The organism is Priestia sp. YIM B13551 (genome assembly GCF_042787905.1).
Lineage (GTDB): Bacteria > Bacillota > Bacilli > Bacillales > Bacillaceae_H > Priestia.
Genome location: NZ_JBHZOX010000004.1, coordinates 1 through 230,686 on the forward strand (window position 1 = coordinate 1; position 230,686 = coordinate 230,686).

A 230,686-nucleotide genomic window follows, 5' to 3' on the forward strand; every position below is an offset into this window, starting at 1 on the left:
GTGGCTGAAGAGGCGCCCCTGCTAAGGGTGTAGGTCGTGTAAGCGGCGCGAGGGTTCAAATCCCTCCTTCTCCGCCAGTCGTTTTAAATTTAAATATGGCCCGTTGGTCAAGCGGTTAAGACACCGCCCTTTCACGGCGGTAACACGGGTTCGAATCCCGTACGGGTCATCTCAAAAAGGTTTGCATATATGCAAACCTTTTTTATTTGCGCTTTTTAAAGATTAAGTAAACAGAAATAATAGTTAGGAATAATTACCATGAATTTTCAGAATAAAAAGTAAGTTTTAAGCAGGATTTTCCCTATATCATATGGAATTATTCATAAAGTAATAAAGTATGAAGAGTATGGGATAAAGAGTAATTTAAAAGAACATTTATTCTATTATATTTGTAGAAAAGGTTTATGTTTTTACTGTAAAAGGGAATGAGTGGTAAGAAGCGTATATTATGTGCGTATATTATGTTTGAAGTTAAAGGGGTGGCAAAAGTGAATCTAGCGGTTCAGCCTACTGAATTTGATGTTCATTTGTATCACGAAGGAAACTTATTTCGCAGTTACTCTATTTTCGGTGCGCATCAGGTAACGGTAGAAGGAATTGAAGGCGTACGATTTTGCGTGTGGGCACCTCATGCAAAGGGTGTAAGCGTTGTAGGTGATTTTAATAAATGGAACGGTTTTCAACATTCAATGGTTAAAGTTAATGAAGAAGGTATTTGGATGACATTTATCCCTGAATTAGAACAAGGGACTATTTATAAATATGAAATCATCACACAAAGCAATCAAAAAAAATTAAAAGCAGATCCATACGCTTTCTTCAGTGAAGTGCGTCCAAACACTGCGTCTATTGTTTACTCATTGGATGGCTACAAATGGAACGACCAATATTGGCGTAGAAAGAAAAAACAGCAAAATATATATGAAAGACCACTGTGTATTTACGAGCTGCATGCAGGGTCTTGGAGGACTCATGAAGATGGCAGCCTTTATACATACAGTGAATTAGCACAAGAGCTTATTCCTTATATTGCTGAACAAGGTTTTACACATATTGAGTTATTACCAGTCATTGAGCATCCGCTCGACCGATCCTGGGGATATCAAGGAATTGGATACTATTCTGCTACCAGTCGATACGGTACACCTAAAGAGTTGATGAACTTTATAGATGAGTGTCATCAAAACAATATAGGGGTTCTTTTAGACTGGGTACCCGGGCATTTTTGTAAGGATGAACATGGTCTGTATATGTTCGATGGAGAACCTACTTATGAATACAAACAAGAACCCGATCGTGAAAACTACGTTTGGGGAACAGCTAATTTCGATTTAGGAAAGCCTGAAGTACAAAGTTTTCTGATTTCGAACGCTTTGTTTTGGTTGGAGTACTTCCATATAGATGGATTTCGAGTAGATGCTGTAGCTAATATGCTTTATTGGCAAAATTCTTCTGGAAAAGCAGTGAATGATGGAGCTGTCAGCTTCTTGAAAAAGTTGAATGAAGCTGTTTTTGAATCTGATGAAACGATATTAATGATGGCAGAAGATTCAACGGACTGGCCGCTTGTTACAGCACCTACGTATGAGGGCGGTTTAGGCTTTAATTATAAGTGGAACATGGGATGGATGAATGACGTTTTAACATACATGGAAGCTGGCGTGGAAAGACGTCCCTATCTTCACGATAAAATGACCTTTTCACTAATGTATGCGTTTAACGAAAACTTTATTTTGCCGCTTTCTCATGATGAAGTCGTACATGGGAAAAAATCATTACTTAATAAAATGCCAGGTGATTACTGGCGCAAGTTTGCACAGCTTCGACTGCTATATGGATATTTCTTTGCACACCCTGGGAAAAAGCTTTTATTTATGGGCGGAGAGTTTGGGCAATTTGATGAGTGGAAAGATTTAGAGGAGTTGGATTGGATGCTTTATGACTTTGACATGCATCGCAATCTTAACGGATATATGAAAGATCTCATCAAGATTTATAAGAGAAGCAAGCCTTTATATGAATTAGACCATAATCCAGATGGATTTGAATGGATTGATGTTAACAACCATCATCAACAAATTTTCTCTTTTATTCGTAAGTCGAAAGAAAATCAGGAGATTTTTATAGTTGTTAGCAATTTTTCTGAGCATCCATATCATTCTTACAAAGTTGGAGTTCCAGTTGAGACAGAGTACATTGAAGTTATTAACAGTGATGACGAAGTGTACGGCGGTTCAGGCATTGTAAATAAAAAGGCATTAAAATCAGTGGGTGAATCGTTTCACGGCCAACCTTTTTGCATTGAAATGAATATTCCGCCGTTTGGCATTAGTATACTACGAGCAAAGAGAAAACGAGGGGAGAGAAAACAACATGTTAAAAAAGAAATGCGTAGCGATGTTATTGGCAGGAGGAAAAGGTAGTCGGCTAAGTTCACTTACAAAAAATCTAGCAAAGCCAGCTGTACCATTTGGTGGTAAGTATCGAATTATTGATTTTGCTTTAAGTAATTGTACAAATTCAGGTATTGAAACAGTAGGTGTGTTAACACAATACCAACCGCTAGTTCTCAATTCATACATTGGAATTGGAAGCGCTTGGGATTTGGACCGACGGAATGGTGGCGTCACGGTATTGCCTCCATACGCGGAGTCAGATGGAGTAAAGTGGTATAAAGGGACGGCTAGTGCTATTTATGAAAATTTAAACTATTTAACACAATATGATCCTGAGTACGTACTGATTCTATCAGGTGATCACATTTATAAAATGAACTATGAAAATATGCTTGATTATCATATAAACAAAGAAGCAGACGTAACGATTTCTGTTGTTGAAGTACCTTGGGAGGAAGCGAGCCGTTTTGGTATTTTAAATACAAATAGTGACCTAGACGTAATGGAGTTCGATGAAAAGCCTCAGCGTCCTAAAAACAATCTAGCTTCCATGGGGATTTATATTTTTAAATGGAGTATTTTAAAAGAATATTTAGAAATGGATGCACGCAATCCATATTCAAGCCATGATTTTGGTAAAGATGTTATTCCGCTTTTACTAGATGAAAAGAAAAAGCTAATTGCATACCCATTCCAAGGTTATTGGAAAGATGTAGGAACTGTAAAAAGCTTGTGGGAAGCGAATATGGATTTGTTATGTGATAAAGACGAGCTTAATTTATTTGACTCTTCATGGAAAGTATACTCTGTTAACCCTAATCAGCCTCCTCAATATATCGCGCCAAACGCCTGCGTGGTGGAGTCATTAGTAAATGAAGGGTGCGTTGTTGAAGGAAACGTAGAGCAGTCCGTGTTATTTCCAGGTGTACAAATCGGCTCAGGTTCTGAGATCAAGAAAACGGTTGTCATGCCTACTGCAAAGATAGGTTCTAACGTATATATTGAAAACGCAATTGTTCCATCGGACATTGAAGTTCCAGACGGTACTATTATTCGACCGACCAAAGGAAGCGAAGAAGTAATTCTTGTTACTCAAGAATTGATTGAATCAGTTGCTAAATGCATTTAACGAACAGAGAGGATGAACGACATTGAATAATCAAATGCTTGGTATTATTGATGCTTGTACAAACACAACAGCGCTGCAGCCTTTAACCTTTTATAGATCGATTGCTGCCATTCCTTTTGCAGGACGCTATCGATTAATCGATTTTACGCTTTCTAATATGGTGAACTCTGGAATTTCGAGCGTTGCCATTTTTCCTCGTGATCGCTATCGCGCATTGATGGATCATATAGGTTCAGGAAAAGAGTGGGATTTGGATCGGAAGCGAGATGGATTGTTTATCTTCCCTCCTATGACAAGTGATTTACACTTAGAAAGTCCATCACTATTCACGCAGTTCCGTTATCATATTGATTATTTCTTAAGAAGTAAGCAGGAATACGTATTAATTGCGAATAGTTATACGATATGTACAGTTGACTTTGAGCACGTGCTGCAACGTCATATTGCTTCAAATGCAGATATTACTGAAATGAAGCAGGGTGATAAATCGCTTAATATGTATATTATTAATAAATCTATTCTAGTTAATATTTTGCAAAATGAATCCCATGATTTTTATACGATTAAAGAAATGGTTCGATATATGGCACAATCTCATCGTGTAGAAAAGTATGAGCACCATGGATATACGGCTGAGATTTCTAGCTTAGATGCCTACTATAAAACAAGTATGGAAATTTTATCTCCAGATGTTTGGAAGCAGCTATTTATCAACGAACGTCCTGTTTTCACTAAAGTAAAAGATGAACCGCCTACTCGTTACGCAAAAAAAGCGGTTGTGAAAAACTCAATGATCGCAAACGGGTGCGTGATTGAAGGGCATGTGGAAAATAGTATTATCTTCCGAGGTGTTAAAATTGGAAAAGGTACGGTCGTTAAGAATAGCATTGTGATGCAAAAAGGCGTTATTTTAGAAAATAGTGTATTAGAAAATGTTGTTTTAGACAAAGATGTGAAAATAGGAAGTAATGAAACGTTGCTAGGTGAGTCAGGTCTACCTAGAGTCATTGCTAAAGGAACAACTCAAGGAGCGTTGATGAAGTCGTGAATGTATTATTTGCTGTATCAGAATGTGTACCTTTTATTAAAACAGGAGGATTAGCAGACGTAGCTGGTGCCCTGCCTAAAGAATTAAAAAAGTTAGGAACGAACGTATGTGTAGTCATGCCAAAGTACGGAACGATTCCTCAACATTATCAAGATGAAATGGTGCTTGAAAAAGTTATTCATGTGCAGGTTGGGTGGAGAAGACAGTACTGCGGAATTGAATCGTTAACGATGGATGGCGTTAAATATATTTTCATTGATAATGAATATTATTTTAAAAGAGATAGCTTATATGGGCACTACGATGACGCTGAACGATTTGCTTTTTTCAGCAGAGCCGTGCTTGAAGCTATCCCATTTTTAGAGAATGAGCCTGATATTATTCATTGTCACGACTGGCATACGGCTATGATTCCATTTTTACTTCGTGCTAATTATGATATGTATGATCATATTCAGACGGTCTTTACGATTCATAACTTGCAATTCCAAGGAATTTTCCCTAAGAGCAATTTATATGAGTTATTAAATTTAAATGAATATTATTTTACTACAAGCCAGCTCGAGTTTTATGGGAATATTAATTTTATGAAAGCTGCGCTTGTATCAGCTGATAAAATTACCACGGTAAGTCCTACATATCGAGATGAAATTCAAATGCCATATTACGGAGAAAGTTTAGATGGATTATTGCGTCAGCGAAATCAAGATTTAATTGGGATTGTAAATGGAATCGATGAAGAAGCTTATAGCCCAGACGCAGATCAGCTTATATCTTATCCTTATTCGGTAGAAGAGATTGAAGGAAAATATAAAAATAAAAAAGAGCTCCAGCGCTATCTTGAATTAGAAGAAAATAAGGATGTTCCAATTATTTCGATGGTTACAAGGTTAACTCAGCAGAAGGGGCTGGATTTAGTTAAGCACGTTTTCCATGAGACGGTTAACTTAGGAGCCCAAATTGTTATTTTAGGAACTGGAGAACACGAGTTTGAGCAGTTTTTCCGTGAGATGGAAGATACGTACCCCCAACAAGTAAAAGCCATTATTGGTTTTAATGAGGAACTTGCTCATAAAGTTTATGCCGGTACGGATTTATTTTTAATGCCTTCCCGTTTTGAGCCTTGCGGACTCGGACAATTAATAGCCTTAAAATATGGAACCATTCCAGTCGTGCGTGAAACGGGCGGCCTGAATGACACGGTCAAAGCTTATAATGAATATAGGGGAGAGGGAAATGGCTTCTCTTTTAAGAATTATAATGCTCACGACATGCTTCATACGTTAGAAAGAGCTGTTTCATTTTATCACCAGAAAGATGTATGGAAAAAATTAATGATGGATGCTATGAGTCAGGATTATAGCTGGGGGCAATCGGCATTTAAATATAATCAATTGTATTCAAATTTGACATCTACTCCATCGTGAAAGGGTGAGCAGATTGTTCTCTGATAAAAAAAGCTTTCAAGAGGCTTTTTTAAAAAAGCTGGAAATGACATATGGAAAGAGCTTTAAAGAATCTACTGTTCAAGATCACTATCATACATTAGGCAATATGGTGCGAGAGTATATTAGCAGCGATTGGATTTCAACCAATGAAATTCATAGGTCTTCACATACAAAGCAAGTGTATTATCTTTCTATCGAATTTTTATTAGGCAGACTATTGGGTCAAAATCTGTTGAACTTAGGAATTCGGGAAGTTGTAAAAGAAGGATTAAGTGATCTGAATATTTCACTTGAAAATATTGAGGAAATAGAAGTAGACGCAGGATTAGGGAACGGTGGATTAGGCAGGCTTGCTGCTTGTTTTTTAGATTCTCTTGCTTCACTTAATCTTCCAGGCCACGGTTATGGAATTCGCTATAAACACGGTTTGTTTGATCAAAAGATTGTAAACGGCTTTCAAATTGAGCTCCCAGAACAGTGGTTAAGGCATGGGAATTCATGGGAAGTACGCAAATTAGATCAAGCCATAGAAGTGAACTTTTGGGGCGAAGTTGAAATGGTACAGGAAGACGGAAAATTCTCTTTTCGTCATGTAAAAGGAGAACCCGTCTCTGCTGTTCCTTATGACATCCCGGTTATCGGGTATAAAACAGATACAGTGAATACACTTCGCCTTTGGAATGCGGAGCCTTCATCATTTCCAGTACATAAAGATGTGATGGAGTATAAGCGTCAAACAGAGGCTGTATCAGAATTTTTATATCCGGATGATACACATGAAGATGGTAAAATATTAAGATTGAAACAGCAATATTTTCTTGTGTCAGCTAGCTTACAAAGTATTATCAGAGCACATCGAAATACCTATCAAACACTTACAAACTTTCACGAAAAAGTAGCCATTCATATTAACGATACGCATCCTGTACTTGCGATTCCTGAGCTAATGAGAATTTTACTGGATGAAGAAAAAATGGAATGGGAAGATGCATGGCATATTACGTCCAATACCATATCATACACAAATCATACGACTCTTTCTGAAGCCCTTGAGAAATGGCCGATTGATTTATTTCAACCCTTGCTTCCACGCGTGTATATGATTATTGAAGAAATTAATGAGCGTTTTTGTAAAGAATTATGGGAATCATATCCAGGTGACTGGCAGCGAATTGAAAATATGGCTATTTTAGCGCACGGGTTAGTAAAGATGGCTCATTTAGCAATTGTGGGAAGTTATAAAGTAAACGGCGTGGCAAAGATTCATACTGATATTTTAAAAGAACGAGAAATGAAAGATTTTTATCAGTTTTATCCTGCTAAATTTAACAATAAAACGAATGGAATTACCCACCGGCGCTGGTTGTTAAAAGCTAACCCGCAGCTTTCCTCCCTTATTACCGAGGTGATAGGAGATAAATGGATTAAACAGCCGCATTCTCTTATAAAGCTCCAAGAGTATGTGAAAGATCCAAGCTTTTTACAAGGACTAAAAACAGTAAAACAACAGCGTAAAAAGCTGCTTGCGGATATTATTCAAGAGCAAACGGGAATTAAAATAGATTCTAATTCTATTTTTGATGTACAGGTTAAAAGGCTTCATGCTTATAAAAGACAGCTTTTAAATGTGCTGCACATTATGTATTTGTACAATCGATTAAAAGAAGACCCTAATTTCCAAATCGTTCCTCGTACATTTATTTTTGGTGCAAAAGCTTCTCCCGGCTATTATTATGCAAAAAAAGTCATCAAGCTAATTAATTCTGTAGCTGATGTTGTCAATCATGATCCACAAACATCACCGTTCTTAAAAGTCGTTTTTTTAGAAAACTATCGAGTGTCACTTGCTGAGTATATCTTTCCTGCAGCGGATGTCAGTGAACAGATTTCAACCGCCAGCAAAGAAGCTTCGGGAACGGGAAATATGAAATTCATGATGAACGGAGCGTTAACTCTTGGCACCATGGACGGAGCGAACGTCGAAATTAGCGAGGCAGTAGGAAAAGATAATGTCTTTATTTTTGGATTAAAAGCCGAAGAAGTGTTGAGCTATCAGCAAAATGGAGGATACCGTGCCTATGATTATTATCATCATGATAAGCGGATTCGACAAGTGCTCGAGCAGCTTACAAACGGCTTCCTGCCTGACACATATGACTTATTCGAGCCTATATATGATTCATTATTAATGCAAAATGATGAATACTATGTGCTCCGTGACTTTGACTCATACGTTACGGCACAGCAAAAAGTAAACGAAGCTTATAGAAATGAAAATAAATGGCTTCAAATGAGTGCGACGAACATTGCACATTCCGGCTTTTTTTCGAGTGATCGAACGATTGAGGAATATGCATCTGATATTTGGGGAATTCACTCCACTAAAAATTTATTAAATCAATAAATAAAAAAGGTGTAGTCAAAGACTACACCTTTTTTATTTTATCTGTTGTCACCGTTTAAGAAATCACCTAAAGAACCAAGGATACTGCCTTCACCTTTACCTCCCGTTGGCGAAACTGCACTTGATAAAACGCGATCGGCTAGTCGGCTAAAAGGAAGAGATTGAATCCAAACTGTTCCCGTTCCTGACAGAGTAGCAAAAAACATGCCTTCTCCTCCAAACAGAGCTGTTTTAATTTTCCCTACATATTCGATGTTGTAGTTTACATCACGGGTCATGGCCACTAAACATCCAGTATCCACACGAAGGCGTTCACCCGGCTGCAGCTGTCTTTTATGAATGGTGCCGCCTGCATGCAAAAATGCCAAGCCATTACCTTCTAATTTTTGCATAATAAAACCTTCACCGCCAAAGAAGCCCGTTCCTAGTTTTTTTTGAAAATCAATGCCAACGGATACGCCTTTGGCAGCGCATAAAAAGGAGCTTTTTTGACAAATGATTTTATGATCGAGCTGCTCTAAATCGACAGGAATAATCTTACCTGGAAATGGTGAAGCGAAAGATACTTTTCGTTTGTGATATCCGTTATTTGTATATACCGTCATAAATAAACTTTCACCAGTTAATACGCGTTTCCCAGCTCCTTTTAGTTTATTAAAAAGCCCGCTGCTGTTGGAGGAAGAACCGTCACCAAAAATGGTTTCCATCTCAATATCATCTTCCATCATCATCATTCCTCCAGCTTCTGCTATAACACTTTCTGAAGGATCTAATTCAATTTCAACAAACTGCATGTCATCTCCATACAATTTATAATCAATTTCATGTGCATTCATCATTTTCACCTCATTATTAATTCTAATCTCCTATTCATTCGATATCATCTCCTATTGCTCCTACTAAAAATAGAAAAAAGAGTAGTATGAAGAACTACTCCTTTTCAGTGTATGGATCTTTCTCATAGGCCGGTAAATCTCCAAATATGGTCATCGTACCTTCTTCATCCAGTGCATTTTCGTATCGCTCATGCTCTTTTGAAGGGTAAATAGGAAGAGGCTGTCCATATAAATCGGTAGCGGCAAAGTTTTCATAATCTTCAACGTACCCGATAGCTTCATCTGCCTCAATATAGGTTTCACTATAGTTAGACGTATCTTCTATAAAATCAGAAGGAGATTCAGACGTCCCGTAACGCGCAACGTCTTGCCAAGAATCTTCTGCGTCATATCCTGTCGTTTCGGTATCGTCATAGTCGTATTGACCAAATGGGTGATGGAGAACATTTTCTTCTACAGGTCTGTGCTTTGGAATATCCTGTGATGGGCTATGTTCTCTACAGTATAAAGTAGTTGGTACAGCCTGAAGTCTTTCAAACGAGATATCTGCTCCACATACTTTGCATGTTCCATACGTGCTGTGAGCGATTGCCTGAAGTGCTTCTTCTATTTCATGTAGCTCTTGTTTTGCATGTTCATTTAGTGCAAGGTCTTTTTCACGCTCGTATGTTTCCGTGGCTGTGTCACCAGGGTGGTTATCGTAGCTTGAAAGTTCTCCTACAGCATCGTGAGCGTCGCTTCGAGTTAGACCAAAATGATCATTTTGGTCAAAGTGCGATTGAATATCAGCCTGCTGCTGCTGTAAATTTTGTTTTAACTGACTGATTTCTTGTTTTGAAAGTGTCATGAAGCTCCCCCTTAAAAATTTATTGTGCTTTTGTAGTATGTGTTAAAAATTCAAAAAAACACGATTCATATTAGGAGTATTTGGGGTATTCATGAAGCTAAGAGAGAAAAGGAGTGGAAAATTAAAGAAAGTTAAAGGTTATAGAAAAGGGTATGATAAAAATAACGTTCTCGAGGTTTAAGGAGTACTAAATAGATCATAAAGATTTTTGATTCATTTAATAAAAACGCATAATTTAGACAAGCGAAATTAATTTTTTCTGGCGAATCGCGATGCTAGATTTTTTTGAACTGAAAGTTTATAATAAGTTAGTTACAGACTTAAGAAAAAAGATGAACGGGGGGACGTAGTGTGATTGCAACGACCGAACAGTTAGTACAAGAATACATTAAAGATGCGATTGAGTGTGCAAAAAATGAAAATCAGCCAAAATTGGTCAGTTTAGTGAAAAAAGTAAGACCTATTGACCCCCTTATTTTTTATGCGAACGGACATGACCAGTTTTATAAAGAACGCTTTTTTTGGAAAGATCCCAACAGTTATTATACATTTGTTGGATTAGGATATACGCATACTATTTGCACCAATGCGGCAAAAGAACGTTATTTCCACATTGAAAATGAATGGAAGCGCTTTATAAAAGAAGACTTTTATAAAAATAACCAAATTTTCCCGGATGGGACAGGTCCTCTTTTATTTGGAGGATTTTCATTTGACCCAAATCAGTATCGAGAAAACTATTGGAGTGATTTCCCGAGTTCAAAATTTATGATTCCAACTGTGTTATATACTCAGGTAGACAAAGAAGGATACCTTACCGTTAATATGATGGTTAAAGGACAAGATTCTGTTAAAAAGCACATCAATTATTTCGAAGAGGTCCAAAAGCTTGTTCTTTGTGAAGAGTACGACGGGGAATCTCATATTTCACCTTTGCTGTTGGAAAAAGAGGAAATTGGGGTAGAGAAATTTAAAGGAAATGTTGAAAGAGCTACTACTTTAATTAAGCAACAGGCTATAGAGAAAGTGGTTCTTGCTCGTCAATTAAAAGTAAAATTTAATGAAGATATTTCTACTGAATACGTGCTTCAGCGTCTGTTAAAGGAACAGCCAACTAGCTACACATATATTTTAGAGGGAGAGCATCAGCATTTTATCGGCGCTTCCCCAGAAAGGCTAGTGCAAAAACAAGGAGATTATGTGTTTTCCACTTGTTTAGCGGGTTCGATTCCAAGAGGAAAGACAAGGCAGGAAGATCACGAACTAGGTGAGGAATTGCTTCAAGATCCCAAGAACTTAATTGAACACGATGTTGTTGTTCATATGATTAAAGAAGCGATGAATTCTTATTGTTATGAAGTAGAAATTCCAAGTACGCCAAGTTTATATAAAACAAAGCATATTCAACATTTGTATACACCTGTTAAAGGGCGTATAAAGGAAGATGTAACGCTATTTTCATTTATTCAAAAGCTCCATCCAACACCAGCGCTAGGAGGATATCCTCAACAGGAGGCCTTGCCTATTATTCGACAGCTAGAATCCTTTGACCGAGGGTGGTATGCAGCTCCTTTAGGATGGATGGATATCAACGGAAACGGTGAATTTATAGTAGGAATCCGCTCCGCTGTTATTCAGCAGAAAGAAGCCGTTTTATTTGCGGGCTGTGGAATTGTAGCAGATTCTACGCCTGAAAGTGAATATGAAGAAACAAGAATTAAATTCAACCCGATGCTTTCAGCTTTAGGAGGGATTATGCGTGGAACACATTAAATCATTAACAACGTATATTGCGTCATTCGTGGATGAATTAGTAGAAGCAAATGTTGAAGAAGTAGTGGTCAGTCCAGGGTCACGTTCAACGCCTATTGCGATGCTTATGGCTGAACACCCTGATATTCATGTGCACTTAAATATTGATGAACGTTCCGCCGGCTTTTTTGCTCTAGGAATAGCAAAAGCAAAGAAAAAACCAGTGGTGCTTGTATGTACATCTGGAACAGCTGCAGCGAATTATTATCCTGCAGTAATTGAAGCTCACTACTCACGCATTCCTTTAGTAGTTATCACAGCGGATCGGCCGCATGAGTTAAGGGATATAGGTGCCCCGCAGGCCATTAATCAGAATCATCTTTTCGGTCAATATGCGAAGTGGTTTGTAGATACAGCTTTACCAGAAGAAAGTGCAGATATGAATCGTTATATTCGAACAGTAGCTTCAAGGGCTGTTCATACAGCTCAAGCTATACCGAGCGGTCCTGTACACATTAACGTACCTTTACGTGAACCGATTGTACCAGATTTGTCTATTGAACATTTATGGAGTCAAGGGAAACGCGGTAAATCATATGTGGCTGCTATTCATGGAGAAGCATCTCTATCTGAAAAAGGATTCGAAGAAATTGCGAAGCGCTTAAAGGGAACAACAAAAGGACTTATTATATGCGGAGACCAAATGTCTTTAAAAGCAGTAGACAGCGTATGCCGTTTAGCTGAATCTTTAAGCTTTCCGGTCCTTGCAGATCCGTTATCACAATTAAGAAGCGGCAAGCATTCAAAAGAAAATGTAATAGAGACATATGATACATTTTTAAAAAGTGATAAGGTTGATGAGCGTTTTCACCCGGAAGTTGTCATTCGTTTTGGCGCGATGCCGGTATCGAAACCGCTATTGCAATTTTTGAAAGCACACGAGCCGACAGAAATGTTTGTAGTTGACCAAGGTAAAGGCTGGAGAGATCCTACTTTGCGTTCAACAGTGATGATTGAAGCCGATGAGACATTATTTTGTGAAGAACTGATCAAGCGTCTTTCAGCGAATCAAGAGGAGTCTACTTCATGGCTGAGTCTGTGGAAAAAGATTAATGCTCAAACTGCACAGGCTTTGAGAACATTAACTTCTGGCCAGGAATGGTTCGAAGGACAAGTAGTTCAAGAAATTGTTGATGTAGTACCTGAAGGCACGGCTTTGTTTGCTGGAAATTCAATGCCTGTTCGAGATATTGATTCTTTCTTCTTAAATACGGAAAAAGATATTCCACTCTTTGTAAATCGGGGAGCAAATGGAATTGATGGTGTAGTTTCGTCTGCTCTAGGCGTAAGCACGGCTTACGATCACACCGTTTTATTTATTGGTGACCTATCGTTTTATCACGATTTAAATGGTCTGCTGGCAGCTAAAATGCATAATTTAAATTTAACCGTTGTGCTAGTTAACAATGACGGCGGAGGAATTTTTTCATTTTTACCGCAGTCAAAACAAGAAAAGCACTTTGAATTTTTATTTGGTACGCCAACTGGATTAAATTTTGAGCATGCCACGCGTTTGTATGATGGCACATTTTCTTCAGCAAGCAGCTGGGAAGAATTTCGACATGCAATGAACCATGCTTTCGTAAAAGGCGGGTTGCATGTTGTAGAGATTCGTACAACTCGTACAGAAAATGTAGAGACTCATCGCAGTTTGTGGAAACTTGTTTCCGGGGAAATAAATTTGTCAAACGGTGAGGAATAAGCAATGATGTATCAATTAAATGGTGTATCTTACTATGTGCACACCGAGGGAAAAGGAGAGCCGCTGCTTCTGCTTCACGGCTTTACCGGTTCTTCTCAAACTTGGCGTACCTTTATGAAGAAATTCGTTAAAGACTATCAGGTGATTGCTGTTGATATTATTGGTCATGGCCAATCAGCAGCTCCGAAAGAAATCAAACCATATTCAATGGAAGCAGTTGTTGAAGCACTGCATGAGCTTCTTCAACAGCTATCTCTATCACAGGTGAATGTAATTGGATATTCGATGGGAGGAAGGCTTGCTCTTTCATTTGCTCAGCGATATCCACACCTTGTGAAAAAGTTGGTATTAGAAAGCGCATCGCCTGGTTTAAAAACGCGAGAAGAACAAAAGCTAAGAAAAGAAAAAGATGAACAGCTGGCGAGCCGCATTATGAAAAATGGGATTGAAGAATTTGTGAACTTTTGGGAGGAAATCCCTCTTTTTAGTTCTCAAAAGCAATTGCCTAGCCATGTTCAAGAAGCGGTGCGTAAAGAAAGACTTTCGCATACAGAAACCGGCCTTTCCAACAGTTTGAAAGGAATGGGAACAGGAGTCCAGCCGTCACTTTGGGAGAAGCTGGACAATCTGTTGATGCCGGTTTTGCTTATTACAGGAGAAGTAGATCAAAAGTTTTGTTTAATTTCCAAAGAAATGCAAACATTAATACCAAATGCTACTTCTAGAATTATTTTAGGGACAGGCCATGCAATTCACGTGGAACAACCCGAGATTTTTGGTAGAATAGTAAGTGAGTTCTTAGCTACTACATAATTAGGAGGAAATAAAGATGACAGTTGAATGGACATCAGCACGTCAGTATGAAGACATTTTATACGAAACATATAACGGAATCGCTAAAATTACGATTAACCGTCCGGAAGTGCACAATGCATTCCGTCCAAAAACAGTAATGGAATTGATCGATGCATTTGCTTATGCTCGTGACGATGCAAGTATTGGAGTAATTGTATTAGCAGGTGCTGGAGATAAAGCATTTTGCTCAGGCGGAGACCAAAAAGTTCGCGGCCACGGCGGCTATGTAGGAGAAGATGAAATTCCACGTCTAAACGTTCTAGATTTACAGCGTTTAATTCGTGTAATTCCAAAGCCTGTTGTTGCGATGGTATCAGGCTATGCAATTGGTGGAGGCCACGTTCTTCACGTTGTATGTGACTTAACAATTGCAGCGGATAACGCAGTCTTTGGACAAACAGGTCCTAAAGTTGGAAGCTTCGATGCAGGATATGGCTCTGGTTACTTAGCTCGCATCGTAGGTCATAAGAAAGCGCGTGAGATCTGGTTCTTATGCCGTCAGTACAACGCTCAAGAAGCACTAGACATGGGATTAGTAAACACGGTCGTTCCATTAGAACAGCTTGAAGCTGAAACAATTCAATGGTGTGAAGAGATGTTAGAAAAAAGTCCAACCGCTCTTCGTTTCTTAAAAGCAGCATTTAATGCTGATACGGATGGCTTAGCTGGTATCCAGCAATTTGCGGGTGACGCAACGCTTCTTTATTACACAACCGATGAGGCAAAAGAAGGTCGCGATGCATTTAAGGAAAAACGCAATCCAGACTTCCAACAGTTCCCACGTTTCCCTTAAACAGCTGAAACAGCTTGGTGATTATCATCAGGCTGTTTTTTCAATTTAATTTAGTTAATCAGTATAAAAAGGAGAGAAATTCATGAGTAGCCAAACGATTCCCAATGGGCTTATGCAAAGAGCATATTTGACGCCAAATCGAGTGGCGGTAGAAACACCGCAAACGTCTCTTACGTTTCAAGAGCTTCATAAACGTGTTCAAAAAGTAGCACAGCAGCTTTCGTTTAACGGTGTAAAGCAAGACGATACCATTGCTTTATACATGAAAAATAGAGTGGAGTTTATTGAGATTTTACATGCGGTTTCTTATATTGGCGCCCGGTTGCTGCTCGTCAACACGCGTTTGACAAACGAAGAAATTAATTATCAGCTAACAGATGCAAACGTGTCGTTGCTTATTGCGGATGAAACATTTTTAATGAGAGAATTCCAAAGTTCCATTACTCAGCTTACTTTACCTGCTTTAAAAAGTTCTCCAGAAGCAGAAACAGGTTTTCAAAAAACGTGGAATCTCGAGGAGACATTCACCATTATGTATACGTCTGGAACAACAGGTCATCCAAAAGGAGTGCTGCAGACATATGGAAATCACTGGTGGAGTTCCGTTGGCTCAGCGCTTAATTTAGGATTAAATGAAAAAGACTGCTGGCTTATAGCGGTTCCTTTGTTTCATATTAGCGGCTTATCTATTTTAATGCGGAGCGTCTTTTACGGAATGAAAATCATTTTAGAAGAACGGTTTGAAGCAAGAGCAGTAAATGAAGAGATTGAAAACAAAGGGGTAACGATTATTTCGGTTGTCACTTCCATGCTATCCAATATGCTCGATGAGTTAGGGGAACGGAAATATCCGCATACGTTTCGCTGCATGCTTTTAGGAGGAGGACCTGCACCGCTTACTATTTTAGAGGCTTGTGTGAATAAAGAAATTCCTGTTTATCAAACGTATGGAATGACAGAAACATCTTCACAGTTCGTTACCCTTTCACCTGAAGACAGTTTACGAAAACTGGGATCAGCAGGTAAACCATTATTTCCATGTGCAATGAAAATTGTAGATGAAAAAGGAAATGAAACAAGCGAAGCAGGAGAAATCATTGTTAAAGGTCCAAATGTTACAAAAGGATATTTAAATAAACCTGAAGCTACTGAAAAAGCCCTTCAACAAGGCTGGTTCTATACAGGAGATATCGGGAAAGTGGATGAAGAAGGCTTCCTATATGTATTAGACAGACGTTCGGACCTCATTATTTCAGGTGGAGAAAATGTATATCCAGCTGAAATTGAAAATATTTTATTGAAGCACCCTGCTGTTAAAGAGGCTGGTGTAACGGGAGTAGCCGATGAAAAATGGGGACAAGTTCCGGCAGCATGCATCGTTACAAAAGAAGACGTTTCAGATGAAGAATTATCTTTACACATGCAACAATTTTTAGCGAAGTACAAACTTCCAAAGTATTTCGTTCGAGTAGAGGAGCTGCCGCGAACGGCTTCTAATAAAATCATACGCCGGAAGCTATCATCGTTCATACAGAAAGGGAGTTAATCGATGATTATAAAAAAAGTACATCTTTATAAAATTGACATGAAGCTTCTTTCTCCTTTTTCAACAAGCTATGGTACGGTGCAGGATCGAGAATTGATTTTGCTGGAAGTAGAAGATGAAAAAGGTTTTACAGGGTGGGGAGAGGTCGTTGCTTTTTCATCTCCTTGGTATACGGAAGAAACGATTCAGACGTGTTTTCATATGTTAGACGATTTTTTAATTCCTTCGCTTCTTCATCAGCAACTTCAAAAACCAGAGGATGTTCAAAAGCTATTCAAACCTCTAAAGCGAAATAACATGGCTAAAGCAGCTTTGGACTGTGCTGTATGGGATTTGTATGCAAAGCGGCAAAATAAGCCGTTATCTGAAGTAATTGGCGGAGTAAGGCCTGCTGTAGAAGCTGGAGTGGTAGTTGGCTTAAACGACATTTCCGTAATGAAAGAACAAATAAAGACTTACATGAAAGATGGCTATAAGCGCTTTAAAGTGAAAATTAAGCCGGGTGCTGACTATGAGCTACTGAAACAAATTCGAGATGAATTTCCAAGCATTCCTCTTATGGCTGATGCCAATTCAGCCTATACGTTAAGCGATAGTGATTCATTGAAGAAACTAGATGAATTGAATTTAATGATGATCGAACAGCCGTTAAGTTCTGATGATATCCTTGATCATCGATTGTTACAAAAGCAAATGAAGACGCCGATTTGCTTAGATGAAAGTATTGTGAGCTATGAAGATGCACGTCATGCAATTGAACAAGAAAGCTGTAAGATTATCAATGTGAAAATCGGTCGAGTTGGCGGAATGTCCGTAGCAAAGCAAATTCATGATTTATGCGCCCAGCATGGTGTAAGACTTTGGGTTGGAGGAATGTTAGAAGCAGGGATTTCACGAGCTCATAATATCGCCCTTGCCACACTGCCTTCTTTCACGATACCAGGTGATATTTCTGCGTCGTCTCGCTATTGGGAAAAAGATATTATTAAGCCCGAAGTAGAGGTAGAAGCCGGAGTAATAAAGGTGAAGGGAAAACCGGGGATAGGATACGATATTGATAAAAAGTTTATCAAAACAATCACAGCATTTGAAAAAGAATACAAATAATTAAAAACCGTTTTTTTATGAAAAACGGTTTTTTTTATTGAGGTTGTCAATGTTTAGTAGAAAAATAGGACAAATTTTTTAAAAAGAGCACATTGTTCCATCAAGCGTGTCAAAACATGTTATGATGGAATAGTTTGATGAAAAAAGTCGAAGAGTTTTATCGTAAAAAACAAAATTATTTTTGAAAATAGGTTGATAGTTTTCTAAGTTGTCCTATATAATGTGTTTATAACATAACACAATATGTTGTTTTGAAATCCATAATAAAATACTATATTTTGTGTTTTCCAGTGAAAAAGGTGTCTGATAAAAAGACTTAAAAGGGAATTTGGTGAAAATCCAAAGCTGTCCCCGCAACTGTGAATGCTGATGAAATAAGGAGATCCACTGTGAGTAAACATCATGGGAAGGCCTTAAAGTAAAAAGAAGCATAAGTCAGGAGACCTGCCTTTTTTATGTCGTTTTATCTTCTTCGGGAGGTGAGAGGGTAGAGCGAGGATTGAGAAAAGACTTAGTGTCTTCTTCTATCTTCGTTCTATTCGCTCACCGAGGTACGGTGAGCGATTTTTTATTTTGAAGTGAAGAGAGGAGCCATATTTATGGTGAATACATTAAAGCCTACAATTCTACATGAATTAACTGCATATATTGAACGTTTAAAAAAAGAATTTACGCAGCTTGATTTTTCTTTGTATGAGGAAAAGGTTATTCAAACTGTTACAGTAAAGGAAAATATGACGGACGAAAAGGTTGCAAACGTACTAATTTTGGCAGCCTTAGAGCGTATTTCAATGGAAGAACCCGATTGGACGTACGTAGCGGCAGACGTCTACTTAAACGAACTATATCGAAAAGCAGCGGACAACCGAGGTTACGATAAAAAAGAGAAGTACGGTTCGTTTTATCAGCTTATTCAAGAACTAACAAAAATCGGCATTTATAATAAGCAGCTATTAAAAACATATACAGAAGAAGAAATTAATGAAATTGCTTCAGTCATTATTCCTGAACGCGATCGTTTATTTACATACATTGGATTGTTGACATTAGCAGATCGCTATTTAGCGACATCACATGATAAGCGCGTATACGAATTACCGCAAGAACGTTTTCTTATCATTGCTATGACGCTGATGTCTCAAGAAAAGAAAGAAAATCGAACAGCATTAGTAAAAGAAGCGTACTGGGCGCTTTCTAGTCTATATATGACGGTTGCCACACCAACACTTTCAAACGCAGGAAAGAGCTACGGACAGCTATCTAGCTGCTTTATTGATACGATTGATGACAGCTTACGCGGTATTTATGATAGCAATACAGATTTGGCCACGCTTAGTAAAAATGGAGGCGGAATTGGTGTCTACCTCGGTCATATTAGAAGCCGAGGAAGTGATATAAAAGGTTTTAAAGGCGTATCATCAGGAACAATTCCATGGATGAAACAGCTAAATAATACGGCTGTAAGTGTCGATCAGCTAGGTCAACGACAAGGAGCTATTGCCGTATATTTAGACGTATGGCACAAAGACATCTTTTCATTCTTAGACGCGCGTTTGAACAATGGTGACGAACGTCAGCGCACGCATGATTTATTCACTGGCGTATGTTTGCCAGATTTGTTTATGGAAAAAGTAGAGGCACGTGAAGACTGGCACTTATTCGATCCTCACGAAGTTCGTACGCTGATGGGCTACTCGTTAGAAGATTTTTATGATGAAGAAGAAGGCAGCGGTTCGTTCCGCACTCGTTACGCTGAGTGTGTAAATAATGAACAGCTTTCAAGAGAAACAGTACCTGCTATTGAAATCTTCAAGCGCATTATGCTTTCGCAGCTTGAAACCGGAACGCCTTATATGTTCTATCGTGATACGGTTAACCGAGCTAATCAAAACCGCCACGAGGGCATGATCTACTGCAGCAACTTATGTACAGAAATTACGCAAAACCAAAGCACAACGGTCGTAACAGAGGAAATTACGGAAGACGGAAAAATTATTATTACAAAGAATCCGGGCGATTTTGTTGTATGTAATCTTTCTTCTATCAACTTAGCGAGAGCCGTAACTGAAGATGTGCTTGAACGTTTAATTCCAATTCAAGTACGCATGCTTGATAACGTTATTGAGTTAAATGATTTGCCGGTACTTCAAGCAAAACTAACAAACCAAAAGTACCGCGCAGTAGGGCTTGGCACATTTGGTTGGAACCATTTGCTTGCCTTAAAGAAAATAGCATGGGAAACAGATGAAGCGGTAGCATATTGCGATGAATTGTATGAGCAAATTGCTTACTTAACCGTACAGGCAAGCATGAACTTAGCTAAAGAAAAAGGTGCATATCCATTATTTAAAGGCTCAGATTTTGAGTCAGGCGCTTATTTTGAAACACGTAAATACACAAGCGAAGCGTGGAGTGAACTGCGTAACGAAGTTCAAAGCAATGGGATAAGAAATGGCTACTTAATGGCTGTAGCACCTAATTCATCAACATCTATTATCGCGGGTTCTACTGCAAGTATTGATCCGATTTTCCGTAAGTTTTATTCAGAGGAAAAGAAAAACTATAAAATCCCGGTGACGGCACCAGATTTATCACCAGCAACAAACTGGTATTATAAGTCCGTTTATTTAATTGATCAGCACTGGAGCATTAAGCAAAACGCCAAGCGACAGCGCCATATTGATCAATCCATTTCATTCAACTTATATGTGCAAAATGATATCCGAGCAAAAGAGCTGCTGGATCTTCATATGACGGCATGGAAAGAAAAGTTAAAAACGACCTACTACGTACGTTCAACATCAAGTGAAGTCATTGAAGAATGTGAAAGCTGTCATAGTTAAAAGGAGTGAATAATTGATGACAAGCATGTTAAAACGAGAATTAATGAACGAAACAGCTCCGAACCGTTCGACAGGAATCATTAACGGCAAGAGCTCAAATATTCTAAACTGGGATGACGTCCGATTTTCATGGGCGTTCCCTAAATACAAACGTATGCTAGCTAACTTCTGGACGCCGTTTGAAATTAATATGGGTCAAGATATTAAGCAGTTCCCTCAGTTAACGGCTGACGAACAAGAGAGCTTTTTAAAAATTATTGGCTTGCTGGCGCTACTGGACAGTATTCAATCAGATTATGCTAGCAAAGTAGCTGACTATGTAACCGATTCTTCGATTAATGCTCTAATGATTATTTTAGCGCAGCAAGAAGTGGTTCATAATCATTCGTATTCATATGTTTTATCAAGTCTTGTACCAAAAGGAAAACAAGATGAAGTATTTGAATACTGGCGCACAGACGAAAAGCTTCGCGCTCGAAATGACTTTATTACAAACGGATATAAAGCATTTAGCGAAGAAGCAACGGTTGAAAACTTTTTGAAGTCTATGGTATATGATGTTATTTTAGAAGGCCTTTTCTTCTATAGCGGATTTGCTTTCTTCTATAATCTTGCGAGAAATCAAAAGATGGTGGCGACATCTACGATGATTAACTATATCAATCGTGATGAACAGCTTCACGTTGGGTTATTTGAAAAGATTTTCAAGGAAGTACTAAATGAAAATCCAGCTTATCGTACGGAGGAGCTAGAAACGTTTGTAGTTGAAACGTTCCAAGAGGCAGCTCGTCTTGAAATTGAATGGGCGGAATCTGTTATCGGAGAAAAATTCGACGGCATCACGATGAAAGAACTGCAGCAGTATATTGAATACATGGCTAATAAACGCTGTAATCAGTTAGGCTTCGGTCGAGCTGCTTTCCCAGAAGCACCGATTGAAAATCCTCTTCGTTGGATTATTGCTTATCAAGAGGTAGATTTAGGGAAAACGGATTTCTTTGAACAGAAATCAAGACAATATACAAAAGCATCAGATGCGAATGGATTTGATGATCTATAAATACAAAAGCTGACTAATTTCCTTATTGATTAGTCAGCTTTTTTTAAGTGAATAAGTCCAAGTTCTAACGCACGTGTGGTAATTAAGTCATCAATTTCTTCTGGAATGTTTTCAAGTGTTCCCCATTTATATGTCCATAAATGAGTAAACGATTGTACATAGATTGGAAAGGTTTGTTCATTTGCTTTTATTGCTTCTTCTTTAAAAAAATGAATCAGTTGTTCAGTTTTCATATTAGTCTCCTTTTTTATGATCTTGAAGAGAGAAAAAAGACAACCCAGAGGCTGTCCTTTTGCGGGTTACGCTTCAGTTGGCTTGAACGTTTTACAGTCTGTTTCATAACTGCTTGCTGCATGTTTTCCGCTATGACTTACCACGTAAATTTCTTCTGCGCTGCAGTGATTTCCATTTTTCCAAAAGTGACAGTTATTTACTTCACAAAGAATGTTTTGTTCCAACGTTAACCCTCCTTTGTATGTGATAGCTATAGTATGGTCAAAATTCAACTAACTTATAAGAAAGGTGGTAGACTTTCATTTTAATTGAGAATTTTTATCAATTAAACATTGACAAAGAGAATCATTCTCAATTAAACTGTGTATATAGTAAAGAATACAAGTTGTTGTCAAATCATTAAATGAATAATTAATTGGGAGGGAACAAACATGTCATCAGTTATGGTTGTAGGAGGAGACAGGTTAAAGCATATTACAGATCGTTTAGCGGGAGAAGGATTTAATGAAGTAATTCATTTAGATGGCCGTAAAAGCAATATGGTGAAGCGAGAAATACCCGAACATATTGGGTTTGTATTAGTTATTACGGATTTTATTAATCACAATATGGCAAAAGTCATTAAAGAGAAGGCAAAAAAACAAAAAAAACCGATTTATTTCGTCAAACATTCATGGAGTGCTATTCGTAAAGTGATTGAGCAAATTTCATGATTTAATTTTTACTTATTATTGAGAATGAATTTCAATTAGGGTGGTGAGACATAGGTGGAACCGATAAAAGTGCATATAAAGACACTCTCTAACGACCACATCGAACAATTTATTCGATGTCCGTACAAATTTTATCAGCAGCAGCTTCTTTTGAAAAAAACATCTATAGATTGGAAACAGCTTGTTCAAGTAACTGTCCATCAAATCATTAAAACATACTATAGCAAGCCCGTTGAGTATCGCTCGAACCTCTATGTTTTACAGCTTATTGAAAAATATTGGCGCCTAAAGCCAAATATGTTTTCATCACCCGTTCACTATTACGATGTGTTAGCTAAAGTAAGCGATTATTTACTAAGGTTTTTAGGAGAGAAAGCACATGTGGAACTACCGCTTTTTGTGTTTGAGAAATACAGCGTGTATGTAGAAGAAATTCAAAGCAACCTTTCTCTAACCATTGATTTTGCTGCATGGACAGAGAAGTCTTATACGGTAACAAAATTCATTCTAGATGACCATGAAGAAGTGAAAAGCGCCATGAAAGACTTTATTATCGTTTTTTCGAAACAAGCTTTTAAAAAGGTTCCTGAACAAATTCGTTTTTATTCATTATTAACTGGAGAAACAACAACTTATCATATTGCACCAGACGATTATCAAAAAGCCATACTTCAACTACATATTGTCAAAAGTGTGTTAATGGAACCAAAACATTTTCAAAAGAATTATGCATCCAGTGAGTGTGAAAACTGTCCTCTTCAACGAGAATGCGCTGAAGAAGGAGATGTGCGGCCAACACTGCTGGTGTAAAGGAGCGTCATTTACATGAAGGAAATCTTACTAGCTTATGCGAGTATGTCAGGTAACACAGAAGCGATAGCCGATTTGATCGAAGAAGAATTAGTCAAGCATGGATTGCATGTGAAACGAGCAGAAGTATATGACATTGATGCTTCTGACCTTGTATCCGCAGAATCTATTATCTTTGGAGCTTATACGTGGGGAGATGGAGAGCTGCCAGATGATTTTTTAGATCTTTATGATGAAATGGATGATATAGATCTCAGTCAAAAGCAGATGGCTGTATTTGGCTCAGGTGATTCATCATATGATGTTTTTTGCGGAGCAGTTGATTTAATTGAAGAAAAAATAAAGAGACGTAACGGAAATATAGCCGTTCCCGGTTTGAAAATCGAGCTCTCTCCCTTTGGAGAAGATGTAGAAAAATGTAAGGTATTTGCTAAAGGTTTTGCTGAAGTAGTAGCAAAATCTGCTGCTTCATAAGAAAACCCGGTCAAGTGCTGACCGGGTTTTTTAATATGGCTTCTTTTTGCTGTATTCTTTATTATCTTTCATAAATAGACGCCAGAAATAAAAGAATCCAGGAAATAAAATAGCAAAACCAACAATATACACAATAAATAAAGAATGAAACGCATCGGGATGTGTAAATCCATTCTCAATCGTTACGTTTGGATAGACAACATAAGGTAAATGACTTCGTCCGTATACGTAACTTGCTAAGAAATATTGAAGGATAATGGATACCACGGCTAAACGAGGCATGCCTTTTCCTTTTTGAGAAGGTAGCAGCAGAGCAATACCAGCTACTACAAATAGACCTACAGATCCGTAAAGAAGGGGCTTAAACTGCATCATTTTATCATATAACCAGCTTGCTTCTGATTGCATTGTAATCATAATAAAGATAGCCATTAGCAGGGAAAGAGGTCCTGTAATGAGCGCATCACGCCGATAGACCGCATAAGCTTCCATTTCGTCAGATGACTTCGAGTAATCTGCTAATAACAGAGACGATAGAAACAGCGAAGAGCTTATGGCAAACCCGATAAATGAATAGACGTGCGGACTTGAAAATACTTTTGCTAAATTTAATCGCTGCGTGCCATCAATTATATCAATAAATCCACCTTGACTTACTGGCAGTACAGCGATTAAAAAAGCAGGAATTAACACGCCGGATATACCGGATATATAAACCAATGCTCTCCGATATTTGAAGCTGCTAGCATAGTGTGAAAACACTAAAAATCCGCTTCGAATAGATAAGAGAAGTAAAATGATACTTCCGGGTATTAGTAACACTGTGCCAAGCGTAAATGTAGCTCGAGGAAAAAAACTAAACAGCGCAACAACAATCGCAACGATAAATACATTGGTTACTTCCCAAGTAGGCGATAGATATCTGTTTGCTACATCTGTAGCATTTGTTTTCGTACGATTAATATATACCATCGACCAAAAGCCAGCTCCAAAGTCCATCGTTCCCATTACGGCATAGATAAAAATGAAGCCCCATATTACAGTAATTGCTAGTAATGAATCACCCATATTCTCACATCCTTTTTAATCTGCTTGCGCAGCAAGCTCTTTAGAAAGCGGATTTCTTCTGAAATAAAACACCAGTACAAGGGCGACTGCGGCCACAAGTACGATATAAACAAGCAAAAATAAAAAAAATAAAATATGCAAATTAGCAGAAGTGGTAACTGCTTCTGATGTACGCATGATGCGGTAAATGACCCAGGGCTGTCTTCCTGTGCATGCGAAAATCCATCCGAATTCAATGCCCATGATCGCGAGAGGGCCTGTTGCGACAAATGCCCACATAAAAATTTTAGGGAAGCTTTTCTTCTTTAAAAACTTGTACCAAACAACGCCCACTAGCGCCACTAAAATTAAAATCGATCCGATAATGACCATACCGTTAAACAAGGTATGCACAAAAAGCGGCGGCCAATAATCCCTAGGGAAGTCATTGAGTCCAGTAATCACTGTATTAAAGCTATTACCCGACAAGAAGCTGAGCATCCATGGAAACTCAATTCCATACTTGACTCGCTGTTCTTTTTCATCTGTAAATCCGCCTAAAGCTAATGGCGCATGATCTTGTGTTTCAAATAGACCTTCAGCTGCTGCAAGTTTTTCGGGTTGATATTCGTATACTTTTTGCATAGATTCATGTCCATTCAAAGCTGTTACAAAAGAAAAAATCCCGCCGATTACTAATCCCATCATCAATGCTTTATGATGAAATTTATATTCTCTTGGATTATGTTTTCGCGCACGAAGCATTTTAAAGGCAGCGACTGAAGCAATGACAAAGCCTCCGGTTGTATAAGCAGAAACGGCTACATGACCGGACGTTACAAAGAAACTCGGATTAAAGAAAGCTGCCCAAGGATCTACGCTTACAATTTCGCCATTTAAAATTCGAAAGCCAGCAGGTGTTCCTTCAAATGCGTGCACGTTTGTAATTAAAACGGCAGAGGCAAGAGCGCCTATTGCTACTAAAATTAGACTGATAATCCTCATTTTTCGAGAAATACGGTCCGCTGCGTATACGTAAATAGAGAGAAACAGAGCCTCAATAAAGAAAGCATAAATTTCAATTTGAAAGGGAAGAGCCATCACTTTTCCTACGATTTCCATAAAACCCGGCCAAAGCAACGCTAATTGTACACCAGCAATCGTTCCCGTAGGAATGGCGACTCCAAGCAGGACAGCAGCTCCTTTTGTCCAACGCTGTGCCATAAGTTCATAATCTTTATCTTTTGTTTTGTAGTAAAGAATTTCAGCCAATAAAATCATGAGAGGAATGCCGACGCCAAGAGTGGCAAAAATGATATGTACTCCCATGTTCAAACCAAACATTGAACGTGCAGTAACTAAATGATCCATTCACTTTTCAACCTTTCCAGTAAAGTATTGATAAACCTTATTGTCCACTTTTTACCACGCTTTATGCATCAGAATTGGTAAAACATATAACTTGAAAATAGTAATCATTACGATTATAATAAGTGTATATTGTTTTAAAGGAGAGATATTTAATGAAAACAAATATTCATCCAGACTATCGTAAAGTTGTATTTATGGATACAAATAGCGGAACATCATTTTTATCAGGATCTACAAAACAATCAAATGAGACCGTTCAATGGGAAGATGGCAACACATATCCGCTTTTAAAAGTTGAAATCAGTTCGGATACACATCCATTTTATACAGGAAAACAAAAATTTGCTGATAAAGGCGGCCGTGTAGAACGCTTTAAGCAAAAATATAAGTTACAATAAAAAAACTAGCCGGGAGGCTAGTTTTTTTATTAATATAATGCTTTTTTCAACGTATCAATGTTGTGCTGCATAATGGAGAAATAATCTTCTTTATTTTTAACATCGTTTTTTGTTAATGACTCTAAGTTATGAAGTGTTAAAGCTTGAGCTCCCACTTCATTTTTTACAAGCGTAGACACTTTAGGCTTTAAATTTTGGTCAAAGATAAAGTATTTGATATGGTCTTTTTTTGCCTGTTTTACGATGTTTTCTAATTGTTTTTGAGACGGCTCATTTGTAGGAGATAAACCCGCTACGCTAATTTGCTTTAAGCCGTATCGTTTTTCCCAGTAGCCATAGGCTGCATGTGATACTAAAATTTCTTTATGAGGTGCGTCGCCAATCGTTGTTTTTAACTCTTGGTCCACATCTTCAAGGTGAGTCTTTAACGCTTGGAAGTTCTTTTCAAACTCTGCTTTTTTATCTGGTTTTAATTCAATAAGTTCATCTTTAATATTTTCTGCTAATTGAATAGCTAAAACAGGATCAAGCCAAACGTGAGGGTCTGTATCTCCGTGGTTATGCTCTTCTTCATGGGCATGTTCGTCTTCGTGAGCATGATCATCTTCAGAACTCTTTGCTAATTTAATTCCTTTTGCAGCTTCTACTAAAGCTACATCTTCATTTTTAAGTGTAGACTGTGCTTTATCTGCAAAACCTTCAAGTCCAATTCCTGAGTAAACGAATGCGTCCGCGTTGGCGATTTTAACCATTGTTTTTGTTGTAGGCTCAAATGAGTGGGCATCTACACCGGTTGGTAAAATGCTTTTAGCTTCTACATATTTTCCACCAATTTTTTCAGTAAAGTCTTGTAAAGGGTAGATTGTTGTATAAACTTCTAATTTTTTGTTTTTATTATCAGATGCGTTATTTGCACTGCTTGAACTGCACCCTGCAAGAGCTGTTCCGATTCCTAATGCAAGCACCATTAAAAGTGGTTTGAATTTCATTATGTTGCTCCTTCCGTTCGTATCGTAACCATTTATGACCTATGTTATTATATCGTAATTATTACGATTTGAAAACTAAAAATTTACGAACTTACTGTAAACTTAGGAAGGGGATCTTTGAGAGTAGCCCAATCTTGATTCATTTCCTCATTTGTCAGCAAACAGCGGTCTAAAGTTTCAATTATTTCAGCTGTGTTCATATCAATACCAATGAACACGAGCTCGTTAATACGATCTCCAAATTGTTCATCCCATTTTGCTCGTAATTCAGGCTCTTCTTTTAAGGTTTGTTCTCTTTCTTCCGGTGCGTAAGTTGCTATCCATTCACCCGCTGCTTGAATCATAATGGACGTACCCGCTTGAGAAAGAAGTCCTGCCATATTATTACGCGAAGCAAGCCAGAAAAATCCCTTTGCGCGTACAATATCAACCGGCCAGTTCTCTAACCATTTCATAAAGCGTTCAGGATGAAGGGGACGATTCCTTCTGTATACAAAAGAAGAAATACCGAACTCTTCCGTTTCAGGCGTATGGTGTTCTTCATTTAATTCTTTAATCCATCCGGCTCCTTGACTAGCTTTTTCAAAGTCGAATAAGTGGGTATGAAGTATGGCTTCAAGGCTTACTTCACTATTAATTGTTTGGATAACAGTGGCTTCTGAGTTTAATTTATGAAGAACAGCCTGCAGCTCATCTGCATCATCTTTTGTTAACAAATCAACTTTGTTTAACAAAATGACGTTTGCAAATTCAATTTGATCGATTAATAAATCAATCACTTCTCTTGTATCGTTTTCATCTGTTCCTTCTTTGCGGTCTAATAAGCTTTCGCCGGATGAAAAGTCTTCCCAAAAGCGATTGGCATCTACTACAGTGACCATCGTATCTAACGAACATTTCTGAGTTAAATCAATGCCAAGCTCTTCATCAATATAAGTAAATGTTTGAGCAACAGGTATAGGTTCGCTGATTCCGGAAGATTCAATGACAATATAATCAATATCACCATTGTCAGCTAGGCGTTCTACCTCTTTCATTAGATCGTCTCGAAGCGTACAGCAAATACAGCCATTTTGCATTTCAACAAGTTTTTCTTCTGTTCGAGAAAATCCGCCTTGTTTAACTAAGTCTGCATCAATATTTACTTCGCTCATGTCATTGACAATAACCGCGACCTTTAAACCTTCTTTATTTTTTAAAATATGGTTCAAAAGAGTTGTTTTACCTGAACCAAGGTATCCGCTTAAAACGGTAACGGGAATTTTTTTCACTGTTATAACCTACTTTCTTGTTTATAAATAATAATGATTACGATTTAACACTTTTCATCTTATAGGAAAAAGTATTATAATACAAGAAAGAATTTTTTTTATGAAGGAGAAGACAGCAAATGAGCTTATTACAAGATGTTTTAGAATTCAACAAAAAATTTGTAGAAGAAAAGAAGTATGAACTTTACGAAACAAGCAAATTCCCTGATAAAAAAATGGTCATTTTATCGTGTATGGACACAAGATTGGTAGAATTGCTTCCACACGCTTTAAATTTACGCAACGGAGACGTGAAAATTGTTAAAAATGCAGGAGCGCTTGTTTCACATCCATTTGGAAGTATTATGCGAAGCATTTTAGTAGCTGTGTACGAGCTACAAGCTGATGAGGTATGTGTAATTGGTCACCATGACTGCGGAGCAGGTAAACTTCAGGCGGAACCTTTTTTAGAGAAAGTAAGAGCAAAAGGCATCTCAGATGAAGTGATTAATACCATTGAATATTCTATGGACTTGAAACAATGGTTAACGGGTTTTGATTCAGTAGAAGAGACTGTTCAGCATAGTGTAGAGACAATCCGTAATCATCCTCTATTTTCAAAAGATACTCCTGTACATGGACTAGTTATTGATCCAAATACAGGAAAGCTAGATGTTGTTGTAAATGGGTATGAAGCAATCGAAAACAACTAAAGCTTAGTGTGATTTTTTCTCAGGTACTTCATCGATGCCACCCGGATGGAACGGGTGGCATTTTAAAATGCGTTTTACAGTCAAATAAGATCCCTTTACGGCACCAAAGCGTTTAATGGATTCAACTCCGTACTGGGAGCAAGTAGGGTAAAACCGGCACCTTGCCGGAAGAAAAGGTGAAATTCCTTTTTGATATCCTTTTATAAGTAAAAGCAAAAGCTTTGCAATCATTTATTATCACGTTCTTTCTTTCGTGTTTGCTCATACTATAAGGGATAGAAGGAATAAAAAGCAACTAAAAGAAATAAAGGTTATTAAATGGATGAAATATATCGGAATTGCATGTTATGATAGGTGAAAGAAGAAAAAAGGAGTGGTATTATGCCATCAGTAGAAAGTTTTGAGCTAGATCATAATGCGGTTAAAGCACCTTACGTAAGACACTGCGGTGTTCACAAAGTGGGAAGCGACGGCGTTGTAAATAAATTTGATATTCGTTTTTGCCAGCCAAACAAACAAGCAATGAAGCCCGACGTTATTCATACGTTAGAGCATTTATTAGCTTTTAACATTCGTACTCATGTAGAAAAATATGATCACTTTGATATTATTGATATTTCGCCTATGGGATGTCAAACTGGGTACTACTTAGTAGTGAGCGGCGAGCCGACTGTACGTGAAATTATTGACTTGTTAGACGATACGTTAAAAGATGCAATTAACATTACTGAAATTCCAGCAGCAAACGAAAAGCAGTGCGGTCAAGCGAAACTTCACGATTTAGAAGGAGCAAAACGCTTGATGAAGTTCTGGCTAGAACAAGACAAAGAAGATTTAGAAAAAGTATTTGGCTAAAAATAAGCAGTCCACTGGGCTGCTTATTTTATTTGAAAAAAGATGAAGAAGTTTCTCTGAGTCTAAAGAAAGGGAAATGTCTCTTTTTATGAAAAAAATGTTTTAATCAACTAAAAAAGGGTACAACTATATTATATAAAGAGTTCACAAAGGAGCGAAAAACATGGCAGCAAATGTAAATGAAATCGTTAATAAACAAGTAGCGAATTTTAGTGTAATGTACATAAAACTTCATAACTTTCACTGGTACGTAAAAGGTGAACAATTCTTCACTCTTCATGAAAAGTTTGAAGAGCTGTATACGGAAACAGCTACAATTATTGATGACCTTGCAGAACGCCTTTTAGCATTAGAAGGAAAACCTGTGGCAACAATGAAAGAATCGTTAGAACTTTCTTCTATTAAAGAAGCGGATGGAAGCGAAACGGCTAAAGATATGGTTGCTTCTTTAGTAAGCGATTTTGATACGCTAACTGCTGAATTAAAAGAAGGAATGGACGCAGCCGGTGAAGCGGGCGACGAAACAACAGGAGACATGCTGTTAGCCATTCATCAAAGCTTAGAGAAGCATACGTGGATGTTAAAATCATTCCTAGGCAAGTGATTAAAACCTGCGAGTACTCGCAGGTTTTTTTATGATAAGATGGACGAACACTTTTTTTTCACTGGCATATACTGTAGGGATATGACTGCTTATGACTGCTGAAAGGGTGAAAAAAGTGGATATGCAGAAGCTTGCTGTCTTGATAATCTCAAGTTTAGGTTCACTGGCTTTTTTTTTATTTGGAGAGTGGGACTATTTACTAATGGCTTTAGTAGCATTAGTGGCAATGGATTACTTGACGGGTACAATTGCAGCTTTTATAAATAAACGTTTATCTAGCAAAGTAGGTTTTAAAGGAATTGCCAAAAAGATTTTTATTTTTGCCATGATTGCTGTAGCAAACTTTATCGATTCTGTATTCTGGGAAAACGGTCATATTATTCGAGATGGAGCTATTTTGTTCTATATTTTAAACGAAATGATTTCAATTACAGAAAATGCAGGAATTGTAGGAATTCCAATTCCAGAGCCGTTAAAAAAAGCAATAGCGATTTTAAAAGACCGCTTTAAATCGTAGAGTGTATAAAAAAAGAATAAGATACAAATAAGAAAGATAAGTTGGCACTAGAAAGAAGGAGCTGAATATCTTTCATGACAAAAAAATATTATGTATCTCTGAGTTCAGGAGAAATCAATCAGTCAAATACTGCTTCAGATTGGAATTATGCAATTGAAGCAACAGATGAAGAAGTGGAGAAGCTGAGAACGTATTTAGATCAGCGTGCTTCAAGCGATTGGTCGAGCTTTTGGCGATCACATATTCCATATCTGGAATATCATCATGATTCTCAAAATGATATGTACGATAAAACGACAGTTGAAATATATACCATGCTTTATCAGCTGGGAGACAATGAAACAAAATCACATATCAAACAGATGAATATTTTATCTTCAGATAGAATGGAATAAGGGGTAAAAAGCAAAGAAAAAAAGTACGAGCATACTTTTCTTATCAGGTATGGCCGTAATGTATGATAAAATAAGGGAAAAATCAAATGGAGTTTGAGTCGACCATGTACACATTTAAGGATGCATATCATAATCAAGTATTTTTATCATTTGAAAAAAATCCATTCTCGAAAACTCCACGTCATGTTTGGGTCGTATGCAGGTATGAAAATCAATGGTTGCTAACGAATCACTCAAAACGAGGTTTAGAATTTCCCGGAGGAAAACTAGAAGGCAATGAAGTACCAGAAGAAGCAGCGGTTCGAGAAGTATTTGAAGAAACAGGCGGAGAAGTCTCTTCTTTAACTTATATTGGTCAGTACAAAGTAGTAAGTAAAGGAAAGACCATTATTAAAAACATTTATTTTGCTACTATTGGAAATGTAATTAAAAAAGAAGACTACATGGAAACAGATGGTCCAGTAATGATTGATGAACTACCTTCGGGTATTCAACAAGATGATGCATACAGCTTCATCATGAAAGATAATGTTTTACAATATGTAATGAAATATGTAAAGCGAACATTTTTGTAAAAGCATCGTATTAATAAAAATCCCCCCGTTTGTACGGGGGGATTTTTTATGAGCGTCGGATCAATTTCTTTTCTAAATAAGCAACGCCTTGGTACATAATCGTAGCGAAAATGGCAATTAATAATAAGCTGAGAAGAACAAGAGTAAAGTTGAAAACTTGGAAACCATAAATAATCATATATCCAAGCCCTTTTGAAGAAACTAAAAATTCTCCTACGATGACGCCTACCCAAGATAAGCCGACATTTACTTTAAATGTGGAAATAATGGCAGGCATGGAAGCTGGCAGAATTGCTTCTTTAAAACAGCGGGTTTTCGTTGCACCGAAGCTTTTTAGTAATTTAATATAGTTTGGATCAACTTCTTTAAAGGCTGTGTAAACGACGATGGATGTAATAATAACGGATATAATCGCTCCCATCGTTAAAATTGAGAAAAATCCTGGACCGATCGCTACTATTAAAATAGGGCCCAGCGCTACTTTGGGCATGGCGTTTAAAATAACGAGGTAAGGGTCTAATATGTTTGCAAGCCTAGTTGAATACCAAAGGGCCGTTGCAAGTAAAATACCTAGCAATGTGCCTAGAATGAAGCCAAGAACCGTTTCAAATAATGTAAAACCAATATGTTCTGCTAGCGAGCCGTCGGCAAGTTTAATTAAAAATAAATGCCATACTTTAGTAGGGGAACTGAAAATTAAAGGATCAATCCACTTTAAACGAGAAGCTAGTTCCCAGAAGCTAAAAAAGGCTAAGAAAATGACCATCTGTACGCTCAGTACTAATCGTTTTTCGCCGCGAACCTTGCGAAGGTAGCTTTCGTGAAGAGTATTTAGGGAGCTAGTGGGTTTCAAGTTGATCAAGCTCCTTCCATATGTCCATAAATAAATCGTTATAGACAGGGTGCTGGCGTGCTTCAAACGGAGAAAGGGTTCGTAAAATAGAAGGAACCGTAAATGTTTTTGCGATTTTCCCCGGCTTGGCTGAGAATAAAAAGATTCGGCTGCTCATAGCAATGGCTTCGCCGATATCGTGCGTGACCAAAACGGCCGTTTTTTGATAGGTCATCAGCGTTTTGGAGACAAGTTCTTCAAGCTTGAGTTTTGTTTGAAAATCGAGTGCTGAAAAAGGTTCGTCTAAGAGTAAAATAGCGGGGTCAATAGCAAGTGTTCGAACTAAAGCGACGCGTTGTCTCATGCCTCCGGATAACTGGTGCGGATATAGGCTATCTACGCCTTGTAAACCGATTTCTTTTAGAAGTAACAAAGCTTTCTTCTCTGTTTCATCTGTTAGCTGGCCGCGAATTTCAAGACCAAGTAAAATATTTTCTTTAATGGTTTTCCACGGAAACAAATAATCTTGTTGAAGCATATAACCGATGTTTGGGACTGATGTTCCGATATTTTCACCGTCTATTGTGACAGAGCCGGACGATGGTTCAATCAAGCCGGCAATAATCGATAGAAGCGTCGTTTTTCCACATCCGCTTGGGCCGAGAAAGGAAACAAATTCTCCTTCTTCAATAGACAAATTAATATGTTCAAGTGCAGTGGTAGCAGACTTTGTCGTAAGATACATATGCTGAACATCTTGAATGTGAAGTTTTGTCATATTACTCACTCATTGCATCTTTTGCGAATTTTGTGTTGACTAGCTTACTGTGATCGATGTGTCTTGGAAGTTCTCCAGATTCGTCCATGATTTTTTGTAAATGATCCCACTCTTTTTGATCTAATAAAGGGTTAGTTGCAAAGGATTTTTGGGATTTATAGCGGTCAATAACAGTTTTCAGCGTTTCTTTAGGTGTATCTTCAAAATACGGTGCAACCACTTCAGCAATTTCATCTGTGTTATGTGTATTCACCCATTTTTGTGCTTTGTAAATAGCTCGAGTAAATTTAGCCGCTGCTTCAGGGTTATCTTTTAAATAGCTTTCTTTGGCCATAAATGTTGTATAAGGAACTGTTCCTGATTCTTTTCCGAAGGAAGCAACGATATGTCCTTTTCCTTGTTGCTCTAAAATACTAGCCGTTGGCTCAAATAATTGAACGTAATCTCCAGTGCCAGAAGCAAAAGCATTCGCAACGTTAGCAAAATCAATGTTTTGAACGAGTTTTACATCTTTTTTAGGATCAATATTATGCTGTTTCAACACATATTCCCCTACCATTTGCGGCATGCCGCCTTTGCGTTGACCAAGAAACGTTTTGCCTTTAAGCTGATCCCATGAGAAGTGATTGACTTTTTTACGCGCTACTAGAAATGTTCCGTCGGTTTGGGTTAGTTGTGCAAAGTTGATGACGGGATCACTAGACCCCTGTGCATATACGTAGATTGAAGTTTCCGAGCCGACTAGAGCGACGTCGATGCCGTCAGATAAAAGTGACGTCATTGTCTTATCTCCGCCCCACGTTGTTTTTAAATCTACCTTTAGTCCTTCTTCTTCAAAAAAGCCTTTTGAAATAGCGACGTACTGGGGAGCATAAAAGATAGAGCGAGTTACTTCGCCAACACGAACCGTTTGTACAGATGTTGTTTTGCTGCAGCTAATTAGTGGAATGAGTAAAATCATAATAGCAAGCAAAGAAAAAAGCCATTTGATTGGTTTCATAAAGCAAACCTCCTTAAAATAATAAAATATTTTATGATAATGTATGTAAAGAAGTGGAAGAAGGTGAGTGCCTATATAACTATGTGTAAAATCAAAGAAGTATTAGTCAACAATTGAAAGTACACCTTAGCGGGAGAAAGCAGGCTAGTTATATAAAGAATGGAGGAAAAAAATGAAAGATGGAACAATTCTTCATAAACAGCGTTTCCCATCATCAAACCCTCGCGTGGCGCTGTGGGTGATTACATATGCATGTCAAGGGCTTAAGATTAAAGGAATGCTCGCAGAGCCAAAAGAAAAAGGAATGTATGACGGCTTTTTATACTTAAGGGGAGGTATTAAGAACGTAGGAACGGTTCGTCCTGCTCGACTCATTCAATTTGCTTCTCAAGGTTTTATTGTGATGGCTCCGTTCTATAGGGGAAATCAAGGAGGCGAAGGAAACGAAGATTTTGCGGGAGATGATCGTTACGATGCTTTTGCTGCTTACGATTTACTGAAACAGCTCCCTAACGTCTACCATGACCGCATTCATATTTTTGGGTTTTCAAGAGGGGGAGTGATGGCTTTACTCACAGCCATTGAAAAAAACGACAGCCGTTCTCTTGTGTTATGGGGAGGCGTCACGGATATGGTGCTGACATATGAAGAAAGAGAAGATTTAAGAAGAATGATGAAGCGGGTGATTGGAGGAACGCCTTCTAAATATCCTGAAAGATACGAATGGAGGACACCTTTGCATCGTGCTCATCTCGTCGAGCCGCCGGTCTTGCTTATTCATGGTTTAGAAGATAAAAACGTGTCGATTGATCATTCCTATCAGCTCGAATCTAAACTAAAGAAGTCCAATAAAAAAGTTACCAGCTGGTACTTCGAAAACTTTCCACATGCTTTTCCACCAAAAGAAAACCGAGAAACGGTGAAGAAGTTAACGAAGTGGATGAAAGCGCAATAAAAGATATGCTACGATAGAGAAAACAAGTAGAATAACAGTGAGGAGTGAGAAAAAATGGGGATGCCGCTAGAATTAAATACAATGATTGTGACAAAAGGCAACGAAAAGCGTGTAACGGATAACATTTTTCAAATTGAGAAAAAAGGATATCGCTTGTATCCGTTAGATATTCCATTAAACATTCACAAAACGAAAAATGGAGAATGTATTGGAACTGCTGTTGTGCGTAAGGTAGAAATGGAGCAGGAAAAAACCATTGTCACATATGAACTGACAAAATTACATTCGACTAACTAAAAAACCGATCGTCTTATAGACGATCGGTTTTTTATTAGACTCTAGGTCCGCCTAATGTTGAAATGTCAGATGCTACATCATTAAAACGCTTGAAATTAGCTTTGAATTTAGCAGCAAGCTCAGTTGCCTTTTGGTTATAAGCTGTCGCATCGTTCCATGCTTTAGAAGGCTGAAGCACTTCATCAGGAACTCCCGGAACATGAGTTGGAATCGATAAACCAAAAATAGCATCTGTTACTGTTTCGGTATTAGCTAGTTCTCCTTCAAGGGCTGCTTGAACCATAGCTCGAGTGTAACTTAACTTCATTCGTTCGCCCACGCCGTATTCACCGCCGGTCCATCCAGTATTTACAAGGTATACATTTACATTATGTTCATCGATTTTCTTTCCTAGCATTTCTGCATAAGTTGTTGGAGCAAGGGGTAAGAAAGGCTCACCAAAGCATGTAGAGAAAGTAGCCTGTGGCGATGTTACGCCGCGCTCTGTTCCAGCTAACTTACTAGTGTATCCGCTCAGAAAATGGTACATCGCTTGTTCTTTTGTAAGCTTGCTGATTGGAGGCAAGACGCCGAAGGCATCAGCAGTTAAAAAGACAATAGCTGTAGGGTGCCCAGCAACGCTTGGCAATACCGTATTATCAATAGAGTCAATTGAATAAGCGGCACGAGTATTCTCTGTTAAACTATTATCATTGTAATCTGCTACTTTCGTATTTTGATTTAACACTACATTTTCCAGTACGGCGCCGAAGCGAATTGCATTGAAAATTTGCGGTTCTTTTTCTTCGGAAAGCTGAATGCACTTCGCGTAGCATCCTCCTTCAATATTAAATACACCGGAGCTTGACCAACCGTGCTCGTCATCTCCGATTAAACGACGGTTTGCATCAGCAGAAAGCGTTGTTTTACCCGTTCCAGATAAACCAAAGAATAATGCAACGTCACCTTCTTCTCCTACGTTAGCAGAACAGTGCATGGATAGAATATTGTTTTGAGGAAGCAAGAAGTTCATGACTGAGAAAATAGATTTTTTCATTTCACCAGCGTATTCAGTTCCTCCAATTAGCACGATGCGTCGCTCTAACGAAAGAATAATGAAGGTTTCAGAATTCGTCCCGTCTGTTTCAGGATCAGCTTTGAACGTTGGAGCTGCTACAATTGTAAACGGCTTCACATCATCATTTGTTTTTTGTTCGGCTGAAGGGCGAATGAATAACTGCTGAGCGAATAGGTTATGCCATGCAAATTCATTAACTACTTGAATTGGTAACTGATACTTTTTATCAGCTCCAGCATATCCATTAAAAACAAAAAGTTCATCCTGCTTCTTTAAGTGGGTTAAGACTTTTTTGTATAGCGCATCGAATCGCTGAGCAGAAATTGGCTGATTGACAGGTCCCCATTCAACCGTTTTTGAAGACACAGCATCGCTTACAATAAATTTATCTAAAGGAGAGCGACCTGTATATTTTCCGGTTTCGACTGACACAGCACCTGTAGAAGTCAGCGTTCCTTCGCGTCGAGCTAGAATTTTTTCAACAAGTTGTGGAACAGATAATTGGTGTTTTGTTGTTTTTAATTGAAGCAAACCATTTAATTCGATAGACATATCAACAGTACTCATGTGCACTACCTTCCTTTTTTAGCTATTATTTATTCATTAATGTTTGAAATTTATAATTAGTATAACACATTTATTTAATTATTCTATACTATTTAACTAAAAATGTTTGTGTATTATAAAAAAATGTACGTTATACCTATTTTAGACACATGTATATGTGATAGGAGCGAAAAAAGTGAAGCTGTTTTAAGTGAAAGCCTCATTTTGATCTGTCTTATTAACTAAACTTAGTGATGATTCTTAATAAGATGTACTATTTCGGAATTTGAGTATGTTACATTAAAACAGATTCAAACATAAAGAGATGATTTCCATTTGAATGTTGTTGACAGTGAAGCGCTTTTTCATGTATTATATGTCCTTGAACGGATACTCTCTTATCCCGAGCTGGTGGAGGGACAGGCCCTATGAAACCCAGCAACCATCGTCATTTTTTTGTGTAGACGATAAGGTGCTAACCTGATGCAAGGGCACAACCTTGATCGATAAGAGTGAAAGGCTTATGTAGAATTTGATACCTTTCCTCGATACAAGGAAAGGTTTTTTTATATTTTTTAACGTGTAGTGAAAATAAGGGAATGAGTACCGTATCACAATGTATCGTATTTATAAGGAGGAAAACTGATGTCAACACAACGTCGTCTGTTCACGTCAGAATCTGTTACAGAGGGACATCCCGATAAAATTTGTGACCAAATTTCTGACTCAATTCTTGATGCTATCCTAGCAAAGGATCCAAATGCTCGTGTTGCTTGTGAAACAAGCGTAACAACTGGTTTAGTTTTAGTAAGTGGTGAAATTACAACTTCTACTTACGTGGATATTCCTAAAACAGTTCGTGAAACAATTAAAGGAATTGGCTATACTCGTGCAAAATACGGATTTGATGCTGAAACTTGTGCAGTATTAACATCTATCGACGAGCAGTCAGCTGATATCGCTGCTGGTGTAGACCAAGCGTTAGAAGCACGTGAAGGTCAAATGTCAGATGAAGAAATCGAAGCAATCGGAGCTGGAGACCAAGGGTTAATGTTTGGTTATGCATGTAACGAAACAAAAGAATTAATGCCTCTTCCAATTTCATTAGCTCATAAACTTGCTCGCCGTCTAACAGAAGTACGTAAAGAAGAAATTCTTCCTTACCTTCGCCCGGATGGTAAAACACAAGTAACAGTTGAATATGATGAAAACAACAAACCTGTTCGCATCGATACAATTGTTATTTCAACCCAGCATCACCCAGAAGTAACGTTAGAGCAAATTCAACGTAACTTAAAAGAATATGTTATTAATCCAGTTGTTCCAAACGAGTTAATTGATGAAAATACAAAGTATTTCATTAACCCAACAGGACGTTTCGTAATCGGCGGTCCTCAAGGAGATGCTGGTTTAACTGGTCGTAAAATTATCGTTGATACTTACGGCGGATATGCTCGTCACGGCGGCGGTGCATTCTCTGGTAAGGACGCAACAAAAGTAGACCGTTCAGCAGCTTATGCAGCTCGTTATGTTGCGAAAAACATTGTAGCAGCTGATCTTGCTGATAAATGTGAAGTACAACTAGCATATGCAATTGGTGTTGCACAACCAGTATCTATTTCAATTGATACATTCGGTACAGGAAAAGTTTCTGAAGAAGTACTAGTAGACGTAGTACGCAAAAACTTTGACCTACGTCCAGCAGGCATCATTAAAATGCTTGATTTACGTCGCCCAATTTATAAGCAAACAGCAGCTTACGGCCACTTTGGTCGTACGGATGTGGAGCTTCCTTGGGAGTTCACAGACAAAGCGGAAGCATTAAAAACTCAAGCTTTAGCTAAATAATAAAAAAATCTCCGTGAAAACGGAGATTTTTTTATGCCCATTGAATACCTGCAGCAGATTTTTCTACGACACTTTCATATTCTGAAAGCAAATGCTGAAAAATGGCGTCCCATGATTGAGTAAGAGCGTATTGTCTCGCTGCATGGCCAAAGTGAAGACGCTGATGCAAATCATCGAGTAAATCTGTAATAGCCGAACTGAATTCTTCTAAGGAGTGAGGTTTGCAAAGGTAGCCGTTTCGCCCGTGCTGAACCATCTGTTTAACTCCTCCTGCATTTGCTGCCACTACAGGAGTTCCAGAAGCAAGAGATTCCAGTACAACATTTCCGAAGGTTTCTGTTTCTGAAGGAAAAACAAACAAATCAGATGATGAATAGATATGAGCAAGTTGCTTACCTTCAAGGAAGCCTGTAAATGTCATATGCTCAGATGCTTGCTGCTGCATTTGTTCTTTTAAAGGGCCGTCGCCCACAATAACCCAGTGAATTTGATGGCGGATATGATCAGGTAGAGATCGTGCGATTTTTATTAAAAAATCAGCGTTCTTTTCTTTAGCTAATCTTCCTACATACGTTAAGATGTAGGGTTTTTTTATATTATATTTAATACGAATATCAAAGCGGTCATAGTGGGGATGAAATAATTTATGATTTACTCCTCGCGACCAAATATCTACGTTGTGAAACCCTTGTTCTTCTAGCTGCTGTTTGGTCACTTCAGAGGGAGCGAATATTTTTTGTACAGGTTTATAAAACCATTTCATATATTTTTGCAGTGGTACACGCATTTTTTCAAGTTCATAGTGAGATAAATAATCATCAAAATTGGTATGATAAGAGCCGACAAGAGGAACACCTAATCTTTTCCCGTAGTAGGAGCCGCAAAGCCCCATTGTAAAAGGAGTGGCCAAATGAATAATAGAAGGATTGAATGCCTGCAGCTGCTTTTTAATTTTTAGAACGTTTGGCAATGAAAAGCGGCTGTTTGGATAAAGGAAAAACGGCATGCTGGGCGAACGGTGAACATACGTTGAAAATGACTGATCATGAGCAAATTCAGGAGCAAATACCTGGATGGGAATTTGCTTTGATTTGACGTACTGAGTAAATTGATAAAGTGTTTTAGCAGCTCCGTTAACTTCTGGAGCAAATGTATCCGTAAATAAAGCAATTCTCATTAGTACTCCTCCTATCAATTAAGTTAAAAATATGTTTAGTGAAACAGCACCCGAAAAGATGCCCAGTATCAGACCTACCATGACATCCGTCGGATAGTGCAGGCCAAGATAAATTCTTGAAATTCCTACCATTACTGCAAGAGGCAAAAGAACAGCAGCGAAGGCTGGATAAACAATCATAAGAGGGGTAACCAACGAAAAAATAGCTGTTGTATGCCCAGATGGAAATGAATGATCTTTTAATGGATTTTCTAACACTTTTGTATGTTTTAATTGAATATAAGGTCGTTTTCTCGGATATAGTTTTTTAGCAATGGCGACTGGAATATGACTAACGGCTAGAGAAAACGCACAAGCGTAAGCGACGGATGAAGGATGCAGAAATAGCAGCAAGCACGCTATCACAATGGTAAAAGTGGCTCCTCCGGCGTGAGTTAGTAAACGTAAAAATCTATTTAAGTGCTTTCGATCAAAATGTTGGTTTACGCTTTTGAATAATCGGCATTCGGCATCGTATACATACTGAATTAACTTGGCTTTCATAGAGTCGCTCCCTTTTCAATAAATGCGTCTTTATTATTCAGTTTAATCTTTAATTGTGGAGGCAGTACTAAAACGATGTAAATTAATATGGAAATTTCTTTACAATTGTGGAGAGAATAGAACATGATTGGAGAGTTTGTGGAGATACTAAAAAAATTCCCTCAGTGTGACTTTCTGAGGGAACGTTTCCTTTATAATGAAGAATCAGATTTCTTAATAGACTTATAATACTGCCCTTTTTCTACATATTCTGTACGAATGCGCTGCATATCTTTTAAATCCTCTTCTGTCAGAGTGCGGATCACTTTAGCAGGTCGGCCGAGTGCGAGAGTATTAGGTGGTATTTTTTTACCGGGAGGCACTAAGCTTCCAGCACCGACAAAAGCACCTTCACCAATTTCCGCACCGTCTAAAATAATAGAACCCATGCCAATGAGCGCGCGTTTGCGGATGATGGAGCTATGTAAAATAACTTGATGTCCTACTGTCACATCATCCTCAATAAGCAATGGAGCATTTGGGCTTTGATGGAGTGTTGATTGATCTTGTATATTTACTCGTTTACCAATAATCGTAGGTGAAACATCTCCTCTAATAACAGTGTTAAACCAAATGCTGCTTTCTTCACCAATGGTGACATCCCCAGTAATCGTGACATAGTCTGCGATGAAGCAGCTGGGTGCAATGGTAGGCATTTTTTCTTTATACGGATAAATCATCAAATCATCTCCCTTTATTAGTTGAAAAAAAGTAGTAAATCTTCTAATGTAAGTGTACAAAGGTTTTTTAAGCAGGTAAACAAAAAAAGGAAGAAGGAGTAACTCAAATGCATAAATGGGAAGCAGTAAATCCAAAAGGCGTTATTGTCATGGTCCATGGAGCAGCGGAGCATCACGGACGCTATCGCTGGCTGATTGAGATGTGGCGTTCGGTTGGAATGCACGTAATTATGGGAGACCTTCCTGGCCAAGGCTTAACAACAAGAAGAAGAGGACATATCCTATCCTTTGATGAATATGTGTATGAAGTGGAAGAATGGGTACGTGAAGCGCAAAAATATGATTTGCCTATTTTCCTGTTAGGTCACAGTATGGGAGGACTGGCGGTTATTCGTACGCTCCAGACAAAAAACCTCCCTATATGGGGTGCGATTCTTTCCTCTCCTTGTCTAGGATTAAAAGAGCAAGTACCGGCTTATTTAGATATGCTATCTAAAGGGTTAAATAAAGTGATGCCGAACAAACTTTTCGATTTAGGTCTCACTGTTGAAAAAGCAACAAGAAACCAAGAAGTTCGAGATGAAGATGAAAATGACTCACTGTATGTTACAAAAGTTTCTGTAAGATGGTACCGGGAATTGATCCAAGCTGTCAACTTAGCTTTTAAAGATATCGATCGTTTGCCTGATGTCCCGCTTCTTGTGATGCAGGCAGGAGAAGATAAAATTATTGAAAAGCTGATTGTTAGACAGTGGTTTGATGAAATAGAGCTAAGTGAAAAAATCTACAAAGAATGGTCTCAGCTGTATCACGAAATCTTTAATGAGCCTGAAAGAGAATACGTTTTTACATATGCGAAAAGTTTTGTCGATCTTCACATTTAATAAGTGCGGTAAGAAATTGAGGTGAAAATAAATGAAGATTCCGTCTCATCCTATTTCATTAATGAGAAAAATTTATCGAGAAGTGTTTCCTGTCGTTCATCATGAGCTTAATCATTGGCGCGAACGAGCAAAAGAGATTCCTAATAAAGAATTGCGTACTCAAGCATTGGCAAGTATCGATACAAAAACTTTTCATTGTGAAGGAGGCGGTATCCTATCGATTTTAGCGAAAGAAAACATGATTGAATGCGTGAAATTTATTGTTGCCTACCAAACAATCAGCGATTACTTAGATAACTTATGTGACCGCAGCAATTCGCTAGACCCTAAAGATTTTGCCGCCTTACATGAATCGATGCCAGATGCGTTGACTCCTCATGCACCTCTTGGGGATTACTATCGTTTTCGAGCGGATAAAGACGACGGAGGATACTTAGCCGGACTTGTCCAGACTTGTCAGCAGTCCTTGCGAAAAGCTTGTAATTACCATATAGTCTCTTCACATTTATTAGAACTAGCTAATTATTATTGTGATTTGCAAATACATAAGCATGTTGAAATCAAGGAAAGAGTTCCACGATTAGAGAATTGGTTCGATGCTCACCGGCACAGTGTTCCTGAAATGGAGTGGTATGAATTTTCAGCGTGCTCTGGTTCAACGTTAGGAATTTTTTGTTTAGTTGCTTATAGCTTTCAAGAAGAGATGACCGAAGAAATGACGCAGAAAATAAAAGCAGGATATTTTCCTTATATTCAAGGCTTACATATTTTACTCGATTATTTAATTGACCAAGAAGAAGATAAAGCAGGAGGAGATTTGAACTTTTGTTTTTATTATCCTCATTATCAGCAAATGATGGATCGCTTTTTGCATTTTGTCGTAAAAGCGGACGAATATGCTAAAAAACTGCCGGATTATCACTTTCACTGCTTTATCTATAAAGGACTCTTGGGCGTTTACTTGTCGGATCAAAAAGTGCGGGCACAAAAACATGTTCATGTGAATGCACGTAGGTTAATAAAAGCGGGGGGAGCCCTCAGCTACTTTTTCTATATCAACGGACGCTTGTACCGAATGTTAAAAAGATAAGCCATATGCGGCTTATCTTTTTTCAATAGCAATGATGAAGGGAGGGTTGTTTTGCTGATTCATGAAACGATATTGTAAAACGTGAACGTCTTTTTGATCAAGATTTTGGACATACGTTAGTAAATCGTCTCTTTCTTGTTTCCCTTGTTCGTGTCCATGATAAATAACGAGCACAATCACTCCTTCAGGTGCTAACAAATCAAGTAACTGCTCAATTGCAGAGATTGTTGTCTCAGAAGTGGTGACAATGTCTTTATCTCCACCTGGTAAATAACCTAAATTAAAGACAGCGCCCGTGACTCGTCCTTTAATAGAACGAGGAAGCATGTTTATATTGCTGTGGCTTTCTTGGATAAGTGTTACTCTGTTTTCTACATGGTGTTCTGTCAATCGCTGCTGAGTTGCTTGAATGGCTTGAGGTTGAATATCAAATCCATATACATGACCTGTATCTCCGACTAAGTTAGCTAAGAACAATGTATCATGTCCATTTCCTGCTGTGGCATCAATCGCGACATCTCCTTGAGCCACAGCATTAGTGAGCAATGTGCGGGCAAAAGGCAGGATACGTTCTATTTTCATCTTTCCATCACCTCTTTTTCATAATATTTTCCTTGATAGCTTTGACGACGTTCGAGCTCTTGATCAATGGCATTTAATACGCTCCACTTATTTACGCTCCACATCGGTCCAACCATGAGGTCTATCGGTCCATCGCCTGTAATACGATGAACAATCATCTCAGGAGGGATTACTTCGAGCTGATCGCATACAAGCTTTACATATTCTTCAAATGAAAGAAATTCAACAAGGCCCTTTTCATACTGTTTGACCATAGGAGTTCCTTTTAGTAAATGAAGCAGATGAATCTTAATTCCTTGAACGTCTAATTTTGCTACTTCACGTACCGTTTCCATCATCATATCAGGTGTTTCTAAAGGCAAACCATTAATGATGTGAGAACAAACGCGAATACCGTGTTTTCTGAGCTTTGCTACGCCATCTACATAGCATTGATGATCGTGTGCCCGGTTGATAAGCAGTGAAGTTCGTTCATGAACAGTTTGCAGTCCAAGTTCTACCCATAGATAAGTTCGTTCATTTAATTCAGCCAAGTATTCCACCACATCGTCGGGGAGACAGTCAGGGCGCGTGGCGATAGAAAGCCCAACAACTCCGGGAAGCTTTAAGACGGCTTCATATTTTTCACGAAGCTCCGCGACAGGAGCATGAGTATTAGTAAATGCTTGAAAGTAAGCAACGTATTTTCCGTCTTTCCATTTATGATGCATTTTTTCACGGATTTCATTAAATTGTGTCACAAGGTCATCCGCTCTGTTTCCGGCAAAATCCCCCGAACCGGCAGCACTGCAAAACGTACAGCCGCCGTGAGCTACTGTGCCGTCTCTGTTTGGACAATCAAATCCTCCATCTAAGGCTACTTTAAATACCTTATGGCCAAAGTGGTTACGTAAGTGGTAATTCCAGGTATGATAACGTTTGTTTTCAGATTTATACGGAAACGGGTTTGTCTGATTCAAATCAGCAACCTCCTTTTTACATGCAATATACATCAACAAATTGTATCAAAAACGTGAAAAAGTGCCAAACAAATTTAAGGATGCTTATATTTAACAGGTTCTTCTTGTCGTAAAGGGAAGTAAAGTTGCGCAAAATAAGACAGAAATGAACGAATAGGAGGAATAGAGAATGACAACTCGTCAAGCAGTGGATCAACTTATGCAACAGTGTGAAGATGCTATTCGCTTTGGACAAGGCCAGTTGCAGGAAGGCATGAAGCAAGAACATTATAACGACACTGAATATACAAAAGCACAGGAAAAATTAGAAAATGCTTATAAAGAAATTGAAGAGTTTTCTCACAGTGCAAATGCACAGCAAAGAGAGCAGCTATATCGCATGCGCCTGCAAGTTCAGCAGCTGCAAAATAAATTGATCACAACTCAGCATTAAGGAGAGGATTTTATGGCAACGCGTTCAAATCAAAATAATCCGGAACAAAAAACAAAAAACGGGATCAACAGCAATGACATTGAGCTAGGAAAAGATTTTGATCCAGTAAAAGAATTAAAAGCACGAAACAGCAAGCGTGCACAGCCGGTTCGTTCGAAGCAAAAGTAAGCGGTAAAAAGGTGATTTTGCATGATATTGTCATGTGAAATCACCTTTTTAAATAGTCAGCGAATTTCAAATAAATTGTCTATATGTAAAAGCATTGCGAACCCTTTAAGAAAAGACTAGAATGTACGTTGGCATTCGAATAGATAGGGGGGAGATCAATGCCCAAATCACTTTGGTTTTTGATTATTGGTATGCTTGTAAACGTAACGGGAGCTTCATTTTTATGGCCTCTCAATACCATTTATATAAATGAACATTTAGGAAAGTCGTTATCCGTCGCAGGAGTTGTTCTTATGCTGAATTCTGCTGCAAGCGTAGTAGGAAATTTGCTTGGAGGAACTCTTTTTGACAAAATCGGAGGATATAAATCCATTTTATCAGGAATTATTATTACTCTTATTGCATTAGTGGGACTCGTGTTTTTCCATGGTTGGCCTACATACGTTGTTCTCTTGGTTGTTGTAGGGTTTGGATCTGGTATTGTGTTTCCATCTATGTATGCAATGGCAGGGTCCGTTTGGCCACAAGGCGGAAGAAAAGCATTTAATGCGATGTACGTTGCTCAAAATGCAGGAGTAGCTATTGGCGCCGCGGTAGGGGGCATTGTAGCGTCTTATTCATTTACGTATATTTTCTTAGCTAATACAATTTTATACGTTATTTTTCTGCTTATTGCTATTTTTTCATATCGTCATATTTCGGTTACCGTTGGACAAACGAATGTCCTTAATGAAGCAGGGAGCATTGGGCATAAAACGAAGCTGACTGCTCTTCTTATTTTATGTACGGGGTATGTATTATGCTGGGTGGCATATGTTCAGTGGCAAACAACGATTGCTACGCATACGCGTGAGCTGAATATACCTCTTTCTAGCTACAGTTTGCTTTGGACGATTAACGGGGTTTTAATTGTAGTCGGTCAGCCTTTGGTTGTGCCCATCATTCAAAAAGTAGCAAAAACATTAAAAGTACAGGTCCTAATTGGAACGGTTATTTTTGTGGCTTCTTTTATTATCGTGGTGAATGCTACAAAATTTCCGCAGTTCTTAACAGCAATGGTTGTGTTAACAATTGGAGAAATGTTCGTTTGGCCAGCCATTCCAGCTGTTGCAAGTCAGTTGGCTCCATCTGGAAAAGAAGGATTTTATCAAGGTGTAGTTAACAGCATGGCTACCGCAGGTAAAATGATTGGTCCTCTTTTTGGAGGCGTTATTTTCGATGCGTTTAATATGTCTACGCTGTGCTATTTATTAATTGCGCTATTGTTATTCAGCATGTGTACAACATGGATATACGATTATAAATTAAAAGAAAAACGTCAGCGTTCATTAACCATCTCTAAATAAATAGAGATGGTTTTATTTTTGACTGCTTAATAAACGTAGGAATGTCTTCAGTATTCCTTTAATAATATAGTAAGGATTGTGACAAGCAAAGAAAGGAGTATATACCTGTAAATATGTAAGCGTTTTCTAATTATATGACTTCATGGGGGGCTAAACATGCTTAGTATGATTGGATTAATTGGAGGATTATTGCTGCTCATTGTATTAACGATGAGAGGCATGAATTTATTTATAGCAGGTCCGCTCAGTGCTTTAGTTGTTGCGTTAACAAGCGGAATGCCTTTATTTCCGCAGCTGGTGAAAGAAGGAGAAGCAAATTTTGTTGGAAATTACATGTCTGGTTTCACAGGATTTATTGCTTCTTGGTATTTAATGTTTCTATTGGGCGCCGTCTTTGGAAAAGTGATGGAAGACAGCGGGGCTGCTGATAGTGTTTCTCGCTGGATTGTTAGTAAACTAGGAATGAAAAGAGCAGTGTTGGCGATTGTCCTTGCCTGTGCGGTCTTAACATACGGAGGAGTCAGTCTGTTTGTAGTAGCATTCTCTGTCTATCCAATGGCTTTAAGCTTATTCAAACAAGCCGATTTGCCGAGGCGGTTTATCCCTGCTGCTTTAGCATTCGGTTCAGTTACGTTTACGATGACCTCAGCTGGGTCGCCTGAAATCCAAAACTGGATTCCAATTGAATATTTGAAGACTAGTCCGTATGCAGGATGGGAAGTTAGTTTAGTTGTAGCAGTAGTGATGGCTGTATTCGGCTACTGGTGGTTAAAGCGCTTGATTTCAAAAGCAGTTAAAAATGGAGAGCGTTTTATATCACGCGAGAAAGATCCAGTAGTAACGGAAAATCAGTCTCTTCCTAATCCTTTATTAAGTTTGCTTCCGCTTGTGGTCGTGCTCATTATTTCTTTTGCACTTCATAAGCCACTTCAGCAATCTGCGTTGATTGTCGCACTTTTAAGCGGGATCATTGTCACTTATATTGTGAACCGAAAGCATTTTAAAGGATTTTGGAATGCAGCTTCAGAAGGAACGCTGGGTGCGTTAATTGCTATTGGGAATACAGCCGCTGTCGTAGGTTTTGGAGGAGTTGCTAAGGCTGTTCCCGCGTTTGGAGTGGCTGTAGATGCCATGACGCATATTCCAGGAAGTCCGTTGATTGGGGGAGCTATTGCCGTGAGTGTTATCGCGGGGATGACAGGTTCGGCTTCAGGAGGTCAGGCGATTGCTTTGCCAATTTTAGCGCCTCACTATCTAGATGCTGGTGTAAATCCAGAAGCTCTCCATCGCGTAGTAGCTATTTCCTCTGGAGTATTAGATTCCTTGCCTCATAATGGTTATGTCGTAACAACAATTAATTCTATTTGCGGAGAAACTCATAAAGATGCGTATGGATCAGTTGCAGCAATGACGGTGATTGTGCCGCTTGTTGGTCTTGTACTTGCGATTATCCTGTTTTCTTTTGGATTGGGCATTTAATAATAGCAGCTAAAGGAAGCAGGGACAGGAATAAAAGTATTTTAGTTGAAGGAAGATCCGAACGATGAATCGTTCGGATTTTTTCATGTTTATGGTGCACGTAGGTTTCATTTGTTTAGGTGCTTCTAGCTGTGGAGTGGAGGGAAATACAAAGACTCCTGAAATAGGTGAGACCCCGCATGAGTGTAAGCAACGAGGAGGCTCATCGGCTGCCCGCGGAAAGAGAAGTCTTGCACGGAAATCAACAGTGGTGTAACCAAGAGATTCATACTAGCGCATTTATCCCATTTGTTCGTCTTTAAATTGGATTGATTTAATTATGTCTCAATCCCTTTTTTGTTTGGCCGTGGATGTATGTTTTTGGGAGAAGTTGTTCATATATAAGAATGAAAGAGAGGATTTAGCAACAAAGCAGTGCTGCAGTGCAGAAACTTTTACAAAATCCGTTGAACAACTTGCAGTTTACGAACATATTATTTACAATACAAGGTAGTATGATGTAAAAACTATGATAAGGAATAGTAGTGAACGAAGCGAGCTAAGAGAGTTGACGGTTGGTGCGAGTCAGCAAACGAGCGTTCATGAACTCACCTTGGAGTTGTAAATGTGAAGTAAAGTAACATTTGCCGTCTATCCGCGTTAAGGAAAATGAGTGAGTACATAATTGTGCTAATTTGGGTGGTACCGCGGGAAGTTTATTCAACCTCTCGTCCCTTTGTTTGAGGGATGAGGGGTTTTTTAGTTTAATTAAATACAGCTGGAGCGTACAAGGAGGATTATGTATGGCTTTTAATCATGAAAAGATCGAACAAAAATGGCAAAAAGTTTGGGAAGAAAATAAAACATTTAGAACAACAGAAGATGAAGGAAAGCGTAAATTTTACGCATTAGATATGTTCCCTTATCCATCTGGCGCTGGTTTACACGTTGGGCATCCAGAAGGTTATACAGCAACGGATATTTTATCTCGTATGAAGCGTATGCAAGGATACAATGTACTTCATCCGATGGGATGGGATGCATTCGGACTACCTGCTGAACAGTATGCATTAGATACAGGAAACGACCCGGCTGAATTCACTGAACTTAACATTAATAATTTCCGTCGTCAAATCAAATCGTTAGGTTTCTCTTACGATTGGGAGCGAGAAATTAATACAACTGATCCAAACTACTACAAATGGACGCAGTGGATTTTCTTACAGCTATATAAAAAGGGCTTAGCTTATGTGGATGAAGTAGCTGTTAACTGGTGTCCTGCTCTAGGAACAGTACTTGCGAACGAAGAAGTGATTGACGGCAAAAGTGAGCGTGGGGGACATCCGGTTGAGCGTCGTCCAATGAAGCAGTGGATGCTTAAAATCACAGCTTATGCAGATCGTTTACTAGAAGATTTAGATGAGCTTGATTGGCCAGAAAGTATTAAAGAAATGCAGCGCAACTGGATTGGCCGCTCTGAAGGAGCTCACGTACACTTCACAATCGATGGATACGACGACACGTTTACTGTGTTCACAACGCGTCCTGACACGCTATTTGGGGCAACGTATGCCGTTTTAGCACCTGAACATCCGTTTGTGGAAAAAATTACAACAGCCGAACAAAAAGAAGCAGTAGAAGCGTATTTAGATCAAATTAAAAGCAAAAGCGATTTAGAACGTACAGACTTAGCCAAAGACAAAACTGGCGTATTTACCGGTGCTTATGCAATTAACCCTGTAAACGGCGAGAGAATGCCAATTTGGATTGCTGACTATGTTCTAATGAGCTATGGCACCGGTGCAATTATGGCTGTTCCGGCTCATGATGAGCGTGATTATGAATTTGCTGTTAAATTTGAACTGCCTATTAAAGAAGTAGTAGCGGGCGGAGACGTTTCAAAAGAAGCTTATACAGGCGACGGCGAGCACGTTAATTCAGACTTCTTAAATGGTTTAGATAAAGAAGAAGCAATTTCAAATATGATTCAGTGGCTTCAAGCAAATGAAAAAGGTGAAAAACAAGTAACATACCGTCTGCGTGACTGGTTATTCAGTCGTCAGCGCTACTGGGGTGAACCAATTCCTGTTATCCACTGGGAAGATGGCACAACGACTGCAGTTCCTGAAGATCAGCTTCCGCTTGTGTTACCAAAAACGACTGAAATCAAACCGTCAGGCACAGGTGAATCTCCGTTAGCAAACATTGATGACTGGGTGAATGTTGTAGATCCGGAAACAGGCAAAAAAGGGCGCCGCGAAACAAATACAATGCCTCAATGGGCAGGCAGCTGCTGGTATTACTTACGCTACATTGATCCGACAAACAGTGAAGCGTTAGCAGATGCAGATAAATTAAAAGAATGGTTGCCGGTTGATATTTATATCGGTGGAGCTGAACACGCTGTTCTTCACTTATTATATGCTCGTTTCTGGCATAAGTTTTTATATGATATCGGCGTAGTTCCAACAAAAGAGCCGTTCCAAAAACTGTTTAACCAAGGTATGATTCTTGGAGAAAACAACGAAAAAATGAGTAAGTCAAAAGGTAACGTTGTAAACCCAGACGAGATCGTAGAAAGCCACGGAGCCGATACGCTTCGCCTTTATGAAATGTTCATGGGGCCTTTAGATGCATCAATCGCTTGGTCAACAAAAGGGCTTGATGGTGCACGCCGTTTCTTAGATCGTGTATGGCGCTTACTTGTTGACGATAACGGTGAATTAAGCAGCAAGGTTCAAGAAAGCAATGACACTACGCTTGAACGCGTGTATCACCAAACGGTGAAAAAAGTAACGGAAGATTACGAAGGCCTCCGTTTTAATACAGGTATCTCTCAGCTTATGGTATTCATCAATGATGCATACAAAGTTGACGTGCTGCCAAAGCAATACGTAGAAGGATTTGTGAAGCTATTAGCACCAATTTGTCCTCATACGACTGAGGAATTATGGAGCAAACTAGGTCACGAAGATACAATTTCGTATGAGGCTTGGCCTGCGTTTGACGAAGCGAAACTTGTAGATGATGAAGTGGAAATTGTCGTTCAAATTAACGGTAAAGTACGTGCGAAAGTAAACGTACCTGCTGAGGCATCTCGTGAAGAGCTTCAAGATATTGCAATGGCTAATGAAGATGTTAAAGAGTTCATTGAAGGTAAGACAGTGCGCAAAGTGATTGCTGTGCCTGGTAAATTAGTAAACATCGTAGCTAATTAAGTATTGATGTAGAACAGAACCCCTGACTAAAGAGCTGTCAGGGGTTCTGTTCTAGACCTAAGCGCCTGATGTCCGCCTTTCGGGTTAACATCAGGCGCTTAGTTAAATCTTTAACTACGATTGGAAAAGCTTAGGCAGGCTTGCTGCTTAAGCTTTTCTTATTTAGTGGCATAAAGGTATTTGAATTTGCTACAATAGCGATAGCAAGCTGAATGAAAGAATAGAGAGGAATGACGAAGATGGAAGAAGTAAAAGTAATTACGCCTGAAGAACTTCAAAAACGTGTTGAAAATGGAGAAGAACTTCATTTAGTTGATGTGCGCGAAGACGAAGAAGTAGCAGAAGGAATGATTCCAACTGCTAAACACATTCGTATGAATGATATTCCAGCTAATGTGGATTATTTCGATAAAGACAAAGAATATATTTTCATTTGCCGTTCGGGCCGCCGCAGTGAAAACGTATGTTACTACCTTCAAGAACAAGGATATAAAGTAACAAATATGGCTGGCGGTATGTTAGAGTGGGAAGGAAAAACGGTTAATAAATAAAAAAGAGGCTGAGACAAAAGTATCTTAGCTGAAGTGAAAAATGAACCATTGATCAACATGTTTGATTAGTGGTTCATTTTTTTTGTTATGGTGAACATAGGTTTTATTTGTTTCGTTTCTTCTAGCAGTTGATTGGAAGGCAAGGCGAAGACTCCTGCGAGAAAAGCGGAACAGGTGAGACCCCCCAGGAGCGCAAGCGAGGAGGAGGCTCACCGGCCGCCCACGGAAAGCGAAGTCTTGCAAGGAAATCGACTGCCGTGTTACAAGCGGTTCAGCTCATGTATCCCATTTGTTCGTCTTTAGATTGAATTAATTTAGTTATGTCTCAACCTCTTTTTTGAATGAAACTTCTTCCATCCGACTAAAATGATAGCAGGAAAACAAATGATGACTAAATCTATAAAAGCCCTCATAAAAATAGAGGTAGTAAGAGATTGAAAATCCGTACAAAAACCATCATCAAGAGAAACAGTCCATTCTGATTGAAACAAATTTGATAGGACAAGGTGGTAGAAGCTGTGATACAAGTGAAAATGTTTGATAAAGAGCATGAAAAAGATTTAGAATTTGCGGTGAATCGATTTTTACGGAAATTAGAGGATGAAGACGTCGTTGATATTAAATACCAAGTGACAGTGGATGTTGATCGTGATGAGCAGGTGTACTGTTTTTCAGCCATGGTTATGTATAAAGCCTAGCATATTATGCTAGGCTTGTTGCAAATTCTCCTGCATTACTGCCAGCCAAACGGCCTGTTACAAGAGCAGAAGTGATATTGTATCCTCCAGTATATCCGTGGATATCAAGAATTTCCCCGCAGAAGTAAAGGCCTTGCATAAATTTCGAAGACATTTCTTTTGGGTGAATTTCTTTAACGGATACGCCGCCTCCTGTTACGAATGCTTTTTCTAAAGAAAGCGTGCCGTTTACAGCAAATTCAAATCGTTTGCACAGTCTTGTAAATTCTCTCAGTTTCTCATGCTGAAGCTGTCCTGCTAGCGCTTGGCTATCAATGCCTGCTTGCTCGAGTAAAAACAATAGATAGCGTTCAGATACAAAACCTTTTAAGACATTTTTAATTGCTTTTTTCGGCTCTTCTTTTGTTGTTTTGACTAATTGTTGGAAAATATCTTCTTCGTTTTGGCTAGGAAATAAATCAAGAGACATTTGAACAGTGTTGCTTTTTTGTTTCTTTAACTCTTTAACAACATATTGGCTGCAGCGAAGAGCGGCAGGGCCAGAGATGCCAAAGTGAGTGAAAATCATATCCATTTGATGAGTAATGACAGGTTTGCCTTTTTTATTAAGCACGCTTAGTCCTACATTGCGAAGCGATAGACCTTGAAGCGTTTTGGTTTTAATAAAGTGTTCGCTAGATGTAATAGGAACTTCTGTTGGGTAAAGTTCAGTAATTTTATGCCCCGCATCTTTTGCCCATTGATAACCGTCTCCTGTCGAACCTGTATGAGGTACTGATTTTCCACCTACTGCAATCACAACGCTTTTCGTTTGGATTGCTTCCCCGTTTTGAAGCACAACTTCTTTTACCGTGTTATTCTCATAGTTTACGCGTTTAACGGCTGTGTTTGTGCGAATCGTCACACGAAGACGGTGAAGTTCGCTAATTAATGCGTCAACAACAGATTGCGCTTTATTGCTGACCGGAAACATACGACCGTGATCTTCTTCTTTTAATTTAATTCCAAGGCCTTCAAAATAAGAGATGATATCTTCGTTATTAAAAACAGAAAACGCACTGTATAAAAAGCGTCCGTTTCCTGGAATGTGTTTAATAAGTTCATCAATGGGAAGACGGTTTGTCACATTACAGCGTCCGCCTCCAGAAATGGCAAGCTTTCGTCCAAGTTTATTGCCTTTATCAATTAATAATACGTTTGCACCTGACTCACCAGCTGCAATCGATGCCATCAAACCAGAAGGTCCTCCTCCGATTACGACTACATCATATATCATACTTTCACCAACCTGTCTATTCTTAAAAAATTTTAGTTTGTTCACTGACAAATCTCTCAACATTGGATAAAATGGGCTATAGTCTTTGTTTTTTAGTTTGTTGACGAGTGCGAGTGAGTATAAGACCTTTCTTAGTGTATACTGTCACTTGCTTCTTTTCAATTCTATCATTATTATCATTATGTAACATTAAGTATCGGAGGCAAACGTATGTCTGATTCAAAATTGTTAAGAGGGACCTTTGTGCTAACGCTTGGCACCTATGTATCCCGAATCTTGGGAATGATTTATTTATTTCCATTTGCGATCCTTGTTGGAACCGTAGGGGGAGCACTGTTTGGTTACGGATATAACCAATATGCTATTTATTTAAGTATTGCTACAGCCGGTATGCCAATGGCCGTATCGAAATTTGTATCAAAATATAATGCACTCGGTGATTACTATACGAGTAGAAGAATGTACCGGGCCGGCATGAAATTAATGCTTGTCACAGGAATACTTGCATTTTTACTTTTATATTCGTTAGCTCCTGTTATGTCTAGAATTACACTGGGAGGTTCTGATTTAAATAACTCCTTAGAAGATGTAGTAATGGTTATGCGAATGGTTAGTGTTGCGTTAATTGTAGTACCGATGATGAGTTTAATGCGAGGATTTTTCCAAGGTCACCAGTCTATGGGACCAACAGCTGTTTCACAAGTAGTTGAACAGCTTGTGCGGGTTGTCTTTTTATTGGCATCTACCTATATCGTCATCAAAGTTGTCCATGGAAGTCTTGCATTAGCCGTTGGATTTGCTACGATGGGGGCTTTTGTAGGAGCTCTTGCTGGACTGGCTGTATTAATTTGGTATTGGAAAAAACGAAAGCCTTATCTTGATAAAATGGTGAACGAGCAGACGGTAACGCCTACGCGTATTTCTACCGTATCCATTTTTAAAGAGCTGCTTACGTATTCATTGCCATATGTCTTTGTCAGCTTGGCTATTCCGCTTTATCAGTATGTGGACCAATTCACATTTAACCGTGCGATGGTAGCGGCTGGACAAAAAGAAATAGCAGAGTCAATGAACGGAATTGTTCAGTCTTATGTTCCAAAGCTTGTGATGATTCCCGTTTCATTAGCTACTGCGTTCGGTTTGACTCTTGTACCAACGATTACACGTTCCTTTGTGAATAAAGATTATAACGTACTGCAAAAGCAAATTGATCAAACATATCAAACGATTATGTTTCTTGTGCTGCCAGCATCTGTAGGATTAATGGCTTTAGCTGGCCCAGCCTATACGTTTTTCTTTGGAACAGATGCATCGGATGCGGGTGGAAATGTCTTGCTTTACTATGCACCGGTAGCTTTATTGTTCTCATTTTTTACGGTTAATGGAGCTATTTTACAAGGAATCAACAAACAAAAATATGCTGTTTTAAGTCTATTATTTGGATTGATTGTGAAAATTGTCGTGAACGTTCCATTTATTCTTATGTTCCACGAGATTGGTTCAGTTTTAGCGACAGCACTAGGCTATATCGTATCTCTTGTTTATATGTTTGCGCTTATTCAAAAACACGCAAAATATAACTACAGTGAGTTTATAAAACGCTCTGTGCTTATTCTCATTTTTGTTGCGATTATGGGAATCAGCGTAAAAATTGTCGCAGCAGTGATTGGTCTGTTTACAACGCCAGGACGATTCTCTGCCACTGTTATTACGATTATAGGAGCAGCAGTAGGCGGCATTATTTACTTTATTATTACCTATCGTTCAAGCCTGCTTGAAAAAGTAATGGGAGCGAGGGTAACAGGTGCAATTGAACGAAAGATACTGCGCCGAAATAAACAGCGCAGTGCCTAAGAAGATGACTCGTTAGAGTCATCTTCTTTTCAAAAAAGAGGAGGATATTACATGCGTTTGGATAAATTGCTTTCTACCATTGGGTACGGAAGCCGAAAAGAAGTTAAAGGTCTTTTAAAGACTGGAGCTGTTAAGGTAGACGGTACAGCAGTTAAAGATGCTAAGGTCCACGTTAATCCAGATGAACAAGAAATAACTGTGCATGGCGAAGCCGTTTCTTACCGAGAATTTGTTTACTTTATGCTTCATAAGCCGCAAGGCGTCATATCAGCAACAGAAGATTCTCTTCATGAAACAGTTTTGGACTTACTTGAACTTGACGATGCTGTGTATGACCCATTTCCGGTAGGGCGTTTAGATAAAGATACAGAAGGGCTCTTGCTGCTGACGAATGACGGTCAGCTTGCACATCAGCTGCTATCTCCTAAAAAACACGTTCCTAAAACATATTTTGCAAAAATTAATGCACCGGTGACTGAAGAAGATGCTGAAGCATTTAGACAAGGTGTCACTCTTGATGATGGATATGTAACAAAATCAGCAGAGTTAAAGATACTAACAAGCGGTGTGGAATCAGAAATTGAATTAACGATCGTTGAAGGGAAATTTCATCAAGTGAAGCGTATGTTTGAAGCAAGAGGAAAAAAAGTAACGTATTTAAAACGTTTATCTATGGGAGCTTTGCTATTAGACGAGTCGTTAGATTTAGGAGAGTATAGGGAGTTAACGGAAGAGGAACTAGCTTTATTACAACAATCAAATGCCTAAGAAGAGGCGAAAGAAAAAGGAACCTAAGTCTAAAATGGTTCCTTTTTTTGTCCACTTTGTTAGACAAGTGAAACATTTCACGTTAAAGTACTTAAACGAGTACCAACTCTGCTTGACGTGCAAATGGAGCGGGGGACTATGCACTCGTCCAAGTCTGGACTTTCTACTGCGTAGAATTTTATCTCTATATATAAATCACTTACTACCCTTGAAATAAACTTACTAGGATGACATCTTGACCTTCTTTTGCGTAGTCGTCCATGTACCGCGACTTGGGCTGCGAACTAAATCATTATATGCTAACACATTCAAGTCACGCTGAATGGTTCTTGGTGTAATACCAAATTCGTCTACGAGCTCTTGCGTTGTAACTGTTCCATTTTTACAAATGAACATATAGACCGATTTGATACGAGTTAGCATTCGATTAGTTGAAGGTTTCAAAAAACCACTTCCTTATTCGTTTTTCGTAAGGCACAACTTCTTTATAACTCTGAGATGTCAAGCACTATTTCAGTCCTTATCCTTATTGTACACAAAATCGACAGAAAAATAAAAGAGAAAACGCAAATTAACACAATATTTACAAAAAATGATATAAATATGTAATCCTTTCGTAACATCTCCTTCCTCTATTTGCACATTTTTTATAGTATATGTAAACAATAAACAAATAGAATCCGTTTTTATCGATTGTGCCTACAAATTATTTCCCGGAATTTTGACTCTGTAAACCTTTGATATGAAAGGAAAGAGACAATTATTTCTTTCTATATAAAGGTATGATAAAGTTAAATTTACCAATAGTAATGATAGATACAATCTGTAAAAGCAGGAAAAGGAGACAAACAGATGACGGCAATTAATTGGAAAGAGGAAGTTCAAAAAAGAGAAGCTGAAATTCTAGCTGAGACGCAGCGTTTTCTACAAATTAAAAGTGTTTTGACAAGCACAGAAAAACAAGAAGAGCCATTCGGACCTGGAATTGCTCAAGCGCTTCACTTTCTTTTAAATAAAGGAAAAAATGACGGGTTTTCCGTCAAGAACGTAGACGGATATGCTGGTCATATTGAGGCAGGAGAAGGGAAAGACCTTCTTGGCATTCTTTGTCACGTAGACGTTGTTCCTGAAGGAGACGGGTGGTCGGTTGATCCATACGGCGGTGAAATAAAAGACGGGAAAATTTTTGCTAGAGGAGCAATCGATGATAAAGGCCCGACGATGGCTGCTTATTATGCGATGAAAATTGTGAAAGATTTAGGGCTTCCTCTATCTAAACGGGTTCGAATAATTATTGGAACGGATGAAGAAAGTGACTGGAGATGTGTGGACCACTACTTCAACCATGAAGAGATGCCAACTATGGGATTTGCGCCGGATGCGGATTTTCCTATCATTTTTGCTGAAAAAGGCATTACAGACGTAGAAATTCGCCAGCAGCCAATTGAAGGAACAAAGGGAAGCGTTCAGCTTACATCATTTGTCTCTGGGCGACGCTACAATATGGTTCCTGATCTTGCAACAGCTGTTCTTGAATTCCATAGTGAAACGGATATTGAAAATAAATATGATCAATTTTTAAAGGATCAGTCTTTAAAAGGTTCAATAACAGACAAGAGCGGTGTATACACACTTACTTTAGAAGGCGTTTCAGCACATGGAAGTGTGCCTGATAAAGGGAAAAATGCTGGCCTTACGCTTCTTCGCTTTTTACACACATTAGAACTTGATGAACAAGCTAATCAGTTTGTAGGTTATGCAAATGCGTATTTAGTCCAAGATGCACTAGGAGAAAAAATGGGCTTAAATCGCAAAGATGAGGTCACGGGTGATTTAACGATAAATGTTGGAATCATGTCTTACAATCAAGAAGAAGCGGGGCACTTTGGTTTAAACATTCGCTATCCTGTATCAGCTCATATTGACGATATTATTGATACGATTAAAGAAAAAAGTGAATCTTATCAAATGACCATCAAACATTTTACAGATTCTAAACCGCATCACGTCGATCAAAAACATGAGCTTATTCAAACGCTTCAAAAGGTTTACCAAGAACAAACAAATGAAGAACCTACACTTATTTCAATTGGAGGAGGAACATATGCCAGAGCATTAGAAGCGGGTGTGGCATTTGGACCTCTTTTCCCAGGCCGTGAAGAAGTAGCGCACGAAAAAGACGAGTACATGGTAATTGAAGATTTACTTCGTGCAACAGCTATTTATGCACAGGCTATTTACGAATTAGCTAAATAAAAAAAGCGAACGCCTTTGCGTTCGCTTTTTTATTATTCAAATGAGAACAGGTCGCTTGATAAGTAACGTTCACCTGTATCGCAAGCAATACATACGACCACTTGATCAGGAGATAATTTTTTGGCTACCTCGATAGCAGCATAGCACGCAGCGCCAGATGAAGGACCGACTAAAATTCCTTCTTCAGAAGCCAAGCGTCGCGTAATATCGTAGGCTTGTTCATCTTTAATTTTTAAAATTTCATCGTAAACATCTACATTAAGCGTATCAGGAATAAACCCAGGGCTTGTTCCTACAAGCTTGTGCTTCCCAGGTCTTCCTCCAGATAATACAGGAGACCCAGCTGGTTCCACAACATGAACGGTCATATTTGGGTAGTTTTCTCTTAGGACTTCACCAGTTCCTGTAATCGTTCCCCCTGTTCCAGCAGTAGCAACAAAAGCAGATAGGTCTTTGCCTAACTCGTTCATTGCCTCAATAATTTCTTTAGCAGTGGTTTTTCGATGTGCGTCAGGGTTTGCATTATTTTCAAACTGCATGGGCATAAATGCATTTGGAATTTCTTTTGTAAGTTCTTGTGCTTTGCGGATTGCTCCAGGCATTTTCTCATCACCCGGTGTTAGAACAACTTCAGCACCATATGCTTTTAACAAGTTAATTCGTTCTTGAGTCATGGTATCTGGCATGACTAAAATAGAACGATAACCTCTTGCCGCTGCATTCATAGCTAAGCCAATACCTGTATTTCCGCTCGTTGGTTCAATAATAGTAGAATTTTCATTGAGCAAGCCTGCTTTTTCAGCTTCCACGATCATATTAAAAGCAGCACGGTCTTTTACACTACGGCTTGGATTAAAAAACTCTAGTTTTAAGTAAACGGATGCTCCATCTGCAGGTTGAAGACGATTCAACTTAACAAGGGGTGTCTCGCCAATCAAATCAGCCATATTGTTAACAACTTTCATTTTTCTCATCCTTTTCTTATAAAAATTCTCTGTATTGTTTCTATGATAACACAAATTCTTATTTTTTAAGCACATGACAAATTTTCAGAAAAACCTCTCTATTTCATCCGAAAAGGCCTTTAAAATAGATCTAGCTCTTTTTGAACATAACCAATTGGGGAAAGATAATAAAAAGAAAAGGAGCGATTTGATGAAAGGCGATAAACATTATTTTATTGGAATCAACGTGCCTGTATCCATTGCACATCAGGCAGAAAATTGGGCAAAGGAATTAATACCTTTTCCTTTCAAACAATGGACATACCCTGACGATTATCATATAACACTACAATTTTTAGGGTTTTTAGATGACAAAAAGGAAAAGCTGATTACGCGCTTAAAAGAAGTAGCCTCCCGTCATTCAAGTTTTTCGCTGCAGACAGGTCAGTACGATGTGTTCGGTGCGTATAACAAGCCTAGAGTACTTTATGTAAGCCTTAGGCCAAATGATAAGCTTATGAATCTGCAAAGGGATATACAGGCCGTATGGGAAGAACTGAGCGCCTTATACGAAAAACGTCCTTATCGTCCTCATATTACGATTGCAAAGAAGTGGGGAGGGGAAGCCGGACTTTTGGAAGAACAGTTAAAGCAAACGCCGATTGAAGAACAGTTTCAAGTAAGTTCGTTTGCCCTTTTTGAAGTTCATCCTGCTAGCAAACCTAAATATAAAAAAATACTATCTTTTTCCTTGCAGTCACAGTAGCATATGAACATACAAGCATGGAGAGAGGTTATTTAAATATCACTCTTATCAAAGGAAAGAAAACGCCGATGATAATAGAGAAATCATCGGCGAACAAAGTTTTAGAGGAATTTTAATTAGGGGATTGATGTAAACGTGGCGCAGCTACTTAAGGTGCAAGATTATATTTCCCGTTATGAAAAAGACGTTTATCACTACACGTCTCAGTTTAATCACTTAAAAAAGCATAATTGGAAGAAAGTAAAGCAATTATTTGAAGAAGGGCTATTACATGAACCGCCTGTACAAGAAGAAACAAAAGCTCAGCGTTCATTTTTGCAAAAAGCAAAAGAGCGGTTTACAAGAAAAAAAGAAACGTGTGAAGTGGAAGAAGCGTTCTCTAGCGATAGCGTGGAAAATCAAGAGCTATTGAGGTTTACAACTCTTCCACAAACAGCGGAAGACTTGAAAATATTGTTTTTAGAAAATGTATTTGATCTTCAAATGAAATGGGCTACATCCACTTTATTTGAGTTCTCACAAGCAGATCGTAAATATTACCATGATGAAGCTCTCCGTTATTTTATTCAGCGCTTTCCTGATACGTGTCTCGTGATGTACAAGCCTGTTTTCATGATTAATAAAGCTCCGGTAGAAGGAGATATCATTATTGTTACTCCAACGGAAACCCTCTGTATTTGTTTAATAGAAACATATAAAAGCGCTGTTTTTCAGTATTCAAAAGAAAATTTTTGGGCAGAGTTAAGAGGAAGAGATCAAAAAAAGATATTAAATCCTTTAATTGGGTTAAATCGAACGGAGCAAATTGTCCGAAGCATCTATCGTACTCACGATATTGAACATAACGTAAAGAAAATATTGCTGAGCAGAAATGGATACATTGATTACGCTGCGGAGCCTTATCAGGTTGAATTTGTAGATGCTAGAAAGTACGAAGAGTGGTTTTATGAACTTAGGAAATCTAAAGCACCTTTAAAGTTTAAGCAGATGAAAGCAGCTCAAGTATTGCTCGAACACAGCCAGAGTATTTATTTTGACCGGGAACTCGAAGCAGGTGAATAATACGAACATTCACGCTATGAAAGTGCTTTCGTTTTTGCGTTTGCTACATATAATGCTACTAAAGAGGTAATTGGCATAAGGAGGAGAAAAGGATGACTGGTGATAATAAGTTTCAAGCTTATTTAGATCAAATAGATCGTATTACTCTTTTAGTTCCAACTTCTTATCATGAAGGTCAAATTGATTTTTTTGTGATTAAAAGTACACAAATGTATGAGACCATCTCTATTGAAAACGTACATGAATTAGAAGGTTTTATCAAATATGAAGGCAAGGTTGAAGGTAGCATAGAAATTGGACAGTCGTACGTTATCTGTGATAATTACGGGGAGAAAGTTCCGCTGCAGGTAGGAGCTGTTATACGAACCAAAGAGTTTGATGAGAGATTTTATTATAATCAAAATGATTTGGGTGCAGCATTTTATTCAGATCATATTATGATAAAAATTTGGGCCCCGACTGCATCAGCAGTGGTTTTAAAATTAATACATGCAAACAGCGGGAAAGAAGAACTGTACGTCATGGCTCGTCAAAGAAAAGGCGTATGGGAAAAGAAACTTCCCTTAGATAAAGAAGGGTATTATTATCGATTTTTAATAGATGTAAACGGCGGGACAAATGAAGCGGTGGATCCTTATGCCGTTGCAGCTACAGCAAATAGTGAATACGGAGTTCTGATAAATCTTCATACAGCCTATGTTCATCTCCATGAAAAGCCACCTTTCCTTCAGCAAACGGATGCCGTTATTTACGAAATGCACGTTCGCGATTTTTCTATTCATCCTTCAAGCGGGATAGAAAAAAAAGGTACGTACCTAGCTGTTACTGAATCAAGCGGGCAGCCAGGCAAAACAACAGGTCTTCATTATTTAAAAGAGCTAGGAGTGACCCACCTTGAATTTCTTCCTATTAACGACTTTGGCGGAGTAGATGAATTAAATCCTCATGCTTCTTATAATTGGGGGTATAATCCATTGTTGTTTAATGTACCAGAAGGAAGCTACTCCGCTGACCCTTCAAATCCCGCCACTCGTATTGCTGAAGTGAAACAATTAATATCAACACTTCATCAACAGGGATTCCGTGTTATTATAGATGTAGTTTATAATCACGTATTTGTACGAGAGGAATCATCTTTTGAAAAAATTGTTCCGGGCTATTATTTTCGACATGATGAGTTTGGGATGCCTTCGAACGGTACGGGAGTAGGAAATGATTTTGCTTCTGAACGGAAAATGGCGCAAAAGTTTATTATCGATTCAGTATTATTTTGGATAAAAGAGTACGACGTTGATGGGTTTCGCTTTGACCTCATGGGGATTTTAGATATAGAAACGATGAACATCATCCGGGAAAAAATAAATGAAATTGATTCTACTATTTTGGTGTTTGGCGAAGGCTGGGATTTAAACACTCCTCTCCCCTATAATCAAAAAGCAATTATGGCGAATGCCCGCCAAACGCCTCAAATCGGCTATTTTAATGATCGCTTTCGAGATTCTGTAAAAGGAAGCACGTTTGATGTATATGAAAAAGGTTTTATCAGCGGAAATATTCATCAAAAAGAGACCGTGCAATCTGTGATAGCGGGGAGCATTCTGGATAAAGAAGACAGCCGGGCTTTATTTATAAATCCAGCACAATCAGTTAATTACGTTGAATCACATGATAATCATACGCTGTGGGATAAGTTAACGAATTCAAACGGAGAAGAAGACGAAGACAATCGTAGAAGTCGTCACCGCCTTGCTACTGCTATTGTACTTCTTTCGCAAGGCATACCGTTTCTTCATAGTGGCCAAGAGTTTTACCGCACTAAACAAGGCGTAGAGAACAGCTATAATTCACCCGATGATATTAATGCACTTGATTGGAATCGACGGATCAAATTTTCTCCTGATGTGAATTGGGTTCAAGAGCTGATTCGTATTCGCAAACAGCACGGTGCATTTCGCTTGGGAGATGCTTCAGCGATTAGGCAGCATGTCTCTTTCCTAAACACGCCGCAATCCGTTATTGGCTATTGCTTATCAAACGTATTGGCTTACGGTCCGTGGAAGAATATTATTGTGTTTTTTAATCAAGGCCTAATGGAAGAAAAAGTAGTTTTGCCAGAAGGACCATGGAAAATAGCACTTGATCATTGTAAAGTATATAAAAATGGGTATCCTACTATAGGGGATAATGCTATAAACGTTTCAAAGCTTAGCGTTCTTATTTTATTTCAAACGTAATTATTGTCTTCAACCACTTGACGAAAAAAGTGTGATGGAGATAATATTTATAAAGGATGGCTATTGATACATATCCTCAATAGCCGTCTTTTTTATTTACTAAGAAAATAACGTCATGATGTCTTAATAGATTGCTTTATTGAGTGAAATTTTTAAACGAAATGTGTGTGTTGAAATTGAAGGTGAATTGGTTGGAAGATATATTAGGAAGCGAATGGGAAATTACTCCTGCTGGCGGAGCGACAGGAGAAGCTTATTTTGCAAAATTTCAAGACCGAAAGCTTTTTTTAAAGCGTAATTCATCACCTTTTTTAGCAGTATTGTCAGCTGAAGGAATTGTACCGAAGCTCGTGTGGACAAGACGAATGGAAAATGGAGATGTGATCACAGCTCAGCACTGGCTAGATGGTCGAGAATTAAAACCAAAAGATATGAATTCGAGTCGAGTGACAGAATTGCTTAGTAAAATTCATCATTCAAACGAGTTATTAGATATGTTGAAAAGGTTGGGGAAAACACCGCTTCTTCCCGAAGACGTGCTAGCCGATATTGTAGAGAATGTGGACGAGCGACTTCAAAAAGAAAGTATTGTAGAGCAGGGAATCAGTTATTTACAAGCAGAGCTTCCGTCCGTTCAGACAGATAAATATGTTGTGTGTCACTGTGATGTGAACCACAATAACTGGATGCTTGGGGAGAATACGCAGCTATATTTAATCGACTGGGACGGAGCGATGATTGCAGATCCTGCTATTGATTTAGGTTTATTGCTTTATTGGTACATCAATCCATCTCAGTGGGAAGAATGGCTTGAGCATTATGGGGTTGAACTAACCGAGAACTTGAAAAAGAGAATGAAGTGGTATGTGATAAGTCAAACCATTTTATTCATTGAATGGCATCGTTCGAAAAATGAACGTTCTGAAATGAATTACTGGCTTGAATATCTTCGGATGTTGCTCGTCAACGACATTCAAGCACAGTAGCAAAGATTATGACAAGGTAGATAGTTCTTGGACCCATTGTGATAAATTTTGTTGATTGGTTTGAATATGTTCGTCTAAATGAGCAGCACTTTTTGCATCTTGCGTGTATTTATACACGTTTTGTAGTGTTGCTTGTACGTCTGTGCTAGCGTATCCTTTTGCTAACATTGATTGAATTAAACGTTCAACCTGTTCACATTCCGCAACCGTTCCGCAGCAATCACTTTGATGATTAGATAAAATATCTTTTAATATATTCATTTGGTGTTCGGCATTTAAAGGCATTAAGCATCATCCTTTCTCGTATGATGCTCTTATTTTTTTCTATCTAAACACAATTATGCATGAGAATGTCGGTTGTTTCGAATAACCGACATTTTCAATGCGTCAAAATACATTAAAGAGGTGCAACATGAGATTACGAAACAAACCTTGGGCAAAAGATAAAATTGCTGAAAATCCCCAATACGTGGTTCCAAACCCAGCAGAGTATAAAGGGAACTGGAAAGAGGTTTTTGGGAACGAAAATCCTCTTCATATTGAAGTAGGAACAGGAAAAGGCCAATTTTTAGTAGGGATGGCTAAACAAAATCCGCATATCAACTATATTGGAATTGAAATGTATGAAAGTGTCATCTTAAGTGCTCTAGAACGTTTGATTGAAGAAGAGCTTCCAAATTTAAAGCTGTTGAATGTAGATGCTAACCATCTTAGTGAGTTTTTTGCAAAAAATGACGTGGATCGCGTTTATCTCAATTTCTCTGATCCATGGCCGAAAAAGAGACATGCCAAACGCCGTTTAACATACAAAACGTTCTTAAGCATGTATGAAAACCTGCTGGTTGATGGTGGAGAAATTCACTTTAAAACAGATAATCAAGGGCTATTTGAATATTCATTGACAAGCTTTTCAGAATATGGGCTTTTACTCAAATACATTAGCTTAGATTTGCATAAAAGCGATTTTGAAGGCAATGTTATGACGGAATATGAAGAGAAATTTTCACAAAAAGGCAGCCGCATTTACCGCTGTGAAGTAAAATACCTGAACGAAAAAGACTGAGTTCCTCAGTCTTTTTTTGTTCAAAAAGAGAAGGAGATAGTGATAAAATAAAAAGGAATATAATGGAGGTGTAAAATGGAAACGTTAACAATAGGCGAATTAAAAGTGACATGGCTTCGTGGAGGGAATAATCATTTAGACGGGGGAGCAATGTTCGGTGTTGTTCCAAAAGAGCTTTGGACAAAAAAGTATCCTATCTCAGAAGGAAATCGAATTCCAATGAGGACGGATCCTTTGCTCGTTCAAACTGAAAAACACCTCATGTTAATTGATGCAGGCATAGGGAATGGTATGTTGGATGAGAAAAAAAAGCGTCATTTTGGTGTAACAGAAGAATCATTTATTGCTGAAGATTTACAAAAGTTAGGGTTTACGTGCGAAGATATTACTCACGTCATTATGACGCATCTTCACTTTGATCATGTGTCAGGCTTAACAAAATGTAGCAACGGACATTTTTCCTCTGCTTTTCCAAATGCAAGAATCTTTGTTAGTGAAATCGAGTGGAATGAAATGAGAAATCCTAATATACGTTCTAAAAATACGTATTGGAAACAAAATTGGGAATTTATTCAGCATCAAGTAATAACATTTAGCGACAAAGATGAAATTGTGCCTGGAGTAACGGCTCATCATACCGGCGGTCACAGCGATGGTCATGCTGTAGTTATATTAAAAGGAAACAATGACATCTTAGTGCATATGGGCGATCTTTTGCCAACACATGCACATCAAAATGTCTTATGGGTAATGGCATATGATGATTATCCAATGACTTCGATTGAACAAAAGCAGCAGTGGCTAGCTTATGCCTATGAGAATCAAGCTTGGCTAAGTTTTTATCATGATGCTTTTTATCGAGCTGTAAAATGGGATAATAAAGGAGAAATAGTTGACGAAATTAAACGGATGCATTCAGCGTCAATTCAATAATAGAACCGCTTTTTTTATCAATGAAAAACTCGTAATGTTCCTGTTTTGCATCACGTGTTCTGATAATTCCACCTGTATAACCATAAAAAGAGAGACCATGTTTTTGAATGACTTTAGTCGTTGTTTCAATCCATGAGCCGTCGATTGCCCCATTTTGTTTAAAAGCGCTTTTAACAATCGTAAGGGCTTCCGATGAGGAAATTGACGACTTTCTTTTTTGAAGAATATAAGCGCTTGCAAATCCGACTGCAGCTCCTGCTATTAGTTGAGTCCATTTCACGTTATTCACCTGCTTTTTAAGGATATGTTTTCATCATTATATCAAATTGTCGAATGCTTTGTTAAGTTGAGTTATAGAAGAGAAGGACAGAACTAGCAACTATTTCCGGTTTTCGATACAATAAAGAAAATGATACATAAAGGAGAGTATATATGAACAATGAAACGCTATCTCTATTTAAAACATTAACGGAGTTACCAGGTGCCGCTGGAAACGAACATCAAGTACGTTCATTTATGCGCTCGCAAATTGAACCCCTTGTAGATGAAGTCATTCAAGATGGGTTAGGAAGTTTATTCGGCGTGCGCTATAATGAAGAAAAAGGTCCTAAAGTAATGGTAGCAGGACATATGGACGAAGTAGGATTTATGGTTACGTCTGTAACAGATAAAGGAATGCTTCGTTTTCAAACTCTAGGAGGATGGTGGAGTCAAGTACTGCTAGCTCAACGCGTCCATGTTGTTACTAAAAAAGGTCCTCTCACCGGCGTAATTGCTTCTATCCCTCCCCATTTATTAGACGAATCACAGCGCAACAAGCCAATGGCCATTAAAAATATGATGATTGATGTGGGCGCAGATAGCAAGCAGGAAGTAGCAGAAATGGGCATTCGTCCTGGCGATCAAATTGTACCGATTTGTCCGTTTACGCCAATGGCAAATGAAAAGAAAATACTGGCAAAAGCATGGGATAACCGCTATGGGTGCGGACTTGCGATTGAATTATTAAAAGAAGTAAAAAATGAAAAATTGCCAAATATCTTATATTCTGGAGCTACTGTGCAAGAAGAAGTAGGGCTTCGCGGTGCTCAATCAGCTGCGAATATGATTAAACCGGATTTGTTTTATGCACTAGATGCTAGTCCAGCTAACGATACATCAGGCGATAAAAATGCGTTTGGACAATTAGGAAAAGGCGTATTACTTCGTATCTTTGACCGTACGATGGTCACACATAGAGGAATGAGAGAATTTATTTTAGATACAGCTGAGACAAACAGCATCCCTTATCAATACTTTGTTTCTCCAGGAGGTACGGATGCAGGGCGCGTTCATACTTCTAATAATGGAGTTCCTTCTGCGGTAATCGGCGTATGTTCACGTTATATTCATACTCATGCGTCTATGATTCATGTAGATGACTATGCAGCCGCAAAAGAATTACTAGTCAAACTTGTACGTTCTACAGACCAAACAACGCTCGATACGATTAAGCAAAACGGATAAAAAAGAACAAAGCAGCTGCTTTTGCGGTTGCTTTGTTTCATAATGACAGGAGAAAAAAATGAAAATTGCAATCGGAACGAAAAATCCAACAAAAGTAAATGCAGTAAAAAAAGTATTTGGAGATACTTTTACATATGTAGAGGTAGCCGTGCAGTCTGGAGTGTCGCCACAGCCTTTTTCTGACGAAGAAACCATCCAAGGAGCGGTTAACCGCGCGCGTGCTGCTGTCAAAGAGGCAGGTGCTGATATTGGTATTGGGCTTGAAGGAGGGGTGCAGGAAACACCTCATGGCTTATTCCTTTGCAATTGGGGAAGTCTTGTTACCTCTAAGGACCTTGAACCGATTTTAGGTGGAGGAGCTCGTATTCGGCTTCCTGAAGCGGTAGCCGGTATGCTTCGTCATGATAAAAAAGAATTAGCCGAAGCTATGGAAGTGTATACAAACCAAAAGAATATTCGAAAAAAAGAAGGAGCAATCGGTATTTTCACCAATGGAAATTTAGATCGGACCGCTATGTTTTATCAGGTTGTTTTAATGCTAAAAGGACAGCTGGATTTTAGGACAAATCAAGCTGTTCAATAGGAAATTTCTTTGTAACCCTTTATAATAGAAAAGCATCAGTGTATGATAGTTGCAACAACTCATATACTATGTTTTGATGTAGAAGGATTAAATAATGTATAGGGCTTTAGCCGTTTAAATACGAAAGTCAAAGAAAAAGTGGAGGAAGAAAAATGGAAAAAATGCAAACAATTGAACAATACAAAGAAATCATTAAAGAAGGAAAACATATCATGATGTTTTCAGCAGACTGGTGCCCAGATTGCCGAGTAATCGAGCCTGTGCTTCCAGAAATTGAGGCCAATCATAGCGAGTATACATTTCACTATGTCGATCGTGACGACTTTATTGATCTTTGTGCAGAATTAAGCATCTTTGGAATTCCAAGCTTTGTTGGTTACAGCAACGGAGAAGAAACAGGGCGTTTTGTCAGCAAAGATCGTAAAACAAAAGAAGAAATTGAAGAGTTTATTAACGGCTTAAATGCATAAATCAAGTGAAGACTGATAGCGATTTACAGCTATCAGTCTTCATACATAAAAATGAGAAAAGGAGGCGTAAATATGGCGAAAATGAATAGTCAAAAGATGAGAAAACTACTAGAAGAGCGATTAACGGGTGCGGATTGGTCATTTTTATTTGATCGTGAAAAAGATACGCTGCGCGTTGAACATCAGGAAACGAAAAAAGGTGTAACCATTTCTTTACCTGGGCTAATTGCAAAATGGGAAGAAAAAAAGGAAGCGGCTCTAGATGAAATGGTATATTATATAAAAGAAGCTCTTCGTGTTATGAACGATGAACAGCAGGTAACGGGAAAAGAAAAGCGCATTTATCCAGTTATTCGCTCAACGTCTTTTCCAGATAAATCGAATGAAGACGTGCCGTTGATTTATGATGAACATACAGCTGAAACACGCATTTATTATGCGCTTGATTTAGGCAATACATATCGTCTATTAGATGAGAAACTAATTCGTAAGGAAGATTTAGATCTATCCGCAGTGCGGGAAATGGCTAAATTTAATCTTCGCTCTTTGCCGATTTCACATAAAAAAGATACGGTAGCAGGCAATGACTTTTATTTTGTAAATCAGAACGATGGATACGATGCAAGCCGAATTCTTAACGAGGCATTTTTGCAAGATTTTGCTTCTAGTGTTTCGGGCACAATGGCTGTAGCAGTACCTCATCAAGATGTGCTGATTCTAGCTGATATCCAAAACGAAACGGGTTATGATATTCTTGCGCAAATGACCATGAGCTTTTTTGCAAGTGGACGTGTACCCATCACAGCTCTTTCATTTTTATACGAAAACGGTGAGCTAGAACCTATTTTTATTCTAGGAAAAAATCGAAGTAAAGGACGGGACTAATTATGAATCTTTTTTATAATAAAGAAGGTATCGGCGATACGTTAATCGTCAAGCTAGAAGATATCGCAATTGAAAATCGTACGTTTGAAACAAAAGGCGACGTTGTGCGTATATTTGATCAAAAATCAAATACAACAGCTGGCTATAACATCTTTCATGCTTCTTCTAAGTTAAAAGTAGAGGGAAATGGTTCTCTTGAATTAACAGAAGAAATGGTGGAAGAAGTAAATCATGTACTTAGCGAAAGCGGTTTTGAAGGTAAACTTGAAGTGGATTTATCTCCTAAATTTGTAGTGGGATATGTTCAAGAAAAAGAAAAGCATCCAAATGCAGATAAGCTGAACATCTGTAAAGTAGATGTTGGCACAGAAACACTTCAAATTGTGTGTGGAGCACCAAATGTAGACGCAGGTCAAAAAGTCGTGGTAGCAAAAGTAGGAGCGGTTATGCCAAGTGGTATGATCATTAAAGATGCAGAGCTGCGCGGTGTACCTTCTTCAGGTATGATTTGCTCTGCTAAAGAGCTGGCGCTTCCGAACGCTCCTCAAGAAAAAGGGATTTTAGTACTTGAAGATAAATATGAAGTAGGTCAACCTTTTCAAGCATAAAAGCAGAGTGCCATACTGATTTATAGGGCAAAAGCATGATGTTTTTTTACACGTATATTTCAAAGCGTTACAGTTGCTGAAAAGCAATTGTCAATTCTTAAAAAGGTTTGATAAAATTAAAAGCCACTAGTATATACTAGTGGCTTTTTTCGCGTTTAATTATGAGTGCTAACTAGACGCGAAAAAATATTTTTGCAAAGAGGAATTTTACTGTATAAATAAGGGAAGCAAAATAGTAGATTTTATAGTAAGAGTTCAAGCATACGTGATAGAATGATAAATGAAAAGATAGTATATATATCCATCTCAGAGAATACTTTGAGGCCAAAGGTAAATAAAGGATGCATGGATAGCTTTTTGTAGATATCGCAGCACTGCGGTATAAGAGGCTAAACGAAGTAAGATAGTCTGATAGAAAGAGTGATAAAAATGGGTTTTGTACGAAAAGTAATGGATTATTTACTAGGATACGAAGTGAAAGAAATCGTTGTAGACGAACATGGAAATACAACGGAAGAATACCCTTTAAATAGAGAAAAAACAATTCCTAAAAAGAAGGCTCCTAAGCCTAAACAAATGCAGTCAGTTCATCAAAAGCCAGTGATGAAAGCAGCGCCAAAACCTTCTGTTCCACACTCGGCCAGAACGCAAAAGCGGAGTTACAGTGAAGAGCAGCAAGATGTTCATACAAAAGTAGCTTATCAATATCCAAAAGGAACGTTTCGTTTTCCTTTAATTGATGATACGGGAGAAGCAAAAAAGGCAGCAGTTCCTAAAAATGAACCAAGGCCTGTAGCAAAAAAGGCACCGGCTCCGTTTTATCAAGAGCCTGCTCGCAAGTCGGCGCTAACACAGCCTAAGTCAGTATCTCAGCCGTTAAAAACGGTATCTGAAAAGAAAGAAGCGGTTCCGCAAGTAAGAAAACGTCCGTTTCGTCCGACTGAAATTCCTTCACCTGTCTATGGGTTTAATAAGCGGCCTTCTAATGTTGTACAAAATGGAAGTGAGGAAGTAGTAGAATATGAGCTTCCGAGTACACAGTTATCAAAAGCAGCGTTTGAAGATGAAATTTACCGACGAGCGATGAATACAGCTGTTGTAGAGCCGTTAAGAAAACCAGTTTCTAAGCCTATAGCCGAAGAAGCACCGATTCAAGAAACAGAAGAAATGATGCAACTGTCTTCTCAGCGTTTTGCTCAGTGGAAGCAATATGAGGAAAATCAAAAAGAGAAGCTATCATTTCCTGAAGAAAAGCCAAGTTCTTCAGTAGCCGTAAAAGAACAGGAAGAGGTGCCAACTTTTGAAGAATCACACGCGGTCGAACCGTTAGTGGGACAAGAGAGAACTCTTGACTGGGATTTAGCGAAAGGTATGACAGCGGCCGAAGAAGTTACAATTTCAGAGGAACCGCGCCCGTCTGAATCATCAGTTTCTCTCCAACAAGAGATAGGAAATGAGACTGAAGAAGTAGAAGCAGAAACGTTGATGGACGGAAGCGCAGTGTTTTTACAAGCAGCAGAAGAAGTAGAAGTAGAAGCACTAAAGCCTAGAAAGAAAGAAGAAGCTCCAGCTGCTGAGAAAGAAAGTGACGTCATTCTAGAAGAGCCAGCAAACAGTGTTCATATGGAAGCAGAACATGAGCTGAATTCTGAAAGTTTAAATTCATCGCAACCCGCAGCTGATGAATGGCAACCAGAAGCGGCATCGGCTGTTGTTCACCAAGAGCTTGAAAATTCGGTGATAAAAGAGGAAGAGAGCAGTATGCAGGAAAGTCAAGAGTTACAAGAACAAGTACAGCAAGAGTCAGCTGTAGAACCTCTTGTACCTGCAGAACAGCCAGGAAATGCTGAACGAGCTCGCGGTAAGCGATTAGTGCCTTTTAACGTGATGATGCTGAAAAAAGACCGCACAAAGATGGATAACAGCGCTCGAGAAAAAAGTCAGCCGTCTCAAGGTTCATACCAAAGGCAGGAGGCAGAAGCTCTGCAAAAAAAAACGGAAGTAAGTAGGCAAGAAGAAGTTCACGGTGAAAAAACCAAAGAAGCGGTTCCACAGGCTTCGTTAAAAGCTGAAGAACCTGTAAATGTAAAGGCTTCTTCTCCTTATGCATTTCCTGGAATGAACTTGCTTAACATTCCTCCAGCTGCTATTGAAGAAGATAATCAATGGGCGGATGAGCAGCGTGAGCTTTTGGATATGACATTAAAAAACTTTAACGTTCGAGCTAAGGTCGTAAACGTCACGCAAGGTCCTACCGTGACCAGATTTGAAGTACATCCTGAACCCGGTGTGAAAGTGAACAAAATTACGAATTTAACAGATGATATTAAACTGAGCCTAGCCGCGCGTGATATCCGAATTGAAGCGCCAATTCCAGGGAAAAATACGATTGGAATTGAAGTGCCAAATCGTCAAAGTAAGCCGGTGTTAATTCGTGAAATTTTGAGGCATCCTTCTTTTAGAAAAGATAACTCTCCTTTAACGGTGGCGTTAGGGTTAGATATTTCAGGAACGCCGGTTGTGACTGACTTGAATAAAATGCCTCACGGTTTGATTGCCGGAGCGACAGGGTCTGGTAAAAGCGTGTGTATTAATACTATTATCGTCAGCTTGCTTTATAAAGCTGCGCCGCACGAAGTCAAGCTTATGTTAATTGACCCTAAAATGGTTGAGCTAGCTCCTTACAACGGTATTCCGCATTTAGTCAGCCCGGTTATCACGGATGCTAAAGCAGCTACTACAGCTTTAAAATGGGCAGTAGAGGAAATGGAGCGCCGTTATGAATTGTTTGCACATGCGGGCGTACGTGATATTACAAAATACAACGAACGTGTAAAAGAACATAATGAAAAAAGCGGGGAGCTGCCATATCTAGTTATTATTATTGATGAACTTGCCGACTTAATGATGGTATCTCCTGGGGAAGTAGAGGAAGCTATTTGCCGTATTGCACAAAAGGCAAGAGCATGTGGCATTCACTTATTGCTTGCAACGCAGCGTCCTTCCGTAGATGTGATTACAGGCTTAATTAAAGCGAATGTGCCAACGCGTATTGCATTTTCTGTTTCTTCGCAAGTTGATTCACGTACAATTATCGACACAGGGGGAGCAGAGAAGCTACTAGGTAAAGGTGATATGCTGCTTCTTGAAAACGGCTCTTCTAAAAGCGTTCGAATTCAAGGGAACTTTGTTTCAGATGAAGAAATTGACCGCGTTGTAGATCATGTCAAAAAACAAATGAAGCCAACATACTTATTTGATCAAGAAGATTTGTTGAAAAAGCAGCAAAGCTTTGCTTCAAATGAAGAAGATGAGCTTTTCTATGAAGCATGCGAGTTTGTGCTAGATCAAGGCGGTGCATCTACTTCCAGTCTGCAAAGACGCTTCAGAATGGGGTACAATCGCGCAGCGCGCCTAATTGATATGATGGAGCAGCAAGGAATTATTTCAGAAGCAAGAGGAAGCAAGCCGAGAGATGTGCTCATTACCGAAAACGAGCTTCAGGAAATGGAAAGTCAAACAGCCACTTCTACATTTTAAGCTGTTTTTCTACATGTAGGTTAAAAAAGAGGCTATGCAAAATCAGCAGAATACAGCATTGTGTGAGCTAACGCTCTGTCACTGTATCCGTCGCCTCTTGTTTTTCTGCTTTAAGTTCGTTTATACAGAATTTGAGTAGAGATTTTGGAAGAAATCCATCAAGAAAAAAAGGAAAAGGTTTGTCAGAACTAGTAAAATGATTTACTATATGTAAGGATAATGTGTGTTTTGCTTTTTTAGCATGTGATAGTTTGCTATCATTTCTCACCAGCAGAAACATATGAGCTGAAGGCGTATAAAGAGGACAAACTAAAATAATTAGAGTACGAGTGAAGAGTAATGACAGAAGAAAATCATGAACTGATTAACTTTAATGAAATTCGTGAACAAAAGCAGCTTCAGTCTGATAATGCTATTTGCGACTTTTACAATCAATATTTCTTTTTTGTGAACCGCTATACGAATATACGAGAAAAAGTGCGGGCTTCACATTTATTTAAAGAGTTAGTAAACTTGCCTCATGAGGCGCCTCTGTCTGATTCCCATGAACAATTATTTTTTCAGTGGTTTGCATTTGAATATGTAACCATTCAGGGGAAAACCCTGCTGCAGCTTTTTTTAGCTGATCAGGCGAAGCAGAAAACAGAGTCGTTTTTGATTCAAGGAGCCTTTTTTTTGACGAGTGTACTAGAGCCAATTATTGTGTCTAAAGTACCTAATTCGTTTTTCTTAAAAGGATATACCCCATTGACAAATGAGCAGGTTATCATCAAAGATGTAAGAGGAAGATTTGCAAATTTAGAGGAACAACAAGTAATTTGGATTCGAAAAATAAAATCAATCGGATATGACGTGTTAATTGACTCTTTCTTTTTAGGACATAAACAACGCATTGAACAGTTAGTAACGCAATATAATGACAAAAAAAATGCAATGACATGGCGCTCGTTTTTAAAACAGCAGGCTATATACTATGTGATGAAGCCAAAATAAAAGGCCGTTTCGCAAGGCAAGAGAGTAGAAATGGAGTCATGGAGTTATGTTATAAGAAGTGATATAATGTACGAATGTTATCGTGAAATCAGCAATCAAACGACATTTATATACGTTTGTAAGAGCAATTCTAGATAACCGTCATATACTGTCTTACAGATAGACGAATGTTGGAGGTTCTTTATATGACAGTTTACCATTTTGTAGGTATTAAAGGAACAGGAATGAGTGCGCTTGCGCAAATCCTAAACGATATGGGCTTTCAAGTTCAAGGATCGGATATTGAAAAAGAAATTTTTACGCAAAAAGCACTAGAACAGCAGGGAATTCCTGTTTTACCATTTGATAAAAATAATATTAAAGACGGCATGACTGTAATCGCAGGAAATGCTTTTCCTGATACGCATGAAGAAATTGCAGAAGCAGCTTCAAAAGAAGGAGTCAAGCTTGTACGCTATCACCGTTTCTTAGGTGACTTTATGAAACAGTATACGAGTGTAGCCGTAACAGGAGCACACGGAAAAACATCCACAACGGGTATGTTAGCGCATGTGATTCAAGGAGCTGAACCTACTTCATATTTAATCGGAGACGGTACGGGTAAAGGTGTAAAAGACAGCAAGTATTTTGCGTTTGAGGCATGTGAATATCGCCGCCACTTCTTATCTTATACGCCAGACTATGCAATTATGACGAATATTGATTTTGATCACCCTGATTATTTTGCCAATATCGACGATGTATTCAGCGCGTTCCAAGAGATGGCACTTCAAGTCAAAAAAGGAATTATTGCCTGTGGTGACGATGAACATCTGCAGCAAATTCAAGCGAAGGTACCTGTTCTTTATTACGGATTAGGCGAAGAAAATGATTTCCAAGCACGTAATATCGTAAAAAGCACAACAGGCACAACATTTGATGTGTTCGTTCGTAATACATTCCACGCATCATTTGAAATTCCAGGGTATGGCGACCATAACATCTTAAATGCACTTTCTGTTATTGCACTTTGTCATTATGAAGAAATTGACGTTGCTGTGCTGCAAGAGCGTTTTAAAACATATCAAGGTGTAAAGCGTCGTTTCAGTGAAAAGAACGTTGGCAAACAAGTGCTAATCGATGATTATGCACACCATCCAACGGAAATTAATGCAACGATTTCAGCTGCTCGTCAAAAGTATCCAAACCGTGAAGTTGTGGCTGTTTTCCAACCGCATACTTTTACGCGTACACAAACGTTCTTAGAGGATTTTGCAGCAAGCTTACAGCACGCTGATAAAGTATATCTATGTGACATTTTTGGATCAGCTCGTGAGCATCAAGGTAAATTATCAATTGAAGATTTACGAAGCAAAATCAGCGGAGCTGAATTAATTAATGAAGAAACAATTGAATCGTTAAAAGACCATAATGAAGCTGTATTAGTATTTATGGGTGCTGGAGACATTCAAAAGTTTGAAAAACTATATCAGCAAACCGTATCATAAAAAAAAGGCACTCAGGAGAGTGCCTTTTTTTATTTCAAAACTCATTTTAAATTTTCAGGATTTAACGCTTTTAATTCCTCAATGACAAATAGCCCGTCTTTACGAATTAACACGTCATCGAAATAAATCTCACCGCCGCCGTATTCTGGGCGCTGAATCATCACCATATCCCAGTGGATATTTGACTTATTTCCATTATACGCATCTTCGTAGCACTCGCCAGGAGTGAAGTGGAAACTTCCGTCAATTTTTTCATCAAATAAAATGTCTTGCATTGGATGTTGAATATATGGATTTACGCCAATCGCAAATTCGCCAACAAAACGTGCGCCTTCATCCGTATCAAAAATGCCGTTGATGCGTTCTGTATCATTAGCGGTTGCTTCAACAATCTTACCGTTTTTAAATGTTAAGGATACATTCTCAAACGTAAAGCCTTGATAGTTAGAAGGAGTGTTGTAAGAAATTGTTCCGTTTACAGAATCACGTACAGGAGCCGTGTATACTTCACCGTCCGGAATATTCATTTCCCCGGCACACTTCACTGCAGGAATATCTTTAATAGAGAACGTTAAGTCTGTATTCTCACCTGTTAAACGCACTTTGTCCGTACGGTTCATGAGCTCAACTAAAGCATCCATCGCTTTGCTCATTTTGCCATAGTCTAAGTTACATACATCAAAATAAAAATCTTCAAATGCTTCTGTACTCATTTTAGCAAGCTGCGCCATTGAATCGTTTGGATAGCGAAGAACAACCCATTTTGTTTTTGGAACGCGAATTTCTCTATGTACTTTTTTACCGATCGTATTTCCTTGGATTTTCATTTTATCTGCCGGAACATCTGATTGTTCAAAAATGTTTGAACCAGAACGCAAGCCAATATAAGCATTCATTTCTTTCATCACATTTGCTTCGAAGTCTGCCATCATATTGAACTGCTCTTCTTGTGCACCGTTTAAAAGAGCGCGGTCTACCGAATGATCTTTTAGCAGTACAAATGGATAGCCACCCGCCTTGTACGCTTCATCTACAAGTGCTGTCACAAGTTCGCGCTGAAGTCCAAAGTTTTCGATTAATACTTTTTCTCCTTTTTGAAGGCGAACAGAATAATTAATTAAATTTTTAGCTAATGTCGCAATTCTAGGGTCTTTCATAAATAGTGCCTCCTTAAAATAACAATGATTGGTGATTCACTTTCTATTGTACCCCACTGAGCTTATTTTGTTTGTTTTTATGCTTTAAAATCCTTTTTTTCTTTAGGAAGGGAAATAACTCATATATCGCGAAATAATGTAACAATCTTCCCTTTTTCTGAATAAAGGCAGAGAGAATATGGTAAAGTTAAAGAGTCTATAGGGAATAGAAGGTTTAATTGTTTATAAAATTGGGAAAGTAGTTATAACAAGAGAGAAGAAAATAGGAGGTGCCTTGCACAGATGGTTATTATTCTTTATTTAAGCGCTGCTATTGTTGCCATTGCGATTTTTTACCTGGTGGTTTCCGTGTCCAAAACATTGAAATCCGTTCAGCACACATTAAATTCAGTGGCAGGTACTTTAGACGGTGTAGAAAAGCAAATGACAGGAATCACAGCCGAAACAACTGCACTTTTACATAAGACTAATCTGTTAGCTGAAGATATTCAGCGTAAATCCGAAGCGCTGAACACAGTGGTGGATTCTGTTAAAGGCGTAGGTGACTCAATCCAAGACCTAAATAAGTCTATTAAAAGCGTATCATCAAGCGTTTCAGAGAAAGTAGAAGAAAATAAAGAAACTGTTGCTCAAGTTGTTCAATGGAGCAATGTTGCATTAGACGTATGGGAACGTATAAAATTAAGAAAACAGAAAAAAGTTGACGCAGAGCCTGTACCTGTTGAAGTAAAAGAAAAAGCGGTTCAACGCTCACGCTCATTTTCATAAGGATGAACTTTAAAGGAGGAGACGCATATGTCAAACAAACCAAATAAACCAAACAACACTTCAAATAAAGGCTTTTTAGTAGGAACAGTGATTGGAGGAGTTGTAGGAGCTGCAACGGCATTACTACTTGCTCCAAAATCAGGTAAAGAGTTCCGTTCTGATTTAAATGAGCAGGCAGCTTACGTTCGTTTAAAAACAGAGCAAGCGAAAAACAGCGCTGTTGAAAAAGGACAAGGGTTTGCTCAAACGGCTAAAGAAAAAACGGCTGGTCTATCACAAACACTGTCTGAGCAATCTTCACAAGTAGTGGACAAGGTGAAAAACTTCCGTAAAGTAGATCCTGAACACGAAGCATTACCGCCAACAAGCTTAGAAGTGCTTGCTGATGAAGTTGAGTCTCAAAGCAACGAAGACGTTCAGCAAAAGCTAACAGAAGCTCAAAAAGCACTAGATGAAGTGGAAAGCACAGTGCCACGACCATAATAAAGAATCAAAAGCGTTTACCCTACAGGGTGAACGCTTTTTTTGTATGTAATTTAGGTTGGATAACAACAAGTAAATAATCGTTTCATTGCAGGAAACCCCCCCACCTTATAAATGAATTTATGAGCATCATACATAAAGCTGAGCACTCTTTTTGTATGGAAACGGTCAAACCATGTAAACTTAAGAGTAAGTACAGAAAGGGTGAAAAAAATGAAAAAAATTTCAACAGTTGAAGAGTTCGAACAAGTTGTAAAGGAAAACAATCGCTTTTTATTTTTAAAACACAGTACAACGTGTCCAATTAGTGCAGCTGGTCATGAGGCATTTTCAGCATTTGCTTCTAGTCATGAAGACATTCCTTCTTATTATCTTCATGTCCAAGATTCACGTGATGTATCTAACTATATTGCTGAGACGTATGAAGTGAAGCATGAATCACCTCAAGCGCTTCTGTTTGAAGATGGAAAAGTAAAGTGGCATGCTTCTCACTGGAACATTAACGAAGACGAATTAGCGAAAAACGTAGCTCACTAATCGAAAAAGTATTTTAGTAAAAGAAAAATCCGAACATTAATCGTTCGGATTTTTTCATTGGCGGGGTGAACGTAGGTTTACTGTATGGAGCTGCTTCTAGCGGTAGATTGGAGGGCAAGACGAAGACTCCTGCGGGAAAAGCGAAACAGGTGAGACCCCACAGGAGCGTAAGCGACGAGGAGGCTCAGCGGCCGCCCGCGAAAAGCGAAGTCTTGCACAGAAATCAACAGCGGTATGACACGCAATCCATAATAGATTGTTTATCCCATTTGTTCGCCTTTAGATTGGAGCGATTTAGCTATGCCTCAACCTCTTTTTTTTATAAGCTGATTGCGGTTTCATCCGCTTTTTCGTACAATAGATGTAGTTTAGCACATAAAAGCAGAGAAGCCCCTTACATATATCCTCCATCATCTATCATCTTATGTAGTAACCCTGCTAAACGGATTTTTTAAAATCAGTGAAAGGGTGGACGTACATGACGAATTCAGATCTTCAGCATTTGCGATCTCAAATTGACGAAGTAAATATGAAACTGTTAAAGCTTATTAATGAGCGAGGCGAGCTTGTTCAAGAAATAGGAAAGTTAAAAGGAATGCAGTCAACCAAACGTTTTGATCCCGTTCGTGAACGAGCAATGCTTGATGCGATTTTAAGCAAGAATGAAGGACCGTTTCAAACGTCTACGCTTCAACATATTTTCAAAGAGATTTTTAAAGCTCATTTAGAGCTTCAAGAAGATGATCATCGTAAAGCACTTCTTGTATCCCGTAAAAAGAAGCGGGAAAATACAATTGTTACGGTAAAAGGAGAAACAATTGGTGACGGACTTCAGCGTTTTGTAGCAGGACCTTGTTCCGTTGAAAGCTATGAGCAAGTAGCAGCCGTAGCAAAAGCCGTAAAGCAGCAGGGCGTGCGGATGCTTAGAGGCGGAGCCTACAAGCCAAGAACATCTCCTTATGATTTTCAAGGCCTTGGCTTAGAAGGATTGCAAATTTTAAAAAGAGTAGCTGACGAATACGATTTAGCCGTTATTAGTGAAATTGTCGACCCGGCTGATATTGAAACAGCTGTAGAATACGTAGATGTGATTCAAATTGGTGCTCGTAATATGCAAAATTTTGAGCTGTTAAAAGAAGCGGGTGCGGTGAAGAAGCCTGTCTTATTAAAGCGAGGCTTAGCCGCTACGATTGATGAGTTTATTAATGCTGCTGAATACATTGTTTCAAAAGGAAATGATCAGCTGATTTTGTGTGAACGAGGAATTCGTACGTATGAGCGAGCAACGCGAAATACGCTGGATATTTCAGCTGTTCCCATTTTAAAACAAGAAACTCATTTACCTGTTTTAGTCGACGTCACGCATTCAACGGGAAGACGAGATTTACTTGTTCCAACGGCTAAAGCAGCTCTTGCCATTGGGGCAGATGGAATTATGGCAGAAGTTCATCCAGATCCTGCGGTAGCACTTTCTGATTCAGCTCAGCAAATGGATATCCCGCAATTTACAGAATTTATGAAGCAGCTAAAACCTATATGTAACTTAAATTTATAAAAAAACGTAAAAATGAAAAATTCGTATACTTTTATGACAAGTTTGAGGCACTTAATGGTTTCAAGCTTGTTTGCCTTTCGTTATAATAAAGATAAGCGAAATTATCACGTATTTTGAAAACAGTCGATAACTTTTGTCAAAATAGGAAAGAATAAGTGCAAATCCAAAAAACAAGAATTTATGAAATTCTCGTGAAACTTGTCGGAAAAAGGCGGTAAATACGTTGCGATGAAGCACATAGTATCGTATAGTAGTTACAGATATTCGCTATCATTCTGTGATTGCATATGATATAAATTCGCGATTCACTTTTTTTATTTACTTAATATACACCGTCTTTTACATTGTTACATATAAACTGGTAAAATTGTCTTTGCCACGTAATAATAAGGGCATAACAGGAATGATTTAGATGCATACAGGGTATCTAAGCTGTATGTAAGAGTGAAGGAGCTAGAAATAGCCATTCTATAAAGGAAGATGGATTTATATACGTAAATACAAGAAATGAAATAAGGATAAAATAAACGAAATGTTTTTCGATAAGGAGTGTTTGTTGTGAACGTAACAATTTATGATGTAGCAAGGGAAGCAAGCGTGTCGATGGCAACGGTTTCTCGTGTGGTAAACGGAAATCCAAATGTAAAACCATCAACTAGAAAAAAAGTATTAGAAACAATTGAAAGACTAGGCTATCGTCCGAACGCAGTAGCGCGTGGATTAGCAAGTAAAAAAACAACGACAGTAGGAGTTATCATTCCTGATATTTCAAATATTTTCTATGCAGAATTAGCGCGTGGAATCGAAGATATTGCAACGATGTACAAATATAATATCATCTTAAGTAACTCCGATCAAAATCAAGATAAAGAACTTCACCTTTTAAATAACATGCTTGGTAAACAAGTAGACGGAATCATCTTCATGAGTGGGAATGTAACGGAAGAACACGTAGAAGAGCTAAAAAAATCACCGGTTCCAGTTGTACTTGCAGCATCAATCGAATCAACTAACCAAATCCCATCTGTAACTATTGATTATGAACAAGCAGCTTTTGATGCAGTGCAATCACTAATTGACAGCGGTCATAAAAATATTGCATTCGTTTCAGGTACGTTAGAAGAACCAATCAATCATGCGAAAAAAGTAAAAGGGTACAAGCGTGCTCTTACTGAAAGCGGATTGCCTGTACGTGATTCTTATATTGTAGAAGGAGACTACACGTACGATTCAGGTATTGAAGCGGTTGAAAAACTATTAGAAGAAGATGAAAAGCCAACTGCTATTTTCGTTGGAACGGATGAAATGGCATTAGGCGTTATTCACGGGGCACAAGATCGCGGGTTGAATGTACCAAACGATCTAGAAGTTATCGGTTTTGATAACACAAGACTTTCAACAATGGTTCGTCCTCAGTTAACATCTGTTGTACAGCCAATGTATGATATTGGTGCTGTAGCGATGCGTCTCTTAACAAAATACATGAACAAAGAAACGGTAGACAGCAGCATTGTACAGCTTCCTCACCGCATCGAGTTCAGACAATCAACAAAATAATACCTGTGAATGAATAAGAACGAATCCAAAGTTCAGACACGGGGAGATAGAATATGAAAAAAGTTGATATGCTCACACCTATAGGGATACTAATTGGTATCTCTATGGTTGTGTTTGGGGTTATTTCAAGTGGAGGAATGAGCGGTTTTTTAGCTTTTATTGATGTACCATCGATTTTAATTGTACTGGGAGGCGTTTTTGGTACGCTGTGCGTGAGCTTTCCTTTAAAACAATTGAAAAATATGGGAAAAGTAGGGAAACAAGCGTTTCAATCTAAAGAAATAAACGTAGAAGAAATTGTAGGAACATTTGTACATTTATCGGAAAAAGCGCGTCGAGAAGGACTTCTATCGTTAGAAGCAGAGCTTGAACAAATCGATGATTCATTTGTGAAAAAAGGTATTTTGCTAGCCATTGATGGAGTAGAACCGGAAATGATTCGAGAGCTGCTTGAAGCTGAAATAGCTGCAGTGGAAGAAAGACATGCGAGAGGTCGAAGTATGTTTGAAAAAGCAGGCGATTATGCCCCCGCTTGGGGAATGATTGGGACGCTCGTTGGGCTAGTGCTAATGCTTAAAAGCCTTAATACCCCTTCATCGCTTGGGCCTAACATGGCAATTGCTCTTTTAACGACTTTCTACGGGGCGCTGCTTTCAAACTTGTTTTTTCAGCCAATCGCAGCTAAATTAGCTGGTAAAACGGAGCATGAGCTTTTTGTTAAAGAAGTGATTATTGAAGGTGTCATCGGCTTGCAGGCGGGTCAAAATTCTCGCTTTGTGCAAGCAAAGCTAAAAGTATTTGCCCCTGTTGAAAAACGAAAGCTGGAAGAAAAGAGAGAACACGTTCGTGAAGCGTAGAAGAAAAAGGTATTCGGCACAGTCGCCAAAATGGATGGTAACATTTGCTGATTTGGTGACGTTAATATTAGTTTTTTTTATTTTACTATTTTCAATGTCTAGCGTGGATAATCAAAAGTTTCAGACCGTTGTCAATTCGCTTACAAGCGGTGGATCGTTAGCTTCTGTAGAAAAGAGCCAGCAGTCTCAAAAGCTGGATAGCATTTTAGCGAAAGTGCAGGACTACCTGAAGGAAAATAAGCTTCAGAATGTCATTACTGCTAAGCGAGATGAACGCGGGGTTGTGCTTATTTTACAAGAACAGGTGCTGTTTGAAACAGGACAAGCCGACATTTTGAAAAAAGGTACCCCTTTTCTGGATGAATTAGGAAGGTTATTCAGTACTATTCCAAATGATATTAAAGTAGAAGGTCATACCGACAATCGACCCATTCACACCTATCGTTATCCATCTAATTGGGAACTATCGGCAGCGCGTGCTAGCGGCGTCATACGTTATTTAACGAACCATTTTTCTCTTTCTGCTAACCGCTTTGAAGCACTTGGATACGGAGATACAAAGCCGCTTGTTCCGAACACGTCTAATGGCAATCTACAAAAAAATAGGCGCGTCGAAATTATTATTTCAGATCCCGAAGCACAGTGAAAAAGGCCATACACTTGTATAGCCTTTTTTAAGAATGAGATGTATGAGAACGAATAGGATAAAGAGCGCGCTCAAGAGTTTGAGCGTTTTTTTCTGTTATTTCTGGTTTTCTTGGAATTGGCTGATAGATATTAGGTTCATCATCCCACTTTGTGCAAACGGGGTGAGGCGATACTTTTGTCCATTTTTCAAGCCATGACAGAGGAAGCATGCCTTCTGCCTTTCGTTCAATCATTTCAAGCCAAATGAATGACCAAGCCCGAGGAACAACCCGCCAAATATCATAACCTCCTCCGCCAACCGCAATCCATCTTCCCTGACAGTATTCATGGGCAATTTCATGAGCAATTTTAGGAATCTCACGATATATTTTCGTGGTGCCGCATAAATGAGTGAGCGGATCGTAATAATGAGAATCGGCTCCATTTTGTGTCAAGATAACATCTGGTTTAAAAAAAGCAGCTACTTCTTTTAAAGAGGTCTTATAAACGTCGAGCCAAGACTCATCTTCCGTATAAGCATCAACAGGCACATTAAATGAATAACCATAGCCTTCACCGTGCCCGCGTTCGTTAACGTTTCCCGTGCCTGGAAACAAGTAGCGTCCCGTTTCATGAATGGAAAGAGTACAAACGGAAGGGTCGTCATAAAATGTCCATTGCACGCCGTCACCGTGGTGAGCATCTGTATCGACATAGAGAACACGCGCGTTGTACTTTTGCTGCATATATTTGATGGCTACCGCGCTATCGTTATAAATACAGAAGCCGGAAGCTTTTCCTCGAAAGCCGTGGTGCAATCCTCCTCCTAAATTTAGAGCATGCTTAGCTTTTCCAGTCATCACATAATCTACAGCAGTAAGTGTACCCCCAACTAAAAATGCACTAGCTTCATGCATGTTGGGAAACATAGGTGTATCTTCTGTTCCAAGACCAAAATCTGCTGCTTTTTCAACAGAAAGCTCGCCGCTTCCTGCTAATTTTACCGCTTGAATATAGCTAGTATCATGGACAAGCTGAAGTTCTTCATCAGATGCCATCCGCGGTAATACAATATCTTGATTGCCTAAAGCGCCAAATTCCCGTAACAGTTCATATGTTAGTTGAACACGAAGCTGGTTAAACGGATGATTATTGCTGAATTTGTACGAAAGAATATCATCTGAATAAATAAATACAGCATTACTAGTCATTACGTCATCTCCGGTAATTTAGGCCACAACACCTCATAGCCGTTTTCTTTTAATGTATTTATACTAATCAATGGATTAATAGCTTGAATGCGAAGCACAAGGATTTTATATCGTTCATCTACATCAGGGTAGACGAGTACGCTTAAGATGTTTGTTTTCTTTGAACCAAAAAGGGATGTAACTTCAGCGAGCACGCCAGCCTTATTTTCTACTTTTATTTCAATTTGTGAACCTGGCTTATTGGTGCCGGTAAGCTGAATAAACGTATGTAATAGATCTCTTTCGGTAACAACGCCTACTAACCGCTTGTTTTTTGTGACGGGAATACAACCGATTTGATGTTCATAAAAAATACTTGCAATTTCTTCAACAAAATCAAGAGGGTGAGCTGTAATGACTTCTTTTTGCATAATCATCCGCACGGGTTCGGATAGAAGAGCAGATGTATAAGTATTATCTAAAATAGATGGACTTGCATCTCTTACGTCTCGATCAGAAATGATGCCAACTACGTGATGAAGGTCATTAACGATAGGAATATGTCTAATCTTATGTGTATCTAAAAGTTTCATAGCTTCAGCAATCGTATGGTCGGGGGTTAAGGTAACGAGATCAGTTTTCATCATCTCTTCAACAATCATCAGACACAGCTCCTTTTCTTAAAGGTCAGCTTAATACATAAAGCGATTTCGAAAGCGCAGGCTATCAAATTCTTGTATGCTTTCTTGAGGTACTCTGCTCCCGATTCTTACCATCAAACAATTAGCAGGGTGGGAGCTAATCTCCGGATCATCTGTGGCAAACCACGTCAGTCCGCCTTTATTCATCATTTTCTCCATAATTTTGCGGTAATCCCACACATTTAGCCCTGTTCCTTTTAAATCCCAATGCCAGTAGTATTCTGTCGTAATGACAATATAATCTTCCATTGCATCATCCATCATAGATACGATAAGCAAGTTTTTACCAACAGCGTAGCTGCGAAATGGAGCGGCTACCTCTATAGCTCCTAATTCGATTAAATTCTCCATATTTCCTTCCGACCATCGTTCTAGAGGATCGGGATATAAAAAGGTTACATAACCAATGATTGTATGACGATGGCGAGCAATAATGATTCTACCTTCAGGCAAGTTGGCAATCTCGATCAATGCTTCTTTTTGCTGTTCAGGTGGACGAAAGGCCGTTAGTTGCTCATGAAAATCAAGTTGTTGCAAGGTCTTGGAGGAGACAGGTCCTTCAATAACAATTGCTCCGACAGCGGTTTTTAGTTCTTTCATATTGTATGTTTGGGAATGTTTCACATGAATCACCACCTTCAAGCAGTCTTATCTGTATTATAATACAAAAAAAACTTTATATTAAAGCGTTTTCAAAAAATTAAATAAAAGAAAAGGAGTTTTTTAAAATATATAGAATAGAAAATTAAAAGAGATTCTTGTTAATTCGACACTTCTATAACAAAGGTTGTCATATAACAAGGGAGACTATTATCCCAATTCCGACAAATAATTTTTATAAAATTGTGAAAAGTCTATTTTTGTTATATAATAGGTTTGTAAATTTTATACATAAGGGGGAGTTTGTGATGAAGGTGGAAGCGCTTCCTGTAATTGAAGGGGTATACAACTTACAGGACTATGATAAAACGTATCAAACCTTTGACTGGTCACAAGTGGAGAAGGAATTTTCATGGCATGAAACAGGTAAACTAAATGCAGCTTATGAAGCAATTGATAAGCACGCAAACTCTACGCGTAAAAATAAAGTTGCGCTTTATTATCGAGATGCGCAGCGCAATGAAAAATATACATTCAAAGAAATGAAAGAATGGTCAAACAAAGCCGCAAACGTGCTAAAACAAACAGACGTAGAAAAAGGAGATCGCGTGTTTATCTTTATGCCTCGCTCTCCGGAACTTTATTTTGCGTTGTTAGGCGCGGTAAAGCTTGGCGCTATTGTTGGGCCTTTATTTGAAGCGTTCATGGAAGGTGCAGTAAAAGATCGTTTGCAAGACAGTGATGCAAAAGTGTTAATTACAACGCCTGAATTGCTGAGCCGCGTTCCGGTGAAAGATTTGCCAGCTTTAAAACACATTCTCCTTGTAGGGAAAAATGTAGAAGAAGAAGGCATTCAACTAGATTTTCTGAAGCGATTAGAAGCGGCGAATAAAGAGGTGGAAATTGAGTGGGTAGATAGAACAGATGGTATGCTGCTTCATTATACATCAGGTTCAACTGGCAAACCAAAAGGCGTACTTCATGTTCACAACGCAATGCTTCAGCACTATCAAACTGCAAAGTGGGTACTCGACTTAAAAGATGACGATGTGTATTGGTGTACAGCAGATCCCGGTTGGGTAACGGGGACTTCTTATGGGATTTTTGGTCCTTGGCTTGCTGGAGCAACCAATGTGATTGTAGGAGGACGATTTAGTCCAGATGCATGGTATCAAGCACTTGAAGATTTTGGCGTAACGGTTTGGTACAGTGCACCTACAGCTTTTCGAATGCTAATGGGTGCTGGTGATGACTTAGTTAAACGCTATGATTTAAGCAATCTCAGACATGTATTAAGTGTGGGAGAACCGTTAAATCCTGAAGTGGTACGCTGGGGAATGAAGGTGTTCCAAAAACGTATTCATGATACGTGGTGGATGACTGAAACTGGCGGTCAGACGATTTGTAATTATCCGTCTATGAAAATTAAGCCAGGATCTATGGGGAAACCAATTCCAGGTATACAAGCAGCAATCGTTGACGATCAAGGACAAGAGCTTCCACCTTATCGAATGGGTAACTTAGCAATTAAAAAAGGCTGGCCATCTATGATGCATACGATTTGGAACAACAAAGAAAAGTATGAGTCATATTTTATGCCAGGTGATTGGTACGTATCAGGTGATTCGGCGTATATGGATGAAGACGGTTATTTTTGGTTCCAAGGCCGAATCGATGATGTTATTATGACGGCAGGAGAACGCGTGGGTCCATTTGAAGTAGAAAGTAAGCTTGTTGAACACCCTGCTGTAGCAGAAGCGGGTGTTATTGGTAAGCCTGACCCTGTGCGCGGGGAAATTATTAAAGCATTTATCGCACTTAGAGATGGGTATGAATCTTCAGATGAACTGATTGAAGATATTCGTCAATTTGTGAAAAAAGGGTTAGCTGCTCATGCAGCCCCGCGTGAAATCGAGTTTAAAGATAAGCTACCTAAAACACGAAGTGGTAAAATTATGCGTCGCGTTTTAAAAGCGTGGGAATTAGATTTGCCAACGGGCGATTTGTCAACGATGGAAGACTAAGGAGTAAATGTTTCAATCTTTGTAGGGAAAATAAGTGATTTTTATAAAGTTCAAACAGCCAGCTGTTTGAACTTTTTTTTGGACTTGAATTTTAAAATGAAATCATTCATAATTGTGGGGTGTAAACTTTTAAATAAAATAAACTGCAGTGATAGGAAGAAGTAATACTTGTCTCCCTGTTTAAGAGAGCTGATGGTTGCTGAAAATCAGTACATAGACAAATATGAAATACGTCCTTGAGCATCTTTTGTGAACTTACAGTAGCAAAAGACGGGTAGACCGTTACATCATTTAAGTGGGAAATAATTTATTTCCAAATAGGGTGGTACCGCGATATTTTCGTCCCTTCTTTTTTAAGAAGGGGCGTTTTTTATGTTGTTCAACAAATTGTAACGAGCAATTAGATAAAGGAGAGAATATATAACATGGATATTTTACAAGATCTTGAGTTTCGAGGGCTCATTAACCAACAAACGGATGAAAAAGGTTTAAGTGAACTTTTGAGTAAAGAGTCTGTTCGTTTGTACTGCGGATTCGATCCGACAGCCGACAGCCTTCACATCGGCCACATGCTTCCTGTTTTAATTTTACGTCGCTTTCAACAAGCTGGACACCAACCAATTGCATTAGTTGGTGGAGGTACGGGTCTTATTGGAGATCCAAGCGGTAAAAAAGCAGAGCGTACGTTAAATGAAAAAGAAACGGTTGCCATGTTTAGTGAGCGTATTAAAGGTCAGCTTTCACGCTTCTTAGATTTCGAAGAAGGTGAAAATGCAGCAGTTATTGCAAATAACTATGACTGGATTGGCTCATTAGATGTTATTACATTCCTACGAGATATCGGTAAAAACTTTGGTATTAACTATATGATGGCAAAGGATTCTGTTCAATCTCGTATCGAATCAGGCATTTCATTTACGGAATTTAGCTACATGATTTTACAGTCATACGATTTCTTGAATTTATACCAAACATATAACTGTAAGCTTCAAATTGGCGGCAGCGACCAATGGGGAAATATTACGGCTGGCTTAGAATTAATTCGTAAATCAGAAGAAGATGCAAAAGCATTTGGATTAACAGTTCCGCTTGTAACAAAAGCGGACGGGACGAAGTTCGGTAAAACAGAAGGCGGAGCAATTTGGTTAGACCCTGAAAAAACAAGTCCGTATGAATTCTACCAATTCTGGATTAATACAGATGATCGTGATGTTATAAAATATTTAAAATACTTTACATTCTTATCACACGAAGAAATTAATGAATTAGCAGCTTCTGCAAAAGAAGCTCCTGAAAAACGCGAAGCACAAAAAGCACTAGCGGCAGCGATGACTACGCTTGTACACGGTGAAGAAGCTCTTGAGCAAGCAATTCGTATTTCGCAAGCTTTATTTAGCGGAAGTATTTCAGAGTTAACAGCAGAAGAAATTAAGCAAGGATTCAAGGATGTTCCTTCTTACACGCATACAGGTGAAAATATTGGTTTAATTGATTTACTTGTAGAAAGTAAAATTTCTCCTTCTAAACGTCAAGCACGTGAAGATATTTCAAACGGTGCGATTTACTTAAACGGTGAGCGTGAACAAGATTTACAAAAAACAGTAGGTGCAGAAGATCGTATTGAAGGTCAATTCACAGTGATTCGTCGAGGCAAGAAAAAATATACCCTTATTCAATACGCATAAAAAAAAAGGCCGAAAGGCCTTTTTTTATATATAGACAGCAAAAAAGCCGCTCCATAAGGAACGGCTTTTTACTATTAACGAGAGTAGAACTCTACGATTAGTGCTTCGTTGATTTCAGCAGATAATTCAGAACGCTCTGGTAAGCGAGTGAATGTACCTTCTAATTTCTCAGCGTCTACTGTTAAGTAGTCTGGTACGAAGTTGTTAACTTCAAGCGCTTCTTTCACGATTGAAAGGTTGCGAGATTTTTCGCGAACACCGATCACTTGACCAGGTTGTACACGGTAAGATGGGATGTCAACGCGTTTACCGTCAACTAAAACGTGACCGTGGTTAACTAATTGACGAGCTTGACGACGAGTGCGTGCAAGACCCATACGGTATACTAAGTTATCAAGACGAGCTTCTAAAAGAATCATGAAGTTCTCACCGTGCTTACCAGTTAATTTACCAGCAGCAACGAATAAGTTACGGAATTGACGCTCAGTTACACCATACATGTGGCGTAATTTTTGCTTTTCTTGTAATTGTAAACCGTACTCAGAAATTTTCTTACGTTGACCTGGGCCGTGTGGACCTGGAGCGTAAGGGCGTTTTTCTAATTCTTTACCTGTACCACTTAGAGAAAGACCTAAGCGACGAGAGATTTTCCAACTTGGACCTGTATAACGAGCCATGATGACTCCTCCTTGTTTGTGTTTTTATTTTATGCAAAACAAAAACAGACACATTCTAGCGATATGCTCATTTTGTTTTCATGTACCATCGCTCTAGCAGCAGAGAGTTACACGATACACCATCTTGTTAAAAGAATTGCTACTTCTGTAAAACAATCTTTTAATGAGGAACAAAATGAAAAAACATAAAGAAGATTGTATAAGCTGCAATATTTCACACAACGAGTATTATAGGTGTTTCCTCGTATAAAGTCAAGGAAGATTGAAGATTAAAAGAATGTAAAAGAAAGGATATATTCTTTTGAAGTATGAAAGAAGAAGAAAGAACGTAAGAAAACGGTGGTGATGGGCTAATCAAACGTTTGTTTAATAAGCAAAAACCGCTGATTTGCAGCGGTTTTTTTGCTTATTCATATTCAAAGAAAGGAAGTGAGTTCTTTGACGAATTCTTCAAGATACTGTTGATCGATCTCATCAAAGCGATTTTTGATTGGACTGTCAATATCAAGAACACCTAAAAGTTTACCATCTTTCACCATTGGTACAACGATTTCAGATTGAGAAGCAGCATCACATGCAATGTGGCCAGGGAATGCATGAACATCTTCAATTCGCTCTGTTCTTTGATTTTGAGCTGCTGTACCGCATACGCCTTTTCCAAGTGGAATGCGAACACAAGCCGGCAGCCCCTGAAAAGGGCCGAGTACTAACTCGCCGTCTTCCATTAAATAAAAGCCTACCCAGTTTACTTCATTTAAAAATTGATTTAGTAAAGCTGAAGCATTTGCTAGATTAGCAATTGTATTGCTTTCTCCTTCTGATAAGGCGCGTAATTGCTTAATTACTAATTCATAATCCTTTTGTTTTGAGCCGCTGTAGTTTTCGACATTAAACAATGTATTCTCCTCCATTCAACATAAGATTTAATGAGTTTTTATCAGGAAACGTCAGTTTTAACGCTACTTTGTCGATAAAAGATTACAGGAACTAAAAAGCCTATCACGAATTATGTAGAGAGGCTACTAAAATCCTTTTTAAATACTGTAACGATTTCTACACAATTTTGCAATCATATGTGTTTTGTAAAAATAAATCGAAATGAGGTGTAGATAGATGGCTGTACAGTCAAAAACGAAAGAGAAAATTATTGATGCGGCTGTTTCTCTTTTTAACGTAAAAGGTTTTGATGGTACGTCGGTGCGCGAGATTGCAGGAAAAGCGAAAGTGAACGTAGCGAATATTTCATATTATTTTCATAGCAAAGAAGGATTGCTTGAAAGTTTAGTGATTTCTTATTTTGAAGGTTATATTGGGGTACTGGAGCAAGCATTCCAAGAAATGAAAAAGCTGTCTTCAACAGAAAGTATGATCGTGATGATTCGAGCTATCTTACATTACCAGCACGAAAATAGGCATATTGCCCGGCTCGTATATAGAGAAATCTCTCTTGACACGATTTTAATTCGAGAAGTTATGACTACGTATTTAACCAAAGAAAAATACTACTTAAAAACAATCCTTGAAAGAGGGATGAAAGAAAAGGAATTTCGAAAGCTGCACGTTTCCTTTACAATCATTGAGCTTAAGGGCATGCTGTCTATGCCTTATCTTCATCCTCAGTACCTAAGTGAAGTTCTTCATATATTGCCTCACGAACCGTATTTTGTTCAGCAATATGCGATTGAGCTTGAGCAATGGGTGCACACAACGGTATGTTTGCCATATGAACGGACAAACAAACTGCGCGTTCAATTATCCTAAATGGAGCTCTCCATAGCCTTGGCCTAAATCCTTCGCACAGTGGGCGTCTGACCCATATACGAGAGGGATTTTTTTCTGTTGGGCTGCTTTTACGACAAAGGGAGCTGGATACGCTTCCTTGCACAAAGGCTTAAACAACCCTGCACCATTATAATCCAAAGCCAGATCTTTCATTTTTATTTCATCGAGTATTGATAAAATAATAGGGGAAAGTGTGTCTTCATATGGAAAGCGAGTTTGAAATTTATGTACGAGTGTCATATGACCAATGCGCTTAGGCTTATAAACGCCTAAATTGGCCTGTACAGAGCGTAATACCGTGTTGTAATACTTATCATATACTTTGCTTACGCTGCCAAACTTCTGTACAATATGTGCAAATACGTCAGCGCTAAAATCTAGGCAGTCATATCCTTCTTCATGTTTTAAGAAGTGGACAGAAAGTATGCTGTCATCGAGATAAGGACCATATTCGTTTAAGAAATCTGTTGTTTCGTGTTCAAATCCTTCAATAAAGTCAACTTCCAATCCGATATTAATACGAATATCGCGCTCAAATTCTTTTTTAACTTGCTGTACGTTTTGAATGTAGCGATCAAGTTTGTCAGGATCCATTCCGCTGTCGCGATCAGGCGTCGGATCACTGAAGCTTTTTGGTAATGGAGCATGCTCTGTAAACGAAATCTCCCCAAAGTTCAGGGAAATCGCCTGTTCAACATATTGTTGCAATGAATCAGGTGAACCGTGTGGGCAAAATGGAGTATGAATATGTTTGTCAACTTTCATAAAAAATGCCTCCTTTTTTCTTCTTTTTCCATTGTAACGACACAAAGTGACTCCATGCCAATATTTTGTATAAAAAAATTTAATTTTTTGCTCAAAAGTTGGACTTTACATGGTATCATAAAAACATTGACGCAAAAAAATTTAAAGGATTAAATTCACCCTTTTTATAAATAAGAAACTTGTCATGTAGAACGCACTGTAAGGGGGCTTAGTATGGAATTCATTATAGCACTAATCATACTTATTATCGGATTAGTTGTGTACGGAATGTTTTCACGTAAAAAGATTTATCAAGAAATTGATCGCCTGGAAACGATCAAAGTCGAATTAGCAAATACGCCAGTTGCAGAGGAAATTTCAAAAGTAAAAGAATTGAACATGACAGGTCAAACTGAAGAGCTATTTGAACGTTGGCGTGAGCAGTGGGATGAAATTATATCAACTAATCTCCCGAAAATTGATAAAGAACTGTTTGAAACGGAAGAAGCAGCGGATAAATACCGATTTAAAAAAGCGAAGCAGTTATCTATACATATTGATCAAGCCTTAGAACAAACCAAGATAGATATTGAAAACATACTTACTGAACTTCAAAATTTAATTGGTAGCGAACAAGATAATCGATATGATATTGAGGAATTAAATCAGCTTCACCGCCATGTGAAGAAAAAATTGCTCGCACATCGGTATTCCTATGGAAATGCTGAAAAAACGTTAGAATACGCAATTAATACATCTAAAGAGCAGTTTAAAAAATACGAGGAAGAGACGATTAACGGAAATTATCTTCAAGCACGTGAGATTGTTCTTCAATTAAAAACTGATTTAACAGCTATTGATTCGTATTTAGAACAAATTCCAAAAGTGTTAGTTGAGTGTCAGACCACTCTTCCTGTTCAGTTCAATGAACTGCTTGACGGGTTCCGCGAAATGAGTGAGCAGGGCTATGTGTTAGATCATCTGCAAGTAGAAGAAACGGTAGAGCTTTTAAAACAAGAAACTGCTGAAATTATTGCAGATATTGAAGAATTATATGTGGAAGAAGCGATTACAAAACTAGATGATGTGAACGAACGCTTAGAGCAGTTATATGACTCACTTGAGCATGAGGTTTTCTCCTATCATAAAATGAACCGTGAATCTCATACGGTATCTAACTTCCTTCGTATGCTTCAAGAACGAAACCGTGAACTTCGTGAAGAAACGCTATTTGTACAGCAAAGCTATCATTTTAAAGAGCGCGATTTAGACGTATATTATAAAATGGACCGCGAACTAAAACGATTGACTAACTTGTACTATAATATTTCGGACAAGGTGGCGGAGCACAATTTAGCCTACAGTGTGATCCAAGAAGAACTCGAAGACGTTTCCAAACAGCTTAACCAATTAAAAGAATCTCAGGAATCCTATAGCGATATGCTACAAGCTCTTCGCAAAGATGAGCTCTCAGCTAAGGACAAAATAGAAGAACTGAAATCTCAGTTGATTGAAGCACGACGCCTTATTCAAAAAAGCAACCTTCCTGGTGTTCCTGAAGAATATAAAGTGCAGCTTGAAAAAACGGTTCATATCTTAAATGAAGTAACCGCTAAGCTGAAAGAAAAACCGCTTAATATTCAAGCTGTTCAATCTTTACTTGAAGATGCTGTTGGTTTTGTTCAGGATACATTTGATGAAACAGAGGCAATGTTAGAAGAAGCGCGACTCGTTGAAAGAGTGATTCAATACGGTAACCGTTATAGAAGTACTCATCACTCAATTGCACAGTCTTTAGAAGAAGCAGAAGAAGCATTTCGTCATTATGAATACAAAGAAGCATTAAAACAGGCATCTGCAGCTATTGAGCAAGTAGATCCTGGTGCGCTGGATCGTATACAGCGTATTGTATCTTCACAGAGTTAAAAAGCTCGTGTCCAAAGGACACGAGCTTTTTTATGATGCTTTTCTTTACATACTATCTCGTATCTCTTTCAATGCTAATGGTATAGTCTATAAATACGGCAGCAACTGTTAGGATAAGCAAGGGGAGACCTTGCTTATAAAGTGGCAAATAGCTTTGAAAAGATCGTCTATCCTTGTTATGATTACTAAGGCAAAACCTAATTTAAAAAAGTATCAAGGTATGTTATGATAATACGTTGTTCCGAAAAAATGAAGAAGGGGGCGCGCATCCTTGATTTATTTAGATAATAGCGCTACAACAAAACCCTATAATGAAGTCATACAATCTTTTACCAAAGTAGCTACAACTTATTATGGCAATCCATCCTCCCTCCATCAATTTGGCGTACAGGCAGAGAATTTGTTGAGCCGTTCGCGTGAGCAAGTAGCAGAATTGCTGCACGTATCGTCAAATGAAATTATCTTTACATCTGGAGGAACGGAAGGGAATAATTTGGCTATTAAAGGCGTAGCGATGCAATATAAAAGCCGAGGTCAGCATATCATTACGACAAATATTGAACATGATTCTGTTCATGAACCATTCAAGCAGTTAGAATCCCTAGGATTTAACGTTACGTATGTTCCGGTAGATTCCAGTGGTTTTGTATCACCTGCGGCTATTGAATCAGCTATTACGGATGAAACCATTTTAGTATCTGTTATGCATGTAAATAATGAGATTGGCACCATTCAGCCAATTGAAGAAATTGGACAGATGCTGACGAACTATTCCAAGGTGCTTTTTCACGTCGATCATGTGCAGGGGATTGGAAAAGTTCCGCTTTCTTTAGCGGATCATAAAATTGATTTATGCACATTATCAGGACACAAAATTCACGGCTTAAAAGGGACGGGAATTTTATATAAACGAAATGGAGTTCAGCTTCATCCGCTGCTTAGCGGAGGCTCTCAGGAAATGCAGCATCGATCAGGCACGGAAAATGTGCCGGGAATCGTAGCATTTGCTAAAGCACTCCGTTTAACACTTGAACATGCTGCTCAAAATCAGCAAAAAATGCGGAAAATAAAAGCAGAACTGATGGACAAACTTTCTGCTCACGAAAGAATCACGATTAATACGCCGAATGAGCATTCGGCACCTCATATTATAAATTTTACAGCACAAGGTATTAAAGGTGAGGTTTTTGTTCACGCTCTTGAAGAAAAAGGAGTGTTTGTATCCACTACATCTGCTTGCTCATCAAAGCGAAAAAAGCCAAGCAAAACGCTTTTAGCTATCGGTAAAAATTACGAAGAAGCCGATCAATCCATTCGATTAAGCTTGTCAGGCTTAAATGATTATAATGAAGTAACGCCCATTGTAAATGCTATTTTCACAGTAATTGAAGATCTAAAGAAAGTAATGAGGTAAATGATTATGATATATAACCATATTTTAATTCGGTACGGAGAAATCTCAACCAAAGGACAAAATAGAAAAAAATTTGTTGCCCAGCTAAGAAAAAATATCGTAACGGCTCTTAGTGCATTCCAAAATATTCACGTAAAATACACAAGAGACCGCATGTATATTCACTTAAACGGTGAAAATCACGAGCCTATCATCGAACGTCTTCAGCAAATCTTTGGTATTCAGAGCTTTAGTTTAGCATTAAAAGTTGAAAATGAGCTTGAAGCGATTCAAGAAGCAGCGTTAGAAGTAATGAAAGAATTTGATATAGAAGGAAAAACATTCAAAGTATCTACTCGGAGAGCGTATAAACAATTTCCTCTTGATACAAACGAATTAAATTATGCAGTAGGAAGTCATATTCTACGAAATACAGAGCATCTAAAGGTAAACGTAAAAGAACCAAGCGTAAATGTACGAGTAGAAGTGAGAAGTGAAGCAACGTATATTACATGTTTTGATTATCGCGGAGCAGGAGGTCTTCCAGTTGGTACGAGTGGAAAAGCGATGCTGATGCTTTCTGGAGGAATTGACAGCCCGGTTGCAGGATACTTAGCCATGAAGCGCGGTTTAGAAATAGAGGCGGTTCATTTTTACAGTCCGCCTTTTACAAGTGAACGTTCTAAGCAAAAAGTCATCGATTTAACGCAAAAATTAACGGCTTATCACGAAAAAGTAAAGCTTCACATTGTACCGTTTACAGCTGTACAGCAAGCGATTCAAAAGCAAATTCCAGAGAATTATACCATGACCTCTACACGCCGTATGATGCTTCGAATTACGGACCTTATTCGTGAAAAAAATGAATCGTTAGCTATCGTAACTGGCGACAGCTTAGGGCAAGTAGCTAGTCAAACGGTTGAGAGCATGTATGCGATTAATGAAGTGACTAATACGCCAATTTTGCGTCCGCTTGTAACAATGGATAAAACGGAGATTGTTGAAATTGCCCGCAAAATTGATACACATGAAATTTCGAATCGACCGTATGAAGACTGCTGTACAATTTTTACGCCAAGCTCACCAAAAACGAAGCCAAAGCGTGAAAAAATAAATCGATACGAACAATTTTATGATTTTGAAACATTAATTCAAGAAGCGGTAAATAATGTAGAAACGCTTGAGATGACAGCTTCTTCGTCTACAAATACCGCAGACAGCGTAGAAGATTTGTTTTAAAAGGTAAATTTCATAAAATTACCAAAAAAATAATGTATGATGCCATGTGTTTTGACACAATCTATATTCAACAAGGAGGTGAAAACACATGGCAAACACAAACAAATTAGTAGCTCCTGGTTCAGCAGCTGCTATCGACCAAATGAAATACGAAATCGCTTCTGAATTCGGTGTAAATCTTGGACCAGAAGCAACAGCTCGCGCTAACGGATCTGTTGGTGGAGAAATCACTAAACGCTTAGTTCAAATGGCTGAGCAACAACTTGGTGGTAAATAAGTCATATTAACTAAATAATGATGGCTAAAAAGAGTGGGGGAAACCTCACTCTTTTGTCTTGTTTGTTTTGTCACGTATAATAGAGACAAGATCAAGCTTTATAAAGTAAAGGAGATGTTGGCGATGGGGACTTTATTTTACGGCGGCAAAATATATACGATGCTAAAAGAAGGTGAGCATGTAGAAAGCTTATATGTTGAAAAAGGATTCATTGAAGATATAGGCGCAGAAGAAGATCTAAGAATCAAATGGGGTGCTGAGATTAACAAAGAAGTACACCTCAAAGGATATCCAATGTATCCAGGCTTTGTAGATAGCCATCTTCACTTAATTGGTCACGGTGAAAAGCTCCTTAGGCTTGATTTGTCTCAAGCTACTTCTAGGGAAGACGTGCTGATGCGCGTTCGGCAAAAAGTAGAGAGTACACCAAAAGGAGAATGGGTAATTGGAGAAGGTTGGGATGAAAATCAGTGGGAAGATTCCTCTTTGATTCAGTATCAAGATCTTGATCAACTTTCAACAGAACATCCTATTATGTTGAAGCGAGTCTGTCGTCACGGATTAGTAGTAAACGGGACTGCTCTTAAAATAGCCGGGATTACAGCTGAAACACGCGACCCGGAAGGAGGTATTATCCAGAGGGATGAAGCGGGAAATCCTACCGGTTTTTTGGCTGATCAAGCGCAAGAATTAGTAACGGCTCATATTCCTCAAGTATCAGAAGCATACATTCGACAAGCTCTTTCAGTAGCCATTAAAGATTGTATTCAGCACGGATTGACGGGTGGACATACGGAAGATTTAAATTATTATGGAGGCTTTTTACGTGCATATCAAGCATTTCAAGACGTTATTCATAAAGAAAAGCAGCTGTTTCGTGCTCATTTACTTGTTCATCATGAAGCTGTAGATGATATGTATACATACGTTGAAGAAAAGAAAGACACATCTGCTTTTATTGAAATAGGACCAATGAAGATTTTTGCTGATGGTTCTCTCGGCAGTCAATCTGCTCTTTTAAGCTTTCCATACAAAAGCGACCCTTCTACAAGAGGTGTAGCTATTCAATCACTAGATGAATTAAAACAGCTAGTGAGAAAAGCAAGAGAATTGGGCATGACGGTTGCAATTCATGCAATTGGTGATTTAGCGTTTCAATATGTAGTAGAAAGCATCGAACAATATCCTCCTCAAGCAGGGCAAAGAGATCGTATTATTCATGCGCAAATTCTACGAAAAGATTTAGTTCATCGTGTAAAAAAGCTCCCGGTTGTGCTGGATATCCAGCCTCGGTTTTTAGCCAGTGATTTTCCATGGGTTATTGAAAAAATTGGAGAAGAGCATTTGGACTATTGCTATGCGTGGAAAACGTTATTGGACGAGGGCGTAATGTGTGCAGGCGGATCGGATGCGCCTATTGAACCTATCAATCCCATGTTAACGATTCATGCAGCAGTTTCTAGAAAAACTTCTCCGAACAGCTCGGTCGTTTACATACCTTCTGAGCGACTCACTGTATTTGAAGCTGTTCGGCTGTTTACATTAGGAAGCGCACAGGCCATTCATCAAGAGCATAAAAAAGGATATATTCAAAAGGACTATGTAGCTGATTTTACCATATTAGAAAGAGATCTGTTTGAGATACCTGCAGATGATATTCCAGGGGTACAGGTGCAGATGACTGCTATTAATGGAGAAATTGTATATCAAAAATAAAAAGCGCCCAAAGGCGCTTTTTATTATAGAAATGTACGCTTAACTCGTTGCCAGAAAGAGTTATCTTTCAGCTTAACCGTTTTAATTTGACGGTCGCTTAAACGAATTTGAACTTGATCAACTTGACGTGCATTTAATGCTTCGTTATCTATTCCAATAATTGGACTGTGGTTGTTGTCATTGGATAGTTTTAAAGTGAGCGTATGCTCAGCGCTTAGGATGAATGAAGATCCTAATGTACGATAGTTATTATTATTTAACGATGCCAATTCGCTGACTTGCATACAAGGAATTAACGGATCAACTACGGCTCCACTTACCGATTTATTATAAGCCGTACTGCCTGTTGGTGTTGAAATAATCATCCCATCCCCACGGAATGTTTCAAAGTGATTTTCATTAATAAAAACATCTAGACTGAGTGTTTTTATAACTCCTGATCGAATCGAACATTCATTTAAGCAATAAAAAGAAGTTCCTTGATCAATTTGAGTTTGTAAAACGGGAAATCGACGTACTTCTATATTTTCTGTCGTAATAGCTTCAATCATTTTATCCGTTTCATCGATATGAAAATCGCAGTAAAAGCTTAGTTGATCTGAAGTTGTGACACCAGCATATAAGCAGTCATCTCGAAAGCCAGATTGACGGACAGCCTGCAAGAAAGCTCCGTCACCGCCAATACTTACAATGATGTTAGCGCTGTCGAAATGGTCTACTACTTGAAAGTCATATTGTTTTGCAAGTTCAATAAGTGGACTTACGAGCGCCTTTGTTTCCTGGTTTTTTGGATGAAAGAAATAAACGTTGCGACGATTTGGCATAGATAGTTCCCCCTTGTTTGTCTGATATGTAAAATATTAGCGATAAAGTAAACTTTTTAAAAAAAGTTTGTTACAATAATTATAGCATTATTGCTTTAGGAATTAAAAGAATAATCTTTTAATTCTGACACCTAAAAAGGAGGATTTTCATGAACAAAAAAAGGTGGATTGCTCTTTTAATTGCGGCCTGCTTATTCATTTTTTCTGCGATTGTTAATATTGGTTTTTCAGTCAAAGAAGAAAAAGATGACGGTCTGGCAGGCATATTTGGAGGAGACGACAGTGAACTATCAGAAACAGTTATCGAAAAAGGGAATGCAGCTAAGAAAATTGCAGTGCTAGAGGTCAATGGAACGATTCAAGATACAGGAAGTGGTTCCTCTCCGCTTATGTCCCAAAATGGTTATAACCACCAAGCATTTTTAAAGCAGCTAGAGGCTGCAAAAAATGATAAGGCAGTTAAAGGAGTCATTATTAAGGTGAATTCACCGGGCGGCGGCGTCGTTGAAAGTGCTGAAATACATAAAAAAATTGAAGAGCTGAAGAAAGAAACGAAAAAGCCAGTGTATATTTCAATGGGATCAATGGCTGCTTCAGGAGGCTATTACATTTCAACAGCTGCTAATAAAATCTATGCAATTCCGGATACTTTAACAGGTTCACTAGGTGTAATTATGCAAAGCGTTAACTACGGCAAGCTGGCTGATAAACTAGGAGTAGAATCTGTTGTTATCAAAAGCGGGGCTCATAAAGATATTATGTCTCCAACAAGAGAAATGACCGGAGAAGAAAAAGAAATTATGCAAACACTTGTAGACAACTCGTACGATGGTTTCGTCAATGTTATCTCTGAGGGACGTCACTTGTCTAAAGAAAAAGTGCGCTCTATCGCAGATGGACGAGTGTACGATGGACGTCAGGCTAAAGAGCTGAAGCTGGTCGATCAACTAGGCTATTTTGAAGATGCGGTAACAGGAATGGAGAAAGATTATAAGTTAAAAGGTGCACAAGTAATTCAATACAATCAAGGATTCGGACTGCCTTCTTGGCTTTCAATGAGCATGCAAAAAGTAATAGGTGGAGATGAACAAGTCACTGCAATGTTAAAAACATTTGCGCAGCCAAGCTCTCCGCGTCTGATGTATTTATATGCAGAATAGAGGTGGGAACATGGAAAATCAGTCTCATTCAACCGAATCAAACGACAATATAAAACATGAGCCAGCGGTAAGTACGCCAATAGGTAGTGAATTCCATTATGCAGGCTTTTGGATGCGCTTTTGGGCATATCTTTTAGATCTAGCTGTGGTAGCTAGCTTGAACTCCCTGCTGATCAAGCCCATTTTCCATTTAGCAGGTATTTCTCGAGGAGATGGATTTTTTTCTCCCTATACGATTGTAACGGTTATTATCTTTTATGGTTATTTTGTTTTAATGACCAAGTATTTTGGACAAACGCTTGGAAAGATGGTGTTTGGGCTTAAAGTAGTATCGCTGAAAGACTCCACGTTAACTTGGCCTGTTGTGCTGTTTCGTGAAGGAGTTGGACGTTATATTTCTAAAACGGTTTTTTTACTAGGCTATTTATTAGTGGCGTTTTTACCTAAGAAGCAAGGAGCACACGATTACTACGCAGATACAACCGTCATACACGAAGGTACAATCAGCAGATAATAAAAAGGGGCTGGAATAAAAGGATTTTAGACGAAGTGAAAAACGAACCACTGATCAAGACTTTTGATTAGTGGTTCGTTTTTTTTGTTATGGTAAACGCAGGTTTCATTTGTTTAGATTCTTCTATCAGTTGATTTCCGTGCAAGACTTCGCCTTCCCCTCCAATCAACTGCGGTGTCACAAGCGGTTCAGCTCATGTATCCCATTTGTTCGTCTTGAGATTGGATTCATTTCGTTATATCATATCTCAACCTCTTTGTATTGTTTCCATAAGGTTTAATATTCTGTGTTTTGGAGATAATGTGAAGCTAAGAAGGAGTGAAGGATGTGCTATGGCTTTTATGGATATTGCTAGCACTTTTAATTGTTATTGTACTTATTGTATGGACAAAAATCACGCTGTTTGTAGATCTTCACCATGTCCGAGATAACGATTATTACAGAGTGAGACTCAGGGCTTGGTTTGGTCTTATTCGCTATACATACGAAATTCCGGTAGTGAAAGTGAAAAAAGATTCTCCTCGTTTGCTTGTTGAAAAGAAGAAAGGAATGGGTGATCAAGGAAAAGAAGACGAGAATTCATGGAGTGATTATTCTGTAGAAGACGGGCTAAGCATGTTAGAAAATGCGAAGCAATTCCTTGAACAGGTAGTCGGTTTTCATAAAATTTTTCGTCGTTTCTTACAGAAAGTGACGGTAAGTGATATTAGATGGCACAGCCGTTTCGGCTTAGGTGACGCTGCGTTAACAGGCGTACTTACCGGGGCTGTATGGTCTGCAAAGGGGGGCATAGTTGGTATAATCAGCCGTTATATGAAACTAAAAGATATGCCTGTAATGAGCGTTACTCCTGTATTTCAACATCTTTGGTCAGAAACGGTATTTGAGTGCATAATTTCTTTTCGAGTTGGTCAAGCTATTCTAGTAGGTTTACGGACCTTGAGATACTGGCGGCATACGTCCAAAAAGCGTCGCAAAAGATGGAAGTCGTCAAATAAGAACAAGACACACTCTGTGAAAACATAAGGAGGTTATCTTAATGGCAGAACATCCAATTAAAAGTTTAATGTCGACAGCTATGGAAAATTTAAAGGAAATGATTGATGTTAATACAATCATTGGGGATCCTGTAGAAACACCTGATGGAAGTGTTATTTTAACTGTCTCAAAAGTCGGTTTTGGTTTTGCAGCGGGCGGAAGCGAGTTTGGAGTAGAAGGGCATGCATCATCTTCTCCTGGACAGCATCAGCAAGAATCAGGTCATCCATTTGGCGGAGGTAGCGGTGGCGGTGTATCAATTACGCCAATTGCCTTTTTAATTGTGAGTGGAAGCGGAATTAAAATGCTTCACCTTAACGAAAGTACACATTTATATGAAAAGATTTTAGATACAGCCCCTCAAGCAATTGAACGCGTGCAGCAAATGTTTAAACGAAACAATCATCAGCAGGATCATCATAATCAACAAAATCAGCATCATGATAGTGCAAACGATTTTAATTTGTAGGTATAAAATAAAGCTTTGCTTGCTTCTTTGAATAGTAAAAGAAGCAAGCAAAGCTTATTTTGTTTGGTTTGTTTTCTAGCTTGGAGTGCCATGTTTTGTATGTCATTTAATTGCAATATAGAGACAGACAAGCTAATATGAACAGTGTACATACTTATTTAAAGGAGGAATTATTCGTGACTAAATTTAAAGGTAACGATGTAACATTATTAGGAAATCAAGTGAAGGTTGGAGACAAGGCTCCAAACTTTACCGTTTTAGCAAATGATTTATCAGAAGTAACGCTTGACAGTACAAAGGGTTCTGTTCGCCTAATCAGTGTAGTTCCTTCTATTGATACTGGAGTTTGTGATGCGCAAACTCGCCGCTTCAACGAAGAAGCAGCTAAATTAGATAACGTAAAAGTATTAACAGTAAGCGTAGATTTACCGTTTGCTCAAAAGCGCTGGTGTGGTGCTAATGGCATTGATAATGTTCAAACTTTATCTGACCACCGCGACTTATCTTTCGGAGAAGCATATGGTGTAGCTATTCAAGAATTACGCTTATTAGCTCGTTCAATCTTTGTGGTAGACTCAAATGACAACGTAACGTATGTTGAGTACTTACCAGAAGTAACTGAGCATCCGAACTACGAAGCAGCAATCGAAGCAGCTAAAACAGCTAAGTAAGATTGTCAGTGGCGTTCGGCAGAAGGCGGAAAACAATGTTTTTCGCCTTCTTTGTGTTTTAAGAAGTTTTTATGATAAAATATGTTGTTCCAAATAGGACGTTTACTCATTTATATAGATATTATTTCATTACACAGGAGGCAGAACATGAGTCAGTTAGCTAGTATGGAAAAGCTATTTGGTGTAATTGATCAAACAGCTATTATTTTAAGAAAAGAACTAAACTGCGTATATTTAGAAGCAGTAGCTGAAACGGGAGAAAATTTGTTTCAAGGAACTATTTTACAAGAAGAGCTAGATGAGGTAACTAAAAAACGTTTGAAAAAAGAGTACGATTCAATCACGCTTGATCATTTTGAAAAAGAAACGATTCGAAAAGCGTATCAGCTGGCTATTTTAAAAGGCATGAAAGAAGCAGTTCAGCCTAACCATCAAATGACGCCTGATGCTGTAGGACTATTTGTCAGCTACCTAGTTGGAAAGTTCATGGCAGGAAAAGATAAATATACGCTTTTAGATCCAGCAGTAGGAGCAGGGAACTTATTAACAACAATTTTAAATACACACGCTGCGTCAATTGAACACGTATACGGTGTAGACGTGGATGATTTATTACTTCAATTGACATATGTAAATGCAAATTTACAGAAGCACGGCGTTCAATTATTCAACCAAGACAGCTTACAGCCGCTTTTTATTGATCCTGTTGATTTAGTTGTCTGTGACCTTCCTGTTGGTTATTATCCAAACGACGAAGGGGCAAAAGAGTATAAGGTAAGAGCTGAAGAAGGTCACACCTATGCTCATCACTTATTTATTGAACAAAGCTTGCGTCATGTAAAAGATGGAGGATACGTAGTAGCCCTTATTCCAAATAACTTGTTCGAATCTGAACAGTCTCATTTATTACAGCCGTTGCTAAAAGAGGAAGCAATCGTTCAAGGAATCGTTCAGCTGCCGCTTTCAATGTTCAAACAAGAGCAGGCTGCTAAGAGTATTATCATTCTTCAAAAGCAGGGAGAAGGGGTAACAGCGCCTGATCAAGCGCTGCTTGTGAATTTGCCGAAGTTCAGTAATCGAGAAGCAATGAGTGATATTATGGCTCAAATGGACCAATGGTTCAGCGTTAATAAAAAGTAAGTCTTTTTCGAAAATAATGAATATTTTCCGGTAGCGTTTTCATGATGTATAGCTCTTGAAATCTATTGTCGTGAATGATTAAATGAATAAGGATAGAAATCGTGTCGAAATGCATAGAATATTGTAGAGATTACACTTTTATGTTCTGTTCGTTATGTTTATGATGCACGTATAATAAAGAAGGAGCTGTTTTTTTATGTCAAAAATCATGGCAATCAACGCCGGCAGTTCTTCACTTAAGTTTCAATTATTTGAAATGCCAAGTGAGACGGTATTAACAAAAGGTTTAGTAGAACGAATTGGTTTAGATAACGCTGTTTTCACGATCTCGGTAAATGGTGAAAAACAAACGGATATTACAGAAATCCCTGACCATGCTGTTGCAGTTAAAATTTTAGTTGAAAAGTTACTTTCTCAAAACATCATTCAATCATACGATGAAATCACTGGTGTAGGTCACCGTGTAGTACACGGCGGAGAGAAATTTGCTGATTCTGTTTTAATCACAGATGAAACACTAGCGGAAATTGAAGCTTTATCTGATTTAGCACCGCTTCACAACCCAGCAAACATTGTGGGAATTAAAGCGTTCCAAGATATTCTTCCAAATGTTCCAGCTGTAGCAGTCTTCGATACAGCATTCCATCAAACAATGCCAGAAAAATCATTCTTGTACAGCTTACCGTACGAGTACTATGAAAAGTATGGCGTTCGTAAATACGGTTTCCACGGCACATCTCATAAATATGTTTCTGAGCGTGCAGCTGAGCTTCTTGGCCGTCCAATCGAACAATTACGCTTAATTTCTTGTCACTTAGGTAACGGTGCAAGTATCGCTGCAATTGAAGGCGGCAAGTCAATTGATACATCAATGGGCTTCACACCATTAGCTGGTGTAGCAATGGGAACTCGTTCAGGTAACATTGACCCTGCATTAATTCCATTTATTATGGAGAAAACAGGAAAAACTGCTGACGAAGTATTAAATGTATTAAATAAAGAAAGTGGTCTTTTAGGTGTATCTGGTATTTCTAGTGACCTACGCGATCTAATCAAAGCAAGCGCTGAAGGCAATGAACGCGCTGAAACAGCACTTGAAGTATTTGCTAGCCGTATTCATAAATATATCGGTTCTTATGCTGCTCGTATGTCTGGTGTAGATGCAATCATCTTCACAGCAGGTATTGGAGAAAACAGTGATGTTGTACGTGCTCGCGTTCTTCGCGGTTTAGAGTTTATGGGCGTTTATTGGGATCCAGCTTTAAATAGTGTACAAGGAGAAGAAGCATTTATTAGCTACCCTCATTCTCCAGTTAAAGTTATGGTTATTCCTACAGACGAAGAAGTTATGATTGCACGTGACGTTACTCGTTTAGCGAATATTTAAGTTCATAAACTGCCTCTTCAATGCATGAATTCTCATAAATTGTCAGGCAAACTAACGAAAAGCTGATTTCCTTGTTAGGAAATCAGCTTTTTTATATAGCGTAAGTAGCCGACGGTTGAAAGAAGGTTTACAACGTATAGAAGAAAGTAATAATATAGGAAGCAAAATGTAACGGATGCATTATTTGTTATAATAAAAATAAAACTACTTATTTCTTGAAAGGGTGACATGATGATACTAACGAATCGCGAAGAACAGCTTTTAGAAGAAATCTATAAATGGGAAGAGAGCTTACAGAGTGTAGAAGCAACTGAGATGGAGTTATTGTACGAAGAGTGGTTAGAAAAAGGGCTTAACTTAATTCCAGCTTCTGTTCGTGAGACCTATTTACATAAAATTGATGAGGGACTCTTTCAGTTAACTGCATTAATTCAAGGTACGGAAATGCAAACTCAAGCGACAAAACGAATTATTGAAACCGCCCGTGTATTCAAAGAGGATATCACAGATCTGTCAGAAATGAATTCCCTTCAAGTAGATCAGCTTTCTTATATATGCGAACAGCAAATGGCCAAGCTTCGATTGTATGCGCTGAGTCAAGGAGCACTTTCAGGAACCGGACAATCGCTGCTAGTCGGTATTGATATACCTGCTGTTTTATGCATGAATATTCAAGCGGTGCAACAGGCAGCAATGAGCTACGGCTATCATATCCAGACTCCTTCAGAGCTTATGCTAACGCTAAAAGTTTTCCATGCAGCAACGTTACCTAGACACCTTCAGGCTCAGGGGTGGCATCAATTAAAGAGTGAGTTAAGCCAAGAATTTGACCCGTATTTTTATGAAGGTGTTGATCAAATTGTAGATAAAACGTGGCTGCAAAAAATCGTTGTGCAAATCGGGAAAACGCTAGCTATATTCGCTGCGAAGCGAAAAGTTTATAATCGTTTGCCAATTGTGAGTATGATGGTTGGCGGAGGGATGAATTATCGAATGGCCAAACAAGTGACAGATTATGCAAAGCGCTTTTACCAATACCGCTATTTGCTGGATAAGAAAAACGAGTCTCATTAATTTTTCATGAGACTCGTTTTTTTGTCTATCCGTGAACTTTTTTTGATATTTCCTCATTTGTTCGATACCAAATCCACAAATCATTAATAATAGAAGCAAGTTCTCCTATCTCGCTATTTAATTCACAAGAGCGGATAAAATTAGTCTCATCTTCTAACGCCGCTTGTTTTTGATTAATACTCTTTTCTAAAGATTGAATTTTGTCTGGAATCTGTCCCCGAATGGATTCCCATGTTAGGAGGATATCCTGCTGAACTTTTTCAGAATAGAATGTCCATTCTCTTTCAAGAGCAGGAATTTTTATACCGAGTCTGTTGTCATAAGTAAAAAAGCGCTCCATTTTTTCACCTCTTCCCTTCCATTTTATACAATGACAAAAGCCACAGCTACTGTAAATGAAAAATAAATCATTTATACTTGATTTATGCATATAAATATACACAGTATGTAAGAAAGAAATATTCATTCATGTCTATTTTTACAGTATTTTAAGAGATTTTACCCTATTAAATTAAAATAAATGTGAATTTATATACTTTTTTTTGAATAACTATTGAAAATAGATTAAAAAGTTGTTAAAGTAATAGTAGATTAAATGAATAAAAATTAAAACGGTTGTATTAATATATATATAATTTGTGGGAGGAATAGATAATGAGTAATCCAAAAGTTGTTTTAGCATATTCCGGAGGTTTAGATACATCAGTTGCAATTAAATGGTTACAGGAAAAAGGGTACGATGTAGTAGCTTGCTGTTTAGATGTAGGCGAAGGAAAAGATTTGAAATTCGTTAAAGAAAAAGCCTTAACAGTTGGAGCGGTATCATCATATGTGATTGATGCAAAAGAAGAATATGCCAATACATTTGCGTTAGCAGCACTTCAAGCACACACATTATATGAAGGAAAATATCCATTAGTATCTGCACTATCTAGACCGCTAATCGCTAAAAAGCTTGTAGAAGTAGCAGAACAAGAAAATGCAGTAGCTGTCGCACATGGATGTACGGGAAAAGGAAATGACCAAGTCCGTTTCGAAGTATCAATTAAAGCATTAAATCCACACTTAGAAGTTTTAGCTCCTGTTCGTGACTGGAAATGGTCTCGTGAAGAAGAAATCGAGTATGCAAAAGAAAAGAATATTCCAATTCCAATTAACTTAGACAGCCCATTTTCAATTGACCAAAACTTGTGGGGAAGAAGTAACGAGTGTGGCGTTCTTGAAGATCCTTGGGCAGCTCCACCTGAAGAAGCATATGACCTAACGGCTTCTCTTGAAAACACTCCGGACACAGCGGATGTAGTAGAAATTGAATTCGTTGAAGGTGTTCCAGTATCATTAAACGGTCAATCTTACACGCTAGCTCAGTTAATTCTAGAATTGAATGAAATTGCAGGTAAGCACGGAGTCGGACGTATTGATCATGTAGAAAACCGTCTTGTGGGAATTAAATCACGTGAAGTATATGAGTGTCCAGCTGCTATGACATTAATTAAAGCACACAAAGAGCTTGAAGATTTAACATTAGTGAAAGAAGTAGCGCACTTTAAACCAGTGATTGAGAAAAAATTAACAGAAGTTATCTATGAAGGTTTATGGTTCTCTCCATTAACAAATTCACTGCTTGCATTCTTAAAAGATACGCAGCAATATGTGAATGGAACAGTGAGAGTAAAACTATTTAAAGGGCATGCTATCGTAGAGGGACGTAAATCTCCTAATTCTTTATACAATGAAAAACTTGCAACATATACAAAAGAAGATGAATTTGATCACAATGCAGCAGTTGGTTTTATCTCATTATGGGGACTTCCAACACAAGTGAGCAGCATGGTAAATCAAAAGAAGGTGACAACGGTATGACCAAACTTTGGGGAGGGCGTTTTACGAAACGCCCTGAACAATGGATTGACGAGTTCGGTGCGTCGATTTCATTTGATCAGCATCTTGTAGAAGAAGATATTGAAGGCAGTTTAGCACATGTAACAATGCTTGAGAAATGCAGTATTCTTTCTGGAGATGAAGCGTCACAAATTAAAAAAGGCCTTCAAACACTGCTTGAAAAAGCTAAGAAGAAAGAATTAACATTTTCTGCTCAATATGAAGATATTCATTTAAATTTAGAAAAGTTATTAATTGATGAAATTGGTCCGGTTGGAGGAAAGCTTCATACGGGTCGAAGCCGTAATGATCAAGTTGCTACAGATATGCACTTATATTTAAAAAAGCATGTTCAGCAAATTGTAGGGCTGATTGAAAATCTAGAAGATGTATTGCTTACAAAAGCAGATCAGCATGTTGAAACCATTTTTCCAGGCTACACACATTTGCAACGCGCGCAGCCGGTTTCTTTTGCTCATCATTTAATGGCTTATGTTTCAATGTTCAAGCGCGATGCTGAACGTTATGCGGAATCGCTGAAGCGTATTGATTTATCTCCTTTAGGAGCAGGAGCTTTAGCTGGTACAACATTCCCAATTGATCGTCATTATAGCGCTGAGCTTCTAGGCTTTAATGGGATTTATCAAAACAGTATGGATGCTGTCAGCGATCGTGACTTTATTTTAGAGTTTTTAAGCAACAGTTCTATTTTAATGATGCATTTATCTCGTTTTTGTGAAGAGTTAATTTTATGGTCTAGTCAAGAATTTCAATTTATTGAAATGGATGATACGTACGCAACGGGCAGCAGTATTATGCCTCAAAAGAAAAATCCTGATATGGCGGAGTTAATTCGTGGTAAAACAGGACGAGTATATGGTCATTTATTTAGTCTATTGACTGTGTTAAAAGGCACGCCTTTAACATACAACAAAGACTTGCAAGAAGATAAAGAAGGCATGTTCGATACGGTTACAACGATTGAAGGATGTTTGACCATTTTTGCTGGCATGATCGAAACAATGACAGTAAAAACAAATGTTATGGAAAAAGCTACGAAACAAGATTTTTCAAATGCAACGGAGTTAGCTGACTATCTTGCTTCAAAAGGTATGCCGTTTCGTGAAGCACATGAAGTGGTTGGGAAACTGGTTCTCGTTTGTATTCAGAAAAATATCTACCTAATGGATTTGCCGCTTGAGCAATATAAGGAAGCGTCAGATTTATTCGAGGAAGACATCTATCATGTATTAAGTCCAAAAACAGCTGTTAATCGCCGTAATAGCGCGGGAGGAACAGGATTTGAACAAGTAAAAAAAGCAATTCAGCTAGCTAAAGATGAATTGCACGAAAAAACATCGATATAAAAAAGTTATCAAAACGTCCGCAGAAAAATCTGCGGGCGTTTTTTGATGTGAGATAAATGGTATAACTAGAGCATTTAAGAAGAAAATAGAAAAGATCATGTAAGGGATTATGAAGTGAAGTTCACATTCGTAAAGAAAATAGAGTGAAAAAGGAGAAGTGACATATGAAAGACAAAAAACATCCGCAGCATGTATATGAATATGATTTTGAAGGAGAAAAAGAGACATCAAGACAGCTGATGGATTCTTATTCAAGCGGCGTCATTGGCGATGCTATGGCTTCTGTAGTCGAAAATCCAGAAGCACAGAGTGATAACGAACTATATGAATAACTAGATGCATATACTGTATATAGACTAAGAAAAGCAGGATTATGCTGAGTTCTATCGAAAGGTAACGTCATAGTAAATCCGGTTTTCTAAAGGATTTGGTGTGGCGTTCTTTTTTCAGTTAATCACTGATATAAGAAAAGAGGGATAAAGGTGAAAATTGGAGTGCCGAAAGAAGTAAAAAACAATGAAAATCGCGTGGCTATTACTCCAGCTGGTGTTACAGCTTTAGTTAACGGTGGGCATGATGTATATATTGAAACACAGGCAGGAGAAGGCTCTGGATTCCATGATGAAGATTACACAAATGCAGGAGCTTCTATCGTAAATACTGCAAAAGAAGCATGGGATGCTGAAATGGTTATGAAAGTAAAAGAACCGATTTCAGAAGAATACGGATATTTTCGTGAAGGACTGATTTTGTTTACGTATTTACATTTGGCAGCTGAAGAAGCATTAACGAAAGCATTGATTGATAAAAAGGTGGTAGGCATTGCTTATGAAACTGTACAGCTTCCAAACAAAAGCTTGCCTCTGTTAACGCCAATGAGCGAAGTTGCAGGAAGAATGTCTTCTCAGATTGGAGCTCAATTTTTGGAGAAAACCAAAGGTGGCAAAGGGATTTTATTAAGTGGAGTTCCAGGCGTGCAAAGAGGAAAAGTAACAATTATTGGAGGAGGAGTAGCAGGAACCAATGCTGCTAAAATTGCGGTCGGATTAGGGGCTGATGTTACAATAATTGATTTAAACGCTGATCGCCTTCGCCAGCTTGATGATTTATTTGGTAAAGAAGTGACGACATTAATGTCAAATCACTACAATATCGCACAATCTGTAAAAGAGTCAGATTTAGTGATAGGAGCGGTTCTCATACCGGGAGCTAAAGCGCCAAAGCTTGTCACCGAGGAAATGGTTCAAACGATGTCAAAAGGATCCGTTGTAGTTGATATTGCTATTGATCAAGGGGGGATTTTCGAAACAACTGATCGCATTACCACTCACGATAACCCGACTTATTCGAAGCATGAGGTCTTGCATTATGCTGTTGCTAATATGCCAGGAGCTGTTCCCCGCACGTCGACCTTAGCACTGACCAACGTAACGGTGCCTTATGCTCTGCAAATAGCAAGTCAGGGATATAAAAAAGCATGCTTAAAAAACCCTTCCCTTCTTCAAGGCATCAACACCCTAAATGGGTTTGTCACTTACGCGGCTGTAGCAGATGCACACGGTCTCACTTACGCTGATGCAACAACTTTATTAGAGCAAGCATAATAAGGCATGTTTTTGCGCAGTTTGTGATATGATAGCCGCGTATTCACTTGTTTTGTAACCAAAACGGACGGGTAGAATATAGAAAAGGTTAGTGTAAAAGGAGAGAATAAATGATGCACGTTTCTTACCATGGACATTCTATTGTTAAAATTGAAACAAAAGGAAAAACAATTTTAATTGACCCGTTTATCACTGGAAATGAATTAACAGATTTAAATGCTGAAGATGTAAAAGCAGATGTGATTTTACTGACTCATGGCCATAATGATCATGTAGGCGACACGGTTGAAATTGCTAAGCGCAGCGGTGCACTTGTTGTGGCAGTAGCAGAATTAGCTACATATCTTAGCTGGCAAGGCTTAAACGTACATCCAATGAGCATAGGCGGAGCCTATACATTTGATTTTGGCACGGTAAAATTGACGCAAGCTTTCCACGGTTCAAGTTATACAGAAAATAATGAGAAAATTATTTATACAGGAATGCCGGCTGGTTTGCTTTTAACGATTGAAGGAAAGACAATTTATCATGCTGGAGATACGGCTTTATTTTCTGATTTAAAGTTAATTGGTCGCCATGAGCCTGACGTAGCATTTCTTCCAATTGGAGATAACTTTACAATGGGACCTGAAGATGCGGCTATCGCGGCGGAATGGGTGCAGGCAAAGCTTGTTGTGCCGATTCACTACAATACATTCCCTGTAATTAAGCAAGATCCTCATCAATTTATTGAGTCTTTATCTGGTATTGAAGGAAAAGTATTAAAAGTTGGAGAAGGATTGGATCTTTAATCATAAATAGAGGCTGGGACAAAACGATTTCAGTTAAAGTTAAAAAAGAACGAGTAATCGATAATATCGATCACTCGTTCTTTTTTTATTGTTATGGTGAACGTAGGTTTCATATATGTAGCGGCTTCTAGCTGTTGATTGGAGGGCAAGACGAAGACTCCTGCGGGAAAAGCGGAATAGGTGAGACCCCGCAGGAGTGCAAGCGACGAGGAGGCTCACCGGCCGCCCGCGGAAAGCGAAGTCTTGCACGGAAATCAACTGCGGTGTCACAAGCGGTTCAGCTCATGTCTCACATTTGTTCGTCTTTAGATTGAATCGATGCAGTTATGTCTTAATCTCTTTTTATTTGTAAAGAAACGTTCTGCTTTTTTTACTTCCCTGCATACGATAGTAATAATAAGGAGGGAGAGCTATGGAAAAAAATCGAGTTATTTTATCGCTTTTATTATGCGGAGTGATGCTTTACTATGCAATGCCGCACTTAGTGTTAACAACTTCGAGTTTGCAAGGGATTTTTAGTATAAGCTGGCTTACCTTTGCTCTTTTTGTAGCCGGAGGCAATTTGTCATCACTGCTTTATGCACCGCGCCGCAAGAAGGCAGGTATTCAAAAAAATAGTGCGAGAAAGCCTTTGCGTCAAAGAGGTTAGATTGAATCCATTTCACTTCCCCCGTATAATAAAAGAAAAGACATATGAAACGTAAAAACGTTTTAGAAGGGTGAAGTACACGTGGCGACAAAACATGAGCAAATTTTACAGTATATCGATTCGCTTCCAATTGGTGAAAAAATTTCAGTGCGCCAAATTGCCAAAGAACTGAATGTCAGTGAAGGCACGGCGTACCGAGCAATAAAAGACGCGGAAAATAAAGGATATGTTTCAACGATTGAACGAGTTGGGACCATTCGAATTGAACGAAAGAAGAAAGAAAACATTGAAAAGCTCACGTTTGCTGAAGTAGTAAACATCGTGGATGGACAAGTGCTGGGCGGACGTGAAGGTTTGCATAAAACGTTAAACAAGTTTGTTATTGGAGCGATGAAGCTTGATGCTATGATGAGATATACCGAGGCCGGAAACCTTCTTATCGTAGGGAATCGAGTAAACGCTCATGAATTAGCTCTTGAAGCAGGAGCAGCCGTGTTAATTACGGGCGGCTTTGATACGGAAGAATGGGTTAAGAAGCTTGCGGATGATCTTAAGCTTCCTATTATTTCAACGAGCTATGATACGTTTACAGTTGCAACGATGATTAATCGTGCCATTTATGATCAGCTGATAAAAAAAGAAATTGTGCTTGTAGAGGATATTTTAACACCTATCTCTGAAGCGGTTAGCTTGCAGTTAACCGATACGATTGAAAAATGGCATGAATGTAACGATAAGACTCACCACAGTCGTTTTCCTGTAGTGGATCAGCATATGAAAGTTCACGGTATGGTCACCTCAAAAGATGTTATTGGATATGACCTTTCTACTTCAATTGAAAAAGTAATGACGAAAAATCCCATGACGGTTCATGGGAAAACATCGGTCGCTTCTTCTGCGCATATGATGGTATGGGAAGGGATTGAAGTGCTGCCTGTAGTGGATGATTACCACCGGCTAGAGGGCATTATCAGCCGTCAAGATGTTTTAAAGGCGCTGCAAATGATTCAGCGTCAACCGCAGGTAGGAGAAACCATTGACGACATTGTAACCAATCAATTTATGGATGTACAAGAGACAAAAGAAGCACCGGTGTATCGCTGTGAAGTAACGCCGCAAATGACGAATTATATGGGGACTATTTCATACGGAGTTTTCACTACTATTGTAACGGAAGCCGCCAATCGTGTTCTTCGCTTATATAAAAAAGGTGATTTGGTTATTGAAAACATCACCGTTTATTTTATTAAGCCAGTTCAAATTGAAAGCGTAATTGAAATTCGTCCTAAGCTATTAGAACTTGGTCGGAAGTTTGCTAAATTAGATGTAGAAGTCTACAATGCCGGGGTTGTAGTAGGGAAAGCGATGATGATGGCTCAGTTATTGGAAAGAGTATAAAAAAGAAGCTGCTCTGCAGCTTCTTTTACATTTGATCAGCTTCTTTTATTGCATAAGGCTGATAGTACTTGTAAGCTTTGATACCGGCTAATATGCTGCCTGAACCGAATAATACAAATAGTATGCCGATGATAAGCGAAAGGCTTGTTTCGTAAATAAACCATTGATTGATTCCAAAAAATAATACAAAAGAGCCAAGACAAATACTCGACTTAGCGGAAATCCATTTTCGTTCCATTGGGCGTTTCGAACGTACGTATTTTACTTTTAAATACATGTAGAAAACAAAGGACACAACGATTAAAATCATAAAAAATGGCACAGACGCCCCTCCAGTCCGGTGTATTTCTATCTGTAATGTTTCTAGATGTTAGTAATGCGTAGTGTTGAAAGTGTTTACAGTAGTATCTATTATTTTACAGGTCGATGACAGAAAATTCTACTAGTGATTGATTCTTCTTTTAAAAAAGAGAAGAGATATGATTTAATAAATAATATGGATACAGCGCTGTGGAAGTGTAAGTGCATGTGGTGCGTACATAAAACAAGAACAGTATTGACAGGAGAGAGAAAATGAAAGCACAAATATTAGAAGCTATTAAGCAGTTTGACACCATCATTATTCACCGGCACATTCGTCCAGATCCAGATGCATACGGATCTCAGTGCGGATTAGCGGAATTGTTAAAAACATCTTTTCCGGAGAAGAAGGTATACGTAACGGGAGAAGAAGCGGAGTCATTAAAATTTTTATACCGTATGGATGACATCGCTGATGACACCTACAAGGATGCGCTTGTCATCGTTTGTGATACGGCTAATGAAGCACGAGTATCAGATCAGCGCTACGTAAATGGAAAAATGGTCATTAAAATTGATCACCATCCAAACCAAACTCCTTATGGTGATTTGCTTTGGGTTGAGACGTCTGCTTCTTCAACAAGCGAAATGATTTATGAATTTTACTTGGAAGGAAAAGAAAAAGGATTATCTCTGAATGATGAAGGAGCAAAGCTGATCTTCAGCGGTATCGTCGGAGATACGGGGCGATTTTTATTTCCAAATACAAAGCCGAAAACGTTTTGCTATGCAAGTGAATTGATTCAATATGGTTTCAATTTTAAAGATGTATATGATCAGTTATACAAAACAAAAGAAAACGTCGCTCACTTACATGGATATGTGCTACAAAACTTTACGATGTCTCCAGCAGGAGTTGCTCATATGAAAATTCCAAATGAAATTCTTCGCAAATATGATGTGACACCAGCTGATGCCTCTCAGCTAGTCGGTTCGTTAGGGCAAATTGATGGAGTAAAAACGTGGGTGTTTTTTGTGGAGGAAGAAAATCAAATTCGTGTTCGCCTTCGTTCAAAAGAGCTTGTCATTAATACAATTGCTAGAAAATACAACGGAGGAGGCCATCCTCTTGCGTCCGGCGCTTCCATTTATTCATGGGAAGAAGTAAAGCCTTTACTACTTGATTTAGAAGAGCTCTGCAGTCAGGAGTAATCTGTAAAATAAGCCGTTGATTTTAAATCAGCGGCTTTTTATAGTACTTTTTCCATCTTTTTAATTCGAACTTCAATCGAAAGCGTTGTATAAAAATAAATTTGATGAACTTCAACTTCATAAATCGTTTTATCGAATTCGTATTTTTTATTTTCAATTGCTTTTTTTAAGATATCCCTGCTTCGATACGCACTTTCAATATCTTGGGCAATTAAGTGCTGTGCTTCTTCGTCGACGCTTTTTTGAATATTGTATTCAACCACAGAGTTTACTTTATAACGATTGCCGTTTACTAATTTTACTTTCACATTCTGAATAATCAAATGCTGCTTCATTTCCTTGTTTAATGCTTTTACATCTTCTTGCCATGCGCTAATTTGCAAATTTGCTTTTTCTAGCTTATCATTAGCAATTCGAACTTCTTCTAGCTCTTTATCTCTTGAAACGCCATAAATCGTTAAAAACACCCCCCAGCTAACAATTGCTCCAATGACTATACCGGCAAAAAAACGCTGCCAGTCGGAGCGCTTGAACATTCGCTCGCTGGGTACCCTCATACAAAATGCTCCTGAGTTAACCACTTGATGATAAGAGCCCCGGTCTGAGCTCCTCCCATAGCGGATAGAATTAAAAGGATTTGTTTGAATACATCTTTTGTGGCTCCTTCAAAGAGTCCTCGCTCAAAGCTGTAAAACGTATCAAATGTTCCTCCAATTGCTCCGACAATTGCCCAGATTTTCAAACTATTGCTGAGGGTATGCATGACGTATAAAGGAGATTTTCCAATTAAAAACCCCGCAAATGCTCCAATTAATGAACCACCTAAAATAATACCTAATGAAGTGAAGTAACTCCAAATGAAAAGAGACATAAAAGGCTCTTTTGTCATGACGTGTCCTCCTTTACTATTTTATCAATGAATCACGCTTCCTACATATATATGGACAAACGCTCAGAGTTATGTAATTTGTCTACGCCGGCAACAAAATTTATAATAAGAATAAAGAATTAAAGAAAGGTGGGAAGTCCTGTGCCTTTTGTTCACTTGCAGCTTCAAAGTTCTTATAGCTTACTAAGCAGTTCCGTTCGTATTCATGAACTTGTAGAAACAGCTAAGAAAATGAACTATGAAGCGATTGCTTTGACTGATGAAAACGTGATGTACGGAGTCATTCCTTTTTATAAAGCCTGCGTGAAAGCGGGGATCAAGCCAATTATTGGGCTCACATTATCAATCCTAGAACATGAAGAAAGCGAGCGAGCGTACCCTTTAGTTTTGTTAGCGGAAAATGATAAGGGATATGAAAATCTATTAAAACTAAGCAGTTTAGTTCAAACCAAGGAAAAACACGGTGTAAATAAAAAATGGCTCCATCATTACAGCGGCGGGTTGATTGCTATTACACCCGGTGTAACTGGAGAGATTGAAACCCTGCTAGCAGAAAACAAACTTCAAGATGCCAAGCAAGTCCTTCAATTCTTTAAAAAAGTATATTCGCAGTCTTTGTATATATCGATACAGCGCCACGGACAGGATGAAGCTTTTATAAATCAGCAGTTAACGGAACTTGCTGCTGAAGAAAATATCCCGCTTGTTGCGACGAATCAAGTGAAATATTTAAAAAAAGAAGATCGGGATGCATATGAGTGTTTAGCAGCTATTCGAGACGGAGAGAAATTACATAGCGATGAAGATGAAGAGGTAAAAAGTAAGAGCAGCGAGTACTATTTCAAATCACCTGACGAAATGGAAGATCTCTTTCATGACCAGCATTTTTTAATAGAAGAAAGTATAAAAATCGCAAGACGATGCGAGCTCGAAATTTCTCTAGGCGTAATGTCCATTCCAAAATATCCTGTTCCCCCGTCTGTTACATCATCAGCCTACTTGCGCACTCTCTGCGAAAAAGGATTGCAAGAAAGATTTCAAGTGATCACGGAACAATACGAGGAACGCTTGGATTATGAGCTGAACATTATTGAAAATATGCGCTTTAGTGATTACTTTCTTATAGTATGGGATTTTATGAATTATGCTCATGAACACGGTATCTTAACGGGCCCAGGCCGTGGTTCAGCGGCAGGCTCACTGGTCTCATACGCCTTGCGAATTACAAATGTTGATCCAATTCAGCATCAGCTTTTATTTGAGCGCTTTTTAAACCCTGAACGTATTTCGATGCCTGATATTGATATTGATTTTCCTGATAACAAACGAGATCAAGTCATTCAGTATGTGGCTCAAAAATATGGAGCGCTGCATGTAGCTCAAATCATTACATTTGGAACATTAGCAGCTAAAGCAGCCGTACGTGATGTAGGGAGAGTGATGGGATTTAATCAAGAGGCGCTAAACAAAATGTCCAAAGCAATTCCAACTAAACCAGGTACAACGTTAAAAAGCGCTCTTCGTGATTCAAGAGTTCTTCAAGACTATTTATCTGAAAATGAAGCCAGAAAACAATGGTACAACATTGCCATGAAGATAGAAGGACTGCCAAGGCATACTTCTACGCATGCAGCAGGCGTTGTGATTAGTGAGAAGCCGCTGACGCAATCTGTAGCTGTACAAGAAGGGCATGATGATGTATATCTGACTCAATATCCAATGGAAGCTCTGCAAGACGTTGGGCTTTTGAAAATGGACTTTTTAGGTTTGCGCAACTTAACCATTTTAGATCATATTTTAAAGAAAATTGAGCGGGACATGAATCGAAAGCTGTCACTGTCTCATATACCATTTAACGATCAGAAAACTTTTGAACTGCTGAGTAAAGGGGATACGACCGGTATTTTTCAGCTAGAGTCAGATGGAATGAGAAGAGTGCTTCAGCAATTAAAACCTACAGAGCTAGAAGATATTGTAGCAGTTAACGCGCTGTATAGACCTGGTCCGATGGAAAATATTCCAACCTATATTAAGCGCAAGCATGGAGTGGAGAAGGTAATATATGATCATCCTACGCTTAAAGACATTTTACAATCCACGCACGGCGTTATCGTGTATCAAGAGCAAATTATGCAGATTGCTTCAAAAATGGCCGGTTTTTCTCTTGGAGAAGCAGATTTGTTGAGAAGAGCAGTTAGTAAAAAAGAACGGGCAGTGCTGGATCGTGAACGAGCTCATTTTATCCAAGGAAGCAAGAAGAAAGGATATGACCTATCCGTTGCTAATCGAGTGTATGACCTTATTGTGCGTTTTGCTGATTATGGCTTCAACCGAAGTCATGCTGTTGCTTACAGTATGGTAGCCTATCAGTTAGCTTATTTGAAAGCACATTACCCGCTACAGTTCTTTTCAGCTTTACTAACGAGCGTTATTGGAAACGAAGGGAAAATTGCTCAATACATTAATGAACTAAAAAGAAAAAAAATACAAGTTCTCCCGCCTTCTATTAACAAGAGCATGTATTCGTTTAACGTAGAAGGTGAAAGTATAAGGTATAGCCTTGCAGCGATTAAACATATTGGTGCAGCAGCTATGCAGGAAATAACAGAAGAGCGAAAGAAAAAAAGATTTGAAGACTTATTTGATTTTTGTGCCCGTGTTTCACAAAAAGCCGTGAATAAAAAGGCGCTTGAAGCTTTGATTCTGTCTGGAGGCTTTGATGAGTTTGGAGAAAATCGAGCTACTTTATTAGCAACGATTGATGTAGCGTTTGAACATGCAAGCTTGGTACTCCCAGATGATGACTTTGGATTTGGAGCTGAATTTTCGTTAAAGCCTAAATACATGGAAAAAGAGGAACTGAAAATAGAAGATCGGCTTCAGTATGAAAAAGATATGCTAGGTTTTTATTTATCAAGCCACCCTGCTTCTCAGTATGAAGCACTGAATTCCTTTTATTCTGTTGTTTCTCTTCACGATATGAAAGAATACGCTTCAGGAAAAGCGGTCTCTCTTTTAGTATTTGTGTTGGAAATTCGCGTCATTCGAACGAAAAAAGGAGAGCAAATGGCCTTTTTACGCATCACGGATGAAAGTGGAGAAGGAGAAGTTGTTGCGTTTCCCCGCGTATTTGAGCAGAATCGTCTGCTGTTTGAACAAGGTAAGGTTTTACTGATACAAGGAAAGATAGATGAAAGAAATGGGCAGCAGCAAATTGTTTGTCAACGTGCTGAAGCTGCTAGCGAGGCGGTTCAAAAACTACCGTCAGAAGAATTATACTTACGTATAGAAACAAAGCAAGGTACAGAAAAGCTGCTTCATACTATTTACCAGCACTTTCAGTCTCATAGAGGGAAAATCCCCGTGAAAATTTATTATGAGGCAGAACGTCAATTGGCCAAGCTTCCCGTTCACTATTCTATTGAACGAAGCGACGAGTTAATAAAAACTTTAAAAGCAATGCTAGGAGAGAAGCACGTTGTGTTCAAGAAGATATAGTCTTTACAGATTTCATGTGATGTTATATGGTAAAATAGTTAAAAAAGTGGTCTGACCACCGTTTTTTATGAAATATACGAATTAGATGCGTTTTTCTTGAAATGAAATGCAATTGGATTTATAACATCATATGAGTGTGGGAAAGAACATGGTTCAGGCGCAGTATTTGTTATCATTTTGTTTATTGGGAGTGAAATTCATTGTCTTTACGTGAAGAAGCATTGCATATGCACCGCATTAACAAAGGTAAACTAGAATCAAAGTCCAAAATTCCTGTTCGAAACGCAGAGGATTTAAGCCTTGCTTATTCCCCTGGTGTAGCAGAACCTTGCAAAGAAATATATGATGATGTAAACAATGTATATGAATATACGATGAAAGGAAATATGGTAGCTGTTGTATCTGATGGCACTGCCGTATTGGGCTTGGGCAATATAGGTCCTGAAGCTGCTCTGCCAGTAATGGAAGGGAAAGCTGTCCTTTTTAAAAGTTTTGCCGGCGTAGATGCATTCCCAATTTGTTTAAACACGACAGATGTGGACAAAATTATAGAAACTGTTAAATTGCTAGAACCTACTTTTGGAGGCGTTAATTTAGAAGATATTGCGGCTCCTAACTGTTTTGAAATTGAAGAGCGGTTGAAAAAGGAAACAAATATCCCGGTTTTTCATGATGATCAGCATGGGACGGCTATTGTTACGGTAGCGGGCCTTCTTAATGCCCTGAAGCTGACAGGAAGAAAAATGTCACAAATCAAAGTGGTAGCGAATGGAGCAGGAGCTGCTGGCATTGCTATTATTAAATTATTATACAGCTATGGAGTGCGCGATATCATTATGTGTGATTCCAAAGGAACGATTTATGACAAGCGTCCTCACGGCATGAACCGTATAAAAGATGAAGTTGCAGCCTATACAAATCGAAGCAAAGTAGAAGGTACGTTAGCTGATGCGTTAGAAGAAGCGGACGTATTTATTGGAGTTTCGGTTGAAGGAGCACTCACACCGGAGATGATTGGAAAGATGAATCCAGATCCAATCATTTTTGCAATGGCAAATCCGGTGCCTGAAATTATGCCAGAAGAAGCTAAAAAAGCTGGCGCGAAAGTAATCGGCACCGGACGTTCTGATTTTCCTAATCAAGTGAACAATGTCTTAGCGTTTCCGGGGATATTCCGAGGTGCACTAGATGTACGTGCTACTCATATTAATGAAAAAATGAAAATGGCTGCAGTTGAGGCCATTGCTAATTTAATTACGGAAGAGGACTTGAATACAGACTATGTGATTCCAGGTCCATTTGATGCACGAGTGGCTCCGGCAGTAGCCGCCGCTGTTGCAAAAGCAGCTATGGAAACAGGCGTTGCCCGAATAAAAGTAAAGCCAGAAGCCGTAGCTGAAAATACACGTCGCTTAGCGATTATTGAATAAGGTTACATCAACTGTTCTTTGACAGGCATGATGCTTCAAGCATGCCTGTTAAAGTAATGTAAAGTGAGTGGTAGTAAACTTGAAGAATGAACGTTCAAAAGTATATGTAGAAATTCTAAAACAAATTCGCCAGCTAATGGAAGACGATCGTTTAACTACGGGGGATAAAATCCCGTCAGAACGAGAGCTTTCTGAACGGTTAGGCGCAGGACGTTCTTCCGTTCGAGAAGCGCTCAGAGCGTTAGAGCTAATTGGGTTGATTGAAACTAGAAGAGGTGAAGGTACGTTTATTAAAGAAGTAGGGGATCATCAATTTATTGATTTATTAGCTACTTTTTTAGTACAAGACGGTAAAACAAAATCAGATTTAATTCAGACGAGATATATTCTTGAAAAGAGCTGTTTGTATTTTGTTTTAGCGGAACAGGACGAAATCAATGTTTCGAAAGCAATTCAAAAGCAGAATGACGATTGTTTGAAGAACTTGTTTGACTATTTGTTTTCTTTGCAGCCTAATCGGCTATTACACCGAATCTGGCTGATTATTTGCCGCTTTTCTCAAACTTTTCAACAAAACTCAGCGCCAAGCGACACTCTGATAAGTGAATTAGTAGAGGCGTTAGCTAAAAAAGATGAAGCAGCTGTATTAAATCTTCACCATCAGTGCTACAAACAAGTGTGAAAGAAGGAATTTGTCGAAAGAGACATGCCATCTTTCTACACAAAATCAAACAGTCATCTAGTAAAGTAAATAGCAACTAATAAAGTGAAGCGAACAATTCGTCCAATTTTTGTCTATCCGTCACTTGATTTGTATTTGAGGCGGATTTTCACAACTTGTAAATAGTAGAAGAAGAGGAAGAATAAAGGTTCTTATGATAAAGAAAAGAACCAAAAGGAGGTTACACCTTGTTACGAGATTTATTTACAAAAAACACAAAAACTCCAAAAAAACGAAAATATGCTACGATTCCTTCTGAGCATATGAGACAAGATGTACCTGAAGGAATTATGACCAAGTGTAAAAAGTGTAAAAAAATAATGTATACGAAAGAGTTAAATAAAAACTTAAAAGTATGCTTAAACTGTGGATATCATCATCAAATGACAGCACCAGAGCGTATCGAAAGCTTAATCGACAGCGGAACGTTTGTTGAATACGACAAAGATATGACGTCAGAAAATCCTCTTGGGTTCCCTGATTATCTTGAAAAGCTCGAAAAAGATCGTGAGAAAACTAATTTGAGTGAAGCGATTGTTACGGGTGAAGGAGATATTGAAGGCATTAAAGTAGTAGTTGCTGTTATGGATTCACACTTCCGTATGGGAAGCATGGGCTCTGTAGTCGGCGAGAAAATTACTCGCGCCATTGAAAAAGCGAAGGAAATGCATGTTCCATTCCTTATTTTCACAGCTTCAGGCGGTGCACGTATGCAAGAAGGTGTTCTGAGCTTGATGCAAATGGCTAAAACTAGCGCAGCTCTTAAAATGTTCAGTGATGAAGGCGGCTTAATCATTTCGATTATGACACATCCTACCACAGGAGGCGTGTCAGCAAGCTTTGCTTCGTTAGGTGATTATAATTTAGCCGAGCCGGGTGCGTTAATTGGCTTTGCTGGAAGACGTATTATTGAACAAACAATTAGAGAAGAGCTTCCAGAAGATTTTCAGACGTCGGAATTTCTGTTGAAGCATGGTCAGCTAGACGGAGTTATTGACCGTCATGATTTAAAAGAAACGTTAACAACTATTTTAGATATACACGTAGCAGGAGGTGACATCGAGTGGTAAGCGAATTAGAATTTGAACGTCCAATTGTTGAGTTGCGAAACAAGATTGCAGAGCTTAAAGAGTTTGCTAAAAATACAGAAGTGGATTTATCTAGCGAAATTGATAAGTTAGAAAATCGCTTAGAAAAAGTAGAAAACGATATTTACAATCATCTAAGCCCATGGAACCGTGTTCAAATTGCTCGTCATCCTGAGCGTCCTACAACACTCGATTATATTTCTCGCTTGTTTACAAACTTTTTAGAGTGTCATGGAGACCGCTTTTATGGAGATGATGAAGCAATCGTAGGAGGAATTGCCAAGTTTAATGGCGTGCCTGTTACCGTGATTGGACATCAGAGAGGTAAAGATACGAAAGAAAATATTCGCCGTAATTTTGGTATGCCTCATCCTGAAGGCTACCGTAAAGCACTGCGTCTAATGAAGCAAGCGGAGAAATTTAACCGCCCAATTATTTGCTTTATTGATACAAAAGGAGCTTATCCAGGGAAAGCGGCAGAAGAGCGCGGACAAAGCGAAGCTATTGCGAAAAATCTTTTCGAAATGGCTGGCTTAACTGTACCTGTTATTTGCATTGTAATTGGAGAAGGAGGAAGCGGAGGAGCCTTGGCATTAGGTTTAGGAAATCACCTTCATATGCTTGAGAACTCGACGTATTCAGTTATTTCTCCAGAAGGAGCGGCAGCCATTCTTTGGAAAGATTCTTCTCTTGCGAAAAAAGCTGCTGAAACGATGAAGATTACAGCACCAGATTTGAAAGAACTGGGTATTGTAGATGAAATGGTTTCAGAGGTAAAAGGCGGAGCTCACCGAGATATCGATGCACAAGCTGGATACATGGAGGGCATTATCAAGAAATCATTAAAAGAGCTGATGAATTTATCAAAAGAAGAGCTAGTGGAAGAGCGTTATTTAAAATACAAAAAAATCGGACAATTTGCAGCTGAAAACGATGCCATTACTATAAAATAAAGAAACGTGCACTCTTGAAAAATAAGGGTGCGCGTTTTTGTGCGCTTTGTATAGCCCTTCTCTATTGTGTTTACAAGTTCTTCGTGGTATTTTATAGACAGCAAAAACCTTTAAGTAAAAGTAGAAAAAGAGTGTTTTTAAAAAATTTCCTATGGTTACTAGCAGCTGTGCGAGCGTTTGTCTTTTCTCTAAAACGTGAGATATATAAGACAAATCAGGCAGCAAGTATTGCTGTATGAATTGCAGGGAATAGTAAAACAAGAAGCAAACGATGAAGAAATTCATCGTTAAAGTGCTGTTTATTTGTTTGCTATTTGATTCAGCGCTACGTAGGTATTTCATAAGTTACACGTAAAGCAAGGTGAACAAGTCAGGGCAACAAAATATTTGTTCATAGCCTGCTAGTACAAGGTTAGTAAAAGAAATAGCTATTTGCCCTATCTAAAGAGTAAATAGTAAATATATAGGAGGAAATTTGAATGCGTAAAACTAAAATTGTATGTACTATTGGACCAGCGAGTGAAAGTGTAGAAAAATTAGTTGAACTAATTAACTCAGGCTTAAACGTTTGTCGTCTAAACTTCTCTCACGGTGACTTTGAAGAGCACGGTGCACGTATTGTTAACATTCGTGAAGCTGCGAAACAAACAGGTAAAACAGTAGGTATCTTACTTGATACAAAAGGACCTGAAATTCGTACAAATACAATGGAAAATGGTGCAATTGAGTTAGAAGAAGGCTCTGAAATCATTGTTTCTATGACAGAAGTAGTGGGAACAACTGAAAAATTCTCAATTACATATCCAGGTCTAATCGATGACGTACACGTAGGATCAAAAATCCTTTTAGATGACGGTTTAATCGGTCTTGAAGTACTAGACATCAATAAAACTGATGGTGAAATCAAAACAAAAGTACTTAACCCTGGTACATTAAAAAATAAAAAAGGTGTAAACGTGCCAAATGTAAGTGTAAACCTTCCTGGTATCACTGAAAAAGATGCAAGCGATATTGTATTCGGTATCGAACAAGGCATTGATTTTATCGCTGCTTCTTTTGTGCGTCGCGCATCTGATGTATTAGAAATTCGTGAACTACTAGAAAAACACAATGCAGCTCACATTCAAATCATCTCAAAAATCGAAAACCAAGAAGGCGTAGATAACATCAAGGAAATTCTTGAAGTTTCAGACGGTTTAATGGTTGCTCGTGGTGACTTAGGAGTAGAAATTCCTGCTGAAGAAGTACCATTAGTACAAAAAGATCTAATCAAACAATGTAATGCGCTTGGCAAACCAGTTATTACAGCTACACAAATGCTTGATTCAATGCAACGCAACCCGCGCCCGACTCGTGCGGAAGCAAGTGACGTTGCCAATGCTATCTTTGATGGTACAGATGCAATTATGTTATCTGGTGAAACAGCTGCAGGTTCTTACCCAGTTGAAGCTGTACAAACAATGCATTCAATCGCTTCTCGTGCTGAGCAAGCTCTAAACTACTCTGAGATTTTACAACAGCGCAGCAAGCAAGTTGGCCCATCTATTACAGATGCAATTGGACAATCTGTTGTACACACAGCGCTTAACTTAAACGCTAGTGCAATCGTAGCGCCAACAGAAAGTGGTTATACAGCGAAAATCGTTTCTAAATATCGTCCGCAATCTCCAATCGTAGCTGTTGCAGCAAACGATTCTGTTGCACGTCGTCTGTCTCTAGTATGGGGTGTTACACCAGTTGTTGGTGAGCGCGTAAATACAATTGACGATATGTTAGATCACGCTGTAAATGACGCAGTGAAAACAGGCGTTGTAGCACACGGCGACTTAGTGGTTATTACAGCTGGTGTTCCAGTTGGAGAATCAGGTGCAACGAACTTAATGAAAGTTCAAGTTGTAGGTGACGTTCTTGCTAAAGGACAAGGAATTGGTCGTAAAGCAGCAGTTGGTAAAGTAGTTATTGCTAAAACTGCTGAAGAAGCAAATGCAAAAATGACTGAAGGTGCTATCCTTGTTACAAACAGCACAGATCGCGATATGATCAGTGCAATCGAAAAAGCTGGAGCTCTTATTACAGAAGAAGGCGGTCTAACAAGCCATGCAGCTGTAGTAGGGTTAAACTTAAGCATTCCTGTCATTGTAGGCGTAGAAAACGCAACAAGCGTATTCTCAGAAGATCAAGATATTACAGTTGATGCTTCACGTGGTGTCGTATACAACGGACACGCAAGCGTACTGTAAGAACACGTAGATGATAGAAAAAAGAGAAGGGTAATCCTTCTCTTTTTGTTTAGGCAATTCAATAAGCGAAGAGGTGATGATGGTGAGGAAGCTTCTTCCGCTCCTTCTTATTGTACCTGCTGTTGAGGTAATGATTTTGATTTATTCAAGTCATCTCATTGGTGTAATGTCAACATTTTTACTGATTATTGCTACCAGTTTTATGGGTGCGTTTCTAGCGAAAAAACAAGGAACATCTCTTTTTCAAAAGGCACAGCGTCAGATGAGCCAGGGACATGTTCCAAGCGGTGAAATCCTTGATGGTATGTGTGTACTATTTGGCGGACTGTTTCTGCTGTTTCCAGGCTTCTTGACAGATGTTGTAGGCTTTATCTTTTTACTGCCGTTTACACGCAGAATCGTTAAGCCTTTTCTTTTAACGTGGCTAAGAAGATTTTTTCAAGGACGTAATCGAATGACGATTATTCGTTAACTAGAAAGTGTGTGAAAGAAGCTTCTTTCACACACTTTTTCATTTTCCTATAATAAATTGCCACGTTTCTTTAAAAACCCCCGTTGTATGAAGTGTTTTTAGAATAACAAGAATAACAGGGCCAACTATTAATCCGAAAAATCCAATCAATTGATATCCTACAAATAAAGCAATTAATGTAGCGAGAGGATCAAGACCAATGCTTGATGACAAAATTTTTGGTTCCATAATTTGTCGCTGCACAAGTACTACAGCATATAGTACCGAAAGCCCTACAGCAAATGACACGTTATCTGTGGCAAAGGCATAAATCATCCAAGGAACAAAAACCAGTCCTGTTCCGAGGTAAGGAAGAATATCTACTAAGCCAATCAATAAAGCGACTGTAATAGCATAATCAACCCTAAGAACAAGTAAACCAAAAAGAACGATGATTGTGGTAATCGAAATAAGCGTAAGCTGAGCTTTAATAAAACCAAACAGTGCATTTTTAAGCTCCACAACAACTGTCTGTCCATTTTCCCTTACTTTTTTAGGAATAAACACGCTGCTTTTAGCCATCAGCTTGTACCAATCTTTACTAATAAAAAAAGTAGCCAGTAATGAAAAAATAATCACAGTAGCTGCATTAGGCAATACGGATAAAAGTACTGGGATGCTTTGCAATACATTTTGCAAAAAATCGCCCACCGTTTGAGCGATATGGTTGCCTACCCCTTTAATGTTCGATAAAATAGTTGCTTGCTGACCGGTATTTAAGTTATTAAACATAGAAGTAATGCGTTCATAAAACGGAAGTATTTGTTCTGTAGCAATATTTTCAATAAATATGACCACTTCTTTGAAATTTGTGGGAACAACTTTCGCTAAATACGTACTTCCTGCAATGATTTCTGTGATAAGTAACGTAATAAGTCCGGCTAAAAGAGAGAAGATAAGAACCATTGACAGTAAAACAGCTAAGTAGCGGGGTAAGCGCAGCTTCAATTCAAATAGATTAACCATAGGATTTATAAAAAAAGCGATGCAGCAGGCGATAATAAATGGATATATGAGAGAAGAGACATAATAACTAAGAAATATAGATGCTGCAATAATTGTCAACACACAAGCTAAGCGAAATAGTCGATGTAAATGAAGCTTGTACACAATAAATAGAGGCCTCCTTGTAAACGATAGTCAACAAAAGAAAAAGCTACTCATAAAATATTTACGTAATACGCTTTAGATTTATCACAATAAAAAAAGAAAGGATGAGTAAAATGTTCTCACAACCCATGCTTTTTTTAGCTGTTTTACTCGTAATTGGATTAGTGGCTAAAAATCAATCATTAATCATTGCAGTTGCATTTTTACTTATTTTAAAATTAATCGGGTTAGACGGTAAGGTTTTTCCGTTTCTACAATCAAAAGGAATTAATATTGGAGTAACGGTTATTACAATTGCCGTTCTTGTGCCAATTGCAACAGGAGACATAGGATTCAAACAATTAGGAGAGGCCGTGAAATCTTCTTATGCCTGGATTGCTCTAGGAGCCGGAATTGCTGTGGCAATTATTGCTAAATATGGACTTTCACTCTTGGAAGATGATCCGCATATTACGACCGCTTTAGTTTTTGGCACAATTCTTGCTGTGGCGCTGTTTCAAGGGGTAGCAGTAGGTCCGTTAATCGGTGCTGGAATCGCTTATTTATTTATGAAATTAACTGAACTTTTTTCGTAGAAATTTTTGTATAATAATAATTTTTTTAAAATTTCTTCTCTCTTTTGATTCACAAAAGTCAGATAATTGTTTATAATATATTTTGAGGCCGCATCTTTTTACATACAATTGTATGTTTTACCTATAGGGCTGTAACAAAGCAATGACACATGCAGATGTTTTGATTTTGTGTGTTATTGAAACAAATGGAAATGTAAGCATTTTCTTTGCGTGGGGTGAAGAAATGTTCTTCCAAGATATATATTCAAAAGAGGCGCTTCGTATATCATTTAATGTCTAGTTGAGCAGAGGCTCAATTTTGTTTTTCACGTTTTACACAGAAAGGTATGGGGAATTTTTTCTGTAAAGGAGTGGAGATTTATGACAGCAACTCGAGGTCTAGAAGGGGTAGTCGCTACAACGTCAGCAGTAAGTTCAATTATTGATGACACTTTAACATATCAAGGCTACAATATTGATGATTTAGCGAATTATGCAACATTTGAAGAAGTGGTGTATTTACTATGGCACGGAAAATTACCTAACAAAGAAGAATTATCTGTGTTTTCTAGATTACTAGCAGAAAACGCTAAATTACCCCAAGAAGTCTTAGAGCATTTCAAAACTTATCCAATTAAAGATGTTCATCCAATGGCAGCTTTAAGAACAGTCGTATCACTATTGGGGTTGTACGATCCTGAAGCTGATTTAATGGATGAAGAAGCAAATTATCGCAAAGCTGTTCGTTTGCAAGCACAATTACCAACGGTGGTAACGGCTTTTTCAAGAGTCCGTAACGGATTAGAGCCAATTGAACCAAACGAAAACTATAGCATTGCCGCTAACTTTTTATATATGTTAACCGGCGAAGAGCCAACTGATATCCAAGTAGAGGCATTTGATAAAGCACTTGTCTTACACGCTGACCATGAGCTAAATGCTTCAACTTTTACAGCTCGTGTCTGTGTGGCAACGTTATCCGATATTTATTCAGGAATTACAGCCGCTATTGGAGCGTTAAAGGGTCCTCTTCACGGGGGAGCGAATGAAGCTGTTATGAAAATGTTGTCTGACATTCAAACAGTTGAAAACGCGGAACCTTATATTCGCGAAAAGCTCGCGAAAAAAGAAAAGATTATGGGATTTGGACATCGTGTGTATCAGCAGGGTGATCCTCGTGCCAAGCACTTGAAAGAAATGTCTGAAAAACTTACCAAACAAGCAGGAGATACAACGCTATACGATATGTCAGTGAAAATTGAAGAGATCGTAACAGGCGAGAAAAAGCTTCCGCCAAACGTTGATTTCTATTCAGCTTCTGTATACCACAGCTTAGGGATTGATCACGATCTATTTACTCCGATCTTTGCCGTAAGCCGCGTATCAGGATGGATTGCTCACATTTTAGAGCAGTATTCAAACAATCGTTTGATTCGTCCAAGAGCTGATTATATCGGTCCTGGAAAACAAACGTACATTCCGCTTGAAGAGCGCAGCTAAACAATGTGACGAAGGTGCTCACGTTCGTTGAGCACTTTTCCATAAGTGAAAGTAGACAAATTTTTTAAGGAGGTCATTCTCATGACAAAAGGTGAACAAATTTCTGTAGCAAACGGCGTATTAAACGTACCAAATAACCCAATCATTCCATTTATCGAAGGTGACGGAATTGGTCCGGATATCTGGGCAGCAGCTTCTCGCGTATTAGAAGCAGCGGTTGCAAAAGCATACAATGGTGAAAAAGAAATCGTTTGGAAAGAAGTATTAGCAGGTGAAAAAGCATTTAATCAAACTGGCGAATGGTTACCGGAAGAAACGTTAGATGCAATTCGCGAATACATAATTGCAATCAAAGGACCATTAACAACACCAGTAGGCGGTGGAATTCGTTCTCTAAACGTGGCATTGCGTCAAGAATTAGACTTATTCACATGCTTACGTCCTGTTCGCTACTTTGACGGCGTACCTTCTCCAATTAAGCGCCCTGAAGATACAGATATGGTTATCTTCCGTGAAAATACTGAAGATATTTATGCTGGTATTGAATATGCGAAGGGTTCTGAAGAAGTACAAAAGCTTGTTTCATTCCTACAAACGGAATTAGGCGTAAATAAAATCCGTTTCCCTGAAACTTCTGGATTAGGTATTAAGCCTATTTCTTCTGAAGGAACAGAGCGTCTTGTGCGTGCAGCAATCAACTATGCAATTGAACAAGGCCGCAAGTCTGTTACGCTTGTACACAAAGGTAACATTATGAAATATACAGAAGGCGCATTTAAAAATTGGGGCTATGAGCTAGCTGAAAAAGAATTCGGCGATAAAGTATTTACTTGGGCTCAATATGACCGCATCGTTGAAAAAGAAGGTGCACAGGCTGCAAACAAAGCTCAAGCAGAAGCGGAAGCAGCAGGAAAAATTATTGTAAAAGATTCAATTGCAGATATCTTCTTACAACAAATTTTAACTCGTCCACGTGAATTCGATGTAGTAGCAACAATGAATTTAAATGGAGATTACATTTCAGATGCATTAGCAGCACAAGTTGGTGGTATCGGAATTGCTCCAGGGGCAAATATCAACTACGAAACTGGACATGCTATCTTTGAAGCAACTCACGGTACAGCACCTAAATATGCTGGTTTAGATAAAGTAAACCCATCTTCTGTATTATTATCAGGTGTGTTAATGCTTGAACACCTTGGCTGGAATGAAGCAGCGGATTTAATCATGAAATCAATGGAAAAAACAATTGCTTCAAAAGTAGTAACATATGATTTCGCACGTTTAATGGACGGCGCAACAGAAGTGAAGTGTTCAGAGTTTGCTGATGAATTAATTAGCAATCTAGGAAAACAAGTAACAGTTTAATAGCTATTCATTTAGGGGAGGAATTATAATGGCAAATATGCGTAAAAAAGTATCTGTTATCGGAGCGGGCTTTACAGGAGCTACAACTGCTTTTTTAATTGGTCAAAAAGAATTAGCTGATGTTGTATTAGTTGATATTCCGCAATTAGAAAATCCAGCTAAAGGTAAAGCGCTGGATATGTTAGAAGCAAGTCCTGTACAAGGCTTTGACGCTAACATTACAGGAACAGCCAACTACGAAGACACAGCTGATTCTGACATTGTCATTATTACAGCTGGTATCGCGCGCAAGCCAGGTATGAGTCGCGATGATTTAGTAACAACGAACCAAAAAATCATGAAGTCTGTTACTCAAGAAGTTGTTAAATACTCGCCAAACTGTCACATCATCGTGTTGACAAACCCGGTAGATGCTATGACGTATACAGTATTTAAAGAATCTGGTTTTCCTAAAAACCGCGTAATCGGTCAATCAGGCGTATTAGATTCTGCACGTTTCCGTACGTTCGTAGCGCAGGAGTTAAACATTTCAGTAAAAGATATCACAGGTTTTGTACTTGGTGGACATGGCGACGATATGGTACCTCTTGTACGCTACTCATATGCTGGCGGTATTCCTCTTGAAACGCTTATTCCAAAAGCGCGTCTTGAAGCAATTGTTGAAAGAACACGCAAAGGCGGCGGCGAGATCGTTAACTTATTAGGTAACGGAAGTGCATACTACGCGCCTGCTGCTTCCTTAGTGGAAATGACAGAAGCGATCTTAAAAGATCAGCGTCGTATTTTACCAGCGATTGCTTACCTAGAGGGTGAATATGGTTATAACGGCATCTACTTAGGTGTTCCAACCGTATTAGGAGCTGCAGGAATTGAGCAGGTAATTGAATTAGAACTGACTGATTCTGAAAAAGCTGCGTTAGATCAATCAGCAAAATCAGTTAAAACTGTCATGGGTGTATTAGCTTAATACAATAAAATAGGTTTGAGTATAGGTTTTTATCAATATTCAAACAATAGTCACAAGGAAAATTCGAGGGAAACCTCGAATTTTTCTTGTATATAAAGAAAAGCTATTACTTTATACAAAAGGTGGAATGATGATGGTATTAGGTAAAAAACAAAAAATAGGCCGAAGTATTGAAGATATAAAAGTTGGAGAAAAATTAACGCTAACGGAACGAATTGAAGATAAGGATATCTTATTGTACTTAGGGCTGACAAATGATTCTAACCCTTTATACATTCAGCATGATTACGCATCTCAGACCCCTTTTAAAAAACCTATTGTGCCAAGTATTATGATTACCGGTATTATGACAGCAGCCATTTCAAAGTATTTGCCCGGACCTGGAAGCCACGTTGCAGAACATACGGTAGCCTTCCCCAAAAAGATTCATCATTATAGCACGATTGAATTTTTATTTGAAGTGACAGAGGTAGATGTTTCTTCTAGAACTGTTACGGTTGAGGTGGAAGCGGTCAATGAGCAAAAAGAGAAAGTAGTAACGGCGCGGTTTCTTGTGTATCCGCCGTTTAGACTTCCATCAGTAGAGACACACGACTTTGAAAATTTTTAAAACGCCTTAAATATTTATAAATATAGAAGAAACTGTTTGATCATATTTTCTGAAAATGTTGAAATGTATTGGAGAACGAGGCTAAAACATTGTATGATAAGAGAAGATAAATAGAAAATAATATCATTTGGATGAAGCTGCGGTTTAATTTAACTAGATGGAGGCTTATATCGTTAATATGAGTAAGAAATTATTAGTCGTAGATGATGAACAATCAATTTCAACATTATTACAATATAATTTACAACAAGCTGGCTTTACAGTAGAAACAGCTGAAGACGGGGAAGAAGGATACAACAAGGCACTAGAAGGAAAACCGGATTTAATTGTGTTAGACTTGATGCTTCCTAAGATGGATGGAATTGAAGTTTGTAAAAAGCTTCGTCAGCAAAAAGTGATGACGCCTATTTTAATGTTAACTGCAAAAGACGATGAGTTCGACAAAGTATTAGGGCTAGAGCTTGGCGCAGATGACTACATGACGAAACCATTTAGCCCTCGAGAAGTAGTAGCACGTGTAAAAGCCATTTTACGCAGAACACAAATCATTGCTCAGGAAAATGAACAAGAGGAAGATGGCGAGCGCATCATGATCGGTGATTTAAAAATTCTTCCAGATCATTATGAGGCCTACTTTAATCAAGAGCAGCTTGAGCTTACTCCAAAAGAATTTGAGTTGTTATTATATTTGGCAAAATACAAAGGACGGGTATTAACTCGTGATCAGCTGCTAAGTGCAGTGTGGAATTATGATTTTGCCGGAGATACGCGAATTGTAGATGTGCACATCAGCCATTTGCGTGAGAAAATTGAACACAATACGCGAAAACCTGTTTATATAAAAACGATTAGAGGATTAGGATATAAGCTGGAGGAACCAAAGGTAGATGAATAAATTTCGTTCAAGGCTACTTTTGGCTCTATTAGTACTTATTATTATTGTATTAGTAGGTCTTGGCCTGCTGCTGGGACAGTTGTTTAAAAACTTTTATTTTCAGACGTTTCAAGAGCGAATGGAAAAAGAGGCAAAGCTTGTAGAAATGTACATTAGCGAAGAAGGTATCACAAGTCCTGCTTTAAAATCTAAAGTTGATCAAATCAGCCATTCGTTAAGTGTAAGAACGACTATCGTTCAAAAAGACGGAAAAATATTAGTTGACTCAAATCCAGGCAGCAAGCAGCAAAGAATCGAAAAAAGTATCGTAATCCAACAAGTATTAAAAAAGCAGTTAAACAGTAAAAAAAGCTTTGATCAAATTAAAGAAGATTATGACTTATATTACTATGGTATCCCGCTGATTATAGAAGGTAAGCAAGAGGGATTTGTTGTGCTAAGTACATCATTTGATTCATTAAAACAAGTAAATCAGCAAATTTGGGGCCTTCTTATTGGAAGCTTAGGTCTAGCTTTGATTGTGATTTTACTCTTAGGTGTAAAGATTATGGGACGCTATACCCGTCCTATTGAATCGGCAACCAAGGTGGCTATGGAACTTGCAAAAGGGAATTATAAAGCTCGTACATATGAAGATTATGTAGATGAAACAGGGATGCTGAGTCAGTCTATTAACGCACTTGCTCGTAATCTGCAAGAGTCTATCACTAATCAAGAAATGCAGCAGGACAGGCTGCGCACGCTAATTGAAAATATGGGAAGCGGCATGCTTCTTATCGATAGTCGAGGCTATATAAACTTAGTGAATCGAGCTTATAAAGAGCAGTTTCATATACATCCGGATGACTTCCTTTATCATTTGTATTACGAGGTATTTGAGCATAAAGAAATCATTAAGCTTGTGGAAAAAATATTTATGACGGAAGTAAAGGTTCGAAAACAAGTGGTTCTGCCTTTAAATATTGAACGAAGATATTTTGATGTTTATGGAGCGCCGATTATTGGCTTAAATGATGAATGGAAAGGGATTGTGCTTGTTTTCCATGATATTACCGAGCTAAAAAAACTAGAACAAGTTCGCCGTGACTTTGTAGCGAATGTGTCTCATGAACTAAAAACTCCTATTACGTCTATAAAAGGGTTTAGTGAGACATTGTTAGACGGTGCCATGGAAGATCCACAGCTGCGCCAGCAGTTTCTATCTATCATTTTAACGGAAAGTCAGCGCATGGAGAGCTTGATTCAAGATCTTTTAGATTTGTCTAAAGTTGAACAGCAAGGCTTTAAACTAAGCATTCATTCAGTAGATTTGAATACGCTTCTTTACGAAGTGACGACAGTGCTATCAAACCGAGCAACTGAAAAAGAAATCACGCTAACGTTAGATACGCTTCCTGAAGAAGCGTGGATTGATGGTGACAGTCAGCGCCTTATGCAAGTGTTTGTTAACTTAATCGGCAATGCGCTCATGTATACAATGCCTGGAGGAACTGTTCACGTTTCGCTTGAAGAGGAAGAAGAAACGATTACGGTTCATGTTCAAGATACAGGTATCGGTATTGATTCTGATGAAATTTCACGTATTTTTGAGCGCTTTTACCGAGTAGATAAGGCAAGAAGCCGTAATTCCGGAGGAACAGGTCTTGGATTAGCAATTGTTAAACATCTTGTTGAAGCTCATAGAGGGGAAATTGAAGTGAAAAGTGAAGTCAATAAAGGGACAACTTTTTCAGTGAAGCTGCACAAGTATTTGCCGCAGATGTAAAATGTTTACGTTCCTTTTACAATTTATTTAATGTAGCTTAATAATTAATTGATACAATTTTTCATGGAAACCCCTTCATCCAAGGAGCCAATGTGTAAGGCGAAAATAGCTTTAACCGTGCTATTTTCGCCGATTCTTTTTGACAAATTCTATCCATTCACATGTTACACCGCCTAAAATAACTAGGCGGTGTTTTTATTTTATGATGTACAGATCTTATCACCACATGAAAATAAAACGTTGAACTCAAGATTACTTTTTGTCCTTAAAGCTTATTGTTTGTTAAAATAAAGGTAAGATAAGAAGAGAGCGAAATGGAGGAACATGAATGACACAAAAACTAGTATTAATTGACGGGAATAGTATTGCCTACCGTGCATTTTTTGCTTTGCCGCTTTTAAACAATGATAAAGGAATACATACAAATGCCATATATGGCTTTACTACAATGCTGACACGTATCTTAGAGGAAGAGAAGCCGACGCATTTACTTGTGGCATTTGATGCAGGGAAAACAACGTTTCGCCACAAAACATTTACAGAATACAAAGGAGGCAGACAAAAGACGCCTCCTGAACTTTCAGAGCAGTTTCCCTTTATTCGTGAGTTATTAGATGCATATGGGATTAAGCGCTATGAACTGCCTGATTATGAAGCAGATGATATTATCGGTACGCTTTCAAAACAAGCTGAAAAAAAAGGAATGGTCGTAAAAGTCATTTCCGGGGATAAAGATTTACTTCAGCTTGTGTCAGAACATGTAACCGTAGATATTACGAGAAAAGGAATTACGGATGTCGATTCCTATACGCCTGCAGCCATTGATGAAAAGTATGGTATTACGGCTGCACAAATTATTGATATGAAGGGCCTTATGGGGGACAGCTCGGATAATATCCCAGGCGTGCCCGGAGTCGGCGAAAAAACAGCCTTAAAGCTATTAAAAGAGTTCGAAACGGTTGAAAATGTATTGAAATCTATCGATCAAGTCAGCGGTAAAAAATTAAAAGAAAAGCTAGAAGATAATCGTGAATCAGCCATCATGAGTAAAAAGCTTGCAACTATTTATTGCGAAGCGCCTCTTGAAGTATCTGTAGAAGATGCAAAGTATGACGGGTTTGAATCTTCAAAGGTCATCTCATTATTTAAAGAGCTTGGGTTTAATTCTCTGCTTGCTAAATTTGGTGAATCAGCAGAAGAGGAAGCAGATTTTGAAGAACTGACGTTTGAAATAGCGCAGGAAGTTCACGATGATATGTTAACAAGCGAAGCAGCTCTGATCGTAGAAGGGTATGAAGAAAACTACCATCACAATCAGCTGCTCGGTTTTGGAATCAGCAACAAGAATGGCCACTATTTTATTGATAAAGATACAGCTCTTTCATCTTCTAAATTTAAAGCATGGTTAGAAGATGGACGTGTAAAAAAGACGGTGTTTAATGGGAAACGTACGATTGTATCTTTAAAATGGGCGGGGCATGAAATTAAAGGAATTGAACATGATGTAATGATTGCTTCTTACATCTTGAATCCTGCTGAGGCAAATGATGACCTAGCGACAATTGCAAAATTAAAAGGATACCATCAAGTGCAATCAGATGAAGCTGTGTATGGAAAAGGAGCTAAGCGAAGCATTGCGGAAGCTGCTCAGCTAGCTGAGCATGTTATAAGAAAAGCAGCCGCCGTAGCTTATTTAAAAGAAGTGTTAGAAAAAGAATTGGTTGAAAATGAACAGTTTGAGCTGTTTGAGAAGCTTGAAATGCCTCTTGCCATTGTCCTTGCTGATATGGAATATCAAGGGGTGAAAATTGACCGCGCGCGTTTGGATGAAATGGGCGAAGATCTTCGAGAGCAGCTTGAAAAAATTGAAGCGAAAATCTACGAATACGCTGGACAAGAATTCAATATTAATTCGCCAAAGCAGCTAGGAGTTGTTCTTTTTGAAAAAATGCAGCTTCCAGTCATAAAGAAAACAAAAACAGGCTATTCCACATCAGCCGATGTATTAGAGCAATTAGCTAGTACCCATGATATTATCCCAGAGATTTTACAATACCGTCAGCTAGGAAAATTACAGTCTACGTATATTGAAGGATTAAAAAAGGTTATTCATGAAAGCGATGGAAAAGTTCATACCCGCTTTAATCAAACGTTAACTCAAACGGGGAGGTTAAGCTCAGTAGATCCTAACTTGCAAAACATCCCGATTCGTCTTGAAGAAGGTAAAAAAATAAGAGGTGCGTTTGTGCCTTCACAGCCTGATTGGTTAATATTTGCGGCGGATTATTCACAAATTGAGCTGCGCGTACTGGCTCATATTGCAGATGATGAAAAGCTAATCGATGCGTTTAAGCATGACTTAGATATTCATACGAAAACAGCGATGGATGTGTTCCACGTCGAAAGAGAAGAAGTAACGTCGAATATGCGCCGCCAGGCTAAAGCAGTTAACTTTGGAATCGTCTATGGCATCAGTGATTACGGTTTATCGCAAAGTTTAGGAATTACAAGAAAAGCAGCGGCTACTTTTATTGAACGCTATTTAAAAAGCTTCCCTGGTGTACAGGAGTATATGGATACGATTGTACGCGATGCAAAAGAAAAGGGATATGTAACAACGCTCTTGCACCGCCGACGTTACTTGCCTGAAATCACGAGCCGAAACTTTAACCTCCGCAGCTTTGCTGAGCGTACGGCTATGAATACGCCTATCCAAGGGACGGCAGCTGATATTATTAAAAAAGCAATGATTGAAATGGATAAGCGCTTAAAAGATGAAAATCTTCAGGCTAAGCTGCTGCTTCAAGTACACGATGAGCTGATTTTTGAAGCCCCAGAAGAAGAAATTAAAATTTTAGAGAAAATCGTACCAGAAGTAATGGAGAACGCTTTAGAGCTAGAAGTTCCGTTGAAAGTAGATTATTCTTACGGAAAGACTTGGTACGAAGCAAAGTAGTGGAAAAAGGATGTGACAAACGTGCCAGAATTACCAGAAGTTGAAACCGTCAGACGTACGTTAATTGAATTAGCCAGTGGAAAGACCATTGAGCGTGTAACAGTTAAATGGCCTAATATTATCAAACGTCCTGAACAAGTTGAACAGTTTTGTGATGCGCTTGTTGGACAAACCATTCGAGATGTTGAACGCAGAGGTAAGTTTTTGAAAATTGTGCTCGATGATTATACGATGGTTTCTCATTTGCGTATGGAAGGGAAATATGCTCTCCATGAGAATGCAGAAGAACCAGATAAGCATGTACACGTCTTTTTTCACTTCACGGATGGAACGGAATTGCGATACCGAGATGTAAGGAAGTTTGGTACTATGCACTTATTTAAAAAGGGAGAGGAAGATCTGTTTCCTCCTCTTATTGGCCTTGGACCTGAACCGTTTGACGAAACATTTAATCCTAGTCAATTAAAAATGAGAATCGGCAAAACCTCTCGAAAAATCAAGCCGGTTTTACTCGATCAAAATGTCGTGGTTGGGCTTGGAAATATTTATGTAGATGAAGCACTGTTTCGCGCAGGGATTCATCCTGAACGAGTGGCCAGCCAATTAACAGACGAAGAGTATGAAAAATTGTACGAAGAAATTGTAGCGACTCTTCAAGAAGCTGTGAAGCAAGGAGGCAGCACAATTCGCACGTATGTAAACACACAGGGACAAATAGGCATGTTTCAGCAGCAGCTTTATGTGTACGGAAGAAAAGGCGAATCCTGTAAAATGTGCGGTACTCCAATTGAAAAATTTGTTGTAGGCGGTAGAGGAACACATATCTGCCCAAATTGTCAGCCGGCTAAAAAATAACAATGGATGGGCTCCTTTCATATACTACGTATAGACAGAAAGGAAAGGAGTCCTCTCATCATGATAACATTTTCTTTACTTATTCTTGCTTTTGCCGTAAGTCTTGACAGCTTTAGCGTTGGCCTGACATACGGACTTCGAAAGGTGAAAATCCCGCTGAAATCCATTTTTATTATTTCATGTTGCTCAGCATTTTCTTTAATGTTTTCTATGTTTTTAGGAAAAGTACTTACGCATCTATTTTCAGTGGATGTACTAAATAAAGTAGGCGGAGGTATTCTTGTTCTGCTTGGGATGTGGATTTTATACCAGTTTTTTTGTCCGGCAGATTCATCTCGAGTGAAAGAAGAAAAAACATTAGTGAAAATTGAAATTAAGTCAATTGGCCTAGTCATCAACGTATTGAAAAAGCCAATTGCAGCAGATTTAGATAATTCAGGTTCCATCAATGGAATTGAAGCATTTATACTTGGAATTGCATTATCTCTGGATGCATTTGGAGCAGGGTTTGGAGCGGCTTTATTAGGTTATTCGCCGTATGCTCTAGCAATTGCTGTAGCTCTTATGAGTTCTCTTTTTTTAAGTGCGGGCATACAGTTTGGCAAGGTTTTTTCACGTTTATCATGGATGAAAATGTTCTCGTTTGTACCAGGAGTTCTGCTCATTATTTTAGGTATTTTTAGATTTTAAATAAAGGGATAAAGGAGAGACCAATGTCAATTGTAATTGGATTAACGGGCGGAATTGCAAGCGGAAAAAGCACGGTAACCGGAATGCTACGAGATATCAATATTCCAGTAATCGACGCTGATCACATTGCAAAAGAAGTCGTAGAACCAGGAAAAGAAGCATACAAACAAATTGTCGAGACGTTCGGCCGTTCTATTCTTCACGAGAACGCGGAGATCAATCGAGCGGCTTTAGGGGAAATTGTGTTTTATCAAGAGGAAGAACGTAAAAAGTTGAATGCAATTGTACATCCTGCCGTAAGAAAAGAAATGCTTTCTCAAAAGGAAAGCTATATAGAGGAAGGTTACGAAGCCGTTGTATTAGATATTCCGCTGCTGTTTGAAAGCGATTTGACACACTTAGTCGATAAAGTAGTGGTTGTATATGTCGATGAGTCTGTGCAGCTAGAAAGGTTAAAGTCGCGTAATAACCTCTCGGCGGAGGATGCCTATGCGCGTATCCATGCACAGCTGCCTTTGATTCAAAAAGTAGCCTTAGCCGATGCGGTGATCAATAACAACGGTCCTGTAGAGGAAACAAAACAACAGCTTTTAAGTATATTAGCCCTATGGCTAGATTAAAGAGTGAATGATTGCATTCACTCTTTTTTTATTGGGAATATTTAAGGGCTTCTAAAAAAGAATGTGTTAAATATCTGTTCTCGCTATATACATATAGTAAAACTTAATTAAAATAATTTATTAAAAAAAATTAATATTATTCACTTTTTAAATATTTATGTTATACTATTCAATATAAAAAGTTAAATAGTATAACACATATAGAGAGGGGTATAGCCATGAAAGCACGTATTGCCATTAATGGTTTTGGGAGAATAGGAAGAATGGTGTTTCGCACAGCGATTATAGAGGAAAATTTAGATATTATTGCAATAAATGCATCTTATCCAGCAGAAACGTTAGCACATTTAATCAAATATGACTCTATACACGGACCATTTAATGGAGATGTCAAATGTGATGATGATGCGCTAATTGTTAACGGTAAAAGAATTCAGCTATTAAATTCACGTGATCCGCTGAATTTGCCTTGGAAAGAGCTTGGGATTGATCTAGTTGTTGAAGCAACGGGAAAATTTAATTCAAGAGAAAAAGCGCAGTTACATATTGAAGCAGGTGCGAAAAAAGTTGTCTTAACGGCACCGGGTAAACAAGAAGATATCACCATTGTGATGGGCGTAAACGAACGAGAGTTTGATGTGAATCAGCATAACATTATTTCCAATGCCTCTTGTACGACAAATTGTCTAGCTCCAGTTGTCAAGGTACTAGACGAAGCGTTCACAATTGAAAACGGTTTAATGACGACCGTTCATGCATATACAAATGATCAAAAGAATATCGATAATCCGCATAAAGATTTGCGAAGAGCTCGTGCGTGTGCTCAATCAATTATTCCTACAACAACTGGAGCAGCCAAGGCACTTTCATTAGTTCTTCCTCATTTAAAAGGAAAACTTCATGGGATGGCGCTTCGTGTGCCAACGCCGAACGTATCGCTTGTCGATTTAGTTGTGGATGTAAGGAAACCTGTGACGATGGAAGATGTTAATTTAGCGTTTATTAAAGCTGCTGAAGGACCATTAAAGAATATTTTAAATTTAACAATGGAACCACTCGTATCAATTGACTTTAATACAAATCCTCATTCAGCGATTGTAGATGGACTATCCACAATCGTAATGGAAGATCATAAAATTAAAGTGTTAGCTTGGTACGATAACGAGTGGGGCTACTCTCAGCGCGTAGTCGATTTGGTAAGATATATTGCTGCAGAAATGCGTAATGGATCAAAAATAAGAGTAAGCTAAGAAAGCTATTGATTGCTTTTAAAAAAACAGGGAGCTATCGCCCTGTTTTTTTTTGTTTTTATTCAAAAGAATAGGGAAAAGCAATAAGATAAGCATGCAAAGGGGTGTTTATTTTCCTCAATTTTAATAAAAAATTAATAGTCGTTTAGCAGCTTTTACACACTTTCTCACGAGAATACAGGGGTAATTTGTATAGGTCTATCTGCAAGAACAATCTTTAATAAAATCAAAACACGTATTGCAAAATAAATGTAAACAAAGTATACTATGTTTCGTGAACTTCTTGTGTACCTTTCGGTGATGTGGCTACTTAAAGGGTTAGGACCTCTTTGGACTAACTTTCCCCCGTGGTAGTTAACATGCTATATGGCGAAAGAACTTCATGTTTAACGATTAAAAATTGTTAAAGGGGGAAATATCATTATGGAAACAATGGGTCGTCATGTCATCTCAGAATTATGGGGATGCGATTTCGATAAGTTAAATGATATTGATTATATTGAAAAAACGTTTGTTAATGCAGCTTTAAAATCTGGTGCGGAAGTTCGCGAAGTAGCGTTCCATAAATTTGCACCTCAAGGTGTAAGTGGCGTTGTTATTATTTCAGAATCACATTTAACGATTCACAGCTTCCCAGAGCATGGTTATGCAAGTATCGATGTTTATACTTGTGGTCATTTAGATCCTACAATCGCAGCAGATTATATTGCAGATGCTCTAAGTGCACAGACACGTGAAACAATTGAATTACCACGTGGAATGGGTCCTGTTCAGGTAAAACAAACTAAAGCGAATGCACTTTAATAGTGTCGATTGATTACGTAAGTTAAGAGGTGTATTACACACCTCTTTTTAGTATATAAATTTTTAATACGCAAAAACAAAGGGGATAACAACATGGGGGTAGTACAAGCAGTTAAATCTTTATTTTCTAATCATGTAGAAACAAGCGATCACCATTCAGATCCGACTCTAAAAACGCATTATTACAAAACAACGGCCGGGAATGCATTTAAGCAAGTTCATGAAATGTTGAAGCACATGCAAGGGATAGAGATACTTGCTGCGTATGAAGAGCGAGGAGAAATTAGCTTAAACGTTGTAAAAGGAAGAAAAGCTTTTGTTGTGATTACTATTATTAACGTACGTCCTCTTGAAACCGCTATCGATTTTTCTGCTACAACAGAATCAAAAGTGGTGCCGGTTGATTTTGGTTTTAGTAAAGAACTTGTACGTACGCTTTATAAGAGCTTTGATCAAAAACTTATTCCTCTTTCTTCGTAAGTTCCTTATCATTTTTGAATTTCAGGAAATAAAATGGGGAAATTCCTTTTCCTTTACTTGTATTCAAGCCTTGTTTTCTATAAGATGGAATAAAGCAAATCCTTTAATACAGCATCGTGTTTGTTAAAGGAAATGATGATAAAAATCATAATAAATGGCGAATAGCCGGCTAACATAGATGGAAATTAACTTATATAAGAGAAAATAAAAAGAAAAACAAGGTTTATTATTGGAGCTGAGAATATGAAGTGCCCATCCTGTCATTACAATGGAACGAGAGTGCTGGACTCGCGCCCTGTAGAAGAAGGCCGCTCTATTCGTAGAAGACGTGAATGCGAAGAGTGTCACTATCGTTTTACAACTTTTGAGAAAGTAGAAGAACTTCCGTTAATTGTTGTAAAAAAAGATGGAGCGAGAGAAGAGTTCAGCAAAGACAAAATCCTTCGAGGGTTAATTAAGGCGTGTGAAAAACGCCAAGTAAGCTTAAAACAATTAGAAGATACCGTACACGATATTGAAACAGAGCTGCGCAGTCAGGGTACATCAGAGGTGCAGTCAGATGTGGTAGGAGAAATGGTGATGGAGCGATTAGCTGCTATCGATGAAGTCTCTTATGTTCGATTTGCTTCTGTATACCGACAATTTAAAGACATCAATGTATTTATTGATGAATTAAAAGATTTAATTAAGAAGGAACGACTGTAAAAGAGCTATTGAAGTATTCTTTAGGCTCTTTTTTTGTCATTTCTATTACTTTAAAAGTAGGTAGGGAACGACATGAAAGAACAACATTGGAAAGAAATGATACCGGTCGATCGTTATGTTGTTCGTTCGAACGGCATACTGCAGGAATACGACCGAAAGATTTTAACCATGCTCTATCAGCCGTTGGTGGGTACAACGTGCTTTGGTCTGTATATGACGCTATGGAGCGAGCTGGAACAAGATCGTTTATGGGGGAAAGAGTCTACGCATCATCATCTAATGTCAATGATGCAAATTAATTTGAAAGCTATTTACCATGAGCGGTTAAAATTAGAAGGCATTGGTTTGTTAAAAACATATATTAAGGAAGAAGATGATGTTCGTGTGTTCATTTATGAGCTCATTCCTCCTCTTACGCCCCATCAGTTTTTTAACGATGGCGTGTTAAATGTATATTTATATAACCGACTCGGAAAATCTATCTTTCAAAAAGTAAAAAATTATTTTTCTGATTCACTCGTCGATGACCAATCGTTCACAGATGTGACGCATTCATTTAACGATGTATTTAAATCAGTTAAAGCAACAGAGCTGGCTCCAAGTTTTCAGTCTGAAAGCAAGGATGTATTTTCTCCTGATGCTCAAACGGACTTTGTGGATTCCTCCAAACGCGCTTCTATTGAGATGAGCCCGGATTCCTTTGATTTTGATTTATTTTTAGCAGGTCTAACAGATTCAATGATTTCGAAAAGGTCTATTACATCTAAAGTAAAACAAGCGATTGAAAAGCTAGCCTTTTTATACGGTATCGATCCTCTTCAAATGAAAAACGTGGTGCTCGATTCGCTAAATGAGAACGATCAAGTTGATATTGAATTGCTTAGAAAAGCGGCACAGTCCTTTTACCAATTTGAAAATGGAGAAGCACTTCCAAATCTAAGCGAACAAATTCAGCCGCCTATGCTTCGTACTATGCAGGAAAAGCAGCCGCAGACAAAGGAAGAGCAGCTCATTCAACAGCTTGAAGTGACTTCTCCTCGACAGCTTTTGATCGAGTTTTCCGGGGGAGCAGAGCCTTCAAAAGCAGATTTGCAAATGATCGAAGAAGTGATGTTTAACCAAAAGCTTTCACCAGGGGTAGTAAATGTTCTTATTTACTATGTTATGCTAAGATCCGATATGAAATTATCTAAGAGCTATGTAGAGAAAATTGCTGGACACTGGGCGCGCAAAAAGGTACAAACTGTTCAAGATGCCATGAATTTAGCTAAAAATGAACAGAAAGAATATCAGAATTGGACCGAAGCAAAGCAAAATAAAAAAACGGCTGGACGAAAAATTGTGCGTAAAGAAATGGTGCCAGAGTGGCTGAGCGATGAAGAAAAAGAAGAGAAAAAGCAGCCTTCAAAAGAAGTGGACGGATTTGAAGAAGAAAAACGAAAGCTACAAGAAGAGCTCAAGCAGTTAGATCAAGAGCTAAAACAAAAGCATAAAGAATAAAAAGCAGGTATGATAGAGGTGAGGTGAAAAAGATGAAGCCTATCAATGATTCACTAAATCAGTTAGTGAACAAAAAGGATTTTAAAGCACGCTTAGAAGCATTAAGAAACAGTATCCTGTCTAATCCCGAAGTTAAAACATTTTTGCAAGAGCATCGCCATGAGTTAGATGAGCAAATGGTCGACCGAGGTCTGATGAAGATGCATGAATTTATCGACCAAAGCAAATGCTGTGACAAGTGTCCTTCTTTGCAAAGCTGCGTCAACATGGTGAAAGGATACCACCCTCAGCTGGTTGTAAAAGGCCGTAATATTGATTTACAGTATGAACGCTGTCCTAGAAAAGTACAAGAAGATGAGCGAAAAGAACAAGAATCTTTTATTCAGTGTATGTACGTGCCTAAAGAAATTTTACAGGCAACAATGTCTGATATTGAAATTGAGCAGGGAAGATTTGAAGCCATTAAACTAGTAAGAGATTTTGTGCGAGAATATGAGCCAAATAAGAAAATGAAAGCTTTATATTTACACGGTTCGTTTGGTGTGGGGAAAACGTATTTTCTTGGAGCAATTGCCAATGCGTTAGCCGAAAAGAAAGTGAAATCTACCATTCTGTATGTCCCGGAGTTTTTGCGTGAGTTAAAAGGTTCGTTTCAAGATCAAAGTTTCAATGAGAAAATAGAGTATGTCAAAAAAGTACCGGTTCTTATGCTTGATGATCTCGGAGCAGAATCCGTAACGAGCTGGATGCGAGACGATGTGCTCGGAACCATTTTACAATTCCGTATGCTCGAAAATTTGCCGACATTTTTCAGCTCGAATTTAAATTTTAAAGAGCTTCAACATCATTTGACTTATACCCAAAGAGGCGAGCAGGAAGAGCTCAAAGCCGCTCGTGTCATGGAACGAATTAAGTCTCTAGCCATTCCTGTTGAAATGAATGGAGAGAATAAACGAAATAGATGAGCAGGTCGTTTTACATTTCTTGTAACGACTTGCTCATTTTTTTGCATGTTGCCCCATATACATTAATAAAGCGTGTCCAAAGGGGGGCTATGAGGAATGAAAATATTCTTTAAATATGTAGAAGACGCAGTCGTTGTATATGAGTCTTTATGCGCGAAGCGAAGCGCTTTATCATATGGTTCACAGTGCTTGAAGCTGGTGAATAATCAGCTTTTAGTCATTGATGAGACATACAATAGAGAGGCCGTTTTACAAGACATGGTGATACCGGTATTAACCCACGTAATTTTAAAAAAGAAAGAAAAAAAGATGATGGTAAACATATTAAAAGAAGAATTTTTCTATTCAGAAGAGGAAGAGCAAGATTTGCTGCTTCAAATTATGGGGGGGATTATGGAAGGAGAGAGAGGCGAAATTCCGCAAAAAACATTTTCTCTTCCAAGAGAATTACTTATCCGCCAGGCTCTTCAAGACTTCTTCATTCATAATGTAACATTCACCTTTGAGTCTTTTCTCCAATTCCGCTTAAAAGAATATCAAGAGCGGCTGCGCTATTATGCCGAGCTGGCGATTGATGAATATAAGCTTGAACAAGACTATCAAATTCTTATTCATCAGCTGCGTCAAGCAGCTAATGAAAGACAGTTATCTACAGGCGATGTGTATGTAATGCACTTGAATAAAAACAAGTTTGTGTTGTACGACCACAATAGTAGATATGTTCCTGAACGTGAATGTGCAGCTCTAGCAGAGGCCTTTTTATCTGAACAAGAATCATTATACATAGACTCAACTATTATCGCGCCTTTGCTAAGTTTATCTCCAGCTGCTATTCATCTGTATAGCGACCAGCATGATCATGATTTTGTTTATACCATTCAAAATATCTTCCAAGAAAAAGTTATGTTATACGAAAAAAATGAATTTCCGTTTGATCAAAAGCAAAATATAACGTGAAAGGTTGATTTCTATTTTGAAAATGAATATAATAAATGCATATTGAAAAACAGCTATATGTTACAAGTTATGATGAGGACATGAGTGTATATTTACGGTTTGTAGAGAGGGAGATCCAGGCTGGAAATCTCCTAACACGGAATATATTCTTACCACCTCTAAACTTCAGTAGTAAACGAGCAGAGCCTCTAGTAATTACTGACGGAATTTCCGTTATAAAACCTCGAGCCGCTTCGGGTTCTTTGGGTTATCCAAGATACGAAGAGGAAACAAGGGTGGTACCGCGTGTATACACAACTCGTCCCTTTTGATAAGGGACGAGTTTTTTGTTTTTACAAAAAGTTTATTCAGTTATGTTAAAGGAGTGGAAAGTTGTGTCAGAAGTAATCAAAATGACATTTCCTGATGGAGCTGTTAAAGAGTATCCAAAAGGATCATCAACAGAAGATATTGCGGCTTCTATTAGCCCGGGATTAAAGAAGAAAGCATTAGCAGGCAAAGTAAACGGCGAGCTGCTGGATTTACGTACGCCAATTGAACAAGATGGCAGTCTTGAAATCATTACGCCAGATGCTCCTGAAGCGCTTGAAATTATGCGTCACAGTACAGCGCATTTAATGGCTCAAGCAATCAAACGTTTGTACAAAGATACAAAAGTACAGCTAGGTGTAGGGCCGGTTATCGAAAACGGTTTTTACTATGACATCGATATGGAAGAATCAATTACTCCTGAAGATTTAGGTAAAATTGAAAAAGAAATGAAAAAAATCGTTAATTCAAATATTGAAATTGAACGAAAAGAAGTTTCTCGTGAAGAAGCCATTCAACTTTTTAAAGAAGTTGGCGATGAACTAAAGCTTGAATTGATCGATGCGATTCCAGCAGGTGAAAAGGTTACGATTTACCAACAAGGCGAATTCTTTGACCTTTGCCGAGGCGTGCACGTGCCGTCAACAGGCAAAATTAAAGAATTTAAACTATTAAGCGTGGCGGGTGCTTATTGGCGCGGAGACAGCGATAATCAAATGCTGCAGCGTATTTACGGTACAGCATTCTTTACAAAAGCAGATTTAGACGAGCATCTTCGTCTTCTTGAAGAAGCAAAAGAACGTGACCACCGTAAACTTGGTAAAGAGCTAAACTTATTTACAAATTCTCAAAAAGTAGGACAAGGTCTGCCTTTATGGCTTCCAAAAGGTGCGACGATCCGCCGTATTATCGAGCGTTATATCGTAGATAAAGAAGTAAGCCTTGGTTATCAGCACGTTTACACTCCAGTGCTCGGAAGTGTAGAACTTTACAAAACGTCTGGTCACTGGGAGCACTACCAAGATGACATGTTCCCTGCAATGGAAATGGATAACGAAGACCTGGTTCTTCGTCCGATGAACTGTCCTCATCACATGATGGTTTACAAACAAGGTATTCACAGCTATCGTGAGCTTCCAATCCGTATTGCTGAGCTTGGAACGATGCACCGCTACGAAATGTCAGGAGCATTATCAGGACTTCAGCGTGTTCGAGGCATGACACTAAATGATGCGCATATCTTTGTACGTCCCGACCAAATCAAAGAAGAATTTATTCGTGTAGTTCGCTTAGTTGAAGCGGTTTATAAAGATTTTGGATTTGAAAATTATTCATTCCGTCTATCTTACCGTGACCCTGCAGATACAGAAAAATACTTTGATGATGATGCAATGTGGGAAAAAGCACAAAGCATGTTAAAAGACGCGATGGATGAGCTTGACCTTGATTATTATGAAGCTGAAGGAGAAGCGGCATTCTACGGTCCAAAACTAGACGTTCAAGTTAAAACAGCTCTTGGTAAAGAAGAGACGCTATCTACGGTTCAATTGGATTTCTTACTTCCTGAACGATTTGATTTAACGTATGTAGGAGAAGACGGAAAACAACATCGACCGGTTGTTATTCACCGCGGCGTGGTGTCAACAATGGAACGTTTTGTAGCTTTCTTAATCGAAGAATACAAAGGAGCTTTCCCAACGTGGTTAGCACCTGTACAAGTTCAAGTGATTCCGGTATCACCTACCGTTCACCTTGAGTATGCAAAAGAAGTGCAAGAACAGCTTCAGCTGGCGGGTATTCGTGTGGAACTTGATTCTCGCGATGAGAAAATCGGCTATAAAATCCGTGAGGCTCAAATGCAAAAAATTCCTTATATGCTTGTTGTAGGGGATAAAGAAGTAGAGGATAAAGCAGTAAACGTACGTAAATACGGTGAGCAGAATTCAGAAACAGTGGACTTCCAAGCCTTTTTACAAAATGTAAAAGCAGAAGCATCTCGCTAATGAAAAAAGCAGAGAATTGAAATTCTCTGCTTTTTTATGCAACATTTATAAAAAACTGTTGCATAAATGTTTTTCCTTTGATACAATAATTTTTGTTGTGAAAAAAGAACGAAATCATTGACTTTTGTCTTTGTTGATACTATAATAGCTTAAGTAATTGAATACTTGTTTATACAGAAGAAGAAGCACCCGCTTCTCACCTGAGTGACGCATAGAGCAGTTAGCAGGTACATCGTATCTTAATTAAAACGATAGAAGTGTGGGTGCAGTATGTACTCACACTTTTTTGTGTGAGTTAATAATCGGTCTAAGCAAGCGTATTCGCTCATTAAACCTTGGAGGTGGCTACTTATTAGCAAGGACATGATGGTAAACGAGGGCATTCGAGCTCGCGAAGTTCGTCTAATTGATCAAAACGGTGAACAATTAGGAATTAAATCAAAAAATGAAGCATTAGAAATTGCTTCACGAGTAAATCTTGACTTAGTAATGGTTGCTGCAAATGCGAAACCGCCGGTATGTCGTATTATGGACTACGGTAAATTCCGCTATGAGCAACAACGTAAAGAAAGAGAAGCTCGTAAAAACCAAAAAGTTGTAAACTTAAAAGAAGTTCGTTTAAGTCCAACAATTGATGAACATGATTTTAACACTAAACTTCGTAACGCACGCAAGTTCCTTGAAAAAGGTGACAAAGTGAAAGCGTCTATTCGCTTTAAAGGTCGTGCCATTACTCATAAAGGGATTGGCCAAAAAGTACTTGAACGTTTTTCACAAGCTTGCGAAGATGTAAGTTCAGTTGAATCGGCTCCTAAAATGGAAGGCCGCAGCATGTTCTTAGTCTTGGCACCTAAAAACGAAAAGTAATAGAACGAGGAGGAACACCCCATGCCAAAAATGAAAACACATCGTGGCGCTGCAAAGCGTTTCAAAAAGACTGGAAGCGGTAAATTAAAACGTGCTCGTGCTTACACAAGCCATTTATTCGCTAACAAATCTACAAAACAAAAGCGTAAATTACGTAAAGGTTCTTTAGTAAGCAAAGGTGACTTCAAACGTATCCGTCACTTATTAGATAACATTAAGTAATTTGGGTTGAGATAGAAACAATACAGGAGGTAAACAATTATGCCACGCGTAAAAGGCGGTACAGTAACACGCAAACGTCGTAAAAAAGTTTTAAAATTAGCTAAAGGTTTCTTCGGTTCGAAGCATAGATTATATAAAGTTGCTAATCAGCAAGTTATGAAATCTCACATGTATGCTTATCGTGACCGTCGTCAGAAAAAACGTGACTTCCGTAAATTATGGATCACACGTATTAATGCAGCTGCTCGTATGAACGGTCTTTCTTACAGCCGTTTAATGCACGGTTTAAAATTAGCAGGTATTGAAGTTAACCGCAAAATGCTTGCTGACTTAGCTGTAGCTGATGAAAAAGCATTTGCTGAATTAGCAACTGCTGCTAAAAAAGGCTTAGATAAGTAATGAATATAAAGTCTCGTCATCTTTAGATGATGAGGCTTTTTTGCTATCGGAGGACATATCATGAATGAACTGCTGCTTACCTATTTTATTGTTATTAATATAGTAGGGGTAGGAATGATGTATAGAGATAAACAAAAAGCGAAAAGACATGAGTGGAGAATTGCCGAAAGCACACTGTGGACGGTAGCTGCTATCGGAGGAGCTCTTGGAGGACTGATTGGTATGTATTGCTATCGTCATAAAACGAAGCACACATCGTTTACAGTAGGTTTTCCTATTCTTGCTGCTCTTGATTTACTTTTCTTTTTTGTTATCAGCTGAGCACAAATGATTTTGTGCTCAGTGTAAAAATTCTCGAACGGGGCTTTTCCAGCGAATAGGAGCATTTGGATACATGTCGTGTACGTGGCTTTCCAGCAGCTTGAAATCTTGTTTTTGCAGTTCATGTAATCGAGCTGGATCTGTTAACACCATTGTAATTGACAAAGATTCTGGTTCATTGGGATTGCTGTATTTTTCTCCTTCAAATAAAATACCTTTATACGTTAGTAGAAAATTTTTGCGGATATTCGTTTTTTCATCAACGACAAAAAATTGCTGATGTTCCTGAGCTGCTACAAGCTTCCGCTTTGGACTGCGAAAATGCTGAACCAGCTTTAATAGTGTGTAAGCAACAAGCGCGAAAATGAACACGCGAACGATAACAATAACAAACATAACGCTCCCTCCTTTACAAGGCACAGTTTTCTTACTTTACGTTCGAGTCTCTAAAAAGTTTCATGATTTTTGATATAATTTCTTTATTGGTTTAAAAAGAAGAAGATATACATAATTACAGGAGTGATTACATTGAATTTACAACAGCTATTTACCATGCAGCGCCAGCTGGATCAGCATATAGAGGATAAGCATGAGCTTCATAAGGAAGATTTGATTCCGAGAAAGCTTTTAGCACTGCTTGTCGAAATGGGAGAACTGGCAAACGAAACGCGCTGCTTCAAATTTTGGAGCGTCAAACCTCCGGCTGAAGACGCTGTTATTTTAGAAGAATTTGTGGACGGCGTACATTTTATCCTTTCTTTAGGGATTGAAAAAGGATACGATGATTTAACTGAGTTACCAAATGCAAAAGCAAGTGATTCAAAAACAGCACAATTTTTACAGGTATTTGCACAAGTTGCTGCTTTCGAGCAGGATCAGTCGAAAGAAAACTATGTGGACATGTTTGTATCTTACATGACGCTTGGCGATATGTTTGGTTTTTCCGCTGAACATATTGAAAAGGCGTACATCTCAAAAAATGAAGTGAATTTTAAACGCCAAGAACAAGGATACTAGAAATAAAGGGATGGGAAATTTTACTTCAACCTCTTTTTAGCTATAATAGAGGTATACATATGAAAGGGGTAATCCATATGAAAAAGTTAGATGAAACATTGACGATGCTTAAAGCACTAACAGATGCAAAAGGAATTCCTGGCAATGAGCGTGAACCGCGTGAGGTTATGAAGAAATATATTGCACCTTATGCAGATGAAGTAACGACGGATGGGCTAGGCAGTTTGATTGCAAAAAAAGTGGGCAACGAACAAGGGCCTAAAATTATGGTAGCCGGTCACTTAGATGAAGTAGGCTTTATGGTGACTCAAATTGATGAACGCGGCTTTATTCGTTTTCAAACGGTAGGCGGATGGTGGTCTCAAGTTATGCTTGCTCAACGCGTAACCATCGTTACATCTAAAGGAGAGGTAACGGGGATTATTGGCTCAAAGCCTCCTCATATCCTTCCTCCAGAAGTTCGTAAAAAGCCCGTTGACATTAAAGATATGTTCATCGATATTGGTGCCTCTAGCAGAGAAGAAGTAGCGGAGTGGGGAGTGAAACCTGGTGATCAGGTTGTGCCTTATTTCGAATTTACGGTTATGAACAACGAAAAGATGCTGCTAGCGAAAGCCTGGGATAACCGTATCGGCTGTGCAATCGCTATCGATGTATTAAAAGCTTTAAAAAATGAAACACATGAAAATGTTGTGTATAGTGTAGGAACGGTGCAAGAAGAAGTTGGACTTAGAGGTGCAAAAACATCCGCTAACTTTATTGAACCGGATATTGCATTTGCTGTTGATGTCGGTATCGCTGGAGATACACCTGGTGTTTCTGATAAAGAAGCATCTTCTAAAATGGGAGATGGTCCGCAAATCATTTTATATGATGCTTCCATGGTTTCTCATAAAGGACTTCGAGATACAGTGGTAAATGTGGCAGATGAATTAAATATTCCATATCAATTTGATGCAATCGCTGGAGGCGGTACGGACTCAGGTTCTATCCATATTTCAGCTAACGGGGTGCCAGCACTTTCGATTACGATCGCAACTCGTTATATCCATTCTCATGCAGCGATGCTTCATCGTGATGATTATGAAAATGCAGTTAAATTAATTGCGGAAGTAATTAAACGCTTAGACCGAAATACGGTGAACGCAATTACGTATAATTAAAAAAAGCTCATTCTCCTAGGAGAATGAGCTTTTTGTTGTACATAGGAAAAGGCTATTTATTTTAAACCGTTTTCAAGCGTTGTCAGAATTTCTTCTTTTTCTGATTCTGGAGACTTTTCCCAAAGCACCTCAAATAAAACACCAAGTCCAGGGAGCATTTTTTCTTCACCGCTTTGAATAGCGTCAGAAATTGTAGCTTCAAGCTCTTCTTTTGAGTTTCCTGAAACGTTTGCAATAACAGCATTTCGTAAATTAAGATCCATCATTTTCACCTCAGCTATCGTAAAGTTACCAATAGTTTTTGTTTTCTTTGCGATTTCTATGTACAATAAAGTGAAACTTATCTAATGATTATTGAGCAAAATGTAATCGAACTATTTATTTTTGTATAGATAAAGGAGTTATGTTTGTGAAACAAATTGATTCAGTTAAAAATCCGCAGGTAAAAGCGTGGAAAAAGCTGCATAATAAAAAAGACCGTGATAAGCAGGGCCTTTTTATGGTAGAAGGCTTTCATTTAGTCGAAGAAGCTATCAAAAATAAGGATTGCGTAAAGGAACTAATTATACGCGAATCGATTGAAGTGCCAGCACAGTGGAACATAGATGGTATCGAAATAACCGTTGTAAACGAAGCAATAATTAAATTGTTATCTGACACAGAAACACCTCAAGGAATTATCGCTGTGTGTTTTCAAACGAAGCATGCAGAAATCATTCATACAGCACAGAAAGTATTGCTTTTAGATGCGGTGCAAGATCCAGGTAACCTAGGTACGATTATTCGAACCGCTGATGCTGCCGGAGTGGAGGCTATTATCGTTGGAGAGGGCAGCGTGGATGTGTACAACCCAAAAGTCGTTCGTTCAACGCAAGGAGCTATTTTTCACCTTCCAATTGTAAAAGGTGATTTACTCGAAATGATTTCACTGTTAAAAGAAAGAGAAATAGCAGTTTACGGCACGTCGTTACAAAATGGAAAGGTCTATACATGCGTAAAACCTTCAAACGAATTTGCGCTGGTTGTGGGAAATGAAGGAAACGGCGTAAGCGAGAAAGTGCTGGAACAAACGGATCAGAATCTGTACATTCCCATCTATGGAAAGAGCGAGTCGCTAAATGTTGCCATCGCTTCTGGAATCTTACTTTATTATTTACGCGGAATGTAGTTGCATCGAGAACGTGTTTTCACTATAATAATACAATAGTTACATATGTAAAAAACGATGAAAGAGAGCAGTAGCTTATGTCCGTTTATGCAGGGAGAAAATGCCGTGACTGAAAGCATTTTTATAAATGTAATAAGTGAATTCACCTCTTGAGTTGACACTTAGACCATCTTACATAGATGTAAAGGTGTTCCGGAGATTCCGTTAACTTGAATGAAGTGAACTGTATACGTCTGTGTATATAGTTAACAAGGGTGGTAACGCGACTAATCCTCGTCCCTTTTTTGGGAGGAGGTTTTTTTATTTGTCATTTTTTACGTTAAAAGGAGGAATAAGTGATGAAAGAACGTTTACAAGAACTTCAACAAGAAGCAATTGCAAAAGTCGAAACAGCAAGTGCTTTAAAAGAATTAAACGACGTACGCGTAGCTTATTTAGGAAAGAAAGGCCCTATCACAGAAGTACTTCGCGGTATGGGAAAACTTTCAGCTGAAGAGCGTCCTGTAATGGGAGCACTTGCAAATGAAGTGCGTGAAGCTATTGCATCTAAAATTGAAGAAAAACAAACGGCGTTAGAAGCAGCCGAGGTAGAGCGTAAACTTGCTTCAGAAACAATCGACGTAACGCTGCCAGGACGCCCTGTTAAAGCAGGTACGCATCACCCGCTAACAAGCGTGGTTGAAGAAGTAGAAGATTTATTCTTAGGAATGGGCTATGAAGTAGCAGAAGGACCGGAAGTAGAGCAGGACTACTATAATTTCGAAGCGCTGAACTTGCCAAAAGGTCACCCAGCACGTGATATGCAAGATACGTTCTATATTACGGAAGAAACGCTTCTTCGTACGCATACATCAACTGTTCAAGCTCGTGTTATGAACAAGAATGAAGGCAAAGGACCTGTTAAAATTATTTGCCCGGGCAAAGTGTACCGCCGCGATGACGATGATGCTACGCATTCTCATCAATTCATGCAAATTGAAGGTCTTGTAGTAGACGAAAACATTCGTATGAGCGATTTAAAAGGCACGCTTGAAGTATTTGTGAAAAAAATGTTCGGTGCAGACCGTGAAATTCGTCTTCGTCCAAGTTTCTTCCCGTTCACTGAGCCGTCTGTAGAAGTAGACGTATCGTGTGCAAAATGTGGAGGTAAAGGCTGTAATGTATGTAAACAAACAGGCTGGATTGAAATTTTAGGAGCAGGCATGGTTCATCCAAATGTCCTTGAAATGGCTGGATACGATTCAACTAAATATCGTGGGTTTGCTTTTGGAATCGGTGTAGAGCGTATTGCTATGTTAAAACACGGCGTGGATGATATTCGTCATTTCTATACAAATGATGTTCGTTTCTTAGATCAATTTAAACAAGTATAAAGGAGGGACTACGATGTTTGTATCTTATCGTTGGTTACAAGAGTATGTTGACTTATCAGGCGTAACGGCAGAAGAGTTAGCAGATAAAATCACAAAAAGTGGAATTGAAGTTGAAGGTGTAGAAAGCTTAAATAAAGGCATCAGCGGAGTGGTAATTGGTCACGTTGTAGAACGTGAACAGCATCCAAATGCTGATAAATTAAGCCGCTGTCAAGTAGAGCTTGGCGGAGGAGAAATCGTTCAAATCGTGTGCGGGGCACCGAACGTGGCACAAGGTCAAAAAGTAGCGGTTGCAAAAGTGGGAGCTGTACTTCCAGGTAACTTTAAAATCAAGCGTGCTAAGCTTCGCGGTGAAGAATCGAACGGTATGATTTGTTCTCTTCAAGAGCTTGGCATTGAAAGCAAGCTTGTGGCAAAAGATTATCAAGAAGGCATCTTCGTGTTCCCAAGCGATGCTGAAGTAGGAGCGGATGCACTAGATGCATTAAACTTAAACGATGAAGTATTAGAACTAGGGCTAACACCAAACCGTTCAGACTGCTTAAGTATGTTAGGTGTAGCACATGAAGTGGCTGCTATTTTACGTCGTGAAGTGAAGTATCCGTCAGTAAACGTGCAAACGTCTGATGAGCAAGCAGCTGATTATATTTCCGTTAAAGTAGAGGCAAAAGAAGACAATCCGCTTTACGTAGCGCGCGTTGTGAAAAACGTAAAAATTGCTCCGTCACCATTATGGATGCAAACGCGTTTAATGGCAGCTGGTATTCGACCTCATAACAACGTTGTTGATATTACCAACTATATTTTGCTTGAATACGGCCAGCCTCTGCATGCTTTTGACTATGATCGTCTTGGTTCAAAAGAAATTGTTGTACGTCACGCGTCAGAAGGCGAGAAGTTTGTAACACTTGATGACCAAGAGCGCGTATTAAAAGGCAATCAGCTTGTCATTACAAACGGAAGTGAGCCGGTAGCTCTTGCAGGTGTAATGGGCGGAGCGAACTCCGAAGTAAAAGACGATACGGTAAATGTTCTCATTGAATCAGCTTACTTCAAAGGCTTAACGGTTCGCCAAGCTTCAAAAGACCACGGTCTTCGCAGTGAGGCAAGCGCTCGTTTTGAAAAAGGAATTGATCCTAACCGTACGCGTGTAGCTGCTGACCGCGCAGCAGAATTAATGGCTGAATACGCTTCAGGTGAAGTGGTAAGTGGTACTGTAGAAGTGGATACACTAACTGTGGAACCTGCTGTTGTAGCTGTGTCACTTGGACGTATTAACGATGTGCTTGGTACAGAGCTATCAATGGAAGAAGTACAAGACATTATGAACCGTCTTCAATTTGAAAACAAAGTGGAAGACGAAACCATTGTTGTAACAGTGCCAACTCGTAGAGGCGATATTACAATTGAAGAAGATATCGTCGAGGAAGTAGCGCGTATGTATGGCTATGACAACCTTCCTACAACGCTTCCTGTAACAGTGGCAACTCCAGGAAAACTAACAGAGTATCAGCTTGGACGCCGTAAAGTTCGCCGTTTCTTAGAAGGTGCGGGACTAGCACAAACAACAACATATTCGTTAACGAGCGCTGGAAAAGCTACTCAGTTTGCACTAAATGCAACAAGTACGATTGGTTTAGCAATGCCGATGAGTGAAGATCGCAGCATCCTTCGTCAAAGCTTAGTGCCTCATTTGCTAGAAGCAGTGAAGCATAATAATGCTCGTCAGTCGGATTCTATTGCGCTATACGAAACAGGCTCAGTGTTCTTATCTAAAGGTGAAGGAGAATTACCGGATGAGCAGGAGCGCGTAGCTGGTGCAATCACGGGTCTGTGGCATGCTCACGGCTGGCAAGGTGAAAAGAAAGTCGTTGATTTCTATGTGATTAAAGGTGTACTAGAAGGGTTATTTGCACAGCTTGGTTTGGAGAAACGAATCTCATATGCTCCCGTTAAAAAAGACGGTATGCACCCTGGACGTACAGCGGCTGTATGGTTAGATGAAAAAGAAATTGGATACGTAGGTCAAGTTCATCCTGTTGCTCAGAAACAATATGGTCTTCGTGAAACATACGTATTTGAATTACACCTTCAAGAGCTATTAGCTGCAGATGTCGAAGAAGTTCGTTATTCAGCTATTCCAAGATTCCCATCTATTACTCGTGATATTGCACTTGTTGTAGATAAAAACGTTCTTGGAGGAGAAGTTCAGCGCGTCATCTATGCGGCGGGCGGAGAACTTTTAAAAGACGTGACGGTATTTGATCTATATGAAGGAGAGCGTATGGAAGAAGGCAAGAAATCTGTAGCTTTCTCTTTACGTTACTTAGATCCTGAACGTACATTAACTGATGAAGAAGTAGCAAAAGCACATGGTGCAGTGTTAGAAGCTGTAGAAAAAGAATTTGGTGCAACGCTTCGTTCATAAGAATAAGAAAAGAGATGTGGATTTCCACATCTCTTATTTTTTAGCTAATTTTAAAGCTTTTTCTGTATTAGCAAAATGAATTTTAGCTAAAGAGTTCAGCGCATTCACGCCATGTTTCTTAATGATTTTAGCAGCGGCGATATCAACTTGTGCGCCAGCTCCGCGAGGAATAACCATCCCGGTCTTTTCCGTCAGCAAATCCATTTGTTTTAAAAATGCGTATCTGGCAATAATGGAAGCAGCAGCTACAGATAAATGAATGCTTTCTCCTTTTGTGCTGAAAAAGACATTTTCTTTGATAATTTCTTTTTCCTTTACCACGTGTTTATAATAGGTGTTTTTTTCGACAAACTGGTCAATTAAAATGGCATCGGGTTTTTCAGGATCCAATTTTTTTAACACGTTGGATAAAGCTTTGTTGTGTAACAGAGCTTTCATTTTACCTTGTGACATGCCTTTTTCTTGAAATGCATTATACTTTTCGTTATGTAAAACAAGCAAACTATAGGGAATAAACGAAACAAGCTGCTTGGCAATTTCAATAATTTTAGCATCCGTTAACTCTTTTGAATCTCGTACTCCTAATTCTTTTAACAAAGGAAGCTGCTCTTTTTGAACATAGGCAGCAACTACGGTCATAGGACCAAAATAATCTCCCGTCCCTACTTCGTCAGAACCGATGACCGATAGTGAGCTGAAGTTTGATGGGAGGTGGGAGACAGGAGCCTTTTTCGCAGCATCTAAAGAGCCTCCCCACTTAGCCGCTTCTGTTTCAGCTTCTTTTCCTTGAAAAAGTACTTTTCCAGAGCGGTACGCAGTGATAGAACAGCCGGGAGTTTTAGCCGCAAACATACTTCCCTGCGGCAGTTTGGGCTGCAAATAGGATGTGTAATGAAGCTTCATTTTAGCTATTTGATCAGCTGATACCTTAATAACAGCATGTGACATAATGCTTCACTCCTTTCGGGGGATTTTAGTTTACTTTATAAGCACTATCCCTTATGATAGCTTAAATATAGATATGTTTCCATTGAAGTCTTCTTCGTGGTATGATAGGGATTAGGATTTTTCGTGGAACGGAGGATTTTCTCGTGTCAAGACAAGATAAAACACGTGCGACAGTTGACATCTTTGGTCAGCAGTACAGCATCGTCGGTAGCGAAAGTACAAGCCATATTCGACTTGTCGCCTCTATAGTGGATGAAAAAATGCGTGAAATCAGTACTAAAAACCCTTCTTTAGATATCAATAAATTAGCAGTATTAACAGCTGTGAATGCTGTACACGAATATATAAAACTGAAAGAAGACTATGAGAGACTTGAACAAAAACTTTATGGAAAAGAGGAATGACTGAGTCAATGCTTAATATCATTTTAATTATATTGCTTCTTTTAGGCTTTGTAACAGGTCTTAAAAGAGGATTTATTTTGCAGCTCATTCATATTGTCAGTTTTGCGGTTTCGTTTATCGTCGCTTATATGTTTAGTGGAGATTTGGCAAGCCGACTTCGCTTGTTGATTCCGTTTCCGGACAATATTCAGCAGCAAAGTGTCGCATCGTTTGTATTTGATTCTGGAACGATAGAAGACGCTTTTTATCGAATGATTGCATTTGCGATTTTATTTTTTGCTACTCACATTGTACTTCGCCTTGCAGGCTCTGTTTTAACGGCTTTAACCGAACTGCCAATTCTGCGCCAGTTAAATAAATGGGGCGGAGGTGCACTTGGATTCGTTGAAGTGTATATCATCGTTTTTATTTTGTTATACATTGGAGCCGTGATTCCTGTAAGTGAAATTCAAACGCCAATTCAACAGTCTTCAATTGCAATCAATATCGTACAAAATACTCCATACTTATCGTCTGCGATTCAAGATTTGTGGACTCAGTATGGTGTAATGTAATGAAATTACAATAGCTTGTTGAGAGGGTGTGTCGAAAGTGTCATAATACTTTTGAGATACCCTCTTTTTTTATCGCAGTCTAATCTGCGGTTTTCACGAGGATAAAAGTATGTCTATATGAAAATTTGAGAGAGTAAATATGTCACTCATCATGTTTTTGAAAGTTTCGTTATTATGATAATAGGCTGGTGAAAAGAGATGAATAAAAAGGATATTATTAAATTGTTAGAAACAATTGCTACATATATGGAATTAAAGGGAGATAACCCTTTTAAAATTTCTGCTTTTCGAAAAGCAGCTGCAGCGCTAGAAACGGACGAAAGAACGCTGACAGAGATTGAGGATTTTACAAAGCTCCAAGGGATTGGAAAAGGAACGGCTGCAGTCATTACAGAGTATATGGAAACAAATGAGTCAAGCGTATTAGAAGAACTAAAGCAAGAAGTTCCTGAAGGACTTATTCCTTTGCTTAAGCTGCCGGGGCTTGGAGGTAAAAAAATCGCTAAATTATATAAAGAGCTAGATATTCGAGATATGGAATCACTGCATCAGGCCTGTATGGAAAATCGAGTGCAGGGACTAAGCGGTTTTGGTAAAAAGACAGAAGAGAAAATTATCGCTGCTATTGAAGAGTTTGGGAAGCGTCCTGATCGTTTGCCTCTTGCTTTTATGCTTCCAATAGCGGAAGACATTTTAGAAGCCCTTAAACATATGCATAGCATTGAGCGTTTTTCTCAAGCAGGGAGCATTCGCCGCATGAGGGAAACCGTAAAAGATCTTGATTTTATTATTTCAACAGCTGAGCCTCATGCTGTCCGTGAACAGCTAGTATCGCTGCCAAATGTGAAGGATATCATTGCAAATGGAGATACAAAAGTATCGGTAACGTTAGCCTATGAGTACGATGTGTCTGTGGATTTTCGTCTTGTAGAAGATAAAGCGTTTGCCACAACGCTGCACCATTTTACAGGATCAAAAGATCATAATGTGCGTATGCGTCAATTAGCAAAAGAACGCGGTGAAAAAATTAGCGAGTATGGCGTTGAAAATGCGGAGACAGGCGAAGTCATGACTTTTGAGTCTGAACAAGCATTCTATGAACATTTTGGGCTCTCTTTTATTCCGCCGGAACTTCGTGAAGATGGAACGGAAGTAGATGCATTTATAAAGCCTCAAAAGCTTGTGACCTACGGTGCCGTAAAAGGTGATTTGCATATGCACTCCACGTGGAGCGACGGGGCGTATTCGATTGAAGAAATGGCGGAAGCATGTCGCGCGCGAGGCTATGAGTACATGGCGATTACAGACCATTCTCAGTATTTAAAAGTAGCTAACGGTCTAACGCCTGAACGCATTCGTAAACAGCGTGAAGAAATTAATCGTTTAAACGCACAGTTCGATGATTTTACAATACTAGCAGGAATTGAAATGGATATTTTGCCTGATGCAACACTTGATTATGATGATGAAATGCTAGCTGAGCTAGATTTTGTTATTGCGTCCATTCACTCTAGTTTTTCGCAATCACGCGAAGAAATTATGAATCGCTTAAAGCAAGCGTTAAACAATGTTCATGTAGATTTAATCGCTCATCCGACGGGTCGTTTGATTGGTCGCCGCAACGGATATGATGTAGATATTGATATGCTAATTGAATTAGCTAAAGAAACAAAAACGGCTCTTGAACTAAACGCGAATCCAAACCGTTTAGATTTAGCGGCTGAGCATATAAAAAAAGCCCAAGAGGCAGGAGTTAAAATTGCTATTAATACAGATGCTCACAATCTAGACATGCTAGAGCATATGGAAATTGGAATATCTACGGGAATTAAAGGCTGGCTTAAACCAGAAACGGTATTAAATACGTATAGTCTCAAAGAATTAACCGCCTTTTTAAATCGACATAAATAAGCAACAGGAGGAATCAGTTTTGCAATCACGTATTTTTCATGTACTAGAGTTTAATAAAGTTAAGGAACAGCTTCAGAAAAAAGTAGCTTCTTCTTTAGGCCGAGAAAAAGTAGCGAATTTGATTCCCTCGACTCAGTATGAAGAAGTAGTCAAATGGCAGGAAGCAACAGATGAAGCTACAACCGTGCTGCGATTGCGTGGCAACGTACCGCTAGGGGGCATTTTTGACGTTCGATCTAGCGTGAAGCGCGCTGAAATTGGGGGAACGCTAAGCTCTAATGAACTTCTTGATGTAGCAAGCACTATTTATGCTGCAAGACAAGTCAAGCAATTTATCGAGCAAGTAGTGGAAGACGAAGATTTACAGCTTCCAATTATAACTGAACATATCGAAAAACTAATGCCTCTTCCTGAGGTAGAACAAACAATTAAAATGAGTATTGATGAGAATGGTACAGTGCTAGACGGTGCAAGCGACCAGCTAAGAGGCATTCGTCAAAAACTTCGCTCAACGGAGTCTCGTATTCGCGAAAAGCTAGAGAGCCTTATTCGCTCCTCGTCCGCTCAAAAAATGTTGTCAGATGCAATTGTTACCATTCGAAACGAACGTTTTGTTATTCCTGTTAAGCAAGAATATCGCAGTGCGTATGGAGGCATTGTGCACGATCAGTCTTCATCTGGAGCAACTTTATTTATTGAGCCTCAGGCGATTGTGACGTTAAACAATGAGCTTCAAGAAGCAAAAGTAAAAGAAAAACAAGAAATTGAGCGTATTCTCATTGCTTTAACCGTTCAGGTAGCGGAAGTGGCAAATGAACTCCGTCAAAACGTGTATCTGTTAGGTGAGCTGGACTTCATGTTTGCTAAAGGGCGCTATAGCCATGAGCTAAAAGCTTCAAAACCTAAAATGAACGACCGAGGCTATATTAAGTTAGTGAAGGCAAAACATCCTCTTATTGCACAGGAAGACGTCGTTGCGAATGATATTGAGCTAGGTGATCAATATACATCTATCGTTATTACAGGGCCAAATACCGGCGGTAAAACCGTAACGTTAAAAACACTTGGATTATTTACGTTAATGGCTCAAGCAGGTTTGCAGATTCCTGCGCTGGATGGATCGGAAATGGCTGTGTTTAAGCACGTATTTGCTGATATTGGAGATGAGCAGTCGATTGAACAAAGTTTGAGTACCTTTTCATCTCATATGGTCAACATTGTAGATATTTTACAAAAAGTAGATCACGAAAGTCTGGTCTTGTTCGATGAATTGGGAGCAGGAACGGATCCTCAAGAAGGTGCAGCGCTTGCGATTTCGATTTTAGATCAAGTATATGAAAGAGGCGCTCGCGTAGTTGCGACTACTCACTATCCTGAATTAAAAGCGTACGGCTATAACCGTGAAGGAGTGGTCAATGCTAGCGTAGAGTTCGATATTGAAACATTGAGCCCTACTTACAAGCTGCTGATTGGTGTACCGGGCCGAAGCAATGCTTTTGAGATTTCAAAACGTTTAGGTTTAAGTGCTGAAGTAATTGAACGTGCCAAAGGCTATATTGGCTCAGAAACAAATAAAGTAGAAAATATGATTGCCTCTCTTGAAGATAGCCGCCGTCAGTCTGAACACGAGCTAGAAGAAGCTGAAGAGCTAAGAAAAGAGGCTCAGAAGCTTCATAAAGAGTTACAGAGTCAGATTATTGAGTTTAATGAAAAACGAGATAAGCTGTACGAAAAAGCTGAAGAAAAAGCTCAAGCCACAGTTAAAGCAGCATCTGAAGAAGCAGAGAAAATCATTAGCGATTTGCGTAAAATGAGTCAAAAAAATCATGCGCTTGTAAAAGAGCATGAATTGATTGAAGCGCGTAAGCGTCTAGAAGATGCAGTTCCAACTCTTGAAAAAAGTAAAAAGAAACCAGCTGCGCCGAAAAAACAAGAGCGCACTCTTCAAGCTGGAGATGAAGTGAAAGTCTTAAGCTGGGGACAAAAAGGAACGCTTGTAGAACGAGTAAGCAATAATGAATGGCAAGTACAAATGGGGATCATGAAAATGAAGGTGAAAGAAAAAGATCTCGAATATATCAGTTCCCCAAAACCTGTAGAAACAAAGCCGCTTGCTACGGTAAAGGGAAAAGATTATCACGTAAATCTAGAACTGGATTTAAGAGGAGAGCGCTATGAAAATGCGCTGATTCGAGTTGAAAAATATATTGATGATGCTTTGTTAGCCAACTATCCGCGCGTTTCGATTATCCACGGTAAAGGAACTGGAGCTCTTCGTAAAGGCGTACAGGAATATTTGAAAAATCATCGTTCTGTTAAAAATATTCGTTTCGGAGAGGCTTCTGAAGGAGGTTCTGGCGTTACGGTTGTGGAATTTAAATAAAAGAACGCTGAAATAAAAGTGTCAGTCGATGCGCTGAACAAGCATATATGAAGATAGAAAATCCGACATGGCTCATGGACTATGCTGGGTTTTCTATGTCTTTTAAGAACGATACAAGTAAAGGAAAGAGACCTGTCAGTTCATTACGTCAAGTGTAATATAAATTAGGAGTGATGCAAAAATGAGGGATTTTTGGAAAGACCCGTATATTGAATCTGCCGCTTATTACAGCGTGGTTGTCTTGAGCATTGTCGTCTTTCTTGTTGTGTTTGAGCTCGTTACTAAGTATAAGAATTGGGAAGAGATTCAAAAAGGAAATATGGCTGTTGCGATGGCAACAGGTGGGAAGATATTTGGATTAGCTAATATTTTTCGCTATTCGATTGAGCATAATGACAACTTGTTAAGAATGCTCGGATGGGGAATATATGGGTTCGTTCTTTTACTAGTCAGCTATTTTATTTTCGAATTTTTGACGCCAAAATTTCGAATCGATGATGAAATTGAACAAGATAACAGAGCCGTTGGGTTTATTTCACTTGTTATTTCAATCGGTATGTCCTATGTAATAGGAGCAGGGATAGGATAGGAGAGAGTCATGGAGAAGTTAGCGAAAATTTTACTCGTTTTATGCGGAGTGTTTATGCTTATTGGTCTTATCTATTTATCTATATAGCTTTTCCTAACATTATGATGACAGCAAAAAAGCTGACCTTAAAGCAGGTCAGCTTTTTTAATGATTACTTCCATACGTCTTCAGTAATTGAAATCACGTGCTTTACTTTATCCCACTGCTGTTCTTCAGTTAGTAAATTTCCTTCTTCTGTAGAAGCAAATCCGCACTGGGGACTTAAACAAATTTGATCAAGAGAAACAAATTCTGCCGCTTCAGCAATTCTTTTTTTCACTGCTTCAGGATCTTCTAAATCTCCAAATTTTGATGTGATAAGACCAAGGACAATCTGAAGATCATCTCGCTTTACATGTCGAAGAGGTTCGAATCCTCCTGAGCGTTCATCATCAAATTCTAAAAATAGTCCATCTACGTTTAACTGACTGAAAATAGCTTTTGACGCATTTTCATAACCGCCGCTTGCTGTATAAGTAGACTGGAAATTCCCTCTGCAAATATGCATTGTAATGACCATATCATCTGGCTTATGCGCAATGGATTCATTGATCGCATCCGTAAAACGTTTCAGTAATTCTTGGGGCGTGAAACCTTTTGAAGCGATTTGTTCTTGTCCTTTTTCTGAGAAAAAGACTGCCCACGCAGTATCATCTAACTGTAAGTAGCGGCATCCGGCATCATAAAATGCTTGAATGGCTTTTTGATACGTTTTAACTAAATCAGCAAAAAATACATCCGTATCCGAGTAAGCAGACTCTTCAATATGACCTCTGAAAAACAGCATATTAGGACTTGGAATGGTGAACTTAGCTACATGTTCTTTTCCAGCAGCTTGATGAAGAAATTTATAATCTTCAATCATAGAGTGGTGATTAAAATCTAGTTTTCCAGTCACTTTTATACCGTGAGCTTTTGTTTGGACTCCGTGAAACTGAATTCCTGACTCTGCTTCGTAAAGTTCTACGCCAACAAGCTCTGACAGAAAATCAAAGTGCCACCACGCACGGCGAAACTCACCGTCTGTGACGGCTTTTAATCCAATTTGTTTTTGCTTTTCTACGAGCTTACGAATTTCTTCATCTTCAATTGCTCGAAGCTGCTTCTTTGTCATTTCCCCGTTTTCCACTTGTAATCGTGCTTGCTTGATACGCTCGGGACGCAAAAAGCTTCCAACGTGATCTGCTTTAAACGGTCCTTTAGTCAATGTTGTTGTCAATTCATACAGCTCCTTAAAAAAATCTAATTTTTATTATATACAAAAGATTCGGATAATGTACAGGGGTAAATCTAATTTTTATTTATTACGCTGCAGGATGAAAGAGTGATTAGGTAGGAAAGAGAACATTCAATAACGATTGCATCTAAAAAAAGAATGAACTATAATTTTAATTAGAAAATTCTAATTTTTTATTTTTTTGAGGGAGAGGATGCGTGTGGAATCCACCGAAAAGATATGGCTTTCTCAATATCCAGATGAAATACCTGCTAGGCTTCATTATGAACAAAAAAATTTAGCACAGCTTTTTGAAGAAGCAGTTCAAAAGGATCCTAAAAAAAGCGCAATCTATTTTCTAGGGAAAAAAATGACGTTTTCCCAGCTGCATCAAGATTCTCTGAAGCTGTCATCTTACCTTATTAAACTGGGATTAAAAAGAGGGGATAGAGTAGCCATTATGCTTCCAAACTGCCCTCAAGCTGTCATTTCCTTTTATGCTGTTCTTCTTGCCGGAGGAGTAGTCGTTCAAACAAACCCTTTGTATACGGAAAGAGAGTTAGAGTATCAGCTTAATGATTCAGAAGCGACCATGATTATTGCACTCGATTTGCTATATCCGCGTGTAGTAAAAATGAAAGCGTTAACAAAGATAAAGCACGTAGTCATCACCTCTATTCAAGATTATCTCCCATTTCCCAAAAACATAATTTATCCATTTATTCAGCGCAAGCAGCAGAAGATAAGCGTGGATGTGAGTCATACGGAGACTACTCATTTATTTAAACGTATTATAAATGAATCCTCTCCCGCAGTATGTAACGCTGAGGGAATTTCAGACGAAGATATCGCGATTTTACAATACACCGGGGGAACAACAGGTTTTCCAAAAGGAGTCATGCTTACTCATAAAAACTTGGTAGCTAATGCAACGATGTGCTCACATTGGTTATACCGCTGCAGGCACGGAGAAGAAAAAGTGCTTGGAATTATCCCGTTTTTTCATGTGTATGGTTTAACAACGGTTCTTGTTCTATCGGTTTTGCAAAACTATGAGATGGTTCTTCTGCCTAAATTTGATGCAAAAACGACGCTCAAAACCATTCATAAGCAGCAGCCTACTTTATTTCCAGGTGCTCCGACAATTTACATTGCATTATTAAACCATCCTGGTTTAGCAAAATACAACCTATCTTCTATTGATTCATGTATGAGCGGTTCGGCTCCACTTCCTGTGGAAGTGCAGGAGCAGTTTGAAAAGCTCACCGGAGGTAAACTAGTGGAAGGATATGGATTAACGGAAAGCTCTCCTGTTACTCATGCTAATTTTCTTTGGAAAGAGAGAATACCAGGAAGCATTGGAGTGCCTTGGCCAGACACAGATGCCAAAATTCTCTCGTTTGAAACAGGTAAAGAAGCTGCTGTAAGCGAAGTAGGAGAAATTGCGGTTAAAGGTCCTCAGGTCATGAAAGGATATTGGAAGCAGCCTGAAGAAACGGAGGCTGTTATGCGAGACGGATGGTTGCTAACAGGTGATGTTGGCTATATGGATGATAAAGGTTATTTTTATGTAGTAGATCGGAAGAAAGATATTATTATTGCCGGGGGATATAATATCTACCCTCGAGAAGTTGAAGAAGTATTATATGAGCATGAAAAAATTCAAGAAGCTGTAGTGGTGGGTGTTCCTGACCCATATAGAGGAGAAACGGTGAAGGCTTACATTGTATTAAAAAATGGTGTAAGATGTACTGAAGAAGAGTTAAATGAGTTTTCTAGAAAGTATTTAGCTGCTTATAAAGTTCCGCGCCTTTATGAATTTCGAAATGAGCTTCCCAAAACAGCGGTCGGTAAGATTCTGCGACGAGCGCTGATTGATGAAGAAAATGAAAAGCATAAAAAGGCGACGTAATCGATCGTCGCCTTTGATTTTTTTTACTGAAACATAATTGACAGATACTTGCGGTTTCTTTATTATAAAGATATGAATGAATAATCATTCATATTTTAAAGGAGCGTATAAGATTGAGAAGAAATAAGCCAAAGTATAAACAGATTATCGATGCAGCTGTAGTAGTAATAGCAGAAAACGGATACCACAATGCTCAGGTTTCTAAAATTGCTAAGCAGGCTGGAGTTGCAGACGGTACGATATATTTATATTTTAAAAACAAAGAAGATGTCTTGATTTCCTTGTTTCAAGAGAAGATGGGACAATTTGTAGAAAAAATTTATGAAGAACTGGCGGGAATTGAAACCGCGGCAGAAAAACTTCATGTGTTAATTGACAAACATTTTTCGTTTCTAGCGGAGGATCATCATTTAGCTACAGTGACACAGCTCGAACTGCGTCAATCGAACAAGGATTTAAGATTGAAAATTAACGATGTATTAAAAGATTATCTGACTCTCATTGATTCTATTTTGCAGACAGGAATCGAAACGGGTGAGTTTTCTGAAAATATAGATATTCGGCTTGCGCGACAGATGATTTTTGGAACGATTGATGAAACTGTCACAACATGGGTAATGAACGATCATCGATATGGTCTAATAGAATCGGTAGATAAAGTCCATTCCCTGCTATTAAACGGCTGCAGCGGCTCATAATCGTAAGTGAGCCTGCTGCTCCCCTGCGAGGGGAAAAGCGCAAGGTAATGAAAATAGAAAGAAAGGGTGGCGTAAACAAATGGAGATTATCCAGGTTGAAACTGTTGATGCAATAAGCTTCATTACGTTGAATAGACAACCTGCTAACGCTTTGTCTCAAGATTTATTAAAAGATCTTTCAAGTGTTTTAAAACATTTAGAAGATAGTAAAGAGACAAGGGTTATCGTTATTAAAGGTGAAGGGAAATTCTTTTGTGCCGGGGCTGATATAAAAGAATTCACATCACTTCAGCAGGAAAAAGAATACGAGAAGCTTGCTGTTAACGGTCAAGAGCTCTTTGAGTATATTGAAAATTACCCAAAACCAGTGATTGCAGCTATTCATGGAGCTGCTTTAGGCGGAGGATTGGAGCTTGCTATGAGCTGCCATATCCGTTTGGTAACGGAAAATGCTAAGCTGGGCTTGCCTGAGCTTCAGTTAGGAATTATACCAGGATTTGGAGGAACTCAGCGATTGCCTCGTTATGTAGGAGTTCATAAGGCTTGTGAGATGATGCTGACAAGTGATCCAATATCCGGAAGCGAGGCAGTGGAGTTAGGATTGGCAAATGCAGCTTTTGAAGAAAGTCAGCTTATCAATGAAACATTTTTACTTGCTAGAAAAATTGCCAAAAAAAGCCCAATCTCTGTTAAAGCTACCTTGCAGCTGCTTCAGCATGTAAAAACAGATGCTTACTACAGCGGCATTAAAAAAGAAGCGCAGTTTTTTGGGAGCGTATTCAAAAGCCGAGATGCTCAAGAAGGCGTAGCTGCTTTTATTGAAAAGCGCCAGCCTAAATTTTTAGGAAAATAAGCTTAGGAGGGGAATTGAATGAATATTTACGTGTTAGTAAAAAGAACATTCGATACAGAGGAGAAACTTTCATTAAAAAATGGTCAAATTGTTGAAGATGGGGCTGAATTTATTATTAATCCTTACGATGAATATGCAGTTGAAGAAGCTATTCAGCTAAAGGAAAAGCATGGCGGGGAGATTACGGTCGTGAGTGTAGGAGGGGAAGAATCAGAAAAAGAACTCCGAACAGCTTTGGCTATGGGAGCAGATAAAGCGGTTTTAATCAATACGGAAGATGACATAGAAGATGGCGATCAGTACACGACTTCTAGGCTGCTGGCACAGTACTTAAAAGAACAATCTCCTGACTTGATTTTGGCAGGAAACGTAGCGATTGACGGAGGTTCGGGCCAAGTGGGACCGCGCGTAGCAGAACAGTTAGAAATCCCTTATATTACGACGATTACAAAATTGGATATCGAAGGTGAAAAAGTGACTGTTGTACGCGATGTGGAAGGCGATTCCGAGGTTATCGAAACGTCGCTTCCTCTTCTAGTAACAGCTCAGCAGGGACTTAACGAACCTCGCTATCCATCTCTTCCAGGGATTATGAAAGCGAAGAAGAAACCGTTGGTTGAAGTGGAATTGGATGATTTAGATTTAGATGAAGATGATGTAGAAGCAAAAACAAAGACAATTGAAATTTATTTGCCTCCGAAAAAAGACGCAGGACGCGTATTACAAGGAGATATAAAAGATCAAGTGACAGAACTGGTCAATTTACTGCATAAAGAAGCAAAAGTCATTTAATAAGTCAAAAGTCAAAACAATGGGGGTATTGCAATGGGACGCAAAGTGTTAGTTCTAGGAGAAGCACGTGATGGGGGATTACGAAACGTATCGTTTGAAGCGATTTCCGCAGCGTCTACTGTAGCTGACGGTGGGGAAATTGTTGCAGCGTTAGTAGGAAAGGACGTAAAAGCTTTAAGTGAAGAGCTTATTGCGTACGGAGCGAATAAAGTTGTTGTGACGGAGCATGAAGATTTAGCTGCTTACACATCGGATGGTTATGCTCAGGCGTTATTAGCCATCATTGAAAGTGAACAGCCTGAAGCTATCGTATTTGGCCATACGGCTCTTGGCAAAGACCTAGCGCCAAAACTGGCAGCTCGCTTAGACAAAGGACTTATCTCCGATGTGACGGATGTAGAAGTTGGAGGGGATCAAGTAGTCTTCACCCGCCCAATTTATTCTGGTAAAGCATTTGAAAAGAAAATCATGACCGATGCCTTTACGTTTGTCACGATTCGTCCAAATAATATTTCACCGCTTGCAAAAGACGAGGGACGTACAGGCGATGTAGAGGATTTAAATGTTGAAATCAAAAACCTGCGTACAGTTGTAAAAGAAGTTGTACGGAAAGCAACGCAAGGAGTTGATTTATCCGAAGCAAAAGTCGTGATTGCAGGTGGTCGAGGTGTAAAAAGCACGGAAGGTTTTGGACCTCTCCAAGAACTAGCGGACGTGTTAAATGGAGCTGTTGGGGCATCTCGCGGAGCGTGCGATGCAGATTACTGCGACTATTCTCTTCAGATCGGTCAGACGGGCAAAGTAGTCACACCAGATTTATACATTGCCTGCGGAATCTCAGGAGCCATTCAGCATTTGGCCGGCATGTCAAATTCAAAAATTATTGTTGCCATTAACAAAGATCCTGAGGCGAATATTTTTAAAGTAGCTGATTACGGAATCGTTGGAGATTTATTTGAAGTGGTGCCTCTGCTAACGGAAGAATTTAAAAAGCTGAAAGTACAGTCTGCGTAAGAGGCTGGGACAAAAGTATTTTAGACGAAGTGAAAAACGAACCATTGATCAAGATATTTGATTAGTGGTTCGTTTTTTTGTTAGGGTAAGCGTAGCTTTCATGTGTGTGGGTCTTTCTAGCAGTTGATTGGAGGGCAAGGCGAAGACTCCTGCAGAAAGCGAAGTCTTGCACAGAAATCAACTGCGGTGTCACAAGCGGTTCAGCTCTTGTATACTATTTGTTCGTCTTTAGATGGGATTCATTTCGTTATGTCTCAACCTCATGGAAAACGAAATTTTCTACGTATGTTTTTATGTGAATTGTACAAACTAGAGCGGAGAATAAACAGTATAAATGTAAGCAAAAAGTTAGCAAACCTTATTTGAAGGTGATATACTGTGAGTAGAATTTGGATATTGCATATATTTAGGAGGAATTAAAATGGCTATTGCACATGCTACAGATAAAAACTTTACAGATGAAATTAAATCAGGCCTAGTGCTTGTTGACTTTTGGGCACCATGGTGTGGCCCTTGTAAAATGATTGCTCCAGTTCTTGAAGAAATCGATGGCGAACTTAACGATAAAGTTAAAATCGTGAAAGTAGACGTTGATGAAAATCAAGAAACGGCTGGAAAATTTGGTGTTATGAGTATCCCAACTTTAGTATTATTTAAAGATGGAGAGAAAGTTGACCAAGTAGTTGGTTTCCAACCAAAAGAAGCATTAACAGAATTAATTAATAAACACGCGTAAGTCAAAACCTAGCTCAGGCTAGGTTTTTTCTTTTTCTCCACTTTTTCTCTTTTGGGAATACTTTTATTTAGCGAATATGCGTTCGTTTGTTTTATACTAGATGTAAGGAACACCGCCATAAATCCGGCTTATGTGCATGTATTGTAAGGCAGGAAAGAATGTAGGTTACGCTTCATAAGCGAATGTATAGATGGACAGAGTAAGAGAAGAGGAAGGAGAAAAATATGAACGATTATTTAAAAGAAAAGCTGGCTATTTTACCGGATCAGCCCGGCTGCTACTTGATGAAAGATAAATATGGAACGGTCATTTACGTAGGAAAAGCAAAAGTATTAAAAAATCGAGTGCGCTCCTACTTTACCGGATCTCATGACGGAAAGACGCTTCGACTTGTAAACGACATTGTCGATTTTGAATATATCGTCACATCTTCTAATTTAGAAGCGCTTATTTTAGAAATGAATTTAATTAAAAAGCATGATCCAAAATACAATATCATGCTTAAAGATGATAAGGGTTATCCCTTTATTAAGATTACAGCTGAAAAACAGCCCCGACTTGTTATTACAAGAAAAATAAAAAAAGATAAAGGGAAATACTTCGGTCCTTATCCTAACGTTCAAGCTGCAAATGAAACAAAGCGGCTTCTTGATCGCATTTATCCATTAAGAAAGTGCTCTACCATGCCAGACAGACCTTGTTTGTATTACCATATCGGGCAATGCCTAGCTCCTTGCGTAAAAGAAGTAAAAGAAGAGCAAAACAAACAAATTATTGAAAATATCACGCGGTTTTTAAATGGTGGATATGAGCATGTCAAAACAGAGTTAACTGAAAAAATGTTAAAAGCTTCAGAAGAACTTGACTTTGAACGGGCTAAAGAATATCGAGATCAAATTGCTCATATCGAAGCGACAATGGAAAAGCAAAAAGTAACGTTTAATGATTTTGTTAATCGAGATGTGTTTGGCTATTCTTATGATAAAGGCTGGATGTGTGTTCAAGTTTTCTTTATTCGCCAAGGGAAATTAATTGAGCGAGAAGTTTCTATGTTTCCTTTTTATAAAGAGCCAGAAGAAGATTTCTTAACTTTTATCGGTCAGTTTTATGCCAAAAATATTAAGCCAAAAGAAGTGATGGTTCCAGCAACGATTGATGCAGAGTTGGCTGAGAAATTAGTAGAAGTAGAGGTTCAGCATCCAAAGCGAGGCAAAAAGAAAGAATTAGTAGAACTTGCGTGTAAAAATGCAAAAATTGCGCTCGGTGAAAAATTCTATTTAATTGAACGAGATGAAGAACGCACGGTTGGCGCAGTTGAACGGTTAGGAGAAGAGCTTGGAATTGCCGCTCCTTATCGGATTGAAGCATTTGATAATTCAAATATTCAAGGAACAGACCCAGTTTCTGCGATGATTGTTTTTGTTGATGGGAAGCCGGAAAAGAAAGAATATCGTAAATATAAAATTAAGACCGTGCAGGGACCAGATGATTACAGTTCCATGAGAGAAGTGGTTCGCAGAAGGTATTCCAGAGCATTAAAAGAAGGTCTTCCGCTTCCAGATTTAATTGTTGTAGATGGAGGTAAAGGGCATTTGGCTGCGGTGCAGGATGTTCTCGAAAATGAATTGGGACTTTTAGTGCCTACAGCAGGTCTTGTCAAAGATGATAAGCACAGAACTTCGAATCTGATGATTGGCGAGCCTCCTCAAATCATACCGCTTGAACGCAATAGTCAAGAATTTTATTTGCTTCAGCGAATTCAAGATGAAGTTCACCGCTTTGCGATTACCTTCCACCGTCAAGTGCGCTCTAAGTCCGCTTTTCAGTCTGTTCTGGACGACATTCCGGGAGTGGGAGAAAAGCGTAAAAAAGCTTTGTTAAAGTATTTTGGTTCGGTGAAAAAATTGAAAGAAGCAACGGTTGAAGATATTCGAAATTCAGGTGTTCCTCAAAACATTGCTGAAAAAATTTATGAAACATTGCAAAAATAGTCTTGAAATAATAGAAAATATTTGATAAGCTATTAACTAATTTCATACGACACTTCATCAAATGAAGTGAAGATAGAGGTGCAAATTTAATCAGTACGTATCAGGAAGGGTATGAGCCCTTATGAATGATGCGGAAAGGGAAATTTGCCGAAGTGAACATTACCTCATAGTAATGATTGCTGGTTCTGCGTTGAATAAACGTAGGATTGTCAAGATGTAGATTCTTGGAGAGCTATCTCACGGCAGTGGACGGTTATGTTTTATAATTTTCGTTCGTTAAGCAATGAGAGCTCATCTCATTGCTTTTTTTATTGTCTGAGTAAAAAAATTTAGCTTCTCATCATCCTGCATATGCAAATTTATTGAAAAGGAATGAACAAAATTATGGCATTAATCGTTCAAAAATTTGGTGGAACATCTGTTGGTTCTGTTGAACGTATTCAACATGTAGCAAACCGAGTTATTCAAGAAGCAGAGCGCGGTAACCAAGTAGTCGTTGTTGTATCGGCAATGGGCAAAACCACAGATGCACTGGTGAAATTAGCAAGTGATATTACGGACAGTCCAAGCAAACGCGAAATGGATATGCTTCTTACAACTGGAGAACAAGTGACGATTTCCCTGTTAACAATGGCCCTTCAATGCAAAGGGTATGAAGCAACTTCGCTAACAGGTTGGCAAGCTGGCATCCAGACGGAAGCAGTTCATAGCAATGCACGAATCCAGCACATTGATACAACTCGTATTCAACGTCAGTTAGATAGCGGACGAATTGTAGTAGTAGCTGGATTCCAAGGCTGTTCAGAAGATGGAAGCATTACAACATTAGGTCGAGGCGGCTCTGACACGACGGCAGTAGCTCTTGCCGCGGCGCTAAAAGCTGCAAAATGTGATATTTATACAGATGTAACAGGAGTGTTTACGACAGATCCGCGCTATGTAGAAGATGCCCGTAAGCTTCACTCTATTTCATATGACGAAATGTTAGAATTAGCTAATTTGGGAGCAGGGGTGCTGCATCCGCGCGCTGTTGAGTTTGCAAAAAATTATCAGGTACCGCTAGAAGTGCGTTCAAGCTTAGAAAACGAGAATGGAACGATTGTTGAGGAGGAAGTTTCAATGGAACAAAACTTAGTCGTAAGAGGAATTGCGTTTGAAGATAATATTTCACGCGTGACAATTGAAGGGTTAAACAATGAGTTACAAACTCTTTCTACTATTTTTACAGCATTAGCAAAAGAACAGTTAAATGTGGACATTATTATTCAAAACGTAACGGCTAATAATCGTCTATCCATCTCATTTTCTATTAAAACCGTAGACGTAGAAGCTGCTCTTGCTGTCTTAAAAGAATATAAATCTACTTTAGTATATACGCGTATCGAACATGAAAGCGGTCTGGCTAAAGTGTCGATTGTCGGATCTGGTATGATTTCAAACCCAGGTGTTGCAGCTGAAATGTTTGAAGTGCTGGCAGGAGAGAAAATTGAAGTGAAGATGGTCAGCACGTCTGAAATTAAAGTATCTACAGTTGTACCGCATGCTGATATGGTAAAAGCAGTTGAGACGCTTCACGTAGCATTCGAACTAGAAGAACAGCAGGCAGTGCAAGTATAAAGAAGAGAAAAAAGACGTGGTATCTCCACGTCTTTTATATATACGTATTTTTTACTTTTTATAACGCTCCGCGCGTGTTTCGGTAGGTAAAATATCTTTTCGGTCCCACTGCACGGAAATCAGCACTTTTCCGTTCTTTTCTTTATGTGTTAAGTAGGCTTCTGTTAGGCAGTTGTTTTGCCGCTGAATCTGTTCAGCCACAAATCCTGACTCAAGATGAAACGAACAAGTTTCCTGCTGAAATCTTTTGCTGACCACATCACCTGATAACTCAAGCTCTAGTGAATATTTATCTTTTTTTGCAAGCGTCAGTGTTCCCCAGGAAGCTGCTTTAAAAAAAGCGACGATTTCATCCATTGTATTTAATGGGTATTTCCGCGCAAGGTGTTTTCCTGCCCAGTATGAAATGGTATTCGTTTCGTCTCCAAGAAGCTCTGGAATTAACACGTCACGCAAAAGGCTGTATCCGAAATATGAAACGTGATCAAGAGTTCTCTCTGTTTCAGCTGTGACATTAGGTTCTGATGTTTCCATCGTCTCTTCAAGTTCTTGCTGTGATTCTGTTTGTAAATTGCTCATGCTTTCCCCTCTTTCTTTACTACTATTATATACAAATCTAAAAAACCTCTCACGCATTTTTTTAATAAAATGTAAGAGGATCTTTATTATGGTAAAAAGAGTTAGATGTAAAGATAAAAAATCCATAATATACCTTTTAAAAGGGTACTTTTACCTGTGTAAATGTTTTGTGAACTTGTTTACAATAAAAGTATAAAGTAAACGCTTACTTAGTTGTGGCAAGCAATATTATAATAGAAAGAAAAAATCTGTAACATCAATATAGTAAGCGTTAACAAATATAAAATTTTATAAATTTATATTTTATAGAAGATTTAAATATCTTGCCTTGACGCTCTTAATCGATGGGAGTAAAATTAACCTGTCACATACTTTATTAGGAAATGCAAAGGTTTTCATTTCCTATATTCACGATTAATCTATTTGTCTAGTGGGAGTAAGAAAGTTCTTCACAAACTATGTTCATTTAACTAAGGGGGGTCTACGCAGATGGCGGCAAACAGAGAGTTTCAATATCGGAGAATCCATTCATTACTTGGGGTAATACCAATCGGGATTTTCTTAACACAGCATTTAGTTGTGAATCATTTCGCGACAAAGGGAGAAGAATCATTTAATCAAGCAGCTCACTTCATGGAGAGCTTACCTTTCCGCTATGCTCTAGAAATTTTCATTATTTTCTTACCAATCGTTTTTCACGCAATATACGGTCTTTACATCGCATTCACTGCTAAAACAAACGTTAACAACTATGGGTTTTTCCGTAACTGGATGTTTATCCTTCAGCGTGTTTCAGGTGTAATCACACTTATCTTCATCACATGGCACGTATGGGAAACCAGAATACAAGCTGCGCTTGGAAAAGAAGTAGATTTTCAAATGATGGAACGAATTTTAAGCAACCCGGCAATGCTTGCATTCTACATAGTTGGTGTTGTATCTACGATCTTCCACTTTGCAAACGGTCTATGGTCATTTGGAGTTAGCTGGGGGTTAACTGTAACACCACGTTCTCAAAGAATTTCAACTTATGTGACATTAGCAATCTTCTTAGCACTTACATTTGTAGGTGTTCGTACATTATTCGCATTTGCATAAAATTAAGGTTTTGAAGGAGTGGGGTTCCGATGAGTAACGGAAAAATCATCGTAGTCGGTGGCGGTTTAGCTGGCTTGATGGCAACAATAAAAATTGCTGAGTCTGGCAAGCAAGTAGATTTATTTTCACTAGTTCCGGTAAAAAGATCTCACTCAGTTTGCGCGCAAGGTGGAATCAACGGAGCCGTAAATACGAAAGGTGAAGGGGATTCACCATGGGAACACTTTGATGACACAGTGTACGGCGGAGACTTTTTAGCCAACCAGCCACCTGTAAAAGCAATGTGTGAAGCAGCTCCTGGCATTATTCACTTACTTGACCGCATGGGTGTTATGTTTAACCGTACTCCTGAGGGTTTGTTAGACTTCAGACGATTTGGCGGGACGCAGCATCACCGTACGGCTTTTGCTGGAGCAACAACGGGTCAACAATTATTGTACGCATTAGATGAGCAGGTTCGTCGCTATGAAGTTGCCGGACTTGTGACAAAGTACGAAGGATGGGAATTCTTAGGTGCTGTTCTTGACGATGAGCGCAGCTGTCGCGGAATTTCTGCACAGAATTTAAAATCAATGGAAATTAAAACGTTCCCAGCTGACGCGGTTATTATGGCTACAGGTGGACCTGGAATTGTTTTTGGAAAATCGACGAACTCAGTTATTAATACAGGTTCAGCGGCATCTATTGTGTATCAGCAAGGTGCATACTATTCAAACGGAGAGTTTATTCAAATTCATCCAACTGCTATCCCAGGAGATGATAAGCTTCGTCTTATGAGTGAATCTGCTCGTGGAGAAGGCGGACGCGTTTGGACATATAAAGACGGTAAACCTTGGTATTTCTTAGAGGAAAAATATCCTGCATACGGTAACTTAGTACCTCGTGATATTGCAACTCGTGAAATTTTTGACGTCTGCGTAGCGCAGAAGTTAGGAATTAACGGAGAGAACATGGTTTATCTGGACCTTTCACATAAAGATCCAAAAGAGCTAGACATTAAACTTGGAGGTATCATCGAAATCTATGAAAAATTCATGGGCGATGATCCGCGCAAGGTACCAATGAAAATTTTCCCAGCCGTACACTATTCAATGGGCGGTTTATGGGTGGATTACGATCAAATGACAAATATTCCTGGCTTATTCGCAGCTGGTGAGTGTGATTATTCACAGCACGGAGCGAACCGTTTAGGAGCAAACTCATTATTATCAGCTATTTATGGTGGTATGGTTGCCGGTCCTAAAGCGGTTGAATACATCAATGGTTTAGAAAAGAGCGCAGATGCTATTTCTTCAAGCGTATATGATCGTCATGTGAAAGAAGAAGAAGAGAAATGGAACAATATCATGAATCTTCAAGGTACAGAAAATGCATACGTTCTTCATAAAGAGCTAGGGGAATGGATGACTGACAACGTGACAGTCGTACGATACAATGACAAACTGTTAAAAACAGATGAAAAGATTCAAGAATTAATTGAACGCTATGATCGTATTAACATTAATGATACGGCTAAATGGAGTAATCAAGCGGCAACATTTACTCGTCAGCTGCAAAACATGCTTCAGCTTTCACGTGTTGTAACGCTAGGAGCTTACAACCGTAACGAAAGTCGCGGTGCTCATTATAAGCCAGATTTCCCAGATCGTAACGATGAAGAATTCTTAAAAACAACAATGGCATCTTTTGTGGATAAGAAAACGGCTCCTTCTTTCCATTATGAAGAGGTAGACGTATCGTTAATCAAACCGCGTAAGCGCGACTACACAAAGAAAAAAGATGAAAAACCAAAAAAACAACAAGAGGGGGTTCGTTAATCAATGAGTGAACAACAAACAGTCCAAAAGACAGTGCGCTTCATTATTACACGTCAAGATTCAGCTGAATCTGCTCCTTACAATCAGGAGTTTGAAATTCCGTATCGTCCGAATATGAACGTTATTTCAGCACTGATGGAAATCAGACGTAACCCTGTTGATGCTTCAGGTAAAGAGGTTGCTCCGATAAACTGGGAAATGAACTGTTTAGAGGAAGTATGCGGAGCCTGTTCAATGGTCATCAACGGTAAACCTCGTCAGTCATGTACGGCTCTTGTTGATAAACTAGAACAGCCAATTCGCTTACAGCCAATGAAAACATTTCCTGTGGTTCGTGACTTGCAAGTAGACCGCAGCCGTATGTTTGATTCACTAAAAAAAGTAAAAGCCTGGGTTCCAATCGATGGCACATACGATTTAGGTCCAGGACCGCGTATGCCTGAAAAGAAACGTCAGTGGGCGTATGAGTTATCCAAGTGTATGACATGTGGCGTTTGCTTAGAAGCTTGTCCAAACGTAAACGACAAGTCAAACTTCATCGGTCCAGCACCGCTTTCTCAAGTTCGCTTGTTTAATGCCCATCCAACCGGTGCGTTAAATAAAGGAGAACGTTTAGAGACGATTATGGGTGATGGAGGACTAGCGAACTGCGGGAACTCTCAAAACTGCGTTCAATCATGTCCAAAAGGAATTCCATTGACTACTTCAATCGCAGCTTTGAACCGCGATACAACAATTCAAGCATTCAGAAGTTTCTTTGGTAGCGATCAAGTATAATCACTCAAAACCTCTCCACGCGGAGAGGTTTTATTTTGTCTATGACGAATGGAGGAAATACAGATGAATAATATTTCGTATATTGAAGACATGGATCATTGGAAAGAGTCATTTTCGTTTAAGCAGGAGATCAAGGTAAGATTTTCGGAAACAGATATGTTTGGGCATTTAAATAATACGGTTCCTTTTGTTTATTTTGAACAAATACGTACGGAATTCTTTCACCATATTGGCTTTATGCAAAAGTGGACGAGTGAGCATGAGGGAACGATACCGGTGGTGGCTGATTTGCAGTGCGATTATGTCAAACAAGTGTATTTTGGCAACGTGCTATCTGTTTTTGTAAAAGCTCATAGAATTGGACGTTCGTCGGTTGATTTACACTATATGATTCAAAATGAGCAAAGAGAGGTTGTACTCACCGGGAGAGGAACAATGGTGCAAATTTCTAAAGAAACGGGAAAAAGCGTGCCTTGGAATGAAGAGATGAAAAGGTGTTTATCAAATATATGAAAATGGCTTGAAGGCTCTTTCTTCAGGCTTTTTTCTTTTTTAAAGGTAAAAAAGAGTTTTTTGCATATTTTTTCTAAAACTAGTAACCGCGTAGGCATACCGCACATAAGATATGTTGACTAAATTTACACCCATCCGATAGTTCAACTCAGGATCAGGCAAGGAGGGTTACATTGAAAGAAAAAGAGTTTCAACCTAAACCGCTACTTACAAAGCGTGAACGAGAAGTATTCGAGCTTTTAGTACAGGACAAAACAACAAAAGAAATCGCGAGTGAACTATTCATTAGCGAAAAAACAGTTCGAAATCATATTTCTAATGCGATGCAAAAGCTTGGAGTCAAGGGGCGTTCTCAAGCAGTCGTAGAACTCCTTCGAATGGGAGAACTTGAACTATAACATGAGCTGGCTTTCTTCTTAGAAAGCCAGCTTTTTGTATATTTTTTTAAGTGTCGCATACATATCTAAAAAGAATGACGTTAAGAAAATATTATAAAAAAGGTAAATCTTTATAAAAAAAACTTATTGCTTGAAATTGAATTTCAGAGTACGTATACTTTTAAGTAAGGAGATACTAGTTCAGAAGAAAGAGAGGTGAGATGATGAAAAATGTATGGATGAGCTTATTGTTATGCATGATATTCTGCTTGCCTTTTGCGAGTTTGCCAGATAAATTTATTGATAACGACTTTGAAAAAGTGAAGGTCACAAAAAGTTCGGTTCAGCATTACACGGATATTGTGCACATGTCTCCAGGAGCTAAGCACAGCGTTAAACAAATAGGATCCCTCATACAAAGCGTGATAGTAACTTTTGCTTTAGTATGGACGAGTGCCAAACTCATCATTCCGACGCATCAAATTGCGTATTTTATCCTCAAGAAAACACTTTTTTATCCAAAAATCTTTCAATCAAGTTACCTCAATTAAATAAAAAAGGTTGAAATTTCCACAGCCTTTTCTTCAAACCTAAAATTACCAACTATTCTTAGGCTTATTTGCTATGCGGATTTTCTATGCAAATAACGCGGCAAAATTTAAAAATTCTTTTTAAAAACTTTATAGGAGTGATCATTCAATGATGATTAAAGAAACGGAGTTACCAGGAATCGGCCGTAAATTTGAAATTGAGACAAGCGGAGGAAACCGTGTAGTCGTTATCATTCATGATGATGGACGACGTGAAATCTACCACTTCGATCAAAAAGATTTAGAAGAAAGCATTTTTGACATTACGTTAACAGATACGGAATCAAGACAGCTAGCTGCAATTTTAGGCGGCATGATTTACAAGCCAAAAGCAATGGAAACCATTGAAGTGGCATTCAATGACTTAGTGATTGAATGGTACAAAGTTGAAAAACAAGCGAAAGCTCACAGTAAAACGATTGGTGAAATTGACGTTCGCAGCAACTATGATGTCACTATCATCGCCGTCATTAAAAACACGCAAAAAAAATTATCCACCCCAGGACCAGATACGTTAATTGAAGAAGGAGATACGCTTGTCATCTCTGGTGAAAGAGGAAATTTAAAAACGCTCATTAAAGAATTGCTTTCACAAGGAGGTAGTTCATAATTGGATCATTTAGTATTTGAAGTTGGGACAGCTTTGTTACTAGTGGCTTTAGCGGCTATACTAGCACATAAATTTAAATTTACGATTATTCCATTCCTCATTCTGCTGGGCATGGCGGTCGGTCCCCATGCTCCTGAGTTTGGCTCATTCAGTTTGAAGTTTATTGAAAGCCAAGAGATTATTGAATTCATGGGGAGAATTGGAGTTCTCTTTTTACTCTTTTATTTAGGATTAGAATTTTCAGTTGGAAAGCTAATTAAATCAGGCAGGTCCATCGCGGTGGGAGGATCTATTTATATTTTAATTAACTTCACTTTAGGATTATTGTATGGATACCTGACAGGAAATCCTCTTCTTGAAGTGCTGATTATCGCTGGAATTATTACGATTTCGTCCAGCGCAATTGTCGCAAAAGTATTGGTTGATTTAAAACGGACAGCGAATCCAGAAACGGAACTGATATTAGGGATCATCATGTTTGAAGATATTTTCTTAGCCGTTTATCTTTCTGTCGTTTCAGGGCTGGTGCTTGGAGACCACGGATCGCTTGCTGGATCTTTAACATCTATTTTAATTGCGTTTGGCTATATGATGCTGTTCTTTATCATTGCTCGAAAAGCCACGCCGCTACTAAATAAACTTTTAAATATTTCATCAAACGAAATCTTTATAATCGTCGTTTTTGCGGTATTGTTTTTTGTGGCAGGCTTCTCAGAAACAATTCACGTGGCAGAAGCAATTGGTGCGTTATTGCTTGGTCTTGTATTTTCTGAAACGGAACATCGCGATCGTATTGAACATCTTGTCGTACCGTTTCGTGATTTCTTTGGAGCTATCTTTTTCTTCAGCTTCGGGTTAAGTATTGATCCTCTCACGCTGTGGGATGCAGGATGGCTTGCGCTTGGCGCAGTTGCGCTTACGATTATTGGTAACTTTACAGCCGGTATGATTTCAGGAAGAAAAAGCGGGCTGTCACACAAGGCTTCTACTAACATTGGTTTAACGATTATGTCACGAGGCGAGTTTTCGATCATTATGGCTAACATTGGAATTGAAGGAGGATTATCCGCAATTCTTCAGCCATTCGCCGCGCTTTATGTATTGATTTTAGCTATTATTGGCCCTTTGTTAACGAAGGAGTCTAAGCATATATACGGATTTTTAAACTCAGTATTTAAATGGAAAAAGCCAAATCCTCAAGAATCACAAGGATAAAATATATAAAACACAGTTGACAAATCGGATTAATATGATAAAATTCAAAATAATCCAATAACAAATCAGTTAAATATAGCAACGGGCTGATCGGTCAACCGAAAGCTCCTACCTTTTTCAGGTAGGAGCTTTTGTGTTTTTAGATGAACGAGCTTTTGATTTGAAAATTCAAGGAGGAGGAATTGCTGTGAGTGTCATGATTCAATCGGTTAACCGCTCATTTCAAAAAGGAGAACAAGTAACTCAAGCATTGCGAAATGTAAATCTTACGATTAATAAAGGTGAATTTATTACCGTTATTGGTCCGAGCGGATGCGGAAAAAGTACACTGCTTAAAATGATTGCAGGACTTGATATGGATTATGAAGGGCGTATTGAAATCAACGGGAAGCACATAGCCGGACCTAGCATTAAACAGGGAATGATCTTTCAAGAACACCGCTTGTTCCCATGGCTTAATGTGGAGCAAAATATAGCGGCTGACTTATCGCTGAAAGATTCGAACGTTCGGCACCGCGTAAATGAGTTAATTGATATTGTCAGGCTGAAAGGATTTGAAAAAGCTTATCCTCGAGAACTATCTGGAGGGATGTCTCAACGAGTTGCTATTGCGCGTGCTCTTTTAAGAAATCCAGAGGTTTTATTGTTAGATGAACCGTTCGGTGCATTAGATGCTTTCACTCGCACTCATTTGCAAGATGTGCTGCTAGACATATGGAAAAAAGAAAAAACAACCATGATTTTTGTTACGCATGATTTAGATGAATCCATTTGCTTGGGGACTAAAATTGTGATTATGAGTGCCAGACCAGGAGAAATTAGCCGGGTCGTTCCAGTAGAAATTAGTCATCCGCGAAAAAAGACAGAGTTACCATTTCAGCAGCTAAGGCAGCAAGTACTGAAAGAATTTGAAGAAGCAGGAGAACATTAAAGATTCAATAAGACAGAGAAGGAGACAGAACAGATGAAAAAGCTACTTTTAACTGCAGCTATTGTACTTGTCCTCGCATTGGCTGGGTGCGGGACGAAAGAAAAAGCGAGCGGAGCAGATTCAAAAGACGTTACGATTAATATTGGTATCCAACAAAGCTTAGGCCCTTTAATGCTGGCACAAAACCAAAAATGGTTTGAAAAAGAATTTAAAAAAATAGGTGTAAATGTTAAATGGACAGAGTTTCAAAGCGGACCTCCGCAATTTGAAGGTTTAGCATCTGGACATTTGGATTTCGGCCAAGTTGGAAATTCACCGGTTATTTCTGGTCAAGGCGCAGACATTCCGTTTTTAGAAATTGCTAATTCCAGCGACGGGTTGAAAGGAAATGCCATTTTAGTAGGGAAAAACAGCAAGATTAAAAGCGTAAAAGATTTAAAAGGTAAAAAGATCGCGGTTGCGAAAGGAAGCAGCGGTTTTAATTTATTGTACAGAGCTCTTGACCAAAATGGGTTGAAGCCAAGTGATGTAAAGATTATTCAGCTTCAGCCAGACGAAGCTCAGCCAGCATTTGAAAATGGGTCAGTGGATGCATGGTCAATCTGGGAACCGTTTATCTCACTGCAAAACTTAAAAAATGAAGCTCGTATTTTAGCAGACGGCGATTCATTAAAGGTTGCTTCACCGGGCTTTACTATTGTAAGAGAAGGCTTTGCAAAAGATCATCCAGAGTTAGTCGTTAAGTTTTTACAAGTTTATCAAAAAGCGCTTGAATGGCAAAACGAACATTTTGAAGAATCTGTGGATATTTTAGCAAAGCAAAAAAATCTAGATAAAGACGTAGTAAGACAAGTGTTAAAAAATAATCCTGCCTATAATCGCCCAACCTCTAAAGAAATTATTGCAGAACAACAGCGAACAGCTGATTTTCAACAATCTTTAGGCGTTATTAAAAAGAAAATTGATACTGGAGATGTTGTTGATAATTCATTTATTGAAAAAGCATTAAAAGAAAAATGAGGTGATGAAAATGAGTAAAACATCTGTGGTTTCAGGACATGTCCAGTCTTCAGCAGCTCACTTGCAAAAAGTGAAAAAAAGAAAGGAAGAAGCGAAAAATAAGCAGGGAATTTTCCTTCGTTCTCTTGTCATGCCACTTCTGCTTATCGTGGTGTGGCAAATCATTGGTTCTGCGGGCTATGTATCCAAAACTGTTCTTCCTACACCTGTTGATATTGTACTTTCTTTCAAACAGCTCATCGTATCTGGGGAACTCGGAGCTAATCTTCAAATCAGTATTTTGCGTGCTGCCATAGGTTTTGCCGTTGGAGCTGGACTAGGATTACTATTTGGTGTAATTGTCGGTTTCTCAAAGAAAACGGAGCACTATATGGATCCATCTATTCAAATGCTTAGAACTGTTCCTCACCTTGCATTGGCGCCTTTATTTATCTTATGGTTTGGCTTTGGTGAAATTTCAAAGATATTGCTAATTGCAAACGGTGCATTTTTCCCAATCTATGTTAATACGTATCTAGGTATTCGCGGCGTTGATTCGAAATTATTTGATGTTGCTCGTGTTCTTCAATTTAGTAAATGGAAACAAATCACAAAACTCATTTTACCAGCTGCTCTTCCTAATATTTTACTTGGTGTCCGATTGTCTTTAGGTATTGCATGGCTCGGACTGGTAGTTGCTGAATTAATGGGAGCAAGTGAAGGTGTAGGATACATGATTATGGATGCTAGACAGTTTTCTCAAACGGACGTAGTTTTTGTCGGAATTATCATTTTTGCTGTTGTAGGCAAATTAACCGATTCATTTGTCCGAGTATTAGAAAAGCGTCTTCTTAAATGGAGAGACAGCTACGCAGGTGAAAAATAAAATAAGGATTTATACACGTATTAATCCTTGTAAATCTATCAGTTTTATAAGTGAAAAGGAGAGATGATAATGAGCCAGGTTACAATTATTACAGGAAGCCCTTCAAAGCAATCAAGGTCAGCTGCTTTAAGCGAGTATATTGCATTATATCTACAAGATGAAAAATATGAAGTGAAAACCGTGCATGTCCGTGACTTGCCCGCTGAAGACTTAGTATATGCTAACTTTTCTAGCCCTGCGATTCAAGAAGCTCAAAAGAAAGTCGCAGATGCTGATGCCGTTATTATTGTCAGCCCAATCTATAAAGCTAGCTACACAGGAATTTTAAAAACATTTTTAGATTTAATACCTGAAAAAGGTTTGCACAATAAAACCGTGCTGCCGATAGCTACAGGGGGAACCATTGCTCACCTACTGGCTCTTGATTATGTATTTAAGCCGACTTTATCCGTTTTAGGAGCTACTGCTCTTATTCATGGAGTTTATATTGTTGATTCTGAGGTGGCCTATACGAAAGAAAATGAAATTGAGTTTATTGCGGAAGAAGCAGAAGCGAGAATTAAACGTTCATTAAAAGAGCTGGGGTATCATCTAGAACAAACGAAAAGGAGTGTTGAATCATGAAAATGTTATGGTTTATTCCTTCCCACGGAGATGGAAGATATTTAGGGACAAATCGAGGAGGTCGTTCAGCAGACTATTCATATTTTCGGCAAGTTGCTCAAGCAGCTGACCGGTTAGGGTTTGAAGGAGTTTTGATTCCAACGGGGAAATCATGCGAAGACCCGTGGCTATTGGCTGCTTCACTTATACCTGAAACAGAGCGTTTGAAATTTTTAGTAGCTGTACGTCCCGGCATTATGGCGCCTTCCGTGGCAGCGCGCATGACCTCGACTCTTGATCGGATTTCAAACGGTCGTTTACTAGTTAATGTAGTAGCAGGAGGAGATCCGGCAGAATTAGCGGGAGATGGCCTTTTCTTATCACATGATGAACGTTATGAAGCTGCGGATGAATTTTTAGATGTGTGGAAAGGGTTATTGGCTGGAGATACGGTTAATTATGAAGGAAAACATATTCATGTAGAGAACAGTGAGCTGTTGTATCCACCTGTTCAAAAACCTTCTCCACCTATTTATTTTGGCGGATCTTCACCCGCAGGACAAAAAGTTGCAGCAAAACATTCTGACGTGTATTTAACGTGGGGCGAACCTCCTGAACAAGTAAGAGAAAAAATAACGGCTGTGAGAAAGCAAGCAGAAGCAGAAGCAGAAGGCAGAACCGTTAAGTTTGGGATTCGTTTGCATATTATTGTACGGGAAACGGAAGAAGAAGCTTGGCAAGCAGCCGATCGATTAATTCAGCATTTGGACGACGACACGATTCAAGCAGCACAGCGTACTTTTGCTAGGTATGACTCAGTCGGGCAGCAGCGAATGGCGAGCCTTCATAGAGGAACCAGAGAGGAACTTACGATTAGCCCTAACTTATGGGCAGGTGTAGGACTCGTCCGGGGTGGTGCAGGAACTGCACTAGTAGGCAGTGCTGAAAATGTAGCGAAACGAATAAAAGAATATGAAGCCTTAGGAATTGAATCTTTTATTTTATCAGGCTATCCGCATTTAGAAGAAGCTTATCACGTAGGAGAGTTATTGTTCCCGCTTTTAAATATTGATGACGGTGAAGGAAAGAGTGAAAGCACCGGTGAGATTATTGCAAACGATAGGTTTCCAAAAGCTTCAACGTCATAAAAGAAGAACCGGTGAAAAATTCACCGGTTCTTCTTTTACATTCATCTCAGCCGAGAGACGAGTTCGTTAAATTGTTGGTTTAGGTTTTTCAGGTGCAGCTTGTTTATCTTTTCGACTTTCTTGAATATATACTTTAAAGAGAAAAATATTTAAACAGCCCAGTGTGAGGAATAACGGTGCAAAATAATATTCTTGAGACATAAGTAGGACGAAAACGCTTCCAAAACAGAACAGAGAACTAAACATAAAGTAAAACTGTAAGAATCTTCTCATTTTAGTCGCCTCCTATTCTTTTTCTTCTTACAATTATTATATCAAATACTTTCCAAAAAAGACACAAAATATTCACAAAATGTTCAATTTTTTTCTTATTTACCTATTGATTTTTTTGTAAATATGTAAATTTAGTGGGTTGTAATACCAATTAATTCCTGATGGTAACTTTCTGATGGAAAGTTTATGTAAAATTTTATATGATAGAGAAATGGTATTGGAAAAAGGGGGAAAATCATCATGAGACGAATTGGGTGGCTATTTTTTACTATGGCAATTCTCTTATTAATAACTGCCGGTTGCTCAAATGATCAACAGAAAGCACAGGATCGATTCGATAAATATGTAGCCATGTGGAATAAAGAAGATTTTAAAGGCATGTATGGATACTTGTCTAAAGATGCTAAAAAGACGATTTCAGAAAAAGACTTTGTAAATCGATATAAAAATATCTATGATGCAATTGAAGCGGACAAGCTTAAAGTGAAGGCAAGTAAAATAGAAGACTTAGAAATAAAAGACCATAAAGCTGTTTTACCTTTTGAAGTAAACATGAACTCTGTAGCCGGTGAAATCTCATTTGAAGAAAATGCTGCTGTGGTTCAAGAAAAACAAGGGGATACAGAGAATTGGTATATTAATTGGAAGCCTAATATGATTTTTAAAGGACTTAAGCAAGGAGAGCAAGTAAGAGTAGCTACTCAGTCAGCTGTGCGTGGAGAAATTATGGATCGTTCAGGGAAATATTTAGCTCAAAACGGAGAAGCGATTCAAGTTGGAGTTGTTCCCCAACAGTTTTCTAAAGGCGGGGAGCAATCTATACAACAATTAAGCAAGACTCTTGCTCTTTCAGAAAAAAGTATTAATCAAGCACTGAGCGCTTCTTGGGTGAAAGAGAATCAATTTGTTCCTATTAAAACGGTTAGTCAAAAAGACGCCTCTAATTTAGAGAATTCTTTGAAAAAAGTAGAAGGCATTCAACAAAAAAAGGTAAATGCGCGCGTATATCCTTGTGAAGAAGCGTGTGCTCATTTAGTTGGATACGTTGCGCCTGTCACAGCGGAATATTTAAAAGAGCATAAAGATGAAGGCTATAATGCTCAGTCTAAAGCTGGAATGATTGGCTTAGAGTCTTTATATGAAGATAAGCTTCGTGCTCGAGACGGCGTCACGATTTATACTGTAGATAAAGATGGTAATAAAAAGAATGAAATTGCAAAAGTGAATCCAAAAGACGGGGAAAGCATTCAAGTTACGGTAGACACGAATGTTCAAAAATCCCTTTATGAACAGTTAAAAGATGAAAAAGGAGTAGCTACTGCTCTTCAACCTAAAACGGGAGAAATATTAGGTCTTGCAAGCACGCCAGCTTTTGATCCGAATTCTTTTTCTTTTGGAATCGATGCTAATACGTATCAATTCCTTTCAACGAACCCGGATAAGCCGTTAATGAATCGCTTTACCAAAACGTATTCTCCGGGATCTACATTTAAGTTAGTCACGGGAGCTTTAGCGGTTGATGAAGGTGTGGTAAATCCAAACGAAAGTATATCAATCAGCGGGAAGAAATGGCAAAAAGATAAAAGCTGGGGGGATTTTTACGTAACACGAGTGGGAAGCAAGCCGAATGTTAATTTACGTGATGCTTATGTTACATCTGATAATATTTATTTTGCGCAGACTGCTTTGAAGCTAGGTTTAGACAAATTTAACAGTGGTTTAAAACAGTTTGGGTTCAATCAAAAAATGCCTGTTAATTATCCTTTTGAAACGTCTAAAATTGCAGGTGATCAAGATATTAAAGATGAGGGAGTATTAGCAAACTCTGGCTATGGCCAGGGGAAACTGCAAGTGAATCCTCTCCACTTGGCATTGATGTATACATCGATTGTAAACGATGGAAACATAGTAAAGCCTATTCTTATGAACGGTGATGAGAGTGGAATATGGAAAAAACAAGTAATATCTAAAGGAACGGCGCAATTAATTCAAAAGGATTTAGTTGATGTCATTGAAGATAAGAACGGTACGGGTCATGCTGCAAAGATAGATGGGTTAACCCTGGCTGGAAAAACTGGAACGGCAGAATTAAAGAAAACTCAAGGTGAAAAAGGGCAGGAAAACGGCTGGTTTGTAGCTGTGGATACAAAACAGAAAAACCTACTCGTTTCAATGATGATTGAAGGAGTAGAAGATAAAGGCGGAAGTCATTACGTCGTGCCGAAAGTAAAAAATGTATTTCAGCAATATAATAAGTAAATAATAAAAGCCAGTTCTAAAGGAGCTGGCTTTTATTATTTACACAAGGGGAGTAATGTTAAGTTTTTGTAAATCCCAGTTTTATACAAACTCTGAAAACCCTTATTTTAAAAGGAATGAACGTATTATTGTTAATGTATTGTAAAGAGACCTAAAAAAATGTGTTTGAAAAGTTATTGACAATTAACAATAATAGGAGTAATTTTTGACTTGGCGTAAAAAAATGAATCGCATAACCTATAAGTAAAAGAACCACCTTTTGGGACTTTTGCTCTGGTAAACGTTTGTTTTTTTAGAATTTTTTGATACACAAGAGAGGTGGTTTCTCTCGTTATAGTAATGAACAGCTAAGTTTTATCCATTACTTTAAATGAAAAAAGAAACTAGAACACATATAAAAAGATAGAGAGAAAAAACGAGTGGTAAAGTTTCGATAAATTGGATGGAGGATTGCAACGTGATCAAAAGAAAAAAAGACAAGTTTTCTGAAATGTTAATGGACATTGCCCAAAATATTAAGGACTCAGCAGAGTTTTTAGGCAGCTTTGAACTTCAAAATGTATCTGACCTAAAGGAATTTGCCAACGTTTTAAAAGCGTATGAATCAAAAGGTGATAAATACGTGCATACAGTGATTACTGAGTTGAACAAAGCATTTATTACTCCAATTGAGCGTGAAGATATTTTACAGCTAGCAATGAGCATGGATGATGTACTTGATGGCATCGACAGCTTTGCTGCTTTAATGGAAATTCATTCAATTACGACATTTGATGAATATGTAGCTGAATTTGTTAAAAATATTCAAGGCTGTGCTGAAGAGATTTTAATTACTATTAATTTGCTGTCTGAGAAAAAGCTTCTTCAAATTAGTGAACATGCAATTAAAATTAAAGAGTATGAGTCACATTGTGATACATTATATCGTCGTGCACTAAAACAATTATTTGCAACATGTAAAGATCCAATTAAAGTTATTCAATATAAAGAAATTTATGAAACGCTAGAAGAAATCGCGGATTATTGTCAAACGGTTGCGAACAACTTAGAATCAGTTATTATGAAGAATGCGTAACGGGGCTATAATATAATGGATTCAATGCTAATATTAACCATTCTAATTGTAGTTGGTGCACTTGGTTTTGACTTTATCAACGGGTTTCACGATACAGCTAATGCCATTGCGACTTCTGTTTCAACCAAAGCTTTAAAACCGCGACATGCAATTCTTTTAGCCGCAACCATGAACTTTGTGGGTGCTATGACGTTTACGGGCGTAGCCAAAACGATTACAAAGGATATCGTTGATCCTTATACGCTTCAAAACGGTTCTGTCGTTATTTTAGCAGCACTAATTTCTGCTATCGCGTGGAACCTAATCACATGGTATTTTGGTATCCCGAGTAGTTCTTCTCATGCAATTATTGGATCGATTGCAGGGGCAGCTATTGCAGCTGCTGGATTTGGTGCTTTAAATTACAAAGGTTTCATCAAAATCATTGAAGCCCTTCTAATTTCACCAGTTCTAGCCTTTGTAGTAGGTTATATTGTCTATACGATTATCAAGCTAACGTTTAAAAACCATAACTTGACGAAAACGAATAAGCGTTTTCGACGCGTTCAAATCCTGACTGCAGCCCTACAATCTTACACACACGGTACGAATGATGCGCAAAAAGCAATGGGTATCATTACGCTAGCGCTTATTGCTAACAATATGCAAAGCGGTACTGAGATTCAGTGGTGGGTACAGCTGGCTTGTGCGGTCGCAATGGGGCTTGGAACGTCAATTGGTGGATGGAAAATCATTAAAACCGTCGGCGGTAAAATTATGAAAATTCGTCCTGTTAATGGAGTAGCTGCGGACTTAACGGGTGCTGCCATTATCTTTGGAGCAACGTTTATTCATCTACCTGTCAGTACTACTCATGTTATTTCATCTTCTATCTTAGGTGTAGGTTCTGCTCACCGAGTGAAAGGTGTAAAATGGGGAACTGCACAGCGCATGGTGATTACATGGGTTATCACATTGCCAATTTCAGCTTCATTAGCTGCACTTATCTATATGATTTTAAATTTGCTCTTTTAATAAATGTGGAGCTTCTTTTTAAGAAGCTCCTTTTTTTATTTACATCCCCTTATTTGCACAGTACACTTAAAACATGAAAATAATACAATTGTTTTTAAGAGGGAGATGGGGAAATGTTTGGAAAAGTAGCTGCTGATGTACTGGGGCTAAGTGATATTGGTTCTGTTATTAAGCCAGTTGATTATGACAAGGTAGATGCAGACGATTACGTTATGCATGAAGAACAAGAAAAAATTTATTTTCTAATCAAATCAAAGTCAGATGAATATTGCTTTACCAATAAAGCGCTCATTCATCTTGATGGAACAAGTGCTACAAGCAAAAAGCGAATGCTTCGCCGTTATAACTACAGCACAAATCACATTTCAAACGTGATGCTAGAAACGGCTGGAACTGTCGATTTAGATGTGGAAATTAAATTTAAAATTGGCTCGGAGACTTTTTCTATCGATGTACACAAAAAGCATATAGAAGAGGTAAAAGATTTATATAAAGCGCTGTTTAAAATGTCTGAAATAACGCGTGAAAATGAAATTGCGCTCGATTTTGCTAAACAAAGTATTCAGTTAGCTTCTTCTACGCTAAGCAGTACAAGAAATACAAGTGGAAGTGTTGCTGGTGAATTTAAAGAAATTAACGAAGCTGCGTTTTCTTGGTTATTAGATAAAAAAACAGCCTACACAACAAAAGATTTCAGCTCAGTTTTCGAGCTGTATATCAATAATTAATAGAAACAGCTGCTCCTTTTATGGAGCAGCTGTTTTTTGATGCTGAATGAGAGTATGTAGACTTATGATGAACGTTGTAGAATCCTTATGTTAACCTTGAAAAATTACTGAAAAAAGAGCACAATATAAAATAGAAAAGAGAAACAATAGAGACGGGTTTAACTGAAAGAAATAATAGAAAATAAGACTTATAGGTGGAAAGGATTACGGTATGACAGCAAAAAATAATGAGGATACAGTGGCAGAATTAGAGAAGTCACTTCGACATATTGCAGCGATTGTGAAGCAAAAAGGAAGAGAAATTTTAGAAGACTATACGATTACGCCACCTCAGTTTATTGCTTTGCAGTGGCTGTTTGAACGTGGAGATATGACGATTGGCGATTTATCAAATCGTATTTTTCTCGCTTGTAGTACAACGACAGATTTAGTAGATCGTATGGAAAAAAATAAGTTGGTGGTTCGGGTGAAAGATCCAAAAGACCGCCGCGTAGTGCGTATTCATTTGCTTCCTGAAGGAGCACGTGTTATCGAAGAAGTAATTGAAAAGCGACAAACGTATTTAAATGGCGTACTGGCAAACTTCTCTCCGAGTGAAACGGAAGTTTTACGAGTAACGTTACGAAAATTGCATGATGAAATGAAAGAAAAATGAGGCGATTGTTTTGAGTAGACCAATTGGTGTTATAGATTCAGGTGTGGGCGGATTAACGGTAGCAAAGGAAATTATGAGACAGCTTCCGAAAGAACAAATTATGTATATTGGAGATACAGCCCGCTGCCCATACGGTCCTCGTCCTAGTGAAGAAGTACGAGCTTTCACGTGGGAGATGACTAATTATTTAGTAGATAAAGATATTAAAATGCTTGTTATTGCGTGCAATACGGCTACGGCAGTTGTGCTGGATGAAATTCAAGAACAGCTCGATATTCCAGTTATAGGCGTCATTGAACCAGGATCACGCGCTGCGCTTAAAGTAACTAAAAATCATAAAATAGGTGTAATCGGCACAAACGGAACCGTGAAAAGTCAAGCCTATACACATGCACTCCGAGCTCTTCATACAAGAGTGGAAGTGGAAAATTTAGCATGCCCTTTGTTTGTGCCTCTTGTAGAGAGCGGTAATTATGAAGGACCGGAAGCGCAGCGAATTGTAAAAGAAACATTAAAACCTTTTTATCATACAGATATGGATACCCTTATTTTAGGATGTACGCATTATCCGTTATTAAAGCCAGTTATTCAAGAAGCAATTGGGCCTAGAGTTCAGTTAATCAGTTCTGGCGAAGAAACGGCAATAGAGGTAAGTGCTATTCTTTCTTATAGCAATTTACTAGCTCCTAGAAACATGGAGCCTGAACACTACTTCTTTACAACAGGATCAACAGAACTGTTTCAATCTATTGCATCTAAATGGTTTGAGCACCCTGTATATAATGTTGAACATATCAAGCTTTAAAACCGTGCATATCATGCTCGGTTTTTTTTGTGGACAAAAACTTTTTTGAGCTGGTCTAAAATGCAAAAAAGCTCGTATACATAGTAGTACAAACAGTCTGAGGAGGGAAAGGAATGTCCAAAAAGACCCAACTTGTTCTCATATCCGCCGTGGTGACCACATCTGTATTGTTATCCGGCTGTGGACTTTTCGGAGGGGATAACGCAGCAAAGGAAATTGATCCGCCAAAGGATGTCACCTATGTGAAAGATGAAAAATCATTAGCGACTGAAGCGAAAGTAACGGAAGCTAATAAAAAACAAAGTAAAGCCGCAGAAACATCTGCGCCTACCAAAAGAGAACTCTACTTAATTGATAAAAACGGGTACGTTGTTCCCCAGACGCTTGAAATTCCTAAATCAAAAGGTGTCGCTAAACAGTCTCTTGAATATTTAGTAGAGGGTGGACCAGTCACAAACTTATTGCCAAATAATTTCCGAGCGGTTCTTCCTGCTGATACAAGAGTTTTAGGGACAAAGCTGGAAAGTGACGGCACGATGGTAGCAGATTTTTCACCTGAATTTGCTGAGTATAAAAAAGAAGATGAACTCCGTATTCTGCAGGCCGTCACTTGGACGCTGACGCAGTTTGAAGGCGTAAATAAAGTTAAAATTCGCATTAACGGCTATGATAAAGATGAGATGCCTGTAAATCATACGCCAATCAGTAAAGGGTTGAGCAGAGCAGATGGCATTAACTTTGATAATACTGGAGTAGTTGACGTAACTCAAACGAAGCCAGTTACGATTTATTACTTAGCTCAAGAGGGCAAACAAACTTACTATGTTCCTGTCACAAAACGAATTGCTTCTGATGACAAAGATATGTACACTGCAATTGTGAACGAGCTTGTAGAAGGACCTGCACCTGCATCAGGTTTAGTGACAGATTTTAATCCTGATGCAAAGCTCGTAGCAGCTCCAAAGTATGCGGACGGTGAGTTAACGCTGAACTTTAATAAAAACATCTTTGGGAATTTAAAAGGAACGGAAATTTCTCAGCATGTTCTCGACTCCTTAGTGTTATCGCTGACGGAACAAAAAGCCGTAGACAGCGTTGCCATTAAGGTGAATGGCAAAAAAACGCTAAAAGATGAAAAAGGGAAAAAATTAACGGAACCAGTTTCAAGACCTAAAAATGTGAACACAGGTAGTTTTTAAAAACAAATTTTTGTTATACTAGTAAAGGACTAAGTAGAAAGAGGTCTGCTGAAATAGCGACCTCTTTCCGCTGTTTTATAGTTAAAATGGAAGAGACTATTACATATAAATGAATGAATAGGAGGACATGCTTAATGCGTTTGGACGGTAGGGAATTTAATGAATTGAGACCTGTATCTCTTCATACTTCATACTTAAAGCATCCAGAAGGATCTGTATTAATCTCGGTAGGAGACACAAAGGTTATTTGTACAGCAAGCATAGACGACAGAGTGCCTCCTTTTATGCGTGGACAAGGAAAAGGATGGATTACAGCTGAATATTCTATGCTGCCTCGAGCTACGGCACAAAGAAATATACGTGAATCATCAAAAGGTAAAGTCACAGGACGAACAATGGAAATTCAGCGTCTAATCGGACGAGCTCTTCGTTCTGTAGTCGATCTGGAAAAGGTCGGAGAAAAGACAATTTGGATTGATTGTGATGTTATTCAAGCAGATGGCGGTACAAGAACAGCATCGATTACAGGTGCTTTTGTGGCTATGGTTTTAGCATTTGGAAAGCTGGTTGAAGAGAACAAGCTAACAGAAATTCCTATTCGTGACTACTTAGCTGCGACTTCAGTAGGTATTCATGGAGAAAATTCAATTTTAGATTTAAATTATGAAGAAGATTCGACAGCGGAAGTTGACATGAATATTGTGATGACAGGAAGCGGACAGTTTGTAGAATTACAGGGAACGGGAGAGGAATCGACGTTTTCGAGAGAACAGTTAAACCATCTTCTAGATTTAGGGGAAAAGGGTGTTTATCAATTGATTGAACAGCAAAAGGAAGTTCTTGATCATCTGGCTGCCTACATTCCGGTTAAAGAAAGGTAAGGGATTAACGTGCGTGAAATCATTATTGCAACTAAAAACGCAGGCAAAGTAAAAGATTTTGAAACACTTTTCTCACCGAAGGGATTTAAAGTAAAATCGCTTCTTGATTTTCCTGAGATTGAAGACGTGGAAGAAACGGGCGTTACATTTGCAGAGAATGCCACGCTAAAAGCAGAGGCCATTTCATCCGCATTAAATAAGCCGGTCATTGCCGATGATTCCGGGCTTGCTATTGATGCCTTAAACGGGGAGCCAGGCGTTTATTCCGCGCGTTATGCTGGTGAAAATAAAGATGATAATGCTAATATAGAGAAGGTACTTCAAAAATTAAATGACGTGCCGTTTGAAAAGCGCACGGCACGCTTTCATTGTGCTCTTGCTATTGCAGTGCCCGGAAAGAGAACCGAAATTGTAGAAGGCACGTGTGAAGGGCACATCTTGGAGGAAAAAAGAGGGGAAAACGGTTTTGGGTACGATCCCATTTTCTTTGTAGAAAAATGGAGATGCTCCATGGCAGAATTGACCAAAGGGCAAAAAAATCAGATTAGTCACCGAGCAAATGCGTTAAAAAAACTAGCACCGCTAATTGATGCACAATTTTAGAAGGAGTGATGACGTGTGAAACTATTAATTGTAAGCGATAGCCACGGGTTACAAGAAGAGCTGCTCACTATCAGAGAGAGACATGCTGATGTAGATAAGATGATCCATTGTGGGGACTCTGAGTTGCCGCAAGACAGCAAAGAAATGTCTGCGTTTTTAGGCGTTCGAGGAAATTGTGACTACGATGCATCTTACGTTAATGATCGAGTAGAGTCGCTTGGAGAAGCTACGTGTCTGGTTACACACGGTCACTTATATAATGTTAAAATGTCTATGATGAATTTGCATTACAAAGCGAGAGAAGTCGGGGCAAACGTTGTTTGTTTTGGGCATTCTCACATAGCGGGAGCTGAGCTCATGGACGGAGTTTTATTTATTAATCCAGGAAGTATGTTACTTCCTCGTATGAGAAAAGAACGTACGTATGCTATACTAGTAATGGATGGTACAGAAGCTACCGTGCAGTTTTACGATATAAGCGGTAAACATATTCCTAGCATGCAGTTAACCTGTACACTTTCAGCATAATATAGCCAAATATAGGGAGAAGAGAAGGTTTTTTACCTCTCTTCTCATAAAATTTCAAAAAAACGTTGACTTTTAAATTATATTTGAATATAATAAGTATTGTCTTTGATACACTTTAACATTATGTCCCAGTAGCTCAGCAGGATAGAGCAACGGCCTTCTAAGCCGTCGGTCGGGAGTTCGAATCTCTCCTGGGACGTCCGGAAAAAACCGGCTTTTACTTTTTAGTAAAAGCCGGTTTTTTTATTTATCTTCAAAGTGAATGTTTGTTCATTCAGTGTGTACAAATGAACGTTTCAGAAAAACTTTTTGAACTGCTGTAAACCCTTATTACATCAATAATGAAAACGCATTCAAATATTCTGTTTAGTCTAAATTGTCTAAAAAAATCTCGAAAAGTGGTTGACTATGCATAGAAATGGGCGTAAGATAGTCCTCAAATATAAGTTTTCTAAAAATTTTAATTAATTGTAATTAATTTAAAATATGATGTGTAAAGCATTGTTCAAAAAGCATATAGCGTTTTAAAACGTTGAAGAGGATAAGTAGTTTTGATGTTTAGGTATCAACAGAGAGTCGGGTTGCTGGAAGCCGACGTTACCAACTCAAAATGAACTCACCTCAGAGTGTCACCCTGAAATTCAGTAAGGGCGACCGAGTGTACTTCCAAAGCACTCGTTATCAAAAAGAATGTACAGTATACATTCATAAGGTAATCATTACGATTACAAACGAGGGTGGTACCGCGTAAAGTACAAAAGACTTTTCGCCCCTTGACCTATATCATTTGATAGGGTCTATTTAGGGGTGAGAAGTCTTTTTTCTTTTATCTAGAAAACGAAAGGATGAGAAAAGTGGGAGCCAATATGCAAACGAAAGAACCTGTAAGCACTGGGGCACAAATGAATGGAGCTGACATGTTGATTGAATCTCTAAGAAGAGAAAATGTTGACGTCATCTTCGGTTACCCCGGGGGAGCCGTTTTACCGATTTACGATAAGCTATATGGTTCAGGAATGTTTCACGTACTTGCTCGTCACGAACAAGGTGGAATTCACGCAGCAGAAGGGTACGCAAGAATTTCAGGCAAACCCGGTGTAGTTATCGCAACAAGTGGTCCTGGCGCAACAAATATCGTAACAGGTTTGGCAGATGCGATGATTGACTCACTTCCTTTAGTTGTTTTTACTGGTCAAGTAGCTTCAAGTGTAATTGGTTCTGACGCGTTCCAAGAAGCAGATGTATTAGGGATCACAATGCCAATTACAAAACATAGCTATCAAGTACGCAATATCAGCGATATGCCGAGAATCATCAAAGAGGCATTTCATATTGCGACAACAGGAAGACCTGGTCCAGTCTTAATCGACATTCCAAAAGATATGGCACAGGGTGATGGAACATTTAACTACGAAGGAGAAATTGATTTACCTGGCTATCAGCCAACTTATTTTCCAAATCAGCTGCAGGTTAAAAAATTAACAGACGCAGTAGTAGCTGCAAAACAACCTGTTATCCTAGCAGGTGCGGGAGTGTTATTGAGTAAAGGTTCAGAAGAATTAAAAAATTATGCCGAGCGTCAAAATATTCCGGTTATTAATACGCTTTTAGGGTTGGGCTGTTTTCCTGCAGATCATCCGCTTCATTTAGGAATGGCTGGCATGCACGGAACGTACACAGCAAACATGGCAATTTATGAGAGTGATCTTCTCATTAGTATCGGTGCACGCTTTGATGACCGAGTAACAGGTAACTTAAAGCATTTTGCACCAAATGCAAAAATTGCTCACATTGACATCGACCCAGCGGAAATTGGAAAGAATGTTCCAACCAAGATTCCAATTGTTGGAGATGCAAAAGAAGTATTGAAGCAATTGCTTCTGCAAGAAGGAGAAGTTGGAGATTATACGAAATGGCATGAGAAATTAGCGGCGTGGAAGCAAGAATATCCATTATGGTATCAGAACTCAGCGGACGTGTTAAAACCACAAAAAGTAGTTGAGTTGCTTCACAAGTATACAAATGGAGATGCCGTTGTTACAACGGACGTTGGGCAACATCAAATGTGGGTAGCTCAATACTACACATTTAATAATCCAGATCGATGGGTAACTTCAGGTGGTCTTGGCACTATGGGCTTTGGATTACCTTCTGCAATCGGCGCTCAGCTGGCAAATAAAGATAAAACAGTTGTAGCAGTCGTTGGTGACGGTGGATTTCAAATGACGCTTCAAGAATTAGGGGTTATTAGAGAATTAAATTTACCTGTAAAAGTGGTTGTACTCAACAATCAGTCGCTTGGTATGGTTCGTCAGTGGCAGGAAATCTTCTATGAAGAACGCTACTCACACTCTTTAATTCCGAATCAGCCTAATTTAATGAAGCTTGCAGAGGCTTATGACATTAAAGGTTTACAAGCTTCTACTGAAGAAGAAGCGCATGCGGCTCTGAAAGAAGCAATGGAAACAGATGGACCTGTTCTACTAAATTTCTTTGTCGCACCTAAAGAAAACGTATATCCAATGGTTGCACCTGGAAAAGGATTACATGAAATGGTAGGGGTGAAACCATGAAGCGAATCATTACAGCAACTGTATTAAACCGTGCGGGCGTTTTAAATCGCGTAACGGGGTTATTTACAAAAAGAAATTTCAATATTGAGAGTATTTCGGTAGGGCACACTGAATCTGAGGATGTATCACGCATGACGTTTGTTGTGAACGTAGAGCATGATAACGCTGCTGAACAAGTGATCAAGCAGTTAAACAAACAGATCGACGTGTTGAAAGTTCAAGATATTACGGATCAAGCTGTGGTGTCAAGAGAGCTTGCTTTAATGAAAGTAGCCTCTACACCAGCGAGCCGTAACGAACTTTATGCAGTAATTGAACCTTTCCGTGCAACCATCATTGATGTAAGTCGCGACAGCCTAATTATTCAAGTAACAGGTGAATCCAGCAAGATTGAAGCGATGATTGATCTACTTCAGCCTTATGGATTAAAAGAAGTAACGCGCACGGGAACAGTAGCTGTTCCGCGCGGTACGCAAAAAGCGGCAGCCAAACTTTCATCAATCATTTAATTCTAGCTAGTTACTAAAAAGTAAACTATATAAAACTATATAAACTAAGAGGAGAGATTTATTATGACAAAGGTATATTATAACGGAGATGCAAAGGATCAATTATTACAAGGTAAAACAGTAGCAATCGTAGGTTATGGTTCACAAGGTCACGCTCACGCACAAAACTTACGCGACAGCGGAGTAAACGTGGTAGTAGGATTACGTAAAGGTAAATCATGGGATCAAGCAGAGCAGGACGGTTTCACTGTATTATCTGTAAAAGATGCAGTTCAACAAGCAGAAGTAGTAATGGTATTACTTCCAGATGAGTATCAGCCAAAAGTTTATAACGAAGAAATTCTTCCAGGACTAAAACCAGGAAAATCTTTAGTATTTGCTCACGGTTTCAACATTCACTTTAACCAAATCGTAGCACCTGAATTCGTTGACGTATTCTTAGTAGCTCCAAAAGGCCCTGGTCACCTTGTAAGAAGAACGTATGAAGAAGGAGCTGGCGTACCGGCGTTATTCGCAGTATTCCAAGATGTAACTGGAGAAGCAAAAGACGTAGCGTTAGCTTATGCTAAAGCAATCGGTTCAGCTCGTGCGGGTGTATTAGAAACAACATTTAAAGAAGAAACAGAAACAGATCTTTTCGGTGAGCAAGCAGTACTTTGCGGTGGGTTAACTTCATTAGTTAAAGCTGGTTTTGAAACGCTTGTAGAAGCTGGCTACCAACCGGAAGTTGCATATTTTGAGTGTTTACACGAATTAAAATTAATTGTTGACCTTATGTATGAAGGCGGAATGGAAGGCATGCGTTATTCAATCTCTGATACAGCTCAATGGGGTGACTTCGTTTCAGGACCACGCGTTGTAGATGAGCGTTCAAAAGCACAAATGAAAAAAGTGCTTGAAGATATCCAAACAGGTAAATTTGCAAAGGGCTGGATCCTAGAAAACCAAGCAAATCGTCCGGAATTTACAGCTATCAATAACCGTGAAAACGAACATTTAATTGAAAAAGTTGGCGCTCAATTACGTGAAATGATGCCATTTGTTAAAAAACAAAAGAAAGAAGCGGTGATCGCTAGTGCAAAAAATTAAACTATTTGACACGACGCTACGCGATGGTGAACAGTCACCTGGAGTCAATTTGAACCTACAAGAAAAGCTTGAAATTGCTAAGCAGTTAGAGCGATTAGGTATCGACATCATTGAAGCCGGATTTCCCGCTTCTTCAAAAGGTGATTTTCAATCCGTAAAAGAAATTGCGTCTATTGTCAAAAATTCTTCTGTAACAGGCCTTGCAAGGTCTGTTACAAAAGATATTGACATTGCATGGGAAGCGTTAAAAGAAAGTGCAGAACCAAGACTGCATGTTTTTATCGCTACTTCCGAAATTCATATGCAGCATAAATTGAAAAAAACACCTGATGAAGTACTTGAAACAGCAGTGGAAATGGTGAAGTACGCAAGTAAAAAATTCCCGGTTGTTCAATGGTCTGCTGAAGATGCATGTCGAACAGATTTACCGTTTTTAGCAAGAATTGTAGAAGCAGTTATTGATGCTGGTGCAAAAGTCGTTAATATTCCAGATACAGTAGGATTTATCACTCCTGGTGACTATCAATCAGTATTTAATTACTTAAAAGAACATGTGTCAAATATTCATAAAGTTGATTTGTCAGCTCACTGTCACGATGACTTAGGGCTAGCTGTGGCCAATTCAATGGCTGCGATTGAAGCAGGAGCTACTCAAATTGAAGGAACGATTAACGGAATCGGAGAACGTGCGGGTAACGCAGCTCTTGAAGAAGTAGCACTTGCGCTTCATGTCCGTCAAGATTTCTATAAAGCGAGCACAGGTCTTATCTTGCCTGAAATTAAGCGTACGAGTGACATTATCAGTAAGCTTACCGGAATGAATATTGCACCAAATAAAGCAATTGTCGGAAAAAATGCTTTTGCTCATGAATCAGGTATTCACCAAGATGGCGTCTTAAAAAATCCGTTAACATATGAGATTATTTCCCCAGAACTTGTGGGTGTTAAACAAAATCCAATTGTGCTTGGTAAACACTCAGGCCGTCATGCGTTCCGTACACGCTTAGTAGAGCTTGGATTCACATTGGAAGATACAGAAGCAAACGTGCTTTTTGAGAAGTTTAAAGACTTAGCAGATAAGAAAAAAGACATTACCGATGATGATTTATTGGCATTAGTCATTCAAAAGCAAGTTAGCAAAGACAGTGAATATAAGCTTGAAAGTCTGCAAGTTCAGTATGGTACGAACAATATTCCAACGGCTACGATTACGCTTCGCAAAGAAAACGGCGAAGAGATTCAAGAAGCAGCTACGGGATCTGGAAGCGTGGAAGCTATCTATAATACCCTACAGCGCTGTGTTGAACAAGATGTAAAACTATTAGACTATCGTATTCAGTCTATTAACGGTGGGCCGGATGCACTGGCTGAAGTATTTGTGAAGGTTGAAAGCGAAGGAACTGAAGCAAGCGGACGCGGAGTAGCATTTGACGTATTAGAATCATCAGCGAAAGCATATCTGAACGCCATTAATCGTTTAATCGCTATTCAGCAGCATCGTACAAAGCAAGAAGTAATGTGAACTGAAGGGAGAGACCACCATGACAAAAAAAGTCGCTGTATTACCGGGTGACGGCGTAGGAACAGAAGTAACCAAAGGCGCTGTTGCCGTTTTAAAAGCAATTGGAGAGCGCTTTGATCATCAATTTGAGTTTACGTATGGACTAATTGGCGGAGCTGCAATTGATGAGGCGGGCACCCCTCTTCCAGAAAGTACAATTGAGACTTGTAAGCAGGCAGATGCTGTATTACTTGGATCGGTTGGAGGGCCAAAATGGGATCGTAACCCTTCACATTTGCGACCGGAAAAAGGTTTGCTAGCTATTCGAAAAGAACTGGATTTATATGCTAATCTTCGTCCGGTGACATTTTATGATAGCTTAGCGGATGCCTCTCCTCTGAAAAAAGAATACATTGAAGGTGTTGACTTCATTATCGTCCGTGAGCTAACAGGAGGCTTATATTTTGGTAAGCCTAGCGAGCGCCGAACAGAAGGAAATGAAGAAACAGTTGTCGACACATTATTTTATAAGCGTACAGAAATAGAAAGAATTATTCGCCAAGCATTTGACACGGCTGTAAATCGACGTAAAAAAGTAACGTCTGTTGATAAAGCGAATGTGCTTGAGTCTAGTAGAGTGTGGCGTGAAGTAGCTGAAGAAGTAGCAAAAGACTACCCGGATGTAGAGCTTGAGCATATGCTTGTAGATTCAGCTGCTATGCAGTTAATTCGTAATCCGAAGTATTTTGATGTAGTGGTAACTGAAAATATGTTTGGTGATATTTTGAGTGATGAGGCTTCTATGCTGACAGGATCGTTAGGAATGTTGCCATCTGCCAGCTTAACGGCTGATGGTCCGTCTCTATACGAACCGGTTCACGGTTCTGCACCAGATATTGCTGGTCAAAACAAAGCTAATCCGATTGCTGCTATTTTATCTGCAGCAATGTTGCTTAGACATTCATTTGGATTAGAAAAAGAAGCAGCAGTGATTGAACAAGCGGTTGAAAGTGTATTACATGCAGGTCATCGAACAGCTGACTTAGCAGACGGTAATCATTATTTAGGTACCGATAAAATGGTGGAGGCGATAACTGCGGTAATTGCCAATGATTCTGCCATTTCAAGCATTATGACAGCTTACAGTTAATCATGCGTTTCTCACGTTTTGTGAGAAACGTTTTTCATAATCAGAAAGGAGGAGCAGTATGAAACCAAAAACAATTATTGATAAGCTTTGGGAACAACATGTTGTACGTCGAGAAGAGGGGAAGCCTGACTTATTATATATCGATCTTCATCTTATTCATGAAGTAACGTCTCCTCAAGCATTTGAAGGTCTTCGCGTGGCAAATCGCCAAGTGAAGCGTCCAGACTTAACGTTTGCTACAATGGATCACAACATTCCAACGGTTGACCGTTTTAATATTAAAGATCCGATTGCAAAGAAACAAGTAGACAAACTATCTGAAAACTGTCATGAGTTTGGTGTGAAGCTTTTAGATTTAACAAGTGAAGAGCAAGGAATTGTGCATATCATTGGACCGGAATTAGGATTAACTCAGCCTGGAAAAACCATTGTGTGCGGAGATAGTCATACATCTACTCACGGTGCATTTGGAGCGCTTGCTTTTGGGATAGGAACTAGTGAGGTAGAGCATGTTTTAGCAACACAAACGCTATGGCAAGCGAAACCAAAAACGCTACAAGTGAAAGTGAATGGAAAAAAGCAGCCTGGCGTTTATGCTAAGGACATTGTGTTAGCAATAATTCAAAAATTCGGCGTGAATTTTGGAACGGGTTCAATCGTGGAATTTACGGGCGAATGTATTCGCGATCTTTCAATGGAAGAGCGCATGACCATTTGTAATATGTCTATTGAAGCCGGTGCAAAAGCTGGTTTAATCAGTCCAGACGATGTCACGTTCTCTTATATTAAAGGACGTCAGTATGCTCCTAAAGGAGAACAGTTTGAAAAAGCAGTGGAAGCTTGGGCAGCTTTAGCAACAGATGAAGGTGCAACGTACGATGAAACGCTGGAAATTGATGCAGATACAATTGAACCTGTTGTAACATGGGGAACAAACCCGGCGATGAGTTCTTATGTTAGCAAGCAAGTTCCTACATTAGAAGAGTGTAAAACAGAAGCTGAGAGAAAGTCTTTGTCACGAGCACTTGAGTATATGGGCTTACAGCCTGGCATGGCAATAGAAGAGATTCCAGTTCAGCATGTATTTATCGGTTCATGTACAAATGCTCGTTTGTCTGATCTTCGTGACGTGGCAGCATTTATTAAAGGAAAGAAAGTGTCACCAGATGTGCGAGCGATCATTGTACCAGGTTCTCAAAAAGTAAAACGAGTGGCTGAAGAAGAAGGGCTATCTGCTATTTTTATTGAAGCAGGTTTTGATTGGAGAGACTCCGGCTGCAGCATGTGTCTAGGCATGAACTCTGACTTAGTTCCACAAGGCGAACACTGTGCGTCCACTTCTAACCGGAATTTTGAAGGACGTCAAGGAAAAGGCGCCAGAACGCATTTAGTAAGCCCGGTAATGGCAGCAGCGGCAGCGGTATATGGACATTTTGTTGATGTACGCAAACTACAAGAACAAGCGGTGCGATAAGGAGGAGAACACAGATGAATGCTTTTACAATCCATACAGGGAAAGTAGCAGGTCTCGACCGAGCAAACGTAGATACTGATCAAATTATCCCAAAGCAATTTTTGAAAAGAATTGAGCGTACTGGCTTTGGCCAATTTCTATTTTTTGATTGGCGATATAATGAAGATGAGACGTTAAATGAAACGTTTGAATTAAATCAGCCTCAAAATCAAGGAGCAACAATTCTTGTAGCCGACGAGAACTTCGGATGTGGTTCGTCACGTGAACACGCTCCATGGGCGCTTTTAGACTACGGGTTCCGTGCTATTATCGCACCTTCATTTGCGGATATTTTTAAACAAAACTGTCTAAAAAATGGTATTTTACCTATTGTTTTACCAAAAGAAGATGTTTCCTATTTAATGAAAGAGTCTCAAAGTGCTTCTTACGCCTGTACAATCGATCTTCATCAGCAAAAAATTACCGATGAAGCAGGTTTTGAACGTACGTTTGATATCAATGGACATTGGAAATATATGCTTGTTAACGGATATGATGAAATTGGCTATACGCTTTCTTTTGAAGACGACATTTCTGCTTATGAAGCAAAAACGGTAAGATATTAACCAAAAATCGAGCAAAATTATGATTTTGCTCGATTTTTTTGCGTTCCGTTAATCGAATTGCTAAACTGTAAAGCAAATGGACCGCGAAGTGGGGAGAAAACATGTCGAATGAACAACAAAACAAAATTGTAGCTTTTCCTCTATTAAAAGAACGGTTGGTTGAAAAAGCTACAGATCATATGCAGCACAAGCAATTTCAAGAAGCACTTCCTTTATTTGAGCAGGCCTACGAACTTGATAATAAGCATCATGAAATTTTGCTTGGCCTTGTTATTTGTCACGTGGAGCTCGGTGATGCAGGCATAGCTAAGGAATTATGTGAGCAAATGCTGAAAGAAGATATTGGCGATTATTATCATAATTTGCAAATGTACCTCATGGTGTTAATTCAGCTTGGTCACTATCATGAAGGATATGTCACTCTACAAGCAGTTATTCAAGAACACAAACTCCCTTCTGAACATGCTGAACAGCTTTATCAGCTATTGGAGTTCTGTAAGAATAGAATGAATCAAGAACAAGTCATAGAAGAACAAACAGAAGAAGAACAGCTAGAGCAGTTTAAATCATTCACAGCTCTAGACAATATTCAAGATCAGCTTGAATGGGTTCATTCATTAAAAACAAAGAGAATTGAAAAGCAGCGCTTCTTTCTGGAACAGCTATTTTCATCCGAAGCTGTTCACCCTATCGTAAAAACAGTCGCTTTAAAAACAGTCATGGAAGAAGAAGTAGACATTGATTTTATGATTACTAAGTTTGGAGAGACGAAAAAAGTAAATGCGCTTCAGCTTCAACGAACAACACCGTATTTTTTTGCCGAGCAAGTAGAGGCGCAGCTGACGGAAAAGCTGGAACATGAAAATCCTACATTGCTGCAGGTTGCCGTTGAGATATGGCAGCGTCATTTATTTATTACATTTCCGTTTTTACCGGGTGATAATGTAAAACTTTGGACAGAAGCGGTGTATGCTATTAGTCTGATGATGCAAGGAGAAGAGTCAGATGCAGCTGTAGCAGAGGAAGACGGAAGTTTCTCCGCAGCTGAATTAAGAAAGGCAATTAAAGAGCTAAAAGAAATTGAAGAAATTTCTTTTATATAAAATGTGGTGTTTAGTTGAAACGTCATTGTTGTATGTTATAATATAATGGTTGTAAAATGCACTTAAATACGTATAGTAGAATTTCATCTTTACATTACATTCCTACTTACTTTAAAGTAATAGGGAGTTAAATAGATAATGATTGAGGGTTGAACTGATAGGCTATCTGCATTATCTAATTTAGAAATCACTACTTAAAATGATTTTGGAGGGAAACATTCATGTCTGCAAAATGGGAAAAACAAGAAGGAAATCAAGGCGTTTTAACAGTAGAAGTTGAAGCTGCTGAGTTTGATAAAGCCTTAGATAAAGCATTCACAAAAGTTGTAAAACAAGTAAACGTACCAGGGTTCCGTAAAGGTAAAATGCCTCGTCCACTTTTCGAAAAACGTTTTGGCGTAGAATCTTTATACCAAGATGCACTAGACATCTTATTACCTGAGGCTTACAGCAATGCAATTGTTGAAGCTGGTATCGAGCCGGTTGATCGTCCAGAAATCGATGTTGAAACAATCGAAAAAGGACAACCTCTAGTTTTCACTGCTAAAGTAACTGTTAAGCCTGAAGTTAAATTAGGCGAATACAAAAACTTAGAAGTAGAAAAAGTAGATACAACTGTAACAGACGAAGACGTTGAATCAGAATTAAAAACACTTCAAGAGCGTCACGCTGAACTAGTTGTTAAAGAAGAAGGAACTGTAGCTGAAGGTGATACAGCTGTAATCGACTTTGAAGGTTTCGTTGATGGCGAAGCATTCGAAGGCGGAAAAGGCGAAAACTATTCTTTAGAAATCGGTTCTAACACATTCATCCCTGGCTTTGAAGAGCAACTAGTTGGTCTTGAAGTAGGCGCTGAAAAAGAAGTGGAAGTAACATTCCCTGAAGAGTATCACGCTGAAGAGCTAGCTGGTAAAGCTGCTAAATTCAAAGTGAAATTACACGAAATCAAATCTAAAGAGCTTCCAGCTTTAGACGATGAGTTTGCAAAAGACGTAGATGAAGAAGTAGAAACTTTAGAAGCGTTAAAAGCAAAAACAAAAGAAAAATTACAAAGCGATAAAGAGAATCAAGCGGAATCAGCTCTTCGCGACACTTTAGTAGAAAAAGCTGCTGAAAACGCTGAAGTAGAAATTCCAGAAGCAATGTTCAATACTGAAATGGATCGTATGATGCAAGAGTTTGAACAACGTTTACAAATGCAAGGTCTTAACCTTGAACTTTACTTCCAATTCTCAGGTCAAGATGAAAAAGCTCTTCGCGACCAAATGCGTCCGGATGCTGAAAAGCGTGTGAAAATCAACTTAACGCTAGAAGCTATTTCAAAAGCTGAAAATCTTGAAGTAAGCGAAGAAGAAGTAGAAAAAGAATTAGAAAACATGGCAGGAATGTACAACATGCCTGTCGAAGAAATTAAGAAAGTGCTTGGCAGTCTTGATAGCATTAAAGAAGACATGAAAGTACGTAAAGCAGTTGAATTTCTTGTAGAAAACAGCAAAGCTGTTGCATAATAGTAAGTAAGAAACAAGGCGCGACTTGATCGTGCCTTGTTTTATAAACTTCAATAGTTTTTTTATATCATAACCAACACCGTAGAAGCAGCTTTAACCCATTGTTTGAAATCCGTGGTTATGAAATAGGCCCAATAAGAGGACACTATATAATAGCAGATCTCCATTCTGTTATGCTCATCAACAACATATACATAAAACGTTTTAGTATCTATTCAAGAAAATGTATGGTAAAATGCAATACAAATCTTTTCATAGCGCTTTTACTATGTGATAAAGAGGGGCATTTACCTACAAATAGATGAGTTGTTCATGTTGTTGGGCTATAGCGCGGATAGAAATCAGCTTCGAGCACTTTAGTAAATACTACAAGGGGTGAAAATTATGTTTAAATTTAACGATGAAAAAGGGCAGTTAAAATGCTCATTTTGTGGTAAAACACAAGAACAAGTACGCAAGTTAGTTGCGGGTCCAGGTGTTTACATATGCGATGAATGTATTGAACTTTGCACGGAAATCGTAGAAGAAGAGTTAGGTACAGAAGAAGAAGTAGAATTTAAAGATGTACCAAAACCAAAAGAAATTCGTGACATTTTAGATGAGTATGTAATTGGTCAAGAGGATGCGAAAAAATCGTTATCCGTTGCGGTATACAACCATTACAAACGAATCAATTCAAACAGTAAAATTGATGACGTTGAGTTATCAAAAAGTAATATTGCATTAATTGGACCTACAGGAAGCGGTAAAACTTTACTAGCTCAAACATTGGCTCGTATTTTAAACGTACCGTTTGCGATTGCAGATGCAACATCTCTAACAGAAGCGGGTTATGTAGGAGAAGATGTTGAAAACATCTTATTAAAATTAATTCAATCAGCTGATTACGATGTGGAGAAAGCTGAAAAAGGTATCATCTACATCGATGAAATTGATAAAGTAGCGCGTAAGTCTGAAAACCCATCTATTACACGTGATGTATCAGGTGAAGGTGTGCAGCAGGCTCTTCTTAAAATCTTAGAAGGTACTGTAGCAAGTGTTCCTCCTCAAGGTGGACGTAAACACCCTCATCAAGAATTTATTCAAATTGATACAACAAATATTTTATTTATTTGCGGTGGTGCATTTGACGGAATCGAACCTATTATTAAGCGTCGTCTAGGTAAAAAAGTAATTGGTTTCGGTTCAGAAACAAAACAACAAGACTTTACAGAAAAAGAGTTACTAGCAAAAGTATTACCGGAAGATTTATTAAAATTTGGTTTAATTCCAGAGTTTATTGGTCGTTTACCGGTTACTGCTAGCTTAGTGCCTCTTGATGAAGAAGCGCTAGTTGAGATTTTAACAAAACCGAAAAATGCACTAGTGAAACAATATCAAAAAATGCTTGAACTTGATGACGTTGAACTTGAGTTCGAAGACGAGGCTTTAGTAGAAATTTCTAAAAAAGCAATCGAGCGTAAAACAGGTGCTCGTGGTCTACGTTCAATCATTGAAGGTATTATGTTAGATGTAATGTTTGATCTTCCTTCACGTGATGATATTACAAAATGTATTATCACAGGTGAAACTGTTCGTGATCAAGCGGCTCCTAAGTTCGTATTAGAAGACGGATCTACTATTCAAGAAGGCAGCAAAACATCAGCATAAAAAAAGCCGGGTACTCAAATTGAGTATCCGGCTTTTTTCTGTTGATGAAGCACAACTAAATTTTACTTTTTACTAGAATCTTGTTTATTCCTACTGCTGCAGGGAGATAATAACTGATAATTATCTTACTAAACTGCGCAGGAGGTTTATCTATGAACTGGACGAATATTGCCTTAATGGTCCAACTCTTTTTTGGTATCATCATTGGCTTATATTTTTGGAATTTATTACGCAATCAGCGTACGCAAAAAGTCTCAATTGACCGGGATTCAAAGAAAGAAATGGAGCAATTGCAGAAAATGAGAGCCATCTCTTTAACTGAGCCGCTTGCTGAACGTGTGAGGCCGTCTAGCTTCTCCGATATTGTCGGACAAGAGGATGGAATTCGGTCACTAAAGGCTGCCCTTTGCGGCCCTAATCCACAGCACGTGATTGTATACGGGCCGCCTGGAGTAGGAAAAACAGCAGCAGCACGTTTAGTGTTAGAAGAAGCAAAAAAAAATAAAAAATCACCTTTCAAACAATCGGCTGTATTTGTAGAGTTAGATGCAACTACGGCGCGTTTTGATGAGCGAGGCATTGCTGATCCTTTGATTGGGTCTGTTCATGATCCTATTTACCAAGGAGCAGGTGCCATGGGCCAAGCTGGAATTCCGCAGCCAAAACAAGGAGCGGTTACAGATGCACACGGGGGAATTTTATTTATTGATGAAATTGGAGAGCTCCATCCTATTCAGATGAATAAGCTGTTAAAGGTTCTAGAAGATCGAAAAGTGTTTATGGAAAGCGCCTATTACAGCGAAGAAAACACACAAATCCCGACACATATTCACGATATTTTTCAAAATGGGTTGCCAGCAGACTTTCGCTTGATTGGTGCGACGACTAGAACGCCTAATGAAATTCCGCCTGCCATTCGTTCCAGATGCGTAGAGGTATTTTTCCGTGAGCTTGATCGTGACGAAATTATTACAGTTGCAAAAAAAGCAGCAAATAAAGTAAGAATGGATATATCAGAAGAAGGTTTATCTCTTTTTTCTACATATGCACGCAATGGACGTGAAACGGTTAATATGATGCAAATTGCGGCTGGATTAGCGATATCAGAGGAACGAACGGACATTAAAAATGAAGATATTGAATGGATTGTTCATTCTAGTCAACTATCTCCAAGACACGATCCGAAAATTGCAGATGAGGAAAAAGTGGGACTTATTAATGGATTAGCGGTGTACGGGCCCAACTCTGGAGCACTTTTAGAAATTGAAGTCAAAGCGATTCCTGCAAAAGAGAAAGGGAACATTATTATTACAGGTATCGTTGAAGAGGAAAGTATAGGGACTCAAGGGAAGTCTATCCGCCGTAAAAGTATGGCTAAAAGCTCAATTGAAAATGTCATAACGGTTCTTCGTTCAATGGATGTTCCAGCCGATGAGTATGATATTCATGTAAACTTTCCGGGAGGCGTGCCAATTGATGGACCTTCTGCTGGTATTGCGATGGCAACAGGGATCTACTCAGCGATTTATGAAGTGCCAATTAAACATACGGTAGCAATGACAGGAGAAATTGGTCTGCACGGCAACGTAAAGCCAATTGGCGGTGTGATTCCAAAAATCAAGGCAGCAAAACAAGCGGGCGTTCAGACGGTGATTGTGCCAAAGGAAAATATGAATGCAATGGTAGAAAAGGTAAAAGGTATCGATATTATTCCTGTCCATCATTTAACAGAGGTGTTCGAACAAGCACTATTGTCTGTACATGAGCATGTTGCACATTTGTCGGTAGATCCAGCTATTTCAAATAGAGAATCTAGCTAATTCTATCATGATAATTAAAAATTAATGGTCAGATGAATATTCATCGCCTTTTTCGCGTATAAAACCTTTATACACAGACAACGAAAAAGGCGTTTTTTTATGAAAAGAGCTTAAAAAGATATATTTTGCCTTTTAATTCTTTCTCATGGTACAATTAGTAATTACTATTGTTAGACATGTGTATACAAATGAGATAAAATTGTTAAAAGAATTCACACTTTACATACTTTAATTGACGAGCATTGGAGGTGTTCATTGCATGGCAGAAAAAGAAAAATTGACAATGCCGCTATTGCCTTTACGAGGTTTGATCGTCTATCCGACAATGGTGCTTCATTTAGATGTTGGGCGAGATAAATCTGTGCAAGCATTAGAAAAAGCAATGATGGATGATCACTTAGTTTGTTTAGTATCACAAAAAGATATGGGTATCGATGAACCAACAAAAGAGGATTTATATAGAACCGGTACGTTAGCAAAAATTAAACAAATGCTAAAGCTGCCGAATGGAACGATGCGCGTCTTAGTAGAAGGACTAAATCGCGTAACCGTTACAGAATTTGAAGACAGCGAAGAATATTTTGTTGTGCACGTGGAAAAGCAAAACGAAGAACATCAGGTTGATGTAGAAGATAAAGCGCTGATGCGCACGCTTTTAGACTATTTCGAACAATACATAAAACTTTCCAAAAAGGTGTCCGTTGAAACTCTTTCAACCGTAAGCGACATTGAAGAACCAGGAAGATTAGCGGATATTGTAGCCTCTCATTTACCAATAAAAATTCAGCTTAAACAAGAAATTTTAGAAATAACTGATGTGAAAGAAAGATTAAATACGATCATTTCTCATATTCAAGACGAGCAAGAAGTTTTGCAGCTGGAGAAAAAAATTGGACAGCGTGTAAAGAAATCAATGGAACGCACTCAGAAAGAGTATTATCTTCGTGAGCAAATGAAGGCGATTCAAAAAGAGCTTGGAGACAAAGAAGGAAAGACGGGAGAAGTAGCAACACTTCGCGAAAAAATTGAAGCAAGTGGGATGACGGACCATGTCAAACAAGTGGCGTTTAAAGAATTGGATCGCTATGAAAAAATTCCTGCTACCTCCGCTGAAAGCTCAGTCATTCGAAATTATATCGAGTGGTTGATTGCGCTACCTTGGACAAATGAAACGGAAGATACGCTCAATATTCATAATGCTGAACAAGTGCTGAACGATGAGCACTATGGCCTTGAAAAAGTGAAGGAACGCGTATTAGAGTATCTAGCTGTGCAGCAGTTGACAAAATCTCTTAAAGGCCCTATTTTATGTTTAGCAGGACCTCCTGGCGTAGGGAAAACATCCCTAGCCCGTTCAATTGCTACGTCTCTAGATCGTCATTTTGTACGAGTGTCTCTAGGCGGCGTGAGAGATGAGTCAGAAATCCGCGGTCATCGTCGCACGTACGTGGGAGCTATGCCTGGACGCATTATTCAAGGAATGAAAAAAGCAGGAACGATTAATCCGGTATTTCTGCTTGATGAAATCGATAAAATGTCAAATGATTTCCGTGGAGACCCGTCTTCTGCTTTGTTAGAAGTATTGGATCCTGAACAAAACCATAATTTCAGCGATCACTATATAGAAGAAACGTATGATTTATCAAAAGTGATGTTCGTGGCTACAGCTAATAACTTAGCTACGATTCCGGGGCCGTTGCGCGATCGAATGGAAATTATTCAAATTGCTGGTTACACGGAGCTGGAAAAGCTTGAAATCGCGAAGCGTCACCTATTGCTGCGCCAGCTAGAAAATCACGGATTGCAAAAGGGCAATTTGCAGATTCGCGATGACGCGTTAACAGCAATCATCCGTTTATATACGAGAGAAGCTGGTGTTCGTAACCTTGAACGCGAAATTGCTTCCATTTGCCGAAAAGCAGCTCGTATCGTAGTCTCTGGCGAGAAAAAGCGCGTGGTGGTGACGGCCAAAACGCTTGAAGAATTCCTTGGTAAGCCTAGGTTCCGTTACGGACAGGCTGAGACGGAAGATCAAGTCGGCGTTGCTACAGGTCTTGCTTACACAACTGTAGGAGGAGACACGCTAGCCATTGAAGTAAGCTTGTCCCCTGGTAAAGGAAGACTAGTGCTAACCGGAAAGCTTGGAGACGTAATGAAAGAATCAGCTCAGGCAGCATTTAGCTACGTGCGTTCAAATACAGAGAAACTAGGAATTGATGAAAAGTTTTATGAAAAACATGATATTCATATCCATGTTCCAGAAGGAGCTGTACCAAAGGATGGACCTTCTGCAGGAATTACCATTGCCACTGCTCTAGTATCAGCACTAACGGGTAAACCAGTGCGCAGAGAAGTAGGAATGACAGGAGAAATTACACTAAGAGGTCGCGTATTACCAATCGGCGGTTTAAAAGAAAAGTCACTTAGTGCACATCGTGCCGGATTAACTAAAATATTAATCCCTCATGATAATGAACGTGATATTGAAGATATCCCTGACAGTGTACAAGAGGAATTAGACATCGTTCTTGTGTCACATGTGGACCAAGTATTGGAACATGCGCTAGTAGGAGAGGTAAAATGAAAGTAACTCAAGCCGATATTGTCATCAGTGCCGTACGCCCTGAACAATATCCTAAAGAAAACCTGCCAGAGTTTGCGTTAGCAGGCCGTTCAAATGTAGGGAAATCATCTTTTATTAACAAGATGCTCAATCGCAAAAGCTTAGCGCGTACGTCGTCTAAGCCCGGAAAAACTCAAACGCTTAACTTCTTTTTAATTAATGAAATCCTTCACTTTGTAGACGTACCTGGCTACGGATTTGCAAAAGTGTCTAAAAAAGAGCGTGAAGCATGGGGGAAAATGATTGAAACGTATTTAACAAATCGTGAGCAGCTTAAAGCTGTGTTAATGATTGTTGATCTACGCCATGCCCCTTCAAAGGATGACGTTATGATGTATGAGTTTTTGAAGCACCATGACCTTCCCGTTATGGTTATTGCGACGAAAGCTGATAAAATTCCTAAAGGAAAATGGCAAAAGCACTTAAAAGTAGTGAGAGAAACGCTGGACTTAGATCCAAATGATGAATTAATTCATTTCTCATCTGAAACAGGTGAAGGAAAAGATAAAGCGTGGAAATCTTTGCAGTATCGCATGACTCACTAAACAAAGGAATAGAATCTAAAAAAATGGAACGTTTATCATCACTCTAACAGGAAGTGAGTCAAACGTTCCATTTTTTTAACTTATTTACATAGATTACTTTCGTTTGAAAAATAATAAATATAGCCCAACTAGTAACAATAAAATAGGCCAGAAGGTTGTTAAATAATTTACGCCGTCTTCAACTTTTGGCAAAAATAGTTTAAGACGGTCTGAAAACATCATTAAAATGGCAATAATTAAAAGGGTGCCGCCTTGGAAAAAGCCTGATTTGGCTTTTCTAGCACTGAGTAAAAAGCTAATGGCCACCATAAAAACGACCATGCTAATATTCGTAGGCCAAAAGGGAATTTGTTCACTTACATAGAAATGAATACCTAAAGTGATTAATATGTAGCTTGCAAGCAAGTTTGAATGATCTTGAGATAAAGCAGACTCAGTTAACAGGGCTGCTCCTATTAAAATTAACAGTACAGGCCACGTGTATACCTTTGCTGCAATGCTCATATGTAGTTCATTCAGTAAGAAAAAGATTCCAAATCCAACTAGTAAGACACCAAAAAACATTGATTGCTTTTTCATAGTAACCTCCAGGTGTTTCAAAACAGAAAACGTGATAAAACGCTGCTTTTTTGATACAATTTATTACGGAATAACAGTTAATATCTTAACACATGTTTTCAAAGACTGTTCACATTTTTTTTTCGAATGACTTATAGAACATGTTATAATAGTTAGAGATAAGGCGAAGCTTACACCTGTGTAATGTCCGCCGCTTTTTACGAATAGTAGAATGAAGAACGCCGGATTTTACGGGCAGTTATCTCACTGTAGCTCTTTGGAAATTTAGGGGTTACTGCCCGTCAAATTCGGATAAATAAGCACATTTCAATTATAGGGGGTATGTACAAATGCATATTATAGCAGTCGGCTTAAACTTTCGAACAGCCCCTGTTGAAATAAGAGAAAAGCTTAGTTTTAATGAGCAAGAACTAGCATCTGCCATGAAAACGTTAAGCGGCCAAAAAAGTATTTTGGAAAACATCATTGTTTCAACATGCAATCGTACGGAAATTTATGCTGTTGTTGATCAATTACACACGGGCCGTTATTATGTAAAAGCATTTTTAGCTGAATGGTTCGGAATAGATAAAGAAGAGTTTTCGCCTTATTTAACTATCTATGAAAATGATGGAGCCATCGAACATTTATACCGAGTAGCATGTGGATTAGATTCAATGGTGATTGGTGAAACACAAATTCTTGGACAAGTGCGTTCAAGCTTTTTGCTTGCTCAAGAAGAAGAAACAATTGGAACGGTTTTTAATCAGCTGTTTAAACAAGCTGTGACATTAGCCAAAAAAGCTCATCATGAAACAGAAATTGGTGCGAATGCAGTTTCTGTCAGCTATGCAGCTGTAGAGCTTGCTAAAAAGATTTTTGGAGACTTATCATCCAAACATGTGTTGATTCTTGGTGCGGGAAAAATGGGTCAGCTTGCCGTACAGAATTTATATGGCAGCGGAGCTAAAAAAGTAACGGTAGTGAATCGAACATTTGAAAAGGCACAAGAGCTAGCAAACCGTTTTTCTGGAGAAGCCAAACCATTTGCTGATCTTCAACATGCTTTAAGCGAAGCAGATATCTTAATTAGTTCAACAGGGGCTAATGACTATGTAGTAACGAAACAAATGATGAGTGAAGCCGAGCGTACGCGTAAAGGTCGTCCATTGTTTATGGTAGACATCGCCGTTCCGCGTGACTTAGATCCAGAACTAGATGAGCTAGAGACGGTCTTTTTATATGATATCGACGATTTAAACGGGATTGTAGAATCCAATTTGCAAGAGCGTCAAAAAGCTGCGGATGAAATTGAAATTATGCTTGAAGCTGAAATTGTTGCTTTCAAGTCTTGGCTTGGTACATTAGGCGTTGTGCCTGTTATTTCTGCACTTCGTCAAAAAGCACTTACCATTCAAGCTGAAACGATGAAAAGCATTGATCGTAAGCTCCCAGATTTATCTGAGCGTGAGCGCAAAGTTTTAAATAAACATACAAAAAGTATAATTAATCAACTTCTTCGCGATCCAATTTTACACGCGAAAGAATTGGCTGGAGAGAAACATGCTGAAGAGTCTTTAGAGCTGTTCATGAAAATTTTTAATATTGAACAGGAAGTTGCTTTACAAAAAGAAAAAGAAGAGCAGCTTCATACATCGATTACGTCTCATTCAGTAGCTTATCAGTCTTAAGTGAGGATTGAATAATGGTTGATATGGAATTAACCAGAATCTATGAATTGATTGTGATTTTATACGCGGTGAGCGTTTTATTATATTTTATTGATTTTGTACAAAATAACCGGAAGGCAAACTCGATAGCCTTCTGGTTACTTTCTATTGTTTGGGTTTTGCAAACAGCCTTTTTAATTTTACGAATGTTTGAGACGGGAAGGTTTCCTATTCTTACCGTTTCTGAAGGGCTGTATTTTTACGCGTGGGTCTTAATTACTCTTTCACTTGTGATTAATCGCCTGTTCCGCGTTGATTTTATGGTGTTTTTTACAAATGTGATTGGTTTCTTAATTATGGCTATTCATACGTTTGCTCCACTTGAAACATACACTGCTGTCCAGTCGGAGCGCCTTGTGTCAGAATTATTAATCATTCATATTACTATGGCTATTTTATCTTACGGCGCTTTTTCAGTCTCTTTTGTTTTTTCCGCTCTGTATCTTGTTCAGTATAATTTATTGAAAAAGAAGAAGTGGGGCAAGCGCTTGCTAAGAATTGAAGATTTAACAAAGCTAGATTACATGTCCTATGTATTAATTTTAATTGGTGTACCGCTGTTATTGCTTTCGTTAATCTTAGGAATCATATGGGCTTATATTAAATACGTAGATTTTCATTGGTACGATACAAAAGTGTTAGGTTCATTTTTAATGTTTGTTGCATACAGCGCTTACTTGTATGCTAGACTGCGTAGAGGTATTCAAGGAAAGGCAATCGCAATGTGGAATATTGGATTGTTCTTAGTCTTACTTATTAATTTCTTTTTATTTGGCAGTTTATCGAATTTTCACTTTTGGGGTTCGTAATTAGGAGGACAACATGCGAAAAATTATTGTCGGCTCTCGTCGAAGCAAACTTGCGTTAACACAGACCAAGTGGGTCATTGAACAATTAAAAAAACAAGGTCTTCCTTTTGAGTTTGAAATTAAAGAAATGGTTACAAAAGGGGACCAAATTTTAAATGTAACGCTGTCCAAAGTAGGCGGTAAAGGTCTTTTTGTAAAAGAAATTGAACAAGCCATGTTAGATAAAGAAATTGATATGGCCGTTCATAGTATGAAAGATATGCCGGCTGTTTTGCCAGAAGGATTAACGATTGGATGTATTCCTTTACGAGAAGATCATCGTGATGCGCTTATTTCAAAAAATGGTGAGCGATTTGAGGAGCTACCAAGTGGTGCTGTGATTGGGACAAGCAGCTTGCGTCGAGGGGCACAGCTTCTATCTATGCGTTCAGATATCGAAATTAAATGGATTCGAGGAAATATCGACACACGCCTAGAGAAATTAAAAAATGAAGATTACGATGCGATTATCTTGGCAGCTGCAGGGTTATCTCGTATGGGCTGGTCGAAAGATACGGTCACTCAGTACCTAGAGCCGGAAATAAGCGTTCCCGCTGTGGGACAAGGAGCTTTAGCTATCGAATGCCGAGAAAATGACCATGAATTATTATCGCTTCTTCAAGCTCTAAATCATGATGAAACCGCTCGTGCTGTTAGAGCTGAACGCGTATTTTTAAAAGAGATGGAAGGCGGATGCCAAGTGCCGATTGCGGGTTATGGGCGTATATTGGACGGCGGAAACATTGAGCTAACGTCGCTAGTTGCGTCTCCTGATGGCAAAACGATTTACAAAGAGCACATTACGGGAAAAGACCCCGTTGCTATCGGTTCAGAAGCTGCTGAGCGCTTAACATCTCAAGGAGCTAAGCTTTTAATTGACCGTGTAAAAGAGGAGCTGGACAAATAATGAGTCATGAGGCTCCTCTTTTTTTGAAAAAAGTTTTGATTACAAGAGAAGCGAAGCAGGCTCATTCATTTGCAGCACAGGTTAAAAAGCTTGGAGGCATACCTTTAAGCTTACCAGTCCTCACGTTCGTACGTTCTAACAATGAAAAAGAAGTGGAAGATGTCCTGCTGTCGATTGACTGTTTTGATTGGATTGTTTTTACAAGTCAAAACGGCATTTCTTTTTTCTTTGAATGGCTAAAAGAGTTAAATATCAGTTGGAGTGTTTTAAAAAGATTAAAAGTGGCTGCGGTTGGAGAAAAAACCGCAAAATTGCTAGAAAAACACGATGTTAATGTGCAACTTGTTCCAAAAGAATACGTTGCGGAATCACTTCTTGAGTCGTTAAAAGCAAATGTGTCACATCACGAGCGAGTTCTCCTTGTACGAGGACAATTAGCCCGCTCTGTTTTAAAAGATGGGTTAAAAGAGTGTGAGGTAACGGATCTAGTTGTATATCAGACCATTCGAAATCAAGACTCTGAACGCTTGGTTAAGCAACATTTAGAAACAGGAATTGATGCCATTACTTTTACAAGTTCTTCTACAGTGAGATTTTTTGTCGAGTCAGTTAAAGATATTCCGAATTGGCTTGAGCTTATAAATAGAACCAAAGTTGTTTGCATCGGTCCTATTACGAGTCAGACAGCGAGCGAATATGGAATTAAGCATCTTGTTCCTAACACATACACAATAAATGGTATGATAGATATGTTGGTTAGTTGTTTTGAATAATAAAGGAGGATTTTAACATGAAAGATTTACAATTTACACGTCATCGTCGTCTTCGTAATTCTGTAAATATGCGTGCGCTTGTACGCGAAACACATTTACATCCTGAAGACTTTATATATCCTATTTTTATTGTAGAAGGTGAACAAAAAAGAAATGCTGTAAAATCAATGCCAGGTGTGGATCAAATTTCTTTAGACTACTTGAATGATGAAATCCAAGAGTTAGTCGATTTAGGAATCAAGTCAGCTATGGTATTTGGTGTTCCCGCTGAAAAAGATGCGGTGGGCTCACAGGCATACCATGACCACGGAATTGTCCAAAAAGGTATTCGTCAAATTAAAGAAAATTTTCCAGACTTTGTTGTTATCGCAGATACATGCTTATGTCAATACACAGATCATGGCCACTGTGGTGTAATTGAAGACGGAAAAATCTTAAACGATCCTAGCCTTGACTTATTAGCGCGTACAGCGGTTAGTCAAGCTAAAGCAGGAGCGGATATTATTGCGCCTTCAAACATGATGGACGGTTTCGTGGCAGCTATTCGCCACGGTCTAGACGAAGGTGGATTTGAAGATGTGCCCGTGATGTCTTATGCTGTTAAATATGCATCTGCTTTTTACGGACCATTCCGCGATGCAGCGCATTCTTCTCCTCAATTTGGAGACCGTAAAACATATCAAATGGACCCAGCCAATCGCTTAGAAGCACTTCGAGAAGCAGAATCTGATGTCGAAGAAGGAGCAGATTTCTTAATTGTAAAACCAGCTCTATCATATTTAGATATTATGCGCGATGTGAAAAATACGTTTAATTTACCGGTAGTGGCTTATAATGTGAGCGGTGAATATTCAATGATTAAAGCGGCAGCTCAAAACGGCTGGGTAAATGAAAAAGAGATTGTTCTTGAAAAATTAATTAGCATGAAGCGTGCAGGAGCGGATTTAATTGTAACGTATCATGCTAAAGACGCAGCACGCTGGTTATCTGACAAGTAATTAAGGAGGCTTACACATGAGAAGTTATGAAAAGTCAAAAGCAGCTTTTTTAGAAGCGCAGCAATTAATGCCGGGTGGAGTAAACAGTCCTGTTCGTGCATTTAAATCAGTAGATATGGATCCTATTTTTATGGAACGAGGAAAAGGCGCTACGATTTACGATATTGACGGCAACAAATATATTGACTACGTCTTATCATGGGGACCTTTAATTCACGGACATTCCAACGATCAAGTAGTTGAAGCAGTAAAAAAAGTAACGGAATCTGGTACAAGCTTTGGTGCACCAACATTAATTGAAAATGAGCTTGCTAAGGTTGTTATTGAGCGCGTTCCTTCAATCGAAATCGTCCGTATGGTGAGTTCAGGTACGGAAGCAACGATGAGCGCACTGCGTTTAGCACGTGGCTATACGGGCCGCAACAAAATTTTAAAATTTGAAGGCTGTTACCATGGACACGGTGACTCTCTTCTAATTAAAGCTGGCTCAGGCGTTGCAACGTTAGGCCTACCAGATAGCCCGGGAGTGCCTGAAGGAATCGCTAAAAACACGATTACAGTGCCGTACAATGATTTAGAAAGCGTACAATATGCTTTTAAAGAATTCGGAGATGACATTGCCGGAGTAATCGTTGAACCGGTAGCAGGAAATATGGGTGTGGTACCGCCTCAGCCAGGTTTCTTACAAGGGCTTCGTGATATCACATCAGAATATGGCTCACTGCTCATTTTTGATGAAGTAATGACAGGGTTCCGCGTAGCGTACAACTGTGCACAGGGCTACTATAACATTACGCCTGACTTAACTTGCTTAGGAAAAGTAATCGGTGGTGGTTTACCAGTAGGTGCTTACGGTGGTAAAGCTGAAATTATGGAGCGAGTTGCACCAAGCGGCCCGATTTATCAAGCAGGTACATTATCAGGTAATCCGCTTGCGATGACAGCTGGATACGAGACGTTAACGCAGCTAACACCTCAATCCTACGATGAGTTCATTCGTAAAGCAGATCGCTTAGAAGAAGGATTGATGGCAGCAGCTGAAAAATATGATGTGCCGTTTACGGTAAACCGAGCTGGTTCAATGATCGGTTTCTTCTTTACAAACGAACAGGTAATAAATTACGAAACAGCGAAAACATCGAATTTAGATTATTTTGCAGTTTACTATCGTGAAATGGCTAATGAAGGCGTGTTTTTACCTCCTTCTCAATTCGAAGGAATGTTTTTATCAACTTCTCATACAGATGCAGACATTGAACATACAATTGCAGCAGCTGAAAAAGCTTTTTCGAAGTTACGTGGATAAACAGATAAATAAGATTGACTTTTATATCAAAGCTTACGGAGTATTCCGTAAGCTTTTTTAGTTTTAAAGACATATTTTAATTTATTTGTTCATACATCTTTAATGACCGCGCTATTACCTGGCGGGTGTTGGAAGGGGGAGAACAATTTGTCGCAGGATAATTTATCATGTCTGCGTTTTTCCGTAGAAGAATCAGTATGGTTTCAAAAAGGACAGGAAGTCTCACAACTTTTGTCTATCTCCTTAGAGCCTCAAGTATCTATTCAAGAATATGACCAATACGTGTCTATTCGAGGAGCATTACAATTAACAGGTGAATACGAAACGTACGAGGGAGAGCACTCGTTACGCGAATATACAAATGAGAATCAAGTGCAATCTATCTCTGTCCGTGAAGACGGAACGGCTGAATTATCACATCAATTTCCTGTTGATATTACCATTCCTAAAAATCGTATTCAAAGTATTGAAGACGTATATGTATCTATTGATTTATTTGATTATGAATTGCCGGGCACAAATCAGCTGCAGCTAATGGCTGACTTGTCCATCACAGGGTTGTACGGAGAACAGCATGAAGAACGAGAAGAAGAGGAAGAGTTTTCGGAGGAACAGCACATCGTCTCCTATGAAGAAGTGGACGATGCTGAAGAAGTATATACTGAAAACGTTGCTCAAGAAGAAGAGGAACAAGAAGAACAAGAGTTTGACGTAAGCTATCGTGAAGCTCCCGCACTTTTAGAGGCAGAGGCTATTGAAGAAGATCATTCAGAAGAGCCCCCTAGTTATTTTTCATCTGTATTTAAAAAAGAATCTCGTGCTGAGCCGGTCGTGGAATATGAAGAGGAAGCATATGAACCATTTGAAGTCGAAGTGAAAAAAGAGGCCCAAATCGAGGAAGAAAGAGAAGACAACGTGATTGAGCTCTTTCAGCTTCGTCAAGAGCAAGAAAGCTTCGAAGAATCGCAAGCTAGTGAATTGAATACGTATGCTGACGTTCAACAAGAGACTGAGCAAGAAGAAGCTGAACAAGAAGAGGAAAAGATTATTGTTGAATTTCGGAAAGAAGAAAATGAAAGCGGCCGAAATGAAAACGCCCTTTATTTAACAAAGCTCTTTTCGCGGGAAGAAGAAGCTTTTTCAACGTGGAAGCTTTGTATTGTTCAAGACGGAGATTCGCTTGATACGATAGCAAACCGCTATAATACGAATGTACAAAACATTTTACGAGTAAATAATTTAGAAGATGAATATGAGCTGGAAGAAGGAAGCATCTTAAATATTCCCGTTCGTTAAAGTCGGAAAGAAAACAGTTTTGACGCATATAATGTCTTAACTGTTTTCTTTATTTTTTACGAGGAAGGAGAATATAGATGCAGCGGACAGTAGCAGACTACAAAGTATTGTTAAAAGAATATGACTTAGATGTTGACTTTATCGAAGACTACGGAAAAGTAAAAAAAGTCTATACGAAAACCGGCGTGTTTGCGCTTAAAGAAATGGCGAATCATCAAGAGCGAAATCAAAACTTCATTCAAAAGCTGCAGAACGTGTATCAAAAAGGATGGATGGGATTTGTCCCTATTTATCAAACGAAGCGTTCTCAGCCCATTGTTTCAGATGAAAGCGGCTCGTATTACTTAATGCCGTGGCTCCCAAATAATCCGACCGAAGAGCGTGATATTCGATATCATAAATTATTTCAAGAGCTTGCTAAGCTTCACGGCGCTTCGGCGCAGGAAGTAGAAGTGAAAAAAGAAGATATAGAAAATCATTATACATCGATGAAAGAAACGTGGGAAAAACGTCAGGAAGAGCTGAAGCAGTACGTAGTAGAATACGAGAAGAAAGTTTATATGTCCCCGTTTGAATTGCATTACTGTACATTTTATTATGAAATGACAAGAGCGCTTGAATTTGGTTTTGGAAAGCTCGATCAGTGGAACGATGAAATGGAAGAAAAGGAAAAGATCCGGCTGGTTACTTCTCATGGAAAGCTATCGGCTAAACATTTTATCTATGACGAGCGGGGAAATGGTTTTTTTATTAATTTTGAACATGCAAAAGATGCTTCACCGATTTATGATTTGGTCTCATTTTATTTCCGTACTCTTCGCACATACCCAGTAACTACCTATGACAGCTATGAGTGGTTTAGTACGTATGAAAAACATTTTGCTCTCAGAGAAGAGGAACGGCTGCTTTTGCACAGTTATTTGGCGTTTCCAGAACCCTTGTATCAGTGCATCGTTCAATATAGGCAGCATAAAGAAAGTAAAACAGAGCTTGAACATATGCAGTCATTTATTCGAGCATACTGGCTGACGAAAAACATTGAACAGCTCAATATTAAAATATTTGAAGTAGATCAGCAAAAAAAAATGGCAGCGGAAGCAGCTGCACAAGCCCAAGCGAACGAATAGCGCTTGGGTTTTTAAATCCAGTCGGAATATAAAGCAACCGCTAGTATGGCAAGCAATGCCAACAACAGTACATCAAAGGTTGTAGGGAAAAATAGTGTACGTATACCTTGAAAAATTGTTAAAGGAACAATAAACTGTCCACAAGCCGCTCCTGCTGTTTTGAGCCACCGCTGCAGCTGATACGAATTTACATTTATTCGTTTCTTCATTTGTACATGCCCCTTTCAATCCACGTGCCCAGGTTAAAGTAAGTATATGAAAAAAGAAAGAAATGGTGACATTTTTTTGAGTGGGCTCTTCATTTTATTTCCAAAATTAGCGAGCGAATGAAAAAATAAAGAGCAGAACAAAAAAATTATGAATATAATCATAAAAAAATGGAGAAGATTATTGACGATTCAACATTTTTTCATATAGTATAATTAAGAGAAATTCATACATAAATACAGTGAATAGGAAGAGTACGGGATGTTCGTCTTTCAGAGAGAGAAATCAGTTGCTGTGAGATTTCTTAAGAATGTGCACTCGGAATGTCGCCTATGAGTAGCTTTTTTGAACAGCTGCATAGCTCAGTAGAAAAAGCCGGTTAATCAACCGTTATGAAATGAAGTGTATAGGCTTATCAAACGGGATACGTCTATAAAAAAAGGTGGTACCGCGAAATCAACTCCTTTCGTCCTTTTATTAGGAAAGGAGTTTTTTTATGTTTATAAAAGCTTTACACAGTTTCTAAGGACTGAAACTTTATATTATGGAGGTATACATTATGTCTGAAAAAGAAGTGACTCTTCCAACGAAGTATGATCCAAAAGCCGTTGAAGAAAATCGTTATCAGTATTGGTTAGACGGGAAGTTTTTTGAAGCAACAAATGACCCTGAAAAAGAGCCATATACAATTGTAATTCCACCCCCAAACGTAACGGG

General features: G+C 38.7%; 223 protein-coding genes, 2 tRNA genes, 3 riboswitches and 7 other annotated features (1 of these 235 cut by a window edge). Of the genes, 181 read left to right on the plus strand and 44 right to left on the minus strand.

Features of this window, described 5'->3' with window-relative positions; translation table 11 throughout:
• Positions 1-97 precede the first annotated feature (97 nt).
• The 6 genes from ACFX4N_RS19725 (at position 98) to ACFX4N_RS19750 (ending at position 8,425) form a co-directional block, all read left to right on the plus strand.
• A tRNA-Glu gene (locus ACFX4N_RS19725) sits at positions 98-169 on the plus strand.
• Positions 170-461: 292 nt separating this feature from the next.
• Positions 462-2,423 (plus strand): 1,4-alpha-glucan branching protein GlgB, encoded by a 1,962-nt coding sequence (gene glgB, locus ACFX4N_RS19730; protein ID WP_035438693.1) that lies wholly within the window; start codon positions 462-464, stop codon positions 2,421-2,423.
• Complete coding sequence (locus ACFX4N_RS19735; RefSeq protein WP_025601713.1) at positions 2,374-3,525, plus strand: glucose-1-phosphate adenylyltransferase; 1,152 nt, start codon at positions 2,374-2,376, stop codon at positions 3,523-3,525. The genes glgB and ACFX4N_RS19735 overlap by 50 nt, the downstream gene beginning before the upstream one ends.
• 22 nt (positions 3,526-3,547) lie before the next feature.
• Positions 3,548-4,573: a glucose-1-phosphate adenylyltransferase family protein gene (locus ACFX4N_RS19740; RefSeq protein WP_025750736.1), complete on the plus strand. Its 1,026-nt coding sequence runs from the start codon at positions 3,548-3,550 to the stop codon at positions 4,571-4,573.
• A complete protein-coding gene (gene glgA / locus ACFX4N_RS19745) occupies positions 4,570-6,000 on the plus strand; it encodes a glycogen synthase GlgA (RefSeq protein WP_057274097.1) in 1,431 nt (476 codons plus the stop codon). The genes ACFX4N_RS19740 and glgA overlap by 4 nt, the downstream gene beginning before the upstream one ends.
• 13 nt (positions 6,001-6,013) lie before the next feature.
• Positions 6,014-8,425 (plus strand): glycogen/starch/alpha-glucan phosphorylase, encoded by a 2,412-nt coding sequence (locus tag ACFX4N_RS19750; protein ID WP_057274096.1) that lies wholly within the window; start codon positions 6,014-6,016, stop codon positions 8,423-8,425.
• A 38-nt stretch (positions 8,426-8,463) separates the two neighbouring features.
• Here ACFX4N_RS19750 and ACFX4N_RS19755 read toward each other — a convergent pair whose 3' ends face one another.
• Positions 8,464-9,261, minus strand: coding sequence for a TIGR00266 family protein (locus ACFX4N_RS19755; protein ID WP_377262243.1), 798 nt, complete (start codon positions 9,259-9,261; stop codon positions 8,464-8,466).
• Positions 9,262-9,355: 94 nt separating this feature from the next.
• A complete protein-coding gene (locus ACFX4N_RS19760; RefSeq protein WP_013059568.1) occupies positions 9,356-10,108 on the minus strand; it encodes a TraR/DksA C4-type zinc finger protein in 753 nt (250 codons plus the stop codon).
• Positions 10,109-10,459: 351 nt separating this feature from the next.
• Here ACFX4N_RS19760 and ACFX4N_RS19765 point away from each other — a divergent pair, with 351 nt between their 5' ends.
• The 8 genes from ACFX4N_RS19765 (at position 10,460) to ACFX4N_RS19800 (ending at position 21,826) form a co-directional block, all read left to right on the plus strand.
• On the plus strand, positions 10,460-11,881 hold the full coding sequence (locus ACFX4N_RS19765) for an isochorismate synthase (protein ID WP_192099923.1): 1,422 nt from the start codon (positions 10,460-10,462) through the stop codon (positions 11,879-11,881).
• Positions 11,868-13,622, plus strand: coding sequence for a 2-succinyl-5-enolpyruvyl-6-hydroxy-3-cyclohexene-1-carboxylic-acid synthase (menD, locus tag ACFX4N_RS19770; protein ID WP_057274094.1), 1,755 nt, complete (start codon positions 11,868-11,870; stop codon positions 13,620-13,622). The genes ACFX4N_RS19765 and menD overlap by 14 nt, the downstream gene beginning before the upstream one ends.
• 3 nt (positions 13,623-13,625) lie before the next feature.
• The gene (gene menH, locus ACFX4N_RS19775) at positions 13,626-14,435 is read left to right on the plus strand and encodes a 2-succinyl-6-hydroxy-2,4-cyclohexadiene-1-carboxylate synthase (protein WP_055992403.1); all 810 of its coding nucleotides are present in this window, start codon (positions 13,626-13,628) and stop codon (positions 14,433-14,435) included.
• Between the two features lie 16 nt (positions 14,436-14,451).
• Positions 14,452-15,270 (plus strand): 1,4-dihydroxy-2-naphthoyl-CoA synthase, encoded by an 819-nt coding sequence (menB, locus tag ACFX4N_RS19780; RefSeq protein ID WP_013059564.1) that lies wholly within the window; start codon positions 14,452-14,454, stop codon positions 15,268-15,270.
• Between the two features lie 82 nt (positions 15,271-15,352).
• On the plus strand, positions 15,353-16,816 hold the full coding sequence (locus tag ACFX4N_RS19785; RefSeq protein ID WP_057274093.1) for an o-succinylbenzoate--CoA ligase: 1,464 nt from the start codon (positions 15,353-15,355) through the stop codon (positions 16,814-16,816).
• A 3-nt stretch (positions 16,817-16,819) separates the two neighbouring features.
• A complete protein-coding gene (gene menC, locus ACFX4N_RS19790) occupies positions 16,820-17,923 on the plus strand; it encodes an o-succinylbenzoate synthase (protein ID WP_029319911.1) in 1,104 nt (367 codons plus the stop codon).
• Between the two features lie 280 nt (positions 17,924-18,203).
• Positions 18,204-18,389, plus strand: a riboswitch (cobalamin riboswitch).
• Between the two features lie 133 nt (positions 18,390-18,522).
• The gene (locus ACFX4N_RS19795; RefSeq protein ID WP_016765778.1) at positions 18,523-20,766 is read left to right on the plus strand and encodes a ribonucleoside-diphosphate reductase subunit alpha; all 2,244 of its coding nucleotides are present in this window, start codon (positions 18,523-18,525) and stop codon (positions 20,764-20,766) included.
• A 16-nt stretch (positions 20,767-20,782) separates the two neighbouring features.
• A complete protein-coding gene (locus ACFX4N_RS19800; protein ID WP_013059560.1) occupies positions 20,783-21,826 on the plus strand; it encodes a ribonucleotide-diphosphate reductase subunit beta in 1,044 nt (347 codons plus the stop codon).
• 29 nt (positions 21,827-21,855) lie between these two features.
• Here ACFX4N_RS19800 and ACFX4N_RS19805 read toward each other — a convergent pair whose 3' ends face one another.
• Positions 21,856-22,059, minus strand: coding sequence for a hypothetical protein (locus ACFX4N_RS19805; RefSeq protein WP_013059559.1), 204 nt, complete (start codon positions 22,057-22,059; stop codon positions 21,856-21,858).
• Positions 22,060-22,125: 66 nt separating this feature from the next.
• The gene (locus tag ACFX4N_RS19810) at positions 22,126-22,284 is read right to left on the minus strand and encodes a DUF1540 domain-containing protein (protein ID WP_013059558.1); all 159 of its coding nucleotides are present in this window, start codon (positions 22,282-22,284) and stop codon (positions 22,126-22,128) included.
• Between the two features lie 207 nt (positions 22,285-22,491).
• Here ACFX4N_RS19810 and ACFX4N_RS19815 point away from each other — a divergent pair, with 207 nt between their 5' ends.
• Genes ACFX4N_RS19815 through ACFX4N_RS19825 form a run of 3 tightly spaced genes read left to right on the plus strand, consistent with a single transcriptional unit; the run spans position 22,492 to position 24,057 of the window.
• A complete protein-coding gene (locus ACFX4N_RS19815; RefSeq protein ID WP_013059557.1) occupies positions 22,492-22,773 on the plus strand; it encodes a DUF2325 domain-containing protein in 282 nt (93 codons plus the stop codon).
• A gap of 54 nt (positions 22,774-22,827) precedes the next feature.
• A complete protein-coding gene (locus ACFX4N_RS19820; protein WP_235567347.1) occupies positions 22,828-23,583 on the plus strand; it encodes a hypothetical protein in 756 nt (251 codons plus the stop codon).
• 15 nt (positions 23,584-23,598) lie between these two features.
• Positions 23,599-24,057: a flavodoxin gene (locus tag ACFX4N_RS19825; protein ID WP_025601458.1), complete on the plus strand. Its 459-nt coding sequence runs from the start codon at positions 23,599-23,601 to the stop codon at positions 24,055-24,057.
• Between the two features lie 30 nt (positions 24,058-24,087).
• Here ACFX4N_RS19825 and ACFX4N_RS19830 read toward each other — a convergent pair whose 3' ends face one another.
• Positions 24,088-25,125, minus strand: coding sequence for a cytochrome d ubiquinol oxidase subunit II (locus ACFX4N_RS19830; protein WP_013059554.1), 1,038 nt, complete (start codon positions 25,123-25,125; stop codon positions 24,088-24,090).
• 15 nt (positions 25,126-25,140) lie between these two features.
• Positions 25,141-26,475 (minus strand): cytochrome ubiquinol oxidase subunit I, encoded by a 1,335-nt coding sequence (locus ACFX4N_RS19835; RefSeq protein WP_013059553.1) that lies wholly within the window; start codon positions 26,473-26,475, stop codon positions 25,141-25,143.
• 152 nt (positions 26,476-26,627) lie between these two features.
• Between ACFX4N_RS19835 and ACFX4N_RS19840 the strand changes: the two genes are divergently transcribed.
• On the plus strand, positions 26,628-26,873 hold the full coding sequence (locus ACFX4N_RS19840; RefSeq protein WP_013059552.1) for a type B 50S ribosomal protein L31: 246 nt from the start codon (positions 26,628-26,630) through the stop codon (positions 26,871-26,873).
• 29 nt (positions 26,874-26,902) lie between these two features.
• Here ACFX4N_RS19840 and ACFX4N_RS19845 read toward each other — a convergent pair whose 3' ends face one another.
• Both ACFX4N_RS19845 and ACFX4N_RS19850 read right to left on the minus strand, forming a co-directional pair.
• Complete coding sequence (locus ACFX4N_RS19845) at positions 26,903-27,862, minus strand: metal ABC transporter substrate-binding protein (protein ID WP_013059551.1); 960 nt, start codon at positions 27,860-27,862, stop codon at positions 26,903-26,905.
• Between the two features lie 83 nt (positions 27,863-27,945).
• A complete protein-coding gene (locus tag ACFX4N_RS19850; protein ID WP_082611792.1) occupies positions 27,946-29,133 on the minus strand; it encodes a GTP-binding protein in 1,188 nt (395 codons plus the stop codon).
• A gap of 119 nt (positions 29,134-29,252) precedes the next feature.
• On the opposite strand from ACFX4N_RS19850, the gene ACFX4N_RS19855 reads away from it, so the two are divergent.
• Positions 29,253-29,825, plus strand: a complete 573-nt coding sequence (locus tag ACFX4N_RS19855; protein ID WP_014457956.1) for a beta-class carbonic anhydrase — start codon at positions 29,253-29,255, stop codon at positions 29,823-29,825.
• Between the two features lie 3 nt (positions 29,826-29,828).
• Here ACFX4N_RS19855 and yidD read toward each other — a convergent pair whose 3' ends face one another.
• Positions 29,829-30,056 (minus strand): membrane protein insertion efficiency factor YidD, encoded by a 228-nt coding sequence (gene yidD / locus ACFX4N_RS19860; protein WP_013059548.1) that lies wholly within the window; start codon positions 30,054-30,056, stop codon positions 29,829-29,831.
• A 150-nt stretch (positions 30,057-30,206) separates the two neighbouring features.
• Between yidD and ACFX4N_RS19865 the strand changes: the two genes are divergently transcribed.
• The 5 genes from ACFX4N_RS19865 to ytkD all read left to right on the plus strand — a co-directional run bounded on the left by ACFX4N_RS19865 (position 30,207) and on the right by ytkD (position 32,771).
• The gene (locus ACFX4N_RS19865) at positions 30,207-30,680 is read left to right on the plus strand and encodes an S-ribosylhomocysteine lyase (protein WP_013059547.1); all 474 of its coding nucleotides are present in this window, start codon (positions 30,207-30,209) and stop codon (positions 30,678-30,680) included.
• 163 nt (positions 30,681-30,843) lie between these two features.
• Positions 30,844-31,284, plus strand: coding sequence for a Dps family protein (locus ACFX4N_RS19870; protein WP_013059546.1), 441 nt, complete (start codon positions 30,844-30,846; stop codon positions 31,282-31,284).
• Between the two features lie 91 nt (positions 31,285-31,375).
• On the plus strand, positions 31,376-31,801 hold the full coding sequence (locus ACFX4N_RS19875; protein WP_013059545.1) for a phage holin family protein: 426 nt from the start codon (positions 31,376-31,378) through the stop codon (positions 31,799-31,801).
• A gap of 74 nt (positions 31,802-31,875) precedes the next feature.
• A complete protein-coding gene (locus ACFX4N_RS19880; protein ID WP_013059544.1) occupies positions 31,876-32,196 on the plus strand; it encodes a hypothetical protein in 321 nt (106 codons plus the stop codon).
• A 104-nt stretch (positions 32,197-32,300) separates the two neighbouring features.
• Positions 32,301-32,771 carry an RNA deprotection pyrophosphohydrolase gene (ytkD, locus tag ACFX4N_RS19885; protein ID WP_013059543.1) on the plus strand — a complete coding sequence of 157 codons (471 nt, stop codon included), beginning with the start codon at positions 32,301-32,303 and terminating at the stop codon, positions 32,769-32,771.
• A 46-nt stretch (positions 32,772-32,817) separates the two neighbouring features.
• Here ytkD and ACFX4N_RS19890 read toward each other — a convergent pair whose 3' ends face one another.
• From ACFX4N_RS19890 to ACFX4N_RS19900, 3 genes are read right to left on the minus strand one after another with little or no spacing between them, the layout of a single operon-like run.
• Entirely contained in the window at positions 32,818-33,624 is an 807-nt protein-coding gene (locus ACFX4N_RS19890; protein ID WP_025601482.1) for an ABC transporter permease, read from the minus strand.
• Complete coding sequence (locus ACFX4N_RS19895) at positions 33,611-34,381, minus strand: ABC transporter ATP-binding protein (RefSeq protein WP_098548247.1); 771 nt, start codon at positions 34,379-34,381, stop codon at positions 33,611-33,613. The genes ACFX4N_RS19890 and ACFX4N_RS19895 overlap by 14 nt, the downstream gene beginning before the upstream one ends.
• 1 nt (position 34,382) lies before the next feature.
• On the minus strand, positions 34,383-35,381 hold the full coding sequence (locus ACFX4N_RS19900) for an ABC transporter substrate-binding protein (protein ID WP_013059540.1): 999 nt from the start codon (positions 35,379-35,381) through the stop codon (positions 34,383-34,385).
• A gap of 172 nt (positions 35,382-35,553) precedes the next feature.
• Here ACFX4N_RS19900 and ACFX4N_RS19905 point away from each other — a divergent pair, with 172 nt between their 5' ends.
• Positions 35,554-36,336 (plus strand): alpha/beta hydrolase family protein, encoded by a 783-nt coding sequence (locus ACFX4N_RS19905; protein ID WP_013059539.1) that lies wholly within the window; start codon positions 35,554-35,556, stop codon positions 36,334-36,336.
• Positions 36,337-36,390: 54 nt separating this feature from the next.
• Entirely contained in the window at positions 36,391-36,633 is a 243-nt protein-coding gene (locus ACFX4N_RS19910) for a DUF2584 domain-containing protein (RefSeq protein ID WP_013059538.1), read from the plus strand.
• Between the two features lie 34 nt (positions 36,634-36,667).
• Here ACFX4N_RS19910 and pckA read toward each other — a convergent pair whose 3' ends face one another.
• Positions 36,668-38,257 carry a phosphoenolpyruvate carboxykinase (ATP) gene (gene pckA, locus ACFX4N_RS19915; RefSeq protein ID WP_028411848.1) on the minus strand — a complete coding sequence of 530 codons (1,590 nt, stop codon included), beginning with the start codon at positions 38,255-38,257 and terminating at the stop codon, positions 36,668-36,670.
• A 374-nt stretch (positions 38,258-38,631) separates the two neighbouring features.
• Positions 38,632-38,749, plus strand: a riboswitch (SAM riboswitch).
• A gap of 132 nt (positions 38,750-38,881) precedes the next feature.
• On the opposite strand from pckA, the gene metK reads away from it, so the two are divergent.
• Positions 38,882-40,084: a methionine adenosyltransferase gene (gene metK / locus ACFX4N_RS19920; RefSeq protein WP_013059536.1), complete on the plus strand. Its 1,203-nt coding sequence runs from the start codon at positions 38,882-38,884 to the stop codon at positions 40,082-40,084.
• Between the two features lie 31 nt (positions 40,085-40,115).
• On the opposite strand, the gene ACFX4N_RS19925 is transcribed toward metK, so the two are convergent.
• The 3 genes from ACFX4N_RS19925 to ACFX4N_RS19935 form a co-directional block, all read right to left on the minus strand.
• Positions 40,116-41,261 carry a glycosyltransferase family 4 protein gene (locus ACFX4N_RS19925; RefSeq protein WP_013059535.1) on the minus strand — a complete coding sequence of 382 codons (1,146 nt, stop codon included), beginning with the start codon at positions 41,259-41,261 and terminating at the stop codon, positions 40,116-40,118.
• 18 nt (positions 41,262-41,279) lie between these two features.
• Positions 41,280-41,804, minus strand: a complete 525-nt coding sequence (locus tag ACFX4N_RS19930; RefSeq protein ID WP_057274089.1) for a phosphatase PAP2 family protein — start codon at positions 41,802-41,804, stop codon at positions 41,280-41,282.
• Between the two features lie 191 nt (positions 41,805-41,995).
• Positions 41,996-42,523, minus strand: a complete 528-nt coding sequence (locus ACFX4N_RS19935) for a gamma carbonic anhydrase (RefSeq protein ID WP_013059533.1) — start codon at positions 42,521-42,523, stop codon at positions 41,996-41,998.
• Positions 42,524-42,630: 107 nt separating this feature from the next.
• Here ACFX4N_RS19935 and ACFX4N_RS19940 point away from each other — a divergent pair, with 107 nt between their 5' ends.
• Both ACFX4N_RS19940 and ACFX4N_RS19945 read left to right on the plus strand, forming a co-directional pair.
• Positions 42,631-43,407 (plus strand): alpha/beta fold hydrolase, encoded by a 777-nt coding sequence (locus ACFX4N_RS19940; RefSeq protein WP_013059532.1) that lies wholly within the window; start codon positions 42,631-42,633, stop codon positions 43,405-43,407.
• 31 nt (positions 43,408-43,438) lie between these two features.
• Positions 43,439-44,497: a tetraprenyl-beta-curcumene synthase family protein gene (locus tag ACFX4N_RS19945; protein WP_013059531.1), complete on the plus strand. Its 1,059-nt coding sequence runs from the start codon at positions 43,439-43,441 to the stop codon at positions 44,495-44,497.
• Positions 44,498-44,509: 12 nt separating this feature from the next.
• On the opposite strand, the gene mnmM is transcribed toward ACFX4N_RS19945, so the two are convergent.
• Together mnmM and mnmL are read right to left on the minus strand one after the other, a co-directional pair.
• Positions 44,510-45,079, minus strand: coding sequence for a tRNA 5-(aminomethyl)-2-thiouridylate-methyltransferase MnmM (mnmM, locus tag ACFX4N_RS19950; RefSeq protein WP_013059530.1), 570 nt, complete (start codon positions 45,077-45,079; stop codon positions 44,510-44,512).
• A complete protein-coding gene (gene mnmL / locus ACFX4N_RS19955; RefSeq protein ID WP_057274088.1) occupies positions 45,076-46,038 on the minus strand; it encodes a tRNA modification radical SAM protein MnmL/YtqA in 963 nt (320 codons plus the stop codon). The genes mnmM and mnmL overlap by 4 nt, the downstream gene beginning before the upstream one ends.
• 169 nt (positions 46,039-46,207) lie before the next feature.
• On the opposite strand from mnmL, the gene ACFX4N_RS19960 reads away from it, so the two are divergent.
• The 8 genes from ACFX4N_RS19960 (at position 46,208) to ACFX4N_RS19995 (ending at position 53,910) form a co-directional block, all read left to right on the plus strand.
• Positions 46,208-46,471, plus strand: coding sequence for a YtzC family protein (locus ACFX4N_RS19960; protein WP_013059528.1), 264 nt, complete (start codon positions 46,208-46,210; stop codon positions 46,469-46,471).
• Positions 46,472-46,483: 12 nt separating this feature from the next.
• A complete protein-coding gene (locus ACFX4N_RS19965; protein WP_013059527.1) occupies positions 46,484-46,639 on the plus strand; it encodes a hypothetical protein in 156 nt (51 codons plus the stop codon).
• A 158-nt stretch (positions 46,640-46,797) separates the two neighbouring features.
• Positions 46,798-47,985 (plus strand): MDR family MFS transporter, encoded by a 1,188-nt coding sequence (locus ACFX4N_RS19970; protein WP_057274087.1) that lies wholly within the window; start codon positions 46,798-46,800, stop codon positions 47,983-47,985.
• A gap of 156 nt (positions 47,986-48,141) precedes the next feature.
• Positions 48,142-49,464: a GntP family permease gene (locus ACFX4N_RS19975; protein WP_029319940.1), complete on the plus strand. Its 1,323-nt coding sequence runs from the start codon at positions 48,142-48,144 to the stop codon at positions 49,462-49,464.
• Positions 49,465-49,963: 499 nt separating this feature from the next.
• Positions 49,964-50,182, plus strand: a binding site (T-box leader).
• A 64-nt stretch (positions 50,183-50,246) separates the two neighbouring features.
• Positions 50,247-52,661, plus strand: coding sequence for a leucine--tRNA ligase (gene leuS, locus ACFX4N_RS19980; RefSeq protein WP_013059523.1), 2,415 nt, complete (start codon positions 50,247-50,249; stop codon positions 52,659-52,661).
• Positions 52,662-52,900: 239 nt separating this feature from the next.
• On the plus strand, positions 52,901-53,212 hold the full coding sequence (locus tag ACFX4N_RS19985) for a rhodanese-like domain-containing protein (protein WP_013059522.1): 312 nt from the start codon (positions 52,901-52,903) through the stop codon (positions 53,210-53,212).
• A gap of 128 nt (positions 53,213-53,340) precedes the next feature.
• A complete protein-coding gene (locus ACFX4N_RS19990) occupies positions 53,341-53,520 on the plus strand; it encodes a hypothetical protein (protein ID WP_274589246.1) in 180 nt (59 codons plus the stop codon).
• Between the two features lie 210 nt (positions 53,521-53,730).
• Positions 53,731-53,910: a sporulation protein Cse60 gene (locus tag ACFX4N_RS19995; protein WP_013059521.1), complete on the plus strand. Its 180-nt coding sequence runs from the start codon at positions 53,731-53,733 to the stop codon at positions 53,908-53,910.
• Between the two features lie 4 nt (positions 53,911-53,914).
• Here the strand turns inward: ACFX4N_RS19995 and ACFX4N_RS20000 are convergent, their stop codons facing one another.
• On the minus strand, positions 53,915-55,186 hold the full coding sequence (locus ACFX4N_RS20000) for a BaiN/RdsA family NAD(P)/FAD-dependent oxidoreductase (RefSeq protein ID WP_029319950.1): 1,272 nt from the start codon (positions 55,184-55,186) through the stop codon (positions 53,915-53,917).
• A 210-nt stretch (positions 55,187-55,396) separates the two neighbouring features.
• On the opposite strand from ACFX4N_RS20000, the gene ACFX4N_RS20005 reads away from it, so the two are divergent.
• Both ACFX4N_RS20005 and ACFX4N_RS20010 read left to right on the plus strand, forming a co-directional pair.
• Entirely contained in the window at positions 55,397-57,040 is a 1,644-nt protein-coding gene (locus tag ACFX4N_RS20005; protein WP_029319951.1) for a putative polysaccharide biosynthesis protein, read from the plus strand.
• A 51-nt stretch (positions 57,041-57,091) separates the two neighbouring features.
• Complete coding sequence (locus ACFX4N_RS20010) at positions 57,092-57,808, plus strand: pseudouridine synthase (RefSeq protein WP_013059518.1); 717 nt, start codon at positions 57,092-57,094, stop codon at positions 57,806-57,808.
• Between the two features lie 222 nt (positions 57,809-58,030).
• Here the strand turns inward: ACFX4N_RS20010 and ACFX4N_RS20015 are convergent, their stop codons facing one another.
• On the minus strand, positions 58,031-58,252 hold the full coding sequence (locus ACFX4N_RS20015) for a DeoR family transcriptional regulator (protein ID WP_013059517.1): 222 nt from the start codon (positions 58,250-58,252) through the stop codon (positions 58,031-58,033).
• A 408-nt stretch (positions 58,253-58,660) separates the two neighbouring features.
• Between ACFX4N_RS20015 and pepV the strand changes: the two genes are divergently transcribed.
• Positions 58,661-60,064, plus strand: a complete 1,404-nt coding sequence (gene pepV, locus ACFX4N_RS20020) for a dipeptidase PepV (RefSeq protein ID WP_057274085.1) — start codon at positions 58,661-58,663, stop codon at positions 60,062-60,064.
• 32 nt (positions 60,065-60,096) lie between these two features.
• Here pepV and cysK read toward each other — a convergent pair whose 3' ends face one another.
• Positions 60,097-61,029 (minus strand): cysteine synthase A, encoded by a 933-nt coding sequence (gene cysK / locus ACFX4N_RS20025; RefSeq protein ID WP_013059515.1) that lies wholly within the window; start codon positions 61,027-61,029, stop codon positions 60,097-60,099.
• Between the two features lie 190 nt (positions 61,030-61,219).
• Between cysK and thpR the strand changes: the two genes are divergently transcribed.
• The 4 genes from thpR to ACFX4N_RS20045 all read left to right on the plus strand — a co-directional run bounded on the left by thpR (position 61,220) and on the right by ACFX4N_RS20045 (position 66,056).
• Entirely contained in the window at positions 61,220-61,774 is a 555-nt protein-coding gene (gene thpR / locus ACFX4N_RS20030; RefSeq protein WP_107918129.1) for an RNA 2',3'-cyclic phosphodiesterase, read from the plus strand.
• 135 nt (positions 61,775-61,909) lie between these two features.
• Positions 61,910-62,836 (plus strand): hypothetical protein, encoded by a 927-nt coding sequence (locus ACFX4N_RS20035; protein ID WP_055992431.1) that lies wholly within the window; start codon positions 61,910-61,912, stop codon positions 62,834-62,836.
• 92 nt (positions 62,837-62,928) lie between these two features.
• A complete protein-coding gene (pulA, locus tag ACFX4N_RS20040; protein WP_301264588.1) occupies positions 62,929-65,070 on the plus strand; it encodes a type I pullulanase in 2,142 nt (713 codons plus the stop codon).
• A 161-nt stretch (positions 65,071-65,231) separates the two neighbouring features.
• Complete coding sequence (locus ACFX4N_RS20045; RefSeq protein WP_223269002.1) at positions 65,232-66,056, plus strand: phosphotransferase family protein; 825 nt, start codon at positions 65,232-65,234, stop codon at positions 66,054-66,056.
• Positions 66,057-66,062: 6 nt separating this feature from the next.
• Here the strand turns inward: ACFX4N_RS20045 and ACFX4N_RS20050 are convergent, their stop codons facing one another.
• Complete coding sequence (locus ACFX4N_RS20050) at positions 66,063-66,341, minus strand: YtzH-like family protein (protein WP_013059510.1); 279 nt, start codon at positions 66,339-66,341, stop codon at positions 66,063-66,065.
• Positions 66,342-66,468: 127 nt separating this feature from the next.
• On the opposite strand from ACFX4N_RS20050, the gene trmB reads away from it, so the two are divergent.
• On the plus strand, positions 66,469-67,119 hold the full coding sequence (gene trmB / locus ACFX4N_RS20055; protein ID WP_013059509.1) for a tRNA (guanosine(46)-N7)-methyltransferase TrmB: 651 nt from the start codon (positions 66,469-66,471) through the stop codon (positions 67,117-67,119).
• Between the two features lie 75 nt (positions 67,120-67,194).
• Complete coding sequence (locus tag ACFX4N_RS20060) at positions 67,195-68,052, plus strand: YtnP family quorum-quenching lactonase (protein ID WP_146274128.1); 858 nt, start codon at positions 67,195-67,197, stop codon at positions 68,050-68,052.
• On the opposite strand, the gene ACFX4N_RS20065 is transcribed toward ACFX4N_RS20060, so the two are convergent.
• Positions 68,021-68,332: a PepSY domain-containing protein gene (locus ACFX4N_RS20065; protein ID WP_013059507.1), complete on the minus strand. Its 312-nt coding sequence runs from the start codon at positions 68,330-68,332 to the stop codon at positions 68,021-68,023. The two genes, ACFX4N_RS20060 and ACFX4N_RS20065, sit on opposite strands and share 32 nt — an antisense overlap.
• A gap of 152 nt (positions 68,333-68,484) precedes the next feature.
• On the opposite strand from ACFX4N_RS20065, the gene ACFX4N_RS20070 reads away from it, so the two are divergent.
• The 8 genes from ACFX4N_RS20070 (at position 68,485) to murC (ending at position 78,124) form a co-directional block, all read left to right on the plus strand.
• Positions 68,485-69,558: a M42 family metallopeptidase gene (locus ACFX4N_RS20070; RefSeq protein WP_377262276.1), complete on the plus strand. Its 1,074-nt coding sequence runs from the start codon at positions 68,485-68,487 to the stop codon at positions 69,556-69,558.
• 58 nt (positions 69,559-69,616) lie between these two features.
• Entirely contained in the window at positions 69,617-70,141 is a 525-nt protein-coding gene (locus tag ACFX4N_RS20075; RefSeq protein ID WP_013059505.1) for a DUF84 family protein, read from the plus strand.
• A gap of 152 nt (positions 70,142-70,293) precedes the next feature.
• Positions 70,294-70,611, plus strand: a complete 318-nt coding sequence (locus tag ACFX4N_RS20080; RefSeq protein WP_013059504.1) for a thioredoxin family protein — start codon at positions 70,294-70,296, stop codon at positions 70,609-70,611.
• 81 nt (positions 70,612-70,692) lie between these two features.
• The gene (locus ACFX4N_RS20085) at positions 70,693-71,496 is read left to right on the plus strand and encodes a DUF1444 domain-containing protein (RefSeq protein WP_013059503.1); all 804 of its coding nucleotides are present in this window, start codon (positions 70,693-70,695) and stop codon (positions 71,494-71,496) included.
• 2 nt (positions 71,497-71,498) lie between these two features.
• Positions 71,499-72,104, plus strand: a complete 606-nt coding sequence (gene ytpR, locus ACFX4N_RS20090; protein ID WP_013059502.1) for a YtpR family tRNA-binding protein — start codon at positions 71,499-71,501, stop codon at positions 72,102-72,104.
• A 429-nt stretch (positions 72,105-72,533) separates the two neighbouring features.
• Positions 72,534-75,644, plus strand: a complete 3,111-nt coding sequence (locus tag ACFX4N_RS20095; RefSeq protein ID WP_029319968.1) for a DNA translocase FtsK — start codon at positions 72,534-72,536, stop codon at positions 75,642-75,644.
• A gap of 339 nt (positions 75,645-75,983) precedes the next feature.
• Complete coding sequence (locus tag ACFX4N_RS20100) at positions 75,984-76,637, plus strand: hypothetical protein (RefSeq protein ID WP_013059500.1); 654 nt, start codon at positions 75,984-75,986, stop codon at positions 76,635-76,637.
• 185 nt (positions 76,638-76,822) lie between these two features.
• Positions 76,823-78,124, plus strand: coding sequence for a UDP-N-acetylmuramate--L-alanine ligase (gene murC / locus ACFX4N_RS20105; protein WP_013059499.1), 1,302 nt, complete (start codon positions 76,823-76,825; stop codon positions 78,122-78,124).
• 41 nt (positions 78,125-78,165) lie between these two features.
• Here murC and ACFX4N_RS20110 read toward each other — a convergent pair whose 3' ends face one another.
• Positions 78,166-79,281 (minus strand): aminopeptidase, encoded by a 1,116-nt coding sequence (locus ACFX4N_RS20110; protein WP_013085232.1) that lies wholly within the window; start codon positions 79,279-79,281, stop codon positions 78,166-78,168.
• Positions 79,282-79,563: 282 nt separating this feature from the next.
• Between ACFX4N_RS20110 and ACFX4N_RS20115 the strand changes: the two genes are divergently transcribed.
• The 7 genes from ACFX4N_RS20115 to motS all read left to right on the plus strand — a co-directional run bounded on the left by ACFX4N_RS20115 (position 79,564) and on the right by motS (position 85,684).
• A complete protein-coding gene (locus ACFX4N_RS20115; RefSeq protein ID WP_013059497.1) occupies positions 79,564-80,049 on the plus strand; it encodes a DUF948 domain-containing protein in 486 nt (161 codons plus the stop codon).
• A gap of 27 nt (positions 80,050-80,076) precedes the next feature.
• Positions 80,077-80,532 carry a YtxH domain-containing protein gene (locus ACFX4N_RS20120; RefSeq protein ID WP_013059496.1) on the plus strand — a complete coding sequence of 152 codons (456 nt, stop codon included), beginning with the start codon at positions 80,077-80,079 and terminating at the stop codon, positions 80,530-80,532.
• A 213-nt stretch (positions 80,533-80,745) separates the two neighbouring features.
• On the plus strand, positions 80,746-81,069 hold the full coding sequence (gene ytxJ / locus ACFX4N_RS20125; RefSeq protein WP_013059495.1) for a bacillithiol system redox-active protein YtxJ: 324 nt from the start codon (positions 80,746-80,748) through the stop codon (positions 81,067-81,069).
• 478 nt (positions 81,070-81,547) lie between these two features.
• Entirely contained in the window at positions 81,548-82,624 is a 1,077-nt protein-coding gene (locus ACFX4N_RS20130) for a bifunctional 3-deoxy-7-phosphoheptulonate synthase/chorismate mutase (protein ID WP_013059494.1), read from the plus strand.
• A 558-nt stretch (positions 82,625-83,182) separates the two neighbouring features.
• A complete protein-coding gene (gene ccpA / locus ACFX4N_RS20135; RefSeq protein ID WP_013059493.1) occupies positions 83,183-84,181 on the plus strand; it encodes a catabolite control protein A in 999 nt (332 codons plus the stop codon).
• Between the two features lie 53 nt (positions 84,182-84,234).
• The gene (gene motP / locus ACFX4N_RS20140) at positions 84,235-85,038 is read left to right on the plus strand and encodes a flagellar motor protein MotP (protein ID WP_013059492.1); all 804 of its coding nucleotides are present in this window, start codon (positions 84,235-84,237) and stop codon (positions 85,036-85,038) included.
• Positions 85,028-85,684 carry a flagellar motor protein MotS gene (motS, locus tag ACFX4N_RS20145; protein WP_029319972.1) on the plus strand — a complete coding sequence of 219 codons (657 nt, stop codon included), beginning with the start codon at positions 85,028-85,030 and terminating at the stop codon, positions 85,682-85,684. Before motP ends, motS begins: the two co-directional genes overlap by 11 nt.
• 28 nt (positions 85,685-85,712) lie before the next feature.
• Here the strand turns inward: motS and ACFX4N_RS20150 are convergent, their stop codons facing one another.
• From ACFX4N_RS20150 to ACFX4N_RS20160, 3 genes are read right to left on the minus strand one after another with little or no spacing between them, the layout of a single operon-like run.
• The gene (locus ACFX4N_RS20150) at positions 85,713-86,876 is read right to left on the minus strand and encodes an acetoin utilization protein AcuC (protein WP_029319974.1); all 1,164 of its coding nucleotides are present in this window, start codon (positions 86,874-86,876) and stop codon (positions 85,713-85,715) included.
• Complete coding sequence (locus tag ACFX4N_RS20155) at positions 86,876-87,517, minus strand: acetoin utilization AcuB family protein (RefSeq protein WP_013059489.1); 642 nt, start codon at positions 87,515-87,517, stop codon at positions 86,876-86,878. Before ACFX4N_RS20155 ends, ACFX4N_RS20150 begins: the two co-directional genes overlap by 1 nt.
• Before the next feature lie 30 nt (positions 87,518-87,547).
• Positions 87,548-88,180, minus strand: a complete 633-nt coding sequence (locus tag ACFX4N_RS20160) for an N-acetyltransferase (RefSeq protein ID WP_192099938.1) — start codon at positions 88,178-88,180, stop codon at positions 87,548-87,550.
• A gap of 284 nt (positions 88,181-88,464) precedes the next feature.
• Between ACFX4N_RS20160 and acsA the strand changes: the two genes are divergently transcribed.
• Both acsA and tyrS read left to right on the plus strand, forming a co-directional pair.
• Positions 88,465-90,180 (plus strand): acetate--CoA ligase, encoded by a 1,716-nt coding sequence (gene acsA, locus ACFX4N_RS20165; protein WP_192099940.1) that lies wholly within the window; start codon positions 88,465-88,467, stop codon positions 90,178-90,180.
• 139 nt (positions 90,181-90,319) lie between these two features.
• Positions 90,320-90,530: a binding site (T-box leader), on the plus strand.
• 75 nt (positions 90,531-90,605) lie between these two features.
• On the plus strand, positions 90,606-91,865 hold the full coding sequence (gene tyrS / locus ACFX4N_RS20170) for a tyrosine--tRNA ligase (protein WP_013059486.1): 1,260 nt from the start codon (positions 90,606-90,608) through the stop codon (positions 91,863-91,865).
• A 74-nt stretch (positions 91,866-91,939) separates the two neighbouring features.
• Here tyrS and rpsD read toward each other — a convergent pair whose 3' ends face one another.
• Both rpsD and ACFX4N_RS20180 read right to left on the minus strand, forming a co-directional pair.
• On the minus strand, positions 91,940-92,542 hold the full coding sequence (gene rpsD / locus ACFX4N_RS20175; RefSeq protein WP_013059485.1) for a 30S ribosomal protein S4: 603 nt from the start codon (positions 92,540-92,542) through the stop codon (positions 91,940-91,942).
• Positions 92,543-92,958: 416 nt separating this feature from the next.
• Entirely contained in the window at positions 92,959-93,438 is a 480-nt protein-coding gene (locus ACFX4N_RS20180) for a GAF domain-containing protein (RefSeq protein ID WP_013059483.1), read from the minus strand.
• Positions 93,439-93,655: 217 nt separating this feature from the next.
• On the opposite strand from ACFX4N_RS20180, the gene refZ reads away from it, so the two are divergent.
• On the plus strand, positions 93,656-94,303 hold the full coding sequence (refZ, locus tag ACFX4N_RS20185) for a forespore capture DNA-binding protein RefZ (RefSeq protein ID WP_013059482.1): 648 nt from the start codon (positions 93,656-93,658) through the stop codon (positions 94,301-94,303).
• On the opposite strand, the gene hisJ is transcribed toward refZ, so the two are convergent.
• Positions 94,295-95,089, minus strand: coding sequence for a histidinol-phosphatase HisJ (gene hisJ / locus ACFX4N_RS20190; RefSeq protein ID WP_013059481.1), 795 nt, complete (start codon positions 95,087-95,089; stop codon positions 94,295-94,297). The genes refZ and hisJ overlap by 9 nt on opposite strands.
• A gap of 213 nt (positions 95,090-95,302) precedes the next feature.
• Between hisJ and ezrA the strand changes: the two genes are divergently transcribed.
• The 5 genes from ezrA to ACFX4N_RS20215 all read left to right on the plus strand — a co-directional run bounded on the left by ezrA (position 95,303) and on the right by ACFX4N_RS20215 (position 101,619).
• On the plus strand, positions 95,303-96,994 hold the full coding sequence (ezrA, locus tag ACFX4N_RS20195; RefSeq protein WP_013059480.1) for a septation ring formation regulator EzrA: 1,692 nt from the start codon (positions 95,303-95,305) through the stop codon (positions 96,992-96,994).
• A 271-nt stretch (positions 96,995-97,265) separates the two neighbouring features.
• Complete coding sequence (locus tag ACFX4N_RS20200) at positions 97,266-98,408, plus strand: cysteine desulfurase family protein (RefSeq protein ID WP_029319982.1); 1,143 nt, start codon at positions 97,266-97,268, stop codon at positions 98,406-98,408.
• A gap of 6 nt (positions 98,409-98,414) precedes the next feature.
• Positions 98,415-99,626 carry a tRNA uracil 4-sulfurtransferase ThiI gene (gene thiI, locus ACFX4N_RS20205; protein WP_377262289.1) on the plus strand — a complete coding sequence of 404 codons (1,212 nt, stop codon included), beginning with the start codon at positions 98,415-98,417 and terminating at the stop codon, positions 99,624-99,626.
• Between the two features lie 88 nt (positions 99,627-99,714).
• On the plus strand, positions 99,715-99,903 hold the full coding sequence (locus tag ACFX4N_RS20210; protein ID WP_013059477.1) for an alpha/beta-type small acid-soluble spore protein: 189 nt from the start codon (positions 99,715-99,717) through the stop codon (positions 99,901-99,903).
• A 123-nt stretch (positions 99,904-100,026) separates the two neighbouring features.
• Complete coding sequence (locus tag ACFX4N_RS20215; protein ID WP_328142497.1) at positions 100,027-101,619, plus strand: amidohydrolase; 1,593 nt, start codon at positions 100,027-100,029, stop codon at positions 101,617-101,619.
• Positions 101,620-101,642: 23 nt separating this feature from the next.
• Here ACFX4N_RS20215 and ACFX4N_RS20220 read toward each other — a convergent pair whose 3' ends face one another.
• On the minus strand, positions 101,643-102,443 hold the full coding sequence (locus ACFX4N_RS20220; protein WP_013059475.1) for an NAD kinase: 801 nt from the start codon (positions 102,441-102,443) through the stop codon (positions 101,643-101,645).
• A gap of 149 nt (positions 102,444-102,592) precedes the next feature.
• On the opposite strand from ACFX4N_RS20220, the gene sppA reads away from it, so the two are divergent.
• The 8 genes from sppA to ACFX4N_RS20260 all read left to right on the plus strand — a co-directional run bounded on the left by sppA (position 102,593) and on the right by ACFX4N_RS20260 (position 109,896).
• Positions 102,593-103,603: a signal peptide peptidase SppA gene (sppA, locus tag ACFX4N_RS20225; RefSeq protein WP_013059474.1), complete on the plus strand. Its 1,011-nt coding sequence runs from the start codon at positions 102,593-102,595 to the stop codon at positions 103,601-103,603.
• Between the two features lie 10 nt (positions 103,604-103,613).
• Positions 103,614-104,117 (plus strand): RDD family protein, encoded by a 504-nt coding sequence (locus tag ACFX4N_RS20230; protein ID WP_013059473.1) that lies wholly within the window; start codon positions 103,614-103,616, stop codon positions 104,115-104,117.
• 327 nt (positions 104,118-104,444) lie between these two features.
• A complete protein-coding gene (locus ACFX4N_RS20235) occupies positions 104,445-105,143 on the plus strand; it encodes a DUF2953 domain-containing protein (RefSeq protein WP_013059472.1) in 699 nt (232 codons plus the stop codon).
• A 13-nt stretch (positions 105,144-105,156) separates the two neighbouring features.
• Positions 105,157-105,624: a GerW family sporulation protein gene (gene ytfJ, locus ACFX4N_RS20240; RefSeq protein ID WP_013059471.1), complete on the plus strand. Its 468-nt coding sequence runs from the start codon at positions 105,157-105,159 to the stop codon at positions 105,622-105,624.
• 137 nt (positions 105,625-105,761) lie between these two features.
• Entirely contained in the window at positions 105,762-106,295 is a 534-nt protein-coding gene (tpx, locus tag ACFX4N_RS20245) for a thiol peroxidase (protein ID WP_042452765.1), read from the plus strand.
• Between the two features lie 147 nt (positions 106,296-106,442).
• Positions 106,443-107,435, plus strand: a complete 993-nt coding sequence (locus ACFX4N_RS20250; protein WP_029319991.1) for a class I SAM-dependent methyltransferase — start codon at positions 106,443-106,445, stop codon at positions 107,433-107,435.
• Between the two features lie 196 nt (positions 107,436-107,631).
• Positions 107,632-108,822 carry an acetate kinase gene (locus ACFX4N_RS20255; RefSeq protein ID WP_013059468.1) on the plus strand — a complete coding sequence of 397 codons (1,191 nt, stop codon included), beginning with the start codon at positions 107,632-107,634 and terminating at the stop codon, positions 108,820-108,822.
• A 231-nt stretch (positions 108,823-109,053) separates the two neighbouring features.
• A complete protein-coding gene (locus ACFX4N_RS20260) occupies positions 109,054-109,896 on the plus strand; it encodes an EcsC family protein (RefSeq protein ID WP_029319993.1) in 843 nt (280 codons plus the stop codon).
• Between the two features lie 25 nt (positions 109,897-109,921).
• Here ACFX4N_RS20260 and ACFX4N_RS20265 read toward each other — a convergent pair whose 3' ends face one another.
• Positions 109,922-110,236 (minus strand): hypothetical protein, encoded by a 315-nt coding sequence (locus ACFX4N_RS20265; RefSeq protein ID WP_029319996.1) that lies wholly within the window; start codon positions 110,234-110,236, stop codon positions 109,922-109,924.
• A gap of 314 nt (positions 110,237-110,550) precedes the next feature.
• Here ACFX4N_RS20265 and ACFX4N_RS20270 point away from each other — a divergent pair, with 314 nt between their 5' ends.
• The 8 genes from ACFX4N_RS20270 (at position 110,551) to ACFX4N_RS20305 (ending at position 117,586) form a co-directional block, all read left to right on the plus strand.
• Positions 110,551-111,759 carry an argininosuccinate synthase gene (locus ACFX4N_RS20270; RefSeq protein WP_013059465.1) on the plus strand — a complete coding sequence of 403 codons (1,209 nt, stop codon included), beginning with the start codon at positions 110,551-110,553 and terminating at the stop codon, positions 111,757-111,759.
• The gene (argH, locus tag ACFX4N_RS20275; protein ID WP_013059464.1) at positions 111,756-113,144 is read left to right on the plus strand and encodes an argininosuccinate lyase; all 1,389 of its coding nucleotides are present in this window, start codon (positions 111,756-111,758) and stop codon (positions 113,142-113,144) included. Before ACFX4N_RS20270 ends, argH begins: the two co-directional genes overlap by 4 nt.
• A 164-nt stretch (positions 113,145-113,308) precedes the next feature.
• Positions 113,309-113,476, plus strand: a complete 168-nt coding sequence (locus tag ACFX4N_RS20280; protein WP_013059463.1) for a hypothetical protein — start codon at positions 113,309-113,311, stop codon at positions 113,474-113,476.
• 150 nt (positions 113,477-113,626) lie between these two features.
• The gene (gene ald / locus ACFX4N_RS20285) at positions 113,627-114,748 is read left to right on the plus strand and encodes an alanine dehydrogenase (protein WP_013059462.1); all 1,122 of its coding nucleotides are present in this window, start codon (positions 113,627-113,629) and stop codon (positions 114,746-114,748) included.
• A 113-nt stretch (positions 114,749-114,861) separates the two neighbouring features.
• A complete protein-coding gene (locus tag ACFX4N_RS20290) occupies positions 114,862-115,539 on the plus strand; it encodes a metal-dependent hydrolase (protein ID WP_013059461.1) in 678 nt (225 codons plus the stop codon).
• A 134-nt stretch (positions 115,540-115,673) separates the two neighbouring features.
• Positions 115,674-115,853, plus strand: a complete 180-nt coding sequence (locus tag ACFX4N_RS20295; RefSeq protein WP_170960227.1) for a hypothetical protein — start codon at positions 115,674-115,676, stop codon at positions 115,851-115,853.
• A gap of 98 nt (positions 115,854-115,951) precedes the next feature.
• Positions 115,952-116,188 (plus strand): hypothetical protein, encoded by a 237-nt coding sequence (locus tag ACFX4N_RS20300; RefSeq protein ID WP_013059460.1) that lies wholly within the window; start codon positions 115,952-115,954, stop codon positions 116,186-116,188.
• Positions 116,189-116,269: 81 nt separating this feature from the next.
• The gene (locus ACFX4N_RS20305) at positions 116,270-117,586 is read left to right on the plus strand and encodes a CBS domain-containing protein (RefSeq protein ID WP_013059459.1); all 1,317 of its coding nucleotides are present in this window, start codon (positions 116,270-116,272) and stop codon (positions 117,584-117,586) included.
• A 25-nt stretch (positions 117,587-117,611) separates the two neighbouring features.
• Here ACFX4N_RS20305 and ACFX4N_RS20310 read toward each other — a convergent pair whose 3' ends face one another.
• Complete coding sequence (locus tag ACFX4N_RS20310; protein ID WP_013059458.1) at positions 117,612-117,908, minus strand: YtpI family protein; 297 nt, start codon at positions 117,906-117,908, stop codon at positions 117,612-117,614.
• Between the two features lie 251 nt (positions 117,909-118,159).
• Between ACFX4N_RS20310 and ACFX4N_RS20315 the strand changes: the two genes are divergently transcribed.
• Positions 118,160-119,098: a DHH family phosphoesterase gene (locus ACFX4N_RS20315; RefSeq protein WP_013059457.1), complete on the plus strand. Its 939-nt coding sequence runs from the start codon at positions 118,160-118,162 to the stop codon at positions 119,096-119,098.
• Positions 119,099-119,136: 38 nt separating this feature from the next.
• On the opposite strand, the gene ytrI is transcribed toward ACFX4N_RS20315, so the two are convergent.
• Together ytrI and ytrH are read right to left on the minus strand one after the other, a co-directional pair.
• Positions 119,137-119,655 carry a sporulation membrane protein YtrI gene (ytrI, locus tag ACFX4N_RS20320; protein WP_029320005.1) on the minus strand — a complete coding sequence of 173 codons (519 nt, stop codon included), beginning with the start codon at positions 119,653-119,655 and terminating at the stop codon, positions 119,137-119,139.
• The gene (gene ytrH / locus ACFX4N_RS20325) at positions 119,652-119,987 is read right to left on the minus strand and encodes a sporulation membrane protein YtrH (protein ID WP_013059455.1); all 336 of its coding nucleotides are present in this window, start codon (positions 119,985-119,987) and stop codon (positions 119,652-119,654) included. Before ytrH ends, ytrI begins: the two co-directional genes overlap by 4 nt.
• A 141-nt stretch (positions 119,988-120,128) precedes the next feature.
• Here ytrH and dnaE point away from each other — a divergent pair, with 141 nt between their 5' ends.
• From dnaE to ACFX4N_RS20360, 7 genes are all read left to right on the plus strand, one after another.
• Entirely contained in the window at positions 120,129-123,485 is a 3,357-nt protein-coding gene (dnaE, locus tag ACFX4N_RS20330; RefSeq protein WP_192099942.1) for a DNA polymerase III subunit alpha, read from the plus strand.
• 200 nt (positions 123,486-123,685) lie between these two features.
• Entirely contained in the window at positions 123,686-124,915 is a 1,230-nt protein-coding gene (gene ystJ, locus ACFX4N_RS20335; RefSeq protein WP_013059453.1) for an NADP-dependent malic enzyme, read from the plus strand.
• Between the two features lie 67 nt (positions 124,916-124,982).
• Positions 124,983-125,597 (plus strand): FadR/GntR family transcriptional regulator, encoded by a 615-nt coding sequence (locus ACFX4N_RS20340; protein WP_225519097.1) that lies wholly within the window; start codon positions 124,983-124,985, stop codon positions 125,595-125,597.
• Positions 125,598-125,824: 227 nt separating this feature from the next.
• Entirely contained in the window at positions 125,825-126,706 is an 882-nt protein-coding gene (gene accD / locus ACFX4N_RS20345) for an acetyl-CoA carboxylase, carboxyltransferase subunit beta (RefSeq protein WP_013059451.1), read from the plus strand.
• A complete protein-coding gene (gene accA / locus ACFX4N_RS20350; RefSeq protein WP_013059450.1) occupies positions 126,700-127,677 on the plus strand; it encodes an acetyl-CoA carboxylase carboxyl transferase subunit alpha in 978 nt (325 codons plus the stop codon). Before accD ends, accA begins: the two co-directional genes overlap by 7 nt.
• A gap of 479 nt (positions 127,678-128,156) precedes the next feature.
• Positions 128,157-129,917, plus strand: coding sequence for a pyruvate kinase (pyk, locus tag ACFX4N_RS20355; RefSeq protein WP_013059449.1), 1,761 nt, complete (start codon positions 128,157-128,159; stop codon positions 129,915-129,917).
• Between the two features lie 79 nt (positions 129,918-129,996).
• The gene (locus ACFX4N_RS20360) at positions 129,997-130,389 is read left to right on the plus strand and encodes an FxsA family protein (RefSeq protein ID WP_035438703.1); all 393 of its coding nucleotides are present in this window, start codon (positions 129,997-129,999) and stop codon (positions 130,387-130,389) included.
• A gap of 39 nt (positions 130,390-130,428) precedes the next feature.
• On the opposite strand, the gene ytvI is transcribed toward ACFX4N_RS20360, so the two are convergent.
• Complete coding sequence (gene ytvI / locus ACFX4N_RS20365) at positions 130,429-131,538, minus strand: sporulation integral membrane protein YtvI (protein ID WP_013059447.1); 1,110 nt, start codon at positions 131,536-131,538, stop codon at positions 130,429-130,431.
• Between the two features lie 113 nt (positions 131,539-131,651).
• Between ytvI and ACFX4N_RS20370 the strand changes: the two genes are divergently transcribed.
• The 23 genes from ACFX4N_RS20370 (at position 131,652) to ACFX4N_RS20480 (ending at position 155,100) form a co-directional block, all read left to right on the plus strand.
• The gene (locus tag ACFX4N_RS20370; protein WP_328142499.1) at positions 131,652-132,113 is read left to right on the plus strand and encodes a DUF441 domain-containing protein; all 462 of its coding nucleotides are present in this window, start codon (positions 131,652-131,654) and stop codon (positions 132,111-132,113) included.
• 360 nt (positions 132,114-132,473) lie between these two features.
• Entirely contained in the window at positions 132,474-133,592 is a 1,119-nt protein-coding gene (citZ, locus tag ACFX4N_RS20375) for a citrate synthase (RefSeq protein ID WP_013059445.1), read from the plus strand.
• Between the two features lie 75 nt (positions 133,593-133,667).
• Positions 133,668-134,960 carry an NADP-dependent isocitrate dehydrogenase gene (icd, locus tag ACFX4N_RS20380; RefSeq protein WP_255255780.1) on the plus strand — a complete coding sequence of 431 codons (1,293 nt, stop codon included), beginning with the start codon at positions 133,668-133,670 and terminating at the stop codon, positions 134,958-134,960.
• Positions 134,961-134,988: 28 nt separating this feature from the next.
• The gene (gene mdh, locus ACFX4N_RS20385) at positions 134,989-135,927 is read left to right on the plus strand and encodes a malate dehydrogenase (RefSeq protein ID WP_013059443.1); all 939 of its coding nucleotides are present in this window, start codon (positions 134,989-134,991) and stop codon (positions 135,925-135,927) included.
• Positions 135,928-136,060: 133 nt separating this feature from the next.
• Positions 136,061-136,537, plus strand: a complete 477-nt coding sequence (locus tag ACFX4N_RS20390) for a MaoC family dehydratase (RefSeq protein ID WP_029320018.1) — start codon at positions 136,061-136,063, stop codon at positions 136,535-136,537.
• A gap of 178 nt (positions 136,538-136,715) precedes the next feature.
• Positions 136,716-137,432 carry a response regulator transcription factor gene (locus tag ACFX4N_RS20395; RefSeq protein WP_013085192.1) on the plus strand — a complete coding sequence of 239 codons (717 nt, stop codon included), beginning with the start codon at positions 136,716-136,718 and terminating at the stop codon, positions 137,430-137,432.
• Positions 137,425-139,197 (plus strand): two-component system histidine kinase PnpS, encoded by a 1,773-nt coding sequence (pnpS, locus tag ACFX4N_RS20400; protein ID WP_013059440.1) that lies wholly within the window; start codon positions 137,425-137,427, stop codon positions 139,195-139,197. Before ACFX4N_RS20395 ends, pnpS begins: the two co-directional genes overlap by 8 nt.
• A gap of 328 nt (positions 139,198-139,525) precedes the next feature.
• Positions 139,526-142,153, plus strand: a complete 2,628-nt coding sequence (gene polA / locus ACFX4N_RS20405; protein ID WP_328142502.1) for a DNA polymerase I — start codon at positions 139,526-139,528, stop codon at positions 142,151-142,153.
• A 21-nt stretch (positions 142,154-142,174) separates the two neighbouring features.
• A complete protein-coding gene (gene mutM, locus ACFX4N_RS20410; protein ID WP_013059438.1) occupies positions 142,175-143,008 on the plus strand; it encodes a DNA-formamidopyrimidine glycosylase in 834 nt (277 codons plus the stop codon).
• A 60-nt stretch (positions 143,009-143,068) separates the two neighbouring features.
• On the plus strand, positions 143,069-143,698 hold the full coding sequence (gene ytaF / locus ACFX4N_RS20415) for a sporulation membrane protein YtaF (RefSeq protein ID WP_028410526.1): 630 nt from the start codon (positions 143,069-143,071) through the stop codon (positions 143,696-143,698).
• Positions 143,699-143,721: 23 nt separating this feature from the next.
• Positions 143,722-144,318, plus strand: coding sequence for a dephospho-CoA kinase (gene coaE / locus ACFX4N_RS20420; protein ID WP_016765703.1), 597 nt, complete (start codon positions 143,722-143,724; stop codon positions 144,316-144,318).
• Between the two features lie 218 nt (positions 144,319-144,536).
• A complete protein-coding gene (locus tag ACFX4N_RS20425; RefSeq protein ID WP_013059435.1) occupies positions 144,537-145,568 on the plus strand; it encodes a glyceraldehyde-3-phosphate dehydrogenase in 1,032 nt (343 codons plus the stop codon).
• Positions 145,569-145,991: 423 nt separating this feature from the next.
• On the plus strand, positions 145,992-146,372 hold the full coding sequence (gene speD / locus ACFX4N_RS20430; RefSeq protein WP_192099947.1) for an adenosylmethionine decarboxylase: 381 nt from the start codon (positions 145,992-145,994) through the stop codon (positions 146,370-146,372).
• A 93-nt stretch (positions 146,373-146,465) separates the two neighbouring features.
• Entirely contained in the window at positions 146,466-146,852 is a 387-nt protein-coding gene (locus ACFX4N_RS20435) for a hypothetical protein (protein ID WP_013085185.1), read from the plus strand.
• A 243-nt stretch (positions 146,853-147,095) separates the two neighbouring features.
• On the plus strand, positions 147,096-147,557 hold the full coding sequence (gene nrdR, locus ACFX4N_RS20440) for a transcriptional regulator NrdR (protein ID WP_013059432.1): 462 nt from the start codon (positions 147,096-147,098) through the stop codon (positions 147,555-147,557).
• Positions 147,558-147,629: 72 nt separating this feature from the next.
• Positions 147,630-149,057 carry a replication initiation and membrane attachment family protein gene (locus ACFX4N_RS20445; RefSeq protein WP_013059431.1) on the plus strand — a complete coding sequence of 476 codons (1,428 nt, stop codon included), beginning with the start codon at positions 147,630-147,632 and terminating at the stop codon, positions 149,055-149,057.
• Positions 149,058-149,089: 32 nt separating this feature from the next.
• Positions 149,090-150,022 carry a primosomal protein DnaI gene (gene dnaI, locus ACFX4N_RS20450; RefSeq protein ID WP_013059430.1) on the plus strand — a complete coding sequence of 311 codons (933 nt, stop codon included), beginning with the start codon at positions 149,090-149,092 and terminating at the stop codon, positions 150,020-150,022.
• 96 nt (positions 150,023-150,118) lie between these two features.
• A complete protein-coding gene (ytxC, locus tag ACFX4N_RS20455; protein WP_192099949.1) occupies positions 150,119-150,979 on the plus strand; it encodes a sporulation protein YtxC in 861 nt (286 codons plus the stop codon).
• Positions 150,980-151,039: 60 nt separating this feature from the next.
• Positions 151,040-151,288, plus strand: a binding site (T-box leader).
• 44 nt (positions 151,289-151,332) lie between these two features.
• Positions 151,333-153,291 carry a threonine--tRNA ligase gene (gene thrS, locus ACFX4N_RS20460; protein ID WP_377262407.1) on the plus strand — a complete coding sequence of 653 codons (1,959 nt, stop codon included), beginning with the start codon at positions 151,333-151,335 and terminating at the stop codon, positions 153,289-153,291.
• Between the two features lie 171 nt (positions 153,292-153,462).
• Positions 153,463-153,585 (plus strand) — a sequence feature (ribosomal protein L20 leader region).
• 69 nt (positions 153,586-153,654) lie between these two features.
• On the plus strand, positions 153,655-154,158 hold the full coding sequence (gene infC / locus ACFX4N_RS20465) for a translation initiation factor IF-3 (RefSeq protein ID WP_013059427.1): 504 nt from the start codon (positions 153,655-153,657) through the stop codon (positions 154,156-154,158).
• A 21-nt stretch (positions 154,159-154,179) separates the two neighbouring features.
• Positions 154,180-154,380, plus strand: coding sequence for a 50S ribosomal protein L35 (gene rpmI / locus ACFX4N_RS20470; RefSeq protein WP_013059426.1), 201 nt, complete (start codon positions 154,180-154,182; stop codon positions 154,378-154,380).
• A 39-nt stretch (positions 154,381-154,419) separates the two neighbouring features.
• Positions 154,420-154,779 carry a 50S ribosomal protein L20 gene (gene rplT, locus ACFX4N_RS20475; protein WP_013059425.1) on the plus strand — a complete coding sequence of 120 codons (360 nt, stop codon included), beginning with the start codon at positions 154,420-154,422 and terminating at the stop codon, positions 154,777-154,779.
• Positions 154,780-154,839: 60 nt separating this feature from the next.
• Positions 154,840-155,100 (plus strand): DUF1294 domain-containing protein, encoded by a 261-nt coding sequence (locus tag ACFX4N_RS20480; RefSeq protein WP_013059424.1) that lies wholly within the window; start codon positions 154,840-154,842, stop codon positions 155,098-155,100.
• Positions 155,101-155,118: 18 nt separating this feature from the next.
• On the opposite strand, the gene ACFX4N_RS20485 is transcribed toward ACFX4N_RS20480, so the two are convergent.
• A complete protein-coding gene (locus ACFX4N_RS20485; protein ID WP_013059423.1) occupies positions 155,119-155,496 on the minus strand; it encodes a hypothetical protein in 378 nt (125 codons plus the stop codon).
• 132 nt (positions 155,497-155,628) lie between these two features.
• Here ACFX4N_RS20485 and ACFX4N_RS20490 point away from each other — a divergent pair, with 132 nt between their 5' ends.
• On the plus strand, positions 155,629-156,117 hold the full coding sequence (locus ACFX4N_RS20490; RefSeq protein ID WP_025750644.1) for a dUTP diphosphatase: 489 nt from the start codon (positions 155,629-155,631) through the stop codon (positions 156,115-156,117).
• Positions 156,118-156,194: 77 nt separating this feature from the next.
• On the plus strand, positions 156,195-157,280 hold the full coding sequence (locus tag ACFX4N_RS20495; RefSeq protein WP_377262309.1) for a M42 family metallopeptidase: 1,086 nt from the start codon (positions 156,195-156,197) through the stop codon (positions 157,278-157,280).
• 56 nt (positions 157,281-157,336) lie between these two features.
• Here ACFX4N_RS20495 and sspI read toward each other — a convergent pair whose 3' ends face one another.
• On the minus strand, positions 157,337-157,543 hold the full coding sequence (gene sspI / locus ACFX4N_RS20500; RefSeq protein WP_013059420.1) for a small acid-soluble spore protein SspI: 207 nt from the start codon (positions 157,541-157,543) through the stop codon (positions 157,337-157,339).
• Positions 157,544-157,683: 140 nt separating this feature from the next.
• On the opposite strand from sspI, the gene ACFX4N_RS20505 reads away from it, so the two are divergent.
• The 3 genes from ACFX4N_RS20505 (at position 157,684) to pheT (ending at position 162,249) form a co-directional block, all read left to right on the plus strand.
• Complete coding sequence (locus ACFX4N_RS20505; protein WP_155660679.1) at positions 157,684-158,448, plus strand: TrmH family RNA methyltransferase; 765 nt, start codon at positions 157,684-157,686, stop codon at positions 158,446-158,448.
• 48 nt (positions 158,449-158,496) lie between these two features.
• Positions 158,497-158,732: a binding site (T-box leader), on the plus strand.
• A 54-nt stretch (positions 158,733-158,786) separates the two neighbouring features.
• Complete coding sequence (gene pheS, locus ACFX4N_RS20510; RefSeq protein WP_013059418.1) at positions 158,787-159,821, plus strand: phenylalanine--tRNA ligase subunit alpha; 1,035 nt, start codon at positions 158,787-158,789, stop codon at positions 159,819-159,821.
• 13 nt (positions 159,822-159,834) lie between these two features.
• Positions 159,835-162,249 carry a phenylalanine--tRNA ligase subunit beta gene (pheT, locus tag ACFX4N_RS20515; protein ID WP_377262314.1) on the plus strand — a complete coding sequence of 805 codons (2,415 nt, stop codon included), beginning with the start codon at positions 159,835-159,837 and terminating at the stop codon, positions 162,247-162,249.
• A 33-nt stretch (positions 162,250-162,282) separates the two neighbouring features.
• Here the strand turns inward: pheT and rnhC are convergent, their stop codons facing one another.
• Complete coding sequence (gene rnhC / locus ACFX4N_RS20520) at positions 162,283-163,197, minus strand: ribonuclease HIII (protein WP_192099955.1); 915 nt, start codon at positions 163,195-163,197, stop codon at positions 162,283-162,285.
• Positions 163,198-163,340: 143 nt separating this feature from the next.
• On the opposite strand from rnhC, the gene zapA reads away from it, so the two are divergent.
• The 5 genes from zapA (at position 163,341) to ACFX4N_RS20545 (ending at position 169,038) form a co-directional block, all read left to right on the plus strand.
• The gene (gene zapA, locus ACFX4N_RS20525; protein ID WP_013059415.1) at positions 163,341-163,601 is read left to right on the plus strand and encodes a cell division protein ZapA; all 261 of its coding nucleotides are present in this window, start codon (positions 163,341-163,343) and stop codon (positions 163,599-163,601) included.
• Positions 163,598-164,155: a CvpA family protein gene (locus ACFX4N_RS20530; RefSeq protein ID WP_014458067.1), complete on the plus strand. Its 558-nt coding sequence runs from the start codon at positions 163,598-163,600 to the stop codon at positions 164,153-164,155. The genes zapA and ACFX4N_RS20530 overlap by 4 nt, the downstream gene beginning before the upstream one ends.
• A gap of 198 nt (positions 164,156-164,353) precedes the next feature.
• Entirely contained in the window at positions 164,354-166,066 is a 1,713-nt protein-coding gene (polX, locus tag ACFX4N_RS20535) for a DNA polymerase/3'-5' exonuclease PolX (protein WP_013059413.1), read from the plus strand.
• A 19-nt stretch (positions 166,067-166,085) separates the two neighbouring features.
• A complete protein-coding gene (locus ACFX4N_RS20540; protein ID WP_029320044.1) occupies positions 166,086-168,449 on the plus strand; it encodes an endonuclease MutS2 in 2,364 nt (787 codons plus the stop codon).
• A gap of 181 nt (positions 168,450-168,630) precedes the next feature.
• Positions 168,631-169,038 (plus strand): DUF350 domain-containing protein, encoded by a 408-nt coding sequence (locus ACFX4N_RS20545; RefSeq protein ID WP_013059411.1) that lies wholly within the window; start codon positions 168,631-168,633, stop codon positions 169,036-169,038.
• Positions 169,039-169,189: 151 nt separating this feature from the next.
• Here the strand turns inward: ACFX4N_RS20545 and ACFX4N_RS20550 are convergent, their stop codons facing one another.
• Positions 169,190-170,296, minus strand: coding sequence for a 5-methyltetrahydropteroyltriglutamate--homocysteine S-methyltransferase (locus ACFX4N_RS20550; protein ID WP_013059410.1), 1,107 nt, complete (start codon positions 170,294-170,296; stop codon positions 169,190-169,192).
• Between the two features lie 211 nt (positions 170,297-170,507).
• On the opposite strand from ACFX4N_RS20550, the gene ACFX4N_RS20555 reads away from it, so the two are divergent.
• The 9 genes from ACFX4N_RS20555 to ACFX4N_RS20595 all read left to right on the plus strand — a co-directional run bounded on the left by ACFX4N_RS20555 (position 170,508) and on the right by ACFX4N_RS20595 (position 179,906).
• On the plus strand, positions 170,508-172,205 hold the full coding sequence (locus tag ACFX4N_RS20555; RefSeq protein ID WP_041816625.1) for an AMP-binding protein: 1,698 nt from the start codon (positions 170,508-170,510) through the stop codon (positions 172,203-172,205).
• A gap of 113 nt (positions 172,206-172,318) precedes the next feature.
• Positions 172,319-172,903, plus strand: coding sequence for a fatty acid metabolism transcriptional regulator FadR (locus tag ACFX4N_RS20560; protein WP_013059408.1), 585 nt, complete (start codon positions 172,319-172,321; stop codon positions 172,901-172,903).
• 79 nt (positions 172,904-172,982) lie between these two features.
• Entirely contained in the window at positions 172,983-173,756 is a 774-nt protein-coding gene (locus ACFX4N_RS20565) for an enoyl-CoA hydratase (RefSeq protein WP_013059407.1), read from the plus strand.
• A gap of 18 nt (positions 173,757-173,774) precedes the next feature.
• A complete protein-coding gene (locus ACFX4N_RS20570; RefSeq protein WP_016765685.1) occupies positions 173,775-174,548 on the plus strand; it encodes an electron transfer flavoprotein subunit beta/FixA family protein in 774 nt (257 codons plus the stop codon).
• Between the two features lie 33 nt (positions 174,549-174,581).
• The gene (locus tag ACFX4N_RS20575; protein WP_013085165.1) at positions 174,582-175,562 is read left to right on the plus strand and encodes an electron transfer flavoprotein subunit alpha/FixB family protein; all 981 of its coding nucleotides are present in this window, start codon (positions 174,582-174,584) and stop codon (positions 175,560-175,562) included.
• Positions 175,563-175,685: 123 nt separating this feature from the next.
• A complete protein-coding gene (locus tag ACFX4N_RS20580) occupies positions 175,686-175,928 on the plus strand; it encodes a hypothetical protein (protein WP_080518351.1) in 243 nt (80 codons plus the stop codon).
• Positions 175,929-175,983: 55 nt separating this feature from the next.
• Entirely contained in the window at positions 175,984-176,298 is a 315-nt protein-coding gene (gene trxA / locus ACFX4N_RS20585) for a thioredoxin (protein WP_013059404.1), read from the plus strand.
• A 224-nt stretch (positions 176,299-176,522) separates the two neighbouring features.
• Positions 176,523-178,289 carry an excinuclease ABC subunit UvrC gene (gene uvrC, locus ACFX4N_RS20590; RefSeq protein ID WP_055992447.1) on the plus strand — a complete coding sequence of 589 codons (1,767 nt, stop codon included), beginning with the start codon at positions 176,523-176,525 and terminating at the stop codon, positions 178,287-178,289.
• Between the two features lie 65 nt (positions 178,290-178,354).
• Positions 178,355-178,532, plus strand: a riboswitch (Lysine riboswitch).
• 141 nt (positions 178,533-178,673) lie between these two features.
• On the plus strand, positions 178,674-179,906 hold the full coding sequence (locus tag ACFX4N_RS20595) for an aspartate kinase (protein WP_057274070.1): 1,233 nt from the start codon (positions 178,674-178,676) through the stop codon (positions 179,904-179,906).
• 51 nt (positions 179,907-179,957) lie between these two features.
• Here ACFX4N_RS20595 and ACFX4N_RS20600 read toward each other — a convergent pair whose 3' ends face one another.
• The gene (locus ACFX4N_RS20600; protein ID WP_013059401.1) at positions 179,958-180,485 is read right to left on the minus strand and encodes a YslB family protein; all 528 of its coding nucleotides are present in this window, start codon (positions 180,483-180,485) and stop codon (positions 179,958-179,960) included.
• 489 nt (positions 180,486-180,974) lie between these two features.
• On the opposite strand from ACFX4N_RS20600, the gene ACFX4N_RS20605 reads away from it, so the two are divergent.
• The 13 genes from ACFX4N_RS20605 to ssuD all read left to right on the plus strand — a co-directional run bounded on the left by ACFX4N_RS20605 (position 180,975) and on the right by ssuD (position 192,049).
• On the plus strand, positions 180,975-181,583 hold the full coding sequence (locus tag ACFX4N_RS20605) for a succinate dehydrogenase cytochrome b558 subunit (protein ID WP_013059400.1): 609 nt from the start codon (positions 180,975-180,977) through the stop codon (positions 181,581-181,583).
• A 29-nt stretch (positions 181,584-181,612) separates the two neighbouring features.
• Positions 181,613-183,400, plus strand: a complete 1,788-nt coding sequence (gene sdhA / locus ACFX4N_RS20610) for a succinate dehydrogenase flavoprotein subunit (protein ID WP_013059399.1) — start codon at positions 181,613-181,615, stop codon at positions 183,398-183,400.
• Positions 183,401-183,403: 3 nt separating this feature from the next.
• Entirely contained in the window at positions 183,404-184,177 is a 774-nt protein-coding gene (gene sdhB, locus ACFX4N_RS20615; protein WP_013059398.1) for a succinate dehydrogenase iron-sulfur subunit, read from the plus strand.
• A 63-nt stretch (positions 184,178-184,240) separates the two neighbouring features.
• Entirely contained in the window at positions 184,241-184,690 is a 450-nt protein-coding gene (locus ACFX4N_RS20620) for an acyl-CoA thioesterase (RefSeq protein WP_029320056.1), read from the plus strand.
• Positions 184,691-184,863: 173 nt separating this feature from the next.
• Positions 184,864-185,088, plus strand: a complete 225-nt coding sequence (gene gerE / locus ACFX4N_RS20625; RefSeq protein ID WP_013059396.1) for a spore germination transcription factor GerE — start codon at positions 184,864-184,866, stop codon at positions 185,086-185,088.
• A 203-nt stretch (positions 185,089-185,291) separates the two neighbouring features.
• Positions 185,292-185,618 (plus strand): hypothetical protein, encoded by a 327-nt coding sequence (locus tag ACFX4N_RS20630; RefSeq protein WP_013059395.1) that lies wholly within the window; start codon positions 185,292-185,294, stop codon positions 185,616-185,618.
• Between the two features lie 148 nt (positions 185,619-185,766).
• On the plus strand, positions 185,767-186,267 hold the full coding sequence (locus ACFX4N_RS20635) for a cation:proton antiporter regulatory subunit (protein WP_013085158.1): 501 nt from the start codon (positions 185,767-185,769) through the stop codon (positions 186,265-186,267).
• Positions 186,268-187,482: a cation:proton antiporter gene (locus ACFX4N_RS20640; RefSeq protein ID WP_053487762.1), complete on the plus strand. Its 1,215-nt coding sequence runs from the start codon at positions 186,268-186,270 to the stop codon at positions 187,480-187,482.
• Positions 187,483-187,669: 187 nt separating this feature from the next.
• Positions 187,670-188,413 carry an ABC transporter ATP-binding protein gene (locus ACFX4N_RS20645; RefSeq protein ID WP_371399833.1) on the plus strand — a complete coding sequence of 248 codons (744 nt, stop codon included), beginning with the start codon at positions 187,670-187,672 and terminating at the stop codon, positions 188,411-188,413.
• A gap of 33 nt (positions 188,414-188,446) precedes the next feature.
• The gene (locus ACFX4N_RS20650; protein ID WP_013059391.1) at positions 188,447-189,433 is read left to right on the plus strand and encodes an aliphatic sulfonate ABC transporter substrate-binding protein; all 987 of its coding nucleotides are present in this window, start codon (positions 188,447-188,449) and stop codon (positions 189,431-189,433) included.
• Positions 189,434-189,563: 130 nt separating this feature from the next.
• Positions 189,564-190,298, plus strand: coding sequence for an ABC transporter permease (locus tag ACFX4N_RS20655; protein ID WP_370506076.1), 735 nt, complete (start codon positions 189,564-189,566; stop codon positions 190,296-190,298).
• Between the two features lie 69 nt (positions 190,299-190,367).
• The gene (gene ssuE / locus ACFX4N_RS20660; RefSeq protein ID WP_025601445.1) at positions 190,368-190,922 is read left to right on the plus strand and encodes an NADPH-dependent FMN reductase; all 555 of its coding nucleotides are present in this window, start codon (positions 190,368-190,370) and stop codon (positions 190,920-190,922) included.
• Positions 190,919-192,049: an FMNH2-dependent alkanesulfonate monooxygenase gene (gene ssuD, locus ACFX4N_RS20665; RefSeq protein ID WP_377262327.1), complete on the plus strand. Its 1,131-nt coding sequence runs from the start codon at positions 190,919-190,921 to the stop codon at positions 192,047-192,049. Before ssuE ends, ssuD begins: the two co-directional genes overlap by 4 nt.
• A 66-nt stretch (positions 192,050-192,115) precedes the next feature.
• On the opposite strand, the gene ACFX4N_RS20670 is transcribed toward ssuD, so the two are convergent.
• A complete protein-coding gene (locus tag ACFX4N_RS20670; protein ID WP_013059387.1) occupies positions 192,116-192,322 on the minus strand; it encodes a hypothetical protein in 207 nt (68 codons plus the stop codon).
• 240 nt (positions 192,323-192,562) lie between these two features.
• Here ACFX4N_RS20670 and ACFX4N_RS20675 point away from each other — a divergent pair, with 240 nt between their 5' ends.
• The 24 genes from ACFX4N_RS20675 (at position 192,563) to yihA (ending at position 220,219) form a co-directional block, all read left to right on the plus strand.
• Entirely contained in the window at positions 192,563-194,581 is a 2,019-nt protein-coding gene (locus tag ACFX4N_RS20675) for a penicillin-binding transpeptidase domain-containing protein (RefSeq protein ID WP_192099959.1), read from the plus strand.
• A gap of 442 nt (positions 194,582-195,023) precedes the next feature.
• Positions 195,024-195,656, plus strand: a complete 633-nt coding sequence (locus ACFX4N_RS20680) for a DUF47 domain-containing protein (RefSeq protein ID WP_029711160.1) — start codon at positions 195,024-195,026, stop codon at positions 195,654-195,656.
• A gap of 15 nt (positions 195,657-195,671) precedes the next feature.
• Positions 195,672-196,670, plus strand: a complete 999-nt coding sequence (locus tag ACFX4N_RS20685) for an inorganic phosphate transporter (protein WP_013059384.1) — start codon at positions 195,672-195,674, stop codon at positions 196,668-196,670.
• Between the two features lie 113 nt (positions 196,671-196,783).
• Positions 196,784-197,398: a PH domain-containing protein gene (locus ACFX4N_RS20690; protein ID WP_013059383.1), complete on the plus strand. Its 615-nt coding sequence runs from the start codon at positions 196,784-196,786 to the stop codon at positions 197,396-197,398.
• A gap of 211 nt (positions 197,399-197,609) precedes the next feature.
• Positions 197,610-198,053: a MarR family winged helix-turn-helix transcriptional regulator gene (locus ACFX4N_RS20695; protein WP_013059382.1), complete on the plus strand. Its 444-nt coding sequence runs from the start codon at positions 197,610-197,612 to the stop codon at positions 198,051-198,053.
• Positions 198,054-198,063: 10 nt separating this feature from the next.
• Entirely contained in the window at positions 198,064-198,858 is a 795-nt protein-coding gene (gene racE / locus ACFX4N_RS20700; RefSeq protein ID WP_025601441.1) for a glutamate racemase, read from the plus strand.
• Positions 198,859-198,971: 113 nt separating this feature from the next.
• On the plus strand, positions 198,972-200,057 hold the full coding sequence (locus tag ACFX4N_RS20705; protein WP_025601439.1) for a GerMN domain-containing protein: 1,086 nt from the start codon (positions 198,972-198,974) through the stop codon (positions 200,055-200,057).
• Between the two features lie 134 nt (positions 200,058-200,191).
• A complete protein-coding gene (gene rph / locus ACFX4N_RS20710; protein ID WP_013059379.1) occupies positions 200,192-200,938 on the plus strand; it encodes a ribonuclease PH in 747 nt (248 codons plus the stop codon).
• A 9-nt stretch (positions 200,939-200,947) separates the two neighbouring features.
• Positions 200,948-201,541 carry an XTP/dITP diphosphatase gene (locus ACFX4N_RS20715; RefSeq protein ID WP_013059378.1) on the plus strand — a complete coding sequence of 198 codons (594 nt, stop codon included), beginning with the start codon at positions 200,948-200,950 and terminating at the stop codon, positions 201,539-201,541.
• 15 nt (positions 201,542-201,556) lie between these two features.
• On the plus strand, positions 201,557-202,069 hold the full coding sequence (locus ACFX4N_RS20720; RefSeq protein WP_013059377.1) for a metallophosphoesterase: 513 nt from the start codon (positions 201,557-201,559) through the stop codon (positions 202,067-202,069).
• A gap of 125 nt (positions 202,070-202,194) precedes the next feature.
• Positions 202,195-202,268 (plus strand) — tRNA-Arg (locus tag ACFX4N_RS20725).
• A gap of 324 nt (positions 202,269-202,592) precedes the next feature.
• Positions 202,593-202,846: a binding site (T-box leader), on the plus strand.
• Positions 202,847-202,914: 68 nt separating this feature from the next.
• A complete protein-coding gene (ilvB, locus tag ACFX4N_RS20730; protein WP_377262332.1) occupies positions 202,915-204,642 on the plus strand; it encodes an acetolactate synthase large subunit in 1,728 nt (575 codons plus the stop codon).
• Positions 204,639-205,151 carry an acetolactate synthase small subunit gene (gene ilvN, locus ACFX4N_RS20735; protein WP_013059375.1) on the plus strand — a complete coding sequence of 171 codons (513 nt, stop codon included), beginning with the start codon at positions 204,639-204,641 and terminating at the stop codon, positions 205,149-205,151. Before ilvB ends, ilvN begins: the two co-directional genes overlap by 4 nt.
• 63 nt (positions 205,152-205,214) lie before the next feature.
• Positions 205,215-206,240 carry a ketol-acid reductoisomerase gene (gene ilvC / locus ACFX4N_RS20740; protein ID WP_013059374.1) on the plus strand — a complete coding sequence of 342 codons (1,026 nt, stop codon included), beginning with the start codon at positions 205,215-205,217 and terminating at the stop codon, positions 206,238-206,240.
• Entirely contained in the window at positions 206,227-207,762 is a 1,536-nt protein-coding gene (locus ACFX4N_RS20745; protein WP_025601811.1) for a 2-isopropylmalate synthase, read from the plus strand. The genes ilvC and ACFX4N_RS20745 overlap by 14 nt, the downstream gene beginning before the upstream one ends.
• A 19-nt stretch (positions 207,763-207,781) precedes the next feature.
• On the plus strand, positions 207,782-208,891 hold the full coding sequence (gene leuB / locus ACFX4N_RS20750) for a 3-isopropylmalate dehydrogenase (protein WP_013059372.1): 1,110 nt from the start codon (positions 207,782-207,784) through the stop codon (positions 208,889-208,891).
• A gap of 58 nt (positions 208,892-208,949) precedes the next feature.
• Positions 208,950-210,365: a 3-isopropylmalate dehydratase large subunit gene (gene leuC / locus ACFX4N_RS20755; RefSeq protein ID WP_013059371.1), complete on the plus strand. Its 1,416-nt coding sequence runs from the start codon at positions 208,950-208,952 to the stop codon at positions 210,363-210,365.
• A 14-nt stretch (positions 210,366-210,379) separates the two neighbouring features.
• On the plus strand, positions 210,380-210,970 hold the full coding sequence (gene leuD / locus ACFX4N_RS20760; protein ID WP_013059370.1) for a 3-isopropylmalate dehydratase small subunit: 591 nt from the start codon (positions 210,380-210,382) through the stop codon (positions 210,968-210,970).
• A 101-nt stretch (positions 210,971-211,071) separates the two neighbouring features.
• Complete coding sequence (locus ACFX4N_RS20765) at positions 211,072-212,073, plus strand: tetratricopeptide repeat protein (protein ID WP_013059369.1); 1,002 nt, start codon at positions 211,072-211,074, stop codon at positions 212,071-212,073.
• A 221-nt stretch (positions 212,074-212,294) separates the two neighbouring features.
• Positions 212,295-213,581, plus strand: coding sequence for a trigger factor (gene tig, locus ACFX4N_RS20770; RefSeq protein WP_013059368.1), 1,287 nt, complete (start codon positions 212,295-212,297; stop codon positions 213,579-213,581).
• A 384-nt stretch (positions 213,582-213,965) separates the two neighbouring features.
• Positions 213,966-215,231 carry an ATP-dependent protease ATP-binding subunit ClpX gene (gene clpX / locus ACFX4N_RS20775; RefSeq protein WP_013059367.1) on the plus strand — a complete coding sequence of 422 codons (1,266 nt, stop codon included), beginning with the start codon at positions 213,966-213,968 and terminating at the stop codon, positions 215,229-215,231.
• Between the two features lie 152 nt (positions 215,232-215,383).
• Entirely contained in the window at positions 215,384-217,051 is a 1,668-nt protein-coding gene (gene lonB, locus ACFX4N_RS20780; RefSeq protein WP_029320070.1) for an ATP-dependent protease LonB, read from the plus strand.
• A 259-nt stretch (positions 217,052-217,310) separates the two neighbouring features.
• Positions 217,311-219,635, plus strand: a complete 2,325-nt coding sequence (gene lon, locus ACFX4N_RS20785) for an endopeptidase La (protein WP_041816624.1) — start codon at positions 217,311-217,313, stop codon at positions 219,633-219,635.
• Positions 219,632-220,219 carry a ribosome biogenesis GTP-binding protein YihA/YsxC gene (gene yihA, locus ACFX4N_RS20790; protein WP_013059364.1) on the plus strand — a complete coding sequence of 196 codons (588 nt, stop codon included), beginning with the start codon at positions 219,632-219,634 and terminating at the stop codon, positions 220,217-220,219. Before lon ends, yihA begins: the two co-directional genes overlap by 4 nt.
• A gap of 93 nt (positions 220,220-220,312) precedes the next feature.
• Here yihA and ACFX4N_RS20795 read toward each other — a convergent pair whose 3' ends face one another.
• Positions 220,313-220,798, minus strand: coding sequence for a LiaF transmembrane domain-containing protein (locus ACFX4N_RS20795; protein ID WP_013059363.1), 486 nt, complete (start codon positions 220,796-220,798; stop codon positions 220,313-220,315).
• 329 nt (positions 220,799-221,127) lie between these two features.
• Between ACFX4N_RS20795 and hemA the strand changes: the two genes are divergently transcribed.
• The 8 genes from hemA (at position 221,128) to ysxE (ending at position 229,762) form a co-directional block, all read left to right on the plus strand.
• Positions 221,128-222,468 (plus strand): glutamyl-tRNA reductase, encoded by a 1,341-nt coding sequence (hemA, locus tag ACFX4N_RS20800; protein WP_013085134.1) that lies wholly within the window; start codon positions 221,128-221,130, stop codon positions 222,466-222,468.
• A 14-nt stretch (positions 222,469-222,482) separates the two neighbouring features.
• Positions 222,483-223,316: a cytochrome C assembly family protein gene (locus ACFX4N_RS20805; protein WP_013059361.1), complete on the plus strand. Its 834-nt coding sequence runs from the start codon at positions 222,483-222,485 to the stop codon at positions 223,314-223,316.
• 13 nt (positions 223,317-223,329) lie between these two features.
• Complete coding sequence (gene hemC, locus ACFX4N_RS20810) at positions 223,330-224,262, plus strand: hydroxymethylbilane synthase (RefSeq protein ID WP_053487758.1); 933 nt, start codon at positions 223,330-223,332, stop codon at positions 224,260-224,262.
• The gene (locus tag ACFX4N_RS20815) at positions 224,262-225,035 is read left to right on the plus strand and encodes a uroporphyrinogen-III synthase (protein WP_013059359.1); all 774 of its coding nucleotides are present in this window, start codon (positions 224,262-224,264) and stop codon (positions 225,033-225,035) included. Before hemC ends, ACFX4N_RS20815 begins: the two co-directional genes overlap by 1 nt.
• Positions 225,036-225,052: 17 nt before the next feature.
• Positions 225,053-226,033 (plus strand): porphobilinogen synthase, encoded by a 981-nt coding sequence (gene hemB, locus ACFX4N_RS20820; protein ID WP_013059358.1) that lies wholly within the window; start codon positions 225,053-225,055, stop codon positions 226,031-226,033.
• A 16-nt stretch (positions 226,034-226,049) separates the two neighbouring features.
• Positions 226,050-227,339: a glutamate-1-semialdehyde 2,1-aminomutase gene (gene hemL, locus ACFX4N_RS20825; protein ID WP_301264581.1), complete on the plus strand. Its 1,290-nt coding sequence runs from the start codon at positions 226,050-226,052 to the stop codon at positions 227,337-227,339.
• Positions 227,340-227,486: 147 nt separating this feature from the next.
• Positions 227,487-228,635, plus strand: a complete 1,149-nt coding sequence (spoVID, locus tag ACFX4N_RS20830) for a stage VI sporulation protein D (protein WP_098239159.1) — start codon at positions 227,487-227,489, stop codon at positions 228,633-228,635.
• A gap of 77 nt (positions 228,636-228,712) precedes the next feature.
• Positions 228,713-229,762, plus strand: coding sequence for a spore coat protein YsxE (gene ysxE, locus ACFX4N_RS20835; protein WP_013059355.1), 1,050 nt, complete (start codon positions 228,713-228,715; stop codon positions 229,760-229,762).
• Positions 229,763-229,773: 11 nt separating this feature from the next.
• Here ysxE and ACFX4N_RS20840 read toward each other — a convergent pair whose 3' ends face one another.
• Positions 229,774-229,971, minus strand: a complete 198-nt coding sequence (locus ACFX4N_RS20840) for a hypothetical protein (protein ID WP_013059354.1) — start codon at positions 229,969-229,971, stop codon at positions 229,774-229,776.
• A 230-nt stretch (positions 229,972-230,201) separates the two neighbouring features.
• Positions 230,202-230,446 (plus strand) — a binding site (T-box leader).
• An 82-nt stretch (positions 230,447-230,528) separates the two neighbouring features.
• Here ACFX4N_RS20840 and ACFX4N_RS20845 point away from each other — a divergent pair.
• Positions 230,529-230,686: the start of a valine--tRNA ligase gene (locus ACFX4N_RS20845; protein ID WP_055992453.1), read on the plus strand. The gene runs 2,485 nt beyond the window's last position; only the first 158 of its 2,643 coding nucleotides appear in the window; the start codon lies at positions 230,529-230,531; its stop codon lies off the right edge, out of view.

What these genes read in the sequence shown, in the direction of transcription:
- ilvN (WP_013059375.1), top strand. Translation starts at nt 204,639, where the DNA reads ATGAAGCGAATCATTACAGCAACTGTATTAAACCGTGCGGGCGTTTTA.
- ACFX4N_RS19940 (WP_013059532.1), top strand. Translation starts at nt 42,631, where the DNA reads ATGCATAAATGGGAAGCAGTAAATCCAAAAGGCGTTATTGTCATGGTC.
- ACFX4N_RS20765 (WP_013059369.1), top strand. Translation starts at nt 211,072, where the DNA reads ATGTCGAATGAACAACAAAACAAAATTGTAGCTTTTCCTCTATTAAAA.
- ACFX4N_RS20425 (WP_013059435.1), top strand. Translation starts at nt 144,537, where the DNA reads ATGAAAGCACGTATTGCCATTAATGGTTTTGGGAGAATAGGAAGAATG.
- ytrH (WP_013059455.1), bottom strand. Translation starts at nt 119,987, where the DNA reads ATGACAAAAGAGCCTTTTATGTCTCTTTTCATTTGGAGTTACTTCACT.
- pulA (WP_301264588.1), top strand. Translation starts at nt 62,929, where the DNA reads ATGACTGGTGATAATAAGTTTCAAGCTTATTTAGATCAAATAGATCGT.
- ilvB (WP_377262332.1), top strand. Translation starts at nt 202,915, where the DNA reads ATGAGAAAAGTGGGAGCCAATATGCAAACGAAAGAACCTGTAAGCACT.
- ACFX4N_RS19895 (WP_098548247.1), bottom strand. Translation starts at nt 34,381, where the DNA reads ATGACAAAACTTCACATTCAAGATGTTCAGCATATGTATCTTACGACA.
- ACFX4N_RS20155 (WP_013059489.1), bottom strand. Translation starts at nt 87,517, where the DNA reads ATGATTGTTGAAGAGATGATGAAAACTGATCTCGTTACCTTAACCCCC.
- ACFX4N_RS20565 (WP_013059407.1), top strand. Translation starts at nt 172,983, where the DNA reads ATGGAGATTATCCAGGTTGAAACTGTTGATGCAATAAGCTTCATTACG.
- ACFX4N_RS20495 (WP_377262309.1), top strand. Translation starts at nt 156,195, where the DNA reads ATGAAAAAGTTAGATGAAACATTGACGATGCTTAAAGCACTAACAGAT.
- ACFX4N_RS20315 (WP_013059457.1), top strand. Translation starts at nt 118,160, where the DNA reads ATGAAAGCACAAATATTAGAAGCTATTAAGCAGTTTGACACCATCATT.
- ytxC (WP_192099949.1), top strand. Translation starts at nt 150,119, where the DNA reads ATGAAAATATTCTTTAAATATGTAGAAGACGCAGTCGTTGTATATGAG.
- ACFX4N_RS20215 (WP_328142497.1), top strand. Translation starts at nt 100,027, where the DNA reads ATGGGGACTTTATTTTACGGCGGCAAAATATATACGATGCTAAAAGAA.
- ACFX4N_RS20050 (WP_013059510.1), bottom strand. Translation starts at nt 66,341, where the DNA reads ATGCCTTTAAATGCCGAACACCAAATGAATATATTAAAAGATATTTTA.
- leuC (WP_013059371.1), top strand. Translation starts at nt 208,950, where the DNA reads ATGAAACCAAAAACAATTATTGATAAGCTTTGGGAACAACATGTTGTA.
- ssuD (WP_377262327.1), top strand. Translation starts at nt 190,919, where the DNA reads ATGAAAATGTTATGGTTTATTCCTTCCCACGGAGATGGAAGATATTTA.
- ACFX4N_RS19880 (WP_013059544.1), top strand. Translation starts at nt 31,876, where the DNA reads ATGACAAAAAAATATTATGTATCTCTGAGTTCAGGAGAAATCAATCAG.
- ACFX4N_RS20605 (WP_013059400.1), top strand. Translation starts at nt 180,975, where the DNA reads ATGGCGGCAAACAGAGAGTTTCAATATCGGAGAATCCATTCATTACTT.
- rplT (WP_013059425.1), top strand. Translation starts at nt 154,420, where the DNA reads ATGCCACGCGTAAAAGGCGGTACAGTAACACGCAAACGTCGTAAAAAA.
- ACFX4N_RS20635 (WP_013085158.1), top strand. Translation starts at nt 185,767, where the DNA reads ATGATGATTAAAGAAACGGAGTTACCAGGAATCGGCCGTAAATTTGAA.
- ACFX4N_RS19905 (WP_013059539.1), top strand. Translation starts at nt 35,554, where the DNA reads ATGAAAGATGGAACAATTCTTCATAAACAGCGTTTCCCATCATCAAAC.
- leuB (WP_013059372.1), top strand. Translation starts at nt 207,782, where the DNA reads ATGACAAAAAAAGTCGCTGTATTACCGGGTGACGGCGTAGGAACAGAA.
- ytaF (WP_028410526.1), top strand. Translation starts at nt 143,069, where the DNA reads ATGATAACATTTTCTTTACTTATTCTTGCTTTTGCCGTAAGTCTTGAC.
- ACFX4N_RS19800 (WP_013059560.1), top strand. Translation starts at nt 20,783, where the DNA reads ATGACAAGCATGTTAAAACGAGAATTAATGAACGAAACAGCTCCGAAC.
- ACFX4N_RS19870 (WP_013059546.1), top strand. Translation starts at nt 30,844, where the DNA reads ATGGCAGCAAATGTAAATGAAATCGTTAATAAACAAGTAGCGAATTTT.
- ACFX4N_RS20005 (WP_029319951.1), top strand. Translation starts at nt 55,397, where the DNA reads ATGTCTGATTCAAAATTGTTAAGAGGGACCTTTGTGCTAACGCTTGGC.
- motP (WP_013059492.1), top strand. Translation starts at nt 84,235, where the DNA reads ATGAAAAAAGTTGATATGCTCACACCTATAGGGATACTAATTGGTATC.
- sspI (WP_013059420.1), bottom strand. Translation starts at nt 157,543, where the DNA reads ATGGATCTTAATTTACGAAATGCTGTTATTGCAAACGTTTCAGGAAAC.
- ACFX4N_RS19760 (WP_013059568.1), bottom strand. Translation starts at nt 10,108, where the DNA reads ATGACACTTTCAAAACAAGAAATCAGTCAGTTAAAACAAAATTTACAG.
- lonB (WP_029320070.1), top strand. Translation starts at nt 215,384, where the DNA reads ATGAACTGGACGAATATTGCCTTAATGGTCCAACTCTTTTTTGGTATC.
- hemB (WP_013059358.1), top strand. Translation starts at nt 225,053, where the DNA reads ATGAAAGATTTACAATTTACACGTCATCGTCGTCTTCGTAATTCTGTA.
- yidD (WP_013059548.1), bottom strand. Translation starts at nt 30,056, where the DNA reads ATGATTGCAAAGCTTTTGCTTTTACTTATAAAAGGATATCAAAAAGGA.
- pnpS (WP_013059440.1), top strand. Translation starts at nt 137,425, where the DNA reads ATGAATAAATTTCGTTCAAGGCTACTTTTGGCTCTATTAGTACTTATT.
- infC (WP_013059427.1), top strand. Translation starts at nt 153,655, where the DNA reads ATGATGGTAAACGAGGGCATTCGAGCTCGCGAAGTTCGTCTAATTGAT.
- ACFX4N_RS20255 (WP_013059468.1), top strand. Translation starts at nt 107,632, where the DNA reads ATGTCAAAAATCATGGCAATCAACGCCGGCAGTTCTTCACTTAAGTTT.
- rpsD (WP_013059485.1), bottom strand. Translation starts at nt 92,542, where the DNA reads ATGGCTCGTTATACAGGTCCAAGTTGGAAAATCTCTCGTCGCTTAGGT.
- ACFX4N_RS19855 (WP_014457956.1), top strand. Translation starts at nt 29,253, where the DNA reads ATGAGCTTATTACAAGATGTTTTAGAATTCAACAAAAAATTTGTAGAA.
- ytfJ (WP_013059471.1), top strand. Translation starts at nt 105,157, where the DNA reads ATGGCAGAACATCCAATTAAAAGTTTAATGTCGACAGCTATGGAAAAT.
- ssuE (WP_025601445.1), top strand. Translation starts at nt 190,368, where the DNA reads ATGAGCCAGGTTACAATTATTACAGGAAGCCCTTCAAAGCAATCAAGG.
- polX (WP_013059413.1), top strand. Translation starts at nt 164,354, where the DNA reads ATGAATAAAAAGGATATTATTAAATTGTTAGAAACAATTGCTACATAT.
- ACFX4N_RS19865 (WP_013059547.1), top strand. Translation starts at nt 30,207, where the DNA reads ATGCCATCAGTAGAAAGTTTTGAGCTAGATCATAATGCGGTTAAAGCA.
- nrdR (WP_013059432.1), top strand. Translation starts at nt 147,096, where the DNA reads ATGAAGTGCCCATCCTGTCATTACAATGGAACGAGAGTGCTGGACTCG.
- ACFX4N_RS19735 (WP_025601713.1), top strand. Translation starts at nt 2,374, where the DNA reads ATGTTAAAAAAGAAATGCGTAGCGATGTTATTGGCAGGAGGAAAAGGT.
- ytkD (WP_013059543.1), top strand. Translation starts at nt 32,301, where the DNA reads ATGTACACATTTAAGGATGCATATCATAATCAAGTATTTTTATCATTT.
- ACFX4N_RS20110 (WP_013085232.1), bottom strand. Translation starts at nt 79,281, where the DNA reads ATGAAAGACCCTAGAATTGCGACATTAGCTAAAAATTTAATTAATTAT.
- ACFX4N_RS20445 (WP_013059431.1), top strand. Translation starts at nt 147,630, where the DNA reads ATGAAAGAACAACATTGGAAAGAAATGATACCGGTCGATCGTTATGTT.
- rnhC (WP_192099955.1), bottom strand. Translation starts at nt 163,197, where the DNA reads ATGTCACATGCTGTTATTAAGGTATCAGCTGATCAAATAGCTAAAATG.
- ACFX4N_RS20505 (WP_155660679.1), top strand. Translation starts at nt 157,684, where the DNA reads ATGTTTGTGAAACAAATTGATTCAGTTAAAAATCCGCAGGTAAAAGCG.
- ACFX4N_RS20695 (WP_013059382.1), top strand. Translation starts at nt 197,610, where the DNA reads ATGACAGCAAAAAATAATGAGGATACAGTGGCAGAATTAGAGAAGTCA.
- ACFX4N_RS20210 (WP_013059477.1), top strand. Translation starts at nt 99,715, where the DNA reads ATGGCAAACACAAACAAATTAGTAGCTCCTGGTTCAGCAGCTGCTATC.
- ACFX4N_RS20260 (WP_029319993.1), top strand. Translation starts at nt 109,054, where the DNA reads ATGATACTAACGAATCGCGAAGAACAGCTTTTAGAAGAAATCTATAAA.
- ACFX4N_RS20570 (WP_016765685.1), top strand. Translation starts at nt 173,775, where the DNA reads ATGAATATTTACGTGTTAGTAAAAAGAACATTCGATACAGAGGAGAAA.
- ACFX4N_RS20150 (WP_029319974.1), bottom strand. Translation starts at nt 86,876, where the DNA reads ATGACTAGTAATGCTGTATTTATTTATTCAGATGATATTCTTTCGTAC.
- ACFX4N_RS20360 (WP_035438703.1), top strand. Translation starts at nt 129,997, where the DNA reads ATGGTGAGGAAGCTTCTTCCGCTCCTTCTTATTGTACCTGCTGTTGAG.
- tyrS (WP_013059486.1), top strand. Translation starts at nt 90,606, where the DNA reads ATGGATATTTTACAAGATCTTGAGTTTCGAGGGCTCATTAACCAACAA.
- menB (WP_013059564.1), top strand. Translation starts at nt 14,452, where the DNA reads ATGACAGTTGAATGGACATCAGCACGTCAGTATGAAGACATTTTATAC.
- ACFX4N_RS20840 (WP_013059354.1), bottom strand. Translation starts at nt 229,971, where the DNA reads ATGAAGAAACGAATAAATGTAAATTCGTATCAGCTGCAGCGGTGGCTC.
- ACFX4N_RS20000 (WP_029319950.1), bottom strand. Translation starts at nt 55,186, where the DNA reads ATGATATATGATGTAGTCGTAATCGGAGGAGGACCTTCTGGTTTGATG.
- ezrA (WP_013059480.1), top strand. Translation starts at nt 95,303, where the DNA reads ATGGAATTCATTATAGCACTAATCATACTTATTATCGGATTAGTTGTG.
- ACFX4N_RS19830 (WP_013059554.1), bottom strand. Translation starts at nt 25,125, where the DNA reads ATGGGTGATTCATTACTAGCAATTACTGTAATATGGGGCTTCATTTTT.
- dnaI (WP_013059430.1), top strand. Translation starts at nt 149,090, where the DNA reads ATGAAGCCTATCAATGATTCACTAAATCAGTTAGTGAACAAAAAGGAT.
- ysxE (WP_013059355.1), top strand. Translation starts at nt 228,713, where the DNA reads ATGCAGCGGACAGTAGCAGACTACAAAGTATTGTTAAAAGAATATGAC.
- clpX (WP_013059367.1), top strand. Translation starts at nt 213,966, where the DNA reads ATGTTTAAATTTAACGATGAAAAAGGGCAGTTAAAATGCTCATTTTGT.
- hisJ (WP_013059481.1), bottom strand. Translation starts at nt 95,089, where the DNA reads ATGAAAGTTGACAAACATATTCATACTCCATTTTGCCCACACGGTTCA.
- ACFX4N_RS20705 (WP_025601439.1), top strand. Translation starts at nt 198,972, where the DNA reads ATGTCCAAAAAGACCCAACTTGTTCTCATATCCGCCGTGGTGACCACA.
- ACFX4N_RS20095 (WP_029319968.1), top strand. Translation starts at nt 72,534, where the DNA reads ATGGGTTTTGTACGAAAAGTAATGGATTATTTACTAGGATACGAAGTG.
- ACFX4N_RS19965 (WP_013059527.1), top strand. Translation starts at nt 46,484, where the DNA reads ATGGCAACGCGTTCAAATCAAAATAATCCGGAACAAAAAACAAAAAAC.
- ACFX4N_RS19985 (WP_013059522.1), top strand. Translation starts at nt 52,901, where the DNA reads ATGGAAGAAGTAAAAGTAATTACGCCTGAAGAACTTCAAAAACGTGTT.
- ACFX4N_RS20100 (WP_013059500.1), top strand. Translation starts at nt 75,984, where the DNA reads ATGACAGAAGAAAATCATGAACTGATTAACTTTAATGAAATTCGTGAA.
- pheT (WP_377262314.1), top strand. Translation starts at nt 159,835, where the DNA reads ATGTTTGTATCTTATCGTTGGTTACAAGAGTATGTTGACTTATCAGGC.
- thpR (WP_107918129.1), top strand. Translation starts at nt 61,220, where the DNA reads ATGAAAGGCGATAAACATTATTTTATTGGAATCAACGTGCCTGTATCC.
- ACFX4N_RS20220 (WP_013059475.1), bottom strand. Translation starts at nt 102,443, where the DNA reads ATGCCAAATCGTCGCAACGTTTATTTCTTTCATCCAAAAAACCAGGAA.
- ACFX4N_RS19825 (WP_025601458.1), top strand. Translation starts at nt 23,599, where the DNA reads ATGAAGGAAATCTTACTAGCTTATGCGAGTATGTCAGGTAACACAGAA.
- ACFX4N_RS20270 (WP_013059465.1), top strand. Translation starts at nt 110,551, where the DNA reads ATGAGTAATCCAAAAGTTGTTTTAGCATATTCCGGAGGTTTAGATACA.
- ACFX4N_RS20115 (WP_013059497.1), top strand. Translation starts at nt 79,564, where the DNA reads ATGGTTATTATTCTTTATTTAAGCGCTGCTATTGTTGCCATTGCGATT.
- menC (WP_029319911.1), top strand. Translation starts at nt 16,820, where the DNA reads ATGATTATAAAAAAAGTACATCTTTATAAAATTGACATGAAGCTTCTT.
- ACFX4N_RS19755 (WP_377262243.1), bottom strand. Translation starts at nt 9,261, where the DNA reads ATGAATGCACATGAAATTGATTATAAATTGTATGGAGATGACATGCAG.
- ACFX4N_RS20230 (WP_013059473.1), top strand. Translation starts at nt 103,614, where the DNA reads ATGGAAAATCAGTCTCATTCAACCGAATCAAACGACAATATAAAACAT.
- ACFX4N_RS19815 (WP_013059557.1), top strand. Translation starts at nt 22,492, where the DNA reads ATGTCATCAGTTATGGTTGTAGGAGGAGACAGGTTAAAGCATATTACA.
- ACFX4N_RS20060 (WP_146274128.1), top strand. Translation starts at nt 67,195, where the DNA reads ATGGAAACGTTAACAATAGGCGAATTAAAAGTGACATGGCTTCGTGGA.
- ACFX4N_RS20815 (WP_013059359.1), top strand. Translation starts at nt 224,262, where the DNA reads ATGAGTCATGAGGCTCCTCTTTTTTTGAAAAAAGTTTTGATTACAAGA.
- ACFX4N_RS20070 (WP_377262276.1), top strand. Translation starts at nt 68,485, where the DNA reads ATGAACAATGAAACGCTATCTCTATTTAAAACATTAACGGAGTTACCA.
- ACFX4N_RS20300 (WP_013059460.1), top strand. Translation starts at nt 115,952, where the DNA reads ATGGAAAAAAATCGAGTTATTTTATCGCTTTTATTATGCGGAGTGATG.
- thrS (WP_377262407.1), top strand. Translation starts at nt 151,333, where the DNA reads ATGTTAAAGGAGTGGAAAGTTGTGTCAGAAGTAATCAAAATGACATTT.
- rph (WP_013059379.1), top strand. Translation starts at nt 200,192, where the DNA reads ATGCGTTTGGACGGTAGGGAATTTAATGAATTGAGACCTGTATCTCTT.
- ACFX4N_RS19930 (WP_057274089.1), bottom strand. Translation starts at nt 41,804, where the DNA reads ATGAAAGCCAAGTTAATTCAGTATGTATACGATGCCGAATGCCGATTA.
- polA (WP_328142502.1), top strand. Translation starts at nt 139,526, where the DNA reads ATGACACAAAAACTAGTATTAATTGACGGGAATAGTATTGCCTACCGT.
- tpx (WP_042452765.1), top strand. Translation starts at nt 105,762, where the DNA reads ATGAACAGTGTACATACTTATTTAAAGGAGGAATTATTCGTGACTAAA.
- cysK (WP_013059515.1), bottom strand. Translation starts at nt 61,029, where the DNA reads ATGAAAGTTGTTAACAATATGGCTGATTTGATTGGCGAGACACCCCTT.
- ACFX4N_RS20670 (WP_013059387.1), bottom strand. Translation starts at nt 192,322, where the DNA reads ATGAGAAGATTCTTACAGTTTTACTTTATGTTTAGTTCTCTGTTCTGT.
- ACFX4N_RS20080 (WP_013059504.1), top strand. Translation starts at nt 70,294, where the DNA reads ATGGAAAAAATGCAAACAATTGAACAATACAAAGAAATCATTAAAGAA.
- citZ (WP_013059445.1), top strand. Translation starts at nt 132,474, where the DNA reads ATGACAGCAACTCGAGGTCTAGAAGGGGTAGTCGCTACAACGTCAGCA.
- sdhB (WP_013059398.1), top strand. Translation starts at nt 183,404, where the DNA reads ATGAGTGAACAACAAACAGTCCAAAAGACAGTGCGCTTCATTATTACA.
- ACFX4N_RS20685 (WP_013059384.1), top strand. Translation starts at nt 195,672, where the DNA reads ATGGATTCAATGCTAATATTAACCATTCTAATTGTAGTTGGTGCACTT.
- ACFX4N_RS19840 (WP_013059552.1), top strand. Translation starts at nt 26,628, where the DNA reads ATGAAAACAAATATTCATCCAGACTATCGTAAAGTTGTATTTATGGAT.
- ACFX4N_RS20680 (WP_029711160.1), top strand. Translation starts at nt 195,024, where the DNA reads ATGGAGGATTGCAACGTGATCAAAAGAAAAAAAGACAAGTTTTCTGAA.
- ACFX4N_RS20280 (WP_013059463.1), top strand. Translation starts at nt 113,309, where the DNA reads ATGAAAGACAAAAAACATCCGCAGCATGTATATGAATATGATTTTGAA.
- ACFX4N_RS20595 (WP_057274070.1), top strand. Translation starts at nt 178,674, where the DNA reads ATGGCATTAATCGTTCAAAAATTTGGTGGAACATCTGTTGGTTCTGTT.
- sdhA (WP_013059399.1), top strand. Translation starts at nt 181,613, where the DNA reads ATGAGTAACGGAAAAATCATCGTAGTCGGTGGCGGTTTAGCTGGCTTG.
- trmB (WP_013059509.1), top strand. Translation starts at nt 66,469, where the DNA reads ATGAGATTACGAAACAAACCTTGGGCAAAAGATAAAATTGCTGAAAAT.
- lon (WP_041816624.1), top strand. Translation starts at nt 217,311, where the DNA reads ATGGCAGAAAAAGAAAAATTGACAATGCCGCTATTGCCTTTACGAGGT.
- ACFX4N_RS20655 (WP_370506076.1), top strand. Translation starts at nt 189,564, where the DNA reads ATGCCACTTCTGCTTATCGTGGTGTGGCAAATCATTGGTTCTGCGGGC.
- ACFX4N_RS20370 (WP_328142499.1), top strand. Translation starts at nt 131,652, where the DNA reads ATGTTCTCACAACCCATGCTTTTTTTAGCTGTTTTACTCGTAATTGGA.
- ACFX4N_RS19835 (WP_013059553.1), bottom strand. Translation starts at nt 26,475, where the DNA reads ATGGATCATTTAGTTACTGCACGTTCAATGTTTGGTTTGAACATGGGA.
- metK (WP_013059536.1), top strand. Translation starts at nt 38,882, where the DNA reads ATGTCAACACAACGTCGTCTGTTCACGTCAGAATCTGTTACAGAGGGA.
- ACFX4N_RS20075 (WP_013059505.1), top strand. Translation starts at nt 69,617, where the DNA reads ATGAAAATTGCAATCGGAACGAAAAATCCAACAAAAGTAAATGCAGTA.
- ACFX4N_RS20390 (WP_029320018.1), top strand. Translation starts at nt 136,061, where the DNA reads ATGGTATTAGGTAAAAAACAAAAAATAGGCCGAAGTATTGAAGATATA.
- ACFX4N_RS19935 (WP_013059533.1), bottom strand. Translation starts at nt 42,523, where the DNA reads ATGATTTATCCGTATAAAGAAAAAATGCCTACCATTGCACCCAGCTGC.
- thiI (WP_377262289.1), top strand. Translation starts at nt 98,415, where the DNA reads ATGATATATAACCATATTTTAATTCGGTACGGAGAAATCTCAACCAAA.
- acsA (WP_192099940.1), top strand. Translation starts at nt 88,465, where the DNA reads ATGAAGGTGGAAGCGCTTCCTGTAATTGAAGGGGTATACAACTTACAG.
- refZ (WP_013059482.1), top strand. Translation starts at nt 93,656, where the DNA reads ATGGCTGTACAGTCAAAAACGAAAGAGAAAATTATTGATGCGGCTGTT.
- ACFX4N_RS20250 (WP_029319991.1), top strand. Translation starts at nt 106,443, where the DNA reads ATGAGTCAGTTAGCTAGTATGGAAAAGCTATTTGGTGTAATTGATCAA.
- pepV (WP_057274085.1), top strand. Translation starts at nt 58,661, where the DNA reads ATGACGGCAATTAATTGGAAAGAGGAAGTTCAAAAAAGAGAAGCTGAA.
- ACFX4N_RS20120 (WP_013059496.1), top strand. Translation starts at nt 80,077, where the DNA reads ATGTCAAACAAACCAAATAAACCAAACAACACTTCAAATAAAGGCTTT.
- murC (WP_013059499.1), top strand. Translation starts at nt 76,823, where the DNA reads ATGACAGTTTACCATTTTGTAGGTATTAAAGGAACAGGAATGAGTGCG.
- trxA (WP_013059404.1), top strand. Translation starts at nt 175,984, where the DNA reads ATGGCTATTGCACATGCTACAGATAAAAACTTTACAGATGAAATTAAA.
- ACFX4N_RS20085 (WP_013059503.1), top strand. Translation starts at nt 70,693, where the DNA reads ATGAATAGTCAAAAGATGAGAAAACTACTAGAAGAGCGATTAACGGGT.
- sppA (WP_013059474.1), top strand. Translation starts at nt 102,593, where the DNA reads ATGAACAAAAAAAGGTGGATTGCTCTTTTAATTGCGGCCTGCTTATTC.
- ACFX4N_RS20805 (WP_013059361.1), top strand. Translation starts at nt 222,483, where the DNA reads ATGGTTGATATGGAATTAACCAGAATCTATGAATTGATTGTGATTTTA.
- uvrC (WP_055992447.1), top strand. Translation starts at nt 176,523, where the DNA reads ATGAACGATTATTTAAAAGAAAAGCTGGCTATTTTACCGGATCAGCCC.
- ACFX4N_RS20290 (WP_013059461.1), top strand. Translation starts at nt 114,862, where the DNA reads ATGCACGTTTCTTACCATGGACATTCTATTGTTAAAATTGAAACAAAA.
- ACFX4N_RS20650 (WP_013059391.1), top strand. Translation starts at nt 188,447, where the DNA reads ATGAAAAAGCTACTTTTAACTGCAGCTATTGTACTTGTCCTCGCATTG.
- ACFX4N_RS20690 (WP_013059383.1), top strand. Translation starts at nt 196,784, where the DNA reads ATGTTTGGAAAAGTAGCTGCTGATGTACTGGGGCTAAGTGATATTGGT.
- menH (WP_055992403.1), top strand. Translation starts at nt 13,626, where the DNA reads ATGATGTATCAATTAAATGGTGTATCTTACTATGTGCACACCGAGGGA.
- ACFX4N_RS19910 (WP_013059538.1), top strand. Translation starts at nt 36,391, where the DNA reads ATGGGGATGCCGCTAGAATTAAATACAATGATTGTGACAAAAGGCAAC.
- leuD (WP_013059370.1), top strand. Translation starts at nt 210,380, where the DNA reads ATGAATGCTTTTACAATCCATACAGGGAAAGTAGCAGGTCTCGACCGA.
- ACFX4N_RS19945 (WP_013059531.1), top strand. Translation starts at nt 43,439, where the DNA reads ATGAAGATTCCGTCTCATCCTATTTCATTAATGAGAAAAATTTATCGA.
- mdh (WP_013059443.1), top strand. Translation starts at nt 134,989, where the DNA reads ATGGCAAATATGCGTAAAAAAGTATCTGTTATCGGAGCGGGCTTTACA.
- ACFX4N_RS19970 (WP_057274087.1), top strand. Translation starts at nt 46,798, where the DNA reads ATGCCCAAATCACTTTGGTTTTTGATTATTGGTATGCTTGTAAACGTA.
- ACFX4N_RS19785 (WP_057274093.1), top strand. Translation starts at nt 15,353, where the DNA reads ATGAGTAGCCAAACGATTCCCAATGGGCTTATGCAAAGAGCATATTTG.
- tig (WP_013059368.1), top strand. Translation starts at nt 212,295, where the DNA reads ATGTCTGCAAAATGGGAAAAACAAGAAGGAAATCAAGGCGTTTTAACA.
- ytrI (WP_029320005.1), bottom strand. Translation starts at nt 119,655, where the DNA reads ATGAGGGTACCCAGCGAGCGAATGTTCAAGCGCTCCGACTGGCAGCGT.
- glgB (WP_035438693.1), top strand. Translation starts at nt 462, where the DNA reads ATGTTTGAAGTTAAAGGGGTGGCAAAAGTGAATCTAGCGGTTCAGCCT.
- pheS (WP_013059418.1), top strand. Translation starts at nt 158,787, where the DNA reads ATGAAAGAACGTTTACAAGAACTTCAACAAGAAGCAATTGCAAAAGTC.
- ACFX4N_RS20575 (WP_013085165.1), top strand. Translation starts at nt 174,582, where the DNA reads ATGGGACGCAAAGTGTTAGTTCTAGGAGAAGCACGTGATGGGGGATTA.
- ACFX4N_RS20045 (WP_223269002.1), top strand. Translation starts at nt 65,232, where the DNA reads ATGTGTGTGTTGAAATTGAAGGTGAATTGGTTGGAAGATATATTAGGA.
- ACFX4N_RS20630 (WP_013059395.1), top strand. Translation starts at nt 185,292, where the DNA reads ATGAAAAATGTATGGATGAGCTTATTGTTATGCATGATATTCTGCTTG.
- rpmI (WP_013059426.1), top strand. Translation starts at nt 154,180, where the DNA reads ATGCCAAAAATGAAAACACATCGTGGCGCTGCAAAGCGTTTCAAAAAG.
- ACFX4N_RS19925 (WP_013059535.1), bottom strand. Translation starts at nt 41,261, where the DNA reads ATGAGAATTGCTTTATTTACGGATACATTTGCTCCAGAAGTTAACGGA.
- ACFX4N_RS20620 (WP_029320056.1), top strand. Translation starts at nt 184,241, where the DNA reads ATGAATAATATTTCGTATATTGAAGACATGGATCATTGGAAAGAGTCA.
- speD (WP_192099947.1), top strand. Translation starts at nt 145,992, where the DNA reads ATGGAAACAATGGGTCGTCATGTCATCTCAGAATTATGGGGATGCGAT.
- ACFX4N_RS20795 (WP_013059363.1), bottom strand. Translation starts at nt 220,798, where the DNA reads ATGAAAAAGCAATCAATGTTTTTTGGTGTCTTACTAGTTGGATTTGGA.
- ACFX4N_RS20675 (WP_192099959.1), top strand. Translation starts at nt 192,563, where the DNA reads ATGAGACGAATTGGGTGGCTATTTTTTACTATGGCAATTCTCTTATTA.
- ACFX4N_RS20530 (WP_014458067.1), top strand. Translation starts at nt 163,598, where the DNA reads ATGACTGAGTCAATGCTTAATATCATTTTAATTATATTGCTTCTTTTA.
- ytxJ (WP_013059495.1), top strand. Translation starts at nt 80,746, where the DNA reads ATGAAAAAAATTTCAACAGTTGAAGAGTTCGAACAAGTTGTAAAGGAA.
- ytpR (WP_013059502.1), top strand. Translation starts at nt 71,499, where the DNA reads ATGAATCTTTTTTATAATAAAGAAGGTATCGGCGATACGTTAATCGTC.
- argH (WP_013059464.1), top strand. Translation starts at nt 111,756, where the DNA reads ATGACCAAACTTTGGGGAGGGCGTTTTACGAAACGCCCTGAACAATGG.
- ilvC (WP_013059374.1), top strand. Translation starts at nt 205,215, where the DNA reads ATGACAAAGGTATATTATAACGGAGATGCAAAGGATCAATTATTACAA.
- hemA (WP_013085134.1), top strand. Translation starts at nt 221,128, where the DNA reads ATGCATATTATAGCAGTCGGCTTAAACTTTCGAACAGCCCCTGTTGAA.
- pyk (WP_013059449.1), top strand. Translation starts at nt 128,157, where the DNA reads ATGCGTAAAACTAAAATTGTATGTACTATTGGACCAGCGAGTGAAAGT.
- ACFX4N_RS19960 (WP_013059528.1), top strand. Translation starts at nt 46,208, where the DNA reads ATGACAACTCGTCAAGCAGTGGATCAACTTATGCAACAGTGTGAAGAT.
- ACFX4N_RS19845 (WP_013059551.1), bottom strand. Translation starts at nt 27,862, where the DNA reads ATGAAATTCAAACCACTTTTAATGGTGCTTGCATTAGGAATCGGAACA.
- yihA (WP_013059364.1), top strand. Translation starts at nt 219,632, where the DNA reads ATGAAAGTAACTCAAGCCGATATTGTCATCAGTGCCGTACGCCCTGAA.
- mnmM (WP_013059530.1), bottom strand. Translation starts at nt 45,079, where the DNA reads ATGAAAATAGAACGTATCCTGCCTTTTGCCCGCACATTGCTCACTAAT.
- leuS (WP_013059523.1), top strand. Translation starts at nt 50,247, where the DNA reads ATGGCTTTTAATCATGAAAAGATCGAACAAAAATGGCAAAAAGTTTGG.
- hemC (WP_053487758.1), top strand. Translation starts at nt 223,330, where the DNA reads ATGCGAAAAATTATTGTCGGCTCTCGTCGAAGCAAACTTGCGTTAACA.
- ACFX4N_RS20130 (WP_013059494.1), top strand. Translation starts at nt 81,548, where the DNA reads ATGACGAATTCAGATCTTCAGCATTTGCGATCTCAAATTGACGAAGTA.
- ACFX4N_RS20435 (WP_013085185.1), top strand. Translation starts at nt 146,466, where the DNA reads ATGGGGGTAGTACAAGCAGTTAAATCTTTATTTTCTAATCATGTAGAA.
- pckA (WP_028411848.1), bottom strand. Translation starts at nt 38,257, where the DNA reads ATGAGTACTGTTGATATGTCTATCGAATTAAATGGTTTGCTTCAATTA.
- hemL (WP_301264581.1), top strand. Translation starts at nt 226,050, where the DNA reads ATGAGAAGTTATGAAAAGTCAAAAGCAGCTTTTTTAGAAGCGCAGCAA.
- ACFX4N_RS19900 (WP_013059540.1), bottom strand. Translation starts at nt 35,381, where the DNA reads ATGAAACCAATCAAATGGCTTTTTTCTTTGCTTGCTATTATGATTTTA.
- ACFX4N_RS20265 (WP_029319996.1), bottom strand. Translation starts at nt 110,236, where the DNA reads ATGGAGCGCTTTTTTACTTATGACAACAGACTCGGTATAAAAATTCCT.
- ACFX4N_RS20600 (WP_013059401.1), bottom strand. Translation starts at nt 180,485, where the DNA reads ATGAGCAATTTACAAACAGAATCACAGCAAGAACTTGAAGAGACGATG.
- ACFX4N_RS19805 (WP_013059559.1), bottom strand. Translation starts at nt 22,059, where the DNA reads ATGAAAACTGAACAACTGATTCATTTTTTTAAAGAAGAAGCAATAAAA.
- ACFX4N_RS19795 (WP_016765778.1), top strand. Translation starts at nt 18,523, where the DNA reads ATGGTGAATACATTAAAGCCTACAATTCTACATGAATTAACTGCATAT.
- ACFX4N_RS19875 (WP_013059545.1), top strand. Translation starts at nt 31,376, where the DNA reads ATGACTGCTGAAAGGGTGAAAAAAGTGGATATGCAGAAGCTTGCTGTC.
- ACFX4N_RS19975 (WP_029319940.1), top strand. Translation starts at nt 48,142, where the DNA reads ATGCTTAGTATGATTGGATTAATTGGAGGATTATTGCTGCTCATTGTA.
- ACFX4N_RS20395 (WP_013085192.1), top strand. Translation starts at nt 136,716, where the DNA reads ATGAGTAAGAAATTATTAGTCGTAGATGATGAACAATCAATTTCAACA.
- ACFX4N_RS20485 (WP_013059423.1), bottom strand. Translation starts at nt 155,496, where the DNA reads ATGTTTGTTATTGTTATCGTTCGCGTGTTCATTTTCGCGCTTGTTGCT.
- ACFX4N_RS20010 (WP_013059518.1), top strand. Translation starts at nt 57,092, where the DNA reads ATGCGTTTGGATAAATTGCTTTCTACCATTGGGTACGGAAGCCGAAAA.
- ACFX4N_RS20555 (WP_041816625.1), top strand. Translation starts at nt 170,508, where the DNA reads ATGCGTGTGGAATCCACCGAAAAGATATGGCTTTCTCAATATCCAGAT.
- ACFX4N_RS20480 (WP_013059424.1), top strand. Translation starts at nt 154,840, where the DNA reads ATGAATGAACTGCTGCTTACCTATTTTATTGTTATTAATATAGTAGGG.
- coaE (WP_016765703.1), top strand. Translation starts at nt 143,722, where the DNA reads ATGTCAATTGTAATTGGATTAACGGGCGGAATTGCAAGCGGAAAAAGC.
- ACFX4N_RS20545 (WP_013059411.1), top strand. Translation starts at nt 168,631, where the DNA reads ATGAGGGATTTTTGGAAAGACCCGTATATTGAATCTGCCGCTTATTAC.